The following is a 230,686-nucleotide window of genomic DNA, read 5'->3' as shown; positions in this document are numbered from 1 at the left end:
GTGCTTATTTGGCAGCTTATTTACGTACTAATAAAGATATTCATTCTTATATGATGTTCATGGTGCGCCAGCTAGAGCCAACCCCTGAGGGCTTGCCATTACAAATCTATGCGTTTACCAATAATACAGATTGGGTATTTTACGAAGGAGTACAAGCAGACATTTTTGATCATATATACTCTATTATGCCACTGTTTGATTTACGCCCTTATCAAGCCCTTAGTGGTTATGATGCATTACGTATTGGAAAGTAAATCTTAGGATTCTAATTAAGGTTGTGATTTTATAGCCTTAATAATATCTATTTCATAAAGTTAACAGATAAAAAAAGCCCCAGCATTTCTGCTAGGGCTTAGAATGTGGTGGAGGGATAGGGATTTGAACCCTAGAACCGCTATTAACGGTTGCCGGTTTTCAAGACCGGTGCTTTCGACCACTCAGCCATCCCTCCAATGCCGCGTATAATAGGGTGTTGCTCTTGTCTTGTAAACCCTTAAATGCATTAAAACTGACTGTTTGGTTCATTATTCTACTATTCTTGTTGTTTTTCTTTATGTTAAGTCTATTTTTAACCTAAAAAATATGAATAAAACATTTCGATACATATGAATAACCGTCATTTGTTCCTTATATATCAAAGCTATTCATTTTAAATTTATTTTTTATTCTGTTTTTTGTTAACGTTTAGCTCTTTCTGTATGAAACTTTTATTTATCTTGTTTTTAAATTGTTTTTTTTCACTGTTCTTCTGTGAGGCTTATATGAAGCTTTGGTTGCCTACGCTTTAGACAACAGTTTAAACCTAAGCTTGAACTTTCCTAAGATAATCCAATGTACCTGCAAAGTACGCTGGATTTTTTATAGCGTAACTTACTCTAGGGGAACCAATACTATTTTGCTACAATCGGCGAAAATTTTTAGTACTTAAAGGTTCATCATGTCATTTGCTTCACTAGGGTTATCTGAACAGCTTCTTAATACCGTTTCGGAATTAGGTTTTAAAGAAGCGACACCAATTCAGCAGCAGGCTATTCCTCTCGTATTACAAGGACATGATGTACTTGCAGGAGCACAAACAGGCACAGGTAAAACGGCTGCTTTTGGTTTACCGCTTATCCAGCGCTTGGTTGAAAACCCAGAGAGCCGCACTCAAAATTCAAAAGTGATTCGTAGTTTAATTTTGACTCCAACACGCGAATTAGCTCAGCAAGTATTTGAGAGCTTGGTTAGCTATATTAAGTATACAGAGATTAAAGTTGTTGTTGCTTATGGCGGCACAAGTATTAATGTTCAAAAAGATAACCTAGTAGGAGGCGCAGATATCCTAGTTGCTACGCCTGGCCGTTTATTAGATTTAGTTCATATTAATACGATTACTTTGAATAAAGCAGAGTACTTGGTATTAGATGAAGCTGATCGCATGTTAGATATGGGCTTTATTCCGGATATTAAAAAGATCCTACGCAAGATGCCAGCTGAGCATCAAACCCTATTTTTCTCAGCGACGTTCAGCAAAAAAGTAAGAGAAATTGCTTACTATATGCTGCATAAACCAAAAGAAGTGCAAGTTACGCCAACAAATAGTACTGCTGATACAGTTGAGCAAATGGTATATCCAGTAGATAAGCACCGTAAAAGTGAATTATTAGCTTACCTGATAGGCTCTCGTAACTGGCAACAAGTCCTTGTGTTTACAAAAACAAAACAAGGCTCTGATGAATTAGTGAAAGAACTTAAAAAAGACGGTATAAAAGCGGCGTCTATTAACGGTGATAAGAGTCAAGGGGCTCGTTTACGTGCATTAGAAGAGTTTAAAACGGGTAAAGTTCGTGCGTTAATTGCAACAGATATTGCAGCTCGTGGTTTGGATATTGAGCAGCTAGAATGTGTCATTAACTATGAACTTCCATTTAAAGCGGAAGATTACGTTCATCGTATTGGTCGTACAGGTCGAGCAGGTTGCACCGGTAAAGCTATTTCATTAATGAGTTCAAATGAAGAGTATTTATTGCAAGCAATTGAAACTCTGTTAGAGACTCGTTTACCGCAAGAGTGGTTAAAAGGATATGAACCGGATCCAAATGCACGAGTAATAAAAGAAGACCATTCACGTCAAAGTCGTGGTCGTTCTGCTGATAAAAGAAAAATGAAAGCGAAAATGAAAGTTCATGCAAATCGTGGAAAAAATAAGCGTTAAATTGATTTGTATTCAACTGTAGATTAAAAGTTTGACTGGTCAGCTTAATGATTTAATCTGGCCATTATCGATCTTGTTTATCAATCCTTCTTACTTATTCTTCCTTTTTATACCAATTTAAACGTTAAATCTGTGAGGTTGGTTGTGATTTAATCTAATTTAACGCTAAATCTGACTTGACAAATTGTTATGTAAATTAGTGTAAAGTTAAGTTGAATGTCTCAGTGTGAGGCGTATCATGCCGAAAAAAGCTGAAGCCACTTTTGGATTCTTTCCCTTCAGTATTGGAGTCTTTATGTCGCAAAGAGCACTTTCTGTACTTTGCTTATTGTTTTTATCTTATTCCTCTTCTTTATTTGCAGAATCTTTTACTTTACCCATTTGGAAAGAAGAGGCAGAAGCCAAGGGTTATACTTTACCTGAAGCTTTTGGTCTTAATGTTAGCTACATGAAACAAACTCAAGATATTTCGGTTGATAGTATAGGTTTTACTGGGAAATTACCTATCCTAGGAGACCTTAATAACTTAGTTGATGTTCAAGCTGGTGCAGGTGAGCAAATGAGTGAAGTTCTTACATTACGTGGTGATGTTTGGCTATTTCCTTTTTTGAACCTCTATGGAATCGTTGGTCAGTTAAAAGGCTACTCAGAAACGACAATTCAAGTTTCAACTGGTTTAGGCTTTATTGATAAAAAGATTAAGCCAAGGCAATTTCGTCTTGATCTCAATGGTACACTTTATGGAGCAGGTTTTGTCTTAGCTGGTGGTTATAAAGATGTATTTGCGCTAGCGGATGCTAGTTATACTGAAACTGAGTTAAATGTTATTGATGGTACAATTAGTTCGATTGTGATCTCACCACGCGTAGGTTATGACTTTACCCGTATGGGAACACCACTTCGTGTGTGGGTTGGAGCAATGTATCAAGATGTTGAACAGTCACTATCTGGGAATTTAACGGATATCGGTTTAAGTGGCAACTTAGGAAGTCTGGTCGGAAAAGTTGATGATGGTCGCTTTAATGTGGAGCAGCATCTTGTAACTCCTTGGAATACCTTACTGGGTATGCAATATAAACTTGATGATGGCTTATATTTGTTAGGTGAAGCAGGTCTTGGTAAACGTAAAAGCCTTTTCTTCACTGTTGATATGCGATTTTAAATCATGAAGTTAGTAAACTTATTGGTAATTGTACTATTAAGTAGTTATGCATTCTCGATCTCAGCTAAAGAAAACCCCCAAAGTTGGGTGGACTTTTCTAGAAGAATTAGGTTCTTCTGAAGATATCGATGTCAGTAAGGGGATAGATTGGACTGTGCTGCCTGGTCCCTTTGCTAACCCTGAGCAAGGTTTTGGTATTGGTATTGCGGCTGTAGGCTTATATTCACCTCTTGATAATAAAGACAGCGCTCCGTTATCTACTATCAATATTACCGGTTATGGATCTACTTCAGGTTCTTATGGTGTAGGTGTTAATAACCGAACTTATTTTGAAAATGATGATCTACGATTATTAGTTCAAGCCAAAGCAAGTCACACTCCTGAGTATTATTGGGGAGTTGGTAAGAATGCAGCAGAGACTGACCGTAATAAAACTCTTGTCGAAGCGTAAATTCTCGGTTTTACACCAAGAATTGCTTATCAATTTTTACCAAATACTTACTTTCTTCTTGGTGTTGATATGGAAAGCTATCGGAAGCTTTCATCTGACACATCGCTGCTTACACAAGATGAACTTAGCGATACATTTTTAAGTGCCTCCACAGTAAGCCTTGAGTATGACAGCCGTGATTTTGAATTGAATGCATATAAAGGCATGTTGTTCAGTGTTAATTGGAATGCTTATCGAGCTGAGTTTGGCTCTGATCATGACTTTGATAAAGTCACCATCAATTATCGTCAATACCATAAAATATTACCTAATACTGTTTTGGCGTGGGAAGTCTTTGCTGAAAATGTACAAGGTGATATCCCTTGGTTCGCATTCTCCTCTTTAGGCAGTGATAAGCGTATGAGAGGGTATTATTCTGGTCAATATCGAGATAATAGTCAGCTATCAGGACAAATAGAAATTCGTCAACAATTTAATCAACGGCATGGAATGGTCGTATGGGTTGGCGGTGGCAATGTTGCAGACTCTTACCAAGAACTATTTGATAGTAAATGGTTACCGACATATGGGATTGGCTACCGTTTTGCGTTTAAACCAAGAGTTAATGTAAGACTGGATTATGGATTAGGAAAAGATAGCCAAGCGGTATATTTTCAAATTAATGAAGCGTTTTAGAGGATATTTATATGAAGAGTAAAATAGCTTCCATCGTCATCAGTAGTCTTTTATGTGGTGTATCTTTATCTGTTTTTGCTGATGCCCCTGTTGGTGTGAGGCCATGTTGTGCTTTTGGGACAAACTTACAGACGGAAGTCGGGGGGATCCCCGTTCCTTTTGTTTCAGTAGAAAACGTACTCAATATAGATGATCTCGGAGACCATATCTATAATGATGGCAGTCAAGGAGTTGCAAGTAGCTTAATGGGCTTTGGCGATGAAAGTAATGGAATCTTTTATTCTGAAAAAGGTGGTTTTTTAGATTCTGCTCATATTAGAGATACGGCTGATTTTACTTATTATCTTTATGGTAAGTTCTATAAGCATTTAGGAATAGATTTTAAAGTGACACTGTCACCTGAGTTGAAAGCTCGTATTATACAACTGCATTCAACCTCTCAAGAATACACTCAAATTGAACGAGAAAAGATCAGTATTGAACTTGCTGCGTTAACGTCTTATCGTTTAGCTCAATGGCATGAAATTGCTCAATGGTTTGGCATGGAGTCGGTAGGTGGCTTTAAAGAGTATGCTTCTGCGTTCTCACCTGAAGATCTGTATTCAAATATGTTGGGGGCTCTCTTAGCTAGTGATGTGATTAGTGCTAATCCAAATTTAGATAAAGATGCATTTTCTACCGCAATGACTAAAGCAATAAAAACAAAATTTATTGAGTTGGGTGTAGGCACAAAAGAAGAGTCTAAAGCCCAAATAAAAAAAATGGATGGAGTGTTGTGGGACAGTTCTAAGCGTCTACCAAACAAATGGGTTGTGATTCATAGAGAATACCATTTAGGGACAGACTTACAGCCAAATGGCTTTAAAGGTGAAATGGAAGAGAGTGTTTCAACTGAGTACGAAGCATTAGCCACCTTTATGTTAATGCCAAATGAAAATGATAAAGATTTCTCAGCGTTACCTGATTCACTAAAAAACAAACCTTATTGGACTCCGAGTGATTTTCAACAGATCGCTGATTTTGCTAAATCGCATGATGATGAAGAGTTAGCGAAAAAATAACGTTTATGAATTAAAATCATCAGTAATAAAAAGCCCCGAAAAAGCACTTTAAGGTAAAGTCTTATTTGGGGCTTTTTATCTTTTATTGATTATACTTTTGCTTTGTTTGATTTTGGAATAGTACCGAATTTTTCAGTACTAAATCCTTTCACTAAGCTTACACACATTATTAGAAGAATGAAGGTAAATGGTAAGGCAGTTGATACCGTACCTGCTTGTAACGCTTGCATTGCCTCTGTGCCACCAACCCATAATAATACCGCAGCGATAGAGCCTTGAACCGTCGCCCAGAAAATACGCTGAGGAACAGGAGCATCAACCTTTCCACCAGCAGTGATACTATCGATAACTAATGAGCCAGAGTCAGATGACGTTACAAAGAACACCATAATAAGAACGATTGAGATAACAGATAGGGCAGTACTCATTGGTAATGCGTCATACATGTTAAATAGTGCCATAGTAATGTCATTTAAGCCATTTTCGCCAAGTTCACCAACTTTGTTTTTTACTTGTTCAATCGCAATACCACCAAAAGCAGACATCCATAGAGCTGTCGCTAATGTTGGGATAATCATTACAGAAATCAAGAACTGGCGAACAGTACGACCTTTAGAAACACGAGCAATGAACATACCTACGAATGGTGACCAAGAGATCCACCAAGCCCAATAAAATACAGTCCAACCATGCATCCAAGTTTCATCTTCACGACCGTGAGGGTTACTTAGAGGAATAATATTCTCAATATAGCCTGTCACAGTTAAAGGTAAGGTACTCATTACATCAGAGAAACCGATTACGATAATGAATAGAAGTAATGCAACAGCAACCAGCATGTTTACGTTACTTAGTAGCTTTACACCACCATCGATACCACGAATAACAGAGATCATCGCAAGCATAGTAACGAAAATAATCACGCCAATTTGCATGTTTATACCGCCGTTAGTACCAAACACATGATTGATGCCACCTGCTGCTTGTTGAGCCCCTAAACCAAGAGAGGTTGCAAGACCAAATAGTGTTGCTAGAACAGTCATGATGTCAATGATGTGACCAAACCAGCCCCATGTTCTATCTCCTAAAATAGGATAGAAAACAGAACGCATGGATAAAGGTAAGCCTTTGTTAAAAGTGAAGAATGCTAAAGATAAAGCGACTAAACCATATATTGCCCATGGGTGAATACCCCAGTGATACATGGTTCCGCCTAGAGCCAGTTTTTTAGCTTCTTCGGTAAAAGGCTCCACATCTAAAGGAGTACCATACCAGTCTGTGTAGTAAGCAAGAGGCTCAGCAACACCGTAAAACATCAAACCAATACCCATGCCAGCAGCAAAAAGCATTGCCATCCATGAAATTGTTGAGTGTTCTGGTTTTGCACTGTCACCACCAATTCGGATTTTACCAAACGGTGAAACAATTAACGCTAAGCAGAAAACTAAGAAGATATTACTAGACCACATAAATAAACCATCAAAGTTATCAATGATTTGTAATTTTATGCCGTCAAGAAGGGATTTTGCTTCTGCTGGGTCCATAATAAGAAGCACAGTTAAAAATAAAATAATAGCGCCAGCACTAATACCAAAAACTTGGTTGTGTATATCAAAACCCCATTTTTGGATATTATCTTGGCCTACTTCATAATCAGTACTGTCAATGCTGTACTTATCCGTAGTACTCATGCGTGTCCTCACATAATATATATGATAGCTCCATTCGGAGTCTACCTAGATACTGTCACATTCCTGTAACAGCTTTTTTCGCGAAGATAATATCAGAGTTAAGAAAAAAAGAATATATTTTTTGATTGGGTTTGACATCTAAAAAAACGCCTTAAAACAGTGTCTTAAGGCGTTGTATTTTGGATTTGTGTGATTGGATATTTAATGGTCAAGGTATAAGAAATTCTGCCAAGACTTCATACGGATTAATACCTTACGCATAATTGATACGTGCTCAAAGCTGTCTGAATACACTGAAATTTCTGCATTAGAACCTGCAGGAAGGTGAAATTCAGATACGTCATCAGTTAATTTTAATTTAACTAAGGCTCTACCATTAGTTTGAATAGCATTTGTACCTAATAAAGCACCTGAAGCTTGAATTTGTCCCTCACCAATGGCGGGAATAACTTCAACAACTTCACCTTCAAATACTCGACCAGGAATAGCACGAAATAAAAATTCAGCTTTAAATCCTGCTTGTAAGCGTTGTAGAGAGTTTTGACGAAATGCACCGACATAGTATTGATCTTCTGTATGTACAAATGTCATTACAGGGCGGAGAGGGAGGGGAACTGCCATCATGCCTGGACGAAGTGCCATTTGAGTTACATATCCATCAGTTGGTGCTCGTACGATGGTTTCATCAAGGTTGAATTGTGCTTGCTCTAATTCTGCACGCATGCGAGCAACTGTCGTGTTCTCTCCATTAATTTCAGACTCTAACGCCAGCTTAGCTTGTTGTTCTTGGGCTTGAACGGACTCAACGGTTGCTTGAGTTGCTTTATAAGTTTGTTCGCGAGTATCTAATTGTTGGGCAGTAAAAGCGCCTTTCTTAAAGCCTTTTTCATAACGTTTAAATTCACGGTAGGCCTTGTCTTTATCGGCTATAGCTTTAATGGTGTTTGCTTGAGCTGCTTTATAAATAGACTCTAATTGAAGGGCTGCTTGTTCTGCTTCATTTAATGCAGCTTGTTTACGAATGACTTCTGCTTTAAAAGGAATTGGATCAATCTTAAAAAGTATTTCGCCTTTTTCAAGAGGTTGATTGGCTTCGATGTTAACTTCGATTACTTTTCCTTTAACACTTGGGACAATTGGCGTAGTGACATAAAACTGTCCGCCAAATTGAGTAAAAGGGTGGTTATAATTCATTAATAAAACAAGCGTGCCAACAAGAACAACACCACCTAACCCGGCGGTAGGGACCGTCCATTTATTGAGAGGGATATTAAAGATTTTGAATACAGCGATACATAATGCGGTGTAAGTAAGGATAAGCAATAAATCCATTATACTTGCTCCTCTTTCGTTGGTTTCTGGGGTGATTGTTTTACTTGATTTACTTCCATTTGAGAGATTTTTTCTGTCAGTAATTCAATTTGATCATTAAGGTGATTGACTCGAGTTTGAAGCTCTAATTGATTGTTTTCAATTTTATGAAAGCCCCAACCGCGATCTTCACGCCATAATGTTGCCCAAATCCAAAGGAAAGGCCATAAAACATGTAATGTGAACAAGCTAACCCAGCCTGCAATATGAATTGCATCTGAATGTGGATGGTCACGCTTATGAGCTATCTCATAGGGGATATCGTGAATGACAATAATTCCGTAAAAAATAACCAATGCAACAAACACTAACAAGCCAAGAGCAAAATAATCTAAAAACATAAACGTATCCTTGTGTATAACTAAGAAATTTAACAAACTACCTATTTTTTAATAACTTGAGTGTGACATCGGTTAAGTTAATACGCAAGATATAATCTAAAATTGAAACCAAAAAAAAGCCGATATAACATTAGCTAAAAAGTTATATCGGCTGATTTTTAGAAAAAATTATTTATTGGCTAACACAATTCCGCCCGCCGTCTTTAGCTCGGTACAGTGCTTTATCGGAGGCTTTGATCACTTCTTGCGGTTTCTTATATTCTGTATTATCAGCAACGCCAATACTTATGGTTACATTCACGACTTTGGTCTTGTTTGTTTTTCCTCGTTTTGCTTCCCCTTCCTTTTTATCCTTAGGTCGGGTATTTGTATCTCGAATGATTAAATCATAATCTGCTATGTCTTCACGCAGCTCTTCTAAGTATTCTAAGCTTTGCTCTGCAGTTTTACCTTTAAATAATACTGTGAACTCTTCACCACCATAGCGGTAAACTTTTGCATTACCACCAGTTTGAGCCATGATACTAGCAACCAATTTTAAGACGTCATCACCAGTATCGTGCCCATAACTGTCATTGAATTTTTTGAAGTGATCGACATCCAGCATTGCAATTGTATAACGACGGCCAAGATGTTTCATTTCAGATTCAAGCGCTCGACGGCCAGGGATCCCCGTTAATTGATCGATGAATGCTAATTCATGACTTGCAGAAATAATATAAAGAAGCAGTAGTAATCCTGCGATAGAAAACATAGTGCTTGAAATAAAATCAACGCTGAATAAAGCAAAGGTTAGCGATGAATAAAGCAAGCAAGTATAAGACGCTAAATCAGTGTTGTTATTACGCGTTAGAACAAAAATGGCAGACAGCCCACACATAACTAAACTGTAAAGAAAGATAATAATAGGAAGTGGAGATACTTCTGGGATATTGAGTAAATAGGTTTCCCAAATTTCAGTCATATCATTATCAGCAAAATGAGAGACAATAATCCAACACCAGATCAACATAAATAGAAGAATACCTAAGTAGCCGGCACCATATTTTGAGAAAATACGACGTTCAGGAAAAATAAATGTTGCCATCATTGAAATAGGTAATAAGAAAGCGGTTAAGGTAAATTCAATACGAGCATTGCCATAGGAAAGTGGAACTTGCAAACGCTCTTGGATGATCCAGTAGGCAATAGCCATAGTTATGGCTATCATCCCAATTCGGCCTTGATTGAAAGGCTGGCTTAACAGTAATACAATTGATAGTACGATGTATGGAAGTATGTATGAAAATCCCTTGTTTTCAGAAGATAATTGGATAATGCCATCCATACCCGTGATTACAGAAACAACGATAATGATAGGCAATAACAGCTTAAATAATGGATGACTCAGAAGGCTAAAAGACATTGTTTTTTAACGAATCCTAATTAATCTAAAAAAAGAAAGAGTTTGTCACTGAATTACTAGGACAAGACGTTATTCTATCAATAACATAGCTCTATTCATACGTTTGCTATGACACTTAATGCATTTAATAACAATAAGGCATCTTTATGGAATCAAACATTCATAACTATATGGAAGTTCTGGTTGGAAAGCGGTTTATTGAACGTGATTTCCACCAGAACTATACAAATGATCAAATCACAGATATGAAGTGCATTAGTTTAAATCAACTCCCTACACTTTATATTCGTTATAGCTTAGATATGTTAGCGGCCACATCTCAGAAAAAATTAATGCAATATGATGAAATGGTTGCAGCAGCAGTTGAAAATGCAGAAAAGATGGTTGTAAATGACAGAAGACAGCGTGATGATAACTTTGAAGATATTGTCGTTTATGCAGCGAAAGATCGTTTTGTACTAGAAGATGAAGAACTGCCATTTGCTGGTGAAATTAAACTGGATTAAAAAATCCCACACAGCTTTATTAAGCTATGTGGGATAGTCTGATTTAGAGTGAAGACTAGGCTTTTATATCGGTTTCTGTAGCGTCAGTTGTTACTTCTGTTGATTCTACTTCTGGAGCAGGGAAAACTTGCAGTGGCTTTGCAACCATATTGCGAGTATCTTCTTTGACTTCAGCAAGAATAACGGTTAGCTGATCGCCAAGTTTGAATGTTTCATATTTATCAATTGAGATTGTACCTTGGTCAGCATTACATTCGATGCGTTCTTTGGTATCGACAATTAATGAACCAGGGATGAAAGCAGCAGCGCCATTTTCAATTAAGCGTACACGCATACCTGCACGATTAATATCAAAAATCTCAGCAGTAAATTCCGTGCCTTTTTCGACTTCTGAAGCTAACGTTCTACAGTATAGCCAATCACTTACGTTTCTTTCTGCCATACGGTGATAACGACGGCTTAATGCCAGCTCTTCACCGACAATATCATCAGGGCGTTGTACTGGTTCTTTGCCTAAGATATGCGCTTTTAACATACGATGGTTGATCATGTCGCTGTATTTACGGATAGGAGAAGTCCATGTCGCGTAAATGTCTAAACCCATTGCGTAATGTGGTAGCGGCTCGTTACCGGTTTCACTGTACGTTTGATATTTGCGAATGCGAGCATCAAGGTATGAGGTTGGTTGATTGCCTAATAAGCGACGTAGTTCACTGAAGCCTTCAAGTGTTGCAATGTGCTCTTCTGTGAATGCTACATCATCTAATTGATTTACAATTTCGATCACGTCTTTCAATTTATCTGATTTAATACCAGCGTGAGAGTTAAATACCCCCATGTTAAACGTATTACGTAATGTCTTACCTGCGCAGATATTTGCTGTTACCATCGCCTCTTCAACAAGCTTATTTGCTGTACGGCGCATATCTGCATGAATAGCAACGACGTCATTTTCTTTGTCTAATTCGAAACGGTAATCAGGGCGATCTGGGAAGATCACGGCATGAGTTTGACGCCACGTTGTACGCGCTTGCGCAAATTCGTGAAGTTCAGTGACTACTTGCGAGATCACTTCAGTTGGTTGCCATTTATCACATGATCCCGTTTCTAAGAAATCAGATACATTGTCATAAGCTAAGCGGGCGTGAGATTTAATCGTTGCAGCAAAGAAGTTGATAGATTCTTCATTAATAGTGCCATCAACCGCTACTTTTACTGTACAACAAATTGCTGGACGCTCTTCGTTTTCGATAAGTGAACATAATTGATCGCTTAAATCACGAGGTAACATTGGAATATTGCGACCTGGCAAGTAAATAGTATAACCACGTTTACGAGCGACTTGATCCATGCTGTCATCTGGTGTGATGTAAGCGGTTGGATCTGCAATCGCAATCGTTAATTCAAAAGAACCGTCTTCTTGTTTTTTAATGTATAGCGCATCATCCATGTCTTTGGTTGATTCACCATCAATTGTAACGAAAGGCGTTTCTGTCATATCTATACGAACTAGATCTGCGTCGTCTTTAATTTCCCAGTTATCTATGCCTTCAGGCTCAGAGTTTGGTAAATCATTTTGTGCTAGTGTCACCCACCATGGGGCGATCTTGTCATCGCTGTCAGTGATCTTATGAGTAACTTCACATAGAAAGCTTTGATCACCTTTTAATGGATGTTGAGTTAACTCAGCAACAACCCAATCACCTTCTTGTAAAGTTTCTGGATTTACACCTTTACGAGCTTTTGCTTTGATGGCATTTTTCAAGCTTGGATGATCAGGCATTACTTGCAAGCGTTTTTTGAACATTTGAATGCGGCCGATGAATCGAGTAATTGATTGTTCAATCAACTGATCTGGTTCGGCTTGTTCTTTGTCATTTTCAGTACGGACTAGGGCGACAATCTTGTCACCATGCATCACTTTTTTCATTTGTGCTGGCGGTATAAAGATACTTTTCTTTTTATCGTCTGATTCTAAAAAACCAAAACCGCGGTCGGTTGCTTTTACTGTGCCTTCTTTTTTAGGAAGCTTATCTTGAATTTGTTGCTTTAATTGCGCTAGTAGTGGGTTATCTTGAAACATGAGCCTTCATACTATAAATAGGAAATAACGAGCTAACTTTACTATCGCCCTTAATTGATTGCTAGAAAAGACCGATGAAATATGTAAAAAAGCATGCGTAATGTACAAAAAACTATCGAAACTAAGAAAATAGAGCTAAATTTGTGAAGTTGCTCAATTTTTTCTGGTAATTCTTGCCGTATTAGGGCATTATCCGCGCCCTGAGTTAATCATCTTCTATATTTAGTTATTGAAATGATAAACCGTCCTGTCCCGAGTGCTTGTGTGTGTGTATGGAACTTGCTGAGCAAATGGGACCTTTTTTATATGTTTAATTATTGGGATCCCAATGTCAGAAACTATTACTGAATTCCGCCAATTGGCTTTAGACGAAACTATCTTATCTGCACTTGACGAAATGGGCTTTATCGCACCTACGCCAATTCAAGCTGAGTCTATTCCTCTTTTGTTAGCTGGTCGTGATGCACTTGGTAAAGCTCAAACAGGTACTGGTAAAACAGCTGCTTTCTCTTTACCACTGTTAAATAAAATCAACCTTAAGCAACATAACCCACAAGCAATTATCATGGCTCCAACGCGTGAACTTGCTATTCAGGTTGCTGCTGAAGTTAAAAACCTTGGTCGTAACATCAAGGGTCTTAAAGTTTTAGAGATCTACGGTGGCGCATCTATCGTTGATCAAATGCGTGCTCTAAGCCGTGGTGCTCATATCATCGTTGGTACTCCTGGCCGTGTTAAAGATTTACTTAACCGTGACCGCCTAAACCTAGGTGAAGTTCATACGTTCATCCTAGATGAAGCCGATGAAATGCTAAAAATGGGTTTTGTTGATGATGTTACTTGGATCTTAGAAAAGGCACCAGAAACAGCTCAACGTATCCTGTTCTCTGCAACTATGCCTCCAATGGTTAAGACTATTGTTGACCGTTACCTACGTGATCCTGCTCGTGTTGATGTTGCTGGTTCTAACCACACCGTTGACAAAGTAGCACAGAACTTCTGGATCGTTAAAGGCGTGGAGAAAGACGAAGCAATGTCTCGTCTTCTTGAAACTGAAGAAACAGATGCGTCAATCGTATTCGTACGTACTCGTCAAGATACAGAGCGTCTAGCTGATTGGTTATCTGCTCGTGGCTTTAAAGCTGCTGCACTTCACGGTGATATTCCTCAGTCTCTACGTGAGCGTACTGTTGATCATATCAAACGTGGCGTTATCGATATCCTAGTTGCAACTGACGTTGTTGCTCGTGGTCTTGATGTACCTCGTATTACACACGTATTTAACTACGACATCCCATTCGATGTTGAGTCTTACATCCACCGTATCGGTCGTACAGGTCGTGCTGGACGTAAAGGTAAAGCGATTCTTTTAGTTCGCACAAACCAAATCCGTATGCTACGTACGATTGAGCGTGTAACTAAATCTACAATGGAAGAGATTGAACTTCCACATCGCGATCAAGTTGCAGAAGCTCGTCTAGCGGTTCTTGGTGCTGAATTAGCAGCAGACAAAGAATTTGTTGCACTAGAAGCATTCTCTGACTTAATTACTAAGCTTCAAGAGACTCTAGAAGTTGATGCCGCGACAATCGCAGCAATGCTTCTTAAGCGTCAACAAGGTAAGCGTCCTTTATTCTACAAAGGTCCAGATCCAATGATTGCTGCAATGGAACGTGCTAAACGTCGTCCAGAGCGTGGTGACCGTCGTGATCGTGGCGACCGTCCAGAGCGTGGCGAACGTCGTCAATACAACAATGACGATTTCGATACGTACCAACTAGAAGTAGGTCGTGAACAAGGCGTTCAAGTTAAAGACATCGTAGGTGCTTTAGCTAACGAACTTGGTTTTACTAAAGGTGCTATCGGCGCAATCAAACTTGCACCGGGTCATACATACGTACAGTTACCTAAGAAAATGTCTGCAGACGTTGCAAGCAAACTTAAGCAACTACGTATTCGTCAAAACGAAGTGAAAGCGGTTGTTGTTGAAGGCGTTGACCTAACAATCGATCGTCGTCCTCGTTCTGGCGGTGGTGCTGGTCGTGATGAGAACCGTGGCGGTAATAGCCGTGGTGGTTACCGTGGTAATCGTGAAGGCGGAAATCGTGAAGGTAACCGTGGTGGTGAACGTCGTTTTGACCGCAACAAAGGTGGCGATCACCGTGGCAGTCACCGTGGCGAACGTGCTCCAGGCGCAAGCCGTGCTCCACGCACACCTCGTAACGAAGACTAATCATTAAAGATTAAAAAAAACCGAGCTCAAGTAGCTCGGTTTTTTTATGTTTGTTATTTGTGCTTTATGTGCATTTATTTATTTCTGTTTTTATCGAATAGTGGTATTTTCTGCAAATCACAATATGGATAATATCGTTTGTGATGACTATTATTTTATTAGTTAATGGATAACTATGATGAACAATGAAATTCGACTACGCGCACTTGAACAAACCGACTTACGTTTTATCCATCAGTTGAATAACAACCGATCGATCATGTCATATTGGTTTGAAGAACCTTACGAGTCTTACTATGAGCTTGAAGACTTATTTCGTAAGCACATTCACGACAGTACAGAGCGCCGTTTTATTGCAGAAAATAATGATCAACAATCTATTGGTTTGGTTGAACTGGTTGAAATTAATAGCATTCACCGCAGTGCAGAATTTCAAATCATTATTGCTCCTGATTTTCAAGGCAATGGCTATGCTCGAGGTTTAATTCATCGTGCATTAAATTATGCATTTACGATATTGAATTTACATAAGGTTTACCTGCATGTTGCAGTGAATAATGATAAAGCGATTCATCTTTATGAAAAATGTGGATTTTCGGAAGAAGGGCATTTAATTCAAGAGATTTTTGTTAATGGAGAATATTGTGATATTAAGCGTATGTATATTCTTCAAGATCATTATTTAAAAAGCAGAAAATAATAACGATTTTAAATTTTAGATACATCAAAGGGCTTCTATTTTAGAAGCCCTTTTGTTTACCAACTGTGTTGTTATATTTTTATGTTAAAGTTATGCAACGATAGCATCTGTTTCTTCAGTTTTTACCGCTTGCATACGATCACCGTAAATCGCTCGTAGTTGAGTAACAACGTCTTCACGAGTAACGACACCAGCAAACTGGTTATCTTCAATCACAGGTAGGATACGTGGTTTAGAAATACGCATATCACGGGCACGGTCATTGATTGATAATGTGTTATAGCTTGTTGCAATCCCCATGTCTGTTGTTGGGTATAATTTTGGTTTATCAATAGCATAGAATTCAGCCAATTGAAGTAGAGTATCTTTTGGTGAAATGCTTGTGATATCCGTTTTCATTAAATCTGCAACAGTACGTCCTTTTTCTGGTAAGTAATCTTCACACCATAATTCAACTAATACATCGTGCTCAGAGAAGAAACCAACCACTTCATTATGACTATTAATAACAATTGCACCTGAAAGGTGACGGTCTAATAAGTTATCTAATGCAATCTCAACAGCCATTTCAGGGTGAAGTACGTAAGCGTTAATATCCATAAATTGATTTACTGTTTTATTCGCGTTCATTTCAGTTATTTCCTTAGTGTCTGAATCAGTGAAAAGTGGTGTGATTTTTGATGCTGGAACTGCGTTTAATTGTGGGCGAGAAAAAATAGCCCAGTAACCTAAACCTACGAGCCCAGCTCCGCCGACGATGTTTCCTAATGTCACTGGAATAAGGTTGGCAGTAATAAAGTTAATGATGTTTAAATCAGCGTATTGCTCAGGTGTTGCACCAACAGTAAGCCAAAATTCTGGTGGAGCTAATTGTTGAATTGCAATACCTAGTGGGACCATAAACATATTAGCAACACAGTGCTCAAAGCCACTGCTAACAAACATAGCAACAGGAAGAATGACCATGATTGCTTTTGTTAACATGTTCGTTGAACAGAAGGTGAGCCAAACAGCTAAACACACCAATAAGTTACATAAAATACCTAAAGCAAAAGCTTCTAATGGTTGATGATGTAATTTATGTTGAGCAATGTTTAATGCGTTCAATCCCCATTGACCACCATCGTTTTGGTACATCCCTGCAGAAACAACAAGTGCAAGTAGTAAAGTGGCTCCGATAAAGTTACCGATATAAACTTTGCCCCATATACCTAACATTTTGCTAAAACTGATTTGTTTATTCGCAACCGCAATTGCTGAAAGTACGGAGCTGGTAAATAACTCGCCACCGCCAATAACAACAAGAATTAACCCTAGACTAAACGCTAAACCTCCTGCAAAACGGCTAATTCCCCAGCCAGTTTGTGTATTCCCAGTCGTTACTGTTATATAGAAAATGAAAGCGATCCCGATAAATACACCTGCCATTATGGCTAAGCCAATGACCATGCTGGTTGGCTTCTTTGATTTAGCAAGGGCGTAGTAAGCGGCTTGTTCCATCATTTCACTGGGATTAAATTGTCCACTAGTATTTGGACTGAGATTAGCGCTCATTTGTCCTCCTTAAGTTGTTGTGATTATTAATAAGCTCAAACGTCGTGTTCATTCCTGTTCTGCTTGAGCCCATTTAGATTATGAGTAAATCGTGTCTAGGTAAAATTGATTGTTTTTAGGTTCTATATCAGTTTTACTGATGGCATTAAAGTGATATCATCCTTCTAAAATAAGTTCTTATAAAAGAGATGGTTATGCGTTATTCATTAAAGCAGTTGGCGGTTTTTGATGCGGTTGCAACAACTGGAAGTGTGAGTCAAGCGGCGGAGTTATTGTCGTTAACCCAATCAGCAACGAGTATGTCATTGTCACAGTTAGAAAAAATGCTGGGCCGTTCTTTATTCGAGCGTCATGGAAAGAGAATGGCGTTGACGCATTGGGGGGTATGGCTTCGCCCTAAAGCGAAGAAGTTAATTCACGACGCTCAACAGATCGAACTAGGCTTTTATGATCAGCATTTAATTAGTGGTGAGCTCTCTTTGGGTGCAAGTCAAACTGCTGCAGAACATCTAGTCCCAAACCTCATCAGTAATATTGATAATGATTTTCCTGAAATTAGAATTTCTTTAGGGGTAAAAAATACCTCAGGTATCATCAATGGTGTACTTGATTACAAATATGAATTAGGGATTATTGAAGGTCGCTGTGATGATAGCCGTATTCATCAAGAAGTTTTTTGTAAAGATCATTTAATTATTGTAGCTGCTGCTCACCATCCCTTTGCTAAGCATGAAAAAGTAAGTTTAGCGCAGCTTGAGCAAGCTAAATGGGTATTGCGTGAACATGGGGCAGGAACTCGAACTATTTTTGATAGTGCGATTCACGATAAAATTCCAGATTTAGACGTGTGGCGTGAATATGAATACGTACCAGTATTAAGAACCCTTGTTGCAAATGGGCAGTATTTAAGCTGTTTACCTTATTTAGATGTAGTTAAATACATTGAGCGTGGTGAATTAGTTGCTTTAAATGTGCCTGAACTTAATATGGAGCGAACGCTGTCCTTTATTTGGCGTGCAAGTATGGATCAAAACCCGATAAGTAGTTGTATTCGCCGTGAAGGGATCCGAATGATTAAAAGTCATAATATTATACGTTAGTATTTCTTTATAAGAATCGGCTTCTTAGTTGGTTTGATATTTGTTATTCTCATAAAATAGATACTAATAATTTAAAAATATATTTAGGGATAAAAAGAGATGCCAGCCTTATCAGTTTTATTGATGGATAGCTTCAATTACTTCAAAAAGCATTTCATCGCTTTCTGTATTCTTGTTTTACCATTTGCGTTAATTACAAATGGGATAGCATTAAGCTTTACTGAAGACGATGGCTCGGGTAAATTCTTAATTTACATGTTGTTTATTTTGACTATCTACCCATTTTATAAAGGCGCCATCCTTTATTATATCGCTTATTCGTTTGATGGTCGTCGTGTTCCATTTAGCCAACTGTATCAAATTCCAGCAAGCACTTGGTTTTCATTTGTATTGATGAATATTATTTTAGGTGCAGCAGTATTAACTGGTTTTATTGCGTTAGTGTTGCCTGGTTTATATTTAATGGCTCGTTTTTCTTTTACTGAGATTTACTGCGTTCTCTATAAAGAGAAAACGTTAGATGCAATAAAACTAGGTTGGCATGAAACAAAAGACAATTATTGGATTCTTTTTAAGGGATTGGTCATTATCTTCGGATTTACAACGGGATTAATGTGGTTGATTGAGTACACACTTGGCTTAATTGGCCTTAAATCTGCTGCTCTGTCTTTCTTTTTCTCTGTGTGTGAGGTTGTTTTATCAATGATGAATACCATCTTCATGTTTAGAGTCTTTACGGTTAATACTAAGAGATTAGAAGAAATTCAACAGATTGACTAATTTGATTATTTAATATAATAACTGTCTGAAATATCAATAGAAGCAGCTAGTCCGAGAGGATTAGCTATTTTTTTATGCTTATTTATAAATGAGACAGCTGTTGCAAAAGTGTTAATTTGTACTTTATTAGTAGCCAATAATCATAGATTGTGTGGAGTAATGTAAGAATTCATTACTGAATATAGGGAATATCTATGAAGTTTCGCCATAAAATTATTGCAGCATTTTCTGTAATAATGGTTTGTACGCTATCAGTTTTAAGCGTCGTTCAATATTTAAATATGAAAAAGGAAGTCGAACGCCAAGTTGAATCGAGTATTTTAGAAATCGTTGATGGAGTTCGTAATACTGTGACTTCAGAGCTATCAGGTAAGAAGATGCTTGCTGAGTATGCTACAGCGATGATTAAAGTGGACCCAACGCAAGATTCAATGTTGGCAGTATTAGGGCAACCACAAATAAAAAACGCTTTTCTTCTTGCAGGTGTAGGTTTTGAAGATGGTACCTTTTTAGGTAATGATCCATCTTGGAACCCTTCTGATTATGATCCAAGAGCGAGGGGCTGGTATATAGATTCAAAGCAATTAAGAAAAACGCTCATTACTGCCCCTTATGAAGACGCAGCAACGAAAGATATCCTTATATCCATAGCGACAACTATTGAAGAAAATGGTCAGTTTAAAGGCTCTTTATTTTTTGATTTAAGTCTTTCTGGCTTAGCTGATTTAGTCAATCAAGTTGAATTATTTGATGCTGGTTACTTATTTATTGTAGATCAAGATGGAACCGTAATTGCTCATCCTAATAGTAAATATAATGGTAAGTCATTTAATGATTTTCTACCTAATCTAGAGTTACGTTCAGGTATGCAGTCTTTGGATTTAGACGGTAGTACATATGATGTTGATTTTACGTCAGTAGAAGGCCAAACGTGGTCAGTTGGTGTTGTTGTTGATGAAGCGAAGATCTTTGAACACATAAATGAATTACGCACGACATCTATTTTATATTCTTTAATCGCGGTTGTTATTGCTATTAGTATTATGTTGGCTTTACTTTCTCGCTTAATTCGTCCTGTTCAAGTATTAAATGAAGCGATTCATAATGTTGCGTCAGGTGAAGCTGATTTAACTCAACGCTTAGATACTAAGATTGACCCAGAGTTTGAACCATTAGCTCGTGGTTTTAATCAATTCGTTGAAAACCTACAGAGTCAAGTTACTGAAACAAAAGAGCTCAGTCATAAATTAATGAGGGGAACTCAATTGATTTCATCTGGTGCTCAAGAATCCGCAAGTGCGATGAATACGCAAATGATGGAATTAGAGCAGTTGGCAACAGCAATGAATGAAATGGCCGCTACTTCTGTTGATGTTGCGGGCAATGTGCAACATGCTGCCGAATATGCTAAAAAAGCGGATAACGCCACTGAGCATGGGATGACAGTCGTCGAGCAAACATCGAATGAAATCACTGAATTGTCTAATAATATTAACCAAGCCGTTGTAGAAGTTGAGTCTTTAGAGAAAGCAACAGACAGCATTGGCACTATTTTACGAGTGATTAATGATATTGCAGAGCAAACCAATTTATTAGCCTTGAACGCAGCGATTGAGTCGGCTCGAGCAGGAGAAGCGGGACGAGGGTTCGCGGTTGTAGCGGATGAAGTGAGAACATTAGCTAAACGAACACAGCAATCAACGACTGAAATTGCAACCATGATTGATCAATTGCAATCAGGAGCTTCGCGAGTCTCTGCATCAATGTCAAGTAGTCAACAGCGTGCCGAATCAACAGTAGATAAAGCGCAGCAAACAGCAGAAGCTTTAATGCAAATCAGAGAAACTATCCAACAGATTAATGATATGAACATTCATATTGCTTCAGCAGCAGAAGAGCAAAGCCATGTAGCCGAAGAAATTAATGGTAAGACTGTGAATATTAAAGACTTGTCGATATTAGTGCATGAAGCGGCTCAGAATGCGGGTATCGCTATTAATGAGCAAGTTGAGTTGGTAGGAAATCAAGAAAAAATCATGAATAAGTTTACCGTGTAAGTTAGCTTATTCAATATCAAAAAAATTGATAGTTAAAAATGAAAGCTCAGAGGTTGTTCTGAGCTTTTTTGTTTTTAAGGTTTAGGGCGCCGTTTTATCTCTTTCCCAATAAGCAAAAAGACGAGATAGGCTAAAACAAAGGATAAAATAGCAGAGCGCCACAATGATCCAAATTTCAAATATCATTCCGCTGGAGTTGGCAATCTCAGTCCCAACAAAGGTGAGTTCTTGTATTGATATCAATGAGATAATTGAAGAATCTTTAACTAACGAAATACATTGACCAGCTAAAGGGGGGATAATTACTTTAAATACTTGAGGTGCAATAATGTAACGGTAGCGATCCCAAGTTGATAATCCTAGGCTTCTTGCTGCCTCGTGTTGCCCTTGTGGAATAGCATCTAAACCAGAACGAACCACCTCGCCAATATAAGCCGCTGAAATCATACCGATACAGAGGACTCCAGCAATTAAGTTCTCCCATAAATTAGCAGAACCAAATAGAAAAGACTGTACAGCATTAATGTTGCCATTGTGCTCTCGAAGTAATGACTCAAGACCAAAGAGAGGAACAAGCTGATTAGCAATGAAGAAGTAGAAGATAAAAATAAAGACTAATGGTGGAATATTTCGAATAAGTTGAATGTAACTGTTTGAGATAGCCCTAATAATAGCTAGAGGAGAACGACGACCTAAGCCAAGTAGAATTCCAAAGACGAGAGCAAAGAGCATCCCCCAAAACGTGAGGCGTAATGTTGAAAATATACCATCGAAGAAATAAGGTAATGAGCCGTCTGCTTTATGAGTGAACAGCAGATCGAGAGCGCGAGACCATTGCCAATGATAAGCAAGACTTCCGCTCTCTTTTACACATAACCAAAAGATAAAACTGGCGATAATAGCTAGCAATATCCAATCTAATCGATTTAATTTTAAAGACACTCTTTGCTGCATAGTTCTTAGTTCGCTGTTTGTGATTGCCAATCTAGGCTAGTAAACCAATAATCATAACGCTCTTGTAGCCAACCATCTTCAGTACGAGCTTTGATCCATGTATCAAAATAGGCTTTTTTATCTTCTTCGCCAAGACGAACAGCAAAGGCTTCATTACCTTGAGACAAACGCTCTTTAAATGGTAAATATAAGATATCAGAGTATTTAATTGTATCGAATTCAGGTTTTGGTGTGGAAGCGGCAACGGCATGGGCATTGCCATTTAATACTTCTTGGAATGCTTGTGCATCATCATCAAATTGAAGAACTTTCGCTTTTGGGAAGTGTTCTTTAATTGCTGCTACGGTAATAGAACCACGACGTGCAGCAAATTTTACACGACGAGAGTTGAATTGTTCATGAGTAAAGCCTTCCGTCATTTTTTTATTTGCGGCAACTTGAACACCAGAATGAGAATAAGGAATAGTAAATAAAACACTTTTAGAGCGTTCATCGGTAATGGTTAAACCACCGATAATAACATCGAATTTTCCTGAAATCAGTGAAGGAATAATGCCATCCCAAGCGGTAGGGATAAATTCTATTTTTAAGCCAGAGTCTTTAGCTAGTCGCTTGGCAACATCAACTTCAAAGCCAATAAGATTACCTTGTTTATCTCGCATAGCCCAGGGTACAAAAGTACTTAAACCGACTTTAAGTGTGCCTCTATCTTTAATTTTATCTACGTTTGGGGTGTTACCTGATGAGGTAGCTGAAAATGCTGAGCTACTAAACAGTAGACTCAAGCTAAGAAGTGACAGTAGTAATTGCTTCATGCGTATGTTTCTCCCTTAATGTGCATTATGCATCCGATGTTCTAACCAAGCGGATAGCCCAGACAGTGTTAGTGTGATAAGTAAATAAATGGCAGCGACACTGAACCAAATTTCAAATGGCATTGCTGTATCTGAGACAATATTTCGTCCTTCGGTTGTTAAATCAAAAATAGCCATCACACTGACTATAGAAGAGTTTTTCACTAAAGAAACTAATTCGTTAGTTAAAGAGGGAAGTGTATTTCTGATCACTTGAGGTAATATAACGTACCTATAGCTATTAAATGAGGATAAACCTAAAGTTCTACACGCTTCCAACTGTCCTTTGGGTAAATTAACCAAACCAGAGCGTAATATTTCAGCGGTATACGCTCCTTGAAATAACGCGAGTGCAAGAATAGCGGTTGTTGTTCTTTCTAGCCCTAAAAAGGGGCCGAAGACAAAATACAATAAATAGATTTGTACCAGTAGTGGAGTATTTCTTATTATTTCAATATAGCAAGTAGCGATAGTTCGCCCGACAATTGAGTCAGATAAGCGCAACAGAGCGGTAACCAAGGCAATAAAAAGAGTCGCAATAGCACTCATCGCTGAGATATTGAGCGTTACTAATAGACCTTCGATAAGTTCTGCAGGAAACCATTCGTCATCTTCATAGAAAAACAGATAATCAGGAACGCGATCCCACTGCCATTGATAATTCATGGCTTGTGCGCCACTGTCTAATATCCAATAAAGGGCGATGCCCAATAAAGTGATTTGCAGTAATGCTGAAAAAATAGGGGATAAAATAGTTATCAAACGGCGCATAATATTAATAGCTTAAAATTTGATTTAAAAAATGCTGGGTTCGCTGATGTTGTGGTTTTTCAAAAAATTGCTGAGGTTGTGCGATTTCAACAATTTCACCTTCATCCATAAACACAACACGGTCAGCGACTTTTTTCGCAAAACCCATTTCATGGGTAACGCATACCATTGTCATTCCATCTTTCGCTAAATCTGACATTACGTCTAACACTTCGCTGATCATTTCAGGGTCGAGTGCAGATGTCGGCTCATCAAAAAGCAAAACCTGAGGTTGCATACAAAGTGAGCGTGCAATAGCAACGCGCTGTTGTTGCCCGCCAGAAAGTTGAGATGGGTACTTATCTGCTTGTTCTGCAATATTGACTCGTTGTAAATAGGTCAATGCGCGTTGGTGTGCTTCTTGTTTTGACAGTTTTAAGGTTTTAATAGGGGCAAGGGTAAGGTTTTCTAATACCGTTAAGTGTGGAAATAAATTGAAATGTTGAAAAACCATACCTACTTCCCCCCTCGTTAATTGCTTAGAAGAGAGAGGAAGATTAAAGAGGGTAAGTGCGCCACCTTGAATTGATTCTAATGCATTGATACAACGGATTAAGGTGGATTTTCCTGAACCTGATGGGCCACAAATAACCACTTTTTCACCCTCACTAATCGTGAGATTGATGTTTTTTAATGCGTGAAATTGACCGTAGTATTTATCAACCGTTTCAAAGGTAATGATATTGGGTCTCTTTGTATTATTATTAGTCACAATTCATCCTAGCACTTAGTTACTAAACTTACTGTAACATATTCATAAAGCTAGAAAAGTGATAATTCATTAGTTGATTTACTTTTAACCGAAATTAGCGCTTATGTGTGGTTAAGGTCAAATATAAGGTGAGGCGAAATTTATATTAAATTAACCATTGCACAACATCACAAGACACGTTACGTTAACAGCATGGAGAATAAACATGCAGCATACAGAGTATATACTGCATAAATAGATGGAAGCATAAAGATGTATCAAACTGATGATGTACGAATTAATAAAGTAAAAGAATTATTGCCGCCTGTTGCTGTATTAGAGAAATTTCCGGCGACTGAAGTCGCAGCTAAAACGGTGTTTCAATCTCGTCAAGCTATTCATAACATTTTACAAGGTGACGATGATCGTCTTCTTGTTATTATTGGGCCATGTTCAATTCATGATACTAAAGCTGCGTTAGAGTACGGTGCTAAACTTAATACATTACGTAATGAGTTAGGTGATCGTCTTGAGGTTGTTATGCGTGTGTATTTTGAAAAACCACGTACAACAGTGGGTTGGAAAGGTCTGATTAATGACCCGTATATGGATGATTCATTTAAATTAAATGATGGCCTTCGTATGGGGCGTAAATTGCTGCTTGATCTTACTGATATGGGTTTACCAACAGCTGGTGAATTCCTAGATATGATCACACCACAATATATGGGTGATCTAATCAGTTGGGGTGCAATTGGTGCACGTACTACTGAGTCACAAGTTCACCGTGAATTATCTTCAGGCCTATCTTGTCCTGTTGGGTTTAAAAACGGTACTGATGGTAATATTAAGATTGCAACAGATGCGATTCGCTCTGCTGGCTCTTCTCATCATTTCTTATCTGTGACTAAATATGGTCATTCAGCAATTATTGAAACGGCAGGCAATCCTGATTGTCATATCATCCTTCGTGGTGGTAAAGAGCCAAACTACAGTGCTGAACATGTTAAGCCAGTGAAAGAGCAACTTGCCGCTTCTGGTTTACCAGAAAAAGTGATGATTGACTTTAGCCACGCAAATAGCTCAAAAGACTTTAAACGTCAGATGGTTGTTTCTGATGACGTATGTGGTCAAATTTCTGGTGGTGAAGATGCTGTATTTGGTGTGATGATTGAGAGCCACCTAGTTGAAGGTCGCCAAGATCTTGTTGATGGTAAGGCTGAAAATTACGGCCAATCAATTACGGATGCATGTATTGGCTGGGATGATACTGAAACAGTACTTCGTCAACTTGCTGATGCAGTAAGCGCTCGCCGCAATAAATAATCTTTCTTCAGTATAATAAACGCCAGTGACTAAAGTGACTGGCGTTTTTGTTTTCGGCGTTTATAGAGTGGTCATCCTTGTCCTTTAGCCATAGTCACTGTTCGCTTTAGCGTCCAACGTAATAATAAAGGAATGCTGTCAGGCCCTAACTCTTCACTGTGTTGCACAATGGCTAATGCGAGATCGGGTTTTGCAAATTTCTTTAGCGTTTTAATTATGATTTTTTTCGGTGGTATAGGCTGATCTTTTGTTATATTAGCAAGGGTTCTAAATAGATCTTCAAACCCATTATGATATAGATAATGTTCGATGTCTTTATGAGGTAATTCCGTTAATCTATGACGTTCATGTTCATTATCTAACTGACTTTTCACGGAAAATGCGTATTTCTTACCAGCAGGATCGCCATCTGTCACTACGTGCCATTCAATATGTAATGCCTTTGCGATTTTTATCAGTGATTTTAAACCCGATTGAGCAAATTCAATGATCTGAACACCTTCTGCGGCTAAGTTATAACCGAGAATTCGAGCCATTTCATTAAATAACCAAACCTCTGTTTCTCCTTCAACTAATAACCAACAACGCGCAAATAATGCGTTAGTTCGTTGGAAGCGAATATGGAAAGTAATTCGACGTAAATCATCACGAGATAAGTTGGTTGGTGATACTGAATAACTGGATGTAGAATCCGATTCTCTAACTAGACGACGAATAGAAGATAAGGGAACAGCACTGAGTAATTCACTGCTGTTAGTGGTGAGTATTTTTTGCATTGGAATATGATTCAATAAAGACCACGCTTGAATTAACTGTGTTGGGTGTAAGCGACCTTCAGGGTCTTCTATGATCATTAATGGTCTTGCTGATTTCTTTAATGCATTAGGGCCTTTTGCTCTTAAATAGGTGTTTAATAACCCAAGTAACAGTAATTTTGTTTGTTTATTTTTGTTTTGATTAATGAACTGAGATAAAGAAACCCCTTCTGTTTTTTTGCCAAAAAATAGGTCATCATGAATTTTATGTGGGGTATTTCTTTTGTGATTTTTAAAAGCAAAGTAATGCTCAACCAGTGATTGCATTGAATGAAGAGCACTTTTGATTTCCCCGCTATTCACTTGACCAGGAGCGGTCATTAAACGACGACATGTATTATTTATTCGCCGCTCTATTCTATCGTTAGGAATTGATTCCGCCATTTCTTCGAAATTAAGGCGTCGAGAATCTCGAATTCGAATTACGGGATGAAGGCGCATTAGTTCGGTGATGAGATATTCTATTTTATGATAGCGAAGAATATCCCCAGAATTGTTTAAAAATGAACTGGATGAGGTTATTTTCCCTTCATTATTGGTTGCGCTAATACGGTAATAAATTCGTTGATAATGATCGTCGGGACAGTTTTGCCATAAGCTTGATAGCTTTCTGTAACGAGCTGCTTTATGTTCATTTTTCTCAGTGGTTTTCCAGCTTATAATTATCTGAATATGTTGATCTTGGGTATAAGAAATAGAGTGATCTTGGTGGAAATCTTTTAGCGTAAACTGATGAAGCTCTCCTGATACAGGGAGGGCAATTGATAAAGCATCAAGCAATGATGACTTACCCCAAGTATTTTCACCAATTAAGGTCGTTAATTGTTCAAACGAAAGGGATAAGCGTTTAATCCCTCTAAATCCTGACACTTCTATTCGTTCTAAGAGCATAATACTTCCTCATTAGAGACACTTATATGAATAACTATATAGCAATTAAATAGAGTAGAGCATTATAGGAGTCACATTTATCGATGATTTTGATGTAAAAACAAGTTGTTATAAATGTAACCACGCCGTTAAATTTGACAATCTTAATAAGGTAACTGAAGGTAAATAAATCAGAAGTATCTTTTCATTAGTGGTTTGGTGTGGTTTTAGAGGCGGTTTGCTGATATCTTTTTGATGTTACATTTGTTTGCTCTGGAAAGGAAAGAGACAATGAAAGACCAAAAGAGCAATATATTGAGAGTGATGCACATCAATGACACGCATTCTTACTTTGATGAGTCTGTTATCGCGCTAAATTGCGACGGGTTGGATAAGTTTTATATTAAATGTGGTGGCTTTTCACGTTTATCTCATCAAATTTCGATTCTCTCTGAAGAACAAAAAAAGCAAGAGGGTGAGGTCGCGTTATTTCATGCTGGGGACTGTTTTCAAGGTACTTTATACTTTTCTTTATATAAAGGTAAGGCCAATGCTGATTTATTAAATCAACTTCCTCTTGATGGTATGGTTTTAGGCAATCATGAATTTGATTTAGGTAATGAATTAGTCAGTGAATTCATTGCTAATACACAGTTTCCAATTCTAATGGGAAACTGGGATTTAAGCCAAGAAGATCAATCTAAAGGGCATAGATTAAAACATCAAGATCGTATTTTAGATTTTGACACTGATTTAAATATAGCTAAGTATATGGTTAAGCAAGTCGGTTCAATCGAGGTGGCTATTTTTGGTTTGACGATTGATCAAATGGAAATTCTTGCTAGTCCAGATCCCGATACGCCATTTATAAACTCAATAGAAACAGCAAAAAATACAATGCAGTATCTTTCTAATCAAGGAATAAATAGCGCAATTGTTATTAGCCATTTAGGCTATGAAGCTGATAAACAGTTAGCAAAATCTGTTTTTGGTATTGATCTTATAGTTGGAGGGCATAGCCACGTTCTTCAAGGCGACTTTACTGACATTGGATTAGAAGCACGGGCAGCTTATGGTGAGAAAATCAATGATACGTACATTGTCCAAGCTGGATGCCATGCACTTGCGTTAGGCTATTGTGATTTAGAATATAGCAATGATGGTGAGTTACTGAGTTTTAATGGAAAAAATACCTTACTTTTAGATAATATTGCATATAAAGATAAAGCGTGTAGTCAGCAAGTTGAGCAAAAGGATCTCTTACGTATTATTCAAGAGTTAAGTTCTTTTGAGTATGCTGTTTTTTGTCAGAAAGATCCTAATGTAGAAGCATTACTTATTGCTAAATATAGAAAAGAAGTTGAACGCTTATCACAGCAAGTCATTGGACAGTGTGTTGAGGATTTATCACATCGCCGTATCCCTAATGAGAAAGGTCAAAGTGACATTGCCCCTTGGGTTGTAGAAGCGTTTTATTCTAAAGCTCATCAAATTGATAACCGAGTACAATTTGCTATGCATAATGCAGGGGGAGTAAGGGCTGGACTTAATCAAGGCGAGATTACTTATGCGGATATTGCCGGAAAGGTATTGCCATTTGCTATCCCAATTGTCATTTATAGCCTCAAAGGAAAGTATTTAAAAGCGGCTATAGAAGGAGCGATTGATAACGCAACAGATAATGGGGTTATTGGCAGCGGTTCTGGCAGCTTTCCATATGTATCTCAGTTGCGTTATTGTTATGATGCAGCGAAACCAAGTGGTCAACGTATTATTGAATTTAGTATTTATAGTTCAATTATGGGATGGCTACCTGTTATTGATGAGCAAATATACTTTGGCACATCAACTGCTTATACTATTAAAGGAAAGGAGGGATATTTACCTTTAATTAATCGTGAAGATATGCTGATAACAACGCCTTTTTCTATGGCTGATTGTTTTATTGATTATTTAGCGCATTACCCTAATTTAGCTAAACCCATAGAGTGTCTTAATCAATATTATAGAAATGAGTCAGTAATTTTATAAATGGCACGACCTTTGCTTTGTTATCTCTGAGATGAGTTATTAATAGAGTTAAATAGGTAGATTATGGGTAGTGACTGGTCAGATAAGCTTTTGGTCGTAGGTTGGTTTTTTGCTTGGGCTGTTATCGCATACTTTGTTCAGTTTTCTGGATAATAAAGGGCTCTCTAAATATAATTTAGGGAGCTTTTTTTGTATTTAACGGATTTAAACAATAGTAAAACTTATCTCACTTTTATTATCGGTACACTAAATTTAAAAAATTGCTGCATAGGCTTGGTGTTAAATATATGTTAAGTGGTTTTCTATTCTTTTTTGTCGCTTATTTTTGACTATTTAGTCATTTTATTTGATTTAAGTGTAATGTAACTTTTACATTAGAAAAACTAATATTAGTTTACAGAAAAAGTCATTTTTTGAGCAATAAATTTAGTTTTATTATCTGTGCATCAAACATTATATGACTTTTAAGTGAGGCAATCATGGCACAGGCAGCAATGAATATTAATAACATCGCTACTTCTTCTTTGGAAAAGAAGGCCTACTCAGTAACTATCAAAGGACTGATTGCTCATTTTGTTGATGTTTTATTTGGTAAAGGCCAAGTAACGTCTACATATTACACTTCAGAATTATCTGAACATTTACAAAGAGATTTAGGTCTGTATCGTTAGGTGTTCTTAAAATAAAAAAAGCCAGCATTCGTGCTAATGCCGATCGTTTAGCTACTTGAACGATCCTCCAGATGCCTCATAATCGGTCGTAACGTAAGTTACGGCCGATTTTTTATGTCTGAATTTTCAAAAGAGTTACAAATTACCGCAGAGTTTTGCCACGAACGTCCAATCGATGTGTTCAGTAAACATATTCCTTTAGAGTGGGTTGAAGAAGCGATTCAACAAACGGGACGAACATCGCTCCGAAAACGCCGACTACCCGCTGAACAAGCTGTTTGGCTAGTTCTAGGGATTGGGCTCCAGCGTAATCGCTCCATTCAAGATGTCTGTGATAAGTTGGAGTTGGCATTCCCTGATGTGGATGGCAAATTCACGCCTATGGCAACAAGCAGTATTATCAAGGGAAAAGAACGTCTCGGTGATAAACCTATGCGCTACTTATTTAAAACTACAGCACAACAGTGGGAGCAACAGTCAGACTTTGATGAAGTTTGCGGTTTGAAGCTTCTTAGTGTCGATGGCACACATTTCAAAACTCATAATACAGAAGAAAATCAACATTTCGGCTTTGCTCAAAAAGGGGCATCGCTTCCGAGTGTACTGGCGGTAACATTGATGTCAACACGCAGCCATCTTGTCTCTGATGCTGCTTTTGGGCCAGTGACAAATAGTGAAATATCCTATGCTCAACAACTAGTGGGCTCAGCACCTGATGATTCATTAACACTCTTTGATAGAGGGTTCACTTCTGCAGAGCTATTTACCACCTGGCGTGGCGCAAGCAGTAACACTCATTGGTTAACACCAATCAAGGCTAAGATGCGTTATGACATCGTTGAGAGTTATACTGAACATGATCATCTCATTGATATGCCCGTTTCACCACAAGCTCAAAAGCTTGCTCCTTATCTTGATAAAAAGTGGCAGGCTCGACTTATTCTTATCCCAACGCCTACAGGTGAAATCAAAGGCTTTATTACTTCTTGCCTATGTCCGGAACGCTACCCATTTGATACATTGGTTAAAGTGTATTGGGAGCGTTGGGAAATCGAGCGCAGTTACGGAGAGCTCAAGCAGTATCAGTTGCAGAACAAGCCAGTATTACGAAGCAAGAAAAAAGTTGGCGTATATCAGGAGTTATGGGGAATATTAACCAGCTACAACATAGTAAGGCTGGAAATGGCTGAAATGGCTAAACAGCACGAAGTTGAGCCCCTGCGGATCAGCTTTATCAATGCACTATTTTTAATTATGGACGAGATGATTTGGGCGAGTGATACACGAAGCCCTGGAGCGATACCAAAAAACTTAAAGGCTCTCAGGGAAAGTGGGAAACGGCTTATTCTCCCCAAGAAACGGAATAGGAAACCATATCCCCGAGCAGTTTTAAAAAAGGCAGTCAAATATCCTAATAAACATACCACTCGCCCTTAAGCGAGTGGCATTAAGCATTCGTGCTGGCTTTTTTATGGTTCATCGCGGCTTTCCGGGGAAAGCCGCTTTTATCTTCATAAAGAAATAGTCTGTATCTCTGTAGCCATACCCCATTCTTTTGATCAGCTTAATTTTGTTATTTATTCCTTCCAGTGTACATGTATTTAATCGATATAAAGCCGAACTAACAATTCCGTGAAGGTATGGTTTTAACTTTCGTGCAAAACTGATTAATGGTTGGATCCCACTCTCATTTACCTGTTGCCACCATACATCCCATAGTTCTATTGCCTGCGTTTCTGAATCACAATACCAGAGCTCTTTTAATTGCTCTCCTAGCAAATGAGTCACCATTAAATCGTGGTTTACCGAAAGTATTTCATCTAGATAACTCTGTTGATTTGCGTCTAGGTTGTCTCTATTTTTCAAAAGGATCCAGCGTGAACGCTTAATCCAACGACGAGCTTTTTTGTCTTCTTTGAGTTGATTCGCTTGATCTACCCTAACTCTATCCATTACCTCTCGTCCATATTTGGCTACCACATGAAAAAGATCGTATACAATACGCGCATTAGGGCAATGAGCTTTCACTTCGAGATCGAAAGCTGTATTCATATCCATAGCTACTGCTTCGATATTTTCGGCATGCTCACCAAGCTCTTCAAAGAAAGGCCTGATATCAGTTCGGCTTCTACCTAAACCAATCCAAAGCACTTGATGTGTCTGCGCATCGGCAATCACTGTTGCATATCGATGTCCTTTAAATATGGCAAACTCATCCATCACTAGTTGACGTAATTTATCCCATGGTATGTCAGGGATAACTCGTTTAAGTCGTTGTTTATCAATGTTCTTTATCGTGTGCCAATGTACTCCAGTCAGTTCTGAAATATGTTTAATCGGCAGCAAAGGCAGCAGTTGTTCAATATATTCTATCAATCGATTAGTCAGGCGTGAGTATGGTTTAAGCCAAGATATTGCTTCCGTTTTTGTACCACATAGCGAACATGTAATGCGCCTAGTCTGAATCAAAAGTTCAACTGGAGTTCCTAATATCATAGCGTCTTTAATAGTTCGCCACTGAGTATCGTGAGTAAATTCAGAGAGTCGCCCGCAAGAGCAGAATGCTGGGGAATCAGGCTTTAAGGTTATAGAGATTAATGAATCAGTTTTATGAGATTTTACGATCTGAAAACCTTTCCAGAATGATGATAAAAAAGTATTATTTGGCATGAAAACGGCAGTTTATGAAAAGTTGTGTTTGGCGATGTAACTTTACCACTAACTGCCGTTTTTGTTTTCAATTCCCGCTAATCTGCGATGAACCTTTTTTATTTGCTGGATGTCTTATAGTAAGCTTAATATCAAAGACTTGTATGGAAATTAATATATACAAACTTTATTCTTTCCTGAACGCTTGGCTTGGTATAATGCCTTATCTGCGCGTAAAAATGTGGCTTTATAATCTTCGCCTTTAGCGTTTTTAGTTAGGCCAATACTGACTGTGATGGTTCGTTCATTTAGTGTTTCTCGCCAATCGAAATTAGCAATCGCGATTCTACAAGTTTCAGCAATATTTTCGCCATCTTTAGTATTATTTGATGTGATAATAAGAATAAACTCTTCACCACCATAGCGAGCTGCATAGTGTGATGAACCAATACTATCTTGCAATATTCTCCCTACTATTTTCAAAATAACATCGCCAGTAAGGTGTGAGTACTCATCATTTATTGATTTGAAGTTATCAATATCAATAACCAATAGCTGATAGCCTTCTAGTGAGGGCTTAATTTCATTTACAAAAGTACTTTCGAACCAACGTCGATTAAATAATTTAGTTAAACTGTCACGAAATACATCTTGTTGAAGTCTAGCTACTGTGTCTTTTTGCTGATCGGAGACTTTCTTGAGTTTAATATTTTCAGATTCAGAAATATTTAGGCGTAACTGAAGTTCTAAGCGAGTTAAGCGTCTTAATGAATGGCTACCAAGTTCGTTAATTGGGAAGTTTCTGACTATATCTACCGTTAGACTATGTGCTTCTTTTTCACAAAGTAATGCTTCAGAGAAGCTTTGGTAACTAGCGAGAGCATCGCTTTTTACATCGAGTAATTGGCGAATATAGTAACCTTGCGAATATTTTTTAGTCTGCTTTAATTGGTGAGAAATAATGACATCAGCCAACTCCCCACGCTGTAGCTGGATTAAGCAATACGCGGTTTCAATCGAAAACAGTTTATTCAGCCATGGAAAGGAGTAAACGCTTGGATACTCTCTTTTAAATGTAATTAATTGTTCAAGTGCCGCTTGGGGGGAGTGTTGTAGCCTCAATAGCTTCGCTGAATATAATTGAACTTGAGCAACAAGTTGAGCATCATCTGAAACATATTGAATAATCTGGCATTCTTCTAGGAGCTTCTTCGCTTTTGATAAGCGGTTTAAATCCAATAAGCAGGCGATGGTATAGAGTCTATAACGTAAAGAGAGGTTATTACTTTTAATACTGGAGCTAAGCGTCTCTAATTTTTGGTAATAACGTAAGGCCTTAAGGTGATCACCATAAATAGAACATAAATTACCAATGCCCAGTATTGATTGAATATAAAATTCATTGTCACCATGTTCTACAGCCAGCTTTGATAGCGTATATAAATGATCTAAGGCATTTTGGTATTCGCCAATATCAGTATATCGATAACTAAGTGAAGAATAGATTTGTAACACCAAATCAATATCTTGAGGTGGAGATAGAAGCAATAACGCGCGTTGTAGGTGCTCAATACTATTTTGGGTTTGATTAGATTGCACTTCAAATTCTGAGCACATTAATAGGGCATAGGCTTTTTCATTGTCTGATTCTGTAAAATTCTCAGCAATGAATCCCCAAAGCGTTAAGGACTGCTGGGAATTTAATGAGACTAAATTTATGTTTTGCTCTGCAATGCGAGTTAAAAGGCTATCCATAAAGGTCTTCTATATGCATGTGAGATAAAATAGGGTGAGTTGAGATTTCATGTAAACTAAAGTCATGAATTGTAGGTACGGATGAGTTTAATGAATATCGATACCATGGATAAGAAGCAAATAACGAAGACAAAGAGTGTGCAATGTCTTTTGCCCTTTTTTTATTTTCATTAATTAATAGGACAATTTCAGTATTGCTCAAGCGAGTGATGCTGTCGCCATGTTTACAGTAATGATGTCCCAATAGTATAAGATTATTTATCTTATCTTCGGATGGATCTACGATAGTTATAAGATGGTAATCATCATTTAAAGTGTTGGATAAGATAGATTTAATATTGCGTTGCCATTTATCTAGAGGCAATAAATAGGTAAGAGAAGAGATACTATTAAACTCTAATTGAACTTTAATGCGATTGATTAATTTTTTTGAACGCATATCTAACTGTTCTTTAGAGCTGCTTGTTTTATCTTTACCAAGACAATTTGATTGTTCTTGTAATAGGGTGATTTCGTATTGACGATAGCGCTTGTAGGAATACAAAGCATGCTCGTAATCTTTTGTTAACTCAGCAATTCGCGATTGCTCAAGGCATATTTGAGAGCGAAGCTCTCCCTTGTCAAATTGTTGCGCAATGACTTCTGCTTCGGTTAATAAATCATAAGCATGATCAAAATGTGATTGTGCGGAAGCAATTCTCGCTAAACTAATCGCTGAATGCGCTTTCATCCATATAAGATTATGTTGTAATGAAAGCTGATGAGCAAAGCTACAGCATTGTTGAGCTGAGTTAAGATCATTTAAACCAAGGAAGGCGAGTCCTCTAAAATCATAAATTTCTGCTTTCCAAGTAAGATTCGTATTGTGAGTGAGCAGTTGTTCTGCTTTTAATAAAATAGGTAACATCTTTTGAAAGTCATGCAATAGATAATTATCCCATGACTGCAAAATATAGGCTTTAGCTTCTAAATGAGGGATCCGATAATAATTAGCTCTTTGTGCTGCAATGCTATGAGTTGAATCGGCATCTTTTAAATGATTTGTCATTCTCCAAATATTACCAAGGCCAATAAGAGATTCAATTTCAATCTCGTTATCGCCGAGTAAGGATGCTTGCTCTAATGCTCTTATCCAAAATTGTTGGGCAGAAAATAGTTTTGCTTGTCCCCACGAATGAAGGGCTAACGTGTGTAAAATTGTTGGGAGTAAATCGTCATTTTCAAGCTCTTGATGAAGCTGCAATAATTCTTTAGCGACTTTAAAACCAGCATTATATTGCATTAAGTGCCACTGGGCAGTTGAAATGATTAATTTTGAGTATGCAATACCATATTTGAAATGAATTGTTTCTGAAAGCAGCAGTAGCTGCTCGGCATCTTGTTTGACTTTTTCTGTATCATCTTCAATGATTAACTCTAATGCTTTGAGTTGGGAGGTGACTTTATCTTTCGATTGTTTCACTACGGCTCTTCCTTGTTAGTTATATCAATATAATATGGCTAATCTATTGATGTCACGAACTATTTTCTAGATGTGAGATCTAGTTAATAAGAGAAGAGTTAATTATTATGTAAAGGGTCATTATTCGTTTTCAGCAAGATTAAGTAATGCCATTGCACAGCTTACGCTAGTAGCAAGCACATCAATCACACCAGTTCGTAATGCGCCCATGATAGAGAGTGCTTTACGACTTTCACTTGCCATTGCAATAACATTAGATATTTGACGTAGATCTTCCATCTCAAGTCCGATAACTCGTCCGCGCATCAGTGTATCTGCGTTTGTACCATCTAACTTAAAGAAGTCAAAACCGCCAATGTCTCCTACAATGCCATCATTTAAACGGGCTTCAACAAACTCTTTTGGGGTAAAAAAGCCTAATTTAACCATATGGCTGTTTTCATCCATATCACCAATGCCTACAAGAGCAAATTCTGCTTTTCGAGCTTGGTTTAAGGTTTCTTTTATTGTGGCATGTTCCATAAATGCCGAGCGTAATTTTGGATCATTGACATAAGCAGGCGCGTATAAAGTTTCACTGCTGCCACCGTATTTTTTAGCTAAGCGACGGCAAATATGATCGGCATTAATAATGTCTCCACTGCGGTGAGTGCCGCCAATCGCAGAAACAAAACGAGCGTTACGATGTGAAACAATTCCAGCATGGTCTGCAACTGCGGCAACATTTTGGCCCTGGCCAACAGCGACGGCCATATCATCTTGTAAGTTATTGTTTAAATACGAACTGACTAATGCGGCAACTTGTTTGCGTTGTTCATTTGTATTTGGTTGATCTAAGGTAATTAATGCTCGTTTTAAGTTAAATTTCTCGACCAATTTTTGTTCTAGTTGAGCACTGTAAACTGGGTGGAATTTTACAGTTATTTCAACAATACCTTCTTCTCGAGCTTTTCTTAGCATACGACCAACCTTGGCTCGAGATAACCCAAATTTCTTTGATATCTCTTCCTGAGTAGCTCCTTCTTGATAGTAAAGGATTGCGATTTCAGTGAGCATATCGGTATTTTCGGTTTGATCTTGAGAAGGCAATAGGGTCATAGCTTGTCCTAACTTAATAATTCTGCAAGAGTGATTGGTTTAGAAATCAGCCCTAGCTTTTGTGCTGGCGTGATGCCAAGTTTATCTTGATGGCAGAGATTATGCCACGCTCTGAATATATCGAGTAGTGGAAGTAAACTCGCAGGGCGTAATTTCCGTCTTGGTTCATCAACTAAGCTTGTAAATTGAGTATAGAAGCGGCCTTGATAGTCTTTTGCGGTTGTCGCAGAAGCTCGCTTTAACCAATAGACCTCATTGTTCTCTGCCCCATTAAGGTGACAAATCCCTTTATGTTGGCCATTAATTTCAGTAAATGCCCAACGATCACGCCACCAACCAACTAAATGGATATCAATTTTTTCCCCACTTTCTTCAAGAGGAAAGGCAGGATCTTGAGTTACGTATAATAAATCGATTCTATTTTCTTTAATGCGTTTTAAAAAAACAGACATGGCTGCTGAGCGCAGCATAGGCTCTTGAGGCATATAAATTTCAATAGAATCACAATGTGAAAACCCTTGCTGTATTTCTAAAAAATGTGCGTACGAAGTATAAGGAGGACGAATTAGCGCTCCTTTTGATGGGTAATTAAGTGAAACATAATTACCTAGTGGGTCTTCCACATTAGCTCTGGCTAAAATTTCTTGGTATTTATTATCAACACGTTTAAAAATTGAATTCGAAGTTAACATTGGCTGCGAGTTTGCTTCACCGATAAACGTATTAGGTAAAAACTGTGCTTCATCATTAAAAGGGTCGTGATCAAGTTGAGTTCCTGGGTTATCGCATTCTGAATAATTAATATGTTGAGCGATAACGTAGCCTGAATTCATTTCGGCTGTCGTATACCAAAAAACTCCATTGTTACTTAATGGTTGTAGTGGGGTAGCATTTGATGCTAGCTGTATTTCTGTTCTGTCGTGTTGCAATCTCGTATCAAACAGAGACATATGACGGCGACAACGATTAGCTATTTGATTTATATGATCGTAAAAGGTCTTAGGATTTATATGTAATCGTCGGCAAATTTCACGAACCGAGTAACCAGTAAATAAAAAACCTAAAATCTTTTGTTGAATAAGGCTTTTTTGATTTTCTCCTGACCATTTATCGACAAAAGTTGATGCACAAGATTTACAACGATACCGTTGACGATCACCACTGTAACCAAATGCGTGGTAAAGTTCACGATGAGTCAATACATCAAGACCAAGATGGTCGCAGGTAGGGTTATTACAAGAAGGTAATGAATGGGATTGCACAGTTCGTTGGCGTGCAAGTTCATTCAATACTTCATTATTATTGATTAAGGGAGGAAAAGCGCCACATTTCCGGCAAACTAATGCAGGTCGCTTAGGGTTCGTGCGTTGAACTAAATAGTGTTGTTCATCGCTATCACCAAAATTGTCACACGCCAATGTTTTACAAAAATTGAGTTGTAACCCTTTAGCAGCCAACGGCAGTTTTTCAGTCGGCACTAGACACCCCTTATAGATTTTAAGCGCCAGTTTTAAATACTGGCACAAACATGATTATAATTTAATCGCTGTTTCTAGTGCTACAGTCATCATGTCATTGAATGACTTTTGACGATCTTCAGAACTTAGTTTTTCACCACGTTTGATATGGTCTGAAACCGTTAGAATTGTTAGGGCTTTTGCTCCTAAATCAGCGGCTACACCATAAATGCCTGCAGCTTCCATATCAACACCAAGGATGCCTAATTTTTCCATTTTGTCGAACAGATCAGCTTCTGGAGAGTAGAAAAGGTCTGCTGAGAATACATTACCAACTTTTACTGGAACATTTAATTCGCGAGCTTGACCAACCGCTGTTTCTAGTAAGCCGAAATCAGCAATTGCTGCGAAGTCATGATTATTGAAGCGAATGCGGTTTACTTTTGAATCCGTAGATGCGCCCATACCAATGACAACGTCCATTAATTTAACGTCATCATGTACAGCGCCACAGCTACCAACGCGAATCACGTTCTTAACACCGAATTCAGCAATTAATTCATGAACATAGATACAGCATGATGGGATACCCATACCGTGACCCATGACCGATACTTTTTTACCTTTGTAAGTACCTGTGTAACCAAACATATTACGTACATCACATACTTGCGTTACGTCTTCTAAGAAGTTTTCAGCAATGAATTTTGCGCGCAATGGATCTCCAGGCATTAAAACTGTTTCTGCGAAATCACCAACTTGTGCATTAATGTGTGGGGTAGCCATAATAAGGTCTCCAGTCTAAATATTGAAATTAAATTCAGTGTAACTAAAAATGTTGAACGTTCTTACTCGATATGTGGCTATTTTAGACCTATATTTTAAGGTGTCATGAGATTTAAGTCACATTTTTTTGTTGATTCTACATTATTTTCAATATTGATAACTAAAAATGTTGAAAGTGTTTGAGCAATCGTAACCTTTTGCGCGGGTCTTAGCTTTAATACATAGTTTGAGTTTTATTATTCTTAATTCTCAATTAGATTGAACTTATTACCTTCTAGGAGGATGATGCCAGAGGTTATTTTTATCATAGTGAAATAAGTGAGTGAATTCGATGGAAGCAAAGAATAAACAATACGCAGTAATCGGCTTAGGTCGTTTTGGTTTAACCGTGTGTGAAGAGTTGCATCAATACGGTTCACAAGTGCTCGCGATTGATATTAATGAAGAGCGAGTGAAAAAGGCGACTGACTTTGTGTCTACCGCGATTGTGGCTAATTGCGCGAATGAAGAAACTATTTCAGAGCTAAAGCTTGATGAATATGACATGGTAATGGTTGCCATTGGTTCTGATATTAACGCGAGCATATTAACGACGTTAGTATTGAAAGAAGCCGGCGTTAAAACAGTATGGGTAAAAGCGAACGATAAGTTTCACGCGAAGATTTTAACTAAAATTGGAGCTGATCATATTATCTTGCCAGAAAGAGACATGGGAATACGTGTTGCAAGAAAAATGCTAGATAGGAGAGTATTTGAGTTTCATCAACTGGGTAGTGGTCTTGCAATGACTGAAATTGTGGTTGGTGGTAAGAATATGGGCAAATCACTCGGTCAGTTAGATTTTTGTCAAATGTCTGATGTGAAAATTTTAGCTCTTAAACGTGGTCCTGAAATAGAGACAGCACCAGAGTATAGCAAGGTACTAGAGATAGGAGATATTCTTATTATTGTTGGCCCTGAAGATAAACTAGCTAAAAAAATTAGAAGCTTATGAGCTATTTACCTAAACGTGGTTTATTTCCAATAAAGAATAGCCGAAAAGCAAAGGAATGGTCTGAACCGAGGATCATTCTTTTTTCGTTTTTAGCTATTTTATTGCCGTCTGCGGTATTACTGACATTACCTGTGTTTTCAGTCACAGGTTTAAGTTTCATGGATGCATTATTTACAGCGACTTCCGCAATCAGTGTGACAGGTCTTGGTGTCGTTGATACCGGGTCTCATTTTACGATAAGTGGTAAAATCGTTTTAATGTTTTTGATGCAAATTGGTGGCCTTGGTCAAATGACTTTATCTGCGGTTTTACTTTATGTATTTGGCCTACGTTTAAGTCTTCGTCAACAAGCATTGGCAAAAGAGGCATTAGGTCAAGAAAAGAAAGTGAATCTACGTAAGTTGATAAAAAGTATTATTTGTTTTGCTCTAATTGCAGAGCTGATAGGGATGATCATTCTTTCTTTTCGTTGGGTCCCTGATCTCGGTTTAACCAAAGGCTTATTCTATGCCGCGTTTCACTCAATTTCGGCATTTAATAATGCAGGTTTCTCCTTATTCTCAGATAGCTTAATGGGCTATGTGGGTGATCCGTTGGTGATTTTTACTTTATCGTGTTTGTTTATTGGTGGTGGTTTAGGCTTTACGGTTATCGTCGATTTAGTTAAGAACAGCTCAAAAGGCTTTAGCCGTCTTCAATTGCATACCAAAATAATGATTATTGCAACGCCAACGCTGTTAGTTGTCGGCACCTTATTTTTCTATGTACTTGAATATAATAATCCAAGCACATTAGCGTCATTATCAACAGGTGATAAATGGTTAGCGGCATTTTTCCAATCAGCAAGTGCGCGTACTGCGGGTTTTAACAGTGTAGATTTAACCCACTTCACGCAACCTGCGCTGTTTATTATGATTATATTGATGCTCATTGGTGCAGGGTCAACCTCTACCGGTGGCGGACTAAAAGTGTCGACCATTACCGTAGCTGCAGTTGCAACATGGACTTTTTTACGTCAGAAAAAGCATGTGGTGATGTTTAAAAGAACCGTGAGTTGGCCGATTGTGACTAAATCGTTGGCTATTATTGTGGTGAGTGGGTCGCTGCTTTCAATTGCTATGTTTTCATTAATGCTTACTGAGAATACGGGATTTGATAAGGTGATGTTTGAAGTTATTTCAGCCTTTGCGACCGTGGGTTTAACGGCAGGTTTAACCGCTGAACTTTCAGAGCCTGGTAAGTTTATCATGGTTATTGTGATGGTTATTGGCCGTATCGGGCCGTTAACCTTAGCCTATATGCTTGCAAGACCAGAGACATCGCGCGTGAAATACCCTGAAGAGAATGTATTAACGGGTTAATTCTAAAGCATAATGCTAATAGAAAAGGGCATCCACATAATGTGATGCCCTTTTTATATTGGATGATTCTACTCTACGGGTAGCTGCTCTATTTTAAGCGTTTGAGTAGGGAAGGCGATTTCAGCATCGTGTCGTGCGATAATATCCCCAATTTTAATTAAGACATCTTGTTTTACATTATGGTACTCAATCCAATTAACTGTTTTGGTAAAGGTATATACCAGTAAATCCAATGACGATGGGCCAAATCCATTAAAATTGACGATGAGTGTTTGATTTGAATCAATATCACTATGTTCAATCAGCATCGTTTTTACATCATTTACAATAAGCTCTATATTTTTAAGATCGTTATAGCGAATACCAATGTCTTCTTTTATACGGCGATTCAGCATTCTTGATGGGTTTTCTACTACGATATTACTAAATACTGAATTAGGCACATAGAGGGGGCGTTTATCAAACGTTCTGATCACTGTCATACGCCAACCAATACGCTCAACAGTTCCTTCTAAAGAACGGTCAGGAGAACGGATCCAATCCCCAACTTTAAATGGACGATCGAAATAGATCATCATGCCACCAAAGAAGTTAGATAATAAGTCTTTTGCAGCTAGACCGACAACTAAGCCACCCACACCACCAAAGGTTAGCAAACCGGATAAGCTTAATCCCATGCCTTGCATTAACGATAGAAGGCCTAATGAGATAAATATAAGGCGACTGACTTTCCCTAAAGCAAGTACGGTTGTTTCATCGTGTTTAGGATTTAATAAAACTTGCTTCTCTATTAACGAAGTTAATCTTAATGCAGACCAAATGAAACTCCAAACCAGAATGAACACTTGTAATTCTGGCAACCAAGTCGTGCTGAAGCGGGTATGGACAGTAAGTAGAATCTTTAATGAAGCGGTAGCAGGCCACAACCAAATAATGAGTGTAATAGGTGAAGAGATGGCTGTAATGACAGCATCATCCCAAGGGAGTTGAGTTTTTATTGCTATACGATGCAAGCGCTGAACAATAATGCGCCAAGATAGCCAAAGAAAAGCACTGAATAAAGAGATCACGATTATGTTTTGTGCCCAATCGTGATCTTTAAATTCTAATAGGGTATTCCACCAATCAAGGAAGCGAGTCATTGATAGTTCTCTTTTATTTAAAAAAGATAGCTTATCACTTCGCTTGCCCAAAAAAAGTAGATAATCAGAAATATCATCGCAAAAATAAGCCATGCAAAAATAGAATGCTTCATTTTTGGACTATTTCCAGAAAGTTCTGCGTTTCCCGTTAGCATTGGCTTGATTAAATTGATGCCTTTGAGTCTATAAAAGAACACAGCAGCAATGTGCAAACCAATAAACCCAAGAAGAACATCAAAATTTTGATGGTGTATTTGAGTTAAAAAGCCGCTCATATCATAGCTAACTAATGAGGTAAGGGGACCTTCAGAAAGAATATCATCATTACTGAATAACCCTGTGACTAATTGCAACGATAGTAGGAAGAATAGCCCTAGTACCATGTAGCCACCGGCAGGATTATGTCCAATAGAATGAGATAACTTTTCTTTTTTCTCTATTGATAAGTAATTAATTGCTTTTTTAGGTGAAGTGACAAAATGTGAGAACTTAGCGGTATCACTGCCAATAACTCCCCAAACAATTCTTGTCCCTAATAAAGCCATTAAAAGGTAAGCAAGCGTAAAATGCCATTCCATCAAACCTTCTTCCGCGGTATACCAAAGTGAGCCAAGTAATGCTACTTGGCTCCAATGATAAACTCGGATAAAACTATCCCAGATTTTCATGAATTTCCTTTGTCGTTACTTTGCTTTGTAATCAGTATGGCAGGCTTTACAGTTTTTCACTGTTTTGCCAAATGCTTTACGGATTGCAGCTTTATCTCCTTTACCTGAAATACTGGCTAGTGCTGCGGCATCTTCTTGAAATTGAGCTAAACGAGCTTCAAAATCAGGGAAGTTTTTCCATACTTCTGGTAATGCGTTTGTTTTACCTTTATCTGAGCCTTCAACATAAAATGCATCTAGTGGCATTAGTGTTAGCTGAGATAATTGATTCGCTCGCTTAGCAAAAATCACGTCGCTCCATTCTGTTTTACCTTTGACCATATCACCCATTTCACTGACATTACCTGCAATCATAGTAAAAGCAGCTTGGCGGTATTTAATGGCTTTGTTTGGTTCATCAAAAGTGTGTGCTAAAACAGACGTTGTAGCAAAAAGAGTAGAAGCGATGACCATTGCTTGAATTTTTTTCATGTTGAGACTTCCTTGAATTGTAATTATTTTAAGCCTTTATTATATGAAATGATCGTTAAAAGAAGTAGTTAAGTATCACAACATTTACACATTCTTTACACTTTGTGCAAAGCCGCACAAAAAAGATGGATAATTTGATGGCTGCATCAAAAAACAAAGTGCGTATAATAAGATGGTTATTTTTATAAGTAGGCTTGTTCGTTTTTATGCGCATTTTAAATATTACAACGCATCCAGATCTAGATCGTTTAGATAATCAAAAAATTCTCCAACGTAATGCAACTCGCGCTATTATATTGAAAGGTGAAGACATTCTTCTTTTATATACAGAGCGCTACCATGATTATTCTTTACCTGGTGGTGGAATAGATGATGGTGAAGACGTCATTGCAGGACTAGTTCGAGAAATAGAAGAAGAAACCGGTGCTAAGAATATTTCAAATATAGAACCATTTGGTATCTATGAAGAGTTTCGTCCTTGGTATAAACATGAATGTAATGTATTGCACATGATTTCATATTGTTATACTTGCGATGCAGACAAGGAATTAGGGGATACTAATTATGAAAGCTATGAAATTCGTAATGGTATGAAACCTGTTTGGATTAATATCCATGAAGCGATAGCTCATAATGAAAACATTATTACTCATAGTGAGAAAAAAGGCATGAGTATAGAGCGTGAAACCTTTTTGCTTCACCTTATTGTAAAAGAGCGACTGCATGTTCAGTAAAGAACAAATACTTAAGCTGACTCAAATGAAAATGCCGTTTGGTAAGTACGCAGGTCGTGTGCTTATCGATCTTCCTGAAGAATATCTTTTATGGTTTGAACGAAAAGATGGTTTTCCAAAAGGGGAGCTAGGGGAGTTAATGGCATTATGCTTAGCAATGAAAATTGAAGGTTTAGATGAAGTCATTCGACCTTTAAAATATAAACGATAAATTAACCATAGAGCATAAATGTTTGTCATTCGTGCTCTATATCTATTTATTTGAATTGAGACTCACCAACTTTAGCTCGCTTGAAATCATCAAGGAGTTCATCTTCTGATGCCTCATTGCGCAAATAACTTAGCGCAGAACAAAAGCTATTTGTTTCATTATAAACTTCACGTGATCGATCAATATGGCGCTCAGCGGTTCTTCGTACTTGAGCTGTATTCTGAGAATTGCTGTATTGAACTTGTTGATCAAACACTTCCTTTACATACTTCTGTTTGCAAATATCTTCATTTTCAGGTGTGGCGACAATATCAGCCAGAGAATTAAATGAAATAAATGCGAATGATAAGGCATAAAAGTGCTTTTTTATCATAATGTTATGGACCTTATGTTTAATTGTCTTTTTGTTTTGACTTTTACAATATATTGAGCTTGGAGATTATAAGAAAATAAATGTACTTTGTCTTTGAGTAATCACTTTATTTATGAGCTTGATGCGTAAAGATATGGAGATTATTAAATACAACTACTTACTCATTATGTTGATTTTCCGATCTGTATCACTGTAACTCTTAGGGTAGAAATCTACTATAAGATAACACAACGGAGAATATAATGATTAAGAAAACAACGATTGCAGCGCAAGGTCCTGAATTGTCAGAGTTAATTCAAGGGTATTGGAGACTCTCTGAATGGGGAATGACACCAGCACAACGATTAAACTTCTTAAAGCAGCACATTGAATTAGGTATTACAACCGTTGATCACGCTGATATTTATGGCGGTTATCAATGTGAGCGTTTATTTGGAGAGGCTCTAGCGTTAGAACCTTCAGTCCGTGATCAAATAGAAATTATTACTAAGTGCGATATAAACCTATGCACACCAGAATTTCCGAACCGAAAAATTAATCATTACGATACATCAAAAGAGCACATTATTAGCTCTGTAAATAACTCACTTACTCGTCTTAATATTTCTGAAATTGATGTACTCTTGATTCACCGCTTAGATGTATTAATGGATGCAGATGAAGTTGCCGATACATTTAATCAACTGCAGAAAGAAGGCAAAGTTAAGCATTTTGGTGTTTCTAACTTCACACCAAACCATTTTGATTTATTACAATCACGTCTTGATAAACCATTAGTGACGAATCAAGTTGAGATTAACCCACTTAATTTTGAAGTGGCGGATGATGGTACGCTTGATCAACTGCAAATGAACCGTATTAAGCCAATGGCATGGTCGTGCTTGGCAGGTGGAGAGATTTTCTCTGGACAATCTGAGCAAGCGATTCGTGTTCGTAAAGTCCTTGAAGAGCTAAAAGAAGAAGTGGGTGCTAAGAGTATTGAGCAAGTGATTTATGCTTGGGTGCGTAAGTTACCTTCAAAGCCATTACCAATTATTGGCTCCGGTAAAATTGAACGTGTGCAAGCGGCTGTTGATGCGATGGATATTAATTTAACTCGTGAGCAATGGTATCGTGTGTGGGTTGAGTCAAAAGGCCACGGTGTGCCATAGAGAGAGTTCTCAGAATCAACCAGATACAAAAATGGGATGCTAATTGGCATCCCATTTTTATTTACGTTTTTACTTAATTAAATAGTATCGTACTTATTTAACTAACTAACCATTCAATCGCTTCACCTGCACGAATTGGCACAACAAAGTCATTACCAAATGTCATTGTTTCAGGAGCGATCCACGCTTCTTTCACAAGAGTAATAGTATCTGTATTGCGAGGAAGGTTGTAAAAATCAGGGCCGTTGAAGCTTGCGAATGCTTCAAGGTTTTCTAATTTACCTTCGTTATCAAATACTTCAGCATACAATTCAATCGATGCGTGAGCAGTATAAGAACCAGCACAACCACAAGCTGCTTCTTTTTTGTCTTTCGCATGTGGTGCAGAGTCTGTACCGATAAAGAATTTAGGATTACCGCTTGTTGCTGCTTCAACTAAAGCTTGCTGATGGGTGTTACGCTTTAAGATTGGTAAGCAGTAGAAGTGAGGCTTAATACCACCAACTAACATGTGGTTACGGTTAAACAATAAGTGGTGTGCCGTAATTGTTGCTGCAACGTTTGGACCTGCGTTTTTAACAAAATCAGCCGCATCTTTAGTTGTGATGTGCTCTAGAACAACTTTTAACTCAGGGAAATCATTAACGATAGGTGCTAATACAGTATCAAGGAAAGTCTTTTCACGATCAAAAATATCAACATCATGTGTCGTTACTTCACCATGGATAAGAAGTAGCATACCTTCTTCCTGCATCGTTTTTAATACAGGGTAAACTTTGCTAACGTCACTTACGCCAGAATCTGAATTGGTTGTTGCACCAGCAGGATAAAGTTTAGCAGCAACAATATGACCTGTTGCTTTCGCTTTACGGATCTCATCTGATGTTGTCTTTTCTGTTAAGTATAGAGACATGATTGGAGCAAAGGTATCAGATGAATTTACGGTTTGGATGCGTTCACGGTAGTTAAGCGCTTGTTCTGTGGTTGTTACTGGAGGAACTAGGTTTGGCATAATTAATGCGCGGCCATTATAACGGCCAGAATCACGTACAGTGTCAGTTAATACGTCACCATCACGTAGATGTAAATGCCAATCATCAGGGCGAATAATTGTTAAAGTTGTCATTTGCTGCTCCCACCAGAAAAAGAAATAAGAGCCTAAGTGTTATCGAGTTAATCGTTTGCTTAGGCGAAAGGATTCTAAAGCAAAATGAATAGAACGAATAGGATTAAGTCAAAATTAGTAACAAATTTGACTTAAAAGGTAAAAGAAAAGACAATGCGTTCAGTTTTTATACAGAGAGAGTAAGTGTTTATGAAGAAGAGCAAAAAAGAAGTTAAAGCAACTTCTGAGTTTGATCATGGCCGAGGCGTGATTAAAGACAACGCATTAAAAGCAGTTGTAACGAGTTCATTATTTTCTACCAGAGTAATGAAGGCGAAAAAAGGAAAGGGGAGTTTTTTAAGAAAAGAAAAACACAAAGGGTTTAAAGAACCCTATTCAAAAGCCGCGTAAGTTTTTGAATAGGTTTTTTGTGATCTAAGTTCAGTTTTTATTGCTAATTGAACAAATATCCACCATTTAACTTATTGAAATGAAAAAAGATCTTTACCTCTGCGCTAAGTGTGGCATTATCTATCTCGTTCGACGATTTGCGTACATCGTATAATGGCTATTACCTCAGCCTTCCAAGCTGATGATGCGGGTTCGATTCCCGCTGTACGCTCCAATCTCTTTTTATCCTCCTCAAGAGATTGTTCCTGTTTTAACATTCCAACTTATTGAAAATGATACGCTTAATGGCGTGTTTTGTCGTATCTGGCATTTGAGGTAGTAAAGTGCTTTATTTTTCTGATACCACTCTAACTGCTATTAATCAGCTTTAAGAAGTAAGCTATTCTATAATCTATTGTAAAACAAGTTATCAATAAATGAGGAAGATCTATGTTAACTCAAGGCGATCTTTGTCCACATTGTGGGCTGATAATCATGCTTCCAACTGGTATTGAACCAATATGTTTAGGTTGTTGAACGCAGATTAACAATGATGAGTGAATAAAAAAGAACCCCACTTCGAAAAGTAGGGTTCTTATTCATTTAGATATGTTAGATAACGTAACCAAATTATTGTGGGTTTAGACCTAGTTGCTCTAGAACCAGTTTAAAGTTAGCACGACGTTCTTTAACGTTATGAACTTCACCAGTAGAACACACTAAATCAGGACAACCACGGTTTACGATACCAGAAACATCATCGATAAACTCAGTACCTTTCATACCGCTATCAACATATTTCTTAAGTTCGTTGTGGTAGTTCCAGTTACCGTACTGACCAGACTCATCAGGGTATGCTTGTACTGAAGTAACCCAGTAGAATAGACCTGCAATCCACTTGATTTCTTTATTCTCTTCAGAGCTACAAATTAAGCCTGGGTTTGAACAGAAATCTAACTCAGCGTATAACGGGTTCTCTGGTGGCGCTTCAACAACAACACCATCAATTGTTTTACCAATTGTCTCAGGGTCAACGTGTGAGCGACCTAAATAATGGTTAAGCGTACCGAAATTTTGACGACCAGTAGTTTGAATTACACCACGGCCCCACCAACCACAACCTTCAACGTCAGCTTGGCTGCTGCCATCCCAAATAAAGCTACCTGCTTTTTGATCTACGTATGTTTTACATGTATCACGTTCCCATACTTGCTTAGATGTATCTACAGAAGTAGGTACGTCGTTACAGTGACCGCTGTTAGTCCAACGACCAACGCTACCGTTAACAAGCAGACCGCGCTCTTCAAGCACTGCATTTGGAGCAGCAAATACAGGAGCTGGTGCGCCGTACCATTTAGCGTGAGTCAGTGCACTTACTTCCATTTTGTTATCACGAGGACAAGAGTAAGCGTGATCCAAACCAGAAACAGGGTTTACACCGTAATCTGCATATTTTTGACCAAGTTGACCACAGCTCGCTGACATTGGGTAATCTGTTGCAGCACCGTATCTAATTTCAGCCCAGTTGTTCTCATCACATGCGTTGTAACGAATCGTTTCTTGCATACTCTGTGCTAAGAACGCAGCAATCGCTACTTTCGCGTATTTGATGTTAGTTGCATCATCAACGTTTTCATCTAGTAGCCAGAACTTGTTACCAGCAACACCAACATTATGCATTGCGTTCAGACCAGTCATGAAATCAGCCCACTTATAAACAGTAGACGGAACCCATTGTGATTGAGGCGTTTCGTACAAGAATGCCGTGTTGTTCATTGTATCTTCAGCGTCAGCCAATTCACGGTTTAACGCATCAATGATAGTTAATTGGCCATTTTCTGTTGATTCACCAACATAGTACAGTGGCATTTTAGCTTTTTTGTATTCTTCGATTTCAGCCGTTAATTTTGCTGTATCTTTATCAAATACGATAGCAAATACGTTGCTGAATGCTGCTTTACGCACTTGTGGTTTGCTTGCATTATCACCCATAAAATAAGCAGAAGCTTGATCTGTAGGGATATTGTTTAGCATTACAGGTGTTTTAACAAAATCAGAAACTTGCTTAACGTACTCTAGAGCATTATGCCACTGGTCGCTAGTTAGAGCTGCTGTTGAGCTTGACTTAGTGAACGCAATGAAATCAGCTTTAGTTGCAACATCTGCTTTGAACAACTCTAGTTTGTCTAGTAGATCAGCGCTGTAGTTAGATGCTTCATCCCAAACAGATTGTCTGCCAGAGTGAGTATCAAACGCGAAATCACCAATGCTTAGAGACCAACCGTAGTTCGCTTCTGGTGCTAGCGTAGAGATGATTAGGTGGTGCGCATTAGCCCAGCCTTTCAAGTCATTGCTAAGCGCGTTGATATCGTCGATGTCAATCTTGTTGCCAGTGATATCCATCGCTTTAGTTAGCGCTTCTTTAACCGCAATGCTGTTTGAAGATAATGCTTTATCTTGCGTTGCTTGATCAAGAACATCAGTGTTGATGATGATTGATGCAGAACCAGCTTGTGCAGCTTCATTAATGATAGATACAAACGTACTTGTTAGTTTATCAAAATCAGCTAAATCAGCACTGTTGCTTGCTTCAATAGTTAGCATTGCTGGTGCCGCAGACGATGGGCTAGCAACAACTAACGTGTTTGGCCAACCAGCGACTTCTAGACGAACAGGATCCATTGGGTTTGGTAGAGAAAGAAGCGGTGCTGTACCCGGTTCTGTACCATCACAATTTAGGTGAAGTGCCCATGAATCATCGCTACCAGGAACAGATTTAGTCCAGTAGATCGCAGAATAAGCGATGTTTTTATTAACCATGATGTCACCGCCAGTCGCGTGATCACCACGTGTCCAGTCAGGGTAAACATTAAAGTCTTTACATAAGTCACCTGGAGTTACAGGCGGCTCTACAGGTGGCTCAACCACATCTTCTTCAACAGTGATTTTTACACTTGCTGTAGATGAAAGATCTTGAGCATCAGTAGCGATAGCTTTCAGTGTTACGTTACCAGCTTGAGTAGGCTGAAAATCACACGCAAAAGTGTTGGTATTAGCAGCATCAAACGAACAGATTTCTTTGTTGTTTGCAGTAACAACCAGTGTTGTCAAATCGTTATCTGCATCTGTAGCATTAACAGAGATAGCAACGCTTTCAGTTACGTTGATTGTCGAGCCGTTTGTTGGAGTAACAAACTTAACTACAGGTGCAACGAAATCTTCAGTTACTTCAGCTTCTACAACAACAGATACTGATTTTTGTTCGATTTTTTGGTTATTTTTATCGAATACAAATACGTTAACTACCGCATTGCCTGCTTCAACTGGAGTCCAAGCGTGAGAGTACTGAGTGTTGTTCTCGTTAACTGCTTTTTCAGCTAGTTTTGTGTTGTTTACCCAAAACTCAACTTTAGCTGCTTGGTTACCATCAACATGTGCATTGATAGCAATCATTTCATTTGCTTGAATAACTTGACCAGCTGTTGGTGCAAGAATAGACAGTTCTGTTTCTTCTGGTTCTGGTTCTGGCTCAGGCTCGCCTGGTTCATCAGAACATTCAGTTAGTGACCAGAACCACGAACTTGCGCTTGGCGTTTCCCAAACACCTGGGTTGTTTTGAGCGATAAAACATTGGTTCTCGTATGAAACCACATCGCCATTTGAAACTTGAGTTTTACCTGGGATAAATGGAATAACATCGCCTAAATCTGGATCTGGAGTTGGGTCAGGATCTGGACCAGGTTCACCAGAACAAACTGCTGTATCCCAAAACCATGAGTCTGAAGTTGGAGACTCCCACACGCCTGGGTTATTTTTAGCAACAAAGCAGTCACCATTAAAAGAAACCATATCTCCATTTTGAACTTTTGTTTCACCAGGAACAAAAGTAACAATGTTAGACGTGAAATTGACATCAGCGGCATATAGATACCCACTGAACATAACGCTAGTAATAGCGGCTGTTACTTTATTTATTTTTATCACTGCTTTTTCTTCTTTTTATTCATCTTATCTAGATAAATTTATTAGGTATTAAAGGTGGGCGATGGGTCGGTTGTCTTATTATTCTGTTACGTAAAGGTCTCTGTTTAAACTACTATTATTGGAAAGAAACCTTAAATCGGCCCATACAAAATTCACATATTAATATTAAATTAATAGCCAAGCTGAATTTTCGGGCATTTTAACCAGAAGAAATTTTAAGGATATCTTAAATTTATAAAAGTGTGATATTGCTTCCAGGGGCCTGTTGGTATTTTAAGTTTAATGTGTTATGTGTCTGTTTTTTGACGTGAAAGTCAGTTTTTTGTTGTTTGAATTTTAGACATGTAAGCGTGTAAGTCGCACGGTATTAGGTTATTTATATATTTTTAATAAAACATGATTGTGAGTTCATGCTTAATTACGTTGTATTTTCTTAATTTAAAAAATGTAAATTTTTCAAATAGTTAAACGTAGGTCACTTAATTGTTATGATTTTCAATCTATACTGATGAAAATCATAACAAAATAAGAGGTCGCCTTATGTCTACTTTACCTCTCACGCATAAGCAAGTTTATCGTTCAGCTAACCTAGATGAGAACACCTGTAAATCAACCAAATACATTACTCCAATAGATGAAATCGTAGGACAAGATCGAGCCCAACAAGCGGTTGAGTTTGCTATGTCGATTCCCGATCGTGGTTATAATATTTATGCGGTAGGCCAGAATGGCCTCGGTAAGAGAACCATGGTGTTACGTTATTTAAAACGACACAACCCAGTTGGTAACGGATTATATGATTGGTGCTATGTTACTAACTTTGATGATACTCGAACGCCAAAAGTATTAATGCTGCCTGTTGGTAGTGGTTTAAACTTTAAGAAAGAAATTGAAAAAATTACGATTAAGTTAGTGAAAGCAATTCCACTTGCGTTTGATAATGAGCTTTATTACACACGAACTGGCACATTAAAGAACCAATTGGCAGATAAACAAGAATCGTTACTGGGATCATTGACTAAAGAGGCCAAAAGCAAAGGCATTAGCCTAGCTGTAACAACTCAAGGTGACTATCAATTTATTGCAATGAATGGTGAAGAGTTACACACAGAAGATAGCTTTGATGCTTTAGATAGACAAGAACAGCGTCAACTTGAGTCAATTATTGATGAGTTAGAAATCAAACTACGCAGCTTAGTTCGTCAGCTTGCGGAGTGGGAAGATAAATATTCGGATAAAATAGAAAAGCTAAATGAAGAGGTAGTGACTCGAGTATTATCAGTTAACCTTGAAGCGATTAAAGATAAATACCAAGAATCAAAAGTAATCTCTCAACATTTAAAAGAGATGGAAAAAGATATTCTTGAAAATTTTGATGTGTTTCTTCAAGAAGGCAATGAGGATGCAGAGTTAGCGTATGCTTCTTTGGAGAAAAAGCTGCCGCGTCGTTATCAAATTAATTTAATTGTTAGTCAGAAAAACGATCATTTCCCTTTGATTGTAGAAGAGAGTCCGAGCTATCATAATTTGTTCGGTTATATTGAAAACGCGACGTTTAAAGGTACCGTTTTTACTGATTTTTCATTGATTCGTCCAGGTAGCCTACATAAAGCTAATGGAGGAGTTCTATTAATGGATGCAGTTAAAGTGCTAGAGCGTCCGTATGTGTGGGACGGTTTAAAGCGCGCGTTACGCTCCCAAAATTTAAATTTAAGTTCACTTGAAAAAGAGGTGACATTATCCGGAACGGTTTCTCTCGAGCCTGAACCTATTCCATTAAATGTAAAAATTATTTTATTTGGTGATTATCAAACGTACCAGCTACTTCAACATTATGATTCAGAGTTTGGTGAATTATTTAAAGTTACGGCTGATTTTGAAGATGATATGCCAAGAACAGACGCATCAGAGTTTCATTATGCTCAATTTATCTCAAGTATTGTCCATGATGGGAAAATGCTGCAGTGCGATAAGAAGGCGATAGAGCGAATTATTGAATACAGTTCACGTCAAGCTGGCGATCAAAATCGCCTGTCTTTGCATTCTGCTGATATTTCTAATTTATTAAAAGAAACGAATTATATAGCAAGGGCTGCTAACTCGAACATGATCCGCTTGAAACATGTTGAACAAGCTTTGGCGAATAAAGAGCATAGAGTAAATCGAGTGCAAGATGGAGTTATGCAAAGCTTTGTAAATGGCACTACTTTGATGGAAATAGAGGGAGGAGTCGTCGGGCAAGTCAATGCGTTATCGGTACTATCGACATCAAATCATCAATTCGGTATGCCAAATAGAATTACGGCGACTACCTCTTTTGGCAAAGGTGAAGTTTTTGATATTGAAAGAAAAGTTGAGTTAGGTGGAAGTATCCATTCAAAAGGAGTGTTTATCCTTAGTGCCTATTTAGCATCGTTATTTGGTAGCGAGAAAACAATACCATTAAAAACGTGTTTAGCATTTGAACAATCTTATGGTGGTGTTGATGGAGATAGCGCATCCATGGCTGAGTTTTGCTCTATTATTTCAGCCTTTTCAGGTATGCCTATTCGTCAAGATATTGCAATTACAGGTTCAATGAATCAATTCGGTGAAGCTCAGCCTATTGGCGGGGTAAATGAGAAAATAGAAGGCTTTTATCAGGTATGTAAGATTAAGGGATTGAAGTCGTCACAAGGCGTTATTATTCCTCAATCTAATGTTCAAAATTTAATGTTAAACAGCGAAATAACGCAAGCGATAGAAAAGGGCTTCTTTACTATTTGGCCAGTAAAACATGTGAGTGAGGCTATTGAGCTATTTACAGGGTTTTCTGTAGAGCTTGAAAGTTGTGATGGTATATATGATATAATACGTTCAAAATTAAATAGTTAATTAGTATTTTATAAAAGGCATAGGATCAATTCTATGCCTTTTTTTATATTGTTATGAAGAGAATTGAATTCACATTATAAACGGTGATATAATCACCAATAGATAACAATGAAATAAAAGGCTCTTTCTCCAAGAGTTCCTTCTTTGTAGTTTGTTTTACTCTATGTGTTCAGAGGTTTTATATGTACCACCCTTTATCGCCACGACTCGATTTCAGTACATTTCAAATTGTGCGTGGAAAGAAAACGTATATTGAAGAAAATCTATTGTTACGCGTAAAACAGATTGATATATCAGGTACTGAATATTGGATCCCTATCGGTATTAATTGGAATGATGGTCAATCGACTAAGCGCCGTCGAATGGAATTTGCACAAGTCCGCTTTGCTCGTAAAGGGCAGCCTTATTACAGTAAGGCATATTACGCAGATTTTGATAATGAAGAAAATGACATAGATGCGCGTTCAGAAGCTATTATTGAGGCCGCATGGTCTATTGCTGAACTTGTTGAACAAGATGAATATGAAACAGCAGATGCAGCTCGTAAAACAAAAACATTTACTGCAAAATCAGCCTATAAAGGTTTACACCCTAATATTCAATTAAAGTTATCGATGATAAATGGCACTCCCTATGTTAATAGCCATTTTGAACGACATGAGAGTAAATCTTGCTATCGTTCTCATAATTTTTCTCGTAGTTTATATAATATTGATTTTAATGATCTTGGTGATTTTTTAGCAGAACTAAATGCAATTGGGGGCGTTTTAGATACGTATTTGCAAAATAAAGATGCTGACATAAAGATGTTTAAACCAAGTAAAACGTTGACGACAACACCATTGTCTAAATTTGAAATGCGTGAAATTTGTGACAGTATGGTTCAAAAAGCAATGGATGGCTGCCAAACTGAATTTGAGAAAACATGGTTTGAATTTAAACGAAAACCAAAACAAATATTAATGACTGAAGCTGATGATAAATCTCATTTTATTGTTAAAAAAGAGTTTGTTAAGACTGGGTCGACAATTTATCTTAAGAAATTTACCGCCTGTACACATCCTACACACGTATTAAGAAAAGTTGCGTTAATGAAGGCAAATTATAATTGGGCAAATTATAAGACAGAACGAAAAGCTGAATCTGCGAAAGGAAAGTATTTTATGGCAGTTCATCCATCATCTAATGTTGTCGGTGTAGTCGTCAAAGTAATGGAAGGTGAAACCCTTTATAAAGGGATTGTTGGACAAACACCTCGTAGTAGCTATAAATTTAAAACCTTCTCAACTAAAAAAATGAGCGAGAAAATAGCTTTTATTGAAGCTAAAAAAGCATTTTTAGAGGCGATGGGAGAGGGGGAATGGTCTAATTATAAGTTGGGCAAAGAGTTTTCTATCTATCTGGCTAAATAATATTCCCCTCTATACTCCTTGTTCTTATAAGCTAACAAGGAGTATAGATAAGTTAGTTTAGTTCTTCTCTGTAAAAATACTAAGGTCTAATTTTATTGGTTGTCCTAACCATATTGCTGACTTTGTGTGATCAAGATATTCATCATCAGTGAGAGGATGTATAAGTATCGAAAGCTCTCCTCTGTGCGTTGTAAGCCATGACATAACCTCATCATAATGATGATGCTTGAAAGAAACTTGTCGACTCCAAACTGGGTGAGGTCCGACAGGTTTTTGATTCACTTTTCCTAATTGGTATCCAAATTTCTCATGCAACTGTTTTGTTAAACTAACAGCAAAATCGATACTTGTTTGATCGAAATAAACGTGAACATGATAGCCATTGATGTCTGATTCGTGCATACTATCTTCTTTAATAGGAAATATAAAAAAGGCCAATCCGAAGTTTAGCCTTATTATAGTTAATTTTAAATGAGAATGATTATTCCCAATCTAGAATAACTTTACCTGACATACCAGATCGCATCATATCGAAGCCTGCTTGGAAGTCGTCAATTTTGTAGTGATGAGTAATAATCGGGGTTAGGTCTAAACCTGATTGAATCAAACTTGCCATTTTGTACCACGTTTCAAACATTTCTCGACCATAGATGCCTTTAATTACCAAGCCTTTAAAGATTACTTGGTTCCAATCTACCGCCATGTCTGATGGTGGAATACCTAGAAGAGATATTTTGCCGCCATGGTTCATGTTAGTTAGCATGCTATTGAATGCTGATGGAACTCCAGACATTTCTAGACCAACATCAAAGCCTTCAGTCATGCCAAGATCTGACATTACATCTTCAAGCTTTTCGTTCATCACGTTAACAGCGCGAGTAACGCCCATTTTTTTAGCAAGATCTAAGCGGTATTCATTTACGTCAGTAATAACTACGTGACGAGCGCCTACGTGTTTAGCAACAGCCGCAGCCATGATACCAATTGGACCTGCACCTGTGATTAGAACGTCTTCACCAACTAAGTCAAACGATAGGGCAGTATGAACCGCGTTACCGAATGGGTCAAAGATAGATGCTAGGTCATCAGAAATTCCAGCAGGGATCTTAAATGCATTGAATGCAGGGATAACTAAGAACTCAGAGAATGCACCAGTGCGGTTAACACCTACTCCTGTTGTATTACGGCACAAGTGCGTGCGGCCGCCACGACAGTTACGACAGTGACCACAAGTGATGTGACCTTCGCCAGAAACACGGTCGCCAATCTCAAAACCACGAACTTCTTGGCCAATACCAACCACTTCACCTACGTATTCATGGCCTACAACCATAGGAACAGGAATGGTTTTTTGTGACCAGTCATCCCAGTTGTAGATATGTACATCAGTACCACAAATTGCAGTTTTCTTAATACGGATAAGAAGATCGTTATGACCCATTTCAGGTTTTTCAACCTCGGTCATCCAAATGCCTTCTTCAGGTTTTAGTTTTGAAAGTGCTTTAATTTTCATTATTTGATGATCTCCATGTCTTTACCTACTTGGATAAAGGCACCAATTGCGCGATCTAACTGCTCACGAGAATGAGCCGCTGACATTTGTGTACGAATACGAGCTTGGCCTTTAGGCACTACTGGGAAAGAGAAAGCAACAACATAGATGCCTTTTTCTAACGCACGCTCTGCGAATTCAGCAGCTAGTTTTGCATCGCCTAGCATAATTGGGATAATAGCGTGGTCAGCACCACCCATTGTGAAACCTGCGGCTTCCATGCGAGTACGGAAGTGTGCAGAGTTATCCCACAATTGAGTGCGTAAATCAGCAGATTGAGCCAGTAGGTCAAGTACACGAATAGAAGCAGATACGATTGCTGGTGCAACAGAGTTCGAGAATAGGTACGGACGAGAACGTTGACGTAACCAATCAATGACTTCTTTTTTGCCAGAAGTATAACCGCCTGATGCGCCACCCATAGCTTTACCTAGCGTACCAGTAATGATATCGATGCGGTCAATAACGTCATGATGCTCATGAGTACCAGCACCGTTTTCACCCATAAAGCCAACTGCGTGAGAGTCATCAACCATAACAAGAGCGTCGTACTTATCAGCTAAGTCACAGATAGCAGGAAGATTAGCAACTACGCCGTCCATTGAGAACACACCATCGGTAACGATAAGTGTATGACACGCACCGGCTTCTTTTGCTGCGATTAATTGTTCTTCTAATTCAGCCATATTGTTGTTTGCGTAACGAAAACGCATTGCTTTACAAAGGCGAACACCATCAATGATTGATGCGTGGTTTAAAGCATCAGAGATGATTGCATCTTCTGCGCCTAAAATCGTTTCAAATAAACCTGCATTAGCATCAAAACATGATGTGTAAAGAATGGTGTCTTCTTTACCTAAGAAAGTAGATAGTTTCTCTTCCAGTACTTTATGTGAGTCTTGAGTGCCGCAGATAAAACGAACTGATGCCATACCAAAGCCGTGCTCATCCATACCATTTTTTGCCGCTTCAATTAGAGCAGGGTGGTTAGCTAAACCTAAGTAATTGTTTGCACAGAAATTTAGAACTTCTTGACCAGTAGAAATAGAAACAGATGCTTTTTGAGCTGAAGTAATAATACGTTCTGATTTATATAGACCTTCGTTTTTTACTTCTTCAATTTGGTTTTGTATTTGTGTGTAGAATGCAGAAGACATTGTGTTCCCTTCTTTTAGTTATGATAAATAGATTCTAATTCAAATCAATTACGACTATTATCCCTAAAAATGGAAAAGCATTAGTGAATCATGGTCACAAATAAACTTATTACTCTATTACCAGACTTAGCAACATATATAGTAGTTGTTAATGAAGGTAGTTTTACTGCTGCTGCTAAGAAGTTAGGAGTAACTCCTTCTGCATTGAGTAAATTAATTACTCGATTAGAAAATGCGTTATCAGTTAAACTCTTTGAGCGTACAACCCGCAGTTTATTGATTACTGAATCGGGTAAAAAAATATATCAGCAATCCGTCATTATGGTGGAAGCTGCACAGCAAGCGATTGATATCTCTAGTTCTGAACATATCGTTCCATCTGGAAGTTTAACGGTAGCAGCACCAAAGGCATTTTTAACTATTGTGCTTCAACCGCTCGTTACGCCTTTTTTGACTAAGTACCCTAAAATCCAACTTAAGCTAAGAGCGTCAGATGGCGATATTGATATGATAGCTCAAGGCATTGATGTGGTTTTTCGCTTAACTGACAAGCCGACCGAAGGACTGATCATGAAAGAGATCGGTAAAGTTAACCTTAGCTTATGTGCGAGTCCTTCTTATATAGAGAAGAGAGGATTGCCAACCAACCCACACGATCTTATTCATCATGACTGTTTGTATTTAGGTGAAACGACAACGGATCATATCTGGGAATTTGTTAAAGCTGAAGAAAGTCATGTTATCGCTGTTACTGGGCGCTATGCTGTCAATCATTCACAAATGAGATTAAATGGCGTTAAAGATGGCTTTGGGGTCGGTATTTTCCCTGATTTTGTGATTAAAGATGCATTGGAAAACAAAGATGTTGTCCCTGTACTTTCTGATTGGAAAATCAAAGGGAATTACCATGGCGTAATAGCCATGCAATATGCTCAGAATAAATATATGCCTTCGCGTTTAAAAGTGTTTACTGAATTTGTAAAAGAGAACTTAATGAAAGGGCAGACTAAATGATGGAGAAACTCGAGTTACGCTTACTAAGAGGCTTACCTGGAAGTGGTAAATCAACGTTAGTGCAAACGTTGGGATTGGTGCATCTTGAAGCGGATCAGTTTTTTGTTAATGAGGAAGGTTTATATTGTTTTGACGGTACTTTATTAAGTTCAGCTCATCAATGGTGTCAGTCGCAGTGTGAATTTAATTTATATCATGGAAAAAGCGTGGTGGTCGCGAATACTTTTGTGAAACAATGGGAAATGGATGCATATAGAAAGATAGCTAAGAAGTATAATGCCGAATTACATATAGAAGTCTGTAAAGGACAATTTAAAAGTATTCATAATGTCCCTGAGAGTGTAATAAAGAGAATGAGGAAAGAGTGGGAACAATAAAAGTGGTCTTAAGTGAGGTTTTGCTTGTTTTTTAATCATTCGGTTTTTTATGTTTAAAAAGGCCTTGCAACTCGTTATTAAAAGTCTATAATCCGCTCCCGTTGTCACAATAAACCATTTCTAATAATGGTTATGTACAGCAAGAAGTGAAACATTGACGCGAACGGAGTCTTCAAAAGTTGCTTGCAGCTTACTTTTAGTAATTTAGATGACACTTCACGCAAAGCAAAGTGAAAACTTAGCTTTGAGCTCTTTAATAATTAGACCTTAGCAATCTGTGTGGACACTTATGGATTGATAGTCAAAATAGCATTATCCATTTATGGGTAAGCAACTATCAATGAACTGAGTGGCTACACAAATTTATTTATGTAACAAATCAGTATTAATCATTGAGTCAAAACTTTAATTGAAGAGTTTGATCATGGCTCAGATTGAACGCTGGCGGCAGGCCTAACACATGCAAGTCGAGCGGTAACAGGAATTAGCTTGCTAATTTGCTGACGAGCGGCGGACGGGTGAGTAACGCCTGGGAATATGCCTTGATGTGGGGGATAACTATTGGAAACGATAGCTAATACCGCATAATGTTTTTGTTCATTACGAACAGGAACCAAAGAGGGGGACCTTCGGGCCTCTCGCGTCAAGATTAGCCCAGGTGAGATTAGCTAGTTGGTGAGGTAAGAGCTCACCAAGGCGACGATCTCTAGCTGGTCTGAGAGGATGATCAGCCACACTGGAACTGAGACACGGTCCAGACTCCTACGGGAGGCAGCAGTGGGGAATATTGCACAATGGGCGAAAGCCTGATGCAGCCATGCCGCGTGTATGAAGAAGGCCTTCGGGTTGTAAAGTACTTTCAGTAGGGAGGAAGGCGTTGTCGTTAATAGCGGCTTCGTTTGACGTTACCTACAGAAGAAGCACCGGCTAACTCCGTGCCAGCAGCCGCGGTAATACGGAGGGTGCGAGCGTTAATCGGAATTACTGGGCGTAAAGCGCATGCAGGTGGTTCATTAAGTCAGATGTGAAAGCCCGGGGCTCAACCTCGGAACCGCATTTGAAACTGGTGAACTAGAGTGCTGTAGAGGGGGGTAGAATTTCAGGTGTAGCGGTGAAATGCGTAGAGATCTGAAGGAATACCAGTGGCGAAGGCGGCCCCCTGGACAGACACTGACACTCAGATGCGAAAGCGTGGGGAGCAAACAGGATTAGATACCCTGGTAGTCCACGCCGTAAACGATGTCTACTTGGAGGTTGTGGCCTTGAGCCGTGGCTTTCGGAGCTAACGCGTTAAGTAGACCGCCTGGGGAGTACGGTCGCAAGATTAAAACTCAAATGAATTGACGGGGGCCCGCACAAGCGGTGGAGCATGTGGTTTAATTCGATGCAACGCGAAGAACCTTACCTACTCTTGACATCCAGAGAATTCGCTAGAGATAGCTTAGTGCCTTCGGGAACTCTGAGACAGGTGCTGCATGGCTGTCGTCAGCTCGTGTTGTGAAATGTTGGGTTAAGTCCCGCAACGAGCGCAACCCTTATCCTTGTTTGCCAGCACGTAATGGTGGGAACTCCAGGGAGACTGCCGGTGATAAACCGGAGGAAGGTGGGGACGACGTCAAGTCATCATGGCCCTTACGAGTAGGGCTACACACGTGCTACAATGGCGCATACAGAGGGCTGCAAACTAGCGATAGTAAGCGAATCCCAAAAAGTGCGTCGTAGTCCGGATCGGAGTCTGCAACTCGACTCCGTGAAGTCGGAATCGCTAGTAATCGTAGATCAGAATGCTACGGTGAATACGTTCCCGGGCCTTGTACACACCGCCCGTCACACCATGGGAGTGGGCTGCACCAGAAGTGGTTAGTTTAACCCCTTTTCTTCGGATTAGGGGAGGACGATCACCACGGTGTGGTTCATGACTGGGGTGAAGTCGTAACAAGGTAGCCCTAGGGGAACCTGGGGCTGGATCACCTCCTTAAACGATAGATTACGATTCATGAGTGCTCACACAGATTGCGAAGGTTGAAAATAAAGAGATTTAGAAGGTGTCCAACACCTTCGTTGTGTCCCGTTCGTCTAGAGGCCTAGGACACCGCCCTTTCACGGCGGTAACAGGGGTTCGACTCCCCTACGGGATACCACTTAGGGTCGTTAGCTCAGTTGGTAGAGCAGTTGACTTTTAATCAATTGGTCGCAGGTTCGAATCCTGCACGACCCACCATTCTTTCCACAGAGAATGGGTTTATTTCTGATAGAGTCAGGAGTAAATTGGAATATTATGTGGGCGATTAGCTCAGTTGGGAGAGCACCTCCCTTACAAGGAGGGGGTCACTGGTTCGAGCCCGGTATCGCCCACCATTTCATATGGATATACTCTTTAAATATTTTTGGAAGGATTCCAAACCAGTTCAAGAAATTGATCTAGGTTCGGATTTTTTGTGTCTGAAAATGCTTAAAAAGTATTTTATCATTAACAGAGTTAATGATTTTATATAGCTCTTTAACAATTTGGAAAGCTGACTGATTTAGCTTAATTTATTTTACTTTTCAAAAAGTAAAACAAAACAGCTTAGGCTGTAATTAAGTTAAATCAAAATTTAAAAGTTCTTAATATCTTTTGTTTATCATAGATAAACAAATTAAAAACACATTCAAGTGTTCTTGGTATTATTTTGTTTCTACTTTTTAAAGTAGAGATAAAGAGCGAATCCGGCGAAAAACCAGAACTCACATTTTTCTGTTTAGAGATTATCTTTTTTACAGAAATAGTGATGAGTTCAAACCTTGATTAGTTGAAATACGATCTCAAGTTATTTGTTTTACGTAGTAATTTTATTTTTAGACAAGGCGTTAAGAAATTTATCGAAGGAAGTGTAGCTTGCTACATGACCAAGTAAATTTTGAAAACAACGAAGTATAAAGATAAAAGAACAAGTAAAAAGACCTCTTGGGGTTGTATGGTTAAGTAATTAAGCGTACACGGTGGATGCCTTGGCAGTCAGAGGCGATGAAAGACGTATTAACTTGCGATAAGCGTAGATTAGGTAGTAAAAACCATTTGAGTCTACGATTTCTGAATGGGGAAACCCACTAGCATAAGCTAGTATCACTACATGAATACATAGTGTGGTGAGGCAAACCGGGAGAACTGAAACATCTAAGTACCCCGAGGAAGAGAAATCAACCGAGATCCCGAAAGTAGCGGCGAGCGAAATTGGGTTAGCCCTTAAGCTTTTAATGAGACAGGTGAAGCCTCTGGAAAGTGGCGCGATACAGGGTGATAGCCCCGTAACCGACATCTCATCATCAGTGAAAACGAGTAAGGCGGGACACGTGATATCCTGTCTGAATATGGGGGGACCATCCTCCAAGGCTAAATACTACTGACTGACCGATAGTGAACCAGTACCGTGAGGGAAAGGCGAAAAGAACCCCTGTGAGGGGAGTGAAATAGAACCTGAAACCGTGTACGTACAAGCAGTAGGAGCACCATCACTAAGCTTTGTGACTTAGTGTCAACATCTACTTTTGCTAAATTGTGGTTAACGATGCGCTTTTTGCATCGATCAACAACAAAATCAAGCAGAGGTGGCTTAGTGATGGTGTGACTGCGTACCTTTTGTATAATGGGTCAGCGACTTATATTCAGTGGCAAGGTTAACCGTTTAGGGGAGCCGTAGGGAAACCGAGTCTTAACTGGGCGTTCAGTCTCTGGATATAGACCCGAAACCAGGTGATCTAGCCATGGGCAGGTTGAAGATTGAGTAACATCAATTGGAGGACCGAACCGACTAATGTTGAAAAATTAGCGGATGAGTTGTGGCTAGGGGTGAAAGGCCAATCAAACCTGGAGATAGCTGGTTCTCCCCGAAATCTATTTAGGTAGAGCCTCGGACGAATACTACTGGGGGTAGAGCACTGTTAAGGCTAGGGGGTCATCCCGACTTACCAACCCTTTGCAAACTCCGAATACCAGTAAGTACTATCCGGGAGACACACGGCGGGTGCTAACGTCCGTCGTGGAGAGGGAAACAACCCAGACCGCCAGCTAAGGTCCCAAAGTTATAGTTAAGTGGGAAACGATGTGGGAAGGCTCAGACAGCCAGGATGTTGGCTTAGAAGCAGCCATCATTTAAAGAAAGCGTAATAGCTCACTGGTCGAGTCGGCCTGCGCGGAAGATGTAACGGGGCTAAACTATACACCGAAGCTGCGGCAATACAGTTTACTGTATTGGGTAGGGGAGCGTTCTGTAAGCGGTTGAAGGTGCGTTGTAAAGCGTGCTGGACGTATCAGAAGTGCGAATGCTGACATGAGTAACGATAAAGCGGGTGAAAAACCCGCTCGCCGGAAGACCAAGGGTTCCTGTCCAACGTTAATCGGGGCAGGGTAAGTCGACCCCTAAGGCGAGGCCGAAAGGCGTAGTCGATGGGAAACGGGTTAATATTCCCGTACTTCTTATAATTGCGATGGGGGGACGGAGAAGGCTAGGTGGGCTTGGCGACGGTCGTCCAAGTTCAAGTGTGTAGGCTGTATTCTTAGGCAAATCCGGGAATACACTAGGCTGAGACACGATGTCGAGCTACTACGGTAGTGAAGCCATTGATGCCATGCTTCCAGGAAAAGCCTCTAAGCTTCAGATTGTAAGGAATCGTACCCCAAACCGACACAGGTGGTCGAGTAGAGAATACTAAGGCGCTTGAGAGAACTCGGGTGAAGGAACTAGGCAAAATGGTACCGTAACTTCGGGAGAAGGTACGCTCCTAGCGGTGATGAGACTTGCTCTCTAAGCTGCCGGGAGTCGCAGATACCAGGTGGCTGCAACTGTTTATTAAAAACATAGCACTGTGCTAAATCGTAAGATGACGTATACGGTGTGACGCCTGCCCGGTGCTTGAAGGTTAATTGATGGGGTTAGATTGTTTCTCTATATAGAGAGGGGTCGAAGCTCTTTATCGAAGCCCAAGTAAACGGCGGCCGTAACTATAACGGTCCTAAGGTAGCGAAATTCCTTGTCGGGTAAGTTCCGACCTGCACGAATGGCGTAATGATGGCCACGCTGTCTCCACCCGAGACTCAGTGAAATTGAAATCGCTGTGAAGATGCAGTGTACCCGCGGCTAGACGGAAAGACCCCGTGAACCTTTACTACAGCTTGGCACTGAACATTGACCCTACATGTGTAGGATAGGTGGGAGCCTTTGAAGCACGTACGCCAGTATGTGTGGAGGCAATCTTGAAATACCACCCTTGTATGCTTGATGTTCTAACGTTGGCCCCTTATCGGGGTTGCGGACAGTGCCTGGTGGGTAGTTTGACTGGGGCGGTCTCCTCCCAAAGAGTAACGGAGGAGCATGAAGGTGGGCTAATCACGGTTGGACATCGTGAGGTTAGTGCAATGGCATAAGCCCGCTTGACTGCGAGAATGACAATTCGAGCAGGTGCGAAAGCAGGTCATAGTGATCCGGTGGTTCTGAATGGAAGGGCCATCGCTCAACGGATAAAAGGTACTCCGGGGATAACAGGCTGATACCGCCCAAGAGTTCATATCGACGGCGGTGTTTGGCACCTCGATGTCGGCTCATCACATCCTGGGGCTGAAGTCGGTCCCAAGGGTATGGCTGTTCGCCATTTAAAGTGGTACGCGAGCTGGGTTTAGAACGTCGTGAGACAGTTCGGTCCCTATCTGCCGTGGGCGTTGGATGATTGAAAGGGGCTGCTCCTAGTACGAGAGGACCGGAGTGGACGAACCTCTGGTGTTCGGGTTGTTACGCCAGTAGCATTGCCCGGTAGCTAAGTTCGGGATCGATAAACGCTGAAAGCATCTAAGCGTGAAGCGAGCCTTGAGATGAGTCATCCCTGATACTTTAAGTATCCTAAAGGGTTGTTGGAGACTACGACGTAGATAGGTCAGGTGTGTAAGTGCTGCGAGGCATTGAGCTAACTGATACTAATTGCCCGTGAGGCTTAACCATACAACACCCAAGGGGTTTTAACGGATTCGTTAACCAAGAACCATATTGAATGTGATTAAGAACAGCTCTTTATATAGAGAAACAGCTTTCCAGATTATTATATTTCCCTTGCTATTAGTAGCGCTGGAATAAAGTTTGATAGCAAGGCAATTTGTGATTCGAATGAGTGAATTTACTTCTGTAAATGAGCGAATGAGAGAATAAATTAACGCAGCTAGCGAGCTTTATAACAAGCGGGAGATATAGACAGAATTTGCTTGGCGACCATAGCATTATGGACCCACCTGATCCCATACCGAACTCAGAAGTGAAACGTAATAGCGCCGATGGTAGTGTGGGGTCTCCCCATGTGAGAGTAGGACATTGCCAGGCTTGAATTTAATTTTACTTTTGTAAAGTAAAATAAGACAAAGTTAAGTCATTAAAATAACTACAGGGGTGTAGCTCCAACTGGCAGAGCAGCGGATTCCAAATCCGCGTGTTGGGAGTTCGAATCTCTCCACCCCTGCCATATTAAAGAAGGCTCATATCAAAAGATATGGGCCTTTTTGCTATTTATTACATGGGAAATAGCCATGAACTCTTCTTCTATAAGAAATGCTATATCGAAAACGACGAGCTTTTTCTTTTCAAATGCCGTTAATTTGTTAGAATATCGCGCATATTTAAAGGAGAGTAATACAATGTCAATGTATGTAGTGGGCCATAAAATCCCAGATTCAGATTCAATTTGTGGTGCAATCGCACTTGCTTACTTAAAAAATCAAATTGGCGAAGCTGCTATTCCAGCTCGTCTAGGTGAACTTTCTCCTGAAACAGCATTCATCCTTGATAAGTTTGGTTTAGAGTCTCCAGAGTTTAAAACTAGCTATGCTGGTGAAGAAGTTTATATTGTTGACCATTCTGAGTTAACTCAAGCACCAGATGATATTGCAGAAGCTACAATTGTAGGTATCGTAGACCACCATAAACTAGGTGATTTGACGACTTCAACACCACTAGAATGTTGGATCCGTCCTGTTGGTTGTAGTAATACAATTATTAAGATGATGTACGATTTCTATAATGTTGAAATTCCTCAAAATATTGCTAGCATTATGCTATGTGCAATCCTAAGTGATACTGTGATTTTCAAATCACCAACATGTACAACTGCTGATATTAAATGTGTTGAAGCACTAGCAGAGATCGCTGGTATTGAAGACTTTAAAGCATTAGGCATGGAAATGTTTAAAGTGAAATCAGCAGTTGAAGGTACGGCGGTGCGTGATCTTGTTATGCGTGATTTTAAAGACTTTAATATGAATGGTGAGCTTGTTGGTATTGGCCAACTTGAAGTTATCGATCTTTCTGTATTTGATGAGATTAAAGCTGATTTAGAAGCGGATATCGCAGCAATGAAAGTGGAAGGAAATCGTCATACTATGATTTTGCTTTTAACTGACATCATGAAAGAAGGCTCAGAGCTACTTGTTATTAGTGATAACTCAGACTTGACTGAGAAAGCTTACGGTAAAGCAACTGTGAATGGCCGAGTTTGGCTTGATGGTGTTCTTAGCCGTAAAAAGCAAGTTGTTCCTCAACTACAAGAAGTTTTTGCTTAATTGTAGTTATATATAAGCAACTAGTTAAAAAAGCCCGTACAGATGTATGGGCTTTTTGTAAGGGCTAAATAACAGCTTCGCTCTGAGGGGTTGTTACAAGAACCCAGACTCCATCTTTTTTGACAACTCCGCAATCTGAGCAGATCACTGTTTTTTGATTCTCTGAAATGAGCAATTCATCAGAAAGGCAGTTTGGACATTCATTAATTTCATTCATGTCATATTCCTTAATCGGCAGTATACGATGTCTATTATCTCTTTATTATTTTATATTCAATACTAATCGAACTACTGATTTTACGTGGTTTAATTAGTGAGACAACCATAAATATATTACAAGAAACATGACGTATTGTTTGAGGGAAAGTTTAGTTTTGTGAACTGACAGCAAAGATTTACTGCCAGTAATAGAAAGGATCTATCTGAAAAGGGTAGATTGTTTTTAACGTGGAATTTTTAGTCTTAGAGTTCGTTTTTTCCAACTTCTAACAACGGAGTATCGCCAAAGTCCACGAATACCAAAATAGCCAATAAGAGCAGAAACAACGGCACAAATAGCACAACCCAGTAGAAACGGAGGGCCAATCGTTGACATTTGAGAACCAATGAATTCCCATGATAATTCAAAATGGAAATGTTGAGTGGGTGTTGATAATACCCAAGCACCAATTTTGTACGCGCCATAAAATAAAACGGGCATAGTAACTGGGTTACTTACCCAGACTAATGCAATAGATAATGGTAGATTTACACTGCATAAAATGGCTAATCCAGCAGCCATAATCATTTGACTAGGTAGAGGGACAAACGCCATAAATAAACCGACAGCAAACGCGCCAGCTGCAGAGCGGCGGTTCAAACACCATAGGTTTGGGTTATACAATACATTGCCGAATACTTTTAATGCTTTTTGGCGTTTAATTGTCTCGTGGTTTGGTAAAAAACGTTTAATGAATTTTCTTGGCATGAGTTAATGCTTCTTTTTAATGACATACGTATAAAGCTCGTAGTCGTAATTCTTATTCTTTTGTCGTCAGCCTACTGGCCAACAAACCTGCCGTTGTTTGCATTTTTACTGTGTTTTTTGAGTTACTTAGTAACACTAAAATTTTCCCAAGCTAAATTAATACAAGGCATCCTGCTGGGATTAATCATCACATCCTCACACATAACTTACTATAAAAATATAAACAAACTACTTTATAGTCAGGGGCATGATATTACCATCAAAGGTGAAATTCAAAGTCTAATTGCATTTAAAGAAAGAACATCTTCAATTTTAGTGCAAGTTCGTGATATTGACACTTATCCTATTAAGTTTTATCAATCCCCCTTACTGAGGCTCTCAATTAGAGATTTTAAAAAGTCCTTGAAAAAAGAAATCCCCAAAGCCCTTTTTAAACAAGGTGAATTATGGGAATTTACTGTCAAACTAAGACCCCCAATAGGTAGGCATAATGAAGTAGGGTATAAGCTTGAGGATTATGCTTTAGCTAAAGGAATTCATTCATATGGTAAAATTACTAGTGCAACATTAATTAATAATAGTCCTTCAATAAGAAGTCAGTGGTTTCTTAATGTTTATAATCGCACCTTAGAACAAGAATTCCAGTCATTACTTTTAGCATTAACATTTGGTTATAAAGGAGATATAGAGACGACTGAATGGAGGATTTTAAGGAATTCAGGTTTAGCTCATTTGATGGCTATTTCTGGTCTTCATATCGGTTTTGTTTTTGCTATTGGTTGGTGGTTAGGAAAGATGACTAGAGGTCTTTCTCCTCACCGAATTACCATTTGGCTTCCTGTTCTTATCGGTTGTTTACTTGCTACTTTTTATGCATGGCTTGCTGATTTTTCATTACCTACTATAAGAGCATTAATTGCTTGTCTTTTAGTTTCATCAGTTTTAATTTTTCGTTGGAAATGGCCTAAGCACTTACTGTTTTTATGGTGCTTGTTGCTATGTCTTATTATTAATCCTTTTTCAGCTCTGTCTATGAGCTTTTGGCTTTCGTTTGGTGCGGTGTCTGTGGTTTTTTTATCATTATATTTTTATCAATTATTCTTCAATGATAACTCACGTTCATTTATAGAAAAGCTGCGTCAGATACTATTTATTCAATGTGGACTCTTTGTGTTATTAACACCAATACAAGCATATTTTTTCTCCGGTGTTAGTGCTTTATCTCCATTCATTAATCTAATTTCTGTTCCTTGGGTTAGTTTGTTCACCGTTCCTTTAAGTTTATTTTCTGTGATAACAGAGCAGGTTAGTTATACTATTTCAGCATTATCTTGGTATTTAGCTAATTTATCATTAATACCTATATGGTGGCTGGCAGAGAAAGCTGAGCGGTCATGGTTTATCTTACCTAACGACTTTAATATTCTTTTTATTACAATCATTATATTGGTTGGTCTAAGGACTATTTTTCCGTTAAAGTTTTTCTTTCAGCCGCTTATATTTTTATTTATTTTTTCAGCCTTAATTAAACCAGAAAAAAAGTGGCAAATTGATTTTCTCGATGTTGGTCATGGGCTATCGGTTTTGTTATCAAAAGGAGAACATATAGTTATTTATGATACAGGTATGAAGTGGAACAATGGCAGTATTGCTGAAAGTGTTATTGGGCCGATTTTGTATTCTCGTGGAGTTAAGACAATAAATGGCTTAATTGTCAGCCATTCAGATAATGATCATTCAGGGGGAAAAGAATACTTAATTGATGAGTTTACTCCTACATGGGTTAGAACAAGCGAAAAAATGATAAGAAGTAAAAGCTGCATTAAAGGTGAGCAATGGCAGGAAGGAAATATGTTGTTTACCGCGATCTGGCCTCCAAAGAGAGTCAAGAGAGCTTATAATCCTCATTCATGTGTAATTAAAGTTAAGATTGAGCAATGGACCTTTTTATTAACTGGTGACATTGATGCTATCTCAGAGATGTTGATATTAAATCAAAATAACTTTGATGATGTGGATGTTTTTCTTGTACCTCATCATGGTTCTAATAGCTCTTCAACAATTCGTTGGACAAAAGAGATGAAAGGGAAGATTGCAGTTGTGTCTACAGGGCGGTTTACCCCTTGGAATTTACCGAGCAAAACAATACAAGAACGATATGAAGAGAAAGACATAAAATGGTTAGATACTGCTCAATTAGGGCAGATCAGTATTACAAGTGATCAAGGTAATTTAGTGATTAAAGGTTATTCATTGCTCAATCACAATGTCTGGTACAGAAAGCTATTTGGCGATAATCTAAATTCAGAGTAGAATAAAGGTAATTGTATATGAAGAATAAGTACTTATGACTATTGAAAAAGACGAATCTACATGGGTAACATTTAAACGTTTATGGCCATTAATTTCTCTTTATAAGGCCGGGCTATGGATAGCTATCGTTGCTCTGGTTGTTAATGCCTTAAGTGACACCTACATGATTTCGTTATTAAAACCATTATTAGATGAAGGTTTTGGTAGCGCAGATTCAGACTTCCTAAAGAAGATGCCATTTATTATTTTAGCTATGATGTTTATTCGTGGCCTTAGTGGTTTTATCTCTGGTTATTGCATGAGTTGGGTCGCGAGTAACGTAGTAATGCGAATTCGCCGTCAAATATTTAATCATTTTATGCACATGCCAGTAAGTTACTTTGATCAAGAATCTACAGGCCGCTTGTTATCGCGTATCACCTATGATTCAGAACAAGTCGCTTCTGCAACCAGTAAAGCATTAGTTAATATTGTCAGAGAGTCGGCAAGCATTATTGGTTTACTTGGTTTGATGTTCTGGAACAGCTGGCAACTATCTTTAGTGCTTATTGTGGTTGCTCCTGTAGTTGCTTTTGCTATTAGTTTTGTATCTAAACGTTTTAGAAAGATAAGTAAGAGCATGCAAACAGCGATGGGCTCATTAACGGCAACGTCTGAGCAAATGCTTAAGGGGCATAAAGTAGTTCTTAGCTATGGCGGTCAAAAAATTGAATCAGAGCGTTTTGATAACATTAGTAACCACATGCGTCAGCAAGGCATGAAAATGGTGGTTGCTCAAGGTTTAGCAAATCCTATTATTCAAATGATCGCTTCTTTAGCATTAGTAACAGTACTATTTTTAGCCAGTGTTGACTCGATTAAAGAGACATTAACACCAGGTACGTTTACGGTTGTTTTCTCTGCTATGTTTGGCTTACTTCGCCCATTAAAATCGCTAACTGGTGTTACGTCTGACTTCCAACGCGGTATGGCTGCGTGTCAAACTTTATTCGAATTAATGGATATGGATAAAGAAAAAGACGATGGCGTGATCGCTAAAGAAAAAGTTGATGGTGAAATTAAAGTTGAAAATGTAACGTTTACTTACCCAACGGCGGAAGGTCCAGCGTTACGAAATGTCAGTTTTGATATCCCAAGTGGAAAGACAGTTGCATTAGTTGGTCGTTCAGGCTCAGGTAAAAGTACTATTGCGAATTTATTTACCCGTTTCTACGATGTTGACTCAGGTTCAATATCGTTAGATGGCGATAAAGTTGAAGATTATAAACTTCCTAACCTTCGTAAACACTTTGCGTTAGTATCTCAAAATGTACATTTATTTAATGACACGGTAGCAAACAATATTTCTTATGCTTCAGAGGGTAAGTTTACGCGCGAAGAAATAGAAAAAGCGGCTGAACTTGCTTATGCCTCTGATTTTATTAATAAGATGGAGCAGGGCTTTGACACCATGATTGGTGAAAACGGCGCAAGTTTATCAGGCGGACAACGTCAACGTATCGCTATTGCTCGTGCTCTATTGCAAAATGCATCTGTATTGATTCTTGATGAAGCAACATCGGCATTGGATACAGAATCAGAAAAAGCGATCCAATCAGCATTGGATGAGCTGCAAAAAGACAAAACGGTATTAGTCATTGCACACCGTTTATCAACTATTGAAGGCGCAGATCAAATTCTAGTTATTGATGAAGGTGAAGTGGTTGAGCGTGGAACACATGCTCAACTAATTGATCATGATGGTGCTTATGCACAGTTACATCGCATTCAGTTTGGTGATTAATGGTTGAGAAAATTTGGTTTGATAATCATATTTTAGGAAAGCTTTTATGGCCAATATTATGGCCACTAAGTTGCTTATTTAAATGGTTGGCTTCGAAACGAAAAGCGGATTATCAATCGGGTAAGAAAGTAAGCTATCGAGCTTCTGTTCCTGTTGTCGTTGTCGGAAATATTACCGCGGGGGGGAATGGTAAAACTCCTGTTGTTGTATGGTTAGTTGAACAACTTCAACTGAAAGGGTACAGAGTTGGTGTTGCCTCTCGTGGTTATGGTGGTAAAGCACCGTATTATCCTTACTTACTGACTGAAACGACAACACCGGATATTTCAGGTGATGAACCCGTATTGATAAAACAACGCACCAAAGCGGATGTTGTGGTTGCCCCTGTGCGAAGTGATGCCGTTAAAGTGCTTGAATCGCAAGGTGTTGATATAATTATTACCGATGATGGTTTGCAACACTATGCGTTACAGCGTAACGTTGAGTTCATTATCATTGATGGAAAACGTCGTTTTGGTAATGGGAAGTACATTCCATTAGGACCATTAAGAGAGGGGGTAGATCGTTTATCAACGGTTGATTTCTTAATTTGTAATGGAGAGCGCCCAAAAGATAATGAAATATCAATGCGGCTTGAACCAAGTAATGCGATTAATTTAGTTACGGGTGAAAAACGTGATATTTCTTCTTTATCAAATTTGGTTGCATTTGCGGGTATTGGTCATCCTCCACGCTTTTTTGAGACGTTAAAATCACTAAAAGCAGATGTTGTTTATACTCAAGCCTTTGGTGATCATAAAGCGTTTGAACCAACAGAAATTGAAAATTTAATGCAGTATGGCGAGCAATTAATTATGACAGAGAAAGATGCAGTTAAGTGTCAGTCCTTTGCTCAGTCGTCATGGTGGTATTTACCTGTTGATGCTAAATTCCCAGAAGAAAAAGCACAACAAATATTAGATAAAATTATAGAGGTAAAAGAACAATATGGATTATCGTCTTCTTGAAATCGTTGCTTGTCCTGTGTGTAATGGAAAACTGAACTACGATAAAGATAAGCAAGAATTGATCTGTAAAATTGATCGTCTTGCATACCCAATTAAAGAAGGTATTCCAGTAATGCTTGAGCCTGAAGCTCGTCGTATGACAATGGAAGAGGTAGAGCTATGTCGTTCACAGTTATAATTCCTGCTCGTTACCAATCAACGCGCTTACCAGGTAAGCCATTGGCTGATATTTGTGGTAAGCCGATGATTCAATGGGTTTATGAGCAAGCATCAAAAGCGGGAGCTGACCGTGTTATCGTAGCAACAGATGATCCTCGTATTGAAGCTGTGGTTAAAGGCTTTGGTGGTGATGTATGCATTACTTCCCCTGCTCATGAATCAGGTACAGAACGTCTAGCTGAAGTTATTGAGAAATGTGGGATTACGGCAGATGAAATTGTTGTAAATGTACAAGGTGATGAACCTCTTATTCCACCGAGTATTATTCAACAAGTCGCACAAAACCTATCAGGTTCGGTGGCACCAATGGCAACATTGGCCGTTACCATTGATGAAGAAGATGAAGTGTTTAATCCGAATGCAGTTAAAGTAGTCACCGATGCTGAAGGTTATGCATTGTACTTTAGCCGAGCTTCTATCCCATGGGATCGTGATGCGTTTGCAAAAGGTGAGGTGCTAACAGCACACCCATTACTTCGTCATATTGGTATCTATGCGTACCGTGCTGGTTTCATTAATACGTATATTAATTGGCAACCAAGTGTACTTGAAAAAATAGAATGCTTAGAGCAACTGAGAGTGCTTTGGTATGGTGAAAAAATTCATGTAGCAGTGGCAAAAGAAGCGCCGGCAGCAGGGGTTGATACACCAGAAGATTTAGAAAAAGTGAGATCTATCATTTTAAGTAATACTGATTTGGATAAGTAATTGTAATTATCCTAAGTAAGTAAAAATGATCAGATACTTATCGATACGTACAAAAAAGCACGAGCCTAATTTTGGTTCGTGCTTTTTTATTATCAATAGTTTAAAGCTGCTATTTGTTTTTCGGTAATGGTAGAGATTTTGTTATATCATCTACTTTATCCATAACGTCTTCAAACTCAATTTTGTTTGTTTCTTGTGCTTGTTCTTCTCTTGCCATTAAAAGATTTTTAAGATCCATAAACCAACGTCCCATTTGTTCATACCAAAAGCGTTCAGATTGCTCTAAATATTTCGCTTTAGGTGCATATTTCTCCCAAGGTTGTTTTATTTGAGAGTGTGCTAAATAATTAGTTGGTGCAGGAGTAGGGGCTAACCCTAAATTATGGAACTCAGCCATTGCTCTTGGCATATGACTAGCAGAAGTAACAAGAACTAAATTACTTTTACCAACGGAATTAAGCGTTTGAATCGCTTCTTCATGTGTATCTTGCGCACTTTCTAATAATAGAATATCTGATTTATTAACACCAAGAGACAGTGCAACGCGTGCCATCATACGAGCATGGCTAACGGTTGTTCCACCCTTGTAGCCTGACAAAATCAATTTTGCACCAGGGTACATTCGATAAATACGGATCCCTTCCGTTAAGCGCATAACGGCGGCGCGTGATAATTCAGAAATTGGTGATATTTCATCATCAACAACATGCCCATTGCCAAGAACAAGTACGTATTCAACAGGTATATCTGGTGCGATGAAAGAAGGATACATGCGTTCTGTTGATTTTAATAGAGGGGCAGTGATTGGCTGAAAAGACAGCATGAAAATACCCACAAGAGAAAATGTTAGTAAAAAAGAGGCAAATCCTTTCCTTTTTGAAAACCATAAAATGAATAAACCGATGAACCCAATTAGGAGTAATCCAGGTAAGGGCATCAGCATTGATGATATAAACTTCTTTAACTCAAACATATTTTTTGACTATTACCGCTGATATAGAATGAAAAACCACCACTTGAGAGCAAAAAACAGCGTCATGCTGTTACTTCCTTTAACTCTTATGCGACAATGCTTGTTTCCAATAGATAATATCATAACTTAACCACTGTGAATAAAGACCGTAATTTCGACGACATCGCCCACAAATTTGCTAAGAACATTTATGGTTCTGACAAAGGCGAGATCCGTCAAACTATTGTATGGCAAGATATGGAAACCATCTTAGCTGATAGTAAAGCAAGTTCTGCGCCACTTACTGTATTAGATGCAGGAGGAGGAATTGGCCAAGTATCTCAACAAATTGCTCAATTGGGGCATTTTGTTACTTTATGTGATATTTCTTCAGAAATGCTGAAGTTAGCGAAAGAGTCAGTGAAAGACAATGGTTTACTGTCTCAATATCAGTTTATTCACTCTGCTGTACAACAAATTGAACAGCATGAAGTAGGTAAAGTTGATATTCTACTCTTTCATGCTGTAATGGAATGGTTAGAAGATCCGAAAGCGGCATTGGATATTTTATTAGAACAAGTGAAACCGGGTGGGTATGCTTCGATTATGTTTTATAATCACCACGGTTTAGTATTGAAAAATGTGATTTGTGGCAATATTCCTCATGTTTTAGATGGCATGCCACATAGAAAACGGTTTAAGTTACAACCACAAAAAGGCTTAATGCCTAATGAGGTTTACCAGTGGGTTGAAGACGCTGGTTATGAAATTAAAGGAAAATCGGGTATTCGCTCATTTCATGATTACATCGGTAATATGGAATACATGGGGGACTACCAAATCGAAGACGTGCTAAAACTAGAAGAGCAGTTATGCCGTCAAGAACCTTATCTCTCTCTTGGTCGTTATATTCACGTATGGGCGAAGAGAAAATAATAATGATGTACACAAAGGATACACAATGAGTGAGTTTTCTAATGCTGTTACAGACCAAACGGTTGATGAACTGGTTGGCTGGGTAAAACAGCACGATTTCTCATTGAACTTGCCGACTGAACGTCTGGCATTTTTGTTGGCCATTGCTGTTCTCAGTAATGAAAGATTTGATGATGAGCTGGGTGAAGGGGAACTTCACGATGCGTTTGGTATCATCAGTGGTTTATTTGGTCAATCCAATGACACCATCGCTTTTCGTGCGAACAATGCAATCAATGAATTAGTAAAACAACGTTTAATTAGCCGTTTTAGTGGTGAAAGTACTGATGGAATGAATATCTATCGTCTCACACCATTAGCGATTGGTATTACCGATTACTACGTGCGCCACCGCCAATTCTCTAAATTGAAGCTTTCTATTCAGTTGGCGATGGTTGCAGAAGAAATCCAAAAGGCATCGCAAGCGGCTGAAAAAGGTGGCGAAGCGAAGCACTGGCGTAAAAACGTATTTGGTGTTCTGAAGTATTCCGTTGGAGAGATTTTTGATCGTATCGATCTAAACCAACGTGTAATGGATGAACAGCAACAATCGGTTAAAGAAGAAATTGCAGAGCTGCTAAACCAAAACTGGCGTGAAGCGATTTCTAGCTGTGAAAAACTGCTTGATGAAACGTCTGGTAACTTACGTGAATTACAAGATTCATTGCAAGCGGCGGGCGATCAACTTCAAACGGAGTTACTGAATATTCAAGAAATTGTTTATGGTAATGAAGAGTTAGAGTTTATTGATGCCTTGCTGTATTCATTGCAAATGAAACTTGACCGCATTGTAAGTTGGGGGCAACAAGCGATTGATTTATGGATTGGCTACGACAGACACGTACATAAATTTATCCGTACTGCGATTGATATGGATAAAAACCGTGCGTTCAGTCAACGTTTGCGTGATTCAGTTAAAGGCTATTTTGATGCGCCTTGGTTGTTAACGTATGCCGATACAGAACGATTACGAGATATGCGTGATGAAGCCTTAATCCTGCGTGACGACGAAGTTACCGGTATTGTTCCAGATGAAATGGAATACGAAGAATTAAGTGTAATCACAGATATCTTAGCAGAACAAGTGAGTGAAATGCTTCAGCGTCATAAAGCGACGGGTGAAGCGATGGAATTAGGTACAATGCTTAAAAACTATCTAACGACTTATCCTCATTCTCAGCACTTTGATCTTGCCCGTATCGTGGTAGATCAAGCAGTGCGTCTCGGTTATTCAGAAGCCGATTTCCAAGCCGTTCAACCTGATTGGCAATCTATTAACGAATTCGGTGCGAAGGTACAAGCAAATGTCATTAACAAATATTGAAGAATTCATGCCTGAGAAGTTAGCAAAAGCGATTGCTAATCCATTATTCCCAGCATTAGACAGTTTATTGCGTTCTGGTCGCCATATTGCCAGCGAAGATTTAGATAACCATGGTTTATTGTGTGAGTTTGAACATGAGCTTGGTATGTTTTACCAACGTTATCATGCTGAATTAGTAAAAGCGCCAGAAGGTTTCTTTTACTTACGTCCGCGATCTACCTCTTTCATTGCACGTAGTGTATTGGCTGAGATAGACATGTTGGTTGGTAAAGTACTGTGTTTCTTATACCTAAGCCCGGAGCGTTTGGCTCACGAAGGTATTTTTACTAATCAAGAGTTGTTTGATGAGCTATTAGTGTTAGCTGATGAACAAAAGCTAATGAAGTTAGTGACTAACCGTGCATCTGGTTCTGATTTAGATAAAGAAAAACTGTTTGATAAAGTTCGTACCTCGCTACGTCGTTTAAAGCGTTTAGGTATGATTATTCAAGTGGGTGAGCAAGGTAAATTCCGTATTAGTGAAGCGGTTTTCCGTTTTGGTGCCGATGTACGTACAAGCGATGACATGAAAGAAGCGCAATTACGTTTAATCCGTGATGGTGAAGCGGTAGTTGTTCATCAAGAAGAAGCAAGCCAATCTAGTTTGGATCTTGATATAGATAACAACGAAAAACCGGCTGAAGAGCAACATGAATTAGAATTGGAAGGTGATCTATGAGTATGATTGAACGTGGTAAATATCAATCACTCACCATGGTTAACTGGAACGGCTTTTTTGCCCGTACTTTTGACATTGATAATCTAGTAACCACACTTTCTGGTGGTAACGGTGCTGGTAAGTCGACCACAATGGCGGCGTTTATTACTACGCTTATTCCTGACCAGTCACTACTGCATTTCCGTAACACAACAGAAGCGGGCAGCTCTCAAGCTTCTCGTGACAAAGGTCTGCACGGTAAATTAAAACCGGGTGCATGTTATGCAGCCCTAGATATTGTTAACTCTCGTAAGCAACGTGTACTTTTTGCGGTTAAATTACAGCAAGTAGCAGGTCGTGATAAGAAAGTTGATATTAAACCATTCATCGTTGTTGGTTTACCAAGTCATGTAAAACCAACAGACTTAATGATTGAATCGGTTTCTGAAAATCAAGCTCGTGTTCGTCAAATCAATGACGTAAAAGAGATTGTTTCACAGTACGAAGGTGTTCAATTTAAAGCGTTTAATTCTGTAACGGATTATCACGCTCAAATGTTTGATTACGGTGTATTACCGAAGAAACTTCGTAACACAAGCGATCGTTCTAAGTTCTATCGTTTAATCGAAGCTTCTTTATACGGTGGTATTTCAAGTGCGATCACGCGTTCTTTACGTGATTACTTATTGCCACAAAATGGTGGTGTTAAGAAAGCCTTCCAAGATATGGAAGCGGCACTGCGTGAAAACCGTATGACATTAGAAGCGATTAAGACGACTCAGTCTGATCGTGATCTATTCAAGCATCTCATCACAGAATCAACGAACTATGTTGCTTCAGATTACATGCGTCATGCGAATGATCGCCGTAATAAAGTAGAACAAACATTAACGCACCGTGTTGAGTTAATGAATGCACAACACAGCTTAGTGGATCTGTCGTCTGTATTAAACAATATGCAGAGTGAATTAGAGCAGCTTACTGAATCAGAGTCAGGCCTTGAGCAAGATTACCAAGCAGCGTCAGATCATCTTCAATTAGTACAAACTGCGGTTCGTCAACAAGAGAAGATTGAACGTTACTCTGAAGATCTAGAAGAGCTAACAGAGCGTCTAGAAGAGCAAGTGATGGTGGTGGAAGAAGCCACTGAACAACTTGCCATGGCTGAAGAGCAAGCGCTATTAACAGAAGAAGAAGTTGATAGCCTTAAAACGCAACTTGCTGATTACCAACAAGCGTTGGACATGCAACAAACTCGTGCGCTTCAATACCAACAAGCGGTTAAAGCTCTTGAAAAAGCACAGCAATTAACAGCAAATAACTCATTAACTCAAGATAATGCAGTTGATCTTCAAGGTGAATTAAAAGCAAAAGAAGAGCTTCAAACCACAGCATTACTAGCGATTAAACATAAGTTGGATCTTTCTTCTGCGGCTGTTCAACAATTTGAACGTGGCTTAGCATTAGTTACCTCAATTGCAGGTCATGTTGAGCGAAATGAAGCGTCAGATAAAGCGAAGGCCTTAATTGAACAAGCGCGTCAGTTCAGCAATATTGCAGAGCGTGCAGAGCAGCTTAAAGCGCAATACAAAGATTTAGAACGTGCCGTGCGTTTACAGCGTCAAGCTCAAGAATTAGCGGCTGAATATGCAAAACGTTTTAATATCACTGTGGATTCTGAAATCGTACTTGAAGAAGAACAAGCTCGTCATGAAGAGATGCTTGAAACCGTTCAAGAACAACAAGAAAATATCATTGATAAGCGCTCAGAGCTAAAACGTCAAGAACAGCAACTTCGTTCTGAAACTCAGCGTTTAGAATCGATCGCTCCGAAATGGATTGCAGCAAACGATGCATTAAACAAACTTAATGACCAATGTGGTATTGAGTTAGAAGATAGCCATATGGTTATCAGCAAGATGCAAGAAACGCTAGAAAATGAACGTGTACTTTCAACTAATAAAGATCGTCTTGCTGCTCGTAAAGAAGAGTTAGATGGTGAGATTGAACGTTTAGCGGCTCCTGGTGGTAGTGGTGATGCTCGCCTTAAAGGTCTTGCGGATACATTAGGTGGGGTACTGCTTTCTGAAATTTACGATGATATTACGTTAAGTGATGCACCGTATTTCAGCTCGCTTTACGGTCCAGCTCGTCATGCTATCGTTGTTTCTGACTTGTCTGGTATTAAAGATAAATTGGTTGATCTTGATGATTGTCCTGATGATCTTTACATCATTGAAGGTGATATTGACGCGTTTGATGATAGCGTATTTGATGCCGATGAAATGGAGAATGCGGTTTGTGTTCACCTAAATGATCGCCAAATGCGTTACTCTCGTTTCCCTGAGTTACCATTATTTGGTCGTGCTGCTCGTGAACAACGTTTAGATACATTACGTGAAGAGCGTGAAATTGCGGTTGAAGAGCATGCAAAAGCGGCATTTGATTCACAAAAACTTCAACGCCTATACCAAAGCTTTAATGGTTTCGTATCAACACACCTAGCAGTCGCGTTCGATGCCGATCCAGAAGTTGAATTGAAGAAAGCACGTGAGCAATTATCACAAGCGAATCGTCAATTAAATGAATTGGTCGCGACTGAGCAGCAACAGAAATCTCAAATTTTAGCGTCAAAAGAGGCCCTGTCTCAATTAGCTAAAATTGCACCCCATATCAATGTGCTTGAAGATGAAACCATCACAGAGCGTTTCGAAGAGATCAGTGTTCAAGTTGAGCAAGTATCAGAAGCAGAAAGTTTCCTACGTCAAAATGGTAAAGCCATTGCTGAGTTAGAGAGCTTGCAACGTGCTCTAGAAGTGGATCCTGAGCAATTTGATGCACTAAAAGCTGAACATGAACAAATTGATGCTCAGCTACAAAGCATTAAAGCTCAACTGTTTGCTATTTCTGATTTAGTAGAGCGTCGCCATCACTTCGGTTATGAAGATGCAGTTGCCTTACTTAATAAGAGCAGTGAACTAAACGAACAACTTAAAGCGAAATTAGTACAAGCAGAACAAGCGCGTACTAAAGCGAAAGAGCAACAAAAGCAATCACAAGCTCAAGCAAACCAATACAACCAAGTTATGGCGTCGCTTAAGAGTTCACATCAAGCAAAACAAGAAACGGTTCAAGAGTTTAAGCGTGAACTGCAAGAGTTTGGTGTTCATGCAGACCAAAGCGCACTAGAACGTGCTGAAGTTCGTAAGGGTGAATTGAACGAGCGTCTACACAGTTCTCGTGGCCGTAAGAGTGAGCTAGAAAAAGGCATCACATCAAACGAGCTTGAGATTAAAGGTTTAGTTAAACAATCTCGTAAAGTTGAAAAACTGTACAAAGAGCTACGTACTTTTGTGGTTAACGCAAAAGCAGGTTGGTGTTCAGTTCTACGTTTAGCTCGTGAAAATGATGTTGAACGTCGTTTACATAAACGTGAATTAGCCTACTTAAGTGCAGAAGAATTGCGTTCAATGTCGGATAAATCATTAGGTGCGCTTCGTTTAGCAGTTGCAGATAATGAAGACCTACGTGATTCATTACGTGCTTCTGAAGACACAAGTAAGCCAGAGCGTAAGGTTCTATTCTACATTGCGGTTTATCAGCATCTTCGTGAGCGTATTCGTCAAGATATTATTCATACTGATGATCCAGTTGAAGCAATTGAAGAGATGGAAACTGAGCTTGGTCGTCTGACTGAAGAGCTGACGTCTCGTGAAAACCGTTTAGCGTTGAGCTCTGAAAGTGTTGCGAACATTATTCGTAAGACCATTCAGCGTGAGCAAAACCGTATTCGTATGCTGAACCAAGGTTTATCACAAATTGGTTTTGGTCAAGTAACGGGTGTTCGTCTAAATGTAGGTATTCGTGAAACTCACGCAACGCTACTAGCGGGTCTGTCTGAGCATCAAGCACAGCATCAAGACTTGTTTGGTAATCCTCGCTTTACGTTCTCAGAAGCAATTGCGAAACTGTTCCAACGAATTAACCCACATATCGATGTTGGCCAACGTTCACCACAAACACTAGGTGAAGAGTTACTGGATTACCGTAACTACTTAGAGCTAAACATTGAAGTAAACCGTGGATCTGATGGTTGGTTACAAGCAGAGTCGGGCGCATTATCAACAGGTGAGGCGATTGGTACGGGTCAGGCGATCCTACTAATGGTTATCCAAAGCTGGGAAGATGAATCTCGTCGCCTTCGTAGCAAAGACATTATGCCTTGTCGTCTACTGTTCTTGGATGAAGCGGCACGTCTGGATGGTAAATCTATCGCGACGTTATTTGAATTGTGTGACCGTCTGGACATGCAGCTTCTTATCGCAGCACCAGAGAACATCAGCCCAGAGAAAGGAACGACTTATAAACTAGTCCGTAAGATTTTTAAAGATCGTGAGCACGTTCATGTGGTGGGCCTAAAAGGTTTTGGACAAGATACAGCAGCAAGCAGAACTCAACAAACGCTAGAAGAAGCAGAGATTGCTGAATAGTGAGTTAAGTTTGTAAATAAAATGGCAGCCAGAAATGGCTGCCATTTTTTTGGAAAGATAATTGCATAGCTTCTACCGTTAACTTTAAATAATAAAAAGGATGAAAAATTGACAGAAAACAAAAACATAGATAACGCTAATGGTGAATTTGAAAACCCATTAGTGTGGTCATTATTTGAGGTGTTGCAAGAGTCAAAACAAGTATGGAAAGTGCATACGTTATCAACTCATCTGATGGAGAAGGGATTACTTAATCATTTAGATGAAAATCCTGAGAAAGACTTATTTAAACGCAATTTTTTGATCATGAATGCACTTTATCAATTGCAAAGTGAGCTGTATCCAGAGCAATGGTTACAAGTAGAATCCATGAATATTTTGTTGTTTCCAGTTTCAAAAACAACAGAAGCGGAATGCGTTATAGATAAAACACATCCTTTGCGTGAATACTATTTAGATTGGTCAAATTACCAAGCGAATGAAGATGAAGTAAAACGATTATTAAATGAGTTTTGGAGTAGTTATCGACGTTATCTTGGTGGGAATAGTATTAAAACGATGGATCGTCACCAAGCATTAAAGTTATTTGGCTTATCAGAAAGTGCAACGACAAAGGAGATCCGTAGGCAGTGGCGAAAACTAGGAATGAAGCACCACCCAGACAGAGAAACCGGTGATGCTAATACCTTTAGAATAATGTGTGAAGCCTGGAATATATTGAGATAGAGGTTGTTATAACTCAGGTTCTAATTTTTCTTGGAACAGCAATCGAGCTCTTAATCCTGGATAATTATCACTTAAACTGATCTGTCCATCGTGTAGTTTCATGACCGTATTAACTAATGCGAGTCCTAAACCAAACCCATGCTGAGTGCGACTCGGATCTAATCTAACTAATTGACCTAAAGCTCGTTCTCTGTCTTCGGGCTTAATTCCAATACCATTATCAGCAACAACGACACCAAAGCAATCAACAATGACTTCAATTACACCGCCTTCATGAGTGTATTTAATCGCATTATCGATGATATTAAATACTGCACGAAAAAGTAGGCTGGGATTAGCATACAATGGGCAAGGCATTTCGATAGTTAAATAAAGTTTCTGTTGTTTATCTAATGCCGTTGGTTCTGCAAATTCGATGGCGTCTTGAACTATTTTACTTAATTCACAGTGTTGTTTATTAACAGGAGTTCCGCCATTCTCTAAGTGATAAAGTTCCATCATGCCATTAAAAGTATCCAGCAGTAGTGAGAAATCTGATTGTATATTATCTAATTGTAATTGCTGATTAGAGGTTAACTTATCATCGTATAAAAGATCTTCAATTCGTAGTTTAATACGCCCCATTGGGGTTCTAAGATCGTGAGCCATATCAATGGTTAAGGATTTAAGTTTAGACTCACTGTGTTCCATTTGCTCGAGCATATTATTTAAATGAAGAGCTAATAAATCAAACTCATTCATATCAGGGCCTACTTTTAAGCGAACATTACGCTCACCTAGCATCACTCGGTTCATGGTTTGATTGACAAGGTTCAAGCGTTTAAGAATGTATACGGCAATTAGGATCGCTATTAAGCACAAAGCGATAAAGGGGAAAAAAGTTCCCCAGATAACAGAAGAGTCTAATTGTTTTTTAAAACTTAAGTAACGTTCTTGATCAATACCAATAATTAATTCAGAACCATCAGGAAGCTCAACTGTCGTTGCCCTCATATTGGGTAAATCATTATAGGCTTGATATTGTTTTATTTGAGCAATAACAGGGTAGGACGTTGCCGACGTGTCCGTTGGTGAAGGACTAGCATGATTAGCAATATGGTAAATATAACGGTTACTTTCTTTGCTGTTATTAATGCTTTGCTGAACAGCTTCAATGCCTTCAGCACTTGCGATGGCTTGAAGTTGTGAAGTCTCGCCACGTAACCATTCATCAAGGTTTTGGCTATATAAATGCAAAGAGGTTGAATACAGTTGATACAGCAATAATGCCATCATTAAGAATAAGCCAATAGCAAACCAAATTAAGAGTTTTAAAATAGATGAACGATAGAGCTCATCACGCTTGTCTAATAACATAGCCAGCCCCACGTACCGTTTCAATCAGGTTTACTGCGCCACCGTGTTCTAGCTTTTTACGCAATTTAGCGATATGAACATCAATAACGTTGGTTTTAGGATCAAAATGATAATCCCAAGCAGCTTCAAACAATCGCATGCGAGAAACGACTTCATCGACATGCTCTACAAGAAAACGTAATAAAATAAACTCTTTATTCTGTAATGCGATAGGGACGTTGTTTATTGTGACCTTTTGAGAGCGAAGATTAATGGTTAGATTATTGATCTGTATTTCATTTAGCGTATTTTCTATTGGGCGGTTACGGCGCAAGATAATATTAATACGTGCTAGCAACTCTGCCAAAGCAAAAGGTTTAGTTAGATAGTCATCACTGCCCGCGGTTAAGCCTTCAACACGCTGGTCTACGCTGTCTAGTGCGCTAAGAATAAGAACGGGTGTATTGTTATCCGTCGCTCTAATTGCAGATAAGACCTTTAAACCATCAAGGTTAGGAAGCATACGATCTAACACAATTAACTGATATTCACAGCTAATTGCCATCATTAAGCCTTCTTTACCATCACCTGAGCTATCGACAATAAAGCCTTCTTGCTCTAAAGCTTTAGCAATGAAATCGCGAGTAGTTTGATCGTCTTCTATAACCAGTATTTTCATAAATCTATCTCAACTATTTGATTAATTTAGTGTAACAAGAAAGAAGTGGAATTAGATAAATAAATAATGAAAAAGAGTTATTAAATGAAATAGGAATACATCATAAAGAGCCTTAAAGGGGGAAGAATTAAGACTCTTGAGTTGTACTCACATAACATCTGGTACGAATATTATGGAGGTTATACCAATTTAATTAAGCAATGGTTAGCTGCTTTATTAGTATGATATTAGGCTTTTAAAATTACTTTCATTTCTGCAGCAACTTTATCAACTTTTCCTAAGCCAATGATAACTTGTAAGCCACCTTTACCCATTGGAACCACACCCGCAGCACCAATTGATTTTAGTTTTGCGCTATCAGCAAGACCTGAATCTTTTACTGTTAAACGTAGGCGAGTAATACAGTTATCCACTTCTAGAATATTGTCTGCACCACCGATTGCTTCAATGTAGGCATTGGTTACATCTGTAATGTTCTCTTCTACTGAGTCATCTTTATTCATGTCTTCACCACGACCTGGAGTTAGGAAGTTAAACTTCTTAATCGCAAATCTAAAGATGGTGTAGTAAAGAACAAAGAATACAAGACCTTGTGGGATCAGCATATACCATTTAACCGCTAATGGGTTTTGGCTTGATAGTACAAAGTCAACGAAACCTGCAGAGAAACCAAAACCAGCCATCCATTCCATGCTTGCAGCGATGAATAGAGATAGACCCGTTAAGATTGCATGAATTAGGTATAACCAAGGAGCAAGGAACATGAAGCTGAATTCTAGCGGTTCAGTAATACCAGTAAAGAATGACGCCATTGCTGCAGCAAGCATGATAGAGAATACCGCAGCTTTATTGCGTTTTTCTGCACAGTGGTACATAGCAAGTGCAGCACCTGGTAGACCAAACATCATGATAGGGAAGAAACCAGCTTGGTACATGCCTGTTTGACCCGGAATACCAGTGCCGTTAGCAATAGACTGTGCGCCACCTAAGAAGTTTGGAATATCGTTAATACCAACAACATCAAACCAGAACACAGGGTAAAGCGCATGGTGCATACCAACACTTAGCATTAAACGGTTAAAGAAACCAAATAGACCAGCACCTACAGCACCCATTGATTGAAGTTGAGTACCAAATGAGATTAGCGCATCAAAAATAGCAGGCCATACGTAAAGCAGTACGAATGATAAAGCCATACCAGCAATTGATGTCAAGATAGGAACAAGACGTTTACCACTAAAGAAAGCAAGTGCTTTTGGTAGCTCAACCGTAGAGTATTTGTTGTAAATTTCAGCAGAAATAATACCAACAATAATACCGATGAACTGGTTGTTGATTTTAGCGAACGCAGCAGGAACTTGATCCAAAGGGATACTTTCAAGCTGGGCTACAACCGCAGGAGAAAGAAGGGTAGTAACAACGGTAAAAGAGATGAAACCTGCTAGTGCCGCCGAACCGTTTTTGTCTTTACTTAAACCAAACGCCACACCAATCGCAAATAGCATCGGCATCACATCAATGATAGCTCCGCCTGATTTAATCAAAAACGCAGCGAATACACTGTTGGCACCCCAACCCGTTGGATCCATCCAGTAACCAACACCCATTAATATCGCGGCAGCAGGAAGCGTAGCGACAGGAACCATCAGCGCTTTACCTACTTTTTGCATGTAACCTAATACATTCATATTGTATTCCTTAAAATTTAGTCTGTTATTTTTAAACTAAGAGAAGAGTACAAAAGAGTGGGTTAACAAAAGATTGTGCCAACATTAACTATAGTTAATGTTGGCACTTTAAGAATCAAATTGTGAGTGAGATCTAATTAATTCGAGAAGTAAATTAACCCGGGTGCCCATCTACGCGTTTTGACCATAACATAGGAGCAAAATACCAAACAAATAAGCCAAATGCGATAGCCCAAAGAGCAGCAGTGATGTTGATTAACTCCATCATATATTGAGGAAACAAAATAACCCCAAATGAACGGATAAACGCCGCTAAGATGATTGCACTATAAGCCAGTCCCATAGAGGGACCTTTGTAGATTTTGCGGCCAGTATGTCCCATAGTCACGCGAGCTATCATAGCTAAAATAACGCCGCCTAATGCACCAATTGCAAATAAATGAATTCCTGTATGAGAGATAAAGTAATCGGTGCTTAAACCACGTAACAGTAAACTTAATGGGATACAAAGATAACCAGCATGAAGAGACCAAACCAGCGGTTCACTCAGTGTTTTATATCCTTTCCAACGGATCATTCGGATCAATTGAGCAATACCTGCAATGACCATTAAATATGGACTTACTTGCTCTGATGTTAAAGGGAAAAAGCTCAAAATAAACAGCATAGCTAATGGGATATTACATAACGCATCTAACCAAAGTATTGGTTGAGCTTTTTCAAACTGAAAGCGACGTGCAGTAAAGAAAGGAATAACGCGTGCGCCCATCACAGAAAGTAGTAGCGTAAACCACCAAAGCATGGATTCCCAAACCGCAGCAGAAGTAAATGGCGGCATGCCTTTAATTGTTGCGTAACTAGCGAAGTTCGCGGCAATTGCGACTAAAAATAACGGAATAAAGAAAAAGTTACGAACGCCTTTGGTTTTGATTACACGAAATCCAACTTCATAGGCAATAGCGAGCATGAATAACGCTTCAATACTTGAAATTAACCAAAGTGGTGCTGAAGTCCAGAATAACACTCTTGGTAACAGCCATAATAAGACAATGAACCCGAGACGTTTATCTGAAGTTCCTTTAACACCAGTCCAATTCTGAACGGCACTTAACACAAAACCAGCAACAATCGCCATCGAAAAACCAAAAAGCATTTCATGTACGTGCCACCAAAGCGCAGGCACGTTTAGGTAGGTTGGTTGGCCTGTTTGAAATGCCCATACCCATACAGTGACAGCAATAATGGCATAGATACTACCTAATAAAAAAAACGGTCGAAACCCTAAACGCAGTATAGGTGGAATTCTTTCTTCGACAGCTTTATCTGTAATATTCATCATAAGATTTTCTCAATTCGTAAGGACAAAATAAGTATAACTGAAATAAAACTCAATAACATGTATTTTTTATGCATGTTATATTTCGGGTGTATTTTTAGATTACACAATAGAGATTGTGATCTAATTGTTAAATTTTAAAGTCCTTTATCGACAAAGAGAGTACTTTAGTTAAGATGAACAGATAAAAATATAAATATAAATGGACGTACTCATGAGTCAGGAAATTTACTTTGGTACAGAGAACAAGTTTAGCTTTAAACGCAGTACTTTAAATGCAGTAACGCGTTTGCATCACTTATTAATTCCAAGTCACGCGAAGAAGATGGGGCGTAAATTACTATTAACTCCTGTAAGAACTAAACCAAAAAACTCTGAACCAGAAGGGTTAATAAAGAGTAAGTTGAACTCATCTGAAGGTGAACTTAGTCTTTATCAACTTGGCTCTGGTCCTACTTGGGTATTGGCTCATGGCTGGTCGGGGAATTCGAGTCAATTCTATCCATTAATGGAATACATCGCATCGAAGGGGTTTACCGCCGTTGCTTTTGATCACCCAGCTCATGGTGAGAGTGAGGGAAAACATGCTCATTTACCTGCGTTTATTGAAGGGTTAAATGCGATATTGGATTCTTGTGATGATGTGGTGGGTGTCGTCGCACATAGTATGGGAACGGCTGCGGTACTGGAATGTCATCATGTGAAATTGGAATGGGTTCCGTTGCTTTTAATTGCACCAGTACTTAACTATACCGAAAATTTATTCCGTAGCATTGAGCGCTCTGGGTACTCAATTAAATTATTTAAAGCGATTGTTGGTGATATAGAAGATCAATACCAGCGTTCTATTGATAGTTTTAACCCGTATCAACGATTAACGCAAAGAGAAGCGCTAACCATCATTGTGCATGATAAAGAGGATCGCTTTACCAGTTTTGATCTTTCAAAATCAGCGTCTGAGCATATTAAGCATGTCACACTATACCCAACAACAGGTTTGGGTCATGGACGAGTAATGGCGAGTGATGAGGCGAAGAAAGCATTTGATGTATTAAGTTAACTTAAATCAATAAGCTGTGAGATAAAGCAGATGCATCGCAGGAGCTGAATGCATCTGTTTTTTATTTATCTAAATAACAACCGACGTAACGACGTTCTGTTCATCGTTAAAACAAACAAAGTAGATGCCCCAGCCGTTCCAAATACAATCACAAAATCTCTTAGTGCTAAAGTCAGTCCCATCATTCCGGTAATATTTAAGAACACAACCACAAAGAGTAGGTGGCATACATAAATACCAAGAACATGCTTGCTTAATGTGAAAGTGATAGGGTGATGACCGAAGCTCGGCTTTGATAACAATAGAAAAAACATGCCGATGCCAATTAATGGGGTACCGATTAAGAAATCATGCAGGTTAAAAGGAACGTCAAAACTTGTTAGCCAATAAGCCTCACTAAGATGAATAACAAAGCCTAAGACTAATAAGATAATCGCTTTTGTTGATGATAGTGTGATTGATCTTCTTCTTAATTCAAAGCCAATGACAAGCATTAAGGTACTAAAGAAAGGGCCATTCCTAGTAAAGAATGGAGTCCAAACTTCAGTTAATGTTTGGTAGCTGCCACCAGCAAGGCCATATACATACAAGATAACAGCAACAGGAATAAGCCATCTTGTTTTGTTAAAATGAACTAATAAACCAATAATAGCAACGGCGATAATAAGAGCTGGAATAAACCATAAGTGCACCATACCACCTTCCATAATTGCATTAAGAGGGTTCTGAGTTAGCCAGCTCCAATATCCTGTACGCTCCGCTAGATAACCGCTTTCAGCAACCTTTTTCCAGTTAAAAGGCATTACTAGGCATAAAAAACTCCATACTAACCAAATTTTAAGTAACGGAGCAGAGTAAGACTGTACTGTTTTTAAAGGAGCCGCAGTTAATTTAGGTTGAATAAAATAACCGGATAAAATGAAAAAGAAAGGAACGGCAAAACGAGTGAATTGATTAAAAGCATAGCCAAAAACAGGAATATCCTCCATCAGGAGATACGTCATAAATACTTGTGAGTGCAAAGCAATAATCGCAAACATAGCAATAAGCCTTCCGAGCTCTAAGCTTGCGATTTTTTGAGAGTTTTCCATTAAAATAACATCCTTAATTTTTTGCGTAATCTATCAAGGACTTTTAACAAAATATATGAGTTAGATTAATTCGTTGAGATTTTTGCATTGGATGTTTTCATAAATGAGAGGGTTTTCACATAAAACTATTGACCTTACCCCTAGTGGAAGCCTTAGTATCTGGCTAATTCTGAATATATGGATCATTTATAGTGTTTTCTTCTTTTTCTAAGTGGTTAGTGGTAAGCGTTACGCTGATGGCATTAGTGCTATCTAGTGTTGCTTACAGCTATCCAGTGAAAATGGAAGGAATGACCATGAACATGGCAATGCCTCAAAGTCAAATGTCGCCTATGAGTTATAGCATGCCTGATTGCCATTCACCAAAAGAGTCTCAAAGTAGTGACTTGGAATGTGATATGTCATCTATGTCGATGAATAATAATGACCATTGTTCTGATAAAGGTGATAACTGTTGTAAAACAGTATGTACAGTATCGGTTTATGCTTTACCTATCGGCTTGAATACTCAAATTAACTCATTAGCTTTTGCTATCAAATATGGTTTGTACAATGAACAGCCTCGTTCATTTTCATCTTCTTCCTTATATCGACCTCCAATAGTTTAATTCCAATTATATCTATTAAATCAATACGCTAAATAAGCTTTCTTATTTTCCGGTTTAATCATGGCACTGATCTGTCTTTACGATCATGTCGTTATTGGAAGGTTTCCATGAAAAATACAGCACGTAAACACTTTACTAAAGTGTGGTTAGCCTCTGCGATCTCGTTAATGATTTCAAATCAAGTGATGGCAGAAAGTCAGCTAACACAGCTTATCGAACAAGCACTCTCTTCTGATGCCAGTAGAGAGCAAATATACGCACAATCTCAAGTACTTCGATCTACCGGTATTGCGAGTGCAACGCTTGCCGATCCTACGCTAAAAGTCGGTTTTGGTGGTTTACCGGTGGACAGTTTTAAATTTGATGAAGACCCTATGACCAATATATCGGTCGGATTAATGCAAAAGTTTGGTCGAGGCTCAAGTTTAGACTTACAACAAAAGCAAACTGGACAACAAGCCGATGTATTAGCAATGCAGGTTCAAGTTCGTGAGTTAGAAGTGGCAAATGCCATTACTCAACTTTGGATTGAGTTGGGATTTTTACAAAAAGCAGAAGCTATTTTACATGAGAATCGTCAACTACTGTCAGAGATGGAAACCTACATTAAGACCAACTATTCGATTGGTAAAAGTGAAAGTCAGGACTTGCTACAAGCTCAGCTTCAATTGAGTCGATTGGATGAAAAGTTGCAAACGAATCGTCAGTTGCAAGGCCGTATCTATGCACAACTCACAGAATGGTTGCCTAATTTAGCCGAGCAAAAATCGCAAGGTATAAAAGCACTAGAGTGGTCGACATTGAATAAATTATTAAATTCAAAGGCAAGTCAAGATACTGAATTTTATGATTTATTGAAGTCGAATCCAACAATAAAAATGAGTGAATTAGCGATAACCGCAACCAAAACCAAAGTGGATATTGCCGATGAATCTTATTCACCTCAATTTGGTGTAGAAGTAATGTATGCCTATCGTCAAGCGAATGGCATGGGAGGTCAACCTGCATCGGATTTAGTGAGTGCTTATGTGACCATGGATATCCCGCTATTTACAGACAAACGTCAAGACCAAAACTATGCAGCTGCGCAATATCAAGTGGGTGCTGCAAAATCACAACGTGACGTATTACTTCGTCAAATGAACGCAAAAGTTAATTCGCTATTGGTTGATAAAAACAATCTTGAGCAGCGTCTTTCTCGTTATAACCATACTTTACTGCCCCAAGCAAAAGACAGAACTCGAGCCGTTGAGCGTGGTTATGAAAATAATACCGCACAATTTAATGATGTGATTTCAGCAGCCAGTGATGAGTTGAGTATTGAACTAGAAAAACAACGTTTATTCAGTGATTTAGATAAAACATACAGTAACTTAGCTTTTTATCTAAATGGCTTTGATTATCACGTTTCTGCGCCACAACTTTCGCCATCAGAGCAGTAAGGAAGAGAAAATGAAACCAGTTAAAATAGCATTACTTTCAATCGTGATTGGTGGCGTTATTGGCGCTTCGGGTATGAGCTTGTACTCAGGGCATGATATGGCGGCTATGACGATGAATAACAGTTCAGAAGTCGGTGCTGAGAAAAGTGAGCCTTTATATTGGGTTGCTCCTATGGATGCAAATTATCGTCGAGATCAGCCAGGTAAATCCCCAATGGGAATGGATTTAGTGCCTGTTTATGCCGATGAAGGACAAGGAGAGAAAGCACTAGCAGGAACGGTAACAATTGATCCAAGCGTGGTTAATAACCTTGGCGTAAAAAGTGCGTTTGTCGAGAAAACGATCTTGTCACCAAATATAGATACCGTCGGTTACATCGCATTTGATGAAAGTCAATTATGGCAAGTCAACGTGCGGGCTGCGGGTTGGGTTGAGAAACTGAATATCAACGCGATTGGTGAAAAAGTAAATAAAGGCGATGTATTATTTACGCTTTACTCTCCAGAGCTTGTAAAAGCACAAGAAGAATTATTAAACGCGTATCGCACTGGCCGCAAAGGATTAGTTAAAGGCGCAAGAGATCGATTACATTCTTTTGGCGTTGATATTAAACAGATTAATTCTATTGTTAGACAAGGTAAAGCAAATAAAAACATAGAGATAAAAGCAACATCTAGTGGTGTTATTGCAAGTCTGAATATTCGTGAAGGAGGGTATTTATCGCCTTCTCAGGTTGTGATAAGCGCGGGGCCTTTGGAAGAAGTTTGGGTAGATGCAGAAGTTTTTGAGCGTCAGGCACATTGGTTATCGTCAGGCAATAAAGCGGTAATGACACTCGATGCTGTCCCTGGAAAAAAATGGGAAGGCGAAGTTGATTACGTTTATCCGATTTTAGACCCAAAAACACGAACCATGCGTATGCGCTTAAAATTTGATAACCAAGATGGTGCATTAAAGCCCAACATGTTCGCAAACATTACAATTCATCCTAAAACAAAAGAGGAAGTATTGACGATTCCTCGCCAAGCGGTAATACGTTCAAATGGTATGGAACGTGTTGTATTAGATGAAGGAGAAGGTAAATATCGTTCAGTTCGCATCATTGCAGGCCGTGAAGCTGCGAATAAAGTTGAAATCGTTAAGGGATTGAAAGAAAGCGATAAAGTAGTTACATCAGCTCAATTCTTATTAGATTCTGAATCAAGTAAAACGGCAGAACTAAGTCGAATTAATGGACCAGAAAACAGTGTTTGGATCTCTGGAAATATCACCATGCTTATGGCTGATTTTGGTATGGTCACCTTTGCTCATAAACCCGTATCACAATGGGATTGGAAAGCGGGTGAAATGAATTTTTCGGTCGATAAAGAGATTGATTTAGTTTCTTTTCGTGAAGGTGAAGCGGTTCAGTTTCTAGTTCAAAAGATAAATGATGAATATCAACTGCTTGAGATAGAGAAAGAAGGGGAATTATTATGATCCCTGCCATTATTCGTTGGTCGATAAAAAATCGATTTTTAGTGTTAGTTGCAACGTTCGCCTTAGTCGTAGCAGGGATTTACAGTGTAAAGAATACGCCAGTAGATGCTCTGCCTGATCTTTCTGATGTACAGGTGATCATCAAAACAAGTTACCCAGGACAAGCACCACAAGTGGTGGAAGATCAGGTTACCTATCCGTTAACGACAGCCATGCTTGCGGTTCCGGGAGCTGAAACCGTTCGCGGCTATTCCTTCTTTGGTGACTCGTATGTTTATATTATTTTTAATGATGATACCGATATGTACTGGGCACGTTCGCGTGTTTTAGAGTACTTAAGTCAAGTCGCACCTAAGTTACCAGCAGAAGCAAAACCGACATTAGGTCCAGATGCGACAGGTGTGGGTTGGGTTTACAGTTATGTTTTACAAGATAAAACAGGAAAACATGATCTCGCTGAATTACGTAGTTTGCAGGATTGGTTCTTAAAGTATGAATTACAAACCGTTGATGGCGTATCGGAAGTCGCGACCGTTGGCGGAATGGTCAAGCAATATCAGGTTGAAATTGATCCTGATAAATTACGAGCTTATAACCTAACACTACAGCAAATTAATAAAGCGATTAAAGACGGAAATCAAGAAGCAGGCGCCTCCGTTATTGAAGTAGCAGAAGCTGAGCATATGGTTCGCACTTCAGGTTATTTAAGCAGTATTGAAGATATTCAGTCACTGCCATTAAAAGTAACAGATAAAGGAACGCCATTGCTGCTTGGCGATATTGCAGACATTAACCTTGGACCACAAATGCGCCGTGGGATCTCCGAATTTAACGGTGAGGGTGAAGCGGTTGGTGGTGTGATCGTGATGCGATTTGGTGAGAATGCCAGTGAAGTTATTGCTAACGTGAAAGAAAAGCTTGCTCAACTTCAGAAGGGATTACCAGAAGGCGTTGAAATAAAAGCGACTTATGATAGATCAACCTTAATAGACCATGCTGTAACTAATCTATGGGAAAAATTGGCAGAAGAATTTATTGTTGTTGCGATTGTTTGCGCTCTGTTTTTATTCCATATTCGCTCATCACTAGTTATTGCATTAAGTTTACCGGTTGGAATTTTAGCCGCATTCATCGTGATGCATTGGCAAGGTATTAATGCCAATATTATGTCGTTAGGTGGTATTGCGATTGCCATTGGTGCCATGGTTGATGGTGCAATTGTAATGATAGAAAACGTACATAAGCACATAGAGAAAACCCCATTAACAGATGAAAACCGTTGGCAAGTTATCGGTAAAGCTGCGGAAGAGGTGGGAACGCCATTATTTTTCTCATTACTTATCATTACGTTAAGTTTTGTTCCTGTCTTTGCGTTAGAAGGCCAAGAAGGAAAGATGTTCTCTCCATTAGCCTTTACAAAAACTTTTGCCATGGCAGCATCAGCAGGTTTGGCTATTACCTTAGTTCCAGTATTAATGGGCTATTTTGTTCGAGGAAAGATTCTACCTGAGAATAAGAATCCAATTAATAAAACATTAGTTGCATTGTATCGCCCGCTACTTAATGTGAGTTTGCGTTTTCCTAAAACGGTTTTACTTGTTGCTATCGTACTTATGGGCTCTGCGTATTATCCGATCTCTAAAATGGGCAGTGAGTTTATTCCGCCATTGGATGAGGGCGATTTAATGTACATGCCAACAACCTATCCAGGGATCTCAATTGGTAAGGCGAGAGAGTTACTACAACAAACCAATAAACTGATTAAAACCGTTCCTGAAGTTGATACCGTGTGGGGAAAAATTGGTCGAGCGGAAACCGCGACTGATCCGGCACCATTGACCATGATAGAGACGGTTATTCAATTCAAACCAAAAGATGAATGGCGTGACGGTGTCACAACGGAATCGATCAAGAACGAGCTAGACCAATTGATTCAATTTCCCGGAATTACGAACGCATGGGTAATGCCAATCAAAACGCGTATCGATATGTTGGCGACAGGGATTAAAACCCCAATAGGAATAAAGATAGCGGGACCAGATCTAAAAGTCATAGAGAAGATCGGCGCAGAATTAGAACCTATTTTAAACGACATTCAAGGTACAACCTCTGTTTATGCAGAACGTGTAGCTGGTGGCCGTTATGTAACCATAGATATAAAACGTCGCCAAGCAGCTCGATATGGATTGAATATTAAAGATATACAACAAGTTATTTCAACCGCTGTTGGTGGCATGAATGTAGGTGAAACCATTGAAGGGTTAGAGCGTTATCCGATCAATGTTCGTTATCCACAGTCGTATCGAGATTCTGTCGTTAAATTACAAAACTTACCGCTCATTACCGCTAATGGCGCTCGAATTGCGTTAGCTGATGTGGCTGATATTCGTTATGAAGATGGTCCTCCAATGATCAAAACAGAAAATGCACGACCTAATGGTTGGGTGTTTGTTGATATTGATGGTCGAGATTTGGGCTCTTATGTTCACGAAGCTCAACAAGCAGTACATGAGCAATTGGATTTACCTGCTGGCTATTCTCTTGGTTGGTCTGGTCAATACGAATACATGGAACGAGCAAAAGAGAAATTAACGACGGTTATTCCAGTAACTATCGCGATTATTATGCTGCTTTTGTATTTAAGCTTTAAACGAATGGCTGAGGTGTTAATTATCATGGGAACATTACCGTTAGCTATGGTTGGCGGTCTGTGGCTAATGCATATATTAAACTTTAATTTCTCGATAGCTGTTGGTGTAGGGTTTATTGCTTTGTCTGGTGTTGCGGTTGAGATAGGTGTGATCATGTTGGTGTATTTAAACCAAGCATGGAATGAAAAACAAATTAATGCACAAGAACATAATAATGAACCAACTCAACAAGAGCTAACTCAAGCGATTGAAGAGGGCGCTGGATTACGTGTTCGTCCTGTAATGATGACGGTATTAACAGTGATTATTGGTTTAATTCCAATCATGTATGGCTCAGGAACAGGGTCTGAAGTTATGCAGCGGATTGCCGCCCCAATGATTGGTGGAATGGCGTCAGCATTGTTATTGACCCTAGTGGTTATTCCTGCGGTATTCAAATTATGGAAACAGCGTCAGTGCCAAGGCTTTTAAAAATAAAGCATAAATATAACTATTTGAAATAAAAACATGAGTGACTTGTACTCGTGGTGGGAATAAGTCACGTAATAAATAATTAGATAAAAGGTGATTAAAATGAAAAAGACAGTATTAGCAATCGCACTATCATTAGTAGTAAGTTCGGCAATGGCAGAGATGGACCACAGCAAAATGGATCACGGTTCAATGGATATGAAAGAAATGGACCATTCAAAAATGAATATGAAAGACATGGATATGAGCAAGATGGAAGGTATGTCTATGGACGATATGAATGCGGTAGGTATGCCAGCAACAGGTATGAAACCAAACAAAGTTGTACACGTTATTCTATCTGATGATATGAAAATCACATTTAAAAAAGAAGTGAATATTGAACCAAATGACATTGTGCAATTTGTGATTATGAATACAGGTAAAATTGATCATGAGTTCTCAATTGGCAATGAAACAGAGCAATTAGAACATCGTGAAATGATGAAGAAAATGACATCAGGTCACGCACATGATAGTGGTAGTACAGTAACCGTTCAACCAGGTAAGGCAAAGCAAATCACATGGCATTTCCATGGTGATAATAACGTAGAGTTTGCTTGTAATATCCCAGGACATGCAGAAGCAGGGATGGTAAAAAAAGTAACGTTATAATGCTAATTAGATGATACGAAAAAGCGGTAAGGTGGGTGGCCTTACCGCTTTTTTTATATCAACACTTTATCTAGAAATTACAACTTAAAGAACGCCAGTTGCTCTTTTTGTTGTTCAGCTAATCGAGATAATTCATTACTTGCACTCGCACTTTGGCTAATACCAGTTACGTTTTGATTTACAAGCTCAGACATGTTTACCACGTTACGATTAATATCTTGAGTTACTTGAGACTGCTCTTCTGCTGCGGTAGCAACTTGAGTGTTCATGTCATTAATTGCAGTAATTGATTCAGTGATGCTGACCAACGCATCTCCCGCTTTTGCGGTTAACTCTTTATTTAATTCAAGTTTATCAAGACTCGTTTGCATACTGTCATTAGCTAAACCTGACTGTTCTTGCAGTGATTCAATAATGGTTTGAATTTCTTTGGTTGACTCTTGAGTACGAGCAGCGAGTAGACGAACTTCATCCGCAACCACCGCAAATCCACGACCAGATTCACCCGCACGAGCCGCTTCAATTGCAGCATTTAGTGCAAGTAGGTTAGTTTGCTCTGAAACACCACGGATCACTTCAACCACGTTATTGATCTGCTCTGATTGCTCTTTTAAGCGATTAACAACAACAGCGGCATCAGTTAGAGCGTTTGCCATGTCTTCGCTTGCTTGATTACTTTGAGTAAAGATATCTAAACCAGAGCGAGCAAGTTCGTTTGTATCACGAGCTGTTCTATCTGCTGACAAGGCGTTATCACTTACATTATCAGCAGTGCTAGATAATTCGTTAACAGCAGAGGCAACTTGTTCAATTTCACTGAGTTCTTTTTGTGAATTTACTTCTGATTCTGTCATTACAGCTGCCAATTCAGTTGATGCTGCTGCAACATCTTCACTGATACGAGATAGTGCTTCAACAGTCGTTTGTAGTTGAGTTGCGGTTGTATTTATGTCTTTGCTTAATTCAGAAATTTCATTATCACCATTAGCGTCAGCGCGAACGGTTAAATCACCTTCTGCTAAGCGACGAATGATAACTTGGATTTTTTTGATAGGTGTAACGATAAGGCCGGATAACCACCAGGCACTGATCATTGAAAGGATAAACACTGCTAAAATGCTTAAACTAGCATTAAACTTAACTTGTGTGTTTTTTTTATAACTTTCTAGCATAGCAATATCAGAAAGTTTATTTACTTGTTGAGAAAGGCTGTTGATAGACTCAATCATGAGATTTCCGATATCACGATACTGAGAGATTAAATTGCTATAATTTTCATTAACGGTAGCGCCACTTTCTTTTTTGTTTAAGTAATTAACAACTTTATGTGAAAACTGAACGTAATCATTAATATTAGAGCGGACTTGTTTTACGTCACGAGCGAATGTTTTTCTTTCTTCCATTTCATCAAGCAAAGCATTAATGCTACTTACTTTACTTTTTAGCTCGTTTGTAAAGTTGTCACGACGACTTGTATCATAAATAGCATAAACAGCACCTATACGTAACGGATAAACGATATCATCGACTTTAGCAAGTTGATCTTTGTAAAAGACAAAAGAATTAGTGTTGCTTGCAATGATATTTTGTTCTTCTTCCAAGGTAGAAGCAGTAAAACCTAGAGAAATAAATAAGGCTAGAGCAGTAAGGATGACGGGTAATAATATTTGAATACGTATCGACGTATTTTTTAAAGAAAATTGCATTTAAGCCTCTTATTTTTGAGAGAAAAGTAAATTGTGTAATATTTACGTCATGTTTTCGAAAATTTTAGACTTTTGTCACGGTTTTGTCGATAGTAATTGTAACAAGTTATGATTTTTTTTGCCTTTAATTATTGATGTATCAGTTAAGTATTTGTTCTAATGATACTAATTTTCAATCATTTCAATTTCATAGATTTCATCGGCAATATCTTGTGTTTTTCGCTCAATAATCGTTTGAGCATCAGCCAATCCTTGATTATAAAAAACCGGACCCGCTTGCTTAATTATAAAATCCAATAAGAATTCACCATCAAATTGACCAAGTTCTGTGTCTAATTCTTGTTCAAAATAGTCTTGGAACTTTTGCACAAGCTCGTCACGTTTGTTTTTAGGTATAGTAATTGTGCTCATTGTATTCCCTTAATGTTGATTATCTGTTTGGATCTTACTAATGGCTTGATTATACATAACCCATGCCATGAACCCTGCGAAACTATTACCCACAAGTGCTCCCATAAAGATGCCATACAAGCCAAATAAATTTGAACCTATCCATATCATGGGTAAGAAACAGATAAATAGACGAAGAATTGAAATCACTAATGCGCGCATAGACACACCAAGAGCGTTGCAGGTTGACACCATTAACATGCAAATACCTAAAGAGCCAAGGCTGATAGGAACCCATAATAAATAATGGTAAATAACATCAATGACATTGCTATCGGTACTTAGCAGGCTTGCGAGTGGTTTGGCAATAATAAACAGAAGGATCGCAAGACCAATCTGCCAACAGAGAACAAATTTAGCCGCGATTTTGATTAGCTTTTGAATCTCGTCGAACTGCTTCGCGCCTAACATTCTTCCAACCATTGGCGGAATCGACATGGTAAGTGCAAGTACGACGACAATAGTAAAAAATTCGATACGAGAGGCCATCGCCCAACCCGCAACGGCAGCTGCTCCAAAACCAGCGATAATTTTCGTTGCCATCATAGAAGAGAGGGGTGGCAGAAGTTGGCTCATCATTGCTGGGGCCATTACTGCGTTTAGCTCTTTAATGGATTGCAGGATATTGAGATCGTGCCATGAAAAAGAGATCCAGTGACGTTTGAAAATAGGGGGAAGAATGATACAAAAACCAATAGTGAAAGAGACTATCGTCGCCCAAGCTGCACCGTTTAAGCCTAAGTTAAATTGAAAAATGAAAATAGGGTCAAGGATCATATTTAGGATACTGGTCGCCATCATCATTAAGCCCGGTAGTTTAGTATCACCGTTGGCACGACACACACTATAAGCAAAATAGATCATAGCCCCTGCCCAGCAACTTGCTAACCATACTGGCCAATAACTATCGATTATGGGAAATACATTGGCTTCTGCGCCTAGTAGGCCAAGCAATAAACCTCGAGAGAACCAAATGAGCAGACACATGATAAATACCATTGCGGCACCCAGCGAGAGAACTAATCCGGCAAGCTGCTTGGCTTTTTTTATTTGTTGAGCGCCTAATACTCGTGCGATTACAGCGGTTGTCGCAATGCCTAATCCAACTTGCAAACCAATAATGACCATCTGTAATGGCATGGTAAACCCTTGAGCAGCAAGAGGAAGTATTCCTAGTTGGCCGATAAAGGCACTATCAACTAATTGAAAGCTCATTAGAGAAAGAACACCAAACATCATTGGCCATGTCATTTGAAAAAGCTGTTTTGAGAGAGAAGGACTTGGCATGATTAAAGGGTGCTCTAAAAGTATTGGTCGGCCATTGTACTGATTATAGAGTAAGACACAAACAGGAGTCTGATTACTTTTAATTTTATGATAAAAAGCCTCTATGAAAATAAATGCTTGTAATTATTCATAGAGGCGGAGAATAGGAACCTTATATTTAATTAAAAAATCTATTAAATGCTCGGCAGCAAAGAGCCAGGCATTAAGGTGTTGTACTTTGCTTCAAGCAGTAAGGTATTAGCTTTGGCTATATCTGGCGCAAAATAACGGTCTTTATCATAGAAATCAACACGCTCACGTAGCATTGCCTTTGCTTCTTCTATACGTTCTGAACTCTTATTTGGTGATCTAAAGTCTAGACCTTGTGCAGATGCCAATAGCTCTACGGCTAATATTCCACGCGTATTCTCAGACATATCCCCTAGGCGACGGCCAGCAAAAGTTGCCATTGATACGTGATCTTCTTGGTTGGCTGAGGTTGGTAAACTGTCGATAGAAGCAGGGTGAGCTAATGTTTTGTTTTCACTAGCTAGTGCAGCCGCGGTAACCTGAGCAATCATAAAACCTGAGTTTACGCCGCCATTATCAACTAAGAATGGAGGGAGTTTACTTAAACCATTGTCGATAAGAAGCGCCATTCGACGCTCTGATAAACTGCCTATTTCAGCAATGGCGAGAGCAAGGTTATCTGCTGCCATAGCAACAGGTTCAGCATGGAAATTACCACCAGAGATAATGTCACCATCATCAGCAAAGACTAATGGATTATCTGACACTGAGTTGGCTTCTACTTCTAGAGTGTCTGCCGAATTTCTTATCTGCTGTAAACAAGCCCCCATCACTTGGGGTTGGCAGCGTAATGAATAGGGGTCTTGTACTCGTTCACAGCATTGATGAGAAAGACCAATCTCACTATTTTGACCTAATAAATGACGATAACCTAAAGCGGCATCCATTTGACTACGATGGCCACGCACACGGTGAATTCGTGGATCAAACGGCTTACGGCTGCCAAGTGCGGCTTCTACAGACATGGCACCACATACGGTGGCTGCAGCATAAAGATCTTCAGCCGCAAATAAGCCTTCTAAAGCAAAGGCAGTAGAGGCCTGAGTTCCGTTGAGAAGTGCTAATCCTTCTTTTGGTGCGAGTGTTATTGGCTCTAATCCTGCTATTTCTAAGGCTTTTAGTCCTGAAATCACTTCGCCTTTATAACGAGCTTCCCCTTCGCCTAGTAAAACGGTACTCATGTGCGCTAAAGGAGCAAGATCACCAGAAGCACCCACAGATCCTTTTTTAGGAATGCACGGATAAACCTCTGAATTGACCAATTGTATTAATGCATTAACGACGGATGGGCGGATACCAGAATAACCACGTGAAAGACTGTTTATTTTGAGTACAATCATTAAGCGTACGGTGGCATCATTCATGAACTCACCGATGCCAGCAGCATGGGAGAGAACAATACTACGCTGTAGAGTTTCTAAATCTTCTTCAGCAATTCGAGTGTTTGCCAACAGGCCAAAACCAGTGTTAATGCCATAGACGGTTTTATCTTCACGGATCACTTGAGCAACCACTTCGGCACTGGTCAGCATATCGGGCAATGCATCTGGACTTAATGATAGCTGAGTAGGCTGGCGGCTCACTTCACGTAATTGTTTTAGAGATAACTTGCCTGGAATAATTTCTAATGAATACATAGTTCGTTTCTCGTTTCTCGTTATGGTTGTGATACCAACTCGTGTCTCTAGGTTGGTATTCTTTATAATTATTTTTAAAATTGAAATGTAGAGTTTATGTCTGTTGGTTTTATTCAGATAACATTGGTAAATCTAAGCCTTGTTCTTTGGCGCAATTAATCGCGATGTCATAACCCGCATCCGCATGACGCATGACGCCGGTGGCAGGGTCATTATGAAGTACTCGACCAACACGCTCTGCCGCATCATCACTGCCATCACACACAATCACCATGCCTGAATGTTGAGAGAACCCCATACCCACACCACCGCCGTGATGCAGAGATACCCAAGTAGCGCCCGAAGCCGTATTTAATAGGGCATTTAATAGTGGCCAATCAGATACTGCGTCAGAGCCATCCATCATGCCTTCGGTTTCACGGTTTGGACTGGCAACCGAGCCTGAATCAAGATGATCTCGACCAATGACAATCGGTGCTTTTAGCTCTCCATTTTTTACCATTTCATTAAAGGCTTTACCGAGACGTGCACGATCTTTTAAACCAACCCAACAAATACGTGCAGGTAATCCTTGGAATTGAATACGCTCTCGCGCCATATCAAGCCAGTTGTGCAGATGTGGATTATCTGGAATGAGTTCTTTTACTTTTTGATCGGTCTTATAGATGTCTTCTGGATCGCCAGAAAGGGCAGCCCAACGGAAAGGCCCAACCCCTTCACAGAATAGCGGACGAATATAAGCAGGTACAAAACCCGGAAAATCAAAGGCATTAGCGATACCTTTTTCTAAGGCCATTTGACGAATATTATTACCGTAATCGACAGTTGCAGAGCCTGATTTTTGTAAATCCAGCATGGCTTGAACTTGAATTGCCATTGATTTTTTAGCCGCTGATACAACAACTGATTCATCTTTTAAACGCATTTCAGCAGCATGTTCCATTGACCAACCCTGAGGAAGATAACCATTGAGAGGATCGTGTGCAGAGGTTTGATCGGTTGTTACATCAGGCACAATGCCGCGTTGAACAATTTCTGCATAAACATCAGCGGCATTTCCCAGTAAACCTACTGAGATCGGTGTTGCTGTCTGTTTTGCGTCTTCAATAATGGCAAGGGCTTCATCTAATGTGGTGGCTTTACGATCAACATACCCAGTACGGAGACGATAATCGATACGCGACTCATCACACTCTACCGCAAGCATTGAAAAGCCAGCCATGGTTGCCGCAAGCGGTTGTGCGCCACCCATACCTCCAAGTCCACCAGTAAGAACCCAACGCCCTTGAGCCTTGCCATCAAAATGTTGCTTTGCCATTGCAACAAAGGTTTCATAAGTCCCTTGAACGATGCCTTGAGAGCCAATGTAGATCCAACTGCCAGCCGTCATTTGACCGTACATCATCAAGCCTTGTTTATCGAGTTCGTTAAAGTGTTCCCAATTGGCCCAATGAGGAACCAAGTTGGAATTGGCAATTAACACGCGTGGGGCATTAGTGTGAGTTTTAAACACACCAACAGGCTTTCCTGATTGCACCATCAAGGTTTCATCGTCTTCAAGGCGAGTCAGCACTTCTACAATTTTGTCGTAGCATTGCCAATTTCGCGCAGCACGACCAATACCACCATACACAACCAGAGCATGAGGGTGCTCTGCTACATCAGGATGTAAGTTATTCATTAACATACGAAGTGGGGCTTCGGTTAGCCAAGATTTAGCGGTGAGTGTTGTACCTGTTGGGGCAATAATAGTACGAGTCTCATCCAATCTAGGGTTAGATGGCGATGCATGTGTCATTGTTGCTCTCCTTGCGAGTTAATAGATCTAAAAATAAAAGCATTACGCTTTCATTCCATGAGTAATGGTCCAAGCGAGTCTTGCTGCTAAGCGTGCTGTTTGATTATCAATATCAAAATTAGGGTTAAACTCAGCCATATCCGCTAATAGTAATTTAGGCTTACCGTGATGATTTTTAGCCTTCAAAATATGGCAGATTAGAGGCTCAATGATCTCAAGCGAAACCCCACGAACAGCAGGTGCGCTCACTCCGGGAGCCGTTGATGCAGGAAAAATATCGATATCTATCGTGAGATAAAGGTAGTCATTTTGGTCAATAAAGCGAGATAAGCCTTGTTGAATTAATGAGAAGTTAGCGTGTGTCATTTCGGTATCATCAAAATAGAGTACACCCAGATCATCCGCTTTTTGGTAAAGGGCTTGAGTATTACTGCCTCGGTTTAATCCTAAGCAGGCGTAATTAAATGGCCACCCATTCGTTTTACAATATTGAGCGATTTGATGAAAAGGAGTGCCTGAGGTGCCAAGCTGCTGTTCTGATGACCCTTCAGATAAGTGTTCTTTTTGTGGTGGATTTCGTAGATCAAAGTGCGCATCAAAGTTAATAATTCCAATGCGTGGTGGCGTTTTTTGTTGCTTTAATTCAGTAATATTTTTTAAATGACGCGCAATGCCTTGAAAAGAACCCCATGCAACTTCATGACCGCCACCAAAAACAATCACTTGGTTATGGTTAGAAAGGGCATGTTCAACACTATCACCAAGTTGATGTTGTGCTATTTCAAGTTCTGCATCATCACAGCAGATATCACCCCCATCAAAAATGGCTTTATTATGATGCCAAGCTAAATTGGTTAAGGCGCGTCGAATGATTTGTGGAGCAGAATAAGCACCAATACGCCCTTTATTGCGATAAACCCCTTCATCACAAGCAAAACCAAGCAACATGATCCCATCTGTGCTTGAACTCGTTGCTGCTGTAATTTTTTGATGCCAACGTAAACCGAGTTCACCATCTTCAGGATCAACTCTGCCTTGCCATACCGACATATCAATCATTGGCTTAGTTTTCATGAAAAAGGACTCCATCAACGACACGAGCGAGAAGGTCGGGTACGCCTAAGCGATATGACAGTTCTGCAGGAGAATCGAGTTGCCATAATGCGAAATCAGCATCCATGCCCACTTCAATCGTTCCGCGTGAGTCTTGCAATCCAAGTGCTTGAGCTGCATTGCAAGTTACGCCCCGTAAGGATTCTTCAGGTGTTAATTTAAATAAAGTGCAAGCCATATTCATCATGGTACGAAGCGAAGCTATAGGTGATGTACCGGGGTTGAAATCAGTGGCAATGGCCATGGGAACTTGATGTTTACGCAGTAATTCAATTGGTGGGAGTTTGGTTTCTCGCAAGAAATAAAAGGCGCCAGGTAAAAGAGTTGCTACGGTATTATTCTGTGCTAATACTTTGACTCCACCTTCATCAAGATATTCAATATGATCAACCGAAGAGGCGCCCATTGAAGCGACTAATGCACTACCGCCAAGATTCGATAACTGCTCAGTATGGCCTTTGATTTTTAGACCGTGCTCTAATGCAGCATTGAATACACGCTTGCATTGCGTAGTTGAAAACCCAATGCCCTCACAAAATACATCAACATGATCCGCTAATTTTTCCTTTGCTACTGTCGGAATAATGGAGTTACAAATTAGCGTAATGTAATCATCAGGGTTATTTTTGTATTCAGGAGGAAGGGCGTGAGCTGCAAGCAATGTGGCAGAGACTTTTATATCTGGAAGTTCAGCAATACGTTTGGCTACTCTAAGTATTTTTATTTCATCATCAAGCGTTAATCCATAACCTGATTTAATCTCAATAGTAGTTACACCGTCACGTTTCGACCCTTCTAGACGCTGAACTGCTAAATGGTAAAGTTCATCTTCGGTGGCTTCGCGAGTTGCGTGTACTGTTGATAAAATCCCTCCACCTTGTTTTGCTATTTCTTCATATGGGATACCTTGTAAGCGTAATTCAAATTCATTAGCTCGATTACCAGCAAAAACAAGATGTGTATGGCAATCAATCAATCCTGGAGTGACTAAGGCATGCCCGCAATCAACGATGTCTGGGTGACCGTGAAATATTTCAGAACAAGCAGGACCGACGTACTCAATTACTCCATTCGTAACTCCAATCATTGCATTCTTTATCACTTGGTAACCATCACTAGGATTAGAAAGAGGTGATTGCATTGTGACGAGATTGAGGTTGGTAAATAGTCTGTCCATATACACTTCCTATGATGACCAATATAATTAAAGCTTAATATGTATATACAAATTAATAGTCGGTTTTGAAAAGAAAGACAAGATAGGATGTAATGGAATTGTGATCATAAGAGCAATTTATAACCACTAAATACTAAGAATTGAGAGGATGATAAATAATTAGAAAAATGAAATTAAGAGGTAATTAGCGAATAGGTGATGAGATTATCGGTTCCATTATTATTCAACATGCCTATAGCTGAACGCCTAGGCATAGAGGGTCTGCTTGTAGGGAATACTAGAATTACACCTTGGTACGAGAGGTGAGTTTATATCTTTCTCCTGGATGATATAACAGCGCAATGCTTATAAGGTTGTCTTTACTCCACGTTCTGCGATTGAGTAATAAGCAAGGTGTATTGTTATTCATCTCTAGGAGCTGGGTAATATGAAATGGTGGGATAATGGCTTCAACCGTGTGCTCTATATCACTAAGAGGACAGGCTTGTACAAGGTATTCGTTAGGTGTTTGCTTCGTAAAGTCTTGCTCTATATAGCTAGGTGCAAAAATTGGATTAACCCAGCGTTCTTCAACTTGGATAGGAATATCATTTTCATAATGAACTATTTGGGTAAAATAAATATTGGTATCATTACGAACCCCGATATGGAGAGCAATATCATTACGCGCTAACATGGTTTCTATTTTTATGACTTTACAACTGTAATAATGACCACGTTGACGGACTTCTTCAGCAATATTTCTAATTTCCATTAGTGGAGATTCAGCTTTTTTGTGGCAAACAAATGTTCCAAGCCGTGGTGTTCGTTTTAATAATCCCTCAGAAACTAATTCTTTAATTGCTTTATTGGCAGTCATTCGGCTAACCGAAAATTCATTCGCCAATGCAACTTCGGTTGGGATCTTAAAACCAACAGGCCAAGCTCGGGTTTGAATCTTTTCATTTAAGTATTGCTTTATTTGTTGGTAGCGTGGCGATTGAGTCATAATAGTCTACTTATTAAATTGACTATACAAATAAAGCAATTTTTAAACAGAGTTGCAAGTTCATTATGTTAGAAATGTTCTCTATACGAAATAATAAAAAGGACGGAGCAATAAGAACCGTCTCTTATTTGGCTAGGGCTATTTTTTAGATGTTATATTGTGAAAATTTAATGTGCCGTAGTAGACTCCTGAACGTTAAGGTAGAGAGTTTAATGTAATGCATTTATTAGATAGGTTAAGTATTCGTCTTTTTCATGATGAAAGACAGAAGCAGTTTTCAGGTGACCATGCGAGAAGCTTAGGTTGGAGTTCAACTGAATCTCAGTTTTTACGTTTTAAAACCATGGTTAACACATTAAATTTTGATAATAAACGCGTACTAGATTTGGGCTGTGGCTATGGGGATTTTAAAACCTTTCTTGATATGAGCTGCTGTGTGAAATCTTATATTGGGGTAGATCAACAAAGTAGTTTTATTAGGCAAGCAAAAGCCAATTTTAAGCAGCAAATCAATTGTGAGTTTATTAAAGGGGATTTTTCATCAACCACATTACCAATTGTTGATATCGTGGTGGCGAGTGGTTCGCTTAATTATCGAGCAAGAAATAAAACGTATCATGCAAAAGTAATTAGAATTATGTATGAGAAGGCAGAAGAGGCAGTCATTTTTAACTTATTGAATAGTGATCATTTTGAATCTTCAAGTTTGTTGGAGGCACATAATCCAGAGCTGGTACTTAATTATTGTTTAAGTCTATGCCCAAATAGTGAATTAATTACTGGTTATACTAATGAAGATTTTACGATAGTCATGCGTAAGTAAAGCTAGCTTCATTAATGTTTAGAGACAAAAATGGCTAATCAAAAGATTAGCCATTATAGAATGTAATAAGTTTTTTTTCTTTTGTATTGATTATTTAAAGTCTAATAACTCAACGTCAAAAATCAGTACTGAACCAGGTTGAATAGAACCCGCAGCACGATTGCCGTAAGCCAAATTACTCGGAATAAAGAAACGCATCTTTTGACCAACAACCATCAATTGAACACCTTCTGTCCAACCTTTGATTACTTGACCTAAACCAAATTCAATTGGTTCACCACGTTCAACTGAGCTGTCAAATACGTCGCCATTGATAGTCGTACCATGGTAATGAACTTTCACTTTGCTCTTTGATGTCGGGTGTTCAATACCTGTACCTTCTTGAAGTACAAGATATTGAAGACCAGATGCCGTTGTTTGAACGCCTTCTTTTGTTGCATTTTCAGCTAAAAATGCGTTCCCAATTTCAATGTTCTCTTTTGCTGCTTTTGGGTTATTTACAAAGTGTTGAAAAAGCATATAACCAATAATGATAACTGCAATTGTGATGATGATTTTAGACACGATACTTCCTTATATTAAGATACTTATTCGAGTTAATTATTTTTCTAATAGGTAACGGATAGTTTCTGCGATTTTCTTAGGATCGTCATGACCACCAATTAATACGTTGTATTTACCGTTAACCACAAAAGTAGGAACAGAGCTGATACCTGATTGTTCAGAAAGCATTTTTGCGGTATCTACTTTTTTGATCAAAATATCACGTTGCTCTTCATTAAACTCGTAAGGACTTGTAAGGCCACGAGAAGTGAATGCTTTAGAATATGCTTCTTGTTGCTGGGTTAGAGTTGTCCCTTCACCCATTTGAGTTGCTGAAAATAAGTCTTCCATAAATGCGTGATCGGGTGTGCCTTCTACTTGCATTTCTGCAGCATAGTAGAACATAGCAGCAACATGTGCTGATTGGTTAAAAGTGATGTGCATTTTGTCTATATCTGTACCAGCTTCTTGGCTAATCACAGGTAAGAAGTTTTCCATGTTACGGCAATGGCCACAAGATAGGGCAAAAACTTCGGTTACTGGTGCAATAGAGTCAGTTGGTAAGGTGGTAGAAAGCACTTCATACTGAACGCCTTCTTTTGGTTCATTAGTATCACCACACGCTGTTAGAAAAAGGGAAGAAGAAAGGATGAGCAATAATGGTTTGATAATTGATTTCATGTAAATTTCCATTGATTATGATTATGAATGAAAATAGCATGATTTTCAGAAAGTAGAAATGAAATAGGACAACAAATGTCGTCCTATTTTAGTAAAATTGTGTAAAGAATTTATATTATTATACTTTACGTACCTGGATGATCATTCCCATTAATGGGTGATCAATGTAATGAGTTTCACCACTGCGCATTTTACGCTTTTCTTCCATGCGGTAAGATTTTAAGAACTCTTTTACTTCAGTTTCAGGCGTTACGTCTTCTAGGTGACCTAACTGAATATCCGCATTTGGATCTTCAATTGCTGTCGCTTCAGTAGATAATTCTGCGGTTTCCGTGGTTGTTACTTCGTCAGAATAAGTAGAGGTTGTTTCTGTAATAACGTCTTTTTCTTCTTTTGGTGTGCTGACGATAAATTCGTGTTGACCAGGAACTTTAAGGTCTAAAATCGTATTTACGTATAGGTAATGTTGAACGTAAACCTGCATTGTTCCATCTAACTCAAGAAGAGGGCCAGAAGATGGTGTTGTTGCTGCTGTATCTTCCTCAAGAGTTTCTGAGCCTTCAATAAGCGCAGGTTTTGGTGCGTCTAAAGGAACCAGTGATAAATCAGCGTTTGCATCTTCAATAGTTCGACCATCAGCAACAAAGCGGTCAGATAAATCTTGTCCAGCTTGGATGTGGAAGATAGGAGAACGAGATGAGCCTGAATCACCTTGGCGCCAAGCGACATGTACTAACGGTTTAAATCCAGCATGATTTTGCAGTTTAGTATAAGCTTCATTTAGTTTGTAGTAACCAGAAGGAAGCAGTGATGCACCATTACTGCTCATCATTTTTTTATCGCGGTATGAGAAAGCACGCTCTAAGTTAATAGGGGCAAGAATATCAGGCCATGATTCTTGGAAAGAGGATGGCTCAACATTGCGCTTAAAGATGATGACTTCAATGTCAAATTGACGAGCAAATGAAGGCCAACTTGCTAGTAAAATCAACGCGTATATAAATTTTTTCATTCAAACTCCGGTAAAATGCTTCTCATAAAGTCTCGGCTATCCATAGGTGAGGCTTAATATTTTATATTATTATCAATCTAATAGTTAGATTCTATTTTCGTAAAACAAATTGAGCAAGTCTATTACGTATTTAATTCGCACTTGTCTCTCTGTTAAGTCTTTTATAAATTTAATCTTAGTTGGTCCATCCAGAGCAAAACCTGTCGGATCTTTTTGCAATAATGACACAAGGAACATAGGGTTTATGTCAGCAGTAGGTTCAAATTCAATATAACCACCATTGCCATGGGCTTCTAATTTTTTCACTTTTAATGATGCTGCAAGCATTTTCACTTCAGAGCTGACTAATAATGTTTGAGTTGCTTCTGGTAATGAGCCAAAGCGGTCAATGATTTCTACTTTGAGTTCATCAAGCTCACTATTACTTACCACACTTGCAATTCGTTTATATAAAGACAGTCGTGTATTTACATCTGGAATGTAATCTTCAGGAATTAATGCAGGTAAGCGAAGCTCTACTTCTGTTTGTTCACGCAATAAATCATCTAACGATGGCTCTTTACCTTCTTTTAAGGCTTCAACTGCTTGCTCTAGCATTTCCATATAAAGGGTAAAACCAACAGATTGAATTTGACCACTTTGACCATCACCTAATAATTCACCTGCTCCACGGATTTCTAAATCGTGCGTAGCTAGTGTAAAACCTGCGCCCAAATCTTCCAATGATGCGATAGCATCTAAACGTTTGATGGCATCTTTACTTAATGCTTTAGGATGAGGTGTTAATAGGTAGGCATACGCTTGGTGATGCGAACGACCGACACGACCACGTAATTGATGAAGTTGTGCTAAACCTAATTTATCGGCACGGTCCATAATGATGGTATTTGCTGTTGGAACATCAATACCTGTTTCAATAATGGTTGTACAAACAAGAACATTGAAACGCTGATGATAAAAGTCACCCATAATACGTTCTAGTTCGCGCTCACGCATTTGACCATGAGCTAAGGTAACTCGAGCTTCTGGGATCAGTTTTTCAATCTCTTCTGCGGCGTGTTGAATAGTTTCTACGTTATTGTGGAGAACATATACTTGGCCACCACGTTTGATTTCACGCAGAATCGCTTCTTTGATCACATCATCCGCTTTTTCACGTACAAAGGTTTTAATCGCCAATCGACGAGCCGGTGGTGTTGCGATGATTGATAAATCGCGCATGCCACTCATTGCCATATTCAAGGTTCTTGGAATTGGCGTTGCGGTTAGCGTTAGAATATCTACGTCTGAACGCATCGCTTTTACTTTTTCTTTTTGACGGACACCAAAACGGTGCTCTTCATCCACAATTAGTAAACCAAGATCTTCAAACTTGATACTGTCTTGCAGTAATTTGTGAGTACCGATTAAGATATCCACTTTGCCTTCCGCAGTGGCAGCTAATATTTCTTTTTGCTCTTTGGCTGATTTAAAGCGAGACAACACTTCCACTCGAATTGGGAAGTTAGCAAAACGATCTCGGAAGTTCTCAAAATGCTGCTGAGCAAGTAGGGTGGTTGGAACTAATACTGCCACTTGTTTTTCGTTGTGTGTTGCTAAGAATGCTGCGCGCATGGCAACTTCTGTCTTACCAAAACCCACATCACCACAAACGAGACGATCCATCGCTTTAGCTTGGCACATATCGGATAGCACATCGTTAATGGCGATTTCTTGGTCATGCGTTTCTTCAAACGGGAAGCTTGATCTAAAATCAGCATAAGCATCACGATCTTGTTTAAAAGCAAAGCCCGGTTTAATTGCTCGTTTAGCATAAACATCCAGTAACTCTGCTGCGACATCACGTACTTTTTCTGCTGCTTTACGACGTGCTTTGCTCCACGTATCACTGCCCAGTTTGCTGATAGGGGCAGTTTCATCGGCTCCTGCTGAATATCGACTGATCAGATTTAATGATGAAACAGGAACATACAGTTTGGTTTCATTGAGGTATTCCAACATCATATATTCCGCTGGCATATCACCAACGTCTAACGTTTGAAGTCCCATGTAACGGCCAATACCGTGATCAATGTGAACCACTGGCTGACCAATTTTTAATTCAGCGAGATTACGGATCAGTGTATTGCTGTTTATTGATTTGTTATCACCACGACGGCGACGTTGAATTACTCGCTCACCTAATAAGTCACTTTCACAAATAAAAGCAACGCATGGGTTTTGAAGAATAAAGCCGTGTTCAGCCGAGCCAATCACTAACGTGGCTTTATTTTTATGGCCAACGGCGTCTTTCATTGAATCACAAATGGCAGGTTTTAATTTAATACGTGCTAATAATTCAAGAAGGGCTTCACGACGACCTTCAGATTCAACAGAGAAAATAACCTGACCACTGAATTTCTCATAGAATTGACGAAATTGAGCAAATGGTTCTTTATTTTGATGCTGAATTGCAATTTCTGGCAGTTCTAGTAAATCAGGATTAAAACGGCCAGCTTTTTCAATCTCAGGCTCTTTTGCCAGTTTTACACGCGGATATTGTTTGAATAAGCCAAACATATCAGAGGTATTTAACCAAAGTTCATTTACCGGCAACAGCGGACGAAGTGGGTCCACTCGACGTTGATCGTAACGGTACTCGGCATCGGCCAAGAAATCATTGGCTGATTTTTCTATATCACCAATAGTAACCAGTAATGTGTTATCTGGTAGGTAGTCGAACAACGTTTCGGTTTCATCAAAAAACAGTGGTTGCCAGTACTCAATACCTGCAGGCCAAGCGCCTTTACTGATTTGTTGATAAACAGACTCTGGCTCACGGCGAGCATCAAAGCGTTGACGCCAGCGAATACGGAAATCTTCTATCGCGACATCATCGCTTGGGAATTCATGAGCAGGAAGCAGGTTTATAGATTTTACTTCTTCAATCGTACGTTGGTTTTCAGGATCAAACTGACGAATGGTGTCAATTTCATCATCGAAAAAATCAATACGGTAAGGGTGCGCATTACCCATTGGGAATAAATCAAGAATAGAACCACGGCTAGCATATTCACCATGACTCATGACTTGGTCAACGTGTAAGTAACCGGATTTCTCTAGCTGCAATTTTAGCTTATCAAACGATAGGCGATCACCTACCTTTACGACTAATGCGTGTTTGTGTAGGAAAGATTGCGGTGATTGACGTTGTAATAAGGTACTAACAGGAACAATTAGCGTCCCATCTTTTTGCTGAGGCAAATGATATAGGCGCGATAAACGGTCAGAAATAATGTCCTGATGCGGAGAAAAGCTGTCGTAAGGAAGGGTTTCCCAATCAGGAAAAACCTCTACTGAACGTTGGCTAAATTGGTTGATTTCATTTTGTAAACGAAATGCCAACTGCGGTTCAGTAACCGCAACCACGACAGGGCCAGTGTGTTGTTGCTCAATCTCTGCAATCGCAAGCGCTAGAGAAGAGCCCGTAAGATTACCAATTGAGCGTGTATCATTGGCTTTGGTTGGTAACGGTAATGACAGTAAGTTTTTTATAGGCATCAGGATATTCAGTTATTAGGTTAAGTTGCGTTCTTGAGCTCGAAGTTTAAGCACTTTCTGTTGTTGAAAGAGTGCGGCTTTGATTAATAAATCTTGGTCGATATCACGAAGTAGGTCGTAAGCCATTTCAATGAGGTAGCCAGTTTCTGTTTCTGTGCATTGAGTTACTTTAGCATAACAGTAAATTGCTGCTGGTGGATGCTCAAGAAAAAGTTTTACTTTGGCTTTTTGATCTATATTCAGTGCGTTTTTGCTTTCGAAAGTAAATTTACTCGCTCCAAAGCTTACGGTTTTTTGGCGATAAGCTTCATCGTCTTGTTGAATTAACAAATAAGACAGTAGTAGATTCAGTTTTTGATTTTGATTGTTTAAATAATTAGCAAGGCGTTTGCCATCATCTAACTTTAGAAAAGAAAGCTCATTCTCAGAAACATCATCAAGTGAGCTGCATTCTTGAGCAACTCGAAATGGCGCAGGTATTTCACGTTCAAACGTTTCCATGTTTGGTAGTGCAGCATCGTTCGACAGAGGTTCAACATTGATGGTTAAATCGTAGTGAACCGAAAAGTATTCATTATGTGACATAAACGTCCCTCTATTATTATTTCTTGATTATGGCGAAGTCACTGGATATCAGCAAGTGTTTAATCGGTAACAATGATGAACAAAAGAGCAAAAAAAGGAATAAATACCAGTATTTTACGTGATAGACTGTATTCATTATTATAGCTTCAAAAAGCATGATTGAGAGAATTTATGTTTCATCCAGTATCAGTATTTATAGGGTTACGATATTTAAGAGGACGCTCTGGCGATAGATTCAGTCGTTTTATCTCTTACATGTCTACTGCGGGGATCACTATTGGGGTACTGTCCTTAGTGACGGTATTGTCTGTGATGAATGGGTTTGAAGCCCAATTAAAAGATAGGATCCTTGGTGTACTACCTCAAGCGGTAGTATCGACTATCGAAGGTCAGTTAACCCCTTTAGAAGACGATCGTAATTACGTAGCAAGTTTGCCTCATGTTACTCAAGTCACGCCTGTGGTTCGTGGTGAAGCGATTATTCAAAGCGCAAAAGGGTTGAGCGCGGGTATGCTTGTTGGTATTGATCCTAATGAATATGACCCTATTGCTTATGAATTAATTTCAGGCAATGTGCGTCAACTTAAAGCCGGAGAATACGGTATTTTCCTTGGTTCAAAATTAGCGCGAGAGTTAAGCGTTCGTTATGGTGACACCGTACGTATTATGGTAACGAATGCAAGCCAATACACTCCACTAGGGCGTATTCCAAGTCAACGTAACTTTAAAGTTGTCGGTGTATTTAATACGGGATCTGATGTTGATGGCCAATTAATGGTTGCGAACATTCAAGATACCGCTCGTTTGATGAAATTGAAAAAAGGTAATATTACAGGATGGCGCTTATTCTTTGAAGACCCATTTCAAGTGACAGAGTTAGCTAAATTACCGTTAGAAAAAAATATGACGTGGAGTGATTGGCGCGATCAACGCGGAGAGTTATTCCAAGCAGTAAAAATGGAAAAAAACATGATGGGCTTAATGCTTGGTCTTATTGTCGCTATTGCGGCGTTTAATATCATTTCCGCACTGATTATGGTGGTAATGGAAAAACAAGCTGAAGTTGCGATACTAAAAACACAGGGCATGACGAGTAACCAAGTACTCTCTATCTTTATGGTTCAGGGGGCAAGCAGTGGCGTTATTGGAGCCATTGTTGGTGGTACGTTAGGTGCATTATTTGCTAGTAATATTAATGTTATTCTTTCTACACTTGGATTATCGTTATTTACTGTTGGTGGATCTTTACCTGCACAGGTTGAACCATTACAAGTGTGCGTAGTCATTATTCTAGCAATTTTATTAAGTTTATTAGCGACCGTATTCCCATCTTATCGAGCGGCAGTCGTACAACCAGCAGAGGCATTAAGATATGAGTAATCCATTATTAATTTGTCAGGGTATTCGCAAGGTTTACCAAGAAGGCACAATGGAAACTGAAGTGCTTAAAGGGGTTGATTTTCAAATTAATGAAAGTGAATTAGTTGCCATTGTTGGTTCATCTGGTTCTGGTAAAAGTACATTACTGCATATTCTTGGCGCACTTGATGAGCCAACAGCAGGAACGGTACATTTTCAACAAAATGAACTGACAAAATTGAGTGCGAATAAGCAAGCAAAAATCCGTAATCAACATATTGGATTTGTGTATCAATTTCATCACCTTCTGTCTGACTTTAGCGCGTTAGAGAATGTGGCGATGCCGTTGTTAATTGGTGGTGTTCATAAGAAAGAAGCGGCACTACGTGCAACAGAATTACTTGAGAAAGTAGGTTTAGCTCATCGTATTGAACATCGTCCTTCAGAACTGTCAGGTGGCGAGCGCCAGCGTGTGGCGATTGCTCGTGCGTTAGTGAATAAACCTGCTTTAGTGCTTGCTGATGAACCAACAGGTAACTTGGATCATAAAACCGCATTAGATATTTACAATTTAATGCGCGAACTGAATCAAGAGTCAGGTACTGCATTCTTAGTGGTCACACACGATAATGAATTGGCGGCTAAATTAGATAAACAACTAAGCATGCAAGATGGCCGCTTTATTACTGAAACTGTTCGTTCAAATAGCAATCAAGAGCAGGAGGCGTAATGTTTTCACCGCTTTCTCTTTTTATTGGTGGGCGTTTTGCACGAGCAAAGCAGCGTAATAAAATGGTATCGTTTATTTCGATCTCATCGACATTGGGTATTGCTATCGGTGTTGCCGTTATCATTATAGGTCTTTCAGCAATGAATGGCTTTGAGCGCGAACTGCAAAATCGTGTGTTATCTGTTATTCCCCATGCTGAACTTGAAGGGGTTAAAAGACCAATTGATGATTGGCAAACTATGATGAGCCAAGCGAAAGAGCATCCAAAAGTGATAGGTGCAGCACCTTATGTTCGCTTTACTGCTTTATTAGAAAGAGGCAGTAAGCTAAAAGCGGTTGAAGTCAGAGGTGTTGAACCTTTATTAGAAGCTTCAGTGTCTAAGTTGCCTCAATTTATTGATAAAGATGCTTGGGATAAATTTGAAGCGAATAAACAAAGCGTCATTTTAGGTAAAGGCGTTGCTGATACCTTAAATGTTAAGGTTGGTGATTGGATCACTGCGTTGATCCCTGATGAAAATGCAAGTAAGCAACTCCGTTCACCAAAACGACAACGTCTGCAAGTTGTAGGCTTACTTTCGTTAGGTGGGCAAGTCGACCACGGGTTAGCGATTATTCCTTTAAAAGACGCACAGCAATACATTAATTTAGGTGACAGTGTCACTGGCGTGTCATTGAAGGTTAGCAAGGTCCTTGATGCTCAAAATATCGTTCGTGAGGTAGGTGGAACACTTACCGAGTACGTGTATTTACGCAGTTGGATTCAAAAGTATGGTTATTTATATCGAGACATTCAATTAGTTCGCTCAATTATGTATCTCGTAATGGTTTTAGTGATTGGTGTCGCTTGCTTTAATATTGTGTCTACCTTAATGATGGCAGTAAAAGATCGTTCTGGAGACATTGCTATATTAAGAACCATGGGGGCGAATGATGGGTTAATTAAACGTATTTTTGTTTGCCAAGGGATCTTCTCTGGCGTGACAGGCAGCTTAGCGGGTTCGGCACTCGGCTCCTTTGTTGCTTTAAATTTAACACCTATGATTAAAGGATTAGAATCATTAATAGGGCACCAGTTTTTATCTGGTGATATCTATTTCGTTGATTTTTTACCATCAGAATTGGTGTGGAGTGATGTTGCTATCGTAACAGGAACTGCAATTGTTCTCAGTGCTATTGCAACATGGTACCCAGCTAGACGAGCAAGTCGATTACATCCAGCTACGGTATTGAGTTCTAAGTAGAGAATAAGCATTGTTTGAATAAAAGGTCTCTAAAACGATTAGAGGCCTTTTTTGTATTTGTTAGGTTTTGCCTATCAATATAATAACTAAAACTGATTAGTAAAATTACGTTATTGTTTCTATCATAGATAAATACTTTGATGTCTACCGGATAGAAAAATAATGACAATATCGGACAACAATACCATTGTAATTTTTGGGGCTTCTGGTGATTTAACTTATCGAAAGCTTATTCCCGCTCTATATCATTTATACGCTAGCAATCAACTTTCTGATTCTTTCTCTATTTTAGGCGTTAGCCGAACTCAATATGATGATGAGTCGTATCGAGAAAAAATGAAGAACTCTCTGCAAGAGATGGAGAAGACGGATCCTGACACATTAGCTAAGTTTTGTGAGCATCTGCACTATCAAGCGTTAAATACTTCAGAAGTTCAAGATTACGCTCAGTTAGTATTAAAGTTAGATTTTTTAGCTGAAAAATATAAACTTGAACAACAAAATACACTTTTCTATTTAGCGACTCCACCAAGTCTTTACGGTGTTATTCCATCATGTTTGGCAGCTCATGGTTTAAGTGATGAGTCAAATGGTTGGAAGCGTCTAATTATAGAGAAACCATTTGGTTATGATCTGGCATCAGCACTGAGCTTAGGTAAAGAAATTCATCAGCATTTTGAAGAGCACCAGATCTACCGCATAGATCACTATTTAGGTAAAGAAACGGTTCAAAATTTATTGGTTTTACGATTTTCTAATGTCATGTTTGAGCCGCTGTGGAATCGTAATTTCATTGAATATGTAGAGATTACGGGGTCAGAGTTTCTTGGTGTAGAAGAGCGTGGTGGGTATTACGATGGCTCTGGTGCTATGCGTGATATGTTCCAAAATCATTTATTGCAAGTACTTGCGATGGTTGGTATGGAATCTCCATCAGCGATTAATGCGGATGCGATGCGTGATGAAATAGCAAAAGTATTGCAAAGTTTACAGCCTATTTCAGAAGATGATTTAAGAAATAATCTCGTATTAGGTCAATATACTGAATCTGAAGTAAGAGGTAAGTTTTTGCCAAGTTACCGTGATGAACATGGCGTTGCTGATGATTCTCGAACAGAAACTTATGTCGGTTTGAAAATGTTCATCAATAATTGGCGTTGGAATGGGGTTCCTTTTTATGTTCGTACTGGTAAGCGTCTTCCAACTCGCGTGACTGAGGTCGTTGTTCATTTTAAGAAAACGCCACACCCAGCGTTTGCTGCAAATGCACCAGAAAATAAATTAGTGATCCGTATTCAACCTGATGAAGGGATACAAATGCGTTTTGGCTTAAAAGAGCCTGGTTCTGGTTTTAAAGTGAAAGACGTATCAATGGATTTTCATTATCAGTCGTTAACTGAAACTACCATGTTAACCGCATACGAAAGATTACTCTTAGATGCGTTAAACGGTGATGCAACACTCTTTGCTCGTAGTGATGCGGTGAATGCATGTTGGAAGTTTGTGCAACCGATACTAGATTTTAAACAAGACCCTCAATCACTATTTGGCTACGCCTGTGGAACGTGGGGACCCAAAGAAGCCGATCAATTGTTAGAACGAGACAATAGAGCATGGCGTTTTCCTTGTAAAAACTTAACTGATACGGATTATTGTGAATTATGATAAATCATCAAATATTTCAAACACCAGAACAAGTTGTGATTAGCCTTGCTGATGAATTAAAAGCGTTAAGTAAAAAAGGCAAACCAGTACATGTATCACTCTCTGGTGGCAGTACGCCTAAGATGCTGTTTTCATTATTAGCATCAGAGCCTTACGCGAAGAGTATTCAATGGAAGAATCTCCATTTTTGGTGGGGGGATGAACGTTGTGTAGCCCCTGATGATGCTGAAAGTAATTATGGGGAAGCAAATGAGTTGTTGTTTTCACATATTACAATCCCAGAAGACAATATTCACCGAATTCAAGGTGAAAATGATCCAGAAAAAGAAGCGGTTCGTTTTGCACAAGAAATGCGTGATGTTATTCCCCAACAAGGCGGTATTCCAGTATTTGACTGGATTTTACTAGGTGTTGGTGCTGATGGACATACGGCCTCTTTGTTTCCAAACGTTATCGACTATAGTGATTCAAATCTTAGCCTTGTTGCTATTCATCCAGAATCAGGTCAGCGTCGAGTTTCAAAAACAACCAAAGTATTGCAAGCCGCAAAACGTATTAGCTATTTAGTTCTAGGAAAAGGCAAGGCAGACATCGTACACGAGATTAGTACAACACCAGCAGAGCAGTTGTCATATCCGGCAGCAAAGATCCAATCAACAATGGGTCAAACTGAGTGGTTTTTAGATTTAGATGCAGCAGCGCAAATCATTAATAAATAGAGTGCTTGCACAAGACAAATTTTGGAGAAATATATGAAAGGTGATATCGGTGTAATCGGCTTAGCAGTAATGGGCCAAAACCTTATCTTAAATATGAACGACCATGGTTTTAACGTCGTTGCTCATAACCGAACGGCTGCAAAAGTAGATGAATTTTTAGAGGGTCCAGCAAAAGGAACTAATATTGTAGGGGCTTATTCTTTAGAAGAGTTAGTCGAGAAGCTAGAAACTCCTCGTAAAATTATGTTAATGGTTCGTGCTGGTGATGTTGTTGATGCCTTTATCGACAAGCTTGTCCCGCTTTTAGATAAAGGCGATATCATTATAGATGGTGGTAACACGAATTTCCCAGACACTAACCGTCGTGTTGCTGCTCTTCGTGAGAAAGGCATTCACTTTATCGGTACTGGTGTTTCTGGTGGTGAAGAAGGTGCGCGTTTTGGTCCTTCAATCATGCCTGGCGGTTCACCAGAAGCGTGGCCATTTGTAAAACCAATCTTCCAAGCTATCTCTGCAAAAACAGAGAGTAATGAACCTTGTTGTGATTGGGTTGGTAACGACGGTGCTGGCCATTTTGTGAAAATGGTGCATAACGGCATCGAATATGGTGACATGCAATTAATTACAGAAGCATATCAGTTCATGAAAGATGGCTTAGGCATGACGCATGATGAGATGCAATCTGTCTTTATGGATTGGAATGAAACGGAACTAAATAGCTACTTGGTTGAGATTACTGCAGATATTCTTGGTTATAAAGATACTGATGGTGATCCATTAGTTGAGAAAATTCTGGATACAGCAGGACAAAAAGGCACAGGTAAATGGACGGGTATCAACGCGCTTGATATGGGCATACCATTAACTTTAATTACAGAGTCTGTATTCTCTCGTTGTTTATCAGCACTTAAAGATCAACGGGTAGAAGCAGAGCAATTATTTAATAAAACAATCGTCCCTGTTGAAGGCAATAAGAAAGCGTGGATTGACGCATTACGACAAGCATTACTTGCTTCAAAAATCATTTCGTATGCACAAGGTTTTATGTTGATGCGTGAAGCGTCAAATGAAAATGGTTGGGATTTGAATTATGGTAACGTAGCGCTTATGTGGCGTGGTGGTTGTATTATTCGTTCTGCATTCTTAGGCAATATTCGTGATGCTTATGATATCGACTCTGAATTATCATTCTTAGGTTCAGATGGTTACTTTAAAGGGATTTTAGAAGATTGTTTATCTGCATGGCGTAAAGTTGCAGCTAAATCGATGGAAGTAGGTATCCCAATGCCTTGTATGACCTCAGCGTTAACATTCCTAGATGGTTATACAACGGCTCGTTTACCTGCGAACCTTTTACAAGCTCAGCGTGATTATTTTGGTGCTCATACGTATGAACGTTTAGATAAACCAAGAGGAGAGTTTTTCCATACTAATTGGACAGGAAAAGGTGGCGATGTTTCGTCTACCACTTACAATTCGTAAGTTAAATTTACCTAATTACTAATTTAAAAGCCCTTAACTTATAATGAGTTAAGGGCTTGTTTTACTTATCTATATAAAGGTAGATTTTAATACAATTTTTTACGTCTATATCTCTTTAAGCAATAGCCACTAACAAAACTACCTAATGCGATAGCTAAGGTAATTACGGGAGCTGCCATTAAAGCCATCGTAATGTATTTAGACAGTTTTTCAGGTAAAAAAGAAAGAGAGTAACCAAAACCAGTAAGCAATAAAATCCAAATAATGGCACTCATCCAAGCAAAGTAATGAAAGCGAGCCGCTTTTTGCATTCTTAGTCCCATCATTAATGGTAAGAGGGGACGAACAACAGGAATAAATCGAGCAACAAACAAAGCAATAAGGCCATGCTTAGCAAGTAAAGAATCGACAGTTTGCAGTCTATGTGGTGGTACTGCATTAATCCATTTTTGAATGGTTGGAAATTTATGTAGCCAGCGTCCTTGAATAAATGCTAATTGGCTACCAATAGCAGCTGCCATAATGAGGCCTGCAGCAATCACCGGATAGCTAATCACATTAGCGGCAGCTAAAGAACCAGAAAGGATAACAACACTGTCGCAAGGAAGTGGTGCTGCAGGGATAAAGGCACTTTCTAGCCAAATAAATAAGATTAGACAGAAGTAAATCATCGCTGCACTGTTTGGATTTTGTAAAATAGTAAAATCTTGTTGCCAAAGAGCCGTTAAAATCGAAATAAATGAATCAAACATCGTCATTCTCCAGACGAAATTCAAGTAGTTAACTTGTTGAATAAGAATGATCGAGAGTAAGGTAAGTGGTTGGTAAAGTCACTATAAAAAATCACTGTCATAAAAAGTTCATATTAAGTATTTGACGCTCATCACTAATCTCGTTTTTTTCTTTTTAATCAGGTATATATATATTTTAAAAAGGAAAAAGTGAATGATCTTTAATTAAAAATCATTCACTTAGAAAGCGTTAACTATATGGACAATAAATTAGCTTATTTTATTTTTACCCAATAAAACTAATGTACGCTTGAAGAATAATTAGATTCGTAATGTCAATGAAGAAGGCACCAACAATAGGAACAACCATGAAGGCTTGAGGTGAGGGACCAAATCTAGAAACGAGTGACCCCATATTCATTACAGCAGTAGGCGTTGCCCCTAATCCAAATCCACAATGACCACCGACCATGACCGCGGCATCATAGTTTGAACCCATCACACGGAAAGTAACAAAGTAAGAGAACAGCGCTAACACTCCGGTTTGTATGGTTAAAATAATCAAGAATGGGATAGCTAGATCAAAGATATTCCATAATTTTAAACTCATAAGCGCCATGGCTAAGAAGAGTGATAGAGAGACTGTACCTAATATATCAACAGTATCAGTATCAATTTTACGAACCTTTGTTATTTCAAAAATATTGGTAATGAAAACACCAATAAATAGAGCGTAAACAAAATCAGGAATCTTAAGCCAAGTGATACCAAAGCTATTCACAAAACTACTTAAATGTTGTGAACCAGCAACGCATAACAACATGATAAATAGCATTTCAATAACTTTCTTTGCCGTTACTTTATCTTCTTCACGTTCGTTGTAGGTCACTAGCTCGGGAAAACGAGTATGTGTATCAACTCCTGTGCCGTATTCTGATTCTAAGTTGTGTTTTTGAATTAGTTTTTGAGCAATAGGACTTCCGATTAAACCACCCATTACTAAGCCAAACGTAGCAGAGGCCATAGCTAACTCTAGTGTATTTAAGTGATAGTTTTCTGCGAAGGTTTGTGACCAAGCGGCACCAGTACCATGTCCGCCAGATAATGTAATTGAACCCGCAATTAGACCTAATAACGGATCTAATCCCATTGCGCTGGCAAGACCTACACCTACGGCATTTTGAATTAAGATATAAAAAGAGGCGACAGCTAAGAATAAGAAAACCTTCGTTCCGCCTTTAATTAACTGAGTGTAGTTAGCGGCAAGACCTACGGTACTGAAAAACATTAGCATAAACGTATTCTGCAATGGCAGAGAGAATTCAATACTGATCCCCTGAAAATGCAAAACAGTAATAGAAAAAGCAACAATTAAGCCACCAACAATCGGCTCTGGGATATTGTATTTTTTGAATACCCCAATTTTAGAGTTGATGAAGTGGCCAAGGGAAAGCACTGAAATGGCGATTAGAAATGATTCTAATGCGCCGATAGATATAGTGTTTGTCATAGGTAGCTCGAAATGTAATATCAAACCAATGGGTGTGACTAGGAAGATCGAGATTATGATAACTTATTGATAATGTCACTATAAATATTTATGTTCATAATAAATATTCTAATAGCTTTTTAATCAATTAAGGTTTATAGGACTTATTTAGACATAAAGACATAATAATACCAAAGCAGATCCCTTGAGTGATCATTGCCGTTCCACCATAGCTGAAGAAAGGTAAAGGGCTTCCCATAACAGGAAGAATACCACTTACCATTCCCATATTAATAAAAGCGTACAAGAAGAAACTCAGAGCAAAAGTGCCACTGACTAGGCGATTAAATGAAGAATCACATTGATAAGCTAGCCAAATTACTCGACCGGTAATAAATAGATACAGGCTTAATAGCAGTACACACCCAAAAAAACCCCATTCTTCTGCATAAGTAGAGAAAATAAAGTCGGTATGGCTTTCAGGTATGAAGCCAAGTTGGCCTTGAGTGGCGTTTGTCCAACCTTTACCACGGATACCACCTGATCCTATCGCAATTAAGGATTGAATTATTTGATAGCCAGCGCCAAGTGGATCAGATTCAGGGTCAAGAAATTGAGTTACTCGTTTCTTTTGATACGCTTCCATTATAAAAATCCACAATATAGGGATTATGACTGCAATTCCGCCAAGAAACGAGCCTATGATTTTCCAACTCATCCCTGCAAAATAGAGAACAAACAGGGCGTAGATAATGGTAAAGATAGCGCCATCAAGGTCTGGTTGAATAAAGATTAATCCAGCAGGAACGGCCGTAACAAGCAAACAAATAATAATTTTTCTGATATCAGGACGGCCAGATTCAGCAACTAAAATCCAAGCAACCATTAATGGAATCGCGACCTTAACCAATTCTGAAGGTTGGAATCGGATTGGCCCAATAACTAACCAACGTTGAGAACCATTAGTACTATCACCAGCGATAATGACACCTAATAGAAGAATAACGGCTAATACATATAAGTAAGGTGTTATTCGCTCGTAAGTGCGTGGTGAGATTGATGACATGATAATGATACAGCCAACCGCAATTAAGGCCCGGATGAGGTGTCGCTCTAGCATAGGCTCACTAAAACCGCTTGCGCTCCATACCGTTAAGGTACCTAATAGCATTAAGAGTAGAATAGCAACGAGTAAAGCATAGTCAATTCGGGGGGTATATTTGAACATAAGTCAGTGATCTTTATAAAGCGGAGAAGAAAACACATTTACTATTTTAAATGCATAAGAGTTTTAAAAATTAGTGAAGTTATGAACTTTCGACGAATGCTTTACAGTGAAGACTAATAGATAGTGGCAATGAGTTGTTATGTATCATGAGAGTGTCTACAAAGAGTATCTAAGTTTAGGTACTGAAATTATGGCTATACAACCAATTTATAAGACAGAGAAAATAACGTTTTTATAGAAAAAAGCAATCTTTTACTTACGATAAACCATAAAAAAACGAGCATTGAAAATACTCGTTATGATATTTATATTATTGACGGGATAAAGATCTTAAAACTCAGCATTAACTTCAAATTCTATCTCATTATTTGTAATTGGATGGCGCAGTTTCAAATAGCCAGCATGTAAGTGCAATCGCGTTTCTTTAAAACCATATAGGTCATCACCAACGATAGGTGTATTCAAACCAGCTTGATGGGCGCAATGCACTCGTAATTGATGAGTTCTACCGGTTTTAGGGTAAAGGTAAATTTTAGTTCGATTGTTGTTACGTGATATTACTTTATAAGTCGTTTCAGCACTTCGTCCATGCCTATGGCATACCATCTGGCGAGGCCTGTCTTCCATGTCTCCCGCTAAAGGGAGATTGATCACGCCGTGTTCTGATTCAATATTACCTTCAAGAAGAGCGGTGTAACGCTTTTCAACAGTGCGTTCAATAAACTGCTTTTGTATGTGTTTATTCGTCTCTGCTGTTAATGTAAGAACCAGTAAACCAGAGGTGGACATATCTAATCGATGAACAATTAATGGCCCCGTTGCATTTGGGTAGCGTTCTTGGATACGAGCATGGACAGAATCCGTAATATACTTGCCCGATACGGATAGAAACTCGGCAGGTTTATTAACGATAACCATGACATCATCTTCATAAACGATTTCAAGCTCTTTCCCATAAGAAGGGGTTAGCTCTAAAGGGCTGTCATCTGTTTCAATACCATCTAACATGTGTTGAATAATCTCAAAGCATTTACTTTGGCAAACAGGATAGAGGTTTTTATGTTGGCGGATTTGATCATAAGGGGAAGAACCCCACCAAAATTCGCCTAAGGCTAATGGTTCGTAACCCATTTGAAATGCGGTTTGTAAGAGTTTAGGTAAATTTTGTTCACTTGAATATAAAATTGGATCTTGAGTCGTTGTTTTTAAATCATTAATATTAAACAGCTCAAATAGACTTTTTGAAATACCATTCTGATTCAGAAAGGTGCATGATTTCAATGATGCTAGTTTTAATTCTTTTATTAATTCGGAGTGTTCTTCTTTCTTTGATTTAATAATATTAAGCAGTTTGTTATGTCGCTCTGAAAACTCAGATACCGTTTCTTTCCAATGTTGTTTTAATGCTTTTAACTCACGTTTTTCACGACTGCTTTGATTACCTAGCTCACGAATGAATAGATTCAGATCTTCTGGTGTTAATGAGGGTTCAGTTTGTAATTCGGCTTCCTTTCGTGCTTGTTTACGCTGTGTTTTTGTTAAAGACATTGCGTGTTGTTGCTCTGTAATTTCTTTGTCTGATTGCTCAATGCTAGCGGCTAAATTTTTTGTCAGTTCAATAAACTCAAAGGAATTTTCTAATTCGTTGATATGACGGGTGAGTTGGTTAATCTCACTTTCTTGTTGAGAAAAATGGTGGTAATGTGCTGAATCATCAAAAATAGCATCAACAAAGAATGGCGGAATTTGTTCGTTATCAAAAGAATACAAAGGACAACCAGCATAAGATGAAAGGTAACCTAATTCATCTTTTTTATTCTTCACGACTAACACACCAAACATGACGCCTTGTTGTTCAAAATCATGCAGCCAAGTGGTTTGATTCTCTAAATAATGTTGTAACTGTTCTATCGCTTGTAACGTTAATGGGTGAGGCGTGTAGTAATATGGAAACGTAAAACGTTGTGGCAAGTCTTGATGCGCTGTTAAATGAGAAAACGGCGTAAATTTTTGCGATGCAATATGAATATTTGTCATTCTAAAATTCTGCCTCAACGTTAAATTCCATTGGCTCTTTTGTCATCGGGTGGGTTAGTGATAAATACCCAGCATGCAGATGGAGTCTGTCGGCTTTTTTACCATATAAGTCATCGCCCATTATTGGTATGTTTAAGCCAAGGTGATGAGCACAATGAACGCGTAACTGGTGTGTGCGACCTGTTTTTGGATAAAGGTACACTTTAGTTTTTCCGTCATTACGCTCAAGAACTTGGTAGGTTGTTTCTGCTGGTTTTCCATGTTCAAAGCAAACTAGCTGACGAGGTCTATCATAAAGGTCACCACGTAATGGTAAGGTTATCATTCCTTCATTTTGGGTTAATACACCATCAATTAATGCTGTGTAGCGTTTTTCAACAGTACGACTAATAAATTGTTTTTGAAGTCGTTTATGTGCTTTTTTCGTTAATCCTAGCACCATTAACCCTGAGGTCGCCATATCTAAACGATGAACGATTAAGCCTCCCGTTGCATTAGGGTAGCGTTGCTGAATACGAGTGTAGACCGAATCTTGAATGTTCTTACCGGGAACCGATAAAAAGTCAGCAGGTTTATTGACGATAAGCATAAACTCATCTTTATAAATGATTTCAATGTCTTTGCCTTCTGCTGGATTAGTTAGCAAAGGGTTTTCATCCATTTCTATACCTTCAAGCATATGACCTAAAATTGGTTGGCATTTACTCTGGCAAGAAGCATAGAATTTCTTGTGTTGACGTATTTCTGATTTAGGTGCAATTCCCCACCAAAACTCAGCTAAGGCTAGTGGTGTTAACTCATGGGCAAAAGCGTATTGTAATAATTTAGGCGCAGCACATTCTCCAGAACCGGCTGGTGGAATGTGATTCGGTGTATCTTTGAAAATATCATTCAAATCTTTTTTAATACCATAAGTATTTAAGAATTTATATTGCTGAAATAGTTTTTTTTGTAGAGCATTAGATAGATTTTTACGCGTTGTTTTTAATTGTGATAATTCTGTATTTAGCCGATCTAACTGATGCTGAATATTATTTACGTTTTCATCCCAAAAGATCTTAAGATCTCTTAATATATTTTTCTCTTTAATACTTTCTTTACTGAGCTGGATGATTAATTGCTCTAGGGCTATTTGAGATTTTTGAGTGCCATCTTGAGCTTTATTGTCTGCTGCTGCTCGTTGCTCTTTACGCGATTTTCTTCCTTCAATCATTACTTGTCGTTGTGCTTCAAGTTGTTTTTGAGAGGATTTAATTTCTGCTTGTAGGGTTGCAGTTAATTCTGCGAGTTGAGGATTGGCTTGTTGCAGTTTTATCGTTGCATTTATCTCTGTAATTTCAGCCAATTCAGCTTTGAAGAATCCATCTTCTTCTAACATATCAAATACCGGAGGAGCAAAACCCGGAAGATGATTACTGTCCGCTACTTTACCTGAAAAAGCAGATAAGTATCCGATCTCTCCTGATGAATGCTGAACTAACAAGACCCCAAACATTTTACCAATGGCTTTTTCGTTACTTCCTACAATAATATCTTGCTCTACACCAAAGTTATGCTGCCAATCGGTTTGTGACACTAAGTGACGTTGTAACTGATTTGCCGCTAATTCACATAGTGGATGTGGTTCATAATAAAATGGGAAGGTGAATCGTTCAGGCAAGGCATAGCTATTAATGGATTGTGTAAAAGAAGTAAAGCAAGGATCAGAAATTGGCATAATAATGTCTAATTAACAAGAGGTGAAATGGGGCGATGGTTTTAAACAACATAAGACAATACCAATCGTACCCTTGTTGCAAATACGATTGGTATAGTAATTAGAAATAGGTTGAGCCCGATGTTTTCTAATCACTGAATGCGCTTGGTTTACAAAAGCAGAGGTTATTCTGCCGCTTTTACACGGATTTTATCTTTACCAAACTTTTTACCATTTTCTGCTTCAATAGCCGCTAGAGCTTCTTCTTCGTTTGGCATTTCAACAAAAGCAAAACCTTTCGATTCGCCAGTTGTTTCATCTAAAACCAGTGTGCAGTAATCAAGTGAACCGTGAGCTTTAAACATCTCTCTTAATTCATATTCAGTTATTGTGCGAGGTAGGTTGCGAACTAGTAATTTCATGATTAACCGTTAAATAGTGATTTGAAGGTACGTTATAACAGATCTTAAGATAATGTGCCAAAGTGAAAAATCCGAAACAGAAAAATAACTGTTCCGGATTGGGGTTTAGCCCTCCACCCAGAGCGCTAAATTAGTTTTTTGTAATTAAATTATTTAGAAATCGTAACGAAGGCCGAATTGTAATTGGTCATCTTTGTTATCGATTTGCTCAAATTTATAGCCTGCATAAGTACGGAAGCTTTTATTTAATTTATAAATAGCTTCAATTGCAACATTATTTTCAGTATCGGTATTATCTACTTCTTGGAAGTTATAAACGCCTTGGAATACCCATTGGTCAAGTTTATAGGCCGCGGCTAATTCGTAACCACTTGCATCATTTTTATCTACTTCTCCAGTTGTAAAGAGACCAGATACCATGAATGCATCTAATGTGTAGCGAAGTGCCAAGTTGATTTGATCTGCATCTGCTGTTGTTAGTCCTGTTGAAGACTCTTCACCTGACGTATAACCTAAACCGATATCTAAGCCCATAGGTAATGCGTACATACCAGAGATACCAAAACTATCATTCTTTTTGGTATTACTTGCAATGTAGTTGGCTTGAATGGTTAGTGCATCAAACTCTCCTGAGTATAAGAAGTTATTTTCACGCTTGTCTTTGTTGCCAGCGGTTAAGTCGGCTGCATCACCGCCGAATGTCGCTAGGATATCAGTGTAATCAGTAAGCATGACTTGCGCTGAGTCTTGCTGGCCGTAAGAGAAATTACCAACAGTTGTGCTTAAACCTGCGAACAAGTATCGAGTGTTTACCGTGTTATTTTTACCGCTTCCAATCTCAACTTCATAGGTACCAAATGCGCCTAAGCTGTCATTAATTTTTGTTTTGCCTTTTAAATTAATACGAGCACGACTTTTATCTTCAAATGAACTGTCTGTTGCTGATTCATTATTGTCAGAAATATTTGCTCGAGCTTCGGCTCTGCCACCAACTTTTAATTGAGTGTCATCTTGATCATAAACGGTTGCAGCAAGAAGTGGTGCAGATACAAAAGACGATAAAATAGCGGTTGATAGTAGTAATTTTTTCATTAGATCCCATACCTTTAAAATGAACTAAAACAATCCGTTTTAGTCTAGTTATTTGCTTGGGATCTAAGATAGAAAAGATATATTAAGAATTGATGTAAGTTTTATTTAATATTTATAAAACTAATATGTCGGTAGTGTTACCGACACATTACAATTGATAAACTGCGTATTACAGTGAAGAGGGGATACGTTTGGTGTTTTTCTTGATGCGTTCTTCATCGGAAAGTAAATGACACGTAGCACAATTTTTCTTGCCATCAATTTTGTATTTTAAACAACAGGTTTCACGTTGGACATATAAGATAGCGCGCTGTTCTTTTTCTGCTACATTGATATGTGCTAGCTCTTTCCCTATATCTGGCATGATGTTTGATAACCATTGCTCGGCATTAGGAAGTATTTGTTTAGCGAGATCTGCAGAAAGCCCTTTTTCGGTTAAACGCATAAAGAAGACACTGACAGCCAGTGAGATACTTCCCCAAAATGGACGGTGCTTTAATCTTTCTTTTTCAAATAACAGACTTAATCCACCACCAATTTGCTGTATTAAATGAGTAAAGGCTTCATCTAACTGCTCGTGGGTAGCGACTACTGTAGATTGAGGACTTGTTGCTAAAGGATCGTTTTCAAGGCAAACAAAACGGCAGTTATTATTGATTTGTAATGATTTTATTTTTTCACCATTAGGTGTCGAAATGAAAATGTCATTAAATTGAATGATAGGTACGCGATTAAATTTTAAACGTAAAGCGGTTAAACTGGTAAAAAATTGATTATTGAATGATTTTAACCACATTGATGCGGCAACATTTTGGTTTACTTCATTCTTTTTACCAAACAATTCAATAGCATTAGATAAATTAGCAGGCAGCCACTCATTTAATAGAAGATCTTTATCATCAAGTTGCTCTTTGTTAATCGCTTTAAGCTTAAAATTATCGTCAGCATCGTGCAGCCATGCCAGTTGATCTTTTAAAGAGTGGCATGAGTTTGATGGTTTTTTACTGTGCCAAAGTGGCTGTAGTTGAGCTGAAATGTGCATAATAAAATACTTCTTAATTATTCTTATTTGTATTTAAGAGGCCGGGTAGACTACACCTAAACTTGCGTAACGTGAAGCACCTGTTACATCTGGCTCGTTGCTTGGTCTGTTATGAATCCGTTGATGTGCAAGCCATGCAAACGCCATTGCTTCCATGTTGTCACTATCTACATTGTAGTCGTTAGTCGTAGCAACTGCCCAATTAGATAAATGTTGTTGCAGTTTTTCCATTAGATATTGATTATGAGCACCGCCACCACATACAAGAAGTTTTGCTGCTTCACCAACATGAAATTTAACGACTTGTTCAACAATAGTAACGACAGTAAACTCTAATAATGTCGCTTGTATATCTTGTGGTTTGTATGGTTTATTTTCAATAAATTGAGCAAACCATTCTAAATTAAATAATTCACGTCCTGTGCTTTTAGGGTAAGGACGAGCAAAGTAACTGTGTTGTTTTAGTTGAGCTAATAACTCTTGAATCACGACACCATCACGAGCCCAATCGCCATTATGGTCATAGCTTTTTTGCTTATGTTTATAGATCCAAGCGTCCATCAACATATTACCAGGGCCTGTATCATAGCCAATTACGGAAGTGTCTTTTTGTAAGATAGATATATTAGAAATCCCCCCGATATTTAGGATGATATGAGTGCTATTTGGCTTACCAAATAAAGTGTGATGGAAGGCTGGAACCAGTGGTGCTCCTTGGCCACCTAGTGCCATATCCTTACGACGAAAATCAGCTACAGTATCTATGTTTGTTTTTGCTGCGATAATATTGGCATCCCCCAGTTGCATTGTGAATGGATACTGTGTATCTGGTGAATGAAAAACTGTTTGCCCATGACTACCAATTGCAGTAATACTTTCTGGAGCAACTGAGAGGGTATTGAGAAGATGTAAAGAGGCATCAGCAAATAAATGCCCTAAGCGATGATCAATTTCACCAACAACTTTTAAATTGGTTTCTTGGCCTGTGCAGAAAGATAAAATATCTGATTTTAATTGAGCATCCATTGGGTAATCAGCATGGCCAAGTAAGTTTATGGTTGTGCCATTTGTCTCAACTAAAACAGCATCAACACCATCTAAACTCGTTCCTGACATTAAACCTATGTATTTTTCCATTCTCATTTCTCCAACTGCATTTAATTTACACCAAGATAGTAATACTAAGATATTGTGCCATAAAGCGGAGAGATAATATTTAAACAATTCAACGTATTTTGAGTAATAAGTTCTAGATATAAGATTTTAAATTCATAAAGAGCATGATACTTTAAGCCTATAAAAATTAAGATGATTTGGAGAAATTTATGGGACCGTTATGGTTAGATGTTGAAGGATACGAGATTGATGCTGAAGAGCGTGAATTATTACAGCACCCAACGGTAGGGGGCTTGATCTTATTTGCTCGAAATTATCATGATTCAAAGCAGCTCGCTGCACTAACCGCGTCAATTCGTAAAGCGGCTGGTCGTCCTATCTTGATTGGTGTTGACCAAGAAGGCGGTCGTGTTCAACGTTTTAGAGATGAATTTACCCTTATTCCCCCAGCGCAAGCTTATGCCGAAATGGATAACGGTTTAGAATTGGCAAAAATGGCAGGCTGGTTATTGTGTTCAGAGTTAGTTGCTCATGATATAGATCTTACCTTTGCTCCTGTTCTTGATAGCGGTTTTGATTGTAAAGCCATTGGTAACCGTGCATTTGGTGATGATATTAATATCATTGTTAAATACAGCACCGCATTCATGAAGGGAATGAAATCAGCAGGTACTTCTACGACAGGTAAACATTTTCCTGGTCATGGTGGTGTGATTGCTGATTCTCATTTAGAAACACCTTATGATAACCGTGATAATATTTTTGAGTTAGACATGGCGATTTTTAAAGCTCAAATTGAAGCGGGTATTTTAGATGCAATGATGCCTGCGCATGTAATTTATCCTGAATATGACGCTTCTCCTGCAAGTGGCTCTCCTTATTGGTTAAAAGAAGTGTTACGTAAACAACTTAACTTTAATGGATTGGTTTTTTCAGACGATTTGAGTATGGAAGGTGCGACCATTATGGGCGGACCAGCAAAACGCTCTCAGCAAGCACTTGATGCTGGTTGTGATATGGTTCTTATGTGTAACAATCGCCAATCTGCGGTAGAAGTGTTAGATAACTTAGAAATTCAAACCGTAGAAAAAGCAAACGCATTATTGAAAACTAAGCATTTTGATAGAGCAACGCTATTAAACAGTAAAGAGTGGAAAACGGCGAATGAGAGCATTACCCGTGCTTATGATCGCTGGAAACCATAAATAGTTAACTTTGTAGAATAAAAGCGCATGATATTTTTCATGCGTTTTTATTAGAGAATGAGTAAACTATTAACGTATTAAAAATGCATATTCAAATTCAATAAATGGCACTCTCACTAATGGATGATTTACACATGACGAAAAAATTGACGATTCTTGATATAGCTAAAATGGCTGGTGTTGGAAAGTCGACGGTGTCTCGTGTATTAACCAATGATCCAAAAGTGAAATTAGAAACTCGCCTCAAAGTAGAGCAGATCATTAAAGAGTCTGGGTTTACTCCTTCAAAGTCAGCCCAAAGCATGCGTGGTGGTAGTCAAAAAGTCATCGGTATTATTACGTCTCGTCTTGATTCGCCTTCAGAAAATAAAGCGGTGAGTGCAATTTTAGAGGTAATTTATCGTCACGGCTATGATGCTGTGATTATGGAAAGTCAATTTGATACTCAAAAAACCAATGAGCATTTAGAAGTACTGAGAAAACGCAGTGTTGACGGTGTTATTCTATTTGGTTTTACAGAGTGTGATATGAGTGAAGTTGAACGTTGGGATGAGCGCATAGTTGTCATTGCTATGGATACCGATAAAGTCAGTTCAATTAACTACGATAACCAAGGTGTGATAAAGCAAGCTCTTTATCATTTATCAGAACTGGGTCTTACTAACATTGCTTATATTGGTGTTGATCCTAGTGATAAAACAACCGGTAAATTACGTTTAGATGCTTATTTGAGTTGGTGTGAGGAGCGTGAATTACCATCTCGATTTGCAACAGGGCAGTTAGATCACAAGAGTGCGTATGCGTTAGTTGATTCAGTATTAGATGATGATATTGAAGCCATAGTGTGCGCAAGTGATACATTGGCACTTGGCGTAGCTAAGCGTCTTCAAGAGTTACAACGTGATGATATTCAAATTACAGGGGTTGGTGGTAATGAGCTACTTTCTTTCTTATTCCCTAATATTATCAGCATTAATCCTGGCTATCAGCGTGCAGGGGAAAGTGCTGCGAAACAGCTTTTACAACAATTAGATGGTAGCGCAAATATTACTCATTTAACTCAGCCTTTATCTTTCTAAATTATCGTAAATAATACACTTTATTGTGATCTAATTCAATTTATGGGATTGTTCCCATTTATTTGTCCGGTCATATTTGCAAGTATGCTTCGAAATTCACTGGGAACATTCCCAATTTGTGCGAAATTATAATCAACGTGGACAAAGGTATGAGTAAAATAGAGAGAAAGGACGTACAACGTTTGATAGAGTTGATCGGGGGAACAGAGAATATTGCTAGTGTAAGTCATTGTTTGACGCGCTTACGTTTTGTATTAAACAACACTAATGGTGCTGACGTAAAAGCAATAGAAAAAATACCTATGGTTAAAGGTTGCTTTACTAATGCCGGACAATTTCAAGTTGTTATTGGTACTGAAGTGGATGAAGTTTTTTCCATTTTAAATGAGCTTTCAGGAGAGAAAGGAGCATCCAAAGAAGATGCCAAACTTGCAGCTCGACAAAATATGAATATTTTAGAGCGTGGGATCTCTCATCTAGCTGAAATTTTTGTCCCATTATTACCTGCGATTATTACAGGTGGTTTGATCTTAGGTTTTAGAAACGTCATCGGCGATCTAAGAATGCTTGATGGTCAAACATTAGTAGAAACGAGTCAGTTTTGGGCAACAGTACATTCATTTTTATGGTTGATTGGTGAAGCGATATTCTTTTTCTTACCTGTTGGTGTGTGTTGGTCAACGGTGAAAAAATTAGGAGGTACTCCGATTCTAGGTATTACACTCGGTGTTACTCTAGTCTCTCCTCAATTGATGAATGCGTACCTTATTGGTAAACAAGTACCTGAAGTTTGGGATTTCGGTTTATTTGTTATTGAAAAAGTTGGTTATCAAGCACAAGTTATTCCTGCCATGCTTGCCGGTGTTGCATTAGCCTTTATTGAAACAAATTTAAAGCGCATTGTTCCTTCTTATCTGTATCTTGTTGTTGTGCCTTTTGTTTCTATTATTGTGTCTGTCATTTTGGCTCACGCATTTATTGGACCGTTTGGTAGAGTGCTCGGTGATGGCGTTGCAGTGGCTGCAAAAGCCGCAATGACTGGAGATTTTGCGATTGTTGGGTCAGTGATCTTTGGTTTCTTCTATGCACCATTAGTAATTACGGGTATTCACCACACAACGAACGCTGTCGATTTGCAATTAATGCAAGAGTTGGGCGGCACCCCAATTTGGCCTCTAATCGCATTATCAAATATTGCCCAAGCTTCAGCGGTGGTTGGGATTATCATTATCAGTAAGAAAGATGGTGAGCGTGACATTTCAGTCCCAGCTGCTATTTCAGCTTATCTTGGTGTTACAGAGCCTGCAATGTACGGAATTAATTTGAAATATAAATTTCCAATGTTGAGTGCAATGATAGGTTCAGCAATGGCAGCAGCTATCTGTGGTAGTGCCGGTGTCATGGCGAATGGTATTGGAGTAGGTGGCTTACCGGGAATTCTTTCTATTCAACCGCAATTCTGGGGAATTTATGGTGTTGCTATGTTAGTCGCAATTTTTGTTCCTGCCATTTCAACATTGATTATGTATAAGCGTGCAGAAACTCAAGAGCAGTTAGCCGTTTCTGCAGCCTAGGTTAAGTAATTCTTATCATTACAGTACACACCTTCACATGGATAATATAAGTAAAGGTGTTCTCTTTTTAAGTAGTTTAGAGATATAAAATGACAAATTTAGAGTGGTGGCGTACAGCAACTATCTATCAAATTTACCCAAAAAGTTTTTGCGACAGCAGTAATAAAGGCACAGGTGATATAAAAGGTATTATTTCTAAATTGAATTACCTGAAAAAATTGGGTGTGGATGCATTATGGTTAACTCCTATCTATCAATCCCCAATGATTGATAATGGCTACGATATTGCTGATTATTATTCAATTAACCCTGATTTTGGCACCATGGCAGATTTTGATGAATTACTTGAAGAAGCAAAGTCTCGTGGCATACGCATTATTATGGATATTGTGGTTAATCATACATCGACAGAACATCACTGGTTCAAGTCTGCTCTTGGTGACAAAGACAGTGAATACCGAGATTATTATATTTGGAAAGATCCAGTTAATGGCAAAGAGCCAACTAATTGGGAATCTAAGTTTGGAGGTAACGCGTGGGCATTAGATGAAGCAACAGAGCAATATTATTTGCACTTATTTGCTAAAGAGCAGGCGGATCTAAATTGGGACAATCCTAAAGTTCGTCAAGAAGTAAAAGAAATAATCAGCTTTTGGGCAGAGAAAGGCGTTGATGGATTCCGTTTAGATGTTATTAACCTTATTTCAAAGCAGCAAGAATTTCTGAATGATGATGTTGGAGATGGGCGCCGTTTTTATACTGATGGCCCTAAAGTTCATCAATATTTACAAGAGATAAGCAAAGCTGTTTTTCAAAAGTATGGTTCTGTGACTGTAGGTGAAATGTCATCAACCACGTTAGAACATTGTCAACAATACTCAGCACGAGATGGCAAAGAACTATCGATGGTATTCAACTTTCATCATCTTAAAGCAGATTATATAAATGGTGAAAAGTGGACCAAAGCTCCGTTTGATTTTATATCTCTGAAGTCGATTTTTAATCACTGGCAAACCGGTTTAAATGGCAAGGGCTGGGGAGCACTGTTTTGGTGTAATCATGATCAACCTAGAGTGGTAAGCCGCTTAGGTAATGATGAAGAGTACCGTGAATTATCCGCTAAAATGCTCGCGTCATCAGTGCATATGATGCAAGGAACGCCTTATATTTATCAAGGTGAAGAGATTGGAATGACCAACCCACATTATACTTCAATCGAGCAATATCGAGACCTTGAAAGTACTAACATGTTCGATATCATGGTGAACCAGAAGAAATCTGTTTCTGAGTCTGAAATGCTTGAAATTTTAGAACAAAAATCTCGTGATAATTCCAGAACACCAATGCAATGGAATAGAAACAATAATGCTGGTTTTACCTTAGGTACTCCGTGGTTATCCGTGGCTAACAATTATCAAGATGTGAATGCAGAAAATGCAGTAAACGATCAAAACTCTGTGTTTTATTTCTATCAGAAAATCATCCAACTTCGTAAAGAGGTAGAGGTAATAACCACGGGGGATTACTATGATTTGATGCCTGAGCATAAGGAGTTATTCTGTTATCAACGAGAGAGTAATACGCATCGTTTAATTGCTGTTCATAACTTTTATGCGAATGAAGCGCCTGTCTCTTTTGATTTAAAAGGGAAGGACGTTAAGTATATTTTAGCGAATTATGGTGATGTAGAATTCACTCAACCTCAAAAAGAAATGATACTGCGCCCATACGAGTGTCGAGTGATATTGATTCAAAAGTAACTCTTATTTTGGTGGGAATTGCACTGTAAATAAAGTGGCTTATTATAAAAATTAAGCCCTGAAATCATAATGATTTTCAGGGCTTTTTGTTTAATTAATAGAGATAAAGATTAAGTGATTAACCTTACTCTTATTCAACCGTAATAATACGCATGCAGTTAGTAGAGCCAACGATATCCATCACGTCACCTTGAGTGATGATAACTTGGTCACCAGCACTTAATAGGCCTTTATCTTTTAATGCATTAATTGCAGCATATGTTGATGGTAAGCCAGAGCCTGCGCTTTCATCAAAGAATACTGGAGTAACACCACGGTAAAGTGCAGCACGATTTAGTGTACTTTCGTTACGTGATAATGCAAAGATTGGTAGGCCAGAGCTAAGGCGTGACATCATTAATGGTGTACGACCAGATTCAGTCAACGTGATCATCGCTGTGATGCCTTCCATGTGATTTGCTGCATACATAGTAGACATTGCAATCGTTTCTTCTGGAGTCGTGAAACGACGATCTAAACGGTGGTTAGACACATTTACTGTAGGTACTTTTTCTGCACCAATACATACACTTGCCATAGACATCACTGTCTCAACAGGGAAGTCACCCGCAGCTGTTTCTGCAGAAAGCATTACCGCATCCGAGCCATCAAGTACGGCGTTAGCAACGTCCATTACTTCAGCACGAGTTGGCATTGGGCTTGTGATCATTGATTCCATCATTTGCGTTGCAGTAATAACAGTACGGTTAAGACTACGAGCACGGCGGATAAGTTGTTTTTGAACACCCACTAACTCAGGATCGCCAATTTCAACACCCAGGTCACCACGAGCAACCATTACAACGTCAGATGCCATGATGATGTCATCCATTGCTTCTTCTGTAGCAACGGTTTCAGCACGCTCAACTTTAGCGACTAATTTTGCTTCAAGACCTGCTTCACGAGCTAAACGACGAGCGTAGTTCATGTCTTCGCCGTTGCGTGGGAAAGAAACTGCTAGGTAATCAACTTTCATCGCAGCAGCTGTGATGATGTCAGCTTTGTCTTTTTCAGTCAGTGCGTCAGCAGAAAGACCGCCGCCTTGTTTGTTGATACCTTTGTTGTTTGATAAAGGACCAGCAACGGTTACTTCAGTGTGAACCTTGTTACCTTCAACAGAAGTTACTTTTAGTTGAACTCGACCATCATCAAGAAGAAGTACGTCACCAGTAACAACATCTTGTGGAAGTTCTTTATAATCTAAACCTACAGAGTCTTGATTACCTTCGCCTTTTGGTAAATCGCTATCTAGTGTGAATTTATCACCAATAGCCAGTTGAATTTTACCGTCTTTGAACGTAGATACGCGAATTTTAGGACCTTGAAGGTCACCAAGAATAGCAACGTGAGTACCTAGTTTAGCCGCAATTTCACGTACTTTCTTAGTGCGCATGATGTGGTCTTCTGGGCTACCGTGTGAAAAGTTCATTCGAACAACGTTTGCACCCGCGGCAATGATTTTTTCAAGGTTATTATCACGATCAGTTGCAGGGCCAAGAGTGGTAACGATTTTTGTTCTACGTAGTCTGTTAGACATATTATCTCCAAAATGGATGTTATTGTGTTTATTCTGTGATCCACTAAACATATATCGAGAATGATGACAATTCCATGATTCAAACAAGGAAATTGTAAAAAAGTATCACGCAATCGCTAAATATTTGTGTGTTTGTATAGAAAGTCGCCAATTTCTTTTGATGCAGGTTTCAATACAAAGTTCGGTAGCTCGTGGTTTTTGGCTGATAGGCTGCAAGGCAATCGTAACATCGTCCAATAATTTTATATTCTCAAGCAGGGTATCTAGTTGCTCAATGTCTTTTGTTGTTCCCACTGGATGTTTAATTTCGTTTGCGCGCATTAAGGCTTGTTCTAATACAGGAAGCTTACCTTTCATATTGATTTTTGGTGACACTGTCACCCACGTGCTAACTGAGGTCAAAATAGGGTAGGTACCACTGGTTTCTATCTGACAACGGTAACCATGTTGTTCTAACTCTTCTGTTAATGGTGTTAAATCATACATGCATGGCTCACCACCCGTTATAACGATATGCTTTGCTGTATAACCTTGTTCATTAAGCATGTTTATGATTTGAGTGCTTGTTAGCTCTGTCCAGCTTGGCGCATCTTCTTTTTTCGCTAAAATTGTTGCTAAATCTGTTTTATCACTTAGCTCAACTTCCCACGTTTGTTTGGTATCACACCAAGAGCAACCAACAGGACAGCCTTGTAAGCGTAAGAAAATAGAAGGAACTCCGGTGAATGTACCCTCACCTTGAATGGTTTCGAATAACTCATTAATTTTAAATGATGGCGCTGACATAATTATTTTACTCAAATAAAAAACTATAAAAAATCGTAGGTGAAATACGTGCAAAAGTCGCATTTTCAGTAAATATTTCATAATCTTCGTGATACTTATCACGTAGGTTAATACTTAGACTTCACAATTTGTTCGCAAAGTAAAAAAATGAAATTAGACACAAATTTATTTACTGGAGATACACATGTACGTGGCCCAACCCGGACACATTGATCACTTAAAACAAGTAAATGCTGGACGGGTTTATAAGCTTATTGACCAACTTGGTCCTATCTCTCGAATAGACCTTTCTAAACAAAGTAATTTAGCTCCGGCTAGTATTACTAAAATTACACGCGAATTGCTTGACGCACACCTTATCAAAGAAATGCAGGTACAAGAAGCAAATAGTCGTGGTCGACCTGCGATTGGTTTAGAAGTTGATAATGAAGGCTGGCAGTTTTTGTCTTTACGGTTAGGACGAGGCTACCTTACTATCGCGTTGCACAGTCTTGGCGGTGAGCAAATTATTGAAGAAAGGCAAACGATTAAAGAAATAGAACAAGATGAGTTACTCGCGAAGTTACTTGCCGAGATTGAACTATTCTTTCAAAAACATTCTCGTATTTTAGGCAGGATAACAAGTATTTCAGTCTCTTTACCGGGGTTAGTTATTTCTTCTGAAGGGCTTGTTATTCAAATGCCACATTACAACGTGAATAATTTGCCTCTTGGTCCTAAAATTTATGAAGCTACAGGTTTGCCTGTCTTTATTGGTAACGACACTCGTAGTTGGGCATTAGCTGAAAAGTTGTTTGGTAACTCTCAAAGTTATGATAATTCAATTCTTGTTTCCATTCATCACGGTGTTGGTGCCGGTATCATAATGAATGGTGAAGTCCTACAAGGTAGAACGGGTAATATTGGTGAGATGGGGCACATCAAAATCAATAAATTAGGCGCTCGTTGTCATTGTGGTAATTCAGGTTGTCTTGAAACCGTAGCCAGTGCTAAAGCGCTTAGAGATCAAGTAACAAACCTGATTAATAATGGGCACCAAACGTCATTGAAAGGCAATGTGATTACGATAGAAAATATTTGTCTAGCTGCTAATGAAGGCGATATTTTAGCAAAACAAGTCATTACTGAGTTAGGGCATAATCTTGGTGAAGCGATTGCCATTATGGTGAACTTGTTTAACCCTGAAATTGTATTGATTGGTGGTGAGATAAACCTTTCTAAAGAACTTCTTTATCCTGTTATAATGGATGCAATACAAAATCAAGTATTGCCTTTGTATGCTAAAGATACAAAGTTAGTTGAAAGCCGTTTTTATACACAAGCGACAATGCCGGGAGCTGCGCTTGTTAAGCAAGCAATGTTTGATGGGTCATTACTGATGAAAGTGATTGAAGGCTAAAATATTACTGTATGTATGGAAACAAAGGAGCAGCCACTAAGCTGCTCTTTTTATTTGACTATCTTTTCAAACCATTGAGATAAGTTTCTAATGATTGCCTAAAAGAATTAGTATTAATCTGCAACTAGACTTCGCTTTTTAGAAACTCAACAAACGTATCAATATCTTGTTTTGAAATATCTTTATGAGTAACAAAACGAATAGGGTTACCAGCAGAAATTAAAATATCTTTCTCTTGAGCGTGTTGAACAATCGTATGTATATCGACTTTGTTATCTAAGCGAGCAAATACAATGTTAGTTTGAATGTGCTCTACATTGACCGAAAATCCACTCACATTATTAAGTTGTTCTGCTAAATATTTAGCATTGCTATGATCGACCGCGAGTTGTGGAACTTGTTCAGTTAAAGCAAGTTTACCAGCAGCAGCTAGAATTCCTGCCTGACGCATGCCGCCGCCCAACATTTTTCTAATGCGCCGTGCTTTTTGGATATACTCTTTAGTGCCCAATAATAAAGAGCCAACAGGTGCTGATAAGCCTTTCGATAAACAAATAGTCATACTATCAAAATGCTGTGCAATCTCTTTAATATCGACATTTAGTGCGACTGCGGCGTTATATACACGGGCGCCATCAAGGTGAAGTTGTAAATTATGCTTATTTACGAACTCACGAGCTTCGGCTAAATAGCTAAGAGGGAGGACTTTACCATTAATGGTATTTTCTAAGCTAAGCAGCTTGGTTCGTGCAAAATGAAAGTCATCTGGTTTAATCGCAGCTTCTAGCTTTTGAAAGCATAATGAACCATCAGGGTTATTCTCTACTGGTTGAGGTTGGATTGATCCTAAAACTGCTGCGCCACCGGCTTCATATTTGTAATTATGCGCTTGTTGGCCACATAAATATTCATCACCACGTTCACAGTGGGCCATCAAACCTAAAAGGTTCGCTTGAGTACCTGATGAGGTGAAAAGAGCCGCTTCAAAGCCATGTCGCTCTGCTGTCCATGCCTCAAGTTCATTTACTGTTGGGTCATCTCCATACACATCATCGCCAACTAAGGCGTTTGCCATTGCATCACGCATGGTTTGGGTTGGTCTTGTTACTGTATCTGAGCGAAAATCAATCATGTTACTTCCTTGCGTTAACCGTAATGTTTAAAATATCATTAGGCTGTTATTATTTTAGTGCTATTTTTATAGACGATAGCATAGTGTTTATGTATGTGAAAATAATGTCGACCACATCTTTTTACATACGCCAGCGACTAATATGACTCACTTCTGATTAAAAGATCTTAGTGATAGAGTTAAAGGTAACGATAAAAAAATGCATATCAAAAAGAGCAAAATTTCTAAATTACGACTAATTGATTAGTTAAAGTGATTGTTTATTAAGCGATTATGGAAATATGTAACTATAATGAGTAAAGGAATTACATTATACTCAATATCATATACGATCAGAATTGTAAGGGAATGTAATGCAAGGTAACTCAATAAGAACCAGTGCAGAGCGCGCATTGTTATCAGAAAGAATCCAAAAACTGACAACCGCCTTGTCTGATGGTGTATATGAGAGAGAAGACACAATGAGGCTGTGTTTGCTTGCCGCGCTTGCGGGAGAAAGTGTTTTCTTGCTTGGTCCTCCAGGTATAGCAAAAAGCTTAATTGCAAAGCGTTTAATTAAGGCTTTTGATAACAGCAGTTATTTTGAGTATTTAATGACGCGGTTCTCAACACCAGAAGAAGTCTTTGGTCCATTATCAATTCAAGAATTAAAAGACAATGGTAAGTATGTACGTTTGACTGAAGGTTATTTACCTAATGCTCAGGTTGTATTTTTAGATGAGATCTGGAAAGCAGGCCCTGCAATCTTAAATACTTTACTAACCGTTGTTAATGAAAAAACATTTAAAAATGGCAGTGAAATTCTTCCCGTTCCTATGCGATTATTGATTTCTGCATCTAATGAACTACCAGATGAAGACAGCGGTTTGGATGCACTTTACGATCGAATGTTAGTTCGCGTGTTCGTGAATCGTATTCAAAATAAAAACAATTTTAAGTCGATGTTAATGACTGGGACGATTCAAGAAACAGAAGTAGATCCGTCATTAGTCGTTACAGATACAGAGTATCATCAATGGCAAAAAGAGTTTGATGGCTTAACTCTATCTGAAGAAGTATTCGAAAAGCTTTTTGAACTTAAATCAATGCTAGAGAAACATAACTCATCTTATGATGATGATCTTTATGTATCCGATCGCCGTTGGAAAAAATCAGTAAAACTACTGAAAGCATCGGCATTTTTCAGTGGACGTGATGAAATTAATCCAATGGATCTGTTGTTGCTGCAAGACTGTTTATGGACTACGCCTGAAAACCGTGAACAAGTAAGGGACAGCATTCGAAAATTTGCTTCAGAAAAAGCATTTGATCAAAAAAATGTATCGATGAATATTGAGATGATACAAGCTGATGTTATTGAGATGGAAGCGGCGATATTAGTTGAACAAAGTATTAATTTTCATATTGAAGCTACGGGTAATCGATTAATGAAAAAAGAAAGCTTTGAATTTGATTTCCATAAAGGTAAAAGATACAGCGTAGGTTCTGCTCATCAATTAATTAAGTTAGTTATGCTGCAATCGAATATGTCTGTTTCAGAGAGTGAAAAGGGCGATAGCCGTTGGGTTTATGTAAATCCTGATGACATATCAAAGCAAATGAAAGAAGGCAAAGCTGTTGTTTATGGTTATGTGAATCAAAATCCAAATTTATGCGCGTTGAATTTAGAATTGGATGCAGATTCCAGGTTGGTAATCAAAGATATCGCAAATCGCTCTGTTCTTGTTGGTATGGTCGGTCATAATAATCCAGAGCAAAGCCAATTTGAAGAGTGGGAACAGAGTATTGCTTTAAACAATTCAAAATTGAATGAGGCTGATCATCAGTTAAGAAAAAGTAGAACTCAATTCCATGCGGCACTTCCACATAACTTTATTGAAGAGAATTTACCGTCTGTTATTGAAAGTAGTCTACAGTTATTAGCTCAACGAATTGAAGATTGTAAAACTCAATTTGAGAGCACAAGCCGTAGAGTACTAAACTTTAGTGAATATTACTCTTAGTATAATCATGTATTATTACTCATAAGGAAATGTATGTTAGGTGCTGACGCGTTAAATTTAGTTATGATGGTTGCAGAATCAGGGATGATAGATTCTTCGATCGCGGAGGTTTTATCTAGACCTCAATTTTTAACTGCAGCGAAATCAAACCCTAACATTAAGCCAACCATTAAAAATCATATTTTAAAATGGAGAGGTAAGGTTAAACACAAAATGACAAAAGTGTGTGAGACTGAACGTATTCAAGAAGAGTTGGCATTATATCAAGAAGTAATTCATTGGACCGAAGATGAGTTTTATCAGAAAATAGATAGTGTTGTTATTAAGTTAGAATGGCACTCCTCATTTTATATTGAAGCGAGTAAGTTGATTAACAACAACAAGGGGTTAATTAATCCAATGTTTCCTCGTTTCTTTTGTGAACGTTGGTATGAAAGCCTTTCTGATGCAATTAAGAAAGCACAGCTGACAGAATTAAAAGAAGATAAAGAGAAACTACTTGCCGACCTGTATCAGCGTATTGAGACCTTAAAAACAATGGAATCAGTAACGGCTGAAGGGGATGAGGCTAAGATTGGAAAGTTATGGGACATGGCATCAGCCAAGTTAACTAAATCCAATGTTGATATTATGAAGCTTCACGCACGTTTTTTAAGCAAAAATAAAGGGCTACAAGATATTGCTTCCAAACTTGGACGCATGGCAAATGAAGCGCCAAATCATGACCGATCTCAAGCTTTGGCTGAAGAAGTCAAAGTGGTGGAAGAGAAAAGTGATTTTGTTACTGATGATATTGTAGGTATACAAGAAGGGGATGATCTGAGTCGTTTATTACCCAATGAAACTCTATTTTTATCTCACCCTGAACTTGAGGTTATTTTTTATCAGCATCTTGTAGACAAACGTTTGATGAATTATCGAATGGAAGGGGCTGATAGAAAACTGCGGAAAGTTACCGCACACTCTAGAGCTGCAAGTGACGCATTAATTGAAAAGGGGCCTTTTGTTGTTTGTGTTGACGCATCAGGTTCAATGAGTGGCTTTCCTGAACAATGCGCTAAAGCATTGGCGTATGGGTTAATGCAAATAGCATTAGCGGAAGAAAGAGATTGTTATGTCATCTTATTTTCTACCCAACAAATTACCTATGAGTTAACAAAGCAAGATGGTTTGAAAGAGGTTGCGGATTTTTTATCGTATAAATTTCACGGTGGTACAGATTTAGAGCCGGTACTTGAGCAGTCGATTCAACTTATGCATGGTGATAAGTATAAAAACGCCGATTTGGTCGTATTGTCTGACTTTATCGCCCCGACGCAATCAGAGCATATTGATGCAATGGTTCAAGAAGTGAAACAACATCAGAATCGTTTTCATGCGGTTTGTTTATCTAAATATGGTAATCCAGCATTAATGGCGATGTTTGATCATACATGGTCTTATCATCCATCAATGCTAGGTAGATTAACGCAAATCAGATAATGCGTTATTCCCCATCTTTCACAAAGCGAACTTTACTAAAACCTAATTTAGTGAAGTAGCTGTGACGGAAGTCCTTCACTGCACCAGGATTGCTTGATGCCATTTCTACTTGTTTTAGCATGGTATCAAATTTAGAGATATCAATACCTTCAGCAGCTGCTGCTGCCTCAAATGGACCGTGAAATTCACGGAACGAGAAAGCAATTTCTTTCGTTTCTGATTTGTAGGTGTAACGAACGGTACGAGCCATTATTATTCCTCAAAAAAGGATGGCCGTAACCATCCTTTCTATTAATTACTTTTTGAATATTTCAGCAAGTTCACGTTTCATGATTGGATCACGACGTGCTTTTTTAATTTGCTTAACAAGGTCTTTAACACAGTTGTGTAAAACTTGATCAAGCAGCTGAGAGCGGTATTCCGCTTGTGCATCTTCATCCATGTTTTCAGGAAGTTCGATAGTTTCGAATTCCGCCATGAAATCATAACCAGCGTAGCTTTGGCTTAAAGAAACTAATGCGTGAAATTGCTCAAAATTGTCTAATACTTTTTGAGCACTTGCTGGCATTTCATCCCAAGATTCACGAACAGCAATTTCAGCTACTTCATGAACAGAAACAAGCATGTGCCACATTTCTTCAGGAACGCTTTCAAACTCAATTACTTTTTTAAGTTCTGGAGAGATAGTTGCTAAATCAATAGCCTCTTTTTGTGTGTTTTCAACTTCAGACATGGGCATTTCTCATCATATAAAAAATAAATGGTAACCAGACCAAAAAAAATGTCAATTCTATTCATTGCTGTATAGGAAAATAGCGCCCTAATTGTTCTATTTAGAAGCAAAAAAAAGGAATAAAGGTCACAAAAGAAGGGTTTAAAGTAAAGATATTGTCATCTAGGCCGCTAAAAGAGGTAGGAATATTATTACTCGGGTTAATCATGCTTAAAATTTTATCACTATGTACTTCATTGTTACTGATCGGTTGTGCTCCAATGGGGAACAATTTATTAGATACCGCTCCTAAGACTAAAGATGATACACCATTTCCAACATTTGAAGATCCTACTAATCAAACATTAGAAAAAGGTGAATCCGTTGATGCTGAAGTAACAAGCCCATTAACAGGACCGAATGGTGAATTGAAAGACGATGATATGAGAAAAGTGGCTAATCAGCTTTCTGAGCTTGGTGTTATTTATCATGAAGTCAATGGTGATCAGCTTGTTATTAGTATTCAAGAGAAAGTACATTTCTCAAGTGCCAAGGCAGAGTTAACGCCGTTGGCTAAAAATTTATTAAATAAACTGATATCTGTTATGGCTACGAAACCGGAACTTGCTTTAGTTTTAGATGGGCACACAGATAAAACTGGTAATCCGGATAGTAATCAGAACCTGTCAGAAATGCGCTCTAACGAAGTTCGACGTTACCTATTAGCAAATAGACTGGATGCAGGTCAATTGTATTCTCGTGGGTTTGGTGAGTATCTTCCATTATGCGATAACGAAACGATGTTAGGCCGTAAGTGTAATCGTCGTGTTGAAATTACAATATTAAAGATTCATTGGTAAAGATAAGATTAAAGATAGAGTAAACCAGATAAGGATATATCCCTATCTGGTTTACTTGCATTTTACTGAGCAGATATTGGTTGCTCTTGGTACGCCTTAGTACCCCACAGTGGAACAGTTGACAGACTATGTTTAAAGCTGCCTTCGGTCTCCTTTGTTGTGTAAGACAGATAGAGTAGGGTTTGATTTTCAGCATCGTAGATGCGTCTAACCTTCATTGATTTGAAGAAAATACTCTTAGATTGTTTAAATACCACTTCACCTGATTTAGATTTATCGATTGTTGCAATCATCTCAGGTGTGATATCACCCGTTTGGCGACATGAAATAGAGCTATCACTCGGATCTGCAAGGCTGAAGTCAGCTTCAACTGATGCAATGTGACAAGTAATGCCTGGGATTTTGTCATCATCCAAGTTTGAAACTTTGATATCTTTCATGGTGAACATACCTAGTGATACGTCACCGACTTCATTATCTGAACAAGCGGTAAGCATTGCGGTCAGACTTAGAGCAAAAATAATTTTTTTCATTAAAGATTCTCTGATTTTAAACGATATAGATGAGTGTAGCATAAGTGTTATTCGATTTGAGCATGGCACGATACTAAAAATATAAATGATGTCATGATGTTAGCATAGGGTAGTTAGGTGTATATGCGAACTTAAATGACAAATGGGTTTTTGAATTAGTCAAAAGTGTATTAGTATCTATTCTATAAAATACACATGTGGAGATATATCTTGAAAAAACAAATAATTACAGCTGCTATTATGGTTCTTTTATTAAGTGGCTGCAGCTCTCCATCACAACCAAGTGTATGTGTTCCAGACTTTTGTAATATTTGGGGTCAATGATTTTTAATGCTTGATTTTTATTGTTAGATTCAACGTATCTATTTAATTTAATTAGGCTATAATCAACGAGTTCAAGACATTGTTAGGATTTTAGAATGAAAGTATGTGGCGTAGAGCTTAAAGGTAATGAAGCAATCATCTGTTTAGTTAATAAATCAGATGGCATGATTGACCTACCAGATTGTCGTGTTGCTAAATTTGATATTACTGAGCCATCTAAAACGGAATCTATCCGTGATTTTCAGTTTAAATTTAAAAAATTGATGGAAGACTACCAAGTAGAAACGGTTGTAATTAAAGAACGCGTTATGAAAGGTAAGTTTGCTGGCGGCGCTGTCGGCTTTAAATTAGAAGCTGCTATTCAGTTAATTGATGCTGTTGAAGTTGAAGTATTATCAGCAATGGATCAAAAAGCTAGCCTTAAACGCGCACCAGAAATGCTGCGAGTAAAAGAAGTTGGCCTTAAAGGTTATCAGCAAGAAGCGTATGAAACAGGTTTTGCTTTCTTAAACTTATAATTTTTTGATTATTAAAAGGATGGATTAACCATCCTTTTTTGTAGGTGCTTATGTCTATAGATTTGAATACATTCCATCAGCAAAAATTAACTTGGTTAGCGAATCAAGTTAATGTCGACTTTCCTACGCCTGAAAGTGTAAAAGGTCGCGATGTCTACTTAAATCAAGAGACTTTAGATTCGGAAGAATATACCTACCTTTCGCCAGTATTCCCTGAAAATATATCAATTTTATTAGTTACTGAGCATCGTTTAACTATCCGATGGGCAATGACGGTAGCGAGTCAATGGGATACAGAGTATGACGATGTACTCGAATTTCTAACTCAAGTAGATTTGTGTGACGATTATCAACTATTTATAGCTTTAGATGGTATGAAACCTGTTGCCGCATGTGTGTCTCAAGCTTCTGATGATGTCATGTATGTTTCTGATGTTGTAGTAACAAGTGATGTTTTGACTATTAATAGCTTTTTAAGTGCAGTCATGGAGCAACAAACTGCTTTAACAGGTCATACGTTTACGTCTTGTATTCGAACATAAGCCTGTTTACTAATAAGCTAACCATAATATGCGTTACTTTTTCTCATTCTTAATGGCTTTTTTATCTCTATATCCATCGATTTCTTTTGCGCGATTGGTAGAGACTGAAAAGCCCATTAATATTCTTATCCTACATTCTTATAGCCCGTCTTATGAGTGGACTATGAACATAGAGAAGGGGATTCAGAACACCATAAAAAATGCAGATAAAAATATACGTTTATCTATTGAGTATATGGATTCTAAACGTATTGATAATAAGCAATATCATGCAGAGTATCAGTACTATTTGAATATTAAATATAAAATAGATTACTTTGATGCCGTTATTGCCTCTGATGATAATGCACTCAATTTTTTAATTAAAAACGCCGACAACCTTTATCCTGACATTCCTATTGTAGCTGTTGGTATTAATAATCTTTCCCCAGATTTAGGTACCCTGAAAAATCGATTAACAATCTATTATGAGCGGGATCACATATCTAAAAACTTAGAATTGGCACAATCGCTTTTCCCTAACGTCAAAACGATATATTTATTAAGTGATGACAGCTTAACCTCTCAGTTAATTCGTAAGCATTTTTTATCTGAGGCTGAGAAGTTCGCTCAATTAACAGTTAAAGTTATCAATGATAAATCATTAGAAGAAGCTACAGCTTTCTTATCTACAGCCCCAAGAGATTCAGTTGCTTTTCTAACGCACTATAATACTGAATTAAACAAAGGCCGATATTATGATTATGCCGCTATTGCTTCGGTATTATCTAAAAATAGTGCTATCCCAATCTTTGTATTTTGGGAGCATTATATTGGCTATGGGGTTCTTGGTGGCTATGTAAATCGCTCTTATTCATTAGGTGTGCAATCGATTTTATCGCTTCGTCAGAAATTGAATTTTACGATAACAGAAAAGGTGTCTAATTTTCCTTCTGCATGGGAAGGCTATCTTTTCGATTCAAGCATGGTAGAGCATTTTCATTTAAAAAGGCAAGAATTACCTCATGCTTCGAGTGTCGTGAATGAACCTTATTCTTATCTGTATGAGCACAGAAATATCATTAGTGTCTCTACGCTATTAGTAGTAATGATGCTTGGCATTATCATTACTCAATATATTGCCATACTACGTAAGAAAGAATTAAATGAAAATAAATCACACATATTGGCTCTACAGAGAAAAACATTAACAGTGCAAAAAGAAATGATAGAAGTTTTAGGGGAGGCGATAGAAACGCGTTCTGGTGAAACCGGAAGTCATGTTCGCAGAGTTGCTAAAATGTCTTGGCTTCTAGGTAAAATTTATGGGTTACCTTTATCAGAATATGAATTAATAGAAGTTATTAGCCCTATGCATGATGTTGGTAAAATAGGGGTCTCAGAGGCTATATTAGATAAGCCAGGTAAATTAACCCAAGATGAAAGAAAAATAATAGAGCAGCATACTGTTATGGGTTATAACTTATTAAGTTCAGGGGGCGAAATTATGCAATCAGCAGCAAGGATAGCCTTAGAGCATCATGAACGGTGGGATGGAAAAGGGTACCCTAATCAACTAGTCGCTGATGAAATTTATATTTTTGCTCGTATTACAGCGATAACGGATGTATTCGATGCCTTGATGAGTAAGCGTTGCTATAAAGAGGCATGGCCTCTAGACAAAGTTATAGCGCTGTTTGAAAAAGAATGTGGTAAACAGTTTGATCCTAATTTGTGCCAACTGTTCTTAAATAACATTCAAAAATTTGTTGATATTAGACAGGAATACCCTGATTAAATTGTATGAGATTACTCATCATTTAAACGAAACAAAGCCCGATAAAGTGATGTAGCGGGCTTTTTATTACTATTTAAACTATACCAATTGTAGTAAATAACTGATCATCGTAGCTGGTTAAAATGCTGAATCTGCTTACTTACTGTGATTAGTATTATCCAATAAAGCTAATGTAAGTTTGTAAAATAATCAAATTTACGATATCAATGAAAAACGCACCGACAATAGGAACAACCATAAACGCTTGTGGTGATGGTCCAAAACGAGAGACGAGTGAGCCCATGTTCATCACCGCTGTTGGTGTCGCGCCTAGACCAAACCCACAGTGACCGCCAGCCATTACCGCAGCATCATAATTTGACCCCATAACGCGGAATGTAACAAAATATGAAAACAACGCTAGGACTACGGTTTGAACTGAAAGAATAATCAGTAATGGAATCGCTAAATCGAAGATATTCCACAGCTTTAAGCTCATTAATGCCATTGCTAAGAACAGGGCAAGTGAAACCGTACCTAAAATATCAACTGTTTCAGTATCAATTTTATGGATCTTAGTAACTTCAGTGATATTCGTAATGAATACACCGATAAATAATGCATAGACAAAATCAGGAATTTTCAGCCATGAGATATCAAAGGTAGCAACAAAATCACCAAGGTATCCGGCACCAACAACACAAAGTAAAAGAACAAATAATGTTTCAATTACTTTTTTAGCGGTAACTTTATCTTCTTCACGTTCATTATAGGTAACAAGCTCAGGGAAGCGGCTATGAGTATCAACCCCTGTGCCATACTCTGATTCTAGTTTATGTTTATGGATAAGTTTTTGTGCAATTGGGCTACCAATTAAACCACCCATAATTAAACCAAAGGTTGCTGATGCCATTGCTAGTTCTAGTGTGTTTAAATGATAAGTCTCAGCAAATGTTTGTGACCACGCAGCGCCTGTACCATGACCACCAGATAGGGTAATTGAACCAGCAATTAATCCCATCAGAGGATCTAGTCCCATCATGCTTGCCAAGCTGACGCCAATTCCGTTTTGGATAATGATGTAAACAGAAGCAACTGCAAGAAAAATAAAGACTTTCGTGCCTCCTTTTATTAATTGCTTATAGTTAGCAGCCAAGCCGACTGTACTAAAGAACATTAGCATGAATGTACTTTGTAAAGGCAGTGAGAACTGTAAGTTAATACCTTTAAAATGGAGAGCGGTGATAGCAACCGCGACGATCAATCCGCCAATAATTGGCTCTGGGATATTATATTTTTTAAATAGCACAACTTTTGAATTGACCAAGTTGCCGAGAAAAAGCACCGCAATGGCAATTAAAAATGATTCAAGTGCGCCAATAGATAGAGTGTTTGACATAGTACTCCTAAGTTGAAATATCGATTCTTAGTTTCGTCTACAATAGTTAGCTTTTCGAAAAAAAATGAAGAATAAATGTATTTTAATGCATTATTCTGAATGATATTGTCTAATTTCAGGGACGGATAGTAGCATTTTTATCAACACTAGTGGGTTAATGTGGAGTAAAATATATAAACACACTGTTATCATTAAAGAATAATGTAAGTTTATTAGTAACTATTCATCGTAAAAAAGAACAATACTTCCGCCGCGAAGTGCACTACCTACGTTAAATGTGAACCCAATACCGACATTATCAACCAGAGATATCCATTTTCTCGTATCGATTAACCATGCAATATTGAACTCATAATAGAAATCAGTGCCAAGAGGCTCGTTCACATCACCACCTAGATCGACACGCTTCGCTTTTAAGTATAGAACTTGAGCAAAACGATTCCAATGAGCCATGTTATATCTTAATTGTAGACTATTTACAAAACGCCAGACTTCTGGATTTACATCTGAGCTAAAATCAGCAGAGCCACCAAAACCTTGACCATAAGCATAATGATAGCTGTTATTGAAACGCCATTCTCCCCAATCAGTTTCTTTTTTATACTGAAAGGTGATTTTAGGTTCAATCATGAAGGTATTACTTGAGACATTAAAAAAAGTACCATCAAAGTAGGGAGCTAAAGACTGACTAAATGCAGAGTTATACTTGTGGGTGTTTTTATAATGCATTAGGTGAAAAGCATTCCCCAATGAAATGGTCCAATTTTCATAAAACTCATAATTTTGAGCATATTCGGCATATAAGCCGAAAACTTCATCAACATCTGAATCTGGTAAAGATTTATCTTTGATCTCCATATCCACATCAGTATTTACATAAGAAGCACGAAGCGTTATTTCATGTGACCAAAGTGAATCAGGATCGTCGGTTAATGTAAATGTATAGGGAAGGGAGTAAACAGTCATTTGATTGCGAAGCTCAACAGAATCAGAACTTCCAATATTTTCATTATCACTTTCGAAGTAGTTATTTGGATTAAAATCGGCGATCCCGAATGTGATCATGTTGCTATCAGATAAAACAAGTGAGGCTGCGAAAGCTTGCTCGACTTGTCTTTCTGGCGTTAACTTACGAGCGATAGCTTTCTCTGTAACTAGATTTAATAACAAAATAATTAAGAGAGAATTTAATCCGCGCAATGTTTCAAGCCTTTTGGAAAGATATAAACATAATGTAGTAGAAAAAATAATAATTATCCACAAGAAATCAGTTTGTTATCTAATGTTTCGCAAAAATAACACGAAGAAAGAGAAGGCACAAAAAGTAAACATAAAATTGTACCTTCATTTAAAGTTGTTAGTTAGTCGCTAATGAATCCACCTGTCTGATGATTCCATAACTGGGCGTAAATACCACCTAGTTGTACTAACTCTTTATGTGTACCTTGTTCTACGACTTTGCCTTGATCCATTACCAATAATCTATCCATTGCAGCAATGGTTGACAAGCGGTGTGCAATTGCAATTACAGTCTTTCCTTTCATTAGCTCATCAAGACTGTCCTGAATTGCTGCTTCAACTTCTGAGTCTAAGGCAGAAGTTGCTTCATCTAAAATTAATAATGGTGCATCTTTGAGTAAAACTCGAGATATAGCAATTCGCTGACGCTGACCGCCAGACAATTTCACACCACGCTCGCCGACTTGGGCATCGTAACCTTTCTTACCATTAGAGTCGGTTAACGCTTCAATAAACTCATGGGCTTGAGCTTGTTTGGTTGCGATAAATAGATCTTCATCACTTGCATCAGGGCGACCGTATTTGATGTTATCTCTAATCGAACGATGCAGTAAGGAAGTATCTTGACTTACCATACCAATTTGACTGCGCAATGAATCTTGAGTCACATCTCTGAGATCATGGCCATCAATAGAAATAGAACCAGATTCTATATCATGGAAACGAAGCAACAAATTTACTAATGTTGATTTACCTGCTCCAGAACGACCGACTAGACCTATCTTTTCACCTGGTTTAATTTCAAGGTTAAGGTCATTAATTACCCCTTTATTTTCACCATAGTGGAAATTAACGTTATCGAACTTAATTGAGCCTTGAGTCACTTTTAACTCTGTTGCATCTGGCTTATCATTGATCGAAATTGGCTTTGAAAGTGTATTAATACCATCGGTAACCGTGCCTAGGTTTTCAAATAATGAGCTAATTTCCCACATTATCCAATGAGACATACCATTAACACGTAAAGCTAAGCTGATGGCAATCGCAATAGCGCCAATAGAAAGTACGTTATCAACCCACAACATAATAGATACAGCAGCAATAGAGAAGACCAAAAGGTAATTTATAATCTCAACTGAAATATTAATTCCTGTCGCTAAGCGCATTTGTTTATGCACCGTGCCCAAGAACTCTTCCATCCCTTCTTCTGCATATTCAGTTTCACGCTTGCTGTGGCTGAATAACTTCACGGTGTTAATGTTGGTATAGCTATCTACAATTCTACCTGTCATGGTAGAGCGTGCATCGGCTTGTTTCTCAGAAATCGCTTTTAGTTTAGGGACAAAATAGAATTGGATAGTAATATAAGCAGCAAGCCAAATAAGCATTGGAATCATTAGACGCCAATCAGCCTGGCCGACCATAACAACCATCGAGGTGAAATAAACTGAGATATAGACAAGCACGTCCAATAGCTTCATTACGGTTTCGCGAACGGCTAATGAGGTTTGCATTACTTTAGTGGCTATACGGCCCGCAAAATCATCAGAGTAGAATGATACACTTTGTTTTAATAAATAACGGTGTGCTTGCCAGCGGATCGCCATTGGGTAATTACCCAGCAAAGTTTGATGAGTAATTAAAGAGTGTATAAGAAGTAAAATAGGCACACCAATGACAACCAATAAACCTAACCAGATTAAAGTTTGGCCTTCTTGTGCTAAAAATGTGTCGCGATCATGTGTTGATAACCAATCAACTAATTGTCCCATAAAACCAAATAATGAGACCTCAATGATGGCAATAACAGCACTTAGTGATGACATTGCAATTAATGGAGTTTCAAACCCTTTGGTATAATGGCGACAAAATGCATAGAGCCCTTTAGGAGGCTGATCTGGTTCTTGCTTTGGAAAAGCGGTGGTGAGCCGTTCAAAGAAGTTAAACATACGTTAAGCCTTTAATTATTATATTGTTTCGAATTATTGTGAAATTGATTTTCTGAGAAATAACAGAGTATTCCCACATACTGTTAACATAACTCAAAAGTTCGACTTATGTAATTTATTTTGTAAATTAATCAATAAGTTTTCTTAAATAATTAGTACGATGAGACGCAGTAGAGGTATCATAAAAAGGATTTTATTAATTGCGAGCATTGTTATGAAAAAAATACCAACAAATATCATTACTGGTTTTCTCGGTGTAGGGAAAACGACAACCATTTTGCAATTACTTAAAAATAAGCCAGAAGGAGAGTCTTGGGCTGTTTTAGTTAATGAATTTGGTGAAGTTGGTATCGATGGTGCTTTTTTAACAGAAAGTGGGGCGATGGTTAAAGAGGTCCCTGGTGGCTGCATGTGCTGTACTGCGGGTTTACCTATGTCTGTAGGTATCAATGCATTATTACGCCAAAAACCAGATCGTTTGATTATTGAACCAACAGGCTTAGGTCATCCTAAGAAAATTATAGCTATTCTTCAATCTGAACATTATGAAAAATACATTGATTTAAAGTCAACCATTGGCCTTGTTGACCCTCGTAATTTGTCTAATGAGAAATACACAAGCAACCAGAATTTTAATGATCAGTTAAGTATTTCTGACGTGGTTGTTGCGACCAAAATGGACATTGCGTCCGATTATGATGAATGTTTATTTACTTCATGGGCAAAATCATTACCACACCAACCTAAAACCACCACGATTAACCATGGTGAGCTGCCTTCACATTGGTTAGATGAGAATAGAACGGTTGAATTAACGATTGAAGATCATCACCATCATCATGCAGAGCAAGAAATTGTTGAAATGATATTAGAGCCAGGACAAAAATTCTGTCGTAAAGAAAACAAAGGGCAGGGCTATGTGAGTTGTGGTTGGTTCTTTGGGGCTGAATCGGTATTTAATTTTGATGAGCTATTTTCAATGTTATCTGCGCTAACGGCTGAACGTGTTAAAGCGGTAATGAATACCAATAAAGGCTTTTATGCATTCAACGTCGCTAACGGTGTTGTTTCAGTTAATTTACTTAGTATTGATGGGATGGAATCAAAATTAGAAGTAATTGATAGTCAACTATTGCCTTGGGATCAGCTAGAGGAAGTGTTATTAAGTTTACTTATTGAAGAGTAGCAAGCTCAGTAATAAAAATAAAAAAGAGAGGCTAACTTAGGGTTAGCCTCTCTTTTTATTAGTGTGTTAAAAAGAATTAACGTTTGTTTTTCAAGTAACGTTTACGACGTTCTTCTTTTTTCTTAATTTGTTGTTCAACTTTAAGTGCTGCAGCAATTTCAACGGCTTCAAGTTCAGCCGGGATCATGTCAGGAAGTTCTAGGGTTAATTGACCTAATGTACCTGAACGAAGTTCATGAAGTAGAATTTCAGATGCTTTATAGATATTAATTCGTCCGCCAGCTTGCAAACAACCGCGGCTACGGCCAATTGCTTCCATTAACTCTAAATCGTTATCTGGTAATTCATCCAAGTTATAGCGTTCTTTTAAGCGCTCTGGGTACTGTTTTGCTAAATACTCAACAGTATAAAAAGCCACTTCATCGTAATCCATCGCTGTATCTTTAACAGCACCAGTAGCTGCAAGACGGAAACCACTGTGTGGATTCTCAACCTTAGGCCATAAAATCCCAGGGGTATCAGAAAGAACAACCCCATTTTGCAAATTAATACGTTGCTGACGACGAGTTACCGCTGGTTGGTTGCCGGTTACTGCAATCATACGTCCTGCTAACGTATTAATGATGGTTGATTTTCCCACATTTGGAATGCCCATAATCATGGTGCGAACGTTTTTTCCCATCGCTTCACGGTGAGGAACCAGCTTACGGCATCTTTCCATAATTTTATGGATTTCATCGGGGTTACTGGTTGTCACAGCCATTGCTGTAACGCCTTGCTCTTGTTCAAGGTGTTCAATCCACAGTTGAGTCACTTCAGGGTCAGCTAAATCACGCTTGTTCAAAACTTTAATACAAGGCTTGTCTTGACGCAGAGAGGCGATCATTGGATTCTCGCTACTGAAAGGGATACGAGCATCAAGCACTTCGATGATCACATCCATTTTAGGGATCACTTCCGCGATCTCTTTTTGAGCTTTATGCATGTGACCAGGGAACCATTGGATGGACATAGCGTGAATCCTTTAAAAATCAAAAACGCTATTTTAACGGCAAAGTCAAAAGAGTAAAGGGAAGTTACGCTGCTTGATGATTTTGTTGCTGTAATGGTAAAGGTTTACCCAACAAGAAGCCTTGAAAATAATCAATACCCAGTGATTTCATATCTTCATACTGTTTAGCGGTTTCAACGCCTTCAATAACAATTAATGCTTTTTGTTTTCTCGCTAAAGCGATGGCTGACAGAATAGGAGTAGTGTTGCCATTTTCATATTGAAGCAATACAGAACGATCAATCTTCAAAATGTTGGGTTCTAATAATGAGACGCGCTCTTCTGATGACGCTTCTGAGCCGAAGTCATCAATGGCAATATTAAAACCATGTGATTTAATATCCTCTATAGCACTTAATAATTTATCTTTATCATGGTAATGAAATTCAAGAAGTTCTAGTGTTACATATTGAGGGGATAAACCCAGTTCTTGAATACGAGATTCAAGTAATGATGTATTCAGAGTCGGTATTTTATTTATATAAAAATGGACTGCAGATTCAGGCAATATATTTAGAAATAGTTGAATATTTCTTTGTGAAAAAAGAGAAAAGTTTCGTATATGAATAATGCGGCTTAGTCGCTCAATATTGAGAATTTGTTCAACGGTTCTTGTTGCGTCTTTAAAAAACAAATCTGGTCGGATTGGTAGCATTTTGTTGTCATAAATTCGTAATAATGCTTCATAGCCAATAATGGTTTGTTGAGTATTAAAGATAGGTTGAAAAACGCTCTGTAATAAATAACCATCATATTTTGAATAATATGAGCCATCTTTACCTAAGAATAAATAGGTTTGAAATTACTCTTGAGTGACTAGTAGCATGCTTTACTCCATTAAATAGCATGCACTATTGATAACCGAATCATTAGTTTTTATCAAATTATGGAAAATTATTATACGACGAGAATCACGTTACCGTTGTACTTATCGCCACAGAGGCTAAGTACAACAGCAATTGTCTTTATGTTACACCGTCACGGTGACTTCATAAGAACCGAATTTACGGATATTAATGACACCAGTATCAAACAAAAGATATTGGCCTTTAATGCCATTCAATATCCCTGTTACTTCAGGATTTTTATCAAAATTATGGCTGACAATTTTAGTTGGAAATTCATTTACTGGGAACCTGATATCTAGAATGTTCTCATCCAGTAATTCAACTGAATCTTCACCATGCGCTGCTTGAATTTTAGTTATGGCTTCTTCGACTTGTGGTAATAATTCTAATGCAGCTTCTTTTAAAGCAAGTGGTTCATTATTACCTTTTAACAGTGTACGCCAATTGGTTTTATCAGCGATTAACTTAGCTAATTCGATTTCTACTAATCCTGAGATTAAACGGTTTTTAACTTTAGCTATTGGTAAACCTTGTGTTGCTCCCTGATCAATCCAGCGAGTAGGGAGCTGGGTATGACGTGTAATGCCGACCTTTAAGCTTGATGTATTTGAAAGGTAAACATAATGGTCGACAAAACAGTTATCTTCGCCCCACTGCGGTTCACGGCAAGTACCTTCAGCAAAATGACAGGTTTCTGGTTTCATAATACACATGTCGCAGCTTGCTAGTTTTTTCATACAAACAAAGCAATGTCCTTGAGAGTAACTTTTTTTGGTTTTCTTACCACAAGAGCTGCAAAAAATGTTGCCCGTATGAGTTAGAGTAATTGTTTTCCCTATGAATCTATTAAGTTCCACTTCCTCGTTGCCAACAGGTAGTCGGTATTGAACCGTACCATCAAGCAGTGATGCTCGCATTTTTGCTAATGTTCCAGTAATTTCTATGCTCATAGATTGTTCTACTTTTTTATAATTAAGTTAATGTTTTTATGCGTTAAGACTTTTTATTAGCTTATCCATAGTGTAGCAAAGTGGGAGGAGAGTATAAAAGTTCAAATGAAGATTTATATGTAAGGTAAAACGACACTTATGCTATACTCCGCCGCATTAGACCAGAATCACTGGTTATCCACCAATAATACTCGAAATTGGAGTGCAGCTTTTGCAATTTAAAGATTTAGGTTTAGATAATCGCCTATTAAAAAATCTCGCTCACCAGAACATCAAAAAACCAACAGAAATTCAGCGTAAAGCTGTCCCTGTTGCGATGGCAGGTAAAGACATTCTTGCATCATCAAAAACAGGTTCAGGTAAAACGTTAGCGTTTGTCTTGCCAATGCTTCATAAGTCACTGAAATCAAAATCGTTTTCTAAGAATGATCCTCGTGCAGTGATCTTGGCACCAACACGTGAATTAGCAAAACAAGTATATACACACCTACGTAGCATGTTAGGTGGGTTAAGCTATGACGCTACCCTAATTACGGGTGGTGAAAACTTCAATGACCAAGTGAATGCACTGCGTAAATTCCCTAAATTTATCGTAGCAACACCAGGTCGTTTGGCTGATCACCTAGAGCATCAATCTTTGTTCTTGAATGGTTTAGAGACATTAATCCTTGATGAAGCAGACCGTATGCTTGATTTAGGCTTTGCTGAGCACCTTCAGAAGATCCATAAAGCGGCAAACCACCGTCGCCGTCAAACATTAATGTTCTCTGCAACTTTGGATCATGATGCCGTTACTCAGTTTGCTGGTAATATGCTTGATAATCCTAAGTTTGTTTCTGTTGGTTTATCAACAGATGAACATACTGATATTACACAAAGCTTTTACTTGTGTGATCACTTAGATCATAAACAAGCTCTATTAGATAAAATCATTGAGACGGAAAAATACTTCCAAATCATGATTTTTACAGCAACTCGTGCCGATACTGATCGTCTAACTGAACTACTTAATGAGCGCAAGCTTAAAGCGGTAGCATTAAGTGGTGATATGAACCAAACCGCTCGTAATAACATCATGAGTCAGTTTGAGCGTCGTGCACACAAAATTCTAGTGACGACGGACGTTGCCTCTCGTGGTTTAGATTTAACTAGCGTAACTCACGTTATCAACTTCGATATGCCAAAGCATATGGAAGAATACGTTCACCGTGTTGGCCGTACTGGTCGTGCTGGTAAAAAAGGGACAGCAATTTCTCTTGTGGGCCCAAAAGACTGGGAAAGCTTTAAGCGTATAGAAAATTTCCTGCAGAAAGAATTAACGTTCTCAGTATTTGAAGACCTAAAAGGTAAATTCAAAGGTCTTGTACCTAAGAAGAAACGTACGTTTGTTAAGAAAGGCGACGCTAAGAAAACGACAGCGAAACGTGGTTCTCATAAACCAAAAGCGGCTAAGAAGCGTGATAACTCATTCCACACTAATGTAGCAGTGGGTGACCAAGTGTTTATGCCGAAGAAAAAGCCAAAAAAATTGGTTGTTGATGACGAATAAGACTTACTTTTAAGTTTCTTTGTTTAAGACAATAAAACTTAAAACAATAAAAATGCCAAGTGAGTTATCTCACTTGGCATTTTTTATATTAAGCTATGCAGAATATAAAATTATAAATATTCACATAGATAAGCGGTTTCAAGGCTTACTTTTACATCAAAAGATGAATTTCCTTCAACTGAGAAATTTTCTCCTGAAGAGAATAAAACCCAATCAACGTCAGTTGTTCGTTTGATTTCTAGCGCGCCAGTTACGACAGTCATTTTCTCTGCAGCATTTGTTCCAAACGTGTAGTTACCCGGTAACATAACACCAACAGAAATAGCATTGCTATTTTGTTCAAACCCAATTGATTTTACTTTATCTTCAAAATAGCTATTAACACTTAGCATGACGCATCCTTGTAATTAAATTTCCATTTAACAATATGTTATTCATTGTTTTTTTTCAACTGTTACTTTACATAGCCTAATGACTGGATCTGCTTTGTGGTAGATTCAGAATTTATATAAGAGATAAATTCGTTAGACTGTTTTGATAAAGTGCCATTTTTAAAAACAAATAGAAAAGGGCGAGAAAGTGGATATTTATTATCAATAATAGCTTGAGGTGTTGGTAATTCATTATCGATTTTAACAACTTGTAGCTGAGCAAGGTCACCAATAGAACCCGCAGATGTATACCCAATAGCATGAGGGTTACGAGCTACAATACTTTTAACCATATTTGTTCCATTGACAACAATCGTATTTTTACTGATATCAGAAACAGTAAAAGAGTTGATTTCTTTGGTTAATCCTAGATTACGTTCAAATGAAAAGCGCGAACCAGAGGCTAATTCTCGAGTTACTACTGCTATTTTTTTATCTTCTCCACCGATTTCTTTCCAATTAGAAATGTCACCGTGGTAAATTTTCCAAATATTTTCAGCAGAAAGTGTTTTTATTGGATTATCAGGATGAACAACAACAGCAATCGCATCATAAGCAATTAATTTTGAAGACAGTGTTTCTTTTTCAGTATCAGATAGCTGCCTAGAGCTAATCGCTAGGTCTACTGCACCAGTATTTAGCATGGTAATGCCCGCGCTAGAGCCAATACTTTGAAGGTCAACATCATGATCAGAACTGTGATTATATTTCTCAATAAAAGGTTCTAATAAGGTCGATACCGAAGTGGAACCTGCTATTGTTGTGTTCGTGTTGGCTGCAAATGTGGTAGAGCTAAAAAGAAAGCTGGCCATAATAGTAGTGTAGGATAACGCTTTAAACATGATCTGATCTCATTAAAGAAAAAAAGCATAATAAAACGAGAGTGTTACACCACTGTGACAGCTCTTTACTAAAGTTGTATTTGTTCTCTAAATTCTTTTGGTGTCATTCTAGTTACTGCTTTAAAGGTAGTGCTAAAATGAGCTGCTGTTTTAAATCCTGTTTCATAAGCGATTTCTGTAATGGTTTTTCTTGTTACTCTAAGTTGTGTCGCTGCGTGATTTATGCGTTTAACCTTAACTAGATTAGCAAATGATAACTTATCAGATTGGAGTTTTCGCTTTAAGGTTGAAGGTGACATTCCTAACTTAGGAGCAACGGTATCAATCGTTAAGTCTGAAGCGATATTTTGTTCAACATATCGAATTAATTGTTGAGAGATAGTCAACACTGAAATTCTATGTATAAAATCTAATAACTCAGGATGTTGATGAACCATTTCACTTAGAATAGCTAAGGTCATAAACTCAACAGTATCTGGCGATGGATTATCAGACAACTGTTCTTTTAAAAGAGAAAGGAGAGAAACAAGGTTTGTGTCAGATTGATTAAAAATAAATGATTCACGAGTTGAACTTATATGATCTTCAGCGTTGCTGTAGCTAATAAAACGCTGAAAAATAGAGCTATCAATAACGAGAGATTCAGCTGTAAAGTTGCCAGTAGAGGATGAAATATCAATTTTAGATATATCGCCAGAGCTATAAAGTAAAAAATCACCACTGGTGAGTATGATAGATTCTCCTGCTTTATCTTGATAAGTAAATTCACCAGATTTGACCAGAAAAATACCGTTACGAACAACAGGGTAACGATCAGACTTTCTTCTCATATGAGAATTGAATTCGTGTAATTGGACTGGAATCATCTTGAATTTCCTCTTAAATACTCGGAATTTAGTGTAAACTTACTTATTGAAAAATCAAGAGCATAAGCTCACAGTCTCAATATTTGAGTTCATATTAAGACTTATATCAATCAAATGAACGGTGCTTTATGGGTAGTCCACGTTTACGTACACAATTTGAAAAACTGTATGAGCATTATCACCGAGCTTCTTCAGGGGTTCAGATCGATGATATTGCAGATTTATTATGCTGTACTCGTCGAAATACTCGTATGGTTCTCAAGAAAATGTCTGATGAACATTGGATTGTATGGCGACCAGCTGTGGGTCGAGGAAAAAGCTCGATCTTAGAGTTTATTTCAACTCCTGATTCTGTTTATTTATCTCTAGCGAAGCAAAGCATTGAAGATGGTAAACTTGATGTCGCTTTAGAGATCCTAGATGGTAACCAAGATGCACTATTAGATCTTATTCATAATGTGCTTGGTATATCTCACGAAAAAGGAAAGCAAGTTGTAAAGCTTCCTTATTATCGCCAACTCCATATTCTTAAACCCTCTTTAGCGATACGTCGTTCAGAGCAACATTTAGTGCAACAGATTTTTAATGGATTAACTCAATGGAATAAGAAAGGGGATATTGAAGGGGATATAGCGCATCATTGGGAAATGATAACGCCTCAACATTGGCGGTTTTATATTCGCCCAAGCGTCAGTTTTCATGATGGCAAACTACTCTCTTTTGATGATATCAAAACCACTTTTTCCTCATTAAAATCTAACTTTGTATTCAGTCATATTAAAGAGATTACAACGCCTAACCTTAATGTTATTGATTTTATCTTAGCTAGAGATGATCACTATTTTGATTCTAAATTGGCACAATTTAATGCTAAAATTATACCTGTTTCAGCTCATGTTACCCAAGATTATAACCGACTTCCAATTGGCACAGGACCTTATAAAGTTAGCGAAAATACAGATAAAAAACTGATCCTTGTCGCTAATGAAAACTATTTTGGATACCGACCATTAATTGATTCTGTTGAAGTTTGGATTTTACCTGAAGTCGCCCCGATACAATTAAAATTAGGCTTAGAAGTTTATGAAGGCTCCGAGTTATCACCAACGTCATATGGTGAAAAAGTCGATGTTGATAGAGGGTGTAGTTATATTTTATTTAATAGAAAATCAGGTATAACGAAAGATGAGAATTGGCAAGCTTACTTAACACAAACGATTACGCCTTTGTTGTTACTGAGTGAACTACAGAACTCCAGTATGAATGGGATTGGGCTTTTTAACGCTTATGGATTGTTACCTGGTTTACAGCATTGCTTAAATCGCCCACAGAACCCCTTTATCACACCAGATAAAGGAAATGCTGTGCATTTAGGGTATGAAAATGAACACCCTTTGTACCCTTTACTTGGAAAGATCATTAAACAGCGATTAGCTCAAGATGGCATAACTTTAAAGATTCATCCATTTGATACACTCGATCTTCTTGATGAAGAAAAAACGGCTAATATTGATATTTGGTTACGAGGTATGAGTTTAGGAACACAATGCCCAGAAGCATTGTTGTCATGGCTATTTGCCTTTAATGAAATAGAACGAGTCATGCCTGAAGAAGAGTTTGAGCATCTCTCATTTTTAATTGAGGAATGGCAATCATCATCTCAACGACATTTTCCTGTTAATGAGATATGTCGCTATCTCGTTGACTGCGGGCAAATTACACCATTGTTTCATGGTTGGATGGGAATAAGTGAAGATGCCAACAACAGTATACAAAATGCATCATGCAATGGACTTGGGTGGTTTGATTTTAATACCGTGTGGATAAAGCCTAACTTTTAATCGAGTTGCCAATGATATGAGCTATTAACACATCATTGGCTAACTTGTCTTTAGTATGCTTTCTGCTGATAAAACTTACGAATAGCTTGAGCAAGCTTTGCTTTTGTATCTGGCGTTATTGGGCAAATGTTTTGTTTTGGTAATGTATTTAATAACTCTTTCACAAGCTCATTTATAGGCTCAGGAGATTCAGCTTGCCAAGTACTCAATAAATCATGATTGATGTGAGAAGGTAGTGAGCCTAACGTACCCACATCATTCTGATCGTGCATTAGCAATCCAGCTGTGGTTCCTTTATCTAACGTTAATACCTGATAAAAATAGAGAGTATGATAGTCCAATTGCTGCTGTTTCTGAACATCTGTTGGAGGCGTTGCTGACACAAAATGTGAACACAGAATATGAATATAGGTATTAATAACTTTTGTGGCAAACTGATGAGCAAATTCAGTACCGTCTTCATTCATAGGATTAAATCCTTCTAAATAGAAATGGCTGACTCCTCTGCGTTTTTTTAGTGCTGGAATGTCAAAGTATTGATTCCCTAGCTTTGTTCCCTGAGAATAATAATTTTTCGATGCTACTTTTAATGTTTGATCAAAATATTCTTTATCATTTTTGTCAAAATGGGATGGATTAAGATCTGCCATTATTCTCCAATAGCTTGAATCATCTTTAAGTGCTGTCCAGCTAAAATGCATATGTATAGAAGGAGTAAGTGGGTGTGAGGGGTGAATAATCGTTGATAGAGCAGTAGCACTATCGTAATGCTTATCTGTTTGTTCTTCATAATGTATTTGCGACACATTGATGGATGCTCGATTAAATAATCCACCTTCAAGCGCTTCAAAACGTTTACCTCCACCGTGAAGTCCATTATCTCGTAGCCATTCAACCGGTGTAAACTCAGTATTAATTGAAACCAAATTACTGGCTTTGGTTAGTTCTGTTTCAAAATAGGATTGAACCCCAGTCAGAAGATGTAATACTTTTTGAGCTTGAGGGTGTTGAGCATAACTACGCATGAAAGATCCTATAAAAACAATAAATCAAAAAAGTCAGATGAATTGAGTGTAAGATAAAGTCCTTATTGATAGCAACCTGAGAGCTTGAAATTATAGATGGCAAACCAAATAAAAAAGGCCCAACAAAAACGGTGCAGATTTATTGTTCTAAATGTAAAGCCTTACTTTATAAATACAGGAAAGGAGGAAAGGGTTCTTTGGTTAAGTGCTTTATAGAACGTATTGTTGAAGACTATACCAACACGGCCTGTTCGTGTCCTGAGTGTGGTGTTGTATTTGGCAGAGATATGTTAATAAGAGGCACTCCTGCTTATAAGATGATTGGTGGAAAAGTAACAATGAAGTGACATAAACTATTCGTATTCTAACTGATTTATAATATACTGATTAAAGTCATCTTTATTTTTACTGTATTTTATAGGACTTTCTGTTGATAGATAAGCGCTTGCTATTTTCTCTGTTGTTGATGACAAGTTTCTCTTCTCATGCCGTGAGCTTAGCTACAAAAATCGACAGTTTCAAAAAAGCGTTTAAAAAAGAGCAAGCTATCGAAATATATGACATTCGCCTGATACAAAAAGAATATCCCACAGTATTATTGTCTCCCGATACACTGTTACCACAAACGGCCTCATATCCTTATAATCAATTACAACAATTATATCGAAATGCTCAGACTTGTACTGGACCATGGCCGGTTAGTCCGCTCGTTGGAGAGCCTTTAGTTCTTATCCGTGCATTGTGTAAAGGGATAAAATTACCAACAAGTTGGTTTGCTCGATCTGGTATGATCCATCCTGGTGGTGGTACGTATGCTTATCGTTATGTTCAGAGTCACCCCAACCGATTAAGTCAGTTAGAACCTTATATGCACATCAAAGAGCGAACATTAGGTGCAGAAGGAACATTATTACATCATTTGCAAGAAATGGATGATACAGCTATCAGAGCTATTATTAGTGGTTCAGATACTATTATCGCTGATAAATTATTATGGATAAGAAAAGGCAGTCGATACTACTTATATCCAATGAGCTTAAAGCAAAAGAACTTAGATAAGTTTGAGCTTGATATGGTTGAATTTAAAGAGGGTGACAATTGTTACGTTCGAAATGGTAATGTGTGCTGGCAAGAAGAGAGTAACTCTAAAACGCTCTCCTACATTGTTTTATTTTTAGTCTTTGTAAATTTATGCTTAGCGGTTGGTTGGGGGATATCTCAATGGAACGGTAAGCGAAGAGAAATGAAAAGCAGAATGTTAGTACTGCAAATACTAACGCATGAATTGAGAACCCCAATTGCAAGTTTAGGCCTAACGGTTGAAGGGTTCAGAAGACAATTTGAATCATTACCTGAATCGTTATATGACGAATTTAGGCGATTATGTGAAGATTCTAGACGGTTACGTCAATTGGCCGAAGCAAGTAAAGATTATTTACAATCAGATGATAAAGGGTTTGCTACAGAGTGGATCCCTTCGGTTGAAGAGTGGCTAAGTTACCGATGCATGGAGTACAGCCAACCAGTACAATTTAAGATAAATAAAGACTCTGCCATAAAGGTAAACATTTATTGGTTGGGTAACTGTATAGACAACTTGATTAGTAACGCACACAAATATGGTATTCAACCCGTTACTTTAAGTGTTACTGTTGATAATAAAAAATTAAAAATTGAAGTCATTGATGGCGGACAACTAACAAAAGCAAATTGGAAAGAACTAAAAACTCCTTTTGTTAGCAAAGCAGGGTTAGGGTTAGGCCTAACAATCGTAGAGTCAATGATCAAAAGAATGGGCGGCACCATGACACTTCAGGGGCCACCAACGACTTTTATACTGGAGATACCTTGTGAAACAGACAATCCTACTTATTGAAGACGATAAAAACTTAGCTGATGGCTTAATCGTTAGCTTGGAAGAAGCGGGATACCATTGCCTTCATTCAGAAAATGCAGCAAATGTATCAAGTCTATGGCTTGATGCTGATATTGTTATTCTCGATCGCCAGTTACCTGAAGGTGATTCATTAACTTGGTTACCTCAATGGAAGCAAATTAAAGATGTTCCTGTTATTTTATTAACTGCATTAGTTTCGGTTAGAGACAAAGTGACAGGTCTTGATTCGGGCGCTAATGATTACTTAACAAAGCCTTTTGCGGAAGCTGAATTATTAGCGCGTTTACGAGCGCACTTACGTTCACCAGAGTCTGATGATGCAAAAACCAAGCTTGTTGTAGGTAACTTATCAATAGATACATCAACAAGAGACGTTATTAACTCAGGTGACAGCGTCACGTTAACGAGAACTGAATTTGATTTATTGCTTTTCTTAGCAACAAATTTAGGCAAAGTATTTACTCGTGATGAATTGCTTGATCAAGTATGGGGTTATAATCATTTTCCAACAACACGAACTGTTGATACTCATATCCTTCAATTACGTCAAAAGATTGTAGGGATAGAGATAGAGACACTGCGTGGTGTTGGCTATAAAATGAAAGCATAATAATGCTATTGCGTCAGCTTCCACAAAAAATTGCCATTTTTATTATTGGCTTTTTTTGTTTAATACATGGAGCGGTAGCTAACTCTGCAGACTGGTTTAATGAACAGTCTGCGCTTTTTACTGCCCATAAACAATTCCTTGAAGGTAATACTTTAAAGGGTTTTTCTACAGTAATTGAAGTGCTACAGAGCTCAAAAGATAACAATATTATTCAAAATATTGATAAGCTCATGGGGGTGGCCATTTCAAATAATTGTGGTCGTGATCTTTCAACAATAGTGGTCCCTAAATGGCTAACATCGTTGAGTGTACAAAGAGTTATAATACAAAGCCCCGGTCGATTACATCATAGAATGATCGTCCAATTTGATAGTGAAAAAAGTATTTCATCCATCTCTTTTATAAAGTGGCCAGATGAAGAGTTATTGGTAAATCCATCAGTGAAGCGGGTGCCGACTCAAGACGAAGCCGTAACACAATATATCTACGCGAGTGAATCTCTTAATAACCGTGTTAAGAGTGGTCTATATAAGTTAATTATTACCGCTGATGATAAAGAAAAGACTCAATGGGAAACATGGATAGTATTAAGTACTCCTAAAACTGAAATGGCAGTATCTTGGCTAGGTAAAGAAAAGTGGAAGACAACACAAACAGGACTGCTTAAATCAAATTGTCCATTACCTGAAATGTCGGTCGCTATTTATGATCATCAAGACAATGAATACATAAAGTTATGGGAAGAGAAGTATGAAGAGAAATTCCCTAAAAGTTTACCGTCAACAAATGTACTACCTGGAAGCTACATTTTAAGTGTTTCATTTAACCATAAGCGTTTTCAAGGGCCCATTTCGATTCAAGAAATAAAAGCAATTACAAAAGTCATCAATTTTGATGCATCAGAAAATGTAGAGAGCAACTAATGTTAGATTTACCAACGTTAACTCATGAAGAGCAACAACAAGCGGTAGAAAAAATCCAAGAACTAATGCGTCAAGGTGTTAGTAGTGGTGAAGCAATTAAAATGATTTCAGAGCAAATACGAGCAGAAATAGCTGAGAAAGCGAAGAAATAATATGAAACCGAGATCTTAGTATCTCGGTTTTTTATATCCATTCATCATTTATTTGTATCTTCCTTATCTATTTTAAATATTAATATAAATGTTTAAATTCCTCTAAAGTTACAATGGCGAGAGTCGATAAAGAGTTAACTATCTTTATTAGGCTTATCAAAAATGAAACAGTGGATAAAAATTGGCTTACTTTCATGTGCAACAGTCGCTTCTTCACCAGCATTAGCAACTAACTTTAGTGTTGATGGTCGTATTGATGCGATGGGTAGTGCAGGTACAGCATCTGCCGATTATCTTACTGGTGTCTTTTATAACCCCGCATTAATTGCTATTTATAGTCGTAAAGATGATGTAGGTCTTCTACTGCCAAGTTTTGGTCTTCAAGTTGTTGATAAAGACAACATGATTGATGATCTTGATAGCTTAATAAACGCTTACGATAAGATAGACGTTCCTGGAGCAACAAAAGCACTGTCTGATTTGTCTGAGGATACCGCACAAATTCAAATGGGGACTGCAATTGCAATAGCTATCCCTAACCGTTATTTATCTATGAACTTTTATGCAAAAGCTTCATTGGAATCTGTTGCTATCGCTGATGTAGAAAGTCAATCTTATGGTGCTTTACCGGATCCTGCATTAGCGAATGTTCTTGATATATCATATGCAACAGTCGATTCTGCTGCTATTGGTATTACAGAAATTGGGGTAGCTTTTGCAGGTTATACTAATTTCTTAGGTCAAAATTTAACTATCGGCATCACGCCAAAAATTCAGCAAAGTTACACTTTTAATTACAGTGCATCAGCTGTCGACTTTAAATTTAAAGATATCACAGATAATTATGAAACAGGTGAAACTAACCTTAATTTTGATGTTGGTACTGTATGGTTTCATGGACCATGGCGCTTTGCTCTTGCAGGTAAAAATTTAATATCTCAAGAAATTAAGACAAAAGAATCATCAATAACGGTAGGCTTATCTGACGCTGAAATAGGTAAACTTGTTGGTGATCCTAGTTATACTGGTGGACCTGGAAAACAAACTCGTATGACTCAATATACTTATAATATGGAACCAATTTATACCGCTGGTATTGCCTTTATGACGAACTACTTTATTTTGACCGCTGACGTTGATCTTAATGAACAAGAACGTTTTGTTGAATTAAACGATAATATGCAGATGCTAAGAATTGGTGCTGAGTTTGACCTATTATATCAAATTCAATTACGTGGTGGTTTTAAGAAAGATCTAGCAGGTACATATGATGATGCATTTACGGCAGGTATTGGCTTCTCGCCATTGAATATGTTTCATTTAGATTTAGCTGCAATCTATTCAGTAGATTCAACTTATGGTGTCTCAGTCAATATGGCTTACGAATACTAAATCTGTAATAATGGGGCACCTTACTTCAATAAGAATTCATTATGACTAAAAAAGCAAAAATTGGCATCGTAACCGTTAGTGATCGTGCAAGTGTTGGTATCTACGAAGATATTTCAGGCCCAGCAATCATTGCAACACTGAATGATTATTTAACGTCAGAATGGGAACCAGAGTACGTAGTTATCCCAGATGAACAAGATGTGATTGAAAAGGCGCTGATTGAATTAACAGATGATAAAGGTTGCTGTTTAGTGGTAACTACTGGTGGCACTGGTCCGGCAAAGCGTGATGTTACACCGGAAGCAACAGAAGCAGTGTGTGATCGTATGATGCCTGGTTTTGGTGAGTTAATGCGAGCTGAATCTCTAAAGTTTGTACCAACAGCTATCTTGTCTCGCCAGACGGCAGGTTTACGTAAAGATTCATTAATCGTCAATTTACCAGGTAAGCCAAAGTCAATCCGTGAATGTTTAGATGCTGTTTTCCCTGCTATCCCATATTGTATTGATTTAATGGAAGGTCCATTTCTTGAGTGTAACGAAGAAGTGATTAAACCTTTTAGACCAAAAGCAAAATAATCATATCTTTTAAAGAATTTAAAGCCAACATGTCTGTTGGCTTTCTTATTAGCAACTTTTTTCTTTTCGTAATTTCTTTAATGCCTTTTTCTCTTTAAGTCTCTCTTTGTATTCTTTTCCTTCGCTAAAGCTAAGTAATTTATTCACGTGAGTAAGGGTTCTATTGAGAGTTTCGCAACGCTTTGGTTGGTGCTCTTGATAATATTTTTCAACGCTTTTAGCAAGACTAAACGAAGAAAAGAGTAGTAGGAGTAGAACACTAATAGTTGGTTTCATAGTTACGCTCAAAATAAGTTAGTTAGTGATAAAGGATATCGTATTCGAAAGATAAACATCTCTTCATTATCATTGTTTTAAGTTCGATATAAAATATTCAAGAAATTAATGGTAATTGATAAAAAGATAACTGTTACAGCGATCACTTTGTCGATTAATTACTTAAAATCAAATGAACCGTATGGGATGTTTTTAGCTATACTGTTGTTCATTAACCTCGCTGGCTATATCAAATAGCGCATCTTTAGATTCGATGGGGCTTCTTATAAATTACGATGCCATTAAATATTATTCCTAAAGCATAAATGTTGATGCATTTAGATCATTTACCTGTTATTAGAAGGGAATATTAATGAAATGGATAGAAAAAGTATCGCTACGGAGGCGGTTATCCCTGCCAATTATCGTATTTACCGCCAGTCTATTCATTATGCTGCAAGGGTATAATTACGTATCGAGTTATGATACTCAAAAAAAGAACCTGATAAATAGAGTTAAAGTGTTATCTAACGGTGTCAGTATTAATTTGCAATCCTCTTTATGGAGTAATGACAAAGTACTAGCAACGGAAATTCTACATGCTTTTAGTGTTGATGATGAAATTTTACAAGCGCTTTTAATTAAAAAAGAGGGTTCGTTATTCGCAGAATTTCGTAAAAATGAGGCAGTAATTAAAGAACCTAATATGGTATTACAAGAAAAAATAATAACGGAGGGTTATGCCGTTGGTCAGTCTGCCATTTATGTGCTCATGCCAGTCAAGCTAGGGAATAAAAAAGTCGCTCAGATACGGTTAATTGTCTCAAAATCAGAGTTGGATACGACAAGTAGACAAGCCTTACAGGTAACCTTTATTTTATGTTGTCTCATTATCGTATTCTGTTATTTCTTCATATCAAAAATTAGACATTTGATTACGACACCCGTAACAAACCTTAATCACGCAATGAGAGGGATTATTGAACGTGGTGAATTTAATCAACGTCCAGAAGTAATGACTAAAGATGAGTTAGGTGATCTTACATTCTCATTTAATAGAATGGCTGATAGATTAGAAGAGCGTCAAAATCAGCTACGCTTTGTTTTTAATAAAGTTGAACACGAACGAGATTTTGGAAAGCAAATTATTGCAGCAGTTCAGCATGGACTTTTTGTTGTTGATAAGGAAGGAAAAGTCCTTCTTTCTAATGATGCCTCTAAAAAATTATTTCCTAGATTAACGAGAGAGAATAGAGTTGATGTTTCTTTTCTGGATATTTTAAATCCGTTAGAAAAAAATACGTTATCCGGTATTCTTAAAACATTTAATGAAGTAGACGATTTACTCGTAAAAACACTTGATAACTATGCATTACAAATTACAGCTAGGGTGTTATCAAACAAAGATCAATTATTATTCTCAGTCGTTGATGTGACTGAATCAGTTAAAAGTAGAACTCAGCAAAAATTGGCTGCTAATGTATTTAAAAATAGCCAAGATGGTGTGCTAATTTTTGATTCATCGGGTAACTTAACGTTAATTAACCCTGCGTTTACAGAAATTTTTGGTTATGAACCAGAAGAATTGATTAATTTATCGATGCAAGAGTTATTTGATGGCCACCACTTTACGATGTCTAAGGAATTGATAACAGAATCGATTTATCGCTTTGGTCAATGGCATGGGGAGGTATTAGAAAAAGACAAGCAAGGTGACGAGCTTCCCTTATATATCAAAGCAAGTAAAATTATTGATGAAGAGCAGTATGGAGAAGAGAGTTACATTTTCATCTTTACGAGCTTATTTGATTCTAAAGAAAAAGAACGACTTGATTACTTAGCGCATCATGACACACTAACAGGTTTGCCTAATCGTTCTAAATTTTATCAAACAGCAAATAAAATCATCACGATGAATCAAGACTCAATAGGGCATATTGGCTTGTGCTATTTAGATTTAGATGGATTTAAAGCTGTGAATGATACTTACGGCCATGATGCGGGAGATGAAGTACTAAAAGCGATCGCAAAACGTCTTGATCACTCTATAAAAGAAAAAGGCCTAGCGTGCCGATTAGCAGGGGATGAATTTGTTCTTTTTATAAATTCGGTTGTTAATGAAACTCAACTTATTGAATTATCAAATCGAGTTATAGAATCAATTAAACAACCTATTTATTATCAAGATAATAGATTGTCTGTTGGTGCAAGTATCGGCATGACTATTGCGAAATATAGCGATGAAAAAGGGGTCGATTGTCTATTAAAAGAAGCAGATAGTGCTATGTATCAAGCAAAACTTGCAGGTAAAGGTCAATACATTTTTCATAATAGTGAAAAAATGTTTACAAAGTTGAATTAAATCTATTTAACTTATTTTTATTGATGGTATATTAAGCAGGTTGATTATTTTACACTTAATTAGGATAGGTTAATGGAAATTTTATTGTTAGTTGCATTCGTTATTGCTGGTGCAATTATGGTAAAAAAAGAAAAATCTGAGCAATCTAAATAATATAGATAACCCTTTTTTAAACACTTTATATCTATATATAAACCAAGATAAATCATATGTTTATCTTGGTTTTTTTTATTTAAGATTAGTCATTTAATCGAAGGTACATCTCTACAACACCATCTGCCATTTGAACATCAATATCAAAGCCAAAGTGTTGAGCTAAACCTATCATTCCTTGATTTGATGGCATTGTCATTCCAGTCATTACTTTAATGCCTTGCTCACGGCAGTAGCGGATGATTTTATCCATCAGAATTTTGCCTAAGCCTAATCCTTTTAGATCGGATCTAACTAATACAGCAAACTCAGTATTGTTATTATTAGGGTCAGATAGTGCACGTGCGACTGCCAATATTACCTCTTCGCCATCAATTTGTTTTGTCGCGACAAAAGCCATTTCACGATCGTAATCAATTTGCGTAAAGTTTGCTAACGCTTCGTGATTAAACTCCCCAACATCAGAGAAGAATCGCTTATACAAATCTTCATGTGATACTTGAGAAATAAAATTAGCGTGTTTTGGTTCATCTTCGGGAAGAATAGGGCGCAATAATATCGTGCTGCTGTCTTTTAACAATGTAAGCTCTTCGAGTTCATTAGGGTAAGGACGAATCGCTAAACGTTTATGAATATCTCCCGTAAAGTGTTGTACCTTCATTGATGAATCAATAATAGTGAGGTCCATACCAGAAATGAGCAATGGATGAATATCAAGCTCAACGATCTCAGGACAATCAAGTATCATTTGGGAAAGACGCACAAGAAAGGCACTCAAATCAAATAGACTCATCTTAGTTGGAGAGTTTCTGTTTTGAATTATATTTTCTTTAATTGCGTATTTTATTAGATTTTCAGCAAGTGCCATGTTCAGTGGTGGTAAGACTACAGCAGCATTATTATTGAGATCCCACTCGGATCCACCTTCACCTAACAAGATCACAGGACCAAAGACGGGATCTTGACACACTTTAATTCTCAATTCTTGTGATCCTGCTCGTTGAGCCATCTTTTGTACACTAAGCCCAGAGATTCTTGCTGCTGGATAACTTAGAGAAACACGATCAACAATAGACTGTGCGGCTGAGATGACTTCTTCTTTAGTATTTAGGTTGAGCATTACCCCTTGAACATCAGATTTATGAGCAATATCAGGTGAACGAAGTTTGACTGCAACGGGATAGCCAATACTTTCAGAAATATAGCCAGTTTCGACCGGTTCTTCTGTAATCCAAGTATCTAGAGTTTTAAACCCATAACACGAATAAAGTGCTTGTGTTTCATGCGTGTCTAATTCAACAAGATCGTGAGACACACAATCATCTAGCCATTCTCTTGCCATTTGCGCATCATGTTTATTAATATGACCAGAGGAAACGGGGGTTTCTATTAATAGTTTTTGATTTCGGTGATATTCCACTAAATGCAGAAAAGCTGATACCGAACTTTCTGGTGTTCGATAAGTAGGGATTCCTGCTTGAGTAAAGCTTAATCGCGCTTCTTTTGAAGAGGTTTCTCCAGACCAATTAGTCAATATAGTAAACTTTGATTTTCGTTTATGGTTTTTAATTAACTCGATTAGTTTTGAGGCAGTTCTAGCTGCATTAGATATTGCTGAAGGGCTGTGCATTATTAAGATCGCATCACAATCGTCACTATCTAATAGAGCATTGACGGCATCACAATAACGCTGTGCATCAGCATCACCGCCAATATCAATAGGATTTGAATGCGACCAATTTTGTGGTAATTTTTGATTAAGTTGCTCAATTAATAATTCTGTTAATTGTGCTAATTTCCCACCTTGTTGCATTAAACTATCAACGGCCATGATTGCAGGTCCGCCACCGTTTGTAACGATGGCTAAACGACGCCCTCGAAAAGGTATGGGATGAGCAAGGGTTTCTACTGCAGCAAATAATTCATGTGTATTAGATACTCTTAGCATCCCAGCCCGTCTTATTGCTGAATCATAAACAGCATCTAAACTTATTTCACCATTGGTATGCAGTTGCGCAGCCTTACTTCCTGCAATAGAGCGGCCGCTTTTTACAACTAGAATTCGTCGATTTCGAGCTGCAGCTCTTGCTGCAGACATGAAGCGACGCGCGTCTTTTATTGAATCAATATAAAGTAAAATAGCATCGGTTTTAGAATCAGTGCATAAGGTATCGAGTAATTCACTAAAATCAATATCAATCCCATCACCAAGAGAAACAAAGGCTGAAAACCCAATTTCTTTTTCTTTAGCCCAATCTAAGATAGTGGTACACACTGCTGCGGATTGTGAAATAAAAGCAATATTTCCTTTATTCGCATTAATAGGTGAAAAAGAGGCATTAAGATTAACCCAAGGAAGGATGATACCAAGACTGTTCGGTCCTAAAATACGCATTTTATATTTAGTTGCAATACGAGCAGCTTCGTAAGGTAAGGGTTCTCCAATACCACTACAATGCAAATTCATATCAGAGGAGAGAATAATGACAAGCTTGACGCCTTTCTCCCCTAATTGTTCAAGTATCTTCATATTCTCTCTTGCTGGAGTACACAAGATTGCAAAATCAGGAGTAATTGGAAGTGATTCAATGTCGTTATACGCTAATATTCCACAAATAGAATGATAATGTGGATGGACTGGCATTATAGGGCCATCAAACTCCCCATCAAGTAGATTACGCATAACAATATGCCCTGCTCGATCTGGATGGATTGATGCGCCAATTACCGCAATAGAGCGAGGCCGTAACAGTGTTTTTAAATCAGACATTGTGACTCCCTTAATCCTTATATAAGAATAAGATAGCCGAGATCAAATAATTTGGCTCTTTGGAGTAATATAAACAAAAGCTAGCGCACAAAAACACATCATTTATCGCTTATTGAGTATAAATTCTGGAGTAATTGAACAGTTACAAGGCTAAAGACTTGATTGTCAGTTATATCAGGTGCAGAATTAGGAAATCAGCATGACTATAAATTGTGAATTAAAAATGAAAAGAATCATTCCTATTACGTTAACCGCACTGCTAGCAGGATGTTCAAGCAGTTCGTATACCACAAACATTACGGCAGAATCTTCAGAAGAAGTGTATCAAGTAACTCAACCTATTGAGCAAGAAGACACTACTTTCCAAGAAACTGAAGTTGCTGTAGTTGAGCAAACTGATGCAGAAAAACCAGTCGTTAAATTAACACCAGAAGAGACAACAACCGTTGCTGAATCTGATGCTGCAATTAAGATCTTACCGCCAACGCAAAAACAACAAGAAATGCATAGCCGTTATGGTTACACATTACAAATTTTAGCATTAAGCCGTAAAACAGATCTTACTGCTTATGCAGAAAAACTTGCAGGTGAACAGCCTGTATGGATGAACCGTAAAACAGTAAATAATATGCCTTGGTATACCATTTTATACGGTGATTTCGCTACGCCAGCAGAAGCTCGTGAAGCAATTAAACAATTGCCAGCAGACATCCAAGCATATGGCCCGTTTGTCCGCAGCATTAATAGCATTAAAAGTTCAGATAACCCTGAACTACATAAATTAAATTAATATTGAATCGGTGTGCACTAAGTACACCGATTGTTTTTTATAGTGAATATTATGACTCATATCCTTTTACTTTGTGGCGGCAGTGGTACTGAACACGAAGTTTCATTGGTTTCTTCAAAATACATTTCTCAACAACTTTCAGAATTAAATATCTTTAAAATTACGCATCTAGAAATCAAAGATGGCGCTTGGTACCATATTGAATCAGGTTTAAAACATGAGTTACGCTCTGATAAATCATTACTTTGTGGTGATGATAATTTGGGCTTGGTTGATTATGTTATCCCTTGTATTCATGGCTATCCGGGTGAAACTGGTGACATTCAATCAATGCTTGATATGTTTGGTATTCCTTATTTAGGTTGTGACGCAGAATCAAGTACGAACAGTTTTAATAAGATCACATCTAAGCTTTGGTATGATGCACTTAGTATTCCAAATACGCCTTATTTATTCTTAACTGAAAATAATGAAGAGACACATAGCTCGGCATTAGCAGCATTTAAGAAATGGGGCGGGTTGTTTGTTAAAGCGGCTTGCCAAGGTTCGTCAGTTGGTTGTTACAAGGTAACTTCTGAATGTGAACTATCACAAGCAATCGATGATGCATTTGGTTATTCTCACCAAGTATTAGTTGAAAAAGCAGTAAAACCAAGAGAGTTGGAAGTTGCCGCTTATGAAATTGATGGGCAGTTATTCACAACACCTCCAGGTGAAGTAACGGCTCCAGATGGCGCATTCTATACGTATGATGAGAAATATGGCAGTGGCAGTCATTCAACAACAAGCTTAACAGCAACTAACTTATCTGATGAGCAAGTAACTCTTATTAATAAGTACAGCCAGAAAGTCTTCACTCAAATGAAATTAAAAGATTTATCTCGTATTGATTTCTTTTTAACTGAAGATAACGAAATATTCTTGAATGAAGTGAATACTTTCCCAGGGATGACGCCGATTTCTATGTTCCCGAAATTATTAGAAAATAACGGTGATTGCTTCAAAACTTTCTTAGAAAAAGCGATTTTAAACGCAATAAAATAAGACTAATTTGCCCTAATTATAGTTAAAGCCTGATACTTAATCAGGCTTTTTTAGTTTTAAAACGCGACTTTTGCCTTTCAGAGTGTTCAATATTACCTATGTATTGGTTTGGCATCGCAGGACTTACCCAGCGGCCCATTTCTTGGATCTCATGGATTGAATAACCACTTTTAGCAAGTTCTTTGGTTGCTCCTACACGTGCAGATAATCCTGAAAACTGAATGTCTAAATTCAGTAATTCATTTGCACGACGAAAAACACGATAAATTGATGAATCGTTTAAATGCTTATCTGATACGTTTTGGTGACGATCAATCGCTCTAAATAAATACCCATTCCTTATTTGTGATGCATCAATCCAATTGGAAAGAAGGTGGTTTGTGCTTTCTGAGAGTGGGTAATAACATTGCTGTAATTTTATCATTCCATTGTTAGCTTCATCGAAGCACACATCATCCAATTGTAAATCTCGGAGTTCTCCACGCTTTAGTAATAATTCAAACATTAAATGCCAAATACACAAGTCACGAATATCTTTTAGCTCAATAGAATGAAAAAGCAAAGCTTCTAACTTATCAAGCATCTGCACTGTAATACCTTCAGTCTGCTTGTTGTCATCTTTTTTATCTAAACGGATTTTACCTAAAGCGACTTTTACCTGTGCGGTTTTGGTTGGGTCTTTAAAATCAAATGCAGTGTGTATATGTGAGATGGAAACGAGTGAACGCTTAATCGAGGCAAGTTTTTTTTCTTTTGCTTGTTTCTCTATAAAGATTCTAATTGCTGTTGTAGAGGCGGGTAGAGCAACTACATGATGTAATTGACAAAATAGAACAAAGTTATTCCAATCATTTTTAAATGAAAGCAAGCTATTATGTGAATACCGTTTGCTCAAATGAGCCTCTAATGTCCCAATATCTAATTCAGTTGAAAGGAAGATGTCTTTTACCATTCTAATGCACCATAACTTAGCTTTATACGCTAAACTATACCATAATAAAATTGACATAAGATCACGAAACTTAAGTTTTTAACTAGTATAAAAGAATGAAATAATTGAATCTAGTACTAGTAATCAGGACAAAACAAAGAGTAATAAGTATGAAGAAATCATTATACAGAGGATTCTTTATTGAGAATAAAACAGATATTCCTGATGATTGGAAAGTATTGATAAAAAACAAAGTATTACATGGTCACTTAAGTGCAGTAAAAAAAAGCATAGATTGGTGGAACGATACCGGATCGATCATTCAGCCTAAAGAGTTCGGTGATATGGGCGAAACTGCTGTTAATGAGCAAAAAAATAAAAGCCAAGTTGAAGAATACAAAGGCTTTGCTATTAAAAATGATACTGACGAAGCAAAGAATTGGTATTGTTTATATCATGGAAAATTAGCCAAGGGCTCATTACCTGCAATAAAAAGGTTTTTGGATAAACACGAAAAATAATTTACAATTCCACATCATTAAAAAAACGAGATTAATTATGTCTTTAGTATATTCAACGGATGTCGGTCGAATTAAACAAGAAGAAGTAAAACAAGAACGTCCTAAAGGTGATGGTATTGTTCGTATTCAACGTGAAACCAAAGGCCGTAAAGGCAAGGGAGTTTGCGTAGTTACTGGACTTGATATGGAAGACACACAACTTAAACTTCTGGCCGCACAACTTAAAAAAGTATGCGGTTGTGGCGGTGCTGTAAAAGATGGCGACATTGAAATCCAAGGTGATAACCGTGAAAAGATTAAAGACTTTTTAACTAAGCAAGGCCATACCGTTAAACTTGCTGGCGGTTAACTTAAAGAGTTAAATGAACGCTAATAATCAATGGATAAATACGAAGTATTATTTAATGATTATTAGCTATTTTATGGTAAATACGATTACGGTTAAATGGATAAGCTTTAAGTAGATGAAATAGAGAATGGGGAAGCATATATAGATATTATCTAGATACACCAAACCCTATTTAACATAAGATATATAATGCGCACTTGTGGCGTATTTTATTATTAAGCTTAATAAACTCTAAATCAGCTTCGTTCTTTTCTTTTAATGTCCATTACAGTTTGAGCTTTCAAACAAATCAAAATGTGGTATTGAAAGATTTATACTATGACTTAAATGGCCGTTAAACGCATAAGTAGTACCAATGCTTAACCCAAGTACTGCTACTATTATTAAGAATGTTTTCTTCATTATTTATTCCTTTTTTATGCAAATTATTTGCTTCATATTCATTATCTACGGTATTTTTATGCATAAAAACGTATTTACTTTGCTTTACGTAGAAATAAGATTTCTTGCTAAAAACTGAAAGATTTAACCGATTTACCTCATCTAGTTTACCAATTGGAAAACCACCGTTTACCCATTAGATACCAAATGCAAAAGTTATTGGAAAAATTACAGTATTCTCACCGCATTCCTTTTTCTTGTGGTATAAACTTGGCATAATACAATCACAATTAAACAAACAGGCATAATTATGAGCACTGCAAAAACTCTATTAACTCGCTGCGATTCTAAATGTGAACTATGTGGTTCAACTAACTCTCTAGCACCATTCGCAGTTCCGCCAAAAACTGATATCAACGTTGATAACTGTGTAATGATCTGTGATACATGTACAGCACAAATCGAAGACTCAGCTACAATGGATGTTAATCACTGGCGTTGTCTAAATGATTCTATGTGGAGCCAAGTACCAACTGTTCAAGTTATGTCTTACGTTTTATTAAGCAAACTAACTTCTGAGTCTTGGGCTCAAGACGCTCTAGATATGATGTACGTTGAAGAAGACGTTAAAGAATGGGCTGAGAAAGCACTTCTTTCTGACGGTGAAAAGCCACGTGACATCAATGGCGTTGAACTTAAAAAAGGTGACGACGTAACGGTTACTAAAGACCTTCCAGTTAAAGGCACTAACCAAGTTATCAAACAAGGCACAGTTATCCGCGGTATTAGCCTTGGTGACGACCCTCGCCTAGTTTCTGGTAAAGCTAATGGCGGTCAATCTATGTATGTAATCGCTGAGTTCTGTCGTAAAAAGTAATTCATTACTTAACAATCTGACAGACTAAAAAAGACGCTTAATTGCGTCTTTTTTATGTCTGATATTTAATCCCGACTCCATTCATAAACATCTTCATTCCCTTTTCTTTTGAAAAAATTCGAATGCTGCTGTTTAAATTGGTCTTTCTTTAATTCTTCAATGGGCCAATTTGAAAAATCTTCTGATGACGAGAACTGTGTCGTTTCTATTTTAAATTGTGAAAGATTTTTGGCTGCAGTTCTAAATAAATACGACTGCCCATTATCCTCACACACAAATTCAACGTTATTAATAGAGCTATCATTCAACTCGACAGTTGCTGGCATTGTTGATTTTGGTTGACAGTTCTTTTCATGAATCACAGTAATCTCAAAAGTGTTTGTGTAGGTTACATCTACATAAGTAGCAATCTTATTACCCTTATCAACACGTCTGAATATAAGTTGCTTAGTATTGTCGGTTCTTGCAGTTTGAATACCATTAGAAAATGGTTCATAGTAAAGCCAAGACCAGTTCCATTCCATATGTCGCGCTAAGTAATTAAGCTGTGATGAAGAGTGTTGCCATAAGACACTTAATATTAAAATTGCCCCCGCGATTATGATAATAAAAATGGCTTTTAGCATTAGAGTTACCGGTAGATAGACGAAAACTTAATCTTAACATAAGATTAAGTTACTAACTATTTTATTCATTATCATGCATAGTTAATCGAAACCCCTTGTATTACCCCCGAAAATTTTCTAACTAAATGAATATTTATTATCATTTCAGTTTTTTAGGTGTAAAAAAGCCGAGATAAATAATCTCGGCTTTTTTATTAAATCAGACTAACCATTAATACAAAGATTAAAGGTGCTTACTGATCTCCACACAACTTTCTTTAGCATCACCGAAAAGCATCTCAGTGTTTTCTTTAAAGAATAGTGGATTCTGAACACCAGCATAACCTGTGTTCATTGAACGTTTAAATACAATAACATTTTTCGCGTTCCAAACTTCAAGTACTGGCATGCCAGCTATTGGACTATTTGGATCTTCCATTGCTGCAGGATTAACCGTATCATTCGCACCAATAACAAGAACCGTATCTGTATCAGATAAGTCATCGTTGATCTCGTCCATTTCAAGCACGATATCGTAAGGCACTTTAGCTTCTGCAAGTAATACGTTCATGTGTCCAGGTAGACGACCCGCAACAGGATGAATACCAAAACGAACATTGATACCTTGCGCACGAAGTTTTTCTGTAATTTCATGAACTGGATATTGAGCCTGGGCTACTGCCATACCGTACCCAGGAGTGATAACTACTGATTTCGAGTTTTTAAGCATTTCTGCTACTTCTTCAGCTGTTGTTTCACGGTGTTCACCTTGCTCTTCATCAGAATCTGAAACAACAACATCTTGACCGAAGCCACCAGCAATAACACTGATGAAAGAACGGTTCATTGCTTTACACATGATGTAAGACAGAATCGCACCTGAAGAACCAACTAACGCACCAGTAACAATCAGAAGATCGTTTGATAGCATGAAACCTGCCGCTGCTGCTGCCCAACCAGAGTATGAGTTAAGCATAGAAACAACCACTGGCATATCAGCGCCACCGATTGAAGCAACCAAATGGTAACCAAATGCAAAAGCAATTAGTGTTACTAAGATAATTGCAAACATACTGCCTTCAACACTAACAAAATAGTAAAGAAGTGCTACAGAAGCGATTAATGCAATTAGGTTTAATTTATGACGATGTGGTAACTGAAGTGCAGATGAACTAATTACACCGCGTAATTTACCAAATGCAACCAAAGAACCTGTAAATGTTACTGCACCGATAAAGATGCCTAAGAACACTTCAACTAAATGGATATTTAATAGTGCGCCTGTAAGCTCACCATGGTCAATATAACTGTTGTAACCAACAAGTACGGCAGCCATACCAACAAAGCTGTGAAGAATTGCCACAAGTTCTGGCATTTCTGTCATTTCAACTTTCTTCGCATAATAAATACCAATTGCCCCACCCATTGCCATAGCAACGATGATCCAACCTGTACCCGCCGAATCAGGACCAAAAATAGTCGCAATTAAGGCAATCGCCATACCAGTAATACCGTAATAGTTACCGTTACGTGCGGTTTCTTGTTTAGACAGACCGGCTAAACTCATGATAAATAGAACGGCAGATACAATATATGCTGCTTGAACTAATCCTGCTGACATTATTCTACCCCTTACTTATCTTTACGGAACATTTCAAGCATACGCTTGGTTACAGCAAATCCGCCGAATATGTTAATACTAGCGATTAGAACTGCAATAAATGCTAAGAATGAAACGACACCATTACCCTGACCCACTTGCAGTAACGCACCTACAATGATGATGCCTGAGATCGCATTAGTTACTGACATTAACGGAGTATGCAGTGAATGACTTACGTTCCATACGACATAATAACCAACAACACATGCCAAGATGAATACCGTAAAATGAGCTAAGAATGCAGCTGGAGCAACAGACGCTACCCATCCAAATGCAGCAATACCTGCACCGATCATTCCGAACTTTTTAACAGGAGACATTGGTTCTTCAACTTTCGGAGCTACCTTAGCTTTTGGTGCAGTTTTTGCTTGAGGTTGAGCTGAAACTTGAATTGGCGGCGCAGGCCATGTTACTTCGCCCTCTTTAACAACAGTAACACCACGAAGAACAACGTCCTCAAAATCGATATTGATGTTGCCGTCTTTTTCTTTACATAGAAGTTTAAGAAGGTTAACTAAGTTTGTACCGTAAAGTTGTGATGATTGTGTTGGTAGACGACCAACCATATCAGTGTAACCCACAATTTTTACGCCATTTTCTGTTGTGATTACCTGGTCTTTTACTGTGTACTCACAGTTACCACCATTAGCAGCAGCCAAGTCAACAATCACACTGCCCGCTTGCATGCTATCAACCATTGCTTTAGTAATTAGCTTTGGTGCAGGACGACCTGGGATAAGAGCGGTTGTAATGATAATATCAACATCTTTAGCTTGAGCTGCATATAGCTCTTCTGCTTTTTTATTGAACTCATCAGACATTTCTTTTGCGTAGCCATCGCCAGAACCAGAGTTTTCTTTGAAATCAACTTCAAGGAACTCTGCACCCATTGATTGCACTTGTTCTTTAACTTCTGGACGAACATCAAATGCACGAACGATTGCGCCAAGACTACCAGCAGCACCGATAGCAGCAAGGCCAGCAACACCAGCGCCAGCAACAAGTACTTTAGCTGGTGGAACTTTACCTGCAGCCGTAATTTGACCTGTGAAGAAACGACCAAACTCATGCGCAGCTTCTACAACTGCACGGTAACCTGCGATATTAGCCATAGAGCTTAAGGCATCTAACGCTTGTGCACGAGAAATACGAGGAACTGAATCCATCGCTAGAACGTTGATGTTCTTCGTTGCTAATTTAGCAAGTAACTCTTCATTTTGAGCAGGCCAAATAAAGCTAACCAAGCTTGCGCCATCTTGAAGAAGCTCAAATTCATCAACACCTGTTTCTGCGTTAACTTGAGGAGCGTTTACTTTAAGGATAAGTTCTGATTTCCACACATCATCACAAGACACAATCGTTGCGCCTGCTTTTTCAAATGCAGAGTCATCAAAGCTCGCTAAAATACCAGCATTAGTTTCTACAGCGACTGTAAAACCAAGCTTTAAAAGCTGCTCAACCGTTTTTGGAGTGGCAGCAACACGGGTCTCCCCCGCGAGTACTTCTCTAGGTACACCAATTTGCATAGTTATTCCTTGGCTATTGGCATGAATTTATTCCTTCGTTTTATCGAACAAAAGGGATTAATTCAAGTGTTTTGTAATAAAATGACATAATTTCATTACATTAAAATTGATATCTGCTTATTCTCACCTCTATTAGGTAAAAAAACAACATTTTGATGACAAAGCAGAGGTCGAACCACTTTTTGTTACTGATTGATTTTGAAGAATAAGTATAGAGTAAAAAACAAACGATATTCTAATCCATATCAATTCTATTACGTTTACTTAAAGATTGACTCGCCCATCTGATCTATTAACATTTTGGCTTTGCTAAGCATTAATTTATCAGCATCACTCTTTGAGGAAATAACATCAGAACGAATAAAACGATGTTCTTTTAGCTCACCATTTATCTCTTTTGTTACTTTTCCAGCAATGCGAAATTGAGCTCCGTCAGCCTCTGAGTTAGGGTAAATAAGAAAGGTTTTATATTCAATAGCTTCGATGACTGGCTCTTGCTTAGTTGAAGAGCCAAATAGACGTGAAAAAAGCCCCATTTCAGTTTCCTTGTTGAAATAAGGCTTATTATACCCCAACAATAAGCGATTTAAGTAATAACTATTTCGTTATAAGTTAGGTGACATTGTAGTAATTAAGACTCAATAGTAATCGTTATTCTTTTTCGTCAAACATTTCACTAATTGGAGTGATACGAATTTCAATACGGCGATTTTTTTTACGGCCATCGGCATTCATATTAGTTGCAATTGGTTCTGCTTCACCAAAACCATAAGTATTAATTCGGTTAGAATCAACGCCCTCTTTAGTCAATAAATCGAGAACTGAATCCGCTCGTTTATTCGACAGTGACATATTAAATTTTTTACTTCCTTGACTATCAGTATGCCCAGCAATAAAGACTTCTGATTCCGGTTTATCTTTTAATAACTTAGCTAAGTTTGATAAAACATTTTTACTTTCTTCTTTTATAGTAATACTGCCTGAATCGAAACTTTTATCTCCATTAAGAAGAAGGATAATTTCGTTATTAGATCGGGCAATGCTCCCCATATCACTAGTGATGAATTGATTTAATTCCTCATTGTGATAATCAACAAAACTTTCAATTGTCGGTGTTTCTTTAATACCACCCGTTTCATCTTCGGATGTACTTTGACAGCCCGCTAAAAAGCTTGCTGCAATAATCAATCCCAGTATCTGTTTTTTCATTATATAAATCCCTAGTCCAACTATGGGATAATCTAACAAACTTCGATTACAGTTTCCTGCTCAGTAAAAATGAAATCGAGACACTTCAATTTGATGTGAAATTATGCTGTTACTCAGTATCATTATTAAGATTTATTTCGTTTACTGATAAAAAACAAAAGAGCATAAAGAAGGCATAAGCCATAGAGACCGCTCATATTAAGAAGTACACTCGATAAACCAGCTCCTTGCTGATTTAACTTTAAAAAGCCATTAATCGCAAAGCCACTTGGTAATGTATGCATTAAGTCAGTTATTAAACTAGGAATAAGCTCCGTCGGCCAAATGAATCCAGCACTAAAGACGATGGGCATAGAGCTAAACAAAACCACCAATAAAAGACTTTCTGGTGTTGGTAACCATTGAGCAAGTAACATTCCCAATAGGATGACGGCAGAGATAAATGGAATCAATAAAACGATCAATTCTAACGCGGTGGCAAAGCGACTAATATCATAATGATTAAAGACAGCCCCAAAGTAGAAACACGCCAACACTAATTCAGAAAATAAGAAGATACCAAAACGTACAATTAAATGTGAGATCGTGCTTTCAGACACCTTGCTCGCTTTTTGTCGAACACCAACCGCCATTAGTAATGTCTGCTGTAAAATCAATACAAAAACCGCAGGAACGACGTATTGAACATAACCCATATTGTGGTTAAACACAGGGACATAATTTGATTTAAAAGGTTGAAATGTATCTATTGCTGCATTAATGGGAGTACCATCAATCGTCATGTGTGCTACACGATATTCAGCCGAAAGCGTTCCGCCTGCTTTCATTAAACCTTCAATAATTGTTCCGTAAATTAAAAAGTACGATGCATCACCTGCATATGCGACTGTTGGTGCTTGGCCAAGTTGTAATTGAGTTGAAAAGTCGTAAGGAATAATGAGAAAGCCACTCACGGTTTTATCTAAAAATTGCTGCTTAGCTTGGTTTATGCTTTCGGCTTGTTCAACAACATTAAGCTGTTGAGACTCATTAGCCATACGAATAAATTGTCGACTTAGAACTGATTTATCCATATCAAAAACCGTAATTTTTTGCTCTTCAGGACTTTGATTTAAATAAGGTAATGGGTATAAGAATGCATAAAATAATACCCCGCCGACCATCGCAAGTACAATCGTACTATTGCTAAAAATAGCCTTTGCTTCATTTTTAACTAACGTGAGAAATGACATAAATTACTTCCTTAGTCGCGAAATAAGCAGCACTAAAGGCAATGTGAATAACAAAAGAATACCAACATGAGATAATGTCTGATTAAAAACATAGCCATAATTAGCTTGTTCTATTTGAGAGCGAACAAAATGACTTGCCGGTAAAATAGAGTGCCAGAATGTAGCTAAACCATTCATGTCCGTAACAGGAAAAGTAACCCCAAGAAAGGCAAAACTAGGCGCAGTATAAGCGCCAGAAATGCTCATCGCTTTGACTATATCGTTTGTACCATAACCAATAGCAGTACCTAAACTAATACATGCGAACGTCATTGCACTCATTGTCATAAGAAACGTACCTATTTGGGCATCAAATGGGAACCGTAGAATCCCATATAAGAAGTAAAACAAAACAACGCCCAATGACATTCCAATAATAAAATACACAGCAACAAATTGTGCGATGCTATTCAATGCTTGTGAATCAAACCATTCTCTTATACTTTTCTTATTACTGTGTACCATTTCATTTTTCATTGCCCAAATCATGCCCACAATAAGGGCCATTTGCCAAATTGCAGGTAAGATTGCAGAAACCAAAAATTGATTATAACTGCTGCCTAAATTGAATAGAGGCGTTACTTGGACTTTGATCGGGACTGCTGAATTGATTGCATGAGTCCACGTTGATTTCTTCGTACTTAATGTTTTAACGGCTGCTAGTTTCGCTTGAGTCGTCATATCCGTTTGCATTAGCGCTGAACTGATTTGCTTTGCTATAAGAATAAACTGTCCGTTATAAAATCCAGACACTTGTGGACTCTTTCCTAATAACACATCTCGCTCAAAATTTCGTGGAATTACGATATAACCATAATTATCACCATTCTTTAGCGCTTGATTTGCTATCAACATATTAGGTTGAACAGAGTGAACAGCTAATGTGGGGGTCGCATCGTAATCACGAGTGATCATTCTTGATAAACTTGATTGATCAAGATCCACCACATCGATGGGTAATTCTCGGACAACAGATGCAGAGAATACCCACCAAATAATCAAGGATAATACTAATGGCAGGCCAAAAGTAACAGCAATTAGCCACGGATTTGAGCAATAAGAACGCCAGAATGCTTTCATAAAAAATCAACCATAACCGATGATACACAAAGTTAATCAAGCTTAACTATGGCACTCATTCCTACTCGTAAATTAGGAATTTCATTAACAGGGTGCGCTTCAATCTCAAATGTTTTTAAATCGAAGCCTTGGCTATTGTCAGTCGCACGCCACGTTGCATAATCCCCCATCACCGCAATATGTGTGATCGTAAAGAGAACGGTTTGATCTAGGGCCGGTAAATAAACGTCTATTTGTTGATCTTTTTTGTAATTTTTCAGCTTATCTTCACGAACATGAAAGACAGCCCATGCTTGTTTTATATCAATAACACTAACAACAGGAAATCCTTGGGGTGCAATTTCACCTGCGTTAAGCATTACTTGAGTGACTTCACCGTTGTACCAGCTATCAATTTTGGTATCTGCGACATAGGCTTCAACTTCTGCAACTGACCCCATTGCCATTTTTACTTTTTCATTAGCAGCACGTTTTGTTTGAGAACGTGCACCTTCTTTAGCCATTTGATACATTTGATAAGCTGCACTTTCTGTATATTTTGATGCTTGCCATTGAGTGTAGGCCTCATCTTTCTTTTGCTCTGCAACGACACCATCTTTATATAAGTTATTTACACGTGCATAGGTTTTTTCAAGCAACTTATTTGCTGCTTTTGCTTTTTGCCACTGATCTTTTGCAGCTGCCACTTGTTGCGTTCTCGCTCCTTGTTCAGCTTCTTCTGCCAACGCACTTGCGGCAGCCTCTCCAGCTTTAGCTTGAGCTAGCTTAGCTTCAATTTCAGGACTGTATAATGAGAATACGGCTTGTCCTTTTTCAATCATCTCGCCTTTTTTAACGTATATGTTTTCTATACGACCAGGGACTTTAGACGATATATTATATTGTTCAGCTTCAATCTGACCTTGAAGTAATTCTGGTCGAGGTTGATATGCAGCCCAAAAGCTATAACCTACCCACCCGATAACACCAATAACAACACATGAACCTAGAATCTTTTTTGGTGAACTCATTATATTACCCTTGTCTTGCTTGAAGTTGATATTGAACGAACGTATCGGTTTGATTACTTAATGCCAACAATTTAACCAGTGAGATGACATAATTAAACGATGCTAATGAACGCTGAGTTTTAATACTGGCTAAATATAGCTCTGCGTCTACGACATCCAATGACGTAGACAGTCCTTGCTTAAACGCCTTCTCACGTAACGTTACATTTTCTTGTGCTAATTCAATACTAGACGCTAAACCATAATATTCATCTATTGCTTGAAGCGCTTCTCTATACGTTTTTTCTACCAGCAAAGAGAGATCTTGTTTTGCTTGTTTTTTCAAGTACTGAACTTGTTGAATCGCGCTATGAGCTGCAACCACTTTTTCTGAACGGCCCTTGTTATCTAACAACGGGACATTCATACCAACACCAACCATCCAATCAGGGGCTATTTCTGCAGATAAGCTGTCTCCCTCATATAGATTATAGTTACCATACAGGTACACTTCTGGGTAATATCGACCTTTCTCTGCTTTAACTAAACTCTTAGCTTGGACTTCTTTGGCATCTAACAATGCAAGACCTGGGTAAGTATCTAATGTGCTATCAACAAATGAATTAAGCTGTGGAAGCGTTTTATTAATAAATAAAGCAGTTTCTGGAGTGACAACGTCACTAGTTTGTAACATGCGTAATAACGCTGCGTTTGCTATATCACGATCTTGCTTTGCTTTACGTAAATCAACCTTTGCTTTGTCGTAAGAGGCTTCAGCTTGTAAACGTTCCACTCTTGCTATTTGGCCTTGCTGTTCTAATTTAATTGCATTATCACGATGCTTTGCAAGGCCTTGCTCTACTTCACTGTAGGTTTTTACGACTTCACTTGTTAAAACAACACTAAAGTAATATTTAGCTAGATCTTCATAAGAGGCTTGCTGCTTCATTAATAATTGATTACGAGCTTCTTCTGTTTTCCCTTTTGCTGCACTTTCTGCTGCGGATATACGACCACCAGTAAAGATTGGCCAGATAGCACGTATCGAACTAGTAAAAATATCACGCTCAGTCAAAGTTGATGTTACTGGACCGACCAATTGGCTGAGAAATGGGGAATTTGAACCTGTACTATCTATAAGCTGTTGGCCAGAAACGGTTACGTCATCATCTAAGTAGGTATAATTTGCACTTAAGGTAATAGAAGGAAGATTAAGATCAGAAGTGCCAGAGGCTAAAGCTTCTTGACGTTGAACATTAGCGCGTTCGGCAGCAATACCATTATGGTTTTTGAGCACATTTTGCCATGCACTATCAAAATCAACTGATTTAGCACACACGGACAAAGAAAGTAATGTTGTTAATAAAGCAGATATTCGTGAAATTTTTAGCATAAACCCTCCAATTAATAGAGTATAAACTCTAAATGGTTTAGTATGCAAAAAAAAAGCTCATCGAGGGTATCGATAAGCTTTCAAAAAGTAAATATTATTACTTCGTCATACGGATTAGAGACAAGCCAATTAGCCACTCTAGATCTTTACGGCTCTCTTCGCCGTATAAATCTTCAACCATTCCGTATAAACGTTCAATACCATTACTAGCAAATTCATGTGCATTTGCAGAAGTAACAATATGGTGGAATAAAAGGCGTAGAATTGCGCGGAATTGCTCATCTTCTAGAGAGGCAATCCAGCTGTCGATAAATGCTTGTTTATCACCTTGCATTTCAAGACGTTCAGCAAACAAACGGAAAATACGGCCATCTAATGCAGCGGTAAAATCTGTTTTCTTTGGAAAATGATGGCTGATACCAGTTCTTGACACGCCAGTTTGTTGGCTTAGCGTTGTATATGACATCTTGTCATAGCCTAAGCGTAATAGTTGATCAATAACCGCATCCATGATTTTTTGGATAGTGATTTCAGTATCTTCTTTACTTCTTTTTGGCATAATAAGCTCTTCTAATGTGATTAGTCCATTAAGAAATCAATCATAAAAATTAACTCAATAGAACATAAGGTTAATTTATAAGATTCAACTCCATTTGTATTATTTTTTTATAAGAATTTGCACGATAAACATAATAACAGTAATCTGACTGTTAATTGCTTCTCAAAATTAAGAACCGTTAGTTTAACCAAAGTTCAGCTCACCGTTTATTCATGCAACCAATTGTTATGTATATATTCTCCTTTATACAGTATGGAATTACAATACACCACTCTGGATTCTGACAAAGATTTGTCATAAAGGTTCATATTTTGAGATTCTCATCCCAAGTAATCGTCCTGTAATGGAAAATTTAATCAATTGTTACTAAATGCTCTTTGATAAGAATATTATTTTAAATGATAGTTTTCTGATACAAAGAAGCATAATATAAAGACATTGTAACTATTGAGGATATAAGAATGACTTCTGAAGTTGAGCAAAATGTACCATGTGATGCTTGTGGTTGTAGTGCAGAAATGGGTTTTGTTATTAAAGAAGGCGATGATGTTGCTGAAGTAAGCATCTTTGCAGAAAACAAAGCGCAACTAGAAACTGAATTCGCAAATTACTTGTCTCTTGCAAAAGAAGTATGTAACGAAGTTGAACACAGTATTAAACTATCTGAAGATGAAAAGGAGCTACACGCTCGCTTGAAGTTTTCTTGCAGTGCTGAAAAATTAATTTATGAATTAAAAACACGCTCTCTGACTCGATAAGAGGGACCGTGAGCACCTAAATTAGAAAAAAGGCTTTCGATTATGAAAGCCTTTTTATTAATTTGTTATGCCGATTAAGCAGCTTGGATATTGCTTGCTTGAGGGCCTTTTGGACCTTGTTCAACATCAAAAGTTACTGCTTGGCCTTCTTTCAACGTTTTGAAACCGTCTGATTGGATCGCGCTAAAATGTGCAAACACATCTGGTCCATTCTCTTGTGCGATAAAACCAAAACCTTTCTCTTCGTTAAACCATTTTACAGTACCAGTTGCTTTAGACATTACGTCTCCTTAACCTTTAAAAGTTGAATTACTTGCGACTTTATTTATCGCGGCGGTATTAAATACCGAATTTCACTATATCAAATGTGTTTTCATAAAAAAAATGCAAAAATAAGACTCATATCACTGAACTGAAATTAAACTTATTTAAGTTTTAGTCGATAACAAAGTAAGCCATTAATACTAAGTTGTCTTTTATATGCTCAAATTAAATATTGCTCTCGTTATCTTCTTTATCTCAAGTGTTAGCTCTCCATTATCAATGGCCGAAATGCTTAATAAGCATCGCCTTATTAATCATATTGATAGCTATGGAAACATAAGTTTACGGAACACAAATTATACTGAGCTACCTAGTGACTTAGAGCTTAAAGGCAATGTAAATCTAGCCAATAGTAAGATCATTAAATTACCTAAAGGCCTTATTATTGATGGTAATCTGAATCTAGCAAATACCACGATTAAAACGGTCCCTCGTGGAACTCAAGTCAAAGGTTATTTAAATCTGGCAGGTACAACTCAGCTTAAGCGCTATACTCGTGGTATTAAAGTCGCTGGATTTATTAACTTTGCAGGCTCTGGGCTTACGGAATTGCCACCACGCTTAACCGTTAATGGGGATTTAAGCGTGATTAGAACACCTCTTGCTCTATTACCAAAGCAACTAACGGTGAAAGGGAATTTATATCTTGGATATTCGAAAGTTACTGCCCTGCCTGACGATCTAATCGTAAAAGGGAATATCTACCTTGGTGGCCAGCAAATTACTGATTTTCCTGAATCAATAAAAGTAGATGGTTATATTTTTAAGTAGTATTACAATAGAGTAATCATTTTTCTTTAGGTGCGATAATGTTAGACAATCTACATCAAATGGTGATCTTTGCAACGGTAGCTAATGAGTTAAATTTTACTCGTGCTGCTGAGAAATTAGGGATATCAAAATCTCACGTATCTAAACAGATAAAAGCATTAGAAACCCGTCTAGATTGCCAGTTAGTTCAACGTAATAACCGTTCTGTTTCTATTACTGAATTAGGCCAGCAATACGCAGAATACAGCCAAAAGTTAATTGATACCGCTTATGAAGCCGATGCTTTGCTTGATGCCCATCATGGTCGTATCTCTGGGGTATTTAAAGTAGGTATCGCACAATCTTTTGGTAACCGCCATATTATTCATGCGTTAGCCGATTTTCAGGCGCAATTTCCAGAAGTCGAATTAGAAGTAAGTCTTTTTGATCACAAACCAAAGTTACTTGAAGATGGATTAGATTGTTGGATAGCCATTCACGATAATATTCCTGAAGGCATGATTGCTCGTAAAATTGCAGATTGTCGCTTTATTGTAGCTGCATCGCCAAGCTATATTGAACAGCATGGTCTACCTTCTCGCCCTGCTGATCTAGCACAACATAAATGCATCGCTTACCAGAGTAATGAACGTAAATTTAATGAGTGGGAATTTACTCGAGATGGCGTTCATCAAGTGGTTAAGATTCAAAGTGTTTTTAAAATAGATAACGCCTCTGCCATTTTAGATGCAACAAAAGCTGGTGCTGGAATTTCGTATTTGGCGAGTTATTTATTAGAAGATGAATTTGAAAACGGAAGCTTAGTTCGTCTATTAACAGAATGGAAAGCGGATATGGTGTTGCCAATTTATGCAGTCTACCCTAGGCGCCAGCATTTGCCCCCTAAAGTTCGTACCTTTATTGACTTTTTATCCCAACAAGTAGGTAATCCTCCTCACTGGGATAAAAAGCTATTTCTTTAATTCTGTTCTTTTGTTGCCGTTATTACTGTGCGTTTTTTACTGGGTTAGCATAAAGCGCACGTAAGAATGGTTGTTCTTCTAAAGATAGTTGTGCCAATTTCTCTTCTAGCTCACGTTTAACTTCAGCTGTTACTTCGTCCGACTCAATATTTGCAGCAGCATAATTGATTGGGAATAAACGATAATTCTGATTAATTTGTTTATCCATCACCTCTGCTAGTTCATCAGCAGACTCTGGCGCCGATGTGACAACGTCACCAAAGTGAATATGAATACGCTTTTTATGTCCAATGATCCCTTTAATGATGCTATCTATATCTTCAAATTCCCCTTTTTCATAAGAGCCAAGCGTTGCTACTGCATTTAATTCTTTGGCCTTTTGAACATCTAAAGGATCATTTTCGTAAGAGATAGATACCGGAACAATTTTTAGACTGTCCATGTAATCAGAAAAATTTTCTTTACGTTTTCTACCTTCGACATGGAACATTTTCAAAATAGCAGGATCAGTGAAATCATTTCCATCTTTTGCTCGCCCTTCTTTTTGAGCTATCCAAATTGAATTATTTGTTTCTAATGAATGCTTAATATAAGAAGACAGCAATCCAAGTGCTTTTAACATTTGCCGTGGTGCCTTAGCTGAGCGCTTAACAATGAAGCTTTTGTTTAACTTCATTAGCTCAGTACTGCACGATTTCTTCAGTAAGTTATCACCAATTGCAATTCTTACCGTTTGCATCTTATTGTTATATAGAACCCAATTCATTAACGCCGGGTCCATTGCGATATCACGATGGTTAGACACAAACAGGTAAGCCTGATTTGAGTCCAACGAGTCTAACCCACTGTAAGTAATTCCATTCGTTGTTTTTTTAACGGTCTTATTCAAATAAGAGGCTACGTTTAGTTGAACGTCCTCAACGGTTGTGATTTTTGACAATGAACCACGTAATTTATAACGAAGTAACGGTGCTAAAAACCAAAATAGAAACTTAGACGCTGATGGAAACTTATAATGCAGAATGGCGGTAATGAATTCATCATCAGAAATTAAACGCTCAATTGCAGCAGGAACTTCGTCATCATTATACGGGCGAATTTCTTGATAGATATCTTGTGTGGTCATTTTTAGACTTCTGGTTACCGAAAAAGGAAGTAAGGTCGTATTCTACTTGATTTTATCCCTCTTGTACGTGATCAATTACAGAGGTCGTACCATTGCTTGCTAAATATAGTGCTTATCATTGAGAATCCATTGATTTTTGAATGAAAATCAGTAAAGTTACGAGCTCAAATTTAGAGGTTACTATGAAAAACGCAATTACGTTTCAGTCAGAGACACATTCACATCTTCTTTATACGACTCGTAAGAAAAAGAATCATTATGAATTGATTTCGGTACAGACCGGAGCTGTTCTAGTTCGCCTAGGGAAATGGGAATATTTAGTAATGCCTGGAGAATCGTTTTGGTTACCTTTTGATGCACTAAGTGCAATGACCGTTGTTCCTAATTCTACAATTTCATGTATTCAATTTTCAATTAGAACCCGTGAGTCATTACCTCACCAAGGTGGCTATGTGGAGATGACACCTCTTCTTATTGCGGGTTTAGATAAGTTACACTCACCAACGATATCTGAGCAGGCTCAACAACGTTTATTGTCTGTTATGCAAGATGAGCTGTTAGAAGCGTCTCTACATACTGATTTATCGGAAGAGTCAAAAAGCATTAATACTTATTTATCAGCATTAACAGAAAATAAAACCACCAGTGGATACTCGGTATCTCCTGATATGATGATGACGTTAAAAGTGCGTGAAGCAGACAAAATGCGTAAATCAGGTGCTAAAAATGACATGATTGCTGCACGATATTTCTCTGGTAATATAGATTTTCTTTTGCAAGCTAGCTCAATTTTAGCTTAATCAAAAAACAGTATTGTTTGTAGAAGCTCGTAGAAAACCGAAGTAAGTCATTCACGAACAATACTGTATTACTGGAATGGAATCTCAAATTGCATAAATACTTGATCATCTGCACTATCATGCCAGCGATAATCAATACGGAAACGAGGCGTTTTACCTTCATCTTCCCCGCCAAATGCTAAGCTTAATTGCAAACCATAGCTTTCTAGCCATTCTCCGTAAGATTTAAATTCTTCAATTTTTTTATCGTAATACTCTTCTGGTTGCCAAACCGCAAACCCTACTGCACTATCACTCAAATACCCTGTTAATAATGGGTCATCACCAGTGCTGTAAGCCCATTTATCCCAGTAACTTTCTTCAAAAAGATCATCTTCAATTTTCTGAGTCATGTCTGTTAATTGAGTAATGAACTGATTAACCTCAAATAAGGGTATTAAACAATTTGAATTACTTGAATAAATTTGACGAGAATAGCTGTCATAACTTTCTTGAAAACAAGTCGCTTTATCCTCTGCACTCGCATGCAGTGGTATAACAATCATCAAACTTAATAAGCTGACTTGTCTTTTCATAAATAACTACTCGTATAAGCGATGCGCAGAAATATATTTTTCTACACCCTTTGTTGTTAAGTGAGTAATTGACTCACCGTGTTGTATTGCTGTTCTAATATCTGTACTTCTTACTGGTAATGTTTCAGGGCAAGCCATCACGCTCCAGCGTTGCACAATTTCATCTGATTTATAAAACTTACCGAATTGCAGTAAGTTATCTGGTCCGATGATAAAAGTAATATCGGCATCATGCTGCAATTCTTGAAGCTTATTTAGTAAAGAAAACGTAGTCACACTTTGGTCTGGAATGTAGATCTCTTTTTCAAGAATTGATAACTCTACATTACTCATATTCAGCTCATCAACAAAAACAGAGGTCATTTCAACTCGCGTTTCATAAGACAGCATCGTTTTACCCCAAGCATGTGAAATACTCGGTACTAATAATACTTTATCAAAATGGCTTAATCGCTCGATTATGCTTTTATGCCCAAGGGATGGAGGATTAAAAGCACTACCAAATACAGCTATCTTCATTAATGCATCTCTTTACTATCGATATTATTAATTAGCATAAGTGAAAATTGTGTCGATGACCATCCCATAACGCTATTAAACTGTCATTAATTGGTTAAATTCAGTATGATTATTCCAATTAAGTGTGAACTGTCTCAATAGAGTAAAGGAATGAGAATGCAGCAGCAGATTGTTGAAGAAATGAAAGTAAAAGTATCAATTGACCCGACTCAAGAAATACAGCAACGTGTCGATTTTATTAAATCTAAGCTTATTCAATCTCATTGTAAATCGTTGATTCTTGGGATCAGTGGTGGTGTTGACTCAACCACGTGTGGCCGTTTAGCACAAATTGCAGTGAATGAGTTAAATGAAGAATCTCAATCATCAAACTATCAATTTATCGCCGTTCGTTTGCCTTATGGAGTACAACAAGATGAAGATGAAGCTCAACTTGCTCTTTCTTTTATTCAACCAAGCCATTCTATTAGTATCAATATAAAAGACGGTGTTGATGGTTTGCATACTGCAAATCATATTGGACTTGAATTAAGCGGTTTATTACCTACAGATAAATCTAAAGTCGACTTTGTAAAAGGCAATGTAAAAGCAAGAGCACGTATGATCGCACAATATGAAGTCGCTGGTTATGTTGGTGGATTAGTATTAGGTACCGACCACTCTGCTGAAAACATTACAGGCTTTTATACTAAGTTTGGTGATGGTGCGTGTGATTTAGCCCCTTTATTTGGCTTAAATAAACGTCAAGTTAGAAAAGTTGCCGCAGCACTGGGCGCGCCGGAACAATTAGTAAAAAAAGTACCAACTGCAGATTTAGAAGAATTAGCACCACAAAAAGCAGATGAAGATGCACTAAGTGTCACTTATGATCAAATTGATGACTTTTTGGAAGGCAAAAAAATTGATGCCGAGGCAGAGGCAAGATTAATTAGAATCTATCAACTGTCTCAGCATAAGCGTCTACCTATTCCAACGATTTACGATTAGTCGCTAAGAACAGGAAGACTTCCACTTTTATTGACCAATGCTTCTTTTGAGGCTTTGGTCATTTTTTTTATACGGTATTCATATCGTAGCGCGAGTGATTTTGAATCGACTTGATACGACCACTCTAGCGTTAAAGGTCCTTTACCTCTTAAATATTTCGCTCCTTTCCCTGTTTGATGCATTAGAAAGCGACGAGATAAGTCATTAGTAATACCGCAATATAGAGTATCTAGCCGAGTTCGAACTAAATAGATACTCCACTCTGTATTTGCTTTAGTCACTTTAACTAAGCTAAAACATCGTTGATTAATTGCTTTAGTTCTGCGACTTCAATTCGTAGTGCAGTCACTTCTTGTTCTAGCTCATCGAGTCTTTGTCCATTGTCATTACTAACTTGCTCTGAATCAGTGTGAGTATGATTTAGAACAACACTGTCTGTTATTGCACCACAGAACAAATGGCCATATCTTGCCTCTCGTTTCCCTGGTTCTTTCTCAAGTTTCACGACTTTTGGAGATGCGTCTTCTGAGCATAATTTATTTAATACGCTTTCTACTTGAGCAACGTTATCAAAGTCACATAAACGCTGAGTTCGAGTGCGTAGCTCGCCCGGAGTTTGAGGACCTCGCAAAAATAATACGCACAAAATAGCTATTGCTTGTTTTGATAGTTGAAGACTGCCAAATTCAGTATTACAAAAACGGTGCTGATATTTAGCTACTCTTGCATTACCACGAGTTTCATCAGTCACAAGTCGATCATTTATTAGTAAATTAACTGCATCAAGGACCTCTGAATCCGTCATAGATGTTACCGGGTCACGGTTACTCTTTTGATTACATGCCGTCGTTAATGCATTGAGTGTTAATGGATATTGCTCTGGTGTTGTGATCTCTTTTTCAATTAAACAGCCAATAACACGAATTTCTGCTTGGTTTATAATTCTCATTCTTTACTTCCTTCTACTTTAATCGATTATGCATACGATAAAAAGTGTGAGCACTGTTACCAAATACTACTGTTAACTCTGTAATTAGTAGCTATCCCCTGTTCTATTCATGATAGTATTCTTTCGTTAGTTTAATATCAATTGGAGAAACACACATGGGCCTTTTTAGTAGTCGATCTACCTCTGCCTCTTTATCCATTATCGCTAAAGGTTGTCGTACTATTGGCAATATCGAATCAGAGCAAAGCATTCAAGTTGATGGTTTCATTCAAGGAAATATCATTACAGATGCAGAAGTAATAATTACTCCGACAGGTCGAGTGCAAGGTGATATCAAAGCAAGATTAGTATTAATCAATGGACTAGTTGAAGGTACGTGTCAGGGGGGAGAAGTAAATATCCAACCTAAAGGAAAATTTAAAGGCACAATGCAAACTCAGCAGTTAACGATTGAAAAAGGTGGATTGCTTATCGGTGAAAACCGTGAGATTGTTGATGTTGAAAAAGTAACAAAACTTTCTCCAAACAATCAAGAAAATGAACAAAAAAGTAAAGCCAGTTAATAAATGGCTTAATTCAATTTTTTTAGCACTGTATTGATCTTGTTATTGTTTTCATTACTGCATTTATGATTTAATCAAGATAGTAGCTATTAAATATTATAGGAAATTAAAATGAACAACGTTTTTGAAATTATCAACCAAGCTCGTCGTAAAAATAAACTAAAACGTGAATTACAAGACAACCAAAAGAAAATTCGTGATAACCAAAAGCGTGTAACATTGCTAGAAAACATGCTTGATTATATTCACCCTACTATGTCTACTGACGAAATCATTGCTGTTGTACAAAACATGAAAGCTGATTACGAAGACCGTGTAGATGACCACATCATTAAAAGCGCTGAAATTTCAAAATCTCGTCGTGACATTAGCCGTAAGATCCGCGATCTTACAGAAGCTGATAAAAAAGCAAATAAATAATACTGAAGATATAAAAATGGAGGCTTATTAGCCTCCATTTTTTATTGATTCATTTTTTCAGCTAACGCTTCAGAAGTCACATCTTCTACAGCAAGAAACATCGATTTTATTTCCCCTGTTGTACTCCTCATTGGATTTAGCGTGACGTTTTGGTACATGAACTCACTTTGTTGAGTAATCGGCCTTACATTACGACAACGAAATAGATAAGGTCTTTGTCGCCAAATAACGAAACTACGTGCACCTAATTCAAAAACAGGTTTCGATTTCGCTTTAAACCAATCTTCATTGATTTCAGGGAATACATCAAACAATGATGTCCCCATAACATCGTGCGCTTGTTTAGCACTGTGATGAGTCATAAACCCATTCCAAAGATGAATATTAAATTCTTTATCTACTACAATTAAGCCAACATCAACATTTTGCACCATGTCGACCATCCAATGAAATTGCTCAAACTCAGCAGGAATACCATTCATTATTCATCATCCAATAAGTAAGCAAGTTTGTTATCTAAGATAGGCAAAGATTCATCAACTATCATCAGTAACATGTCGCATTTAATGTTAGTTCCATCGATATTGTAACTGACTTCAAATGCCATAATTCGATTAAATGAGCCTTTTGTTGATTCAACTACGCTATCAACGGAAATATGCTGACCAAGTAATACAGGGGCACTTTGAAAAAAACGAACTTCTGCTTGCTCGCCTACCCCTTTTAGGAATGCACCAACTAAGATGTTAGAAACATCCATTAATAACTCTAATTCTAAACTTGTATCACCTGATTCTGGGTAATCCATTAGTTTAAGAAGATCACTCACACTTGAATCACTTAATAACACTAACGCTTCGCCAGCGATACCTTCACCACTGAAACCTTGACATACACCCGACATGTCTTCATTACTGGCTAAATGACGTAATGTCATTTGTAATTCACTCATTTCAAATAAATTAACGTTGGGTAAAGGCATGTGAACAAACACATCGAAGTGACGAGCTAAAGAATCTGCTGCGCGACCAATTGCAACGTTCGCCACTTCTAAATATATATCTCTACGGCGTAATTGAATCTGCATTGCAGCTTGTGACGAATACATTAACTGACGTTCAGGATTGATTCCGATTGAAGTTAATGTTGATATTAGTGTCGCTTTATCTACTGGTTTTTTTATAAAGGCTTTTGCCCCAAGCTCAGAAACTCGTAATTGTGCTTTTGGCTGAATATCACCTGAGACAACAACAACTTGAGTATTAAGCTTACGAATATTGATTTGCTCTAACGTACCATAACCATCAAGCTCTGGCATCGTTAAGTCAAGAAGCAAAAGATCGAACGCATCTGCTTCAAGTTTGGCAATTGCATCCCAACCATGGTGAGCAAACTCTATTTTAGCTCCCCATGATGAAGGTATAACTCGCGCAAGCTGTTTGCGTGCTAATGCTGAGTCATCACAAATTAAGATGGAAATGGCCATCTGGGAACCCTTATAAAATAAAACTATCAATACTATAGCAAGAAATCTAATTCATAGATACGATACAGCATAATAAAAAAACGAAAAAAAGGAGCTAAAGCTCCTCTTTTCATTTGAATTTTTTGGTTTAATTTAAGCTATCTCTTGACGCTTTTTAAGTAATGGTGCTGATATTTTTGCATCTTTAATTCTAAACCAAAGATAAGTTGCGACAATAGAGAAGAACAAATAAGACACTGAAAAAATAAACGGTGACGTAATTAAATCCGCCTCCATACTAACAATAACACCAGTAATTGTTACTGCGATCTTAGCAAATAAACCTAGCATAAGAAGTAGTAATGCCATTTGTGGGTATCGTGTAGTTCTAAACGCAAACCAATGACAACACCCAACAGCTAAAGACGCAATACTTAAGCCTAAAATAAAAGAATGAAAATGCTCGGCAGCAGCAACGCCACCTAATGTTGACACTAAGAAGATAAAGAATAATTTCATAATACACCTCGAAGATTAATTGAGAGCATCCTTTCAATTTTGAAATCTTTGTTTACGCTATATTCTATCGCTTTTCTTTTTAAATTCAACTATATGGAAAAATATTAAATGTGAAATATATGTTACCAAAAAGTCGTTTTATGCCATTAAAAAATAATAAGCTCTATGTTAAATATAAATGTCTTAAAAGTGGCACGCAAAGTGTAAATTTTCTGTTAAATACACTTAATTTTCGGTAAAAAAATAATTTGAAAAAAATGTATTTTTTATGAGCGGATACAAAAAAAGCACTCAAAAATGAGTAATGCCAGTCAGTTAAGCGAACATCAATAAAAACAAGGGCTTCAGACGAATTTATTACAATCATTCTGGAGCCCTTGTTGTATCTATCTTTCACTCTCTTAACGGGTACTTTGCCATATCTATTAGACATTGAATAAATAGTGCATAATTACTCAATAAAGTGACTAACTGATCGGCATTACTCAAAAATGAGTGCTTTTTACTAGTAAAGAAAAGTTTAGGAAATTAAGCTTGAGAAGCTGCTACGTAATTTTCTAATTCTTCAACTTGTACTGTTGTGATGTAGTTACCATCTAAATAGAAAGCAACGCTATCATCCGTCTTCTCGCCACGTAAAACTTGTTGTGTACCATCAAGTAACGCAACGTGCATTTCTAATGTGTTTTCGTCGATTTGCTTAAACGATGTACTTTTTACATTGTTGTTAACTTGAAGTGGAGCAACTGGAGCTTTAGTCATCGACGAATCAATTTTGTCATTTACTTTAAATACCGCGCCGCCAACATCTGTATCAACAACTGCAGGACCTTTACCAGTAATGATGTTTTTGCCTGTCCAGAATTCAATTGAGTTAAAGATGAAAAGGTCAGCAAATGCTGCAACACCATATACAGGTGCTAATAGGATGTATAAACCTTCACGAGCATAACGGTTATCTACTGCCTTAAGGTTGCCAAAAGCAACAAGTTTAGAAACACCCATTTGACCCATACAGCCTGTTAATGTTGTTACGCCTAGTGCCACTGCTACTGCTATTTTAATCTTTTTAATGTTCATATTTTTCTCATATTTATAGTAATGTTTTACGCGGCGGATATTAGCAAGCAAATGATAATAAAAAAAGTCTTAAGATCAGAAATTTATAGAATCCTGACAATAAAATGCCACTAATCGTCAATTTAATGATGATGCCAAATTTGCAATATTAGATTGAAAAAATGTGGTGTAATTTTCATACAAACTATTCCAATACCTATGAAGTACTGATAAACTCCGCGCAGATTTACGTGACGAACGTCATATTTCTAAGAAAGAACCATAAAAAAACATACATTTACTTGTAATAAACTTTCAACTCACTGAGATTGCGATGAAAAATATCGATAAAGCAATGCGTATCCTGCTAGCAGGCTTCTGTATTAACCTATGTTTGGGAATTCTTTACGCATGGAGCGTATTCAACAAAGCTCTTGTTACTGATATGGGCTGGACCGCTTCACAAGCGTCTCAACCTTATGCGACTGCAACAATCACTTTTTCTATCTGCCTTTTAGTTGCAGGTATTCTTCAAGATCGCATGGGTCCACGTTTAATTCTTATCTTCGGTACAATTTTAGTTGGCCTAGGTATGATCGCATCAAGCTTTGCTGACACAGTATTTATATTGAACTTAACATTTGGTGTAATGACTGGTGCTGGTATTGGTTTTGGTTACGCATGCCTTGCTCCTTCTGCTATGAAGTGGTTTCACCCTTCTAAGAAAGGTATGGTTAACGGTTTAATCGCTGCAGGTTTTGGTCTTGCTGCTATTTACTTAGCACCTGTAACCTCTGCACTTATTTCAATGTACGGCATCCAAACTAGCTTTTTAGTTCTTGGTATAGCAATCCTTATTATTGCGGTTCCACTAGCGACAACAATTAATAATCCACCTGAAGGCTACCAACCTGAAGAACCAAAAGTAAAAGCAGGAAAAGCGCCTGTTGCTACACGTAAACCAATGGATTTAAACTGGAAAGCAATGCTTAAAACGCCTCAATTTTATTCTCTATGGATTATGTATGCATTTGCTGCTTCAGCTGGTCTTATGATCATTGGTAACATCACAACGATCGCAAGCATGCAAGCTAACCTTCCAAATGCAGTTTACTTAGCGTCTCTTCTTGCTGTGTTCAATTCAGGCGGTCGTGTTGCTGCAGGTATGCTTTCAGATAAAATTGGTGGTGTTAAAACACTACTTATCGCATTTGTTCTACAAGGTGCAAATATGGCGTTATTCAGCATGTATGATAGTGAAATAATGCTTATCGTTGGTACTGCTGTTGCAGCTGTTGGTTACGGTACACTTCTTGCTGTATTCCCGTCACTAACTGCTGAATTCTACGGCCTGAAAAACTACGGTACAAACTATGGTGTTCTTTATACATCATGGGGGATCGGTGGTGCTATCGGTGCTGCTGTTGTTGGTTATTCAATGACTCAAGGCGGTGATTATGCACTTGCTTACACTATCTCTGCTGTAATGGTTGGTGTTGCTATTGTTTTAGCACTCGTTACAAAACCAATTTCTGAAGAAAAAGCACAACAGCTAAGTCCTGCTACTGCTTAATAAATTCTTAATAAAATCAAGCCCGTTTACCAGTAGGTAAGCGGGCTTTTTGTTTTTTTCCTTATTTATTATTACAATAACACTATCTCTTTATTTCATGGATGTGCTTATGCTTTCTAAACGCTCATTAATTATTTTCTTTGTCGTTATATTCTCGGGTTGTGCAACCTACGCAAGTTATAATTATGATCAATTATTCGGTGAACAAAATGTTCAACAAAGAATGCATGAATATAATTCTCCTGAAAGCCTAAATTATTTAGCTGACATTAAACCTCTTATTGATAAACGTTGCGTAGTTTGTCATGCCTGCTATGACGCACCTTGCCAATTGAAAATGTCTTCTGCTGAGGGAATAGATCGCGGTGCTCACAAATCACCTATATACCAAGGCACACGGTTAGTTGCAGCTAACCCTACGCGCCTATTTGAAGATGCTCAGATAACTCAAGAATGGCGTGATATTGGATTTACTTCTATTTTAAATGAACGTGAGCAAACTGAAATCGCAAATACTGACGCCAGTGTTATGGCTCGCATGTTAACTCTAAAACAGAATAATCCGTTAGAAAATCAAGTCCAATTAAGCGGTTATGATTTCTCTATCGATCGTGAGCAACAGTGCCCAACCATTGAGGAAATGGCAGATTATGAATCTCAGTATCCAAACAGGGGAATGCCTTATGGAATGCCAGAGCTAAGTAATCCAGAACACGACTTACTTATGTCATGGCTTAAACAAGGCGCAAAAATGAGTGATATAGCCCCTTTAACGGAGGATGAAATTACAAAAATCACACGTTGGGAAACTTTCTTTAATGGCGATTCATTAAAGCAACAACTGACAAGTCGTTATCTATTTGAGCATTTATTTTTAAATAACCTGTATTTTTCAACAGACCCTACTACGCTACGTTTTTTTAAGTTGGTACGCTCTGCAACTCCACCAGGAGAGCCTATCTCTCTTATTGCAACTCGTCGACCTTACGATAACCCGAAAGTTGAACGAGTTTATTATCGTATAACGGCAGTTCGTAGTACTACTGTTGATAAAACACATATGCCCTATTTACTTGACCAATCTCGATTTGAGAAATGGCAACAATGGTTTGTCGACTCTAGTTACACCGTAACTAAACTTCCTAGTTATTCTACTGATATTGCAGCAAATCCACTAACCACATTTGTAGATTTACCGGTGAATTCTCGTTACCACTATTTACTAGATGAAGCACAAGATACTATTCAAGGATTCATTAAGGGCCCTGTTTGTCGCGGACAGTTAGCTTTAAATGTCATTAACGATCACTTTTGGGTATTCTTTGTTGATCCTGAAAAAGCGGATAATCCCGGAGTCGAAAAGTTTTATAAAGAACAAAAAAATAACTTAACGCTTCCTGCTGAATTAGACAGTACAACGGTTCCGATCACTAGTTGGATTCAATATTCACGTAATCAAGCACGTTATTTGGAAGCGAAAAATACTTATTTAAACCAAGTATTCGATAATGGACAACACTTAACACCAGAGCTTGTTTGGAGAGGTGGTCAAAATAATGATAATGCTGCATTAACTATTTATCGCCATTTTGATAGTGCTTCTGTTATTAAGGGGTTAAACGGCCCTACACCAAAAACCGCGTGGATCATTGATTATGCTTTATTAGAACGCATTCATTACTTGTTAGTCGCAGGATTTGATGTTTATGGGAATTTTGGCCACCAGTTAATGACACGTATGTATATGGACTTCTTACGAATGGAGGGGGAAAGTAATTTCTTAACCTTATTACCAAAAGAGACCCGTCAAGAAGAGTGGCAAAGTTGGTATCAAAACCCACCACCACAACTAAGTAAATATATGCAGCGTGATGTTCAACCTTTTGACCAACCAACAAAGATTCAATATGTGACGGACAATCCTAAAGCTGAACTGTTCTCTTTACTGCGTAAACATATTGGTACTAACACATCAAAACGTTACAACGTAGCAAACTCAAGCTTAGAGAGTATTTCACAACACACGTTACAGAAAATAAATAAGATTAAAGGCAATGGCTTACAGCATTTACCGCAAATCATAACAATAAAGATTATTGCTAATTCGGATGAGCGCAGTGAATTTTTTACTTTATTAAATACCAGTGCTCATAAAAACATCTCTTCATTATTTAATGAAGAAAAAAATCGAGATCCTAAGCTTGACCACTTCTCTATTTTATATGGTGTCGTTGGTAGTTACCCTGCCGCCTTTCTAGAATTGAAAGAATCTCAATTAATTCGCTTTGTTAGCGAACTTAGTCGCATTAGTACTGAGGAGGATTATGTTAAACTTCTCGATAACTTTGCAATTAGACGCAGCTCAGATAAATTTTGGGCTTACAGTGATGAACTAATCCTGTGGTATAAAAAGCATTACCCGATAGAAGCGGGACTGCTAGATTACAATCGCTTTGAAAATCGCTAATTCTTATTGTTGATCATTGAAAAGCAAGTGAATTCAGGCACACTTGTTTTTTTAAAAGGAATTTTTCTTGATAGAGTCTCTATTTATACATTCTCTTGATGCGTTCAGTGATGATTACAAAGCACTGTGTAAACATCATTACCCAACAATCCATAACAGGGGAATGTCACCTGCTCATTTAAGCTCTGCGTTTCATCGTCGACTAACCTCTTTAGCTACGAAGGAAGGAAAACAGGTTAATTGTTCGCTTTTTTTACATGATATTGATCATCACCTTTATATCTACACGCTATTAATCGACACTAAAAAAGTATGGTGTGTTTATCCCTTATTCCTAAATGCAAAAACGGAAGCTAAAACACAAATATTGCTTGCGATTAACAAACTGCTTAACGATGGCGATCTGAAAAAAGAAGATTACGTAGCGATATTATGTGACCACTGGTTTGATAGAACTCGCAGCAGTAAAACACTATATCATTGGTGGAGCGGTCACTTGCCACTAGCTAATGAGCCTTATGCTGAGCAAGGGATTCAAAATTTATCTTCAGAAGAGAATTTTGCAAACATACTTGGGGAGAAGTTTAAGCTAGCATGCCTTAATCACTCTATATATCACCCATTAGAGTCGAACCAACAGCATGCCTTACTTAAGTACTTTCTTTGCTTTGCTTTATTTCAATATTAAACAAACCTAATGTTACTATTATCCCAAAGGTTCTTTCTCTGATTCCTTGACAATATGCTCTAAATTAATGACCCCTTTACAGCCTAAATTTTCTATTTGGGTTTTATGTAACTGAGTACTCAAATAAAACCCATATTGATAATGCGTTTCTCCTTGCTCTGTTTTACATTCTTTTCGGTAAACAATGTCGCCAATCATACTTGGAAAAGAGCGTATTCTTAATTCACAACTCCCTTCTTGTAATTTTCGTTCACTAGTAAATCCAAAGCCTTTTTTTGAAACATCCATCAATTTCACACTGACAAATGGCATTAAACGATGAGCCCAAAATATTTTCGCATTAACCGATTTTTTACATTCAAATCTAGGCCAACGGCGTTTCAGTAAAAATTCCACATATCACCCTGAAGAAGTCGCTATGCCCCTATTTTCAACAAAAAAGGCGGATAATTCAATAAAATTATCCGCCTTTTACACCGTATGCCATAATATATTTTGGTTCAGTTAGTAATTAACCAAATCTATACATACCTTAAATGTAAATAAAATAATTCACTATACGCTCTTGTCACATCCTTTTTATTTAATAGACTTGAGCTAATTCTATTGGATACCCTCTTTCTGTCGCTAACCTTTCAGCTTCTTTTTCAATATCTAGTAACTTAAACTCAGGAATGATAGATACCTTATTAGTCAGCTTAATCACTCGCTTAATCTCTTTAGCACATTCAATTGCTGAAGAAGCTTTAACTATCTCCGCTCTGAAATACCCATCTTCCGTATAAGAGATATTTGCAGCTCGTAATGTGACATCCCCACCGGGGATCTGCTGTGCACCATATAAAGGCTTACCAGCTGGCGTTGCTTCAATAAAGTCTGGCATAAATTGCGAAAGGTGGTTAATCGCCCTTTGGGTTCTCTCTGTTTGAAGTAATACATCCCAACCCGTAGTCAGCTTTTTATTGAATGCTTCTGGTAGCTTAGGTTGTGCTGACAGATCACAAGATCCAGATAAACCACCTTTAAATAAAGTGATTTCTTCCGTCATACCATGCAGTTGAAAATAACCATTTGGATATGGGGTAAACTGCGCCATACCTTGTGGTGTTCCACGCTCACCATGGAAAATAATTTCAGGCCATTTACCAAATTGTGGTTTATCCCATTGAGCCACATAAGCGGCTTTAAATTCAACGAGTCTCTTCCTATGCTTTTTGGCTAAATCATCAATAATTCCTGTTTTAAAACCTGCGCTATTAATGACATAATCAAATTCACAAGCGTATTGTTGCTCTGAGTATAAATAGCTGAGTTTCCATACTGACTGCTCTTTTTTATTTTCAGTTCTTGAAAGCTTGTTTACACTTGAAGAGAAATGTAAAGTGAGATTATCTAGACTCGATAACGTCAGTTGCGCGGTTGCAGCCATACGGAATACACTCAAACCATACTCTTGCACTAGTGCTATTGGATATTTTAATTCATTTAAATCGACTTGATTTGCAAATGCAATTAACCAATCATCAAGAGATTCTGGGGTTGGCGTCGGTGTACATTGTGCAATTTTCTCTAAATCCTCTTTATTGTATGTTTTAAAGTACTCTTCAGACGGCCCAAATACTTCATTAGCGCCATTTTGTTGGATTAAATGTTCATAGGTTTGTTGTAATAACTTCAATCTTGGCAGTAATTCTTCAGGTTGCCCCGGGTCATTTTTAGGGACGGCAATAACGGTAGGACGAATGTTGACGGTATGAGGAAAATAACGAACAGTTTCGATAGACTCTGTTAATAAAGCAATGCATTGTTCATCGGAGATCTCTCTGTATAGATTACCTCCAGCATGAAGGTGGCAAATAGGTGGGCCGTTGACCAAACTAGTGCCCTGCTCGAACACCTCAAGATCAACGTCATATTGTGATAAATACATAGCAATACTAGAGCCGGCAATACCACCACCAATTATAGCTATTTTCTTACGTGGGTACGTTTTATCCATCTTATTTTTATCTATCCAAGGCTATTTTCTTATTGACTTAACTATTTTACTTCGCGTCACAAAAAAATAATAGGATATAGTAAAAAAAAGCTTGCCTCACGCTTTATAGCCTTAATATTCAATTCGTTAACCTGTTATTCAAATAGTTACCCACAGAAATTGTGGATAACTGTGAGTAACTATCTATCCCCAAAAGGTTAGATTTAGAATTCGAACCACAACACCAAGAAAGAACGAACTAACCCCAATGCGATACCATTTATGCTCTTGGATTGATAACTCTATTCGCTTAACAAATAAGATACACGCACCACTCCAATCAGAGGTTCTTCTTCCATATTGAGTAATAGCAAACAATAGACAGATAATCCCTATCCCGATTAAGAGGTTTTCCAAAATGGTTACAATAACATTCACAGCAGTACTCCTTTACGTATTATTAGCACTACTATGACTTGAAAGTCGTAAATATGTAAATTAGCCAATAGTCTTAGAGTTATTTTCAACATCAAGAGGAAAGATGTTCTTATTATGACTGTGTTTTTGTTATACTCCTCACAACTTTATTTGATAATGTGAATGTAATGGAACAGCTTGAAGCCAAACTAAAAAAATTAGAAAAAAGAAATTACCGTAGCTACACCTCTATTAAAGGTGAGTACGATTTTACCGACTTCACTTTGTATATTGATAACGTTCAATCTGACCCATACGCTCCGCCTTCTCGTCTTCGAGCGAAACGCGCTTGGTCTCTAACTCATCTTCAGTGGCTACAAGAGACCTCTCTTGATTATCAACGTGCTGCTCGTGATTTCCTAGCTCGTCATTTTAGTGCGCTACTTGAAAAAGACGCAACGCTCTCTATTGCATTATCAGGACAAACTGTTTTAGACCATACTTCAGTTATTTTTGATGAAGAAGGTATTGAACTTCGTTATAACATGAACCTACCGGCTGATGGTCGTGAGATCTTAGCGAAACGCGCGATTAATATTTTGACATTCCATATGCCAAAATACGTTCGTCGTACTTTATTAGCTCGTGAATTACCAATTGAAGAGCTAAAAACGCACTGCCAAGTTATCGTTGATCAAGTTGCGCTGCGTCGTCAGTTAGCTGAGCATAATTTAGTGGCTTTCGTTGCAAATGGTAGTATTTTACCTCGTATTGCAGGTAATAATGATCGTCCAATGAAAGACGCGATTGCATTTCAAAGTCCAGCGTCTCTTGAAGTTGAATTATCAACACCTAACCGTGGCTTAATTAAAGGCATGGGAATACCTAAAGGCATTACGCTTATTGTTGGTGGTGGTTTTCATGGTAAATCAACATTACTGAATGCATTAGAGCGTTCAATTTACGATCACATTCCTGGTGATGGCCGCGAATACATTGTGACTGAATCATCTACAACGAAAATTCAGGCAGAAGATGGACGTTGTGTTCACAATTTGAACCTATCGAACTACATTAATCACCTGCCTATGGATAAAGATACGACGTGTTTCTCAACTCAAGATGCTTCTGGTTCTACATCACAAGCTGCATGGCTTCAAGAGTCACTAGAAGCCCAAGCAAAAACATTGTTGATTGATGAAGATACCTCAGCGACTAACTTCATGATCCGTGATGAACGTATGCAATCATTAGTAAATAATGGCGCTGAGCCTATTACACCATTAGTAGATCGCATTGGTCAGCTGCGCGACGAGATGGGCGTGTCTACTATTCTTGTTATGGGGGGGTCTGGTGATTACCTTGATGTGGCAGACACCGTTATTCAAATGCACGACTATCAAGCAGTAGACGTTACTAAAAAAGCAAAAGAAGTTGTTGTTTCTCACCCGACTACACGTGTAAGAGAAGGTTCCGAGCATTTGCTTCCAACTCAAACTCGTCAACTAAACCGATCTTCTCTTCAGGCTATCCTGCAAGAAGGTAAATTCCGTATTCAAGCAAGAAACAAGAATACACTACGCTTTGGTCGTGAGTTAGTTGATATTACTGCAATGTCTCAGTTGCAATCATCTGCACAAGTTCACGCCATTGGCTGGATGTGGTTCCAATTATCTCAAACACCTGGCTGGGAATTAAATCCTGTTGAGTTTATTGCTCAACAACTTCACGATAATTGGCACGAATTAATGCCTAAACATGGTGACTTAGCTAAACCTCGCGTGATTGAAGTAATGGCAACATTGAATAGAATGCGAATAGCTGACTTTAAGTAATTTTCTATTATTTTAAGCCTCCGATTACGGGGGTTTTTTGTATCCCACCCTTCATATTTAATATATAACAAACAACTTGATTACACTTAAGATACAAAGCACTAGTTAACACTGCATAAAAGTGAATAAATACTTTTTTTTAATGAATAGTATTCCACTTTCAAAAAAAACAGTGTAATCTTCATGTTACTGAATGAATACGGAAGTTTAGTGAATAATAATGCTAAGGATTAGCTTTTATTAACTAGTAGTAATTTGAGAGATTTATGCAAAATTCAAGTGAGATACCCCAAATGAGCAAGAAGAAGAATCTTCTAATGTTTCTTATCCCGTCATTAATAGGTTTATTCCTGTTTATGGCTCCAATTACGTATAACGGTGATATCACAATACCTGTTGCTGTATTGGCAAAATCAATTCAGGTATTATTTGGGGACTATTTAGTTACTATCGTTACAGGCATCGTGATGTTTATGTCTGTTATCACCATTCTAGCTAAAATCGTTAAACCTAGCATTATCACAAATAACGCCTTTTTGTTTGGTTTACTTAACCCTACCCCACTTTGGTTTGTGGTTCGCTTGATTGGTGGCGCAGCTGCTGCAATGGTTTTCTTTCAGGTTGGTCCTGAAGCAATTTGGGAGCCAAACACCGGTGGTTTAGTTCTTAATGATCTTTTACCTGTTCTTTTCTCTGTATTTATTTTTGCTGGCTTATTGCTTCCTTTACTGCTTAATTTTGGTTTATTGGAATTGTTCGGTGCTCTTTTAAGTAAAGTTATGCGCCCTGTTTTCAATTTACCTGGTCGTTCTGCTATTGACTGTATGGCTTCTTGGTTAGGTGATGGCTCTGTTGGTATTCTTTTAACCAGTAAGCAATACGAAGAAAAGTTTTATACTCAACGTGAAGCAGCTGTTGTTGGTACGACATTCTCTGCAGTATCAATTACTTTTAGCTTAGTTGTTATTGCTCAAGTTGAATTAGAAAGCTACTTCTTACCATTCTACCTGACGGTATGTTTGGCTGGTGTTGTTGCGGCAATCATCATCCCTCGCCTACCGCCTCTTAGCCGTAAGAAAGACTTATTCATCGACGGTACTGAACGTGCAGCTGATGCTGAAGTTATCCCTCAAGGTTATACTACCTTCTCTTGGGGGCTTGAACAGGCAATGAATAAAGCATCTAAAGTAACATCTATTCGTAATGTATTTAGTGAAGGTGTTAAAAATGCAGTAGATATGGTTTTTGGCGTATTACCTGTAGTAATGGCGCTTGGTACTATCGCTTTAGTTATTGCTGAATATACGTCTGTATTTTCTGTATTAGGCCAACCTTTTATTCCTTTCTTAGAATTACTTGGTGTTCCTTATGCAGTAGAAGCCTCTCAGACGATTGTTGTTGGTTTTGCAGATATGTTTATTCCATCAATCATTGCGGCTTCTATCGATAGTGAAATGACTCGTTTTGTTATTGCTGCAATGTCTGTAACTCAACTTATTTATATGTCTGAAGTGGGTGCATTACTGCTTGGTAGTAAAATCCCTGTTAACATTTTTGAGTTATTCGCAATCTTCATTCTACGTACTCTTATTACGTTACCAGTTATTGCTGGTATGGCGCACTTAATTTTCTAATCTGTTAATGGATATTAGTTAATATATCAAAGGCGGTCTCTAATGAGGCCGCTTTTTTTATGTTTATTACACTAGATACCAATAAATAACAGAAAGCTATTTCAATAAAAAAGGTTCATCGCAGATTAGCGGGAATTGAAAACAAAAACGGCAGTTAGTGGTAAAGTTACATCGCCAAACACAACTTTTCACAAACTGCCGTTTTCATGCCAAATAATACTTTTTTATCATCATTCTGGAAAGGTTTTCAGATCGTAAAGTCTCATAAAACTGATTCATTAATCTCTATAACCTTAAAGCCTGATTCCCCAGCATTCTGCTCTTGCGGGCGACTCTCTGAATTTACTCACGATACTCAGTGGCGAACTATTAAAGACGCTATGATATTAGGAACTCCAGTTGAAGCTAGATCGTAACAATAACCGACACACGCTTACCGTTTAAAAACTCACTCGGACTCAGAAAATTTAATGCCTTTCTAGGCCTCGAATTAATCAAAAACTCTGCCTGTTTAATCTCTTTTGCTGCAAGTTCTCCAATGGCCATTCCCTTTGGGAAAAAACGTCTTAGTAAACCATTGGTATTCTCATTCAAACCTCGCTGCCAGGAATGGTAAGGTTTAGCAAAATAAATGTCACAGTTCAGATGCTTAGCTATCTTAGCATGACCCGCAAACTCTCCGCCATTATCAAATGTGATTGTTTTGCAAAGCCCTTTAAAGGGCTTCATCATGCGATTTATTCCACGAGTAACGGCTTTTTTGGACTTACTGCGTACTTTACAGGTAACTAATAGCTTAGATACTCGCTCTACCATCGTGACTAAATACCCATCTTGGCCATAAACTGTATCACCTTCCCAGTGGCCAACTTCTGATTTATCGTCAACAATTGTAGGCCGTTGAGAGATATCAACACGGTTAGGGATTAATCTTGCTCCTGCTTCTACACCTTTACGTAGTTTGTATTTTTTACCTTTTCGAGCAAGCATTCTTTGCCAATGCTCTCTTTTAACTACATTGTAAATCGTACTGCAACATATTGTATTTTCTATTTTTTCTTTACGCATCCGTCCAGATATCTGCTCTGGACTCCAACCAAGTCGCAGGTATGTTTGAATAATTTTCTTATTCTTTTGGTTACATTTTGTATGCTTAATTGAAAGTGTTCTTTTTTGAAAAGCATGTCTATGCGCTTGCTCGGCAGAATAACTTCCAGCAGGACAGCGTCGTAATTCCCTTGAAATGGAACCATTGCTCCGTTTTAATTTTTGTCCTATTTCCCGAGCAGAAATACAGTGTGTATTCCAAGCTTCAATCTGGTATCTTTCACTTAGTGTCAGTTGCTTATATTGGTGTCCCATGGGATTACCTTAGTTGATTGTGTGAGAGCTTGAAGCTTATAGGCAACTGACTCTCTAATCTATACCAAAGTGTGTCGGTTATTCTTGGGATCTAGGGAACTTTTGATTCAGACTAGGCGCATTACATGTTCGCTATGTGGTACAAAAACGGAAGCAATATCTTGGCTTAAACCATACTCACGCCTGACTAATCGATTGATAGAATATATTGAACAACTGCTGCCTTTGCTGCCGATTAAACATATTTCAGAACTGACTGGAGTACATTGGCACACGATAAAGAACATTGATAAACAACGACTTAAACGAGTTATCCCTGACATACCATGGGATAAATTACGTCAACTAGTGATGGATGAGTTTGCCATATTTAAAGGACATCGATATGCAACAGTGATTGCCGATGCGCAGACACATCAAGTGCTTTGGATTGGTTTAGGTAGAAGCCGAACTGATATCAGGCCTTTCTTTGAAGAGCTTGGTGAGCATGCCGAAAATATCGAAGCAGTAGCTATGGATATGAATACAGCTTTCGATCTCGAAGTGAAAGCTCATTGCCCTAATGCGCGTATTGTATACGATCTTTTTCATGTGGTAGCCAAATATGGACGAGAGGTAATGGATAGAGTTAGGGTAGATCAAGCGAATCAACTCAAAGAAGACAAAAAAGCTCGTCGTTGGATTAAGCGTTCACGCTGGATCCTTTTGAAAAATAGAGACAACCTAGACGCAAATCAACAGAGTTATCTAGATGAAATACTTTCGGTAAACCACGATTTAATGGTGACTCATTTGCTAGGAGAGCAATTAAAAGAGCTCTGGTATTGTGACTCAGAAACGCAGGCAATAGAACTATGGGATGTATGGTGGCAACAGGTAAATGAGAGTGGGATCCAACCATTAATCAGTTTTGCACGAAAGTTAAAACCATACCTTCACGGAATTGTTAGTTCGGCTTTATATCGATTAAATACATGTACACTGGAAGGAATAAATAACAAAATTAAGCTGATCAAAAGAATGGGGTATGGCTACAGAGATACAGACTATTTCTTTATGAAGATAAAAGCGGCTTTCCCCGGAAAGCCGCGATGAACCATAAAAAAGGCCTAAATTTCTTTAGGCCTTTAAGAGGGTTCATTTAACTGCACAATAATGCACTAGTTTCATTTACCGAATATTCTTATTTATAAAAAGCTTCAACCGTGCCTTTTAGTGTGATCATCAGAGGCTGACCACGACGATCTAGTGCTTTTGGTGAAGGGATTTTTACCCAACCTTCACTGATGCAGTATTCTTCAACATCTGTACGCTCTTTACCATTAAGACGAATACCAATGTGATGCTCAAAACATTCTGCTACATGATGCGGGCTACGAGGATTGCCAGAAAGGTGATCAGGTAAAGCTGGTTGCGATTTAATATCGTTCATGTTTGTTGCCTATGGAAAATAAAAAGTGCGCTATTGTAGACAATATAAGCCTAAGCCTCAAGAGATACTGATTCTATTATCATAAATGTTGAAGAACTTCGCTTCTAATTAAAGTAAAATCTTGATTTAAAATTGGTTTTATCGCAAATGAAAAATGGTTAATTATAACGATTACACTAGTGCTAGTTAGTAGTGGTGTCTTTAAAAGTTAAAAAATTACAGAGTTAGGAGTAATGATAAAAAAAAAGAGATTGCACTGATTAATATGGTAAACATATACTTAAAAAGTGGCCCAGCTGCCAATCTGGGCCAAAAAACCACTATTTACAGGATAACTTCTTACTAAAAGAGTAAAATAGTAGCTCTAAACAAAATCATTACGGTTGGAGTGAACCATAACAAAAATAGGTTATAGACAGGAACAGGTTCTATTTACCTCATTACGTTGCTAATCGACGACTGTAATTTATTATATGGATTAGATTTCTACTGTGAAATCTAACAGGTTACCTCAGCTTTAACTTCATTTATGGACTGAGAATCTTCCGTATAAGTCAGTTCGGCTTTTAGTCGACGGAGAAACAATTCCATTACAGCCTTACACCAACAGTTACCTTTACGACTCATACTTGGCTTAATTTTAACTCCTTAATCACTGAAACTAAAGGCAAACTGACAATACCGAGTGTAGGTAATCGTGTTGATGTATTTGTTATACGATTAATTTGTTAATCTTGGTATTTACATTCATCATGTGTAGAGCTGTCAGATATACACATTACTAGGAAAATTTCTTCATTCTCTTCGTATAACTCTGTGTTAATAAAATAGCTAGACAGCGGTAAATCAATAAGACTATCTATGTAAGGAAAACTGTTACCTGTACCAATGAAATCAGTTACAGACTGTTCACTATTGGTTACGCTACCTTCATCAAATTTCACTTTAATTATTGGAGTAAAATTTTCATATCCTGATATGACTGCCATTGTGAACTGACTATTATCTATACCAATAGTCAGATAACCATACGTCCACGGTGCATTAGATATTGTAAAAATTGACTGTTTTCTTACATTAGAATTTGGTACTCGTTTAATTATTTCATTACTCCAATAGCTATCAATATTAACATTTCGCTCAGTTGACTCATTTTTAACGACAAACTTTATAACCCCCTCTTCATTATCGGTAATATTGTCAACATTTGCAGAACTCAAAGATGAAATTAAAAAAAATAAAATAACCCAAGTAGTTTTTAAGAGCATATTACACCTCATACACAAAAAATGAATTGATAATATATATGTTTTTTATATGTTTAAGGTGTAATATTTTACAGGATGAAATACCAATACAGGTGCTTCATCGCATAACACGTTTGCTACTATGCTGATTAAGCTGAACTTTACCACTTAAAGCCTAGAATACAGAATGCAGCAAATCGTATTGGTGCGATTGTTATACCTTTTATATGATTGGTGAAAAACCCAACCTGTAATGATTTACAGTAATAACGTAACTAAAATTGTAATAAGCTCATTATCAATCATTCAGTAAGAAATAGATAAACAAAATATCTAATCTCTTAATTTGTCATTAAAATTTTAATTAACTACCAGTATGGAGTTTGTAGTAATGAATCATAACCAAGAGTCACTAACTAGTAAATTTGGTTCTCCTTTTGAACGTGTCGAACAAGCAATAAAGTCCGTTCAACAAGGTAATGGCATTTTATTACTTGATGATGAGTCTCGTGAAAATGAGGGAGACCTTATATATTCAGTAGATTACCTAACTTCAGAACAAATGGCTTTAATGATCCGTTCTTGTAGCGGTATTGTATGTTTATGTCTTACAGAGGATAAAGCTGATTACCTTGAACTTCCACCAATGGTTGAACATAATGAAAGTGCAAATCAAACTGCATTTACAATTTCAATAGAGGCCAAAAAAGGAGTTACTACAGGTGTATCAGCCACAGATAGAGTAACAACAATTAAAACCGCTTGTAAAAATGGCGCTCTTCCGCATGAACTTGCAAAACCTGGACATGTTTTCCCTTTAAGGGCAAAAAATGGTGGTGTTTTAACTAGACGAGGACATACAGAAGGTACAGTCGATTTAATGCGACTAGCAGAGTTAACTCCTGCAGGCGTTTTATGTGAAGTAACCAACGTTGATGGTTCAATGGCTAAAACCCCAGAAATAATTACTTTTGCTGAACAACATCATTTACCAGTATTGACTGTTAATGATATTGCTTTATATCGACAAGAAATGAGCAAATAAATTCCATCTAAGGCATCACTTCAAGATTGCCTTAGGTTGGAGTGCCCCACAAAATTAAGCTCAAATTTACCACTTAACACGGTAAACCAAAAGAAACCTAGAATGCCGAATGTAGCAAATCGTGTTGATGCATTTGTTAACTGCGATTCAATTAGTAGTGATAACGACAAGAAATTATCGTCAAATGTGAATCATTAACGGCATAAACCAGTCTATTTGTATCATCAATCCTACGTGACCAAAAACCAGCTAAGTTTTCTTTCAATGGCTCTGGTTTGCCAATGCCTTCAAACGGTGAACGCTTTGCATCTGTGATTAACTTATTAATACGTTTGAGGGTTTTCTTACCCTGCCCTTGCCAATATAAATAATCATCCCACGCTTCATCAGTCCAAGCTAACATTCGACTCATTCAAGCAAGCCTCTTTCCGTAGTTTGGTCAGCATTGTATTGAGCAATTGATTTGTTTAAATGAGCAGCATTCGCAGGAGAACGTGATAAATATATCGTTTCCATTAAACTGTTGTAATAGTCCATAGACATTACAACCGCGTCTTCAGAATCTCGACGAGTGATAACTGTGCAGTCTGCATCATTAACCACGCCATCAAGAACAGATTTAAGACCATTTCTGGCTTCAGTAAAAGAAACTATACGCATAATTACCTCTTTGTTGAGTTGTACTTAATATTGAACAAGTATAATTCATAAAAACAAAATGTACAATATATTGCACAGGTAACAAAGAAGCAGTATAGTGGTCTAATAGTTCCGGACACCTCTATAAGTTTTAGTTATTATGTCACTAGAGGTGAATATGAATAAGAAAAATACACGTAGAACGTTTACTCTTGAGTATAAACAAGATGCAGTTAAATTAGTTACAGAGCAAGGCTATTCAAGACAGAAGGCAGCTGACAGTTTAGGTATCTCATTAAGCGCTATCACTACCTGGGTTAGGCAAGAATCACCAATAGGTGATTCAAAAGAAGCTAAATCAGTTCCTAGATCCCAAGAATAACCGACACACTTTGGTATAGATTAGAGAGTCAGTTGCCTATAAGCTTCAAGCTCTCACACAATCAACTAAGGTAATCCCATGGGACACCAATATAAGCAACTGACACTAAGTGAAAGATACCAGATTGAAGCTTGGAATACACACTGTATTTCTGCTCGGGAAATAGGACAAAAATTAAAACGGAGCAATGGTTCCATTTCAAGGGAATTACGACGCTGTCCTGCTGGAAGTTATTCTGCCAAGCAAGCGCATAGACATGCTTTTCAAAAAAGAACACTTTCAATTAAGCATACAAAATGTAACCAAAAGAATAAGAAAATTATTCAAACATACCTGCAACTTGGTTGGAGTCCAGAGCAGATATCTGGACGGATGCGTAAAGAAAAAATAGAAAATACAATATGTTGCAGTACGATTTACAATGTAGTTAAAAGAGAGCATTGGCAAAGAATGCTTGCTCGAAAAGGTAAAAAATACAAACTACGTAAAGGTGTAGAAGCAGGAGCAAGATTAATCCCTAACCGTGTTGATATCTCTCAACGGCCTACAATTGTTGACGATAAATCAGAAGTTGGCCACTGGGAAGGTGATACAGTTTATGGCCAAGATGGGTATTTAGTCACGATGGTAGAGCGAGTATCTAAGCTATTAGTTACCTGTAAAGTACGCAGTAAGTCCAAAAAAGCCGTTACTCGTGGAATAAATCGCATGATGAAGCCCTTTAAAGGGCTTTGCAAAACAATCACATTTGATAATGGCGGAGAGTTTGCGGGTCATGCTAAGATAGCTAAGCATCTGAACTGTGACATTTATTTTGCTAAACCTTACCATTCCTGGCAGCGAGGTTTGAATGAGAATACCAATGGTTTACTAAGACGTTTTTTCCCAAAGGGAATGGCAGGGTTCCCGCATGTTATTTACGCGGATTTTCTTAATTTTTCGGGATAAAAATTTAAAAATAAGTTGAATTTGGCGATCTGACGTGATCTTATACTGTTTAGATAACTAAATGAGATTCAAAAGATGAATTACGACGAATTCAAAGACCATTTTAACATATTAAGTGATAGCCGTCAGAAACGAAAAATCACTTACGATTTCTTCGAAGTTTTGTTCCAAGTGGTGACAGCCCAGGGTCCACGCATGAGTTGCTAAAATGTTAAATTACAGCTAAGTGCCAAATAATACCATCTCTCTAAAGTCTGTATTAAGTGCACATTTCAACTGCCGTTTCTTTAACGTTCCTTTTAAATCCACCAATTTTATGAAGTTCATACACATCTGGCGGATCCTAGATAAATTCTCTGCAGCATGCTGATACATTATCTTACTGTCGTCTTCTTTCATTACGCTATCCAACCACCAATGCATACTTTCTACACCCCAATGGCCTCGGCATAATTTACCAAACTCTTCTGCTGATAATTTCTTAGATGATATGAAATATCTAATACCTAAAGACCCTGAGTTACTTTTGTTATGTTTATTATAAGTCACTGCTATACATAAACTTTCTAGACCGTCCCAATCAACAGAGAAGTCTCCAAATGCTTCTGTAAATGGCACAACATAATAAGACCTAACCATTTTTCTTCCGCGCTTACCGACTTCTTCCGTTTCAAATTTATCACACTCTAAATGAGCAAGTTGAGCAAAAGAAAATTTATTTAAAAACATATTACGTAAGCGTTCTTGGTTACCTTTCACTGCTAATAAGTAATCACCTTCTCTATTAACAATATCTGCTGCAATTGTTCTCTGACAGCCCATTGCATCAAGACTAATAATTCTGTTTTTAACTTTAATTAGCTTTAGTATTTCAGGAATTGTCGTTATTTCATTGCTTTTGGAATCTGTTTTTAATTGGCCTAAAACCAAGCCTGTATCAACAGAATAAGCATTTACCATATGAGTTAAGCATTTGTTTTTACTATAGTCATATGTTCCTCTTAATGATTTCCCATCAATCGCTACATGAGTCGTATCTAATGATTTTTCATGCTGAATATCATTGCACCACCGTGTAAAACAAATTGAAAATTCATCGGGGTCAACCAAACTAACTATTCGAGCAATGGTATCGTGACTCGGTACTCCATGAGAGTAATCGCTAAATTTTCTAAACCACGTTAAATTCTCTTCACCAAAGGTATCTATCTCGTCCCAGGTCTTCATTCCACACAACATTGCGGTAACCACTTGGAACATGACTTCAAAGAAATTATACGTCGATTTTCTCGACTGACGTGTATCGCTTAATATGTTAAAATGGTCTTTAAAATCGTCGTAATTCATTATTTTGTCTTCTTCTGTTTTGTTAACAGTATAAGATCATTTCTAAACTTCGAATTCAAGCTATTTTAAAAAATTATATCCCGAAATATTAGGAATCACTGCGTAAATAACATGCGCGGACCCTGGGTGACAGCCATGTTGTGTGGAATGAAAACCTGGGATGAGATAGAAGCCTTTGGAGAAGAGAACTTAGAATGGCTTAAAAAGTTCAGTCCATATTTATCAGGCATTCCAAGTCAAGATACAACGGCTCGCATTGTTGGATTGGTTGACCCAGATGAATTTTCTCTTTGTTTTACTCGATGGTGTAACGACATTCAAAATGAAAAGTCGTTAGAAACCAATCATATAGCTATTGATGGGAAGTCTTTAAAAGGCACGTATGATTATAGTAAGAAGAAATGCCTAACACATATGGTTAATGCTTATTCTGTTGATACTGGTCTGGTTTTAAGTCAACTAAAAACGAGCTCGAAATCGAATGAAATAAAGACTATCCCTGAGTTGCTTAAATTAATCAGAGTTAAAGGTCGAGTAATTAGTGTTGATGCAATGGGTTGCCAGAGAGCAATTGCAGAGCTAATAGTTGAACGTAAAGGGGACTATTTAATGTCAGTAAAAGACAATCAACCAAGTCTCCATAAGGTTTTTACTGAACACTTTTCGTTAGGGCAATTATGCGATTATGCGAGTGATTCTTTTGAGGAAGAAGAAATTTGTCTACGGGGTCGTAAGACCTTAAGAAGTTATATTGTTGTTCCATTTACGGATAAATATGGAGATTTTGCCTCTAAATGGAAAGGCTTAAAAAGTTTATGTATAGCAACGACTTATCAACAGAAAAACGGAGAGCCTTCGGGAAGTTTAGGCGTTAGATACTTCATTTCTTCTAAGGAAATGAAAGCAGAAGAATTTGGCCAATTATGCCGAGGCCATTGGGGCGTAGAAAGTATGCACTGGTGGTTGGACACTGTAATGAATGAAGATAACAGCCGGATCATCTACAAGCATGCATCAGAAAACCTATCTCGAATTCGTCAAATGTGTATGAATTTTATTAAGCTTGTAGAGATGAAAGGGACATTGAAACGAAGACAATTGAAATGCGCGTTAAATACTGAGTTTCGAGAGAGAGTTTTGTTTGGTACTTAAGGGTTTTTAACAATTTTGTAACTCACGAGGGAACCCTGCTTCATCCCTACCTTTAAGGAAGGCCTTTATTACACACCTTTCTTCTTCACTAATAAAAAAACCATTTTTATCAAATTGTTCGAATAAAAATTGATGAGAAATAGTGTCAAAAAATTTTGAAAAATCGAACTCTGCAACAAATAATCTTGAATTTTGAGCCAATTCAACAGCGATATCTTGTATAGCAAAATGCACATTGCGATCATCACGATAAGCATACGAAAAAGAACTAAAGCGATGCTTATTTTTTGATAATAACCGATGATAGAAAAAAGTAGAAACCGCGGCATCTGGAATTTGATAGACTGCAACTTCTCTATAACCACCAGATGATTTAGCAACATCATTTTTTGATGGTTTAAAAGGTTTATATGTTTTATCTGCTATTTTTTTTGCTATTGAATAAGCTATAGTTTTAGCATGTTTTTTAACATAAAACGGGTTAAATTTTTTATCCTCAGACCACTGAGGTGGTCTAGCTACTTTTTTAAGATTTTGAGGTGATGAAGTTCTTGTTAATTTTCGCTCATTTTCAATATGTAGAGCATTATGATATGAATGATGTCGTAGAGCTAGTTTGTCTGCTTCATTATCAATATACCAAGTTATTTTCTCATGCAAATCCACTTTGTTTCTCCTAATCGAGTAGGGTGAGGCTTTTGCCTCATCCCTCTCACAGAACCGTACGTACGGACCTCGTATACGGCTCCTGCAATTTACTATTTCTTAATAAAAAGAAGCGAGTACACCTGTTTTAACTTCGTCTATTGAATACAAGCCTAGATTTTTGAACCACTGATTAGGCATCGCATAGCTTGCTAACGGACTCGCACTGTTTCGCCATGAGTCCATTTTTATGGACTTAAATGGCGGTTTGTACTTTAGTTGCTTAAGACGACGATGCAATCTGCACGGCTTCTTCCACAAACTCATTTGTACCGCTCGCAATCTCCGCCTTATCCAAGCCGCAAGGCTTTTCAGTGTGCTCGTAATATTGGCTATTTTGAAGTAGTTTACAAACCCTCTGAGCACTGGATTCAGTTGCTTTAGCACTCTCGCTAAATTCAATCCTCCATTACGCTTGGTGAGTTGTCTTACTTTCGCTTTTAATGTTTTGAGCTTCTTTTCTTGAACTGCAGTGTAATTTGTAAAAATTTCCACTCCCAAGAATTTAATACCTGTATCGCTATGTGCTATATGGGTTTTCCGCTCATTCACTTTAAGTTTTAGCGTTACTTCTAAAATATGGCTAGCTACTTTTAATGCATTCTCTGCACCCTTTTTCGAGGTGCAGAATATCAAAATGTCATCCGCGTATCGCACTATTCGATGCTTACGCCTCATCATTTCTTGATCGAATTCATCTAAGTAGATATTAGCAAGTAGTGGACTAATCACCCCACCTTGTGGACTGCCTATTACACTATTCTGCCAGTTTTCACCAACCATGACTCCACTTTTTAGAAATTGACGGATCAAGCCTAAGATACTGCCATCCACGATGCGCTTTCGCACGAACTTGATTATCAGATCGTGGTCAAGCATGTCAAAGCATTTAGACAGATCCATATCAACAACATGCCGCTTATTATATTTACGTATAAAGAGTGTAGCTTTGCTGATGGCTTGATGACAGCTTCGCCCAACCCGATATCCATAACTGGATGGATGAAAGTTTGGGTCAAATATGGGAGTCATTATATTCGTTAAACATTGTTGAACAATTCGGTCTCGAACTGTGGGGATCCCCAATAACCTGATACCGCCATCGTCTTTGGCGATCTCAACTCGTTTTACGGGCCGCGCTTGATAGCGCTTTTCTTGTAGTTCAAGTAATAGTTTTCTGAGCTCTACTTCCAAATTTTGTGTGAAATCATCGATACGCTGCCCGTCAATACCAGCTGCGCCTCCATTCTTTCTCACTTGTTTGTATGCCACGTAAAGCGCTTGCAGTGATAGCATGCGCCCGTAAAGGCTATAGTGTACTCTCAAATTATTATCTCACATCACCTGCTGCTGACTTTATTTATGTTGGTTAGGTTTATTTCGTTGTCGCGTTAAGTTTTCTAGCAAGGCTACGCCCTTTTATTCGCAATATGCTTAACCGCCTCTATGCCTCTAGTAAAGAGAAACACTTACTCCCCGTGCCCAGTTCTATTCACAGCTTTAGTATCACCCTTAGCCATTAAAATAGAGACTTTACCTTATTTGGTAATTCGTGAACCCATCATAAATTACGTCACTTTAAGGTAATTTATAAATCACTTCCCCCCTTCGCAATCAATAAGTGCTTTTGGCTCAAATTGACTCTATCAGATATATTACTGATAGTCGGCTTGGTTTTGTCCTCCACACCATCACTGGCTTTCACAGGCCTAGCCTTACTCACTACTACGGGTTCATCTGCCACCTCACATCGGCATTAGATCTTGAGTTTCTTCTTGAATCTAAGCCACTTACTGACAATTAAGTTTAGATGCCAGGCTTCCCCAGTTATTGCACTGACTCCCTGTTAGATATGCCACCCTCAAGCACAGAATTGGTCTGACTAAGTATTGGGCTTCGCGCTATTTTGGACGCTTACCCACCAATCCCGCCGAAACAGGTTACGGTTAGTTGTGTACATCTAACTTCCTATGGCTTCCTTCAGACCCCACCGTTGGCCAGTGACGCCCTTGCCATTCAGATTGTCTTCCCCTTAGTCGGGGTGACTCTGCTATCTTGCAAGCAGACGGGTTTGCCAGCTTTGCTGGGCAAACAAAAAAACCCAGCTTTCGCTGGGTTAGTTCCACGGACGCAACCTACGTAAAAGATAGTCACTACATACATTGATGAGATGTTTTATCCATCAATGGACTTGCCTAACTACTAATATTATATATTAATAATCAAGTATTAAGGTCGTCCGCTTGCCTCTATAGGCATGCGTGCATTAAATCAAAATCAAACATACATGTCAATAGAGTCTAGGCATTTAACGCCTGCATAACACGTTTGCTACTATGCGAATTAAGCCTAAATTTACCACTTAATACGGTAAACTCAAAGAAACCTAGAATGCCGAATGTAGCAAATCGTGTTGATGCATTTGTTATGCGACTTTAGATTACCAGTTTTATCTTAAATAGCGTAACCTTGTTTTTCAGCCCAATTTCTAAGCTGAATAATTAAATCCTTTGTTTTATTTTCCAACATTCCCATTTCAGTATTATTTATCTGCCCTAGTAAGATAGGGGATGTTTTTCCACCGTCATACTTCCAATATGCTTCATATAAATATATTTTACCGTCATAACGTCCATCAGGTTCTTTAGGTTTAATTACAAGTTGCACACTTTGTTTATTCTTTGGTACTGAATTTTGCACTTCCGTTATTTTTTCTACCATTTCCATATCCTATTTAAAGCTTATAAAAACTTAAATTATTTACGTTCAATTACTTTGACTTCATCATTAGGAGAAAACCATGCCATTTTTATGCAGCCATCATGATAGACAGGAATAGCAAAAAAAGCACCATCCGAAACGATTTGTCCTACTATTTCACATACAACTTCATTTTCATTAAATTTATAAAGAACTTTCCAACCTATCATATTGTTTTCCTTGTCTAAAAAAATATCTGTGATTAATTGTAAACTACATTTATATTTTATCAGAAATAGGTTTAAATACACTAACTATTGATTGTACCTATCAATCCAAATAATCGCATAACGCCTGCATAACACGTTTGCTACTATACAGA

At 38.0% G+C, this 230,686-nt stretch carries 198 protein-coding genes, 6 tRNA genes, 3 rRNA genes and 4 pseudogenes (1 of these 211 running past the window's edge); 102 read left to right on the top strand and 109 right to left on the bottom strand.

From position 1 onward, the window contains the following. Nucleotides 1-254 carry the end of a mechanosensitive ion channel family protein gene (locus AC2IP4_RS20655; protein ID WP_375320415.1) on the top strand. The gene continues 1,003 nt to the left of window position 1, outside the view, so the window shows 254 of its 1,257 coding nt (coding positions 1,004-1,257); its start codon lies off the left edge, out of view; it ends in the stop codon at nt 252-254. Nucleotides 255-360: 106 nt separating this feature from the next. On the opposite strand, the gene AC2IP4_RS20650 is transcribed toward AC2IP4_RS20655, so the two are convergent. Continuing rightward, nucleotides 361-451: transfer RNA gene (locus AC2IP4_RS20650), tRNA-Ser, on the bottom strand. Nucleotides 452-937: 486 nt separating this feature from the next. Between AC2IP4_RS20650 and AC2IP4_RS20645 the strand changes: the two genes are divergently transcribed. The 4 genes and pseudogenes from AC2IP4_RS20645 (at nt 938) to AC2IP4_RS20630 (ending at nt 5,546) form a co-directional block, all read left to right on the top strand. Beyond that, nucleotides 938-2,197 carry a DEAD/DEAH box helicase gene (locus AC2IP4_RS20645; protein ID WP_375320416.1) on the top strand — a complete coding sequence of 420 codons (1,260 nt, stop codon included), beginning with the start codon at nt 938-940 and terminating at the stop codon, nt 2,195-2,197. A 295-nt stretch (nt 2,198-2,492) separates the two neighbouring features. Further along, nucleotides 2,493-3,359 carry a TonB-dependent receptor gene (locus AC2IP4_RS20640; protein ID WP_486307584.1) on the top strand — a complete coding sequence of 289 codons (867 nt, stop codon included), beginning with the start codon at nt 2,493-2,495 and terminating at the stop codon, nt 3,357-3,359. A 3-nt stretch (nt 3,360-3,362) separates the two neighbouring features. Further along, nucleotides 3,363-4,485 (top strand): annotated as a pseudogene (locus tag AC2IP4_RS20635) (BamA/TamA family outer membrane protein). 11 nt (nt 4,486-4,496) lie between these two features. Next, nucleotides 4,497-5,546 (top strand): DUF4056 domain-containing protein, encoded by a 1,050-nt coding sequence (locus AC2IP4_RS20630; protein ID WP_486307583.1) that lies wholly within the window; start codon nt 4,497-4,499, stop codon nt 5,544-5,546. An 89-nt stretch (nt 5,547-5,635) separates the two neighbouring features. On the opposite strand, the gene AC2IP4_RS20625 is transcribed toward AC2IP4_RS20630, so the two are convergent. The 4 genes from AC2IP4_RS20625 to AC2IP4_RS20610 all read right to left on the bottom strand — a co-directional run bounded on the left by AC2IP4_RS20625 (nt 5,636) and on the right by AC2IP4_RS20610 (nt 10,354). After that, entirely contained in the window at nt 5,636-7,237 is a 1,602-nt protein-coding gene (locus AC2IP4_RS20625; protein ID WP_375320419.1) for a BCCT family transporter, read from the bottom strand. Nucleotides 7,238-7,438: 201 nt separating this feature from the next. Beyond that, on the bottom strand, nt 7,439-8,569 hold the full coding sequence (locus tag AC2IP4_RS20620) for an HlyD family secretion protein (protein WP_486310970.1): 1,131 nt from the start codon (nt 8,567-8,569) through the stop codon (nt 7,439-7,441). Then, nucleotides 8,569-8,949: a DUF3302 domain-containing protein gene (locus AC2IP4_RS20615; RefSeq protein ID WP_375320420.1), complete on the bottom strand. Its 381-nt coding sequence runs from the start codon at nt 8,947-8,949 to the stop codon at nt 8,569-8,571. The genes AC2IP4_RS20620 and AC2IP4_RS20615 overlap by 1 nt, the downstream gene beginning before the upstream one ends. A gap of 172 nt (nt 8,950-9,121) precedes the next feature. Further along, nucleotides 9,122-10,354, bottom strand: a complete 1,233-nt coding sequence (locus AC2IP4_RS20610) for a GGDEF domain-containing protein (protein ID WP_375320421.1) — start codon at nt 10,352-10,354, stop codon at nt 9,122-9,124. A 146-nt stretch (nt 10,355-10,500) separates the two neighbouring features. Between AC2IP4_RS20610 and AC2IP4_RS20605 the strand changes: the two genes are divergently transcribed. After that, entirely contained in the window at nt 10,501-10,860 is a 360-nt protein-coding gene (locus AC2IP4_RS20605) for a late competence development ComFB family protein (protein WP_375320422.1), read from the top strand. 55 nt (nt 10,861-10,915) lie between these two features. Here AC2IP4_RS20605 and AC2IP4_RS20600 read toward each other — a convergent pair whose 3' ends face one another. Further along, nucleotides 10,916-12,943, bottom strand: a complete 2,028-nt coding sequence (locus AC2IP4_RS20600; protein WP_486310969.1) for an exoribonuclease II — start codon at nt 12,941-12,943, stop codon at nt 10,916-10,918. A gap of 328 nt (nt 12,944-13,271) precedes the next feature. Between AC2IP4_RS20600 and AC2IP4_RS20595 the strand changes: the two genes are divergently transcribed. Both AC2IP4_RS20595 and speG read left to right on the top strand, forming a co-directional pair. Continuing rightward, nucleotides 13,272-15,176 carry a DEAD/DEAH box helicase gene (locus tag AC2IP4_RS20595; RefSeq protein WP_375320424.1) on the top strand — a complete coding sequence of 635 codons (1,905 nt, stop codon included), beginning with the start codon at nt 13,272-13,274 and terminating at the stop codon, nt 15,174-15,176. A gap of 178 nt (nt 15,177-15,354) precedes the next feature. Next, the gene (gene speG / locus AC2IP4_RS20590; protein WP_375320815.1) at nt 15,355-15,876 is read left to right on the top strand and encodes a spermidine N1-acetyltransferase; all 522 of its coding nucleotides are present in this window, start codon (nt 15,355-15,357) and stop codon (nt 15,874-15,876) included. A gap of 90 nt (nt 15,877-15,966) precedes the next feature. On the opposite strand, the gene focA is transcribed toward speG, so the two are convergent. Continuing rightward, a complete protein-coding gene (gene focA / locus AC2IP4_RS20585) occupies nt 15,967-17,430 on the bottom strand; it encodes a formate transporter FocA (protein WP_486307581.1) in 1,464 nt (487 codons plus the stop codon). Between the two features lie 194 nt (nt 17,431-17,624). On the opposite strand from focA, the gene AC2IP4_RS20580 reads away from it, so the two are divergent. The 3 genes from AC2IP4_RS20580 (at nt 17,625) to AC2IP4_RS20570 (ending at nt 21,367) form a co-directional block, all read left to right on the top strand. Further along, nucleotides 17,625-18,530 (top strand): LysR substrate-binding domain-containing protein, encoded by a 906-nt coding sequence (locus AC2IP4_RS20580; RefSeq protein ID WP_375320426.1) that lies wholly within the window; start codon nt 17,625-17,627, stop codon nt 18,528-18,530. A 99-nt stretch (nt 18,531-18,629) separates the two neighbouring features. Then, complete coding sequence (locus tag AC2IP4_RS20575) at nt 18,630-19,310, top strand: hypothetical protein (protein WP_375320427.1); 681 nt, start codon at nt 18,630-18,632, stop codon at nt 19,308-19,310. A gap of 194 nt (nt 19,311-19,504) precedes the next feature. Then, complete coding sequence (locus AC2IP4_RS20570; RefSeq protein ID WP_375320428.1) at nt 19,505-21,367, top strand: methyl-accepting chemotaxis protein; 1,863 nt, start codon at nt 19,505-19,507, stop codon at nt 21,365-21,367. An 81-nt stretch (nt 21,368-21,448) separates the two neighbouring features. On the opposite strand, the gene AC2IP4_RS20565 is transcribed toward AC2IP4_RS20570, so the two are convergent. The 4 genes from AC2IP4_RS20565 to AC2IP4_RS20550 are packed head-to-tail and all read right to left on the bottom strand — an operon-like array spanning nt 21,449 to nt 24,697. Further along, entirely contained in the window at nt 21,449-22,321 is an 873-nt protein-coding gene (locus AC2IP4_RS20565; RefSeq protein ID WP_375320429.1) for an amino acid ABC transporter permease, read from the bottom strand. Between the two features lie 5 nt (nt 22,322-22,326). After that, nucleotides 22,327-23,136, bottom strand: a complete 810-nt coding sequence (locus AC2IP4_RS20560) for a transporter substrate-binding domain-containing protein (RefSeq protein WP_375320430.1) — start codon at nt 23,134-23,136, stop codon at nt 22,327-22,329. A 15-nt stretch (nt 23,137-23,151) separates the two neighbouring features. Further along, nucleotides 23,152-23,946: an amino acid ABC transporter permease gene (locus AC2IP4_RS20555; protein ID WP_375320431.1), complete on the bottom strand. Its 795-nt coding sequence runs from the start codon at nt 23,944-23,946 to the stop codon at nt 23,152-23,154. Nucleotides 23,947-23,950: 4 nt separating this feature from the next. Beyond that, complete coding sequence (locus AC2IP4_RS20550) at nt 23,951-24,697, bottom strand: amino acid ABC transporter ATP-binding protein (RefSeq protein WP_375320432.1); 747 nt, start codon at nt 24,695-24,697, stop codon at nt 23,951-23,953. Nucleotides 24,698-24,949: 252 nt separating this feature from the next. Between AC2IP4_RS20550 and aroG the strand changes: the two genes are divergently transcribed. Further along, nucleotides 24,950-26,002 carry a 3-deoxy-7-phosphoheptulonate synthase AroG gene (gene aroG / locus AC2IP4_RS20545; protein WP_375320433.1) on the top strand — a complete coding sequence of 351 codons (1,053 nt, stop codon included), beginning with the start codon at nt 24,950-24,952 and terminating at the stop codon, nt 26,000-26,002. A gap of 71 nt (nt 26,003-26,073) precedes the next feature. Here the strand turns inward: aroG and AC2IP4_RS20540 are convergent, their stop codons facing one another. After that, a complete protein-coding gene (locus AC2IP4_RS20540; protein ID WP_486310968.1) occupies nt 26,074-27,708 on the bottom strand; it encodes an ATP-dependent endonuclease in 1,635 nt (544 codons plus the stop codon). A 270-nt stretch (nt 27,709-27,978) separates the two neighbouring features. Here AC2IP4_RS20540 and AC2IP4_RS20535 point away from each other — a divergent pair, with 270 nt between their 5' ends. From AC2IP4_RS20535 to AC2IP4_RS20525, 3 genes are all read left to right on the top strand, one after another. After that, nucleotides 27,979-29,718: a bifunctional metallophosphatase/5'-nucleotidase gene (locus tag AC2IP4_RS20535; RefSeq protein WP_486310967.1), complete on the top strand. Its 1,740-nt coding sequence runs from the start codon at nt 27,979-27,981 to the stop codon at nt 29,716-29,718. 479 nt (nt 29,719-30,197) lie between these two features. After that, entirely contained in the window at nt 30,198-30,389 is a 192-nt protein-coding gene (locus tag AC2IP4_RS20530; RefSeq protein WP_105056132.1) for a hypothetical protein, read from the top strand. Nucleotides 30,390-30,503: 114 nt separating this feature from the next. Next, entirely contained in the window at nt 30,504-31,826 is a 1,323-nt protein-coding gene (locus AC2IP4_RS20525) for an IS4 family transposase (RefSeq protein WP_130088442.1), read from the top strand. Between the two features lie 39 nt (nt 31,827-31,865). Here AC2IP4_RS20525 and AC2IP4_RS20520 read toward each other — a convergent pair whose 3' ends face one another. From AC2IP4_RS20520 to deoD, 6 genes are all read right to left on the bottom strand, one after another. Beyond that, a complete protein-coding gene (locus AC2IP4_RS20520) occupies nt 31,866-33,059 on the bottom strand; it encodes an ISL3 family transposase (RefSeq protein WP_375320385.1) in 1,194 nt (397 codons plus the stop codon). Nucleotides 33,060-33,209: 150 nt separating this feature from the next. Beyond that, nucleotides 33,210-34,793, bottom strand: a complete 1,584-nt coding sequence (locus AC2IP4_RS20515; protein ID WP_375320437.1) for a GGDEF domain-containing protein — start codon at nt 34,791-34,793, stop codon at nt 33,210-33,212. Further along, nucleotides 34,786-36,255 (bottom strand): tetratricopeptide repeat protein, encoded by a 1,470-nt coding sequence (locus AC2IP4_RS20510; RefSeq protein ID WP_486310966.1) that lies wholly within the window; start codon nt 36,253-36,255, stop codon nt 34,786-34,788. The genes AC2IP4_RS20515 and AC2IP4_RS20510 overlap by 8 nt, the downstream gene beginning before the upstream one ends. A 120-nt stretch (nt 36,256-36,375) precedes the next feature. Continuing rightward, a complete protein-coding gene (locus AC2IP4_RS20505) occupies nt 36,376-37,353 on the bottom strand; it encodes a sugar-binding transcriptional regulator (RefSeq protein ID WP_105056130.1) in 978 nt (325 codons plus the stop codon). 8 nt (nt 37,354-37,361) lie between these two features. Further along, nucleotides 37,362-38,831 (bottom strand): lactate dehydrogenase, encoded by a 1,470-nt coding sequence (locus tag AC2IP4_RS20500; RefSeq protein ID WP_375320439.1) that lies wholly within the window; start codon nt 38,829-38,831, stop codon nt 37,362-37,364. Between the two features lie 54 nt (nt 38,832-38,885). Continuing rightward, a complete protein-coding gene (gene deoD / locus AC2IP4_RS20495; protein WP_060992347.1) occupies nt 38,886-39,596 on the bottom strand; it encodes a purine-nucleoside phosphorylase in 711 nt (236 codons plus the stop codon). 331 nt (nt 39,597-39,927) lie between these two features. Between deoD and AC2IP4_RS20490 the strand changes: the two genes are divergently transcribed. Together AC2IP4_RS20490 and AC2IP4_RS20485 are read left to right on the top strand one after the other, a co-directional pair. After that, nucleotides 39,928-40,590 (top strand): potassium channel family protein, encoded by a 663-nt coding sequence (locus AC2IP4_RS20490; RefSeq protein WP_105056128.1) that lies wholly within the window; start codon nt 39,928-39,930, stop codon nt 40,588-40,590. Beyond that, nucleotides 40,587-41,951, top strand: a complete 1,365-nt coding sequence (locus AC2IP4_RS20485) for a TrkH family potassium uptake protein (RefSeq protein WP_486307573.1) — start codon at nt 40,587-40,589, stop codon at nt 41,949-41,951. The genes AC2IP4_RS20490 and AC2IP4_RS20485 overlap by 4 nt, the downstream gene beginning before the upstream one ends. Nucleotides 41,952-42,019: 68 nt before the next feature. On the opposite strand, the gene AC2IP4_RS20480 is transcribed toward AC2IP4_RS20485, so the two are convergent. The 3 genes from AC2IP4_RS20480 to AC2IP4_RS20470 are packed head-to-tail and all read right to left on the bottom strand — an operon-like array spanning nt 42,020 to nt 44,232. Continuing rightward, nucleotides 42,020-43,093 (bottom strand): mechanosensitive ion channel family protein, encoded by a 1,074-nt coding sequence (locus AC2IP4_RS20480; protein ID WP_105056126.1) that lies wholly within the window; start codon nt 43,091-43,093, stop codon nt 42,020-42,022. Nucleotides 43,094-43,110: 17 nt separating this feature from the next. Beyond that, complete coding sequence (locus AC2IP4_RS20475; RefSeq protein WP_375320442.1) at nt 43,111-43,761, bottom strand: cytochrome b/b6 domain-containing protein; 651 nt, start codon at nt 43,759-43,761, stop codon at nt 43,111-43,113. A gap of 15 nt (nt 43,762-43,776) precedes the next feature. After that, nucleotides 43,777-44,232 (bottom strand): c-type cytochrome, encoded by a 456-nt coding sequence (locus tag AC2IP4_RS20470; RefSeq protein WP_105056124.1) that lies wholly within the window; start codon nt 44,230-44,232, stop codon nt 43,777-43,779. Between the two features lie 206 nt (nt 44,233-44,438). Between AC2IP4_RS20470 and AC2IP4_RS20465 the strand changes: the two genes are divergently transcribed. Beyond that, nucleotides 44,439-44,966 (top strand): NUDIX hydrolase, encoded by a 528-nt coding sequence (locus tag AC2IP4_RS20465; RefSeq protein WP_105056123.1) that lies wholly within the window; start codon nt 44,439-44,441, stop codon nt 44,964-44,966. Continuing rightward, nucleotides 44,956-45,177, top strand: coding sequence for a DUF3820 family protein (locus AC2IP4_RS20460; protein WP_060992354.1), 222 nt, complete (start codon nt 44,956-44,958; stop codon nt 45,175-45,177). The genes AC2IP4_RS20465 and AC2IP4_RS20460 overlap by 11 nt, the downstream gene beginning before the upstream one ends. A gap of 46 nt (nt 45,178-45,223) precedes the next feature. Here AC2IP4_RS20460 and AC2IP4_RS20455 read toward each other — a convergent pair whose 3' ends face one another. Further along, nucleotides 45,224-45,550 carry a hypothetical protein gene (locus tag AC2IP4_RS20455; RefSeq protein WP_375320444.1) on the bottom strand — a complete coding sequence of 109 codons (327 nt, stop codon included), beginning with the start codon at nt 45,548-45,550 and terminating at the stop codon, nt 45,224-45,226. Nucleotides 45,551-45,792: 242 nt separating this feature from the next. Between AC2IP4_RS20455 and AC2IP4_RS20450 the strand changes: the two genes are divergently transcribed. Next, nucleotides 45,793-46,701, top strand: coding sequence for an aldo/keto reductase (locus tag AC2IP4_RS20450; protein WP_375320445.1), 909 nt, complete (start codon nt 45,793-45,795; stop codon nt 46,699-46,701). A gap of 97 nt (nt 46,702-46,798) precedes the next feature. On the opposite strand, the gene pyrC is transcribed toward AC2IP4_RS20450, so the two are convergent. After that, nucleotides 46,799-47,827: a dihydroorotase gene (gene pyrC, locus AC2IP4_RS20445; protein ID WP_486310965.1), complete on the bottom strand. Its 1,029-nt coding sequence runs from the start codon at nt 47,825-47,827 to the stop codon at nt 46,799-46,801. A 189-nt stretch (nt 47,828-48,016) separates the two neighbouring features. On the opposite strand from pyrC, the gene arfA reads away from it, so the two are divergent. Both arfA and AC2IP4_RS20435 read left to right on the top strand, forming a co-directional pair. Further along, the gene (arfA, locus tag AC2IP4_RS20440) at nt 48,017-48,217 is read left to right on the top strand and encodes a ribosome alternative rescue factor ArfA (protein WP_105056120.1); all 201 of its coding nucleotides are present in this window, start codon (nt 48,017-48,019) and stop codon (nt 48,215-48,217) included. Between the two features lie 139 nt (nt 48,218-48,356). Beyond that, nucleotides 48,357-48,431, top strand: a tRNA-Gly gene (locus AC2IP4_RS20435). A 395-nt stretch (nt 48,432-48,826) separates the two neighbouring features. Here AC2IP4_RS20435 and AC2IP4_RS20430 read toward each other — a convergent pair. Then, a complete protein-coding gene (locus tag AC2IP4_RS20430; protein ID WP_486310964.1) occupies nt 48,827-52,180 on the bottom strand; it encodes an Ig-like domain-containing protein in 3,354 nt (1,117 codons plus the stop codon). A gap of 540 nt (nt 52,181-52,720) precedes the next feature. Between AC2IP4_RS20430 and AC2IP4_RS20425 the strand changes: the two genes are divergently transcribed. Together AC2IP4_RS20425 and AC2IP4_RS20420 are read left to right on the top strand one after the other, a co-directional pair. Then, nucleotides 52,721-55,054 carry a Lon protease family protein gene (locus AC2IP4_RS20425; RefSeq protein WP_486310963.1) on the top strand — a complete coding sequence of 778 codons (2,334 nt, stop codon included), beginning with the start codon at nt 52,721-52,723 and terminating at the stop codon, nt 55,052-55,054. Nucleotides 55,055-55,236: 182 nt separating this feature from the next. After that, a complete protein-coding gene (locus tag AC2IP4_RS20420) occupies nt 55,237-56,466 on the top strand; it encodes a hypothetical protein (RefSeq protein WP_486310962.1) in 1,230 nt (409 codons plus the stop codon). A 57-nt stretch (nt 56,467-56,523) separates the two neighbouring features. Here the strand turns inward: AC2IP4_RS20420 and AC2IP4_RS20415 are convergent, their stop codons facing one another. The 3 genes from AC2IP4_RS20415 to AC2IP4_RS20405 all read right to left on the bottom strand — a co-directional run bounded on the left by AC2IP4_RS20415 (nt 56,524) and on the right by AC2IP4_RS20405 (nt 59,175). Beyond that, nucleotides 56,524-56,868 carry a DOPA 4,5-dioxygenase family protein gene (locus AC2IP4_RS20415; RefSeq protein ID WP_486310961.1) on the bottom strand — a complete coding sequence of 115 codons (345 nt, stop codon included), beginning with the start codon at nt 56,866-56,868 and terminating at the stop codon, nt 56,524-56,526. A 79-nt stretch (nt 56,869-56,947) separates the two neighbouring features. Then, nucleotides 56,948-57,979 (bottom strand): L-threonine 3-dehydrogenase, encoded by a 1,032-nt coding sequence (gene tdh, locus AC2IP4_RS20410; protein WP_151656186.1) that lies wholly within the window; start codon nt 57,977-57,979, stop codon nt 56,948-56,950. Next, nucleotides 57,979-59,175 carry a glycine C-acetyltransferase gene (locus AC2IP4_RS20405; RefSeq protein WP_486310960.1) on the bottom strand — a complete coding sequence of 399 codons (1,197 nt, stop codon included), beginning with the start codon at nt 59,173-59,175 and terminating at the stop codon, nt 57,979-57,981. Before AC2IP4_RS20405 ends, tdh begins: the two co-directional genes overlap by 1 nt. A gap of 90 nt (nt 59,176-59,265) precedes the next feature. Here AC2IP4_RS20405 and AC2IP4_RS20400 point away from each other — a divergent pair, with 90 nt between their 5' ends. From AC2IP4_RS20400 to AC2IP4_RS20355, 10 genes are all read left to right on the top strand, one after another. After that, nucleotides 59,266-60,189 carry a LysR family transcriptional regulator gene (locus AC2IP4_RS20400; protein ID WP_151656182.1) on the top strand — a complete coding sequence of 308 codons (924 nt, stop codon included), beginning with the start codon at nt 59,266-59,268 and terminating at the stop codon, nt 60,187-60,189. Beyond that, nucleotides 60,189-60,566 (top strand): AAA family ATPase, encoded by a 378-nt coding sequence (locus AC2IP4_RS20395; RefSeq protein WP_486311211.1) that lies wholly within the window; start codon nt 60,189-60,191, stop codon nt 60,564-60,566. Before AC2IP4_RS20400 ends, AC2IP4_RS20395 begins: the two co-directional genes overlap by 1 nt. Nucleotides 60,567-60,972: 406 nt before the next feature. After that, a 16S ribosomal RNA gene (locus AC2IP4_RS20390) occupies nt 60,973-62,544 on the top strand. An 87-nt stretch (nt 62,545-62,631) separates the two neighbouring features. Further along, nucleotides 62,632-62,707 (top strand) — tRNA-Glu (locus tag AC2IP4_RS20385). Between the two features lie 4 nt (nt 62,708-62,711). After that, nucleotides 62,712-62,787 (top strand) — tRNA-Lys (locus AC2IP4_RS20380). Between the two features lie 61 nt (nt 62,788-62,848). Further along, nucleotides 62,849-62,924, top strand: a tRNA-Val gene (locus AC2IP4_RS20375). 601 nt (nt 62,925-63,525) lie between these two features. Continuing rightward, nucleotides 63,526-66,538: ribosomal RNA gene (locus tag AC2IP4_RS20370) — 23S ribosomal RNA — on the top strand. Between the two features lie 256 nt (nt 66,539-66,794). Then, nucleotides 66,795-66,910 (top strand): 5S ribosomal RNA (gene rrf / locus AC2IP4_RS20365). The 16S, 23S and 5S rRNA genes sit together here with 4 tRNA genes alongside, the layout of an rRNA operon. A gap of 62 nt (nt 66,911-66,972) precedes the next feature. Then, nucleotides 66,973-67,049 (top strand) — tRNA-Trp (locus AC2IP4_RS20360). A gap of 172 nt (nt 67,050-67,221) precedes the next feature. After that, nucleotides 67,222-68,142, top strand: coding sequence for a manganese-dependent inorganic pyrophosphatase (locus AC2IP4_RS20355; protein ID WP_375320457.1), 921 nt, complete (start codon nt 67,222-67,224; stop codon nt 68,140-68,142). A gap of 64 nt (nt 68,143-68,206) precedes the next feature. Here AC2IP4_RS20355 and AC2IP4_RS20350 read toward each other — a convergent pair whose 3' ends face one another. Continuing rightward, on the bottom strand, nt 68,207-68,359 hold the full coding sequence (locus tag AC2IP4_RS20350; RefSeq protein ID WP_105056112.1) for a TFIIB-type zinc ribbon-containing protein: 153 nt from the start codon (nt 68,357-68,359) through the stop codon (nt 68,207-68,209). Nucleotides 68,360-68,584: 225 nt separating this feature from the next. Next, the gene (locus AC2IP4_RS20345; protein WP_375320458.1) at nt 68,585-69,109 is read right to left on the bottom strand and encodes a DUF2062 domain-containing protein; all 525 of its coding nucleotides are present in this window, start codon (nt 69,107-69,109) and stop codon (nt 68,585-68,587) included. A gap of 6 nt (nt 69,110-69,115) precedes the next feature. Here AC2IP4_RS20345 and AC2IP4_RS20340 point away from each other — a divergent pair, with 6 nt between their 5' ends. From AC2IP4_RS20340 to kdsB, 5 genes are read left to right on the top strand one after another with little or no spacing between them, the layout of a single operon-like run. Then, nucleotides 69,116-71,422, top strand: coding sequence for a DNA internalization-related competence protein ComEC/Rec2 (locus tag AC2IP4_RS20340; protein WP_486310959.1), 2,307 nt, complete (start codon nt 69,116-69,118; stop codon nt 71,420-71,422). Between the two features lie 34 nt (nt 71,423-71,456). Then, entirely contained in the window at nt 71,457-73,205 is a 1,749-nt protein-coding gene (msbA, locus tag AC2IP4_RS20335) for a lipid A ABC transporter ATP-binding protein/permease MsbA (RefSeq protein WP_486310958.1), read from the top strand. Then, nucleotides 73,205-74,212 (top strand): tetraacyldisaccharide 4'-kinase, encoded by a 1,008-nt coding sequence (lpxK, locus tag AC2IP4_RS20330; RefSeq protein ID WP_486310957.1) that lies wholly within the window; start codon nt 73,205-73,207, stop codon nt 74,210-74,212. Before msbA ends, lpxK begins: the two co-directional genes overlap by 1 nt. Further along, entirely contained in the window at nt 74,193-74,390 is a 198-nt protein-coding gene (locus AC2IP4_RS20325) for a Trm112 family protein (RefSeq protein WP_105056108.1), read from the top strand. Before lpxK ends, AC2IP4_RS20325 begins: the two co-directional genes overlap by 20 nt. Continuing rightward, nucleotides 74,372-75,139 (top strand): 3-deoxy-manno-octulosonate cytidylyltransferase, encoded by a 768-nt coding sequence (kdsB, locus tag AC2IP4_RS20320; RefSeq protein WP_486307566.1) that lies wholly within the window; start codon nt 74,372-74,374, stop codon nt 75,137-75,139. Before AC2IP4_RS20325 ends, kdsB begins: the two co-directional genes overlap by 19 nt. Before the next feature lie 109 nt (nt 75,140-75,248). On the opposite strand, the gene elyC is transcribed toward kdsB, so the two are convergent. Then, nucleotides 75,249-76,112 carry an envelope biogenesis factor ElyC gene (elyC, locus tag AC2IP4_RS20315; RefSeq protein ID WP_486310956.1) on the bottom strand — a complete coding sequence of 288 codons (864 nt, stop codon included), beginning with the start codon at nt 76,110-76,112 and terminating at the stop codon, nt 75,249-75,251. A gap of 135 nt (nt 76,113-76,247) precedes the next feature. Between elyC and cmoM the strand changes: the two genes are divergently transcribed. The 5 genes from cmoM to AC2IP4_RS20290 all read left to right on the top strand — a co-directional run bounded on the left by cmoM (nt 76,248) and on the right by AC2IP4_RS20290 (nt 84,303). After that, on the top strand, nt 76,248-77,027 hold the full coding sequence (gene cmoM / locus AC2IP4_RS20310; protein ID WP_486310955.1) for a tRNA uridine 5-oxyacetic acid(34) methyltransferase CmoM: 780 nt from the start codon (nt 76,248-76,250) through the stop codon (nt 77,025-77,027). 25 nt (nt 77,028-77,052) lie between these two features. After that, entirely contained in the window at nt 77,053-78,390 is a 1,338-nt protein-coding gene (mukF, locus tag AC2IP4_RS20305; RefSeq protein ID WP_486310954.1) for a chromosome partition protein MukF, read from the top strand. Further along, nucleotides 78,371-79,108: a chromosome partition protein MukE gene (gene mukE, locus AC2IP4_RS20300; protein ID WP_486310953.1), complete on the top strand. Its 738-nt coding sequence runs from the start codon at nt 78,371-78,373 to the stop codon at nt 79,106-79,108. Before mukF ends, mukE begins: the two co-directional genes overlap by 20 nt. Next, complete coding sequence (gene mukB / locus AC2IP4_RS20295) at nt 79,105-83,577, top strand: chromosome partition protein MukB (protein ID WP_486310952.1); 4,473 nt, start codon at nt 79,105-79,107, stop codon at nt 83,575-83,577. The genes mukE and mukB overlap by 4 nt, the downstream gene beginning before the upstream one ends. Nucleotides 83,578-83,685: 108 nt before the next feature. Continuing rightward, nucleotides 83,686-84,303: a DNA-J related domain-containing protein gene (locus AC2IP4_RS20290; protein ID WP_375320468.1), complete on the top strand. Its 618-nt coding sequence runs from the start codon at nt 83,686-83,688 to the stop codon at nt 84,301-84,303. Nucleotides 84,304-84,309: 6 nt separating this feature from the next. Here AC2IP4_RS20290 and AC2IP4_RS20285 read toward each other — a convergent pair whose 3' ends face one another. The 4 genes from AC2IP4_RS20285 to AC2IP4_RS20270 all read right to left on the bottom strand — a co-directional run bounded on the left by AC2IP4_RS20285 (nt 84,310) and on the right by AC2IP4_RS20270 (nt 89,344). Further along, nucleotides 84,310-85,659: a sensor histidine kinase gene (locus AC2IP4_RS20285; protein WP_375320469.1), complete on the bottom strand. Its 1,350-nt coding sequence runs from the start codon at nt 85,657-85,659 to the stop codon at nt 84,310-84,312. Next, the gene (locus AC2IP4_RS20280) at nt 85,640-86,317 is read right to left on the bottom strand and encodes a response regulator transcription factor (RefSeq protein ID WP_130087538.1); all 678 of its coding nucleotides are present in this window, start codon (nt 86,315-86,317) and stop codon (nt 85,640-85,642) included. The genes AC2IP4_RS20285 and AC2IP4_RS20280 overlap by 20 nt, the downstream gene beginning before the upstream one ends. 227 nt (nt 86,318-86,544) lie before the next feature. Continuing rightward, nucleotides 86,545-88,005, bottom strand: coding sequence for an N-acetylglucosamine-specific PTS transporter subunit IIBC (gene nagE, locus AC2IP4_RS20275; RefSeq protein ID WP_486307562.1), 1,461 nt, complete (start codon nt 88,003-88,005; stop codon nt 86,545-86,547). A gap of 154 nt (nt 88,006-88,159) precedes the next feature. Continuing rightward, the gene (locus AC2IP4_RS20270) at nt 88,160-89,344 is read right to left on the bottom strand and encodes an NnrS family protein (protein ID WP_375320471.1); all 1,185 of its coding nucleotides are present in this window, start codon (nt 89,342-89,344) and stop codon (nt 88,160-88,162) included. Between the two features lie 211 nt (nt 89,345-89,555). Here AC2IP4_RS20270 and AC2IP4_RS20265 point away from each other — a divergent pair, with 211 nt between their 5' ends. Next, a complete protein-coding gene (locus AC2IP4_RS20265; protein WP_375320472.1) occupies nt 89,556-90,401 on the top strand; it encodes an alpha/beta fold hydrolase in 846 nt (281 codons plus the stop codon). A gap of 65 nt (nt 90,402-90,466) precedes the next feature. Here AC2IP4_RS20265 and AC2IP4_RS20260 read toward each other — a convergent pair whose 3' ends face one another. After that, nucleotides 90,467-91,492 (bottom strand): acyltransferase, encoded by a 1,026-nt coding sequence (locus AC2IP4_RS20260; RefSeq protein ID WP_486307561.1) that lies wholly within the window; start codon nt 91,490-91,492, stop codon nt 90,467-90,469. A gap of 191 nt (nt 91,493-91,683) precedes the next feature. On the opposite strand from AC2IP4_RS20260, the gene AC2IP4_RS20255 reads away from it, so the two are divergent. The 5 genes from AC2IP4_RS20255 (at nt 91,684) to copI (ending at nt 98,798) form a co-directional block, all read left to right on the top strand. Continuing rightward, nucleotides 91,684-92,100 (top strand): hypothetical protein, encoded by a 417-nt coding sequence (locus AC2IP4_RS20255; RefSeq protein WP_375320474.1) that lies wholly within the window; start codon nt 91,684-91,686, stop codon nt 92,098-92,100. A gap of 107 nt (nt 92,101-92,207) precedes the next feature. Then, on the top strand, nt 92,208-93,542 hold the full coding sequence (locus tag AC2IP4_RS20250; protein ID WP_375320475.1) for a TolC family protein: 1,335 nt from the start codon (nt 92,208-92,210) through the stop codon (nt 93,540-93,542). Nucleotides 93,543-93,552: 10 nt separating this feature from the next. Further along, the gene (locus AC2IP4_RS20245; protein ID WP_375320476.1) at nt 93,553-95,022 is read left to right on the top strand and encodes an efflux RND transporter periplasmic adaptor subunit; all 1,470 of its coding nucleotides are present in this window, start codon (nt 93,553-93,555) and stop codon (nt 95,020-95,022) included. Further along, a complete protein-coding gene (locus tag AC2IP4_RS20240) occupies nt 95,019-98,144 on the top strand; it encodes an efflux RND transporter permease subunit (RefSeq protein WP_486310951.1) in 3,126 nt (1,041 codons plus the stop codon). Before AC2IP4_RS20245 ends, AC2IP4_RS20240 begins: the two co-directional genes overlap by 4 nt. A gap of 102 nt (nt 98,145-98,246) precedes the next feature. After that, nucleotides 98,247-98,798 carry a copper-resistant cuproprotein CopI gene (gene copI / locus AC2IP4_RS20235; RefSeq protein ID WP_486310950.1) on the top strand — a complete coding sequence of 184 codons (552 nt, stop codon included), beginning with the start codon at nt 98,247-98,249 and terminating at the stop codon, nt 98,796-98,798. Nucleotides 98,799-98,875: 77 nt separating this feature from the next. Here copI and AC2IP4_RS20230 read toward each other — a convergent pair whose 3' ends face one another. The 8 genes from AC2IP4_RS20230 to hutC all read right to left on the bottom strand — a co-directional run bounded on the left by AC2IP4_RS20230 (nt 98,876) and on the right by hutC (nt 109,023). Beyond that, nucleotides 98,876-100,504 carry a methyl-accepting chemotaxis protein gene (locus tag AC2IP4_RS20230; protein ID WP_486310949.1) on the bottom strand — a complete coding sequence of 543 codons (1,629 nt, stop codon included), beginning with the start codon at nt 100,502-100,504 and terminating at the stop codon, nt 98,876-98,878. Nucleotides 100,505-100,669: 165 nt separating this feature from the next. Further along, nucleotides 100,670-100,915 (bottom strand): DUF2164 domain-containing protein, encoded by a 246-nt coding sequence (locus tag AC2IP4_RS20225; RefSeq protein ID WP_486310948.1) that lies wholly within the window; start codon nt 100,913-100,915, stop codon nt 100,670-100,672. A gap of 9 nt (nt 100,916-100,924) precedes the next feature. Further along, on the bottom strand, nt 100,925-102,241 hold the full coding sequence (locus AC2IP4_RS20220; protein ID WP_486310947.1) for an MATE family efflux transporter: 1,317 nt from the start codon (nt 102,239-102,241) through the stop codon (nt 100,925-100,927). A gap of 173 nt (nt 102,242-102,414) precedes the next feature. Continuing rightward, a complete protein-coding gene (gene hutH / locus AC2IP4_RS20215) occupies nt 102,415-103,947 on the bottom strand; it encodes a histidine ammonia-lyase (RefSeq protein ID WP_375320482.1) in 1,533 nt (510 codons plus the stop codon). A gap of 109 nt (nt 103,948-104,056) precedes the next feature. Continuing rightward, the gene (gene hutU / locus AC2IP4_RS20210) at nt 104,057-105,745 is read right to left on the bottom strand and encodes a urocanate hydratase (protein WP_375320483.1); all 1,689 of its coding nucleotides are present in this window, start codon (nt 105,743-105,745) and stop codon (nt 104,057-104,059) included. Nucleotides 105,746-105,787: 42 nt separating this feature from the next. Beyond that, a complete protein-coding gene (hutG, locus tag AC2IP4_RS20205) occupies nt 105,788-106,819 on the bottom strand; it encodes a formimidoylglutamase (RefSeq protein WP_375320484.1) in 1,032 nt (343 codons plus the stop codon). Further along, nucleotides 106,809-108,035 (bottom strand): imidazolonepropionase, encoded by a 1,227-nt coding sequence (gene hutI, locus AC2IP4_RS20200; protein WP_375320485.1) that lies wholly within the window; start codon nt 108,033-108,035, stop codon nt 106,809-106,811. Before hutI ends, hutG begins: the two co-directional genes overlap by 11 nt. A gap of 283 nt (nt 108,036-108,318) precedes the next feature. Next, a complete protein-coding gene (gene hutC / locus AC2IP4_RS20195; RefSeq protein WP_375320486.1) occupies nt 108,319-109,023 on the bottom strand; it encodes a histidine utilization transcriptional repressor HutC in 705 nt (234 codons plus the stop codon). A 217-nt stretch (nt 109,024-109,240) separates the two neighbouring features. Here hutC and AC2IP4_RS20190 point away from each other — a divergent pair, with 217 nt between their 5' ends. Further along, the gene (locus AC2IP4_RS20190; protein WP_375320487.1) at nt 109,241-109,846 is read left to right on the top strand and encodes a class I SAM-dependent methyltransferase; all 606 of its coding nucleotides are present in this window, start codon (nt 109,241-109,243) and stop codon (nt 109,844-109,846) included. Between the two features lie 90 nt (nt 109,847-109,936). Here AC2IP4_RS20190 and bamJ read toward each other — a convergent pair whose 3' ends face one another. The 5 genes from bamJ to AC2IP4_RS20165 form a co-directional block, all read right to left on the bottom strand. After that, nucleotides 109,937-110,410, bottom strand: coding sequence for a BamJ family beta-barrel-assembly machinery protein (gene bamJ, locus AC2IP4_RS20185; RefSeq protein WP_375320488.1), 474 nt, complete (start codon nt 110,408-110,410; stop codon nt 109,937-109,939). Between the two features lie 36 nt (nt 110,411-110,446). Then, on the bottom strand, nt 110,447-111,070 hold the full coding sequence (locus AC2IP4_RS20180) for a thiol:disulfide interchange protein DsbA/DsbL (RefSeq protein WP_375320489.1): 624 nt from the start codon (nt 111,068-111,070) through the stop codon (nt 110,447-110,449). A gap of 118 nt (nt 111,071-111,188) precedes the next feature. Next, nucleotides 111,189-112,082, bottom strand: coding sequence for a peptidoglycan binding protein CsiV (locus tag AC2IP4_RS20175; protein WP_375320490.1), 894 nt, complete (start codon nt 112,080-112,082; stop codon nt 111,189-111,191). Between the two features lie 84 nt (nt 112,083-112,166). Next, nucleotides 112,167-115,622, bottom strand: coding sequence for a transcription-repair coupling factor (gene mfd, locus AC2IP4_RS20170; RefSeq protein WP_375320491.1), 3,456 nt, complete (start codon nt 115,620-115,622; stop codon nt 112,167-112,169). Nucleotides 115,623-115,637: 15 nt separating this feature from the next. After that, nucleotides 115,638-116,207 carry a PilZ domain-containing protein gene (locus AC2IP4_RS20165; RefSeq protein WP_130045833.1) on the bottom strand — a complete coding sequence of 190 codons (570 nt, stop codon included), beginning with the start codon at nt 116,205-116,207 and terminating at the stop codon, nt 115,638-115,640. A gap of 171 nt (nt 116,208-116,378) precedes the next feature. On the opposite strand from AC2IP4_RS20165, the gene lolC reads away from it, so the two are divergent. From lolC to gnd, 6 genes are all read left to right on the top strand, one after another. Next, nucleotides 116,379-117,587, top strand: a complete 1,209-nt coding sequence (lolC, locus tag AC2IP4_RS20160; protein ID WP_122033529.1) for a lipoprotein-releasing ABC transporter permease subunit LolC — start codon at nt 116,379-116,381, stop codon at nt 117,585-117,587. Beyond that, the gene (gene lolD / locus AC2IP4_RS20155; protein ID WP_486307554.1) at nt 117,580-118,296 is read left to right on the top strand and encodes a lipoprotein-releasing ABC transporter ATP-binding protein LolD; all 717 of its coding nucleotides are present in this window, start codon (nt 117,580-117,582) and stop codon (nt 118,294-118,296) included. Before lolC ends, lolD begins: the two co-directional genes overlap by 8 nt. Beyond that, a complete protein-coding gene (gene lolE, locus AC2IP4_RS20150; RefSeq protein WP_375320494.1) occupies nt 118,296-119,540 on the top strand; it encodes a lipoprotein-releasing ABC transporter permease subunit LolE in 1,245 nt (414 codons plus the stop codon). The genes lolD and lolE overlap by 1 nt, the downstream gene beginning before the upstream one ends. Nucleotides 119,541-119,702: 162 nt before the next feature. Then, nucleotides 119,703-121,205: a glucose-6-phosphate dehydrogenase gene (zwf, locus tag AC2IP4_RS20145; RefSeq protein WP_105056077.1), complete on the top strand. Its 1,503-nt coding sequence runs from the start codon at nt 119,703-119,705 to the stop codon at nt 121,203-121,205. Continuing rightward, nucleotides 121,202-121,924 carry a 6-phosphogluconolactonase gene (gene pgl / locus AC2IP4_RS20140; protein WP_375320495.1) on the top strand — a complete coding sequence of 241 codons (723 nt, stop codon included), beginning with the start codon at nt 121,202-121,204 and terminating at the stop codon, nt 121,922-121,924. Before zwf ends, pgl begins: the two co-directional genes overlap by 4 nt. 33 nt (nt 121,925-121,957) lie before the next feature. Further along, nucleotides 121,958-123,406 carry a decarboxylating NADP(+)-dependent phosphogluconate dehydrogenase gene (gene gnd, locus AC2IP4_RS20135; RefSeq protein ID WP_375320496.1) on the top strand — a complete coding sequence of 483 codons (1,449 nt, stop codon included), beginning with the start codon at nt 121,958-121,960 and terminating at the stop codon, nt 123,404-123,406. Between the two features lie 86 nt (nt 123,407-123,492). On the opposite strand, the gene AC2IP4_RS20130 is transcribed toward gnd, so the two are convergent. The 9 genes from AC2IP4_RS20130 to AC2IP4_RS20090 all read right to left on the bottom strand — a co-directional run bounded on the left by AC2IP4_RS20130 (nt 123,493) and on the right by AC2IP4_RS20090 (nt 134,280). Further along, nucleotides 123,493-124,158 carry a DedA family protein gene (locus AC2IP4_RS20130; RefSeq protein ID WP_375320497.1) on the bottom strand — a complete coding sequence of 222 codons (666 nt, stop codon included), beginning with the start codon at nt 124,156-124,158 and terminating at the stop codon, nt 123,493-123,495. Nucleotides 124,159-124,423: 265 nt separating this feature from the next. Further along, nucleotides 124,424-125,647 (bottom strand): sodium/glutamate symporter, encoded by a 1,224-nt coding sequence (gene gltS / locus AC2IP4_RS20125; protein WP_105056073.1) that lies wholly within the window; start codon nt 125,645-125,647, stop codon nt 124,424-124,426. A gap of 127 nt (nt 125,648-125,774) precedes the next feature. After that, entirely contained in the window at nt 125,775-126,854 is a 1,080-nt protein-coding gene (rodA, locus tag AC2IP4_RS20120; protein WP_486310946.1) for a rod shape-determining protein RodA, read from the bottom strand. Between the two features lie 330 nt (nt 126,855-127,184). Then, on the bottom strand, nt 127,185-128,891 hold the full coding sequence (locus AC2IP4_RS20115; RefSeq protein WP_486307552.1) for an RluA family pseudouridine synthase: 1,707 nt from the start codon (nt 128,889-128,891) through the stop codon (nt 127,185-127,187). A 1-nt stretch (nt 128,892) separates the two neighbouring features. Further along, the gene (locus tag AC2IP4_RS20110) at nt 128,893-130,608 is read right to left on the bottom strand and encodes an RluA family pseudouridine synthase (protein WP_486317132.1); all 1,716 of its coding nucleotides are present in this window, start codon (nt 130,606-130,608) and stop codon (nt 128,893-128,895) included. 164 nt (nt 130,609-130,772) lie between these two features. Continuing rightward, on the bottom strand, nt 130,773-131,009 hold the full coding sequence (locus AC2IP4_RS20105; protein ID WP_375320500.1) for an RNA recognition motif domain-containing protein: 237 nt from the start codon (nt 131,007-131,009) through the stop codon (nt 130,773-130,775). Nucleotides 131,010-131,162: 153 nt separating this feature from the next. Then, nucleotides 131,163-132,101 carry a porin gene (locus AC2IP4_RS20100; RefSeq protein WP_105056068.1) on the bottom strand — a complete coding sequence of 313 codons (939 nt, stop codon included), beginning with the start codon at nt 132,099-132,101 and terminating at the stop codon, nt 131,163-131,165. Nucleotides 132,102-132,270: 169 nt separating this feature from the next. After that, nucleotides 132,271-133,143: a (2Fe-2S)-binding protein gene (locus AC2IP4_RS20095; protein ID WP_486310944.1), complete on the bottom strand. Its 873-nt coding sequence runs from the start codon at nt 133,141-133,143 to the stop codon at nt 132,271-132,273. A 33-nt stretch (nt 133,144-133,176) separates the two neighbouring features. Beyond that, complete coding sequence (locus AC2IP4_RS20090) at nt 133,177-134,280, bottom strand: anhydro-N-acetylmuramic acid kinase (protein ID WP_486310943.1); 1,104 nt, start codon at nt 134,278-134,280, stop codon at nt 133,177-133,179. A 188-nt stretch (nt 134,281-134,468) separates the two neighbouring features. On the opposite strand from AC2IP4_RS20090, the gene nagZ reads away from it, so the two are divergent. The 4 genes from nagZ to treC all read left to right on the top strand — a co-directional run bounded on the left by nagZ (nt 134,469) and on the right by treC (nt 139,877). Continuing rightward, a complete protein-coding gene (nagZ, locus tag AC2IP4_RS20085; protein WP_375320504.1) occupies nt 134,469-135,464 on the top strand; it encodes a beta-N-acetylhexosaminidase in 996 nt (331 codons plus the stop codon). A 134-nt stretch (nt 135,465-135,598) separates the two neighbouring features. Further along, nucleotides 135,599-136,543: a trehalose operon repressor TreR gene (treR, locus tag AC2IP4_RS20080; RefSeq protein ID WP_375320505.1), complete on the top strand. Its 945-nt coding sequence runs from the start codon at nt 135,599-135,601 to the stop codon at nt 136,541-136,543. 149 nt (nt 136,544-136,692) lie between these two features. Continuing rightward, entirely contained in the window at nt 136,693-138,117 is a 1,425-nt protein-coding gene (gene treB, locus AC2IP4_RS20075) for a PTS trehalose transporter subunit IIBC (RefSeq protein WP_375320506.1), read from the top strand. Between the two features lie 89 nt (nt 138,118-138,206). Next, nucleotides 138,207-139,877, top strand: a complete 1,671-nt coding sequence (gene treC / locus AC2IP4_RS20070; protein WP_375320507.1) for an alpha,alpha-phosphotrehalase — start codon at nt 138,207-138,209, stop codon at nt 139,875-139,877. Nucleotides 139,878-140,007: 130 nt separating this feature from the next. Here the strand turns inward: treC and pyk are convergent, their stop codons facing one another. Together pyk and queE are read right to left on the bottom strand one after the other, a co-directional pair. Continuing rightward, nucleotides 140,008-141,453: a pyruvate kinase gene (gene pyk, locus AC2IP4_RS20065; RefSeq protein WP_105056062.1), complete on the bottom strand. Its 1,446-nt coding sequence runs from the start codon at nt 141,451-141,453 to the stop codon at nt 140,008-140,010. Nucleotides 141,454-141,558: 105 nt separating this feature from the next. Next, nucleotides 141,559-142,239 (bottom strand): 7-carboxy-7-deazaguanine synthase QueE, encoded by a 681-nt coding sequence (gene queE, locus AC2IP4_RS20060; protein ID WP_375320816.1) that lies wholly within the window; start codon nt 142,237-142,239, stop codon nt 141,559-141,561. A 184-nt stretch (nt 142,240-142,423) separates the two neighbouring features. Here queE and mlc point away from each other — a divergent pair, with 184 nt between their 5' ends. After that, complete coding sequence (mlc, locus tag AC2IP4_RS20055) at nt 142,424-143,638, top strand: sugar metabolism global transcriptional regulator Mlc (RefSeq protein WP_375320508.1); 1,215 nt, start codon at nt 142,424-142,426, stop codon at nt 143,636-143,638. Between the two features lie 124 nt (nt 143,639-143,762). On the opposite strand, the gene ltaE is transcribed toward mlc, so the two are convergent. Next, nucleotides 143,763-144,767, bottom strand: a complete 1,005-nt coding sequence (gene ltaE / locus AC2IP4_RS20050; RefSeq protein WP_375320817.1) for a low-specificity L-threonine aldolase — start codon at nt 144,765-144,767, stop codon at nt 143,763-143,765. Nucleotides 144,768-145,123: 356 nt separating this feature from the next. Between ltaE and AC2IP4_RS20045 the strand changes: the two genes are divergently transcribed. After that, nucleotides 145,124-146,773 (top strand): ATPase RavA domain-containing protein, encoded by a 1,650-nt coding sequence (locus AC2IP4_RS20045; RefSeq protein WP_375320509.1) that lies wholly within the window; start codon nt 145,124-145,126, stop codon nt 146,771-146,773. A 33-nt stretch (nt 146,774-146,806) separates the two neighbouring features. Continuing rightward, nucleotides 146,807-148,255 (top strand): ATPase RavA stimulator ViaA, encoded by a 1,449-nt coding sequence (viaA, locus tag AC2IP4_RS20040; RefSeq protein WP_375320510.1) that lies wholly within the window; start codon nt 146,807-146,809, stop codon nt 148,253-148,255. Between the two features lie 4 nt (nt 148,256-148,259). Here viaA and AC2IP4_RS20035 read toward each other — a convergent pair whose 3' ends face one another. Both AC2IP4_RS20035 and AC2IP4_RS20030 read right to left on the bottom strand, forming a co-directional pair. Next, nucleotides 148,260-148,505 (bottom strand): DUF2960 domain-containing protein, encoded by a 246-nt coding sequence (locus AC2IP4_RS20035; protein WP_105056056.1) that lies wholly within the window; start codon nt 148,503-148,505, stop codon nt 148,260-148,262. Nucleotides 148,506-148,550: 45 nt separating this feature from the next. Beyond that, nucleotides 148,551-148,988 (bottom strand): DUF3069 domain-containing protein, encoded by a 438-nt coding sequence (locus AC2IP4_RS20030; RefSeq protein ID WP_105056055.1) that lies wholly within the window; start codon nt 148,986-148,988, stop codon nt 148,551-148,553. Between the two features lie 206 nt (nt 148,989-149,194). On the opposite strand from AC2IP4_RS20030, the gene AC2IP4_RS20025 reads away from it, so the two are divergent. Continuing rightward, complete coding sequence (locus AC2IP4_RS20025; protein ID WP_486310942.1) at nt 149,195-149,827, top strand: OmpA family protein; 633 nt, start codon at nt 149,195-149,197, stop codon at nt 149,825-149,827. Nucleotides 149,828-149,889: 62 nt separating this feature from the next. On the opposite strand, the gene AC2IP4_RS20020 is transcribed toward AC2IP4_RS20025, so the two are convergent. Then, complete coding sequence (locus AC2IP4_RS20020; RefSeq protein WP_486310941.1) at nt 149,890-150,360, bottom strand: CreA family protein; 471 nt, start codon at nt 150,358-150,360, stop codon at nt 149,890-149,892. Between the two features lie 419 nt (nt 150,361-150,779). On the opposite strand from AC2IP4_RS20020, the gene AC2IP4_RS20015 reads away from it, so the two are divergent. From AC2IP4_RS20015 to AC2IP4_RS20005, 3 genes are all read left to right on the top strand, one after another. Continuing rightward, nucleotides 150,780-151,202 carry a DUF3010 family protein gene (locus AC2IP4_RS20015; RefSeq protein WP_060993783.1) on the top strand — a complete coding sequence of 141 codons (423 nt, stop codon included), beginning with the start codon at nt 150,780-150,782 and terminating at the stop codon, nt 151,200-151,202. A 50-nt stretch (nt 151,203-151,252) separates the two neighbouring features. Beyond that, complete coding sequence (locus tag AC2IP4_RS20010; RefSeq protein WP_486310940.1) at nt 151,253-151,744, top strand: hypothetical protein; 492 nt, start codon at nt 151,253-151,255, stop codon at nt 151,742-151,744. Nucleotides 151,745-151,907: 163 nt separating this feature from the next. After that, a complete protein-coding gene (locus tag AC2IP4_RS20005) occupies nt 151,908-153,521 on the top strand; it encodes an HD domain-containing phosphohydrolase (protein WP_375320515.1) in 1,614 nt (537 codons plus the stop codon). A gap of 154 nt (nt 153,522-153,675) precedes the next feature. Here the strand turns inward: AC2IP4_RS20005 and gltS (AC2IP4_RS20000) are convergent, their stop codons facing one another. From gltS (AC2IP4_RS20000) to AC2IP4_RS19990, 3 genes are all read right to left on the bottom strand, one after another. After that, nucleotides 153,676-154,899, bottom strand: coding sequence for a sodium/glutamate symporter (gene gltS, locus AC2IP4_RS20000; RefSeq protein WP_375320516.1), 1,224 nt, complete (start codon nt 154,897-154,899; stop codon nt 153,676-153,678). Between the two features lie 219 nt (nt 154,900-155,118). Beyond that, nucleotides 155,119-156,099, bottom strand: coding sequence for a Solitary outer membrane autotransporter beta-barrel domain (locus AC2IP4_RS19995; RefSeq protein WP_375320517.1), 981 nt, complete (start codon nt 156,097-156,099; stop codon nt 155,119-155,121). A 161-nt stretch (nt 156,100-156,260) separates the two neighbouring features. Then, nucleotides 156,261-158,087 carry an ABC transporter ATP-binding protein gene (locus tag AC2IP4_RS19990; protein WP_375320518.1) on the bottom strand — a complete coding sequence of 609 codons (1,827 nt, stop codon included), beginning with the start codon at nt 158,085-158,087 and terminating at the stop codon, nt 156,261-156,263. Between the two features lie 214 nt (nt 158,088-158,301). Here AC2IP4_RS19990 and AC2IP4_RS19985 point away from each other — a divergent pair, with 214 nt between their 5' ends. Continuing rightward, nucleotides 158,302-159,273 carry a CobW family GTP-binding protein gene (locus AC2IP4_RS19985; protein ID WP_375320519.1) on the top strand — a complete coding sequence of 324 codons (972 nt, stop codon included), beginning with the start codon at nt 158,302-158,304 and terminating at the stop codon, nt 159,271-159,273. A 76-nt stretch (nt 159,274-159,349) separates the two neighbouring features. On the opposite strand, the gene ylqF is transcribed toward AC2IP4_RS19985, so the two are convergent. From ylqF to AC2IP4_RS19970, 3 genes and pseudogenes are all read right to left on the bottom strand, one after another. Further along, nucleotides 159,350-160,285 (bottom strand): ribosome biogenesis GTPase YlqF, encoded by a 936-nt coding sequence (ylqF, locus tag AC2IP4_RS19980; protein WP_486307546.1) that lies wholly within the window; start codon nt 160,283-160,285, stop codon nt 159,350-159,352. A 64-nt stretch (nt 160,286-160,349) separates the two neighbouring features. Continuing rightward, nucleotides 160,350-161,048 (bottom strand): annotated as a pseudogene (locus AC2IP4_RS19975) (EAL domain-containing protein); the annotation flags it as partial. A gap of 246 nt (nt 161,049-161,294) precedes the next feature. Next, a complete protein-coding gene (locus tag AC2IP4_RS19970) occupies nt 161,295-162,122 on the bottom strand; it encodes a DUF2797 domain-containing protein (protein ID WP_486307544.1) in 828 nt (275 codons plus the stop codon). Between the two features lie 211 nt (nt 162,123-162,333). On the opposite strand from AC2IP4_RS19970, the gene AC2IP4_RS19965 reads away from it, so the two are divergent. After that, on the top strand, nt 162,334-163,671 hold the full coding sequence (locus AC2IP4_RS19965) for a DEAD/DEAH box helicase (RefSeq protein WP_181044658.1): 1,338 nt from the start codon (nt 162,334-162,336) through the stop codon (nt 163,669-163,671). Nucleotides 163,672-163,781: 110 nt separating this feature from the next. On the opposite strand, the gene ppnP is transcribed toward AC2IP4_RS19965, so the two are convergent. From ppnP to AC2IP4_RS19950, 3 genes are all read right to left on the bottom strand, one after another. Further along, entirely contained in the window at nt 163,782-164,063 is a 282-nt protein-coding gene (ppnP, locus tag AC2IP4_RS19960) for a pyrimidine/purine nucleoside phosphorylase (RefSeq protein ID WP_105056043.1), read from the bottom strand. 62 nt (nt 164,064-164,125) lie between these two features. Further along, a complete protein-coding gene (locus AC2IP4_RS19955) occupies nt 164,126-164,944 on the bottom strand; it encodes a phosphate ABC transporter substrate-binding protein (protein ID WP_486310939.1) in 819 nt (272 codons plus the stop codon). Nucleotides 164,945-165,012: 68 nt separating this feature from the next. Further along, nucleotides 165,013-165,810: a helix-turn-helix domain-containing protein gene (locus AC2IP4_RS19950; protein ID WP_105056041.1), complete on the bottom strand. Its 798-nt coding sequence runs from the start codon at nt 165,808-165,810 to the stop codon at nt 165,013-165,015. A 128-nt stretch (nt 165,811-165,938) separates the two neighbouring features. On the opposite strand from AC2IP4_RS19950, the gene AC2IP4_RS19945 reads away from it, so the two are divergent. Continuing rightward, the gene (locus AC2IP4_RS19945; RefSeq protein WP_486310938.1) at nt 165,939-167,651 is read left to right on the top strand and encodes an SgrR family transcriptional regulator; all 1,713 of its coding nucleotides are present in this window, start codon (nt 165,939-165,941) and stop codon (nt 167,649-167,651) included. A 50-nt stretch (nt 167,652-167,701) separates the two neighbouring features. Here the strand turns inward: AC2IP4_RS19945 and AC2IP4_RS19940 are convergent, their stop codons facing one another. Further along, nucleotides 167,702-168,676, bottom strand: a complete 975-nt coding sequence (locus AC2IP4_RS19940; protein ID WP_375320524.1) for a coproporphyrinogen III oxidase — start codon at nt 168,674-168,676, stop codon at nt 167,702-167,704. Between the two features lie 92 nt (nt 168,677-168,768). Between AC2IP4_RS19940 and AC2IP4_RS19935 the strand changes: the two genes are divergently transcribed. From AC2IP4_RS19935 to mog, 7 genes are all read left to right on the top strand, one after another. Next, nucleotides 168,769-169,023: a hypothetical protein gene (locus AC2IP4_RS19935; protein ID WP_375320818.1), complete on the top strand. Its 255-nt coding sequence runs from the start codon at nt 168,769-168,771 to the stop codon at nt 169,021-169,023. A 119-nt stretch (nt 169,024-169,142) separates the two neighbouring features. Next, nucleotides 169,143-170,552 carry a sensor histidine kinase VxrA gene (gene vxrA, locus AC2IP4_RS19930; RefSeq protein ID WP_375320819.1) on the top strand — a complete coding sequence of 470 codons (1,410 nt, stop codon included), beginning with the start codon at nt 169,143-169,145 and terminating at the stop codon, nt 170,550-170,552. Next, the gene (locus tag AC2IP4_RS19925) at nt 170,527-171,183 is read left to right on the top strand and encodes a response regulator transcription factor (RefSeq protein ID WP_375320525.1); all 657 of its coding nucleotides are present in this window, start codon (nt 170,527-170,529) and stop codon (nt 171,181-171,183) included. The genes vxrA and AC2IP4_RS19925 overlap by 26 nt, the downstream gene beginning before the upstream one ends. A 2-nt stretch (nt 171,184-171,185) precedes the next feature. After that, on the top strand, nt 171,186-172,106 hold the full coding sequence (locus AC2IP4_RS19920; protein WP_486310937.1) for a DUF2861 family protein: 921 nt from the start codon (nt 171,186-171,188) through the stop codon (nt 172,104-172,106). After that, nucleotides 172,106-172,258, top strand: coding sequence for a YoaH family protein (locus AC2IP4_RS19915; RefSeq protein WP_081091621.1), 153 nt, complete (start codon nt 172,106-172,108; stop codon nt 172,256-172,258). Before AC2IP4_RS19920 ends, AC2IP4_RS19915 begins: the two co-directional genes overlap by 1 nt. A gap of 162 nt (nt 172,259-172,420) precedes the next feature. Next, nucleotides 172,421-173,650 carry a conjugal transfer protein TraF gene (locus tag AC2IP4_RS19910; protein WP_375320527.1) on the top strand — a complete coding sequence of 410 codons (1,230 nt, stop codon included), beginning with the start codon at nt 172,421-172,423 and terminating at the stop codon, nt 173,648-173,650. 41 nt (nt 173,651-173,691) lie between these two features. Beyond that, nucleotides 173,692-174,228, top strand: coding sequence for a molybdopterin adenylyltransferase (gene mog, locus AC2IP4_RS19905; RefSeq protein ID WP_105056033.1), 537 nt, complete (start codon nt 173,692-173,694; stop codon nt 174,226-174,228). Nucleotides 174,229-174,276: 48 nt separating this feature from the next. Here the strand turns inward: mog and AC2IP4_RS19900 are convergent, their stop codons facing one another. After that, entirely contained in the window at nt 174,277-174,504 is a 228-nt protein-coding gene (locus tag AC2IP4_RS19900; protein ID WP_486310936.1) for a hypothetical protein, read from the bottom strand. A 352-nt stretch (nt 174,505-174,856) separates the two neighbouring features. On the opposite strand from AC2IP4_RS19900, the gene AC2IP4_RS19895 reads away from it, so the two are divergent. Continuing rightward, a complete protein-coding gene (locus AC2IP4_RS19895) occupies nt 174,857-176,845 on the top strand; it encodes a diguanylate cyclase domain-containing protein (RefSeq protein ID WP_486310935.1) in 1,989 nt (662 codons plus the stop codon). A 238-nt stretch (nt 176,846-177,083) separates the two neighbouring features. Here the strand turns inward: AC2IP4_RS19895 and AC2IP4_RS19890 are convergent, their stop codons facing one another. Further along, entirely contained in the window at nt 177,084-179,768 is a 2,685-nt protein-coding gene (locus AC2IP4_RS19890) for a bifunctional acetate--CoA ligase family protein/GNAT family N-acetyltransferase (RefSeq protein ID WP_486310934.1), read from the bottom strand. A 199-nt stretch (nt 179,769-179,967) separates the two neighbouring features. Here AC2IP4_RS19890 and AC2IP4_RS19885 point away from each other — a divergent pair, with 199 nt between their 5' ends. Continuing rightward, nucleotides 179,968-180,558 (top strand): SPOR domain-containing protein, encoded by a 591-nt coding sequence (locus AC2IP4_RS19885; RefSeq protein WP_375320531.1) that lies wholly within the window; start codon nt 179,968-179,970, stop codon nt 180,556-180,558. 51 nt (nt 180,559-180,609) lie between these two features. Beyond that, nucleotides 180,610-181,602 carry a D-alanine--D-alanine ligase gene (locus AC2IP4_RS19880; RefSeq protein ID WP_375320532.1) on the top strand — a complete coding sequence of 331 codons (993 nt, stop codon included), beginning with the start codon at nt 180,610-180,612 and terminating at the stop codon, nt 181,600-181,602. 40 nt (nt 181,603-181,642) lie between these two features. Here AC2IP4_RS19880 and AC2IP4_RS19875 read toward each other — a convergent pair whose 3' ends face one another. Continuing rightward, on the bottom strand, nt 181,643-182,611 hold the full coding sequence (locus AC2IP4_RS19875; protein WP_486310933.1) for a tyrosine-type recombinase/integrase: 969 nt from the start codon (nt 182,609-182,611) through the stop codon (nt 181,643-181,645). Between the two features lie 92 nt (nt 182,612-182,703). Between AC2IP4_RS19875 and AC2IP4_RS19870 the strand changes: the two genes are divergently transcribed. From AC2IP4_RS19870 to AC2IP4_RS19860, 3 genes are all read left to right on the top strand, one after another. After that, on the top strand, nt 182,704-183,054 hold the full coding sequence (locus AC2IP4_RS19870) for a DUF3319 domain-containing protein (RefSeq protein ID WP_486307537.1): 351 nt from the start codon (nt 182,704-182,706) through the stop codon (nt 183,052-183,054). 37 nt (nt 183,055-183,091) lie between these two features. Further along, the gene (yciH, locus tag AC2IP4_RS19865; protein WP_375320536.1) at nt 183,092-183,403 is read left to right on the top strand and encodes a stress response translation initiation inhibitor YciH; all 312 of its coding nucleotides are present in this window, start codon (nt 183,092-183,094) and stop codon (nt 183,401-183,403) included. A gap of 691 nt (nt 183,404-184,094) precedes the next feature. Next, complete coding sequence (locus AC2IP4_RS19860) at nt 184,095-184,661, top strand: PhnA domain-containing protein (RefSeq protein WP_375320548.1); 567 nt, start codon at nt 184,095-184,097, stop codon at nt 184,659-184,661. A 65-nt stretch (nt 184,662-184,726) separates the two neighbouring features. On the opposite strand, the gene AC2IP4_RS19855 is transcribed toward AC2IP4_RS19860, so the two are convergent. The 10 genes from AC2IP4_RS19855 to AC2IP4_RS19810 form a co-directional block, all read right to left on the bottom strand. Then, nucleotides 184,727-185,287: a hypothetical protein gene (locus AC2IP4_RS19855; protein WP_375320549.1), complete on the bottom strand. Its 561-nt coding sequence runs from the start codon at nt 185,285-185,287 to the stop codon at nt 184,727-184,729. Nucleotides 185,288-185,510: 223 nt separating this feature from the next. After that, on the bottom strand, nt 185,511-186,887 hold the full coding sequence (gene pntB, locus AC2IP4_RS19850) for a Re/Si-specific NAD(P)(+) transhydrogenase subunit beta (RefSeq protein WP_486307536.1): 1,377 nt from the start codon (nt 186,885-186,887) through the stop codon (nt 185,511-185,513). A gap of 11 nt (nt 186,888-186,898) precedes the next feature. After that, the gene (gene pntA / locus AC2IP4_RS19845) at nt 186,899-188,455 is read right to left on the bottom strand and encodes a Re/Si-specific NAD(P)(+) transhydrogenase subunit alpha (protein WP_375320550.1); all 1,557 of its coding nucleotides are present in this window, start codon (nt 188,453-188,455) and stop codon (nt 186,899-186,901) included. A gap of 260 nt (nt 188,456-188,715) precedes the next feature. Continuing rightward, nucleotides 188,716-188,991, bottom strand: coding sequence for an HlyU family transcriptional regulator (locus AC2IP4_RS19840; protein WP_375320551.1), 276 nt, complete (start codon nt 188,989-188,991; stop codon nt 188,716-188,718). A gap of 115 nt (nt 188,992-189,106) precedes the next feature. Next, nucleotides 189,107-189,664: an OmpA family protein gene (locus AC2IP4_RS19835; protein ID WP_375320552.1), complete on the bottom strand. Its 558-nt coding sequence runs from the start codon at nt 189,662-189,664 to the stop codon at nt 189,107-189,109. A gap of 125 nt (nt 189,665-189,789) precedes the next feature. After that, complete coding sequence (locus AC2IP4_RS19830) at nt 189,790-190,896, bottom strand: ABC transporter permease (RefSeq protein WP_375320553.1); 1,107 nt, start codon at nt 190,894-190,896, stop codon at nt 189,790-189,792. A gap of 3 nt (nt 190,897-190,899) precedes the next feature. Next, the gene (locus AC2IP4_RS19825; RefSeq protein WP_486310932.1) at nt 190,900-192,015 is read right to left on the bottom strand and encodes an ABC transporter permease; all 1,116 of its coding nucleotides are present in this window, start codon (nt 192,013-192,015) and stop codon (nt 190,900-190,902) included. A gap of 32 nt (nt 192,016-192,047) precedes the next feature. Beyond that, nucleotides 192,048-193,025: an HlyD family secretion protein gene (locus AC2IP4_RS19820; RefSeq protein ID WP_486307533.1), complete on the bottom strand. Its 978-nt coding sequence runs from the start codon at nt 193,023-193,025 to the stop codon at nt 192,048-192,050. Nucleotides 193,026-193,029: 4 nt separating this feature from the next. After that, a complete protein-coding gene (locus AC2IP4_RS19815) occupies nt 193,030-194,397 on the bottom strand; it encodes a TolC family protein (protein ID WP_375320556.1) in 1,368 nt (455 codons plus the stop codon). A gap of 97 nt (nt 194,398-194,494) precedes the next feature. Continuing rightward, nucleotides 194,495-194,956, bottom strand: coding sequence for a TetR/AcrR family transcriptional regulator (locus AC2IP4_RS19810; RefSeq protein ID WP_060993744.1), 462 nt, complete (start codon nt 194,954-194,956; stop codon nt 194,495-194,497). 461 nt (nt 194,957-195,417) lie between these two features. Here AC2IP4_RS19810 and AC2IP4_RS19805 point away from each other — a divergent pair, with 461 nt between their 5' ends. Beyond that, nucleotides 195,418-195,714, top strand: a complete 297-nt coding sequence (locus tag AC2IP4_RS19805; RefSeq protein ID WP_375320557.1) for a YfcZ/YiiS family protein — start codon at nt 195,418-195,420, stop codon at nt 195,712-195,714. Nucleotides 195,715-195,788: 74 nt separating this feature from the next. On the opposite strand, the gene cspE is transcribed toward AC2IP4_RS19805, so the two are convergent. Further along, nucleotides 195,789-195,995 carry a transcription antiterminator/RNA stability regulator CspE gene (gene cspE / locus AC2IP4_RS19800; RefSeq protein WP_122033231.1) on the bottom strand — a complete coding sequence of 69 codons (207 nt, stop codon included), beginning with the start codon at nt 195,993-195,995 and terminating at the stop codon, nt 195,789-195,791. A gap of 199 nt (nt 195,996-196,194) precedes the next feature. Here cspE and AC2IP4_RS19795 point away from each other — a divergent pair, with 199 nt between their 5' ends. Then, nucleotides 196,195-196,809: a hypothetical protein gene (locus tag AC2IP4_RS19795; RefSeq protein ID WP_486307532.1), complete on the top strand. Its 615-nt coding sequence runs from the start codon at nt 196,195-196,197 to the stop codon at nt 196,807-196,809. 38 nt (nt 196,810-196,847) lie between these two features. Further along, entirely contained in the window at nt 196,848-197,771 is a 924-nt protein-coding gene (locus AC2IP4_RS19790) for a LysR family transcriptional regulator (protein WP_375320559.1), read from the top strand. Between the two features lie 22 nt (nt 197,772-197,793). On the opposite strand, the gene AC2IP4_RS19785 is transcribed toward AC2IP4_RS19790, so the two are convergent. Further along, nucleotides 197,794-198,897 (bottom strand): 1-acyl-sn-glycerol-3-phosphate acyltransferase, encoded by a 1,104-nt coding sequence (locus AC2IP4_RS19785; protein ID WP_375320560.1) that lies wholly within the window; start codon nt 198,895-198,897, stop codon nt 197,794-197,796. 182 nt (nt 198,898-199,079) lie between these two features. Between AC2IP4_RS19785 and AC2IP4_RS19780 the strand changes: the two genes are divergently transcribed. After that, nucleotides 199,080-199,697, top strand: a complete 618-nt coding sequence (locus AC2IP4_RS19780; RefSeq protein WP_486307531.1) for a hypothetical protein — start codon at nt 199,080-199,082, stop codon at nt 199,695-199,697. Between the two features lie 68 nt (nt 199,698-199,765). Here the strand turns inward: AC2IP4_RS19780 and AC2IP4_RS19775 are convergent, their stop codons facing one another. Together AC2IP4_RS19775 and AC2IP4_RS19770 are read right to left on the bottom strand one after the other, a co-directional pair. Continuing rightward, the gene (locus AC2IP4_RS19775; RefSeq protein ID WP_375320562.1) at nt 199,766-200,272 is read right to left on the bottom strand and encodes a hypothetical protein; all 507 of its coding nucleotides are present in this window, start codon (nt 200,270-200,272) and stop codon (nt 199,766-199,768) included. A 6-nt stretch (nt 200,273-200,278) separates the two neighbouring features. Then, nucleotides 200,279-200,791, bottom strand: coding sequence for a nicotinate-nicotinamide nucleotide adenylyltransferase (locus AC2IP4_RS19770; RefSeq protein ID WP_375320563.1), 513 nt, complete (start codon nt 200,789-200,791; stop codon nt 200,279-200,281). Between the two features lie 156 nt (nt 200,792-200,947). Between AC2IP4_RS19770 and nadE the strand changes: the two genes are divergently transcribed. Then, nucleotides 200,948-201,778: an ammonia-dependent NAD(+) synthetase gene (nadE, locus tag AC2IP4_RS19765; protein ID WP_375320564.1), complete on the top strand. Its 831-nt coding sequence runs from the start codon at nt 200,948-200,950 to the stop codon at nt 201,776-201,778. Here the strand turns inward: nadE and AC2IP4_RS19760 are convergent. Both AC2IP4_RS19760 and AC2IP4_RS19755 read right to left on the bottom strand, forming a co-directional pair. Next, entirely contained in the window at nt 201,775-202,059 is a 285-nt protein-coding gene (locus AC2IP4_RS19760) for a GIY-YIG nuclease family protein (RefSeq protein WP_375320565.1), read from the bottom strand. The genes nadE and AC2IP4_RS19760 overlap by 4 nt on opposite strands. Before the next feature lie 5 nt (nt 202,060-202,064). Beyond that, nucleotides 202,065-202,727 carry a YceH family protein gene (locus tag AC2IP4_RS19755; RefSeq protein WP_375320566.1) on the bottom strand — a complete coding sequence of 221 codons (663 nt, stop codon included), beginning with the start codon at nt 202,725-202,727 and terminating at the stop codon, nt 202,065-202,067. 155 nt (nt 202,728-202,882) lie between these two features. Between AC2IP4_RS19755 and AC2IP4_RS19750 the strand changes: the two genes are divergently transcribed. Both AC2IP4_RS19750 and AC2IP4_RS19745 read left to right on the top strand, forming a co-directional pair. Continuing rightward, complete coding sequence (locus AC2IP4_RS19750; RefSeq protein WP_375320567.1) at nt 202,883-203,290, top strand: bactofilin family protein; 408 nt, start codon at nt 202,883-202,885, stop codon at nt 203,288-203,290. A 111-nt stretch (nt 203,291-203,401) separates the two neighbouring features. Next, complete coding sequence (locus AC2IP4_RS19745; protein WP_060993732.1) at nt 203,402-203,710, top strand: DUF496 family protein; 309 nt, start codon at nt 203,402-203,404, stop codon at nt 203,708-203,710. A gap of 41 nt (nt 203,711-203,751) precedes the next feature. On the opposite strand, the gene AC2IP4_RS19740 is transcribed toward AC2IP4_RS19745, so the two are convergent. From AC2IP4_RS19740 to AC2IP4_RS19725, 4 genes are all read right to left on the bottom strand, one after another. Continuing rightward, complete coding sequence (locus AC2IP4_RS19740; protein WP_105056005.1) at nt 203,752-204,192, bottom strand: PAS domain-containing protein; 441 nt, start codon at nt 204,190-204,192, stop codon at nt 203,752-203,754. Continuing rightward, the gene (locus AC2IP4_RS19735) at nt 204,192-205,196 is read right to left on the bottom strand and encodes a response regulator (RefSeq protein ID WP_375320568.1); all 1,005 of its coding nucleotides are present in this window, start codon (nt 205,194-205,196) and stop codon (nt 204,192-204,194) included. Before AC2IP4_RS19735 ends, AC2IP4_RS19740 begins: the two co-directional genes overlap by 1 nt. 132 nt (nt 205,197-205,328) lie before the next feature. Next, nucleotides 205,329-205,694, bottom strand: coding sequence for an NADH:ubiquinone oxidoreductase (locus AC2IP4_RS19730; protein WP_105056003.1), 366 nt, complete (start codon nt 205,692-205,694; stop codon nt 205,329-205,331). A 528-nt stretch (nt 205,695-206,222) separates the two neighbouring features. Continuing rightward, nucleotides 206,223-206,774 carry a DUF3332 domain-containing protein gene (locus tag AC2IP4_RS19725; protein WP_375320569.1) on the bottom strand — a complete coding sequence of 184 codons (552 nt, stop codon included), beginning with the start codon at nt 206,772-206,774 and terminating at the stop codon, nt 206,223-206,225. Nucleotides 206,775-207,087: 313 nt separating this feature from the next. Between AC2IP4_RS19725 and AC2IP4_RS19720 the strand changes: the two genes are divergently transcribed. The 3 genes from AC2IP4_RS19720 to AC2IP4_RS19710 all read left to right on the top strand — a co-directional run bounded on the left by AC2IP4_RS19720 (nt 207,088) and on the right by AC2IP4_RS19710 (nt 211,481). Continuing rightward, complete coding sequence (locus AC2IP4_RS19720; protein ID WP_375320570.1) at nt 207,088-208,326, top strand: L-lactate MFS transporter; 1,239 nt, start codon at nt 207,088-207,090, stop codon at nt 208,324-208,326. Nucleotides 208,327-208,435: 109 nt separating this feature from the next. Next, the gene (locus tag AC2IP4_RS19715) at nt 208,436-210,793 is read left to right on the top strand and encodes a fatty acid cis/trans isomerase (protein ID WP_486310931.1); all 2,358 of its coding nucleotides are present in this window, start codon (nt 208,436-208,438) and stop codon (nt 210,791-210,793) included. 67 nt (nt 210,794-210,860) lie between these two features. Next, on the top strand, nt 210,861-211,481 hold the full coding sequence (locus AC2IP4_RS19710) for a hypothetical protein (protein ID WP_486310930.1): 621 nt from the start codon (nt 210,861-210,863) through the stop codon (nt 211,479-211,481). 18 nt (nt 211,482-211,499) lie between these two features. On the opposite strand, the gene AC2IP4_RS19705 is transcribed toward AC2IP4_RS19710, so the two are convergent. The 3 genes from AC2IP4_RS19705 to AC2IP4_RS19695 form a co-directional block, all read right to left on the bottom strand. Then, on the bottom strand, nt 211,500-211,877 hold the full coding sequence (locus AC2IP4_RS19705) for a hypothetical protein (protein WP_060993724.1): 378 nt from the start codon (nt 211,875-211,877) through the stop codon (nt 211,500-211,502). A 187-nt stretch (nt 211,878-212,064) separates the two neighbouring features. Next, entirely contained in the window at nt 212,065-213,480 is a 1,416-nt protein-coding gene (locus tag AC2IP4_RS19700; RefSeq protein ID WP_375320573.1) for an FAD-dependent oxidoreductase, read from the bottom strand. A gap of 183 nt (nt 213,481-213,663) precedes the next feature. Then, nucleotides 213,664-213,897, bottom strand: a complete 234-nt coding sequence (locus tag AC2IP4_RS19695) for a hypothetical protein (RefSeq protein ID WP_375320574.1) — start codon at nt 213,895-213,897, stop codon at nt 213,664-213,666. A gap of 167 nt (nt 213,898-214,064) precedes the next feature. Between AC2IP4_RS19695 and AC2IP4_RS19690 the strand changes: the two genes are divergently transcribed. The 3 genes from AC2IP4_RS19690 (at nt 214,065) to AC2IP4_RS19680 (ending at nt 217,761) form a co-directional block, all read left to right on the top strand. Beyond that, nucleotides 214,065-215,711 carry a P-loop domain-containing protein gene (locus tag AC2IP4_RS19690; protein ID WP_486310929.1) on the top strand — a complete coding sequence of 549 codons (1,647 nt, stop codon included), beginning with the start codon at nt 214,065-214,067 and terminating at the stop codon, nt 215,709-215,711. A gap of 266 nt (nt 215,712-215,977) precedes the next feature. Further along, complete coding sequence (locus AC2IP4_RS19685) at nt 215,978-217,345, top strand: YjiH family protein (RefSeq protein ID WP_486310928.1); 1,368 nt, start codon at nt 215,978-215,980, stop codon at nt 217,343-217,345. Nucleotides 217,346-217,551: 206 nt separating this feature from the next. Beyond that, entirely contained in the window at nt 217,552-217,761 is a 210-nt protein-coding gene (locus AC2IP4_RS19680; protein ID WP_486310927.1) for a hypothetical protein, read from the top strand. Here AC2IP4_RS19680 and AC2IP4_RS19675 read toward each other — a convergent pair. Further along, nucleotides 217,751-218,707 (bottom strand): IS30 family transposase, encoded by a 957-nt coding sequence (locus AC2IP4_RS19675; RefSeq protein ID WP_486310926.1) that lies wholly within the window; start codon nt 218,705-218,707, stop codon nt 217,751-217,753. The genes AC2IP4_RS19680 and AC2IP4_RS19675 overlap by 11 nt on opposite strands. A 96-nt stretch (nt 218,708-218,803) precedes the next feature. Here AC2IP4_RS19675 and AC2IP4_RS19670 point away from each other — a divergent pair. Further along, nucleotides 218,804-219,802 (top strand): annotated as a pseudogene (locus tag AC2IP4_RS19670) (ISL3 family transposase); the annotation flags it as partial. Nucleotides 219,803-219,890: 88 nt separating this feature from the next. On the opposite strand, the gene AC2IP4_RS19665 reads toward AC2IP4_RS19670, so the two are convergent. Next, nucleotides 219,891-220,139 carry a DUF3297 family protein gene (locus AC2IP4_RS19665; protein WP_105055996.1) on the bottom strand — a complete coding sequence of 83 codons (249 nt, stop codon included), beginning with the start codon at nt 220,137-220,139 and terminating at the stop codon, nt 219,891-219,893. A gap of 728 nt (nt 220,140-220,867) precedes the next feature. Beyond that, nucleotides 220,868-221,407, bottom strand: a complete 540-nt coding sequence (locus tag AC2IP4_RS19660) for a thermostable direct hemolysin-family toxin (RefSeq protein ID WP_486310925.1) — start codon at nt 221,405-221,407, stop codon at nt 220,868-220,870. Nucleotides 221,408-221,777: 370 nt separating this feature from the next. Between AC2IP4_RS19660 and ribB the strand changes: the two genes are divergently transcribed. Continuing rightward, complete coding sequence (ribB, locus tag AC2IP4_RS19655) at nt 221,778-222,431, top strand: 3,4-dihydroxy-2-butanone-4-phosphate synthase (protein ID WP_375320578.1); 654 nt, start codon at nt 221,778-221,780, stop codon at nt 222,429-222,431. 151 nt (nt 222,432-222,582) lie between these two features. Here the strand turns inward: ribB and AC2IP4_RS19650 are convergent, their stop codons facing one another. Both AC2IP4_RS19650 and AC2IP4_RS19645 read right to left on the bottom strand, forming a co-directional pair. Further along, entirely contained in the window at nt 222,583-222,843 is a 261-nt protein-coding gene (locus AC2IP4_RS19650) for a Txe/YoeB family addiction module toxin (RefSeq protein WP_375320579.1), read from the bottom strand. Beyond that, nucleotides 222,840-223,091, bottom strand: a complete 252-nt coding sequence (locus tag AC2IP4_RS19645; RefSeq protein ID WP_375320580.1) for a type II toxin-antitoxin system Phd/YefM family antitoxin — start codon at nt 223,089-223,091, stop codon at nt 222,840-222,842. Before AC2IP4_RS19645 ends, AC2IP4_RS19650 begins: the two co-directional genes overlap by 4 nt. A 157-nt stretch (nt 223,092-223,248) precedes the next feature. Between AC2IP4_RS19645 and AC2IP4_RS19640 the strand changes: the two genes are divergently transcribed. Beyond that, nucleotides 223,249-223,452, top strand: coding sequence for a transposase (locus tag AC2IP4_RS19640; RefSeq protein ID WP_486310924.1), 204 nt, complete (start codon nt 223,249-223,251; stop codon nt 223,450-223,452). A 78-nt stretch (nt 223,453-223,530) separates the two neighbouring features. Beyond that, nucleotides 223,531-224,352, top strand: a pseudogene (locus AC2IP4_RS19635) (IS30 family transposase); the annotation flags it as partial. A 270-nt stretch (nt 224,353-224,622) separates the two neighbouring features. On the opposite strand, the gene AC2IP4_RS19630 reads toward AC2IP4_RS19635, so the two are convergent. Continuing rightward, nucleotides 224,623-225,747, bottom strand: coding sequence for an ISAs1 family transposase (locus AC2IP4_RS19630; RefSeq protein ID WP_486310362.1), 1,125 nt, complete (start codon nt 225,745-225,747; stop codon nt 224,623-224,625). Between the two features lie 72 nt (nt 225,748-225,819). On the opposite strand from AC2IP4_RS19630, the gene AC2IP4_RS19625 reads away from it, so the two are divergent. Further along, nucleotides 225,820-226,899 (top strand): ISAs1 family transposase, encoded by a 1,080-nt coding sequence (locus tag AC2IP4_RS19625; RefSeq protein ID WP_486311210.1) that lies wholly within the window; start codon nt 225,820-225,822, stop codon nt 226,897-226,899. 6 nt (nt 226,900-226,905) lie between these two features. Here the strand turns inward: AC2IP4_RS19625 and AC2IP4_RS19620 are convergent, their stop codons facing one another. The 4 genes from AC2IP4_RS19620 to AC2IP4_RS19605 all read right to left on the bottom strand — a co-directional run bounded on the left by AC2IP4_RS19620 (nt 226,906) and on the right by AC2IP4_RS19605 (nt 230,534). After that, nucleotides 226,906-227,565, bottom strand: a complete 660-nt coding sequence (locus AC2IP4_RS19620; protein WP_486310923.1) for a hypothetical protein — start codon at nt 227,563-227,565, stop codon at nt 226,906-226,908. A 99-nt stretch (nt 227,566-227,664) separates the two neighbouring features. Next, entirely contained in the window at nt 227,665-228,900 is a 1,236-nt protein-coding gene (gene ltrA, locus AC2IP4_RS19615; RefSeq protein WP_486310149.1) for a group II intron reverse transcriptase/maturase, read from the bottom strand. Nucleotides 228,901-230,058: 1,158 nt separating this feature from the next. Then, nucleotides 230,059-230,325 carry a hypothetical protein gene (locus tag AC2IP4_RS19610; protein ID WP_486307514.1) on the bottom strand — a complete coding sequence of 89 codons (267 nt, stop codon included), beginning with the start codon at nt 230,323-230,325 and terminating at the stop codon, nt 230,059-230,061. A gap of 35 nt (nt 230,326-230,360) precedes the next feature. After that, nucleotides 230,361-230,534, bottom strand: a complete 174-nt coding sequence (locus AC2IP4_RS19605) for a hypothetical protein (RefSeq protein WP_155643810.1) — start codon at nt 230,532-230,534, stop codon at nt 230,361-230,363. Nucleotides 230,535-230,686: the final 152 nt, after the last annotated feature.

This window comes from Aliivibrio thorii (assembly GCF_057368585.1).
The sequence above is the reverse complement of the archived record's forward strand: the minus strand, read 5'-3'. Positions and strand labels throughout refer to the sequence as shown.

Excerpts from the sequence above, each read along its gene's own strand:
- AC2IP4_RS19780 (WP_486307531.1), top strand. The coding sequence starts at position 199,080 with ATGAAAAACGCAATTACGTTTCAGTCAGAGACACATTCACATCTTCTT.
- mukF (WP_486310954.1), top strand. The coding sequence starts at position 77,053 with ATGAGTGAGTTTTCTAATGCTGTTACAGACCAAACGGTTGATGAACTG.
- AC2IP4_RS19810 (WP_060993744.1), bottom strand. The coding sequence starts at position 194,956 with ATGCCAAAAAGAAGTAAAGAAGATACTGAAATCACTATCCAAAAAATC.
- pntB (WP_486307536.1), bottom strand. The coding sequence starts at position 186,887 with ATGTCAGCAGGATTAGTTCAAGCAGCATATATTGTATCTGCCGTTCTA.
- AC2IP4_RS19830 (WP_375320553.1), bottom strand. The coding sequence starts at position 190,896 with ATGTCATTTCTCACGTTAGTTAAAAATGAAGCAAAGGCTATTTTTAGC.
- AC2IP4_RS20340 (WP_486310959.1), top strand. The coding sequence starts at position 69,116 with ATGCTTCTTTTTAATGACATACGTATAAAGCTCGTAGTCGTAATTCTT.
- AC2IP4_RS20630 (WP_486307583.1), top strand. The coding sequence starts at position 4,497 with ATGAAGAGTAAAATAGCTTCCATCGTCATCAGTAGTCTTTTATGTGGT.
- AC2IP4_RS20420 (WP_486310962.1), top strand. The coding sequence starts at position 55,237 with ATGTACCACCCTTTATCGCCACGACTCGATTTCAGTACATTTCAAATT.
- AC2IP4_RS20480 (WP_105056126.1), bottom strand. The coding sequence starts at position 43,093 with ATGACTCGCTTCCTTGATTGGTGGAATACCCTATTAGAATTTAAAGAT.
- AC2IP4_RS20620 (WP_486310970.1), bottom strand. The coding sequence starts at position 8,569 with ATGGATTTATTGCTTATCCTTACTTACACCGCATTATGTATCGCTGTA.
- viaA (WP_375320510.1), top strand. The coding sequence starts at position 146,807 with ATGTTAGGTGCTGACGCGTTAAATTTAGTTATGATGGTTGCAGAATCA.
- lpxK (WP_486310957.1), top strand. The coding sequence starts at position 73,205 with ATGGTTGAGAAAATTTGGTTTGATAATCATATTTTAGGAAAGCTTTTA.
- AC2IP4_RS19795 (WP_486307532.1), top strand. The coding sequence starts at position 196,195 with ATGCTCAAATTAAATATTGCTCTCGTTATCTTCTTTATCTCAAGTGTT.
- AC2IP4_RS20580 (WP_375320426.1), top strand. The coding sequence starts at position 17,625 with ATGCGTTATTCATTAAAGCAGTTGGCGGTTTTTGATGCGGTTGCAACA.
- AC2IP4_RS20240 (WP_486310951.1), top strand. The coding sequence starts at position 95,019 with ATGATCCCTGCCATTATTCGTTGGTCGATAAAAAATCGATTTTTAGTG.
- AC2IP4_RS20570 (WP_375320428.1), top strand. The coding sequence starts at position 19,505 with ATGAAGTTTCGCCATAAAATTATTGCAGCATTTTCTGTAATAATGGTT.
- AC2IP4_RS20350 (WP_105056112.1), bottom strand. The coding sequence starts at position 68,359 with ATGAATGAAATTAATGAATGTCCAAACTGCCTTTCTGATGAATTGCTC.
- lolE (WP_375320494.1), top strand. The coding sequence starts at position 118,296 with ATGTTTTCACCGCTTTCTCTTTTTATTGGTGGGCGTTTTGCACGAGCA.
- AC2IP4_RS19640 (WP_486310924.1), top strand. The coding sequence starts at position 223,249 with ATGAATAAGAAAAATACACGTAGAACGTTTACTCTTGAGTATAAACAA.
- AC2IP4_RS20490 (WP_105056128.1), top strand. The coding sequence starts at position 39,928 with ATGGAAGCAAAGAATAAACAATACGCAGTAATCGGCTTAGGTCGTTTT.
- AC2IP4_RS19880 (WP_375320532.1), top strand. The coding sequence starts at position 180,610 with ATGACTCATATCCTTTTACTTTGTGGCGGCAGTGGTACTGAACACGAA.
- nagE (WP_486307562.1), bottom strand. The coding sequence starts at position 88,005 with ATGAATGTATTAGGTTACATGCAAAAAGTAGGTAAAGCGCTGATGGTT.
- hutH (WP_375320482.1), bottom strand. The coding sequence starts at position 103,947 with ATGTATTCATTAGAAATTATTCCAGGCAAGTTATCTCTAAAACAATTA.
- AC2IP4_RS20245 (WP_375320476.1), top strand. The coding sequence starts at position 93,553 with ATGAAACCAGTTAAAATAGCATTACTTTCAATCGTGATTGGTGGCGTT.
- AC2IP4_RS19825 (WP_486310932.1), bottom strand. The coding sequence starts at position 192,015 with ATGAAAGCATTCTGGCGTTCTTATTGCTCAAATCCGTGGCTAATTGCT.
- AC2IP4_RS20460 (WP_060992354.1), top strand. The coding sequence starts at position 44,956 with ATGTTCAGTAAAGAACAAATACTTAAGCTGACTCAAATGAAAATGCCG.
- cspE (WP_122033231.1), bottom strand. The coding sequence starts at position 195,995 with ATGTCTAAAGCAACTGGTACTGTAAAATGGTTTAACGAAGAGAAAGGT.
- AC2IP4_RS19990 (WP_375320518.1), bottom strand. The coding sequence starts at position 158,087 with ATGTTTAACTTCTTTGAACGGCTCACCACCGCTTTTCCAAAGCAAGAA.
- aroG (WP_375320433.1), top strand. The coding sequence starts at position 24,950 with ATGTATCAAACTGATGATGTACGAATTAATAAAGTAAAAGAATTATTG.
- AC2IP4_RS20455 (WP_375320444.1), bottom strand. The coding sequence starts at position 45,550 with ATGATAAAAAAGCACTTTTATGCCTTATCATTCGCATTTATTTCATTT.
- AC2IP4_RS19870 (WP_486307537.1), top strand. The coding sequence starts at position 182,704 with ATGAAGAAATCATTATACAGAGGATTCTTTATTGAGAATAAAACAGAT.
- AC2IP4_RS19720 (WP_375320570.1), top strand. The coding sequence starts at position 207,088 with ATGAAAAATATCGATAAAGCAATGCGTATCCTGCTAGCAGGCTTCTGT.
- AC2IP4_RS20045 (WP_375320509.1), top strand. The coding sequence starts at position 145,124 with ATGCAAGGTAACTCAATAAGAACCAGTGCAGAGCGCGCATTGTTATCA.
- AC2IP4_RS19890 (WP_486310934.1), bottom strand. The coding sequence starts at position 179,768 with ATGTCTGATTTAAAAACACTGTTACGGCCTCGCTCTATTGCGGTAATT.
- pyk (WP_105056062.1), bottom strand. The coding sequence starts at position 141,453 with ATGTCTAACAGACTACGTAGAACAAAAATCGTTACCACTCTTGGCCCT.
- AC2IP4_RS20270 (WP_375320471.1), bottom strand. The coding sequence starts at position 89,344 with ATGATGAATATTACAGATAAAGCTGTCGAAGAAAGAATTCCACCTATA.
- AC2IP4_RS20605 (WP_375320422.1), top strand. The coding sequence starts at position 10,501 with ATGGAATCAAACATTCATAACTATATGGAAGTTCTGGTTGGAAAGCGG.
- AC2IP4_RS20640 (WP_486307584.1), top strand. The coding sequence starts at position 2,493 with ATGTCGCAAAGAGCACTTTCTGTACTTTGCTTATTGTTTTTATCTTAT.
- AC2IP4_RS20110 (WP_486317132.1), bottom strand. The coding sequence starts at position 130,608 with ATGCCAATTTCTGATCCTTGCTTTACTTCTTTTACACAATCCATTAAT.
- AC2IP4_RS19775 (WP_375320562.1), bottom strand. The coding sequence starts at position 200,272 with ATGAAAAGACAAGTCAGCTTATTAAGTTTGATGATTGTTATACCACTG.
- AC2IP4_RS20035 (WP_105056056.1), bottom strand. The coding sequence starts at position 148,505 with ATGGCTCGTACCGTTCGTTACACCTACAAATCAGAAACGAAAGAAATT.
- AC2IP4_RS20425 (WP_486310963.1), top strand. The coding sequence starts at position 52,721 with ATGTCTACTTTACCTCTCACGCATAAGCAAGTTTATCGTTCAGCTAAC.
- AC2IP4_RS20130 (WP_375320497.1), bottom strand. The coding sequence starts at position 124,158 with ATGTTTGATTCATTTATTTCGATTTTAACGGCTCTTTGGCAACAAGAT.
- AC2IP4_RS20280 (WP_130087538.1), bottom strand. The coding sequence starts at position 86,317 with ATGAAAATACTGGTTATAGAAGACGATCAAACTACTCGCGATTTCATT.
- AC2IP4_RS19805 (WP_375320557.1), top strand. The coding sequence starts at position 195,418 with ATGACTTCTGAAGTTGAGCAAAATGTACCATGTGATGCTTGTGGTTGT.
- AC2IP4_RS20015 (WP_060993783.1), top strand. The coding sequence starts at position 150,780 with ATGAAAGTATGTGGCGTAGAGCTTAAAGGTAATGAAGCAATCATCTGT.
- mfd (WP_375320491.1), bottom strand. The coding sequence starts at position 115,622 with ATGCCTATAAAAAACTTACTGTCATTACCGTTACCAACCAAAGCCAAT.
- AC2IP4_RS20100 (WP_105056068.1), bottom strand. The coding sequence starts at position 132,101 with ATGAAAAAATTACTACTATCAACCGCTATTTTATCGTCTTTTGTATCT.
- ylqF (WP_486307546.1), bottom strand. The coding sequence starts at position 160,285 with ATGTCCATCCAATGGTTCCCTGGTCACATGCATAAAGCTCAAAAAGAG.
- lolC (WP_122033529.1), top strand. The coding sequence starts at position 116,379 with ATGTTTCATCCAGTATCAGTATTTATAGGGTTACGATATTTAAGAGGA.
- msbA (WP_486310958.1), top strand. The coding sequence starts at position 71,457 with ATGACTATTGAAAAAGACGAATCTACATGGGTAACATTTAAACGTTTA.
- AC2IP4_RS20530 (WP_105056132.1), top strand. The coding sequence starts at position 30,198 with ATGGCACAGGCAGCAATGAATATTAATAACATCGCTACTTCTTCTTTG.
- AC2IP4_RS19630 (WP_486310362.1), bottom strand. The coding sequence starts at position 225,747 with ATGAATTACGACGATTTTAAAGACCATTTTAACATATTAAGCGATACA.
- AC2IP4_RS19735 (WP_375320568.1), bottom strand. The coding sequence starts at position 205,196 with ATGGCCATTTCCATCTTAATTTGTGATGACTCAGCATTAGCACGCAAA.
- AC2IP4_RS19650 (WP_375320579.1), bottom strand. The coding sequence starts at position 222,843 with ATGAGTCGAATGTTAGCTTGGACTGATGAAGCGTGGGATGATTATTTA.
- AC2IP4_RS20505 (WP_105056130.1), bottom strand. The coding sequence starts at position 37,353 with ATGACCCTATTGCCTTCTCAAGATCAAACCGAAAATACCGATATGCTC.
- AC2IP4_RS20615 (WP_375320420.1), bottom strand. The coding sequence starts at position 8,949 with ATGTTTTTAGATTATTTTGCTCTTGGCTTGTTAGTGTTTGTTGCATTG.
- AC2IP4_RS20515 (WP_375320437.1), bottom strand. The coding sequence starts at position 34,793 with ATGGATAGCCTTTTAACTCGCATTGCAGAGCAAAACATAAATTTAGTC.
- AC2IP4_RS20180 (WP_375320489.1), bottom strand. The coding sequence starts at position 111,070 with ATGAAATCAATTATCAAACCATTATTGCTCATCCTTTCTTCTTCCCTT.
- AC2IP4_RS20250 (WP_375320475.1), top strand. The coding sequence starts at position 92,208 with ATGAAAAATACAGCACGTAAACACTTTACTAAAGTGTGGTTAGCCTCT.
- AC2IP4_RS19910 (WP_375320527.1), top strand. The coding sequence starts at position 172,421 with ATGAAACAGTGGATAAAAATTGGCTTACTTTCATGTGCAACAGTCGCT.
- hutC (WP_375320486.1), bottom strand. The coding sequence starts at position 109,023 with ATGACTCAATCGCCACGCTACCAACAAATAAAGCAATACTTAAATGAA.
- elyC (WP_486310956.1), bottom strand. The coding sequence starts at position 76,112 with ATGTTTGAGTTAAAGAAGTTTATATCATCAATGCTGATGCCCTTACCT.
- AC2IP4_RS19685 (WP_486310928.1), top strand. The coding sequence starts at position 215,978 with ATGCAAAATTCAAGTGAGATACCCCAAATGAGCAAGAAGAAGAATCTT.
- AC2IP4_RS20485 (WP_486307573.1), top strand. The coding sequence starts at position 40,587 with ATGAGCTATTTACCTAAACGTGGTTTATTTCCAATAAAGAATAGCCGA.
- AC2IP4_RS19840 (WP_375320551.1), bottom strand. The coding sequence starts at position 188,991 with ATGGGGCTTTTTTCACGTCTATTTGGCTCTTCAACTAAGCAAGAGCCA.
- tdh (WP_151656186.1), bottom strand. The coding sequence starts at position 57,979 with ATGAAAATTAAAGCACTTTCAAAACTAAAACCTGAAGAAGGCATTTGG.
- AC2IP4_RS19755 (WP_375320566.1), bottom strand. The coding sequence starts at position 202,727 with ATGAGAATTATAAACCAAGCAGAAATTCGTGTTATTGGCTGTTTAATT.
- AC2IP4_RS20575 (WP_375320427.1), top strand. The coding sequence starts at position 18,630 with ATGCCAGCCTTATCAGTTTTATTGATGGATAGCTTCAATTACTTCAAA.
- AC2IP4_RS20645 (WP_375320416.1), top strand. The coding sequence starts at position 938 with ATGTCATTTGCTTCACTAGGGTTATCTGAACAGCTTCTTAATACCGTT.
- AC2IP4_RS19895 (WP_486310935.1), top strand. The coding sequence starts at position 174,857 with ATGAAATGGATAGAAAAAGTATCGCTACGGAGGCGGTTATCCCTGCCA.
- AC2IP4_RS19605 (WP_155643810.1), bottom strand. The coding sequence starts at position 230,534 with ATGATAGGTTGGAAAGTTCTTTATAAATTTAATGAAAATGAAGTTGTA.
- speG (WP_375320815.1), top strand. The coding sequence starts at position 15,355 with ATGAACAATGAAATTCGACTACGCGCACTTGAACAAACCGACTTACGT.
- AC2IP4_RS20610 (WP_375320421.1), bottom strand. The coding sequence starts at position 10,354 with ATGTCTTTTAGCCTTCTGAGTCATCCATTATTTAAGCTGTTATTGCCT.
- AC2IP4_RS20525 (WP_130088442.1), top strand. The coding sequence starts at position 30,504 with ATGTCTGAATTTTCAAAAGAGTTACAAATTACCGCAGAGTTTTGCCAC.
- AC2IP4_RS20405 (WP_486310960.1), bottom strand. The coding sequence starts at position 59,175 with ATGTCTTCTGCATTCTACACACAAATACAAAACCAAATTGAAGAAGTA.
- AC2IP4_RS19950 (WP_105056041.1), bottom strand. The coding sequence starts at position 165,810 with ATGATTCCAGTCCAATTACACGAATTCAATTCTCATATGAGAAGAAAG.
- AC2IP4_RS20285 (WP_375320469.1), bottom strand. The coding sequence starts at position 85,659 with ATGTTATTAGACAAGCGTGATGAGCTCTATCGTTCATCTATTTTAAAA.
- AC2IP4_RS19915 (WP_081091621.1), top strand. The coding sequence starts at position 172,106 with ATGTTAGATTTACCAACGTTAACTCATGAAGAGCAACAACAAGCGGTA.
- AC2IP4_RS19790 (WP_375320559.1), top strand. The coding sequence starts at position 196,848 with ATGTTAGACAATCTACATCAAATGGTGATCTTTGCAACGGTAGCTAAT.
- AC2IP4_RS19700 (WP_375320573.1), bottom strand. The coding sequence starts at position 213,480 with ATGGATAAAACGTACCCACGTAAGAAAATAGCTATAATTGGTGGTGGT.
- hutI (WP_375320485.1), bottom strand. The coding sequence starts at position 108,035 with ATGGACAGACTATTTACCAACCTCAATCTCGTCACAATGCAATCACCT.
- nagZ (WP_375320504.1), top strand. The coding sequence starts at position 134,469 with ATGGGACCGTTATGGTTAGATGTTGAAGGATACGAGATTGATGCTGAA.
- pntA (WP_375320550.1), bottom strand. The coding sequence starts at position 188,455 with ATGCAAATTGGTGTACCTAGAGAAGTACTCGCGGGGGAGACCCGTGTT.
- AC2IP4_RS19985 (WP_375320519.1), top strand. The coding sequence starts at position 158,302 with ATGAAAAAAATACCAACAAATATCATTACTGGTTTTCTCGGTGTAGGG.
- treC (WP_375320507.1), top strand. The coding sequence starts at position 138,207 with ATGACAAATTTAGAGTGGTGGCGTACAGCAACTATCTATCAAATTTAC.
- AC2IP4_RS20225 (WP_486310948.1), bottom strand. The coding sequence starts at position 100,915 with ATGAGCACAATTACTATACCTAAAAACAAACGTGACGAGCTTGTGCAA.
- AC2IP4_RS20105 (WP_375320500.1), bottom strand. The coding sequence starts at position 131,009 with ATGAAATTACTAGTTCGCAACCTACCTCGCACAATAACTGAATATGAA.
- AC2IP4_RS20395 (WP_486311211.1), top strand. The coding sequence starts at position 60,189 with ATGGAGAAACTCGAGTTACGCTTACTAAGAGGCTTACCTGGAAGTGGT.
- AC2IP4_RS19920 (WP_486310937.1), top strand. The coding sequence starts at position 171,186 with ATGCTATTGCGTCAGCTTCCACAAAAAATTGCCATTTTTATTATTGGC.
- AC2IP4_RS20265 (WP_375320472.1), top strand. The coding sequence starts at position 89,556 with ATGAGTCAGGAAATTTACTTTGGTACAGAGAACAAGTTTAGCTTTAAA.
- AC2IP4_RS19715 (WP_486310931.1), top strand. The coding sequence starts at position 208,436 with ATGCTTTCTAAACGCTCATTAATTATTTTCTTTGTCGTTATATTCTCG.
- AC2IP4_RS20355 (WP_375320457.1), top strand. The coding sequence starts at position 67,222 with ATGTCAATGTATGTAGTGGGCCATAAAATCCCAGATTCAGATTCAATT.
- AC2IP4_RS20115 (WP_486307552.1), bottom strand. The coding sequence starts at position 128,891 with ATGACAAATATTCATATTGCATCGCAAAAATTTACGCCGTTTTCTCAT.
- AC2IP4_RS20560 (WP_375320430.1), bottom strand. The coding sequence starts at position 23,136 with ATGAAGCAATTACTACTGTCACTTCTTAGCTTGAGTCTACTGTTTAGT.
- yciH (WP_375320536.1), top strand. The coding sequence starts at position 183,092 with ATGTCTTTAGTATATTCAACGGATGTCGGTCGAATTAAACAAGAAGAA.
- AC2IP4_RS19900 (WP_486310936.1), bottom strand. The coding sequence starts at position 174,504 with ATGAAACCAACTATTAGTGTTCTACTCCTACTACTCTTTTCTTCGTTT.
- AC2IP4_RS19660 (WP_486310925.1), bottom strand. The coding sequence starts at position 221,407 with ATGCTCTTAAAAACTACTTGGGTTATTTTATTTTTTTTAATTTCATCT.
- AC2IP4_RS19875 (WP_486310933.1), bottom strand. The coding sequence starts at position 182,611 with ATGTCAATTTTATTATGGTATAGTTTAGCGTATAAAGCTAAGTTATGG.
- arfA (WP_105056120.1), top strand. The coding sequence starts at position 48,017 with ATGAAGAAGAGCAAAAAAGAAGTTAAAGCAACTTCTGAGTTTGATCAT.
- AC2IP4_RS19750 (WP_375320567.1), top strand. The coding sequence starts at position 202,883 with ATGGGCCTTTTTAGTAGTCGATCTACCTCTGCCTCTTTATCCATTATC.
- AC2IP4_RS20475 (WP_375320442.1), bottom strand. The coding sequence starts at position 43,761 with ATGAAAATCTGGGATAGTTTTATCCGAGTTTATCATTGGAGCCAAGTA.
- treR (WP_375320505.1), top strand. The coding sequence starts at position 135,599 with ATGACGAAAAAATTGACGATTCTTGATATAGCTAAAATGGCTGGTGTT.
- AC2IP4_RS19955 (WP_486310939.1), bottom strand. The coding sequence starts at position 164,944 with ATGTTTAAAGCGTTATCCTACACTACTATTATGGCCAGCTTTCTTTTT.
- AC2IP4_RS20450 (WP_375320445.1), top strand. The coding sequence starts at position 45,793 with ATGATTAAGAAAACAACGATTGCAGCGCAAGGTCCTGAATTGTCAGAG.
- vxrA (WP_375320819.1), top strand. The coding sequence starts at position 169,143 with ATGACAAGTTTCTCTTCTCATGCCGTGAGCTTAGCTACAAAAATCGAC.
- hutU (WP_375320483.1), bottom strand. The coding sequence starts at position 105,745 with ATGACACATGCATCGCCATCTAACCCTAGATTGGATGAGACTCGTACT.
- treB (WP_375320506.1), top strand. The coding sequence starts at position 136,693 with ATGAGTAAAATAGAGAGAAAGGACGTACAACGTTTGATAGAGTTGATC.
- AC2IP4_RS19885 (WP_375320531.1), top strand. The coding sequence starts at position 179,968 with ATGACTATAAATTGTGAATTAAAAATGAAAAGAATCATTCCTATTACG.
- AC2IP4_RS20175 (WP_375320490.1), bottom strand. The coding sequence starts at position 112,082 with ATGAAAAAATTTATATACGCGTTGATTTTACTAGCAAGTTGGCCTTCA.
- AC2IP4_RS20220 (WP_486310947.1), bottom strand. The coding sequence starts at position 102,241 with ATGCCAAGTCCTTCTCTCTCAAAACAGCTTTTTCAAATGACATGGCCA.
- AC2IP4_RS20565 (WP_375320429.1), bottom strand. The coding sequence starts at position 22,321 with ATGCAGCAAAGAGTGTCTTTAAAATTAAATCGATTAGATTGGATATTG.
- AC2IP4_RS20165 (WP_130045833.1), bottom strand. The coding sequence starts at position 116,207 with ATGTCACATAATGAATACTTTTCGGTTCACTACGATTTAACCATCAAT.
- mukB (WP_486310952.1), top strand. The coding sequence starts at position 79,105 with ATGAGTATGATTGAACGTGGTAAATATCAATCACTCACCATGGTTAAC.
- mog (WP_105056033.1), top strand. The coding sequence starts at position 173,692 with ATGACTAAAAAAGCAAAAATTGGCATCGTAACCGTTAGTGATCGTGCA.
- AC2IP4_RS19770 (WP_375320563.1), bottom strand. The coding sequence starts at position 200,791 with ATGAAGATAGCTGTATTTGGTAGTGCTTTTAATCCTCCATCCCTTGGG.
- lolD (WP_486307554.1), top strand. The coding sequence starts at position 117,580 with ATGAGTAATCCATTATTAATTTGTCAGGGTATTCGCAAGGTTTACCAA.
- AC2IP4_RS20020 (WP_486310941.1), bottom strand. The coding sequence starts at position 150,360 with ATGAAAAAAATTATTTTTGCTCTAAGTCTGACCGCAATGCTTACCGCT.
- AC2IP4_RS19725 (WP_375320569.1), bottom strand. The coding sequence starts at position 206,774 with ATGAACATTAAAAAGATTAAAATAGCAGTAGCAGTGGCACTAGGCGTA.
- AC2IP4_RS19740 (WP_105056005.1), bottom strand. The coding sequence starts at position 204,192 with ATGAATGGTATTCCTGCTGAGTTTGAGCAATTTCATTGGATGGTCGAC.
- AC2IP4_RS19820 (WP_486307533.1), bottom strand. The coding sequence starts at position 193,025 with ATGAGTTCACCAAAAAAGATTCTAGGTTCATGTGTTGTTATTGGTGTT.
- AC2IP4_RS20325 (WP_105056108.1), top strand. The coding sequence starts at position 74,193 with ATGGATTATCGTCTTCTTGAAATCGTTGCTTGTCCTGTGTGTAATGGA.
- AC2IP4_RS20400 (WP_151656182.1), top strand. The coding sequence starts at position 59,266 with ATGGTCACAAATAAACTTATTACTCTATTACCAGACTTAGCAACATAT.
- AC2IP4_RS19945 (WP_486310938.1), top strand. The coding sequence starts at position 165,939 with ATGGGTAGTCCACGTTTACGTACACAATTTGAAAAACTGTATGAGCAT.
- AC2IP4_RS19645 (WP_375320580.1), bottom strand. The coding sequence starts at position 223,091 with ATGCGTATAGTTTCTTTTACTGAAGCCAGAAATGGTCTTAAATCTGTT.
- AC2IP4_RS20520 (WP_375320385.1), bottom strand. The coding sequence starts at position 33,059 with ATGCCAAATAATACTTTTTTATCATCATTCTGGAAAGGTTTTCAGATC.
- AC2IP4_RS20625 (WP_375320419.1), bottom strand. The coding sequence starts at position 7,237 with ATGAGTACTACGGATAAGTACAGCATTGACAGTACTGATTATGAAGTA.
- queE (WP_375320816.1), bottom strand. The coding sequence starts at position 142,239 with ATGTCAGCGCCATCATTTAAAATTAATGAGTTATTCGAAACCATTCAA.
- AC2IP4_RS19730 (WP_105056003.1), bottom strand. The coding sequence starts at position 205,694 with ATGAAATTATTCTTTATCTTCTTAGTGTCAACATTAGGTGGCGTTGCT.
- AC2IP4_RS20600 (WP_486310969.1), bottom strand. The coding sequence starts at position 12,943 with ATGTTTCAAGATAACCCACTACTAGCGCAATTAAAGCAACAAATTCAA.
- AC2IP4_RS19665 (WP_105055996.1), bottom strand. The coding sequence starts at position 220,139 with ATGAACGATATTAAATCGCAACCAGCTTTACCTGATCACCTTTCTGGC.
- kdsB (WP_486307566.1), top strand. The coding sequence starts at position 74,372 with ATGTCGTTCACAGTTATAATTCCTGCTCGTTACCAATCAACGCGCTTA.
- AC2IP4_RS20595 (WP_375320424.1), top strand. The coding sequence starts at position 13,272 with ATGTCAGAAACTATTACTGAATTCCGCCAATTGGCTTTAGACGAAACT.
- AC2IP4_RS20090 (WP_486310943.1), bottom strand. The coding sequence starts at position 134,280 with ATGGAAAAATACATAGGTTTAATGTCAGGAACGAGTTTAGATGGTGTT.
- ppnP (WP_105056043.1), bottom strand. The coding sequence starts at position 164,063 with ATGCTAAGTGTTAATAGCTATTTTGAAGATAAAGTAAAATCAATTGGG.
- AC2IP4_RS20345 (WP_375320458.1), bottom strand. The coding sequence starts at position 69,109 with ATGCCAAGAAAATTCATTAAACGTTTTTTACCAAACCACGAGACAATT.
- AC2IP4_RS20095 (WP_486310944.1), bottom strand. The coding sequence starts at position 133,143 with ATGCACATTTCAGCTCAACTACAGCCACTTTGGCACAGTAAAAAACCA.
- AC2IP4_RS20540 (WP_486310968.1), bottom strand. The coding sequence starts at position 27,708 with ATGCTCTTAGAACGAATAGAAGTGTCAGGATTTAGAGGGATTAAACGC.
- AC2IP4_RS20030 (WP_105056055.1), bottom strand. The coding sequence starts at position 148,988 with ATGTCTGAAGTTGAAAACACACAAAAAGAGGCTATTGATTTAGCAACT.
- gltS (WP_105056073.1), bottom strand. The coding sequence starts at position 125,647 with ATGACAAACACTATATCTATCGGCGCATTAGAATCATTTCTAATCGCC.
- deoD (WP_060992347.1), bottom strand. The coding sequence starts at position 39,596 with ATGGCTACCCCACACATTAATGCACAAGTTGGTGATTTCGCAGAAACA.
- gltS (WP_375320516.1), bottom strand. The coding sequence starts at position 154,899 with ATGTCAAACACTCTATCTATTGGCGCACTTGAATCATTTTTAATTGCC.
- AC2IP4_RS19815 (WP_375320556.1), bottom strand. The coding sequence starts at position 194,397 with ATGCTAAAAATTTCACGAATATCTGCTTTATTAACAACATTACTTTCT.
- AC2IP4_RS19610 (WP_486307514.1), bottom strand. The coding sequence starts at position 230,325 with ATGGTAGAAAAAATAACGGAAGTGCAAAATTCAGTACCAAAGAATAAA.
- mlc (WP_375320508.1), top strand. The coding sequence starts at position 142,424 with ATGTACGTGGCCCAACCCGGACACATTGATCACTTAAAACAAGTAAAT.
- AC2IP4_RS19970 (WP_486307544.1), bottom strand. The coding sequence starts at position 162,122 with ATGAGCATAGAAATTACTGGAACATTAGCAAAAATGCGAGCATCACTG.
- AC2IP4_RS19745 (WP_060993732.1), top strand. The coding sequence starts at position 203,402 with ATGAACAACGTTTTTGAAATTATCAACCAAGCTCGTCGTAAAAATAAA.
- AC2IP4_RS20260 (WP_486307561.1), bottom strand. The coding sequence starts at position 91,492 with ATGGAAAACTCTCAAAAAATCGCAAGCTTAGAGCTCGGAAGGCTTATT.
- gnd (WP_375320496.1), top strand. The coding sequence starts at position 121,958 with ATGAAAGGTGATATCGGTGTAATCGGCTTAGCAGTAATGGGCCAAAAC.
- hutG (WP_375320484.1), bottom strand. The coding sequence starts at position 106,819 with ATGAAAACTAAGCCAATGATTGATATGTCGGTATGGCAAGGCAGAGTT.
- AC2IP4_RS20555 (WP_375320431.1), bottom strand. The coding sequence starts at position 23,946 with ATGCGCCGTTTGATAACTATTTTATCCCCTATTTTTTCAGCATTACTG.
- AC2IP4_RS19785 (WP_375320560.1), bottom strand. The coding sequence starts at position 198,897 with ATGACCACACAAGATATCTATCAAGAAATTCGCCCGTATAATGATGAC.
- AC2IP4_RS19680 (WP_486310927.1), top strand. The coding sequence starts at position 217,552 with ATGCCAAATAATACTTTTTTATCATCATTCTGGAAAGGTTTTCAGATC.
- copI (WP_486310950.1), top strand. The coding sequence starts at position 98,247 with ATGAAAAAGACAGTATTAGCAATCGCACTATCATTAGTAGTAAGTTCG.
- ltrA (WP_486310149.1), bottom strand. The coding sequence starts at position 228,900 with ATGCTATCACTGCAAGCGCTTTACGTGGCATACAAACAAGTGAGAAAG.
- AC2IP4_RS20025 (WP_486310942.1), top strand. The coding sequence starts at position 149,195 with ATGCTTAAAATTTTATCACTATGTACTTCATTGTTACTGATCGGTTGT.
- AC2IP4_RS19690 (WP_486310929.1), top strand. The coding sequence starts at position 214,065 with ATGGAACAGCTTGAAGCCAAACTAAAAAAATTAGAAAAAAGAAATTAC.
- focA (WP_486307581.1), bottom strand. The coding sequence starts at position 17,430 with ATGAGCGCTAATCTCAGTCCAAATACTAGTGGACAATTTAATCCCAGT.
- mukE (WP_486310953.1), top strand. The coding sequence starts at position 78,371 with ATGTCATTAACAAATATTGAAGAATTCATGCCTGAGAAGTTAGCAAAA.
- AC2IP4_RS19940 (WP_375320524.1), bottom strand. The coding sequence starts at position 168,676 with ATGCGTAGTTATGCTCAACACCCTCAAGCTCAAAAAGTATTACATCTT.
- pyrC (WP_486310965.1), bottom strand. The coding sequence starts at position 47,827 with ATGACAACTTTAACAATTATTCGCCCTGATGATTGGCATTTACATCTA.
- AC2IP4_RS20190 (WP_375320487.1), top strand. The coding sequence starts at position 109,241 with ATGCATTTATTAGATAGGTTAAGTATTCGTCTTTTTCATGATGAAAGA.
- AC2IP4_RS20415 (WP_486310961.1), bottom strand. The coding sequence starts at position 56,868 with ATGCACGAATCAGACATCAATGGCTATCATGTTCACGTTTATTTCGAT.
- AC2IP4_RS20230 (WP_486310949.1), bottom strand. The coding sequence starts at position 100,504 with ATGCAATTTTCTTTAAAAAATACGTCGATACGTATTCAAATATTATTA.
- ribB (WP_375320578.1), top strand. The coding sequence starts at position 221,778 with ATGAATCATAACCAAGAGTCACTAACTAGTAAATTTGGTTCTCCTTTT.
- pgl (WP_375320495.1), top strand. The coding sequence starts at position 121,202 with ATGATAAATCATCAAATATTTCAAACACCAGAACAAGTTGTGATTAGC.
- AC2IP4_RS19835 (WP_375320552.1), bottom strand. The coding sequence starts at position 189,664 with ATGAAAAAACAGATACTGGGATTGATTATTGCAGCAAGCTTTTTAGCG.
- AC2IP4_RS20010 (WP_486310940.1), top strand. The coding sequence starts at position 151,253 with ATGTCTATAGATTTGAATACATTCCATCAGCAAAAATTAACTTGGTTA.
- AC2IP4_RS20005 (WP_375320515.1), top strand. The coding sequence starts at position 151,908 with ATGAACATAGAGAAGGGGATTCAGAACACCATAAAAAATGCAGATAAA.
- AC2IP4_RS19855 (WP_375320549.1), bottom strand. The coding sequence starts at position 185,287 with ATGCTAAAAGCCATTTTTATTATCATAATCGCGGGGGCAATTTTAATA.
- AC2IP4_RS20470 (WP_105056124.1), bottom strand. The coding sequence starts at position 44,232 with ATGAAAAAAATTCAAGCAATGGTCATCGCTTCTACTCTTTTTGCTACA.
- AC2IP4_RS20465 (WP_105056123.1), top strand. The coding sequence starts at position 44,439 with ATGCGCATTTTAAATATTACAACGCATCCAGATCTAGATCGTTTAGAT.
- AC2IP4_RS19675 (WP_486310926.1), bottom strand. The coding sequence starts at position 218,707 with ATGGGACACCAATATAAGCAACTGACACTAAGTGAAAGATACCAGATT.
- AC2IP4_RS20535 (WP_486310967.1), top strand. The coding sequence starts at position 27,979 with ATGAAAGACCAAAAGAGCAATATATTGAGAGTGATGCACATCAATGAC.
- AC2IP4_RS19860 (WP_375320548.1), top strand. The coding sequence starts at position 184,095 with ATGAGCACTGCAAAAACTCTATTAACTCGCTGCGATTCTAAATGTGAA.
- rodA (WP_486310946.1), bottom strand. The coding sequence starts at position 126,854 with ATGTTCAAATATACCCCCCGAATTGACTATGCTTTACTCGTTGCTATT.
- zwf (WP_105056077.1), top strand. The coding sequence starts at position 119,703 with ATGACAATATCGGACAACAATACCATTGTAATTTTTGGGGCTTCTGGT.
- nadE (WP_375320564.1), top strand. The coding sequence starts at position 200,948 with ATGCAGCAGCAGATTGTTGAAGAAATGAAAGTAAAAGTATCAATTGAC.